Origin of the sequence: Kribbella sp. NBC_00382 (assembly GCF_036067295.1) — a bacterium.
Taxonomy (GTDB): Bacteria; Actinomycetota; Actinomycetes; order Propionibacteriales; family Kribbellaceae; genus Kribbella.
Map to the genome: position 1 here is coordinate 6400145 of NZ_CP107954.1, position 230686 is coordinate 6630830.

Here is a 230686-nt window from a genome sequence, read left to right on the forward strand (position 1 = left end):
ACGTGCGGTACGACGGGCAGCGGGTAGCCGGTGGTACGCCGGAGCTGCGAGGTGAGCTGGTCAGCGACCTTCTGCGCCGCACGCCGCTCCTTGGAGCTACTGGCGACACCGACGACGCTCCACGGCTTCAGGGAGTAGTCCTGGCCGGCCAGCGCCTGCTGCGAGGTCGGCTTGGGGATCAGCGCGGGTACCGAGGCTGCTGCCGGCTGAGCCGTGGCAGGCGTGGTGATGGCCATAACTGGGGTGGCTAGTAGGGGAGTCGCTAGCAAGGCAGCCGAAACAAGGCCAACCAGCGAGACCCGACGACGAGGGCGGGCGAGTCGTGTCATGACCGGAAGTGTTCGTCCGCTCACACCCGGAGTCAAGATCTTTCAGCAAACTCCCTGCATTACTCATCTGAATCTGTGACTGGTCAACGAGGCGTGTCGAAAGATGCGAAGTGTCGGTTGGACCTGCCATTGTTTGCGGCCGGGCCTTCTCCGACCAGGACGGGCCTGGCCGTAAATGGACTTTCCTGATCAGGAAGCTGGAGGACAGATGACTCAGGTGGCAGAGCAGCCGGGCACCAGTGCCGGGCGGCTCGGCTCGGTGGTGCTGGACTGCCCGGACCCGCTCGAGCTTGCCCGGTTCTACTCGACGCTCTTCGGTCTGGAGATCGACGAGCACGGCGACGACGAGTGGCGGAGCCTGACCGGCCCCGGCTCGACGCTCGGATTCCGGCGTTCTGAGGACTACGTACCGGCCACCTGGCCCGGTACGGACGCACAACAACTTCACCTGGACCTGGTCGTCGAGGACCTGGCCAGCGGTCACGCCACGGTCGTCGCCCTCGGCGCCGAACCCCTCGACCCGGTCGACGCACCCCCAGCGGAGAGCCACCGCGGCTGGCGCATCTACGCCGACCCGGCCGGCCACCCGTTCCGCATCTGCCTGGACAGCGTCTAGCACGATCGCATCGGGGTATCGGAGGTAGATGTTCGAAGGATTCGACAGCTTCGAGATCACTACCTCCGGTACTACGATCCGCGGCCGCACCGGTGGCGACGGGCCACCGGTGTTGCTGCTGCACGGCATCCCCGAGACGCACCTGATGTGGCATCGCGTCGCCCCCGGTCTGGCGGAGCACTTCACGGTCGTTGCGACCGATCTCCGCGGCTTCGGTGACAGTGGCAAGCCGCCCACCGATCACGACCATGCGCCGTACAGCATGCGGTCGCTCGCGCAGGATCAGCTCGAGGTGATGAACGCCCTGGGGCACGAGTCGTTCGCCGTGGTCGGCCACGACCGCGGAGCGAGGTGCGCGTACCGGATGGCTCTCGATCATCCGGAGGCGGTGGCCAAGCTCGCGGTGCTCGACGTGGTGCCGACCGGCGACGCCTTCGATCGTGCCGACAAGCGATTCAGCCTCGGCTACTGGGTCTGGTCGTTCCTGGCCGCGCCCGAACCTGTTCCGGAGACCCTCATCGCCGGAGCGCCGGATGTGGTCGTGAACCACATGCTCGACGGCTGGTCCGAGGTACCGGACGCGTTCCCCGCGGAGGTCAGGGCGGAGTACATCGCGAAGTTCCGTGATCCGGCGACCGTGCACGCGATCTGCGAGGAGTACCGGGCGGCGGCAACGCTCGACCACGAGCAGGACGCGGCCGATCGGCGGCAGGGTAGGCGGATCGAGTGCCCAGTGCTCGCACTGTGGGATCCGGGCGGAGCGGTCGGGACGTGGTACGAGCCACTGGAGATCTGGCGCGAGTGGGCCGATGACGTCAGTGGCGGACCGGTCGCCGCTGGACACTTCATGGCCGAGGAGGCGCCTGCGAAGACGACGAAGCGGCTGCTGGAGTTCCTGAGCCATTGACAACAGCTTGTCAAAATGACAAGCTGTTGTCATGTCTACGAACGAGCAACTCACCGTCCATCTGGCCGTCTATGACACGCTCGCCGACTGGGAGGTCGGGTACGTCAGCGCCCACATCAACAACGGGCAGTGGCACCAGGCGCCGGGCCGCTTCAAGATGCGGACGGTCAGCGCGGGGCTCGAGCCGGTCACCACGATGGGTGGGATGCGGGTGCTGCCGGACTCGACGCTGGCAGATCTCACGCCTGAAGACAGCGCGATGCTGATCCTGCCGGGCAGCGACATCTGGCCGACCGAGGCCTACGCGCCGTACGTCGAGAAGGCACGCGAGTTCCTGGATGCCGGCGTACCGGTGGCTGCGATCTGTGGCGCGACGGGTGCGCTGGCGATGGCGGGACTGCTGGATGATCGCGAGCACACGAGCAACGCGGCAGCGTTCCTGGACAGCCTTGGATACAAGGGCGGTGAGCACTACAAGGAGGAGCACTCGGTCACGGATCGCGGACTGATCACGGCAGGCGCCGAGGCGCCGGTCGAGTTCGCGAAGGCGATCTTCGCTGAGCTGGAGGTCTACAAGCCGCCGGTGCTCGACTCCTGGTACAAGCTGTACGGCGACCAGGACCCGGCCGGTTTCTACGAGCTGATGTCTGCCTGATGACGACTCAGCAGCGTCATCAGGAGCTGCTCAGCGCGGCGGCCCTGACGGCGTTCAAGCTGAACGGCCAGTTCCTCGAGCTGGCCGAGCACCTCGCTCGGCCGGCTGGATTGACCGCGACGTACTGGCAGGTGCTCGGCGCGGTCATCGGCGAGCCGCTGACGGTGTCCGCGATCGCCCGCGAGATGGGCATCACCCGCCAGGCCGTTCAGCGGACTGCGGACCTACTGGCGGAGCGCGGCCTCACGGAGTACCGGGACAATCCGGCTCACCGCCGCGCGAAGCTGGTGGCCATTACGCCCGAGGGGCTGGCCGCCAACCAGTCGATCGGCCCGCACCATGCGCGCCATGCCAAGGAGTTGTCGGACGCGGTCGGCGCCGATCAGCTGGCCGACGCGGTCGCGGCGCTGAGGAAGTTGTCCGAGGCGCTCGATGCCGTGGACCAAAGCGACTGAAGAAGTTCCGGAACCAGTCTGAGGGAACGTTCCCTTGACAGTCGGAGGCGCACGCCCCAATCTCTGAGAGAGCGCTCTCTAGACCTGCAGGATGCCGCCCCGTCCACTCTCCTGATTGGTTCCTCCATGCGCATTTCCAGATCGGCCGGAGCGCGCTCTCCGGCCTTCCTCAGGCGTTGGCTGATCCTGGTTTCAGCCGCGTTCCTGATCACCACGGCCCTTGTGATCGCGCCTGGCGGCAGAGCTCAGGCTGCCGCCACGCTGCTGTCCCAGGGCAAGCCGGTCACCAGCTCCAGTACAGAGAACGGCGGTACGCCGGCCTCGGCGGCCGTCGACGGCAACACCGCGACCCGCTGGTCCAGCGCCGCGTCCGACCCGCAATGGATCCAGGTGGACCTCGGGTCGACCTCCGCCATCAGCCAGGTCGTCCTCAACTGGGAGGCGGCCTACGGCAAGTCCTTCCAGGTCCAGGTCTCCGACAACGCCGGCGGACCGTGGAACTCGATCTACACGACGACCACTGGCATCGGTGGCGTGCAGACGCTCAACGTGACCGGCAGCGGCCGGTACGTACGGATGTCCGGCACCCAGCGTGGTACCGGCTACGGGTACTCGCTCTGGGAGTTCCAGGTGTACGGCGGTACCGACGGCGGCCCGACCGCTTGCGGGACGGCCAACGTCGCCCAGGGCAAGACCGCAACCGCGTCGAGCGTCGAGAACGGCGGCACCCCTGCCTCAGCCGCTGTCGACGGCAACCCCGGCACCCGCTGGTCCAGCGCGGCCACTGACCCCCAGTGGATCCAGGTGGACCTGGGCTCGACCCAGACGATCTGCCAGGTCGCCCTGAGCTGGGAGGCGGCGTACGGGAAGTCCTTCCAGGTCCAGGTGTCCGCTAATGCGGGTGGACCGTGGAACTCGATCTACACGACGACCACCGGCACCGGTGGCAACCAGACCCTCGACGTGACCGGCAGCGGCCGGTACCTGCGGGTCAACGGCACCCAGCGCGGCACCGGCTACGGGTACTCGCTCTGGGAGCTCGTCGTCCACAGCACCGATGGAGGCACCGGCCCGGTGATCCCGCCGACCGACCCGATGAACCCCGACCTCGGCCCGAACGTCGATGTCTTCACCCCAGCGACCCCGCAGGCGCAGATGCAGGCGCGGCTCGACCAGGTCGCAGCACAGCAGCACACCAACCAGTTCGGTGACCAGCGCAACGCGCTGCTCTTCAAGCCCGGCACCTACACGGCTGACGTCAACCTGGGCTTCAACACCCAGGTGGCCGGCCTCGGTCTGTCGCCTGACGACGTCAACCTCAACGGACACGTCCGGGTCGAGGCCGACTGGCTGCAGCAGGGCGACAACCCGAACAACAAGCAGAACGCCACCCAGAACTTCTGGCGTTCCGCGGAGAACCTGGCCGTCACCCCGCCGGCCGGCCAGATCGAGCGCTGGGCGGTCGCGCAGGCTGCGCCGTACCGGCGGATGCACCTGAAGGGCGCGCCGGAGATCCAGCTCTGGAGCGGTGGCGACGGCTGGGCCAGCGGTGGCCTGTTCGCCGACACCAAGATCGACAACCGGGTCGTCTCCGGCTCGCAGCAGCAGTGGGTGTCGCGCAACTCGGAGTTCGGCAGCTGGGCCGGCTCGGTCTGGAACATGGTGTTCGTCGGTACCACCGGCGCACCGCCGCAGAACTTCCCGAACCCGTCCCACACAGTCGTCGGCACCACGCCCGTGATCCGCGAAAAGCCCTTCCTGTACGTCGATAACGCCGGCAGCTACAACGTCTTCGTGCCGGCCCTGCGGCAGAACTCGTCGGGCACGAGCTGGTCGCACGGCCCAGCGGCCGGCACGTCGATCTCGCTGAGCCAGTTCCTGGTCGCCAAGCCGTCGACCCCGATCGCCACCATCAACGCGGCGCTCGATCAGGGCAAGCACCTGCTCTTCACCCCCGGCATCTACCACCTGACCGACACCATCAAGGTGACCAAGCCGAACACGGTTGTCCTCGGCATCGGAATGGCGACCCTCACCCCGGACACCGGCAAGACCGCCATCTCGGTGGCGGACGTCGACGGCGTCAAGCTCGGCGGCCTGCTGATCGACGCCGGCCCGGTGAACTCGCCGACCCTGGTCGAGGTCGGCCCGGCCGGTTCGAACGCCGACCACTCGGCGAACCCGACCTCCCTGCACGACGTGTTCGTCCGGATCGGTGGCGGCGCACACCTCGGCAAGGCGACGGTCAGCCTGCAGGTCAACAGCAACAACGTGATCGGCGACCACATGTGGCTGTGGCGTGCCGACCACGGCGACCAGGTCGGCTGGAACGTCAACACGGCGGCCAACGGGTTGGTTGTCAACGGCAACAACGTGACGATGTACGGGCTGTTCGTCGAGCACTACCAGCAGTACGAGGTGCTCTGGAACGGCAACGGCGGCAAGACGTACTTCTTCCAGAACGAGTTCCCGTACGACCCGCCGGACCAGGCTTCGTGGACCAGCGGTGGCGGGACGCGGGGCTGGGCGGCGTACAAGGTCGCGAACAACGTCACCAGCCATGAGGCCTGGGGAGTGGGCAGCTACTCGTTCTTCCAGGTCAACCCGGCGCTGGTCGTCGACCGCTCCTTCGAGGTCCCCGACACCGCGGGCGTGAAGTTCCACGACCTGGTCTCGGTCTCCCTCGGCGGCGTCGGCACCATCGCCAATGTCATCAACAACACCGGCGGCACCGCGAATGCGGCGACCCAGCAACGATATGTGGTGAGCTATCCCTAGCTATCTCTAGCTGAGCAGACGTCCGGAGAGCGCTGGCGGGCTCTCCGGACGTAGCTCACGCAGTCGTCAGGGCCTTGCGGATGCGCTTGTCCGAGACCGGGTACGGCGTACCGAGGGTCTGAGCGAACAGGCTGATCCGGAGTTCCTCGAGCATCCAGCGGACCTCGAGGAGCTCCGGGCTCGGGTACTTGCCGGTCGGGATCGCCTTGAGGCGTTTCTGGTACTCGTCGGTGAGGGTCTGTACCACCGCCATGCCGGACCGGTCGCGCATCGCGTTGGCGCCGATCTTGTCCAGGCGCTGCTCGATCCCACGCAAGTAGCGGGCCAGGTCGGGCAGCCGTTTGGCGCCGGCCTCGGTGATGAAGCCGCGATGGATCAGGCCTTCCAGCTGTCCCCGTACGTCCGACAGCGCGGCGAGCAGAGCCGGTGACGACGAGCGGGAGATCTGCTTGTCCACCGTCCGGGCATGGCCCAGTACCTGCTCGACCTGCTGCAGGATCGTCAGTACGGTGTCGGCCAGATCCGAGCGGACGGCGTCGCGGAGGAACGAGAACGCCGTGAGGTTCCAGACCGGGCCACCGGCCGCCGTCATCAACTGATCGACGGCCGCCGAGATCGCGTCGTCGAGCAGCTCGCCGACATTGCGGTGCGGGCCGGCCATCAGCGTCATCTTCTGTTGGTTGGTCAGGTTCCGTTGGACCACGTCGATCACCGAGGGCATCGTGAGCAGCAGCAACCTGCGCGTGCCGTTCCACATCGCTGCAGCCTGGTCGCGCTCGGTCTCCTGCAACCGGATGGCGACACTCTTGCCTTCGTCAACCAGTGCGGGATAGCCGGCCACGGTCAGACCGTTGCGGTGTTCGGAGAAGCTGCGCGGCAGATCGCCGAAGGTCCAGTCGGTCAGACCGGTCCGCTCCAGCCCGCTGAGCGCCTTGGATGCGACCTGCGAGATCGCCGCCTTCGTCTTCGGCTTCAGCCGTTCCTTCAGCGCGGCGAGATCCTTGCCCTCGGCCACTGTCTTGCCGTTGTCGTCGACGACGCGGAACGTCATCCGCAGGTGCTCCGGCACCCGCGACCAATCCCAGTCCTCGGTGTCGATCTGTACGTCGCGCAGGTTACGCAGCTCGCGCGCCATCGCGTCGACCAGCGGACCCGATGCCGGGTCGAGGAAGGGGAGGATCTGGCGGGCATGGTCGGGCGCCGGCACGATGTTGCGCCGGATTGCCTTGGGCAACGACTTGATCAGGGTGGTGACCAGCTCCTCGCGGAAGCCCGGCACACTCCATTCGAAACCGTCCGCGGTGACCTGGTTGAGCACGAGCAGCGGCAGGTGCACGGTCACACCGTCCGCATCCGTCCCCGGCTCGAAGGCGTAGGTGAGGTCGAAGGTCATCCCGTTCTGCGTCCAGGTGAGCGGGAACTCCTCCTCCTTGACCTCGGCGCCTTCCCGGACGACCAGCGACCGCTCGAAGTCGAGCAGGTCGGCGTCGCGCTGCCGCGCCGTCTTCCACCAGGTGTCGAAGTGCCGTCCGGTGACGACATCCGGCCCGATCCGCTCGTCGTAGAAGGCGAACAGCGTCTCGTCGTCGACCAGCAGGTCGCGGCGCCGGGTGCGCTCCTCCAGCTCCTCGACTTCCTCGATCAGCTTGCGATTCTCGTGGAAGAACTTGTGGTGGGTGTCCCAGTCACCCTCGACCAGGGCGTGCCGGATGAACAGCTCCCGCGACACTTCCTGGTCGACGGCCCCGTAGTTGATCTTGCGGTGGGCAACGATCGGTACGCCGTACAGCGTGACCTTCTCGTACGCCATCACAGCGCCGGCCTTCCGCTCCCAGTGCGGTTCGGAGTACGAGCGCTTGACCAGGTGCTGGGCGATACCCTCGGCCCACTCGGGCTCGATCTTCGCGTTCACCCGGGCCCAGAGGCGTGACGTCTCGACCAGCTCGGCAGCCATCACGAACTGCGGTGGCTTCTTGAACAGGCCGGAACCCGGGAAGATCGCGAACTTGGCGCCGCGGGCACCGATGTACTGGTGCTGGTTGGCGGGATCCTTCAGGCCGAGGTGGGAGAGCAGGCCGGACATCAGTGAGATGTGCACGGCTTGCGGATCGGCGGCCTCGCCGGAGTTGAGGGTGACGCCGATCTGCGACGCGACCTGGCGGAGTTGGGCGAAGATGTCCTGCCACTCACGGACCCGCAGATAGTTGAGGTACTCGCTGCGGCACATCCGGCGGAACTGGTTGCCGGACAGCTCCTTCTGCTGCTTCTTGAGGTAGTTCCAGAGGTTCAGGAAGCCGAGGAAGTCGGAGGTCGGGTCGCGGAAGCGCGCATGCGATTGGGTCGCCTGCGCTTCGGCATCGGTCGGCCGTTCACGCGGATCCTGGATCGAAAGCGCGGAGGCGATGACCATGACCTCGCGGACGCATCCGTGTTTGTCGGCCTCGACGATCATCCGGGCCAGGCGGGGGTCGAGCGGGATCTGCGCCAGCTGCCGTCCGACAGGGGTCAGGCGACGGGTGCGGTCTGACGCCTTGGCCGAGTCGATCGCGCCCAGTTCGGTGAGCAGTTGCAGGCCGTCGGTGATGCTGCGGCGGTCCGGCTCGTCGATGAACGGGAACGCGGCGATGTCACCGAGCCCGATCGAGGTCATCTGGAGGATGACGGAGGCGAGGTTGGTCCGCAGGATCTCCGGGTCGGTGAACTCGGGACGGCTCTCGAAATGCTCCTCGGAGTACAGGCGGATACAGATGCCGTCGCTGGTCCGGCCGCAGCGACCCTTGCGCTGGTTGGCGCTGGCCTGTGAGACGGGCTCGATCGGGAGGTGCTGCACCTTCGTACGGTGCGAGTAGCGGCTGATTCGGGCGGTACCGGGGTCGATCACGTACTTGATGCCGGGGACGGTCAGCGACGTCTCGGCGACGTTGGTGGCGAGCACGATCCGGCGGCTCGAGCCGTGCGACGAGAAGACGCGGTGCTGCTCGGCGTTGGAGAGCCGTGCGTAGAGCGGCAGGATCTCGGTGTTGCGCAGGTTGTGGTCTTGTAGTGCGTCGGCGGTGTCGCGGATCTCGCGTTCGCCGCTGAGGAACACGAGTACGTCGCCCGGGGCTTCGCCGGAGAGCTCGTCGACCGCGTCGAGGATCGCCTGGGTCTGGTCGCGGTCGAGCGTGCTCGGGTCGTCCGGGTCGTTGATCGGGCGGTACCGGGTCTCGACCGGGTAGGTACGGCCGGAGACCTCGACGATCGGCGCCGGCTCGCCCTTGGCGTCGGCGAAGTGCTCGGCGAAGCGTTCGGGGTCGATGGTCGCCGAGGTGATGATCACCTTGAGGTCGGGGCGGCGGGGGAGCAGCTGGCGGAGGTACCCGAGGATGAAGTCGATGTTCAGGCTGCGCTCGTGCGCCTCGTCGATGATGAGCGTGTCGTACCTGCTCAGGTCGCGGTCGCGCTGCAGCTCGGCGAGCAGGATGCCATCCGTCATCAGCTTGACCAGAGAGCGCTCACTGACCTTGTCGGTGAACCGGACGGCGTACCCGATCGTGTCGCCGAGCTCGGTGTCCAGCTCCTCCGCGATCCGCTCGGCCACCGTCCGCGCGGCCAGCCGGCGCGGCTGCGTGTGCCCGATCATCCCGCGGATGCCGCGGCCCAGCTCCAGACAGATCTTCGGGATCTGCGTCGTCTTGCCCGACCCGGTCTCGCCGGCGATCACGACGACCTGATGGTCGCGAATGGCCGCCGCGACGTCGTCCTTGAGCTGACTGACCGGCAGCTCTTCGGGATAGGAGATCTCCGGTACTGCGAGCCGCCGCTGCTCGACCCGTTGCTCAGCCTGCTCGATCCGCGCGCTGATGTCAGAGAGCGCGTTCTCGCGTTTCGCCTCCTCGCGGAGTCCCCGCAACCGCTCGAGCCGCCGCCCAAGCTGCTCCCGATCGGAAACGCTCAGCCCTTCGAGCCGCGCCGCCAACTCCGCGATCCCACGGGCCGCGGCACCACCGGCCGCGGCACCACCGGCCGCGCTGCCACCGGCCGCGTCACCGGCGGGGCGCGCGGCTCCCGTAGTACCAGCTACGTCAGCAGCACCGCTCGGCTTCTTGCGACGGCGGCGTGGACGCGGGCGGCGACCGGGATCCTGGACGGGACCGGTAGCTGGGGTGGGACTCTGCGATTCGGTCCGGGCATCAGGCATGTCACCAACCAGTTTAGGCGCCCCAAGCCAACTGCTCACCTCGATTTAGCCCGACCGAGGCTCAGGCAGACGAAGGAACCGCGATCGCCCCGAAAGAGGTCGCTTGCGCGGGAAATATGTGACTTACCTCACGAAATGCCTTTGGATGACGCTTTCCAAATAGCGATTTCATCTCGGTTTGTAGCGCAGTGGTTGCCAGGAAAAACGTTCGGGAATCATCTGGTCGAATAGTCCGGAGACTATCCCGGCGGCTCAAGTGCTTGTTTCATGTGGGTCTGGAAGGATTTTCTCGGAGGGGATCATGCCTGATACGCCTGTCGCCGAGAAGTTTGAGCGAACCGAAAAATTCGAGCGGACATTGCTGCACGCTGGCGGGATGGCGTTTGGCGCAGGGTTGCTGGCGGCGGTTCTGTATGCCATGCCTGGGCATTGGTTGGCGGGGTCCGGTGTGGTCGGCGCAGCGATCGTCGCTGCTGGTGCTGCCGTTGCCGTCGGTGGAGTTCTGGGATTCTTGTTTGGTATTCCAAAGACGTTGCAGTCCGACGGTCTGGACGGTGAACCTGTCCGCTACCTCGCGAACACGAATCTGGAAGATATATCGGACTGGTTGACCAAGATCATCGTTGGCGTCGGCCTCGTCCAGGTGACGCGCGTTCCGCGCGGACTCGAGCGGTTGGGTGAGTGGCTCGGTCCTCTATTCGGAGACAGACCGCATAGTGCAGCATTCTCGATTGTCTACGTCTGCTACTTCGCAGTGAGTTCCTTCCTCCTGCTCTACTTGTGGACGAGGTCGCGGCTGCGCGGGGTGTTGCAGGCCGCGGATGGCAATCTGACGGAGCAGATCGAGGACGCCTTGGCCGACATGGCGAACGCGAACGCGGCCGCCCTCTCGTTGACCGAACGGCAACTGAATGGGCAGACGCCGCCCAGTCGGGCCGATTTGCAGGCGGCAATCCGGGCCGCATCGCCGGACTGGCTGAACCAGATCTATCAACGCGCCGAAGGGCAGCGGCACGAGAGTTGGGCCAGCGACAAGGATGCGATGGCGCGGACCAAGCCGGTATTTCGAGCGCTGATTGCTATTGATGAAGAAGATGCGCCTTATAGCTATTTCGGCAGTCTTGCATTTACGATGAAAGACTCCGTGCCACCACATTATTCCGCCGCGATCGAAATGCTCAACAAGACTATCGAGATTCGTAACCGGACCAAGTATTCCGGGTTGGCCGGCTATGAATGGAATCGCGCGGTGTGCAGAATTCATCACAAGCCTGGTGAGGTCCAGGCCATTCTCGCCGACCTGAAAATTGCCCATGAAGAACTTCCGGCTGGTTTCTTCGATCCGAAGAGCGAGGATCCCGATTCCCGGGCTGTCGGTCAATGGCTCGTGGTGAAGAAGCAGGTTCTGGAGTGAGTCGGAACTGTGCGCTTGAGTCCGTAGCGGGCCGGTTTGCCGAGCGGTCAGCAGTCGCGGTAGACGGTAGCGAGTTCCACGCGGGTGATCGGAGGCTCGGGGCATGAGTGGGCGGTGGGGGTTTGCAGGCCGTCGAGGATGAGGGGCGAGGTGGCTCACCAGAGCTTGGCCGCGAGGTTCCGGTACGCGCTGGGCTGGTACGCCGGTCGCCGCGAACTCCTCCGGAAGCCAGCCGAGCGCGATCCCCAGGTCGAGCCGCCCGCCGGACAAGTGGTCGATCGTCGCCACCCGCCGGGCGAGCATGACCGGCTGCCCGGCGAGTCTGGCTGTCAGTCGTCGCGGGAGGTGGGGACCTTGACGGCGAGGACGGGGACGGGGGATTCGAGGAGGACTCGTTGGGCGGTGCTGCCGAGGATGAGCTTGCCGACCGGGCTGCGGCGGCGGAGGCCGAGGACGATCAGGGTGACGTCGTTCTCCTCGGCGGCGCGGAGCAACTCGTGGGCGACGTCGCCGGTGCCGACCGCCTGCTGGATCGTCACCTCGACACCGCGCTCGCGGAGGCGGGCCTCGGCGGCGTCGAGCTCGGCCTGGTTCGCGTACCGGGAGTCGACGTAGGCGTCGCCGCGGCTCGTGTTGAGCAGCAGCACGGAGGCTCCGCGCAGCTCGGCTTCGGCGGCTGCGGCCTCGAGAGCGGCCTCACCTTCGGGCGTCGGTACGTAGCCCACCAGAATCTTCACGAGGCCCACTCTCTCATCACCAGCTGTTGCCTCCGACATCAGTCGTCCTCACCGAAGGTCAGCCGGTCCCGGCTCGCCTCGGTGCCGCGGAGGCGGGCGACGATCCGGGGCAGGTACGGGACGAACAACGCCAGCACGGTCAGCACGATGATGATCAGGCTGAGCGGCCGGGTGAAGAACACGCTCGCGTCGCCGTTGGAGATGACCAGCGAGCGGCGGAACTGTTCCTCCATCGTCGGGCCGAGGATGACACCCAGGATCACGGGCGCGATCGGGAAGTCGAGTTTGCGCATGAAGAACCCGATCACCCCGATCAGGAGAGCCATCAGGACCTCGTAGCCGGAGCCCGACAGCGAGTAGACGCCGAGACACGCGAAGACCAGGATTCCGGAGTACAGGAGAGGCCGGGGGACCTTGAGCACCTGGACCCAGATCTGGATCAGCGGCAGGTTCATGATCAGCAGGATCAGGTTGCCGATGTAGAGCGACGCGATCAGCGTCCAGACGAGCGTGCCCTGGTCCTCGAACAGCTGCGGCCCGGGCTGCACGTTGAAGATCTGGAACGCGGCCAGCATCACTGCGGCTGTCGCGGAGGTCGGCAGGCCGAGCGTCAGGAGCGGTACCAGTACGCCGGAGAACGACGCGTTGTTGGCTGCCTCGGGGCCCGCGACGCCTTCGATCGCGCCGTCGCCGAACTCGTCGGGATGCTTGCGCCCGGCCTTCTTGGCTCGCCGCCGCTCGATCGTGTAGCTCAGGAACGTCGGTACTTCCGCACCGCCGGACGGGATCGCGCCGAACGGGAAGCCCAGGGCGGTACCGCGCAGCCACGGCGCCCATGACCGCTTCCAGTCGTCCTTGTTGAGGTACCCGGTACGCAGCCGGCCCTTCTCAAGTACTGCGGGCCGCTCCGGTGTGCTGCGCAACTTCGATGCCACATGCAACGTCTCGCCGATCGCGAAGAGACCCACGATGACGATCACCACGTCGACTCCGTCGAGCAACCGCAAGGTGCCGAAGGTGTAGCGCTGAGCACCGGACAAACTGTCGAGTCCGATCAACCCGATGAACAGGCCGACCGTCAGCGACAGCAGTCCCCGGATGAGCGAGTGACCCACCAGCGCGGTCACCGCGACCATCGCGAGCAACGTGATCGCGAAGTAGTCGGTCGACTGGAACTGGCTGGCCAGGTTGCCGATCGGCTTGGCCACGAAGGTCAGCAGCACGGTCGAGATCGTGCCCGCGATGAACGACCCGATCGCCGCCGTCGCCAGCGCTGCCCGCGCGCGGCCCTTGAGCGCCATCTTGTGGCCCTCGATCGCGGTTGCCACCGAGGCCGACTCGCCTGGGGTATTGATCAGGATAGAAGTGGTGGACCCGCCGTACATGGCGCCGTAGTAGATCCCGGCGAACATGATGAAGGCACCGATCGGGTCGGAGAAGTTGAAGGTGATCGGCAGCAGCAACGCGATCGTCAGCGCCGGCCCGATCCCCGGCAGGATCCCGACCAACATGCCGAGTGTCACGCCGACGACTGCCCAGAGCAGATTCATCGGGTGCAGAACGGTCCCGAACCCATGCAGAAGATCGCCGAACACGGCCAGAGAGATCACAGCCCCAGCACCCCCTCCGGCAGCGAGATATCCAGAAACTGCGTGAAGGCGATGTACACCACTACCGAGAGCACCACCGCCACGATGATGTCCCGCACCAGTTGCCGACTCCCCAGCACCCGAGCCGCCGCGTAGAACAGCAAGGCCGTCGCAATGATGTAGCCGAGCGGCACCACCAGAAACGCATACAAAACAAGCAGTACTGACACCGCAACCGGCTCGAACCAACTCCGATCGGCCTTGTCAGTGTCGCGGGGAGAGCGCAGTCCCTCGATCAGATAGCCGATGGAGAGCAGCAACCAGGCGGCCGTCACGAGTAGCGGGAAGAAGCGCGGACCGGCTGGGTCAAGCCCTTTGGGGCTGCGGATATCGAACACGCCCACCAGGAACGTGCCACTCAGCACCACCAGTACAACGGCCGCAATGAGCCGGACCATGCGCGACGCTTCGACATCAACCTCGGAAGCCTTCACTGTCTGAGCTTCGACGGGCTCTTCTGTTGTGCTCATATGATGCCCAGCTCCTTCAGCAGTGCCTCGACTCGGGTGGTTTCGTCGGCGATGAACTTCTTGGCGTCGTCGCCGGTTTTGAAGAAGTCGGTCCAGCCTTGTTTCTTGCGGATCTCGGCCCATTCGGGGGAGTCGTTGGCTTTGGTGACGAAGGCGATCAGGCGTTGGCGGTCGGCCTCCGGGATGTCGGGTGGGGCGACGATCGCGCGCCAGTTCAGGACCTCGGCGTCGTAGCCCTCCGACTTCATCGTGGGGAGCTGTTTGCCGTCGACCGACATCGGCTCGGTGCCCGAGGTGGCGAGGACGCGCATCTTGCCGGACTTGATCTGTTCCTCGAACTCGCTCAGGCCGGAGATGCCGACGGTGACGTCGCCGGACAGGATCGCGGCGGTCGCCTCGCCACCACCGGAGTACGAGATGTACTTGACCTTCGACGGGTCCAGGCCCGCGGTCTTCACCAGGGTGCCCGCGGTGATGTGGTCGGTGCCGCCGATCGTGCCGCCGCCCCAGCTGACCGAGGTCGGGTCGGCCTTGTACTTCTCCACCAGATCCTTGAGGGACTTCAGCGGTGAATCGGCCTTCACCACGAGCACTTCCTGCTCGGCGGTGATGGTGGCGATCGGGGTCGTGTCGGAGATGGTGATCTTGGACTGGTTCAGGGTCAGCGCGCCGACCATCACCAGGCCGGTGATCATCAGCGTGTGCGGATCCTTGCGGTTCTTGGTGACCAGCTTGGAGATGCCGACGGCACCGCCGGCGCCGGTGACGTTGACGACCGAGACCGACCGGCCGGGCAGGAAGTCGTCCTCCTGGATCACGTGCTGCAGCTGACGCGCGGTGAGATCCCAGCCACCGCCGGGGGCGGCCGGGACCATGATCTCGACGTTGCGGGACGGGAAGTCGCCGGCGACGCTGCCGCCCTCCAGGGCCGAGCAGCCGCTGAGCAGCAGGCTGACGGTCAACCCCGCGGCGACGATCACGGATCGTGGCATCTGGGTACCTCCTTGGAACCGGGCTTGGCGAAAAACTAGCAGCATTCCACCAGGGGGTACAGAGGTTCCGCTGTGCGGATCGACGGGTTATCGTCGGAAGGTCGTGCAGGAGCGAAAGGGGTCCGGATGGATGTCGAAGGGGAGCTGCCCGGGGTGCGTAGCGTGCACCGGGCACTGGACCTGCTGGAGCGCTTCGACGACGAGCATCCGCTCTGGACGTTGGCCGAGCTGACCGCCGCGAGCGGCCTGCCGAAGACGACCGTCCTGCGCTTGGTGACGACTCTCGAACAGCGAGGACTCGTCGCTTCGACGGGGCCCGGCCGCTATGCGATCGGCCCCGGCTTCCTCCGCTGGTCGCGGTTGAGCAGCGCGAGCATGGAGGTCCCGCCGGCTGTGCGCTCGGCGCTCAACAGGCTCGCCGCGGAGACCGGCGAGACGGCCAACCTCTACATCCGGGTCGGGCGGACGCGCGTCTGCCTTGCTCAGGCTCAAGGGTCCTTGAGCGTTCGGCACACGATCGCGCTCGGCTCGGCGTTGCCGTTGTGGGGCGGCGCCGCATCGCGGGTGCTGCTGAGCGATCCGCCTGTACTGGCTGAGGATCCGTCCGTGATCGACGCGGTGGCTGCCGAGTCGCCGCAGGGCGCTGACTTCGCCAAGCAGTTGCGCCTGGCCGCAGTACGGGCGGGGGAGCGGGGCTATGCCGTGACGCACGGCGAGCGCGAGTTGGGCGCATCGGGTGCTTCAGCGCCGGTACTCCGATCCGATGGGCGTGTGGTCGCCGCTGTCGGGGTCGGTGGGCCGACGACGCGTTTCAATGACGAGCGCCTACCGGGCTACATAGCCGCCGTAGGCCGATGCGCTGCCGCCATCACGTCCAGTGGGTGGAGCGGGTTCAGTGCATCCTGACCTGCTGGCCGGGGTGCGCGTGCTGGACCTCACGAACGTACTGGCCGGGCCTTTCGCCGGGTATCAACTCGCGCTGATGGGCGCCGACGTGATCAAGGTCGAGCTGCCGGGGTCGGGGGATCTGGCGCGCAACCTCGGTGCTGATCCTGAGCTGAGCAAGGCGGGGTTGGGGATCTCGTTCCTGGCGCAGAACGCGGGGAAGCGCTCTCTGACGCTCGACCTGAAGAGCACCGCAGGCAAGGAGGTTTTCGAGCGGTTGGTCGGTGAGGCCGATGTGCTGCTGGAGAACTTCCGGCCGGGGGTGCTCGAACGGCTTGGCTTCTCGTGGGAGGTGCTGCAGGGGTTGAATCCGGGTCTCGTGTACTGCGCTGTCTCCGGCTTCGGGCAGACCGGGCCGATGCGTGGGCGGCCGGCGTACGACCAGATCATTCAGGGGTTGTCGGGGATCATGAGCGTGACTGGCACGCCGGATACTGCGCCGACCCGGACTGGGTTTCCGATCGCAGACACGCTGGGTGGGTACGCGGCGGCCTTCGCGATCTCGGCGGCGTTGGTGAAGCGCTCTCGTACCGGCGTCGGCAGTTTCCTTGATGTGTCGATGCTGGAGACGGCGATCGCGGCGATGGGCTGGGTCGTCTCCGATTTCGTCATCGGCGGGCGCGAACCACGGGCCATGGGCAACGAAAACGTCACCTCGGCGCCGTCGGGCACGTTCGCGACGGCGTCGGGTGCGCTGAACATCGCTGCCAACAAGCAGGAGCAGTACGTCGAACTGTGCACGGCCCTCGATCGCCTGGAGCTGATCGACGATCCTCGATTCGCTACCCGAGAGGCCCGCAAACAGCATCGCGTGGAGCTCAAGGCAGAGCTGGAGAAGACGCTCGGAGAGCGCTCTGCGACGGAATGGGATGGGTTGCTTGCCGACAGCGGGGTTCCCGTCGCTCCGGTTCTTACGGTTGAGCAGGCGTTGTCTTTGGAGCAGGTCTCCGAGCGGGGGCTTCTCCACGAAGTCGACTTGCCGGGCGGAGAGCGTTCTCTTCGGGTGTTGGGGAGCAGTGTTCATGTTGATGGCGCGTCGGTGGGGCCGGGGAGTCGGCCGCCGGGGTTGAGTGAGCACACCGATGAGATCCTCGCCGAGCTTGGCTACAGCGCGGTGGAGATCAGCAGGCTTCATGAGCAGGGAGCGGTATGAGCGACAAGGCGCAGGAGGCCGCGGACTGGTGGGCGACCTCGATCACCGACATCCAGCCTGGTGCGATCCGGCTGCGTGGTTATGCGATCGAGGAGCTGATCGGCAACGTCGGCTTCCCGCAGATGATCTGGCTGATGACCACCGGCGAGCTGCCGACCGACGATGAAGCCAGGCTGCTCGAACTCACGCTTGTTGCGGCCGTCGACCACGGTCCTCAAGCGCCTTCGATCGCGGCGGCGAGGATGGCGGCTTCCTGCGGGCTTGCTCTCAACAATGCGATGGCGACGGGCGTCAACCTGCTCGGTGATGTTCACGGTGGCGCCGGCCAGCAATGCATGACCGTTCTCCAGCAACTCAAGAGCACGGTCGACGCAGGTGAGTCGCCGACGGCAGCGGCGCGCGCGCTCGTTGCGGAGTACAAGGAACGGAAGGCGTTCATCCCCGGTTTCGGGCACCGCTTCCATCCGCTCGACCCGCGGCGCGATCCGCTGATGCACGCGATCGAGCGCGCCGCCCGCGATGGCATTGTCGACGGCCACTATCTGGAAGTCGCGCTGGCGCTGGAGTCCGTACTGGCCGAAGGCTCGAAGCCGATTCCGATGAACGTCGACGGCGCGACCGCGACCATCTACGCCGAACTCGGCCTCGCACCCGAGTTGGCCCGCGGGCTCTTCGTGCTCTCGCGATCCGTCGGCCTGCTCGCCCATGCCCGCGAGCAGCAGCTGGATCAGACCAGGATCAAAGGCCCGCTGCCGAAGAGCATCTCCGCAACCTATACCGGCGCGCCACCGCGACCATTGCCTCCAGGTTCACGGAATCAGGACTCTCGCTGAGAGACAATGACCAGATGCCGGACGACGAGACCATCACCGAACAGCGGGTCCGCAACCGCTGGGGCGAGGGCGACCGGCTGCGGATCGAGATCCTGGAAGGCGCCGGCCGGCTGCTGTCGGAGCTGGGTGGTGAGGACGGCCTGACCATCCGCGGGGTCGCGCGCGCGGTCGGGATCGCGCCGGCCAGCATCTATCAGCACTTCGCCGACCGGGCCGCGTTGATCGACGGTCTGGTGGATTATGAGTTCGGCCTGCTGATCAAGGCGATGGCCGCGGCCGACGAGAGTCTCGATCCTGGCGACGTGCTGGGTCGCGTTCGTGCCCAGGTACATGCCCATCGCGATTTCGCCGACGCCAAGCCAGGGCACTACCGGCTGCTGTTCGGCAAAGCCACTCGCCGGGCGGTCAGTGGCGAGCGTCCGGTCAGCGGGCCGCTGCATGAGGTCTTCACCAGGTTCATCGCAGCTTTCGACCGCTGCGCCGAGGCTGGACATGCACTGCGAATTCCGAGCAGCCGGGCCGCGTCGCTGGTGTTCGTCAGCGTCTATGGCCGGGCCGCGCTGCTGGACGGCGTCCAGATCAGCCGGCCGGACGAGGACTTCCTCGACGACCTGGTCTCGCTCATCTTCGTCTGAGCTTCCTCACGGTTTGTGATCTGACTCTCACTGTCTGGTGTCATGGCGCTGAGTTACCTAACGTTTGTTCAGTAAGAAAACAATCGTTCGGTAACTCTGGGGAGTCGACGATGACCGAGATCGTGGAGGCAGTACCGACCTATCCGATGGCGCGGGGCAAGTGCCCGTTCGATCCGCCGCCGGAACTGGATCGGCTACAGGATGAGGAACCGCTCTCTCGGGTGAAGCTGTGGGACGGCAGTACGCCGTGGATGGTGACCCGGTACGACCACAGCCGGCAGATCCTGGCCGACCCGCGGATCAGCTCCGATCCGCGCAATGACGGGTTCCCGTTCAGTACCGAGGCGCAAGCGGTCAACCGCGGCCAGTTCAACGCGTTCATCGTCCGCGACGACCCCGAGCACGCTGCCAAGCGCCGGCTGGTGACCGCTGACTTCATGATCAAGCGGGTGGAGGCGATGCGGCCGCGGATCCAGGCGATCACCGACGGGCTGATCGACGACATCCTGGCCGGCCCGAAGCCGGTCGACCTGGTCGAGGCGCTCGCCCTGCCGTTGCCGTCGCTGGTGATCTGTGAGCTGCTCGGCGTCCCGTACGAAGATCGCGCGCTCTTCCACCGGCTCGGCAAGACGCTGCTCCGGCGCGAGAACACCGCCGCGCAATCGAAGGCGGCGAACGACGAACTGCGGGCGTACCTCCGGGACCTGGTGAACCGGAAGAACGAGGGCCCTGCCGACGATCTGCTGAGCCGGCTGATCATCGAGCAAATGCGAACCGATCAGATGAGTGTCGAGGACATCGTCGACATGGGCTTACTGCTGCTGATCGCGGGCCACGAGACCACCGCGAACATGATTGCCCTCGGCACCGTCGCGCTGCTCGAGCACCCCGACCAGCTCAACGACCTGCGCGCCACCGACGACCCGAAGGTGGTCGCCAATGCTGTTGAAGAACTGCTGCGGTACCTGACCATCGTGCACAACGGCCGCCGCCGGGTCGCGCTCGAAGACATCGAGGTCGGCGGGCAGCTGATCCGCAAGGGCGAGGGCGTGATCGTCGCGACCGAGATCGCGAACCGCGACGAGGAAGCCTTCCCCGACCCGGACAAGCTCGACATCCACCGCGCGGCCCGGCATCACGTCGCCTTCGGCTACGGCATTCATCAGTGCCTTGGGCAACCACTTGCCCGGGTGGAGCTGCAGGTCGTCTACAGCACGCTCTACCGGCGGATCCCGACCCTGGCGCTGGCCGTGCCGGTCGACGAGCTGCCGTTCAAGCACGATATGGCCATCTACGGCGTCCACGCGCTTCCGGTCACCTGGTGAGAGGGGTACTGCGATGAAGGTTGTTCTCGATCAAGACAAGTGCATCGGTTCGGGGCAATGCGTACTGTCGTCGCCGGACGTGTTCGACCAGCGTGACGACGACGGGATCGCCGTACTGCTGGAGGAGCAGCCCGACGCCGACGCCGAGGAAGGTACCCGCGAGGCTGCGCGGATCTGCCCGGCGCTCGCGATCACGGTGGCGGAGTAGTCGCGCGTGCTTTCCCAGATAGTCGTCGTCGGTGCTTCGGCCGCGGGGCTCACCGCGGCCGAGGCGCTGCGGCGCGAGGGCTACATGGGTGAGCTGACCATCGTCGGCGAGGAGGTGCATTCGCCGTACGACCGGCCGCCGCTGTCCAAGCAGATCCTCCGCGGCGCCTGGGACGAAGACCGGATCGTACTGCGCTCCGCCGACGTACTCGCCGACCTCAACGCCCACTGGATCCTCGGTACTGCGGCCAGCTCGCTGGATCCGTTGGCACGCAAGGTCACGCTCACCGACGGCCAGGTGCTCGGCTACGACGGCCTGGTCATCGCGACCGGCGCGACTCCGCGGCGGCTGCCGTTCGGCCACGACCTGGCAGGCGTCCATCTGCTCCGCACCCTCGACGACACGCTGGCACTCCGCGACGGCCTGCGGTCGGCCCGCTCGGTGGCGATCGTCGGAGCCGGCTTCCTCGGCGCCGAGGTCGCGGCCGTTGCCCGGGAGTTGGGGCTGGCGGTGACCATGATCGATCCACTGCCGGCGCCGATGATCCGGCAGTTCGGCGGCGAGATGGGGAAGCTGCTGACGCAGCTGCACGAAGCGCACGGCGTGGACGTCCGCTGCGGCACGACCGTCAGCGCGCTGACCCCGGCGACCGTGACCGCGACCGCGCCACGCGGGAGTGCGCGACGCGTCACCAGTGTCGAGCTGTCCGACGGTTCGCACGTCCCCGCCGACCTTGTCCTCGTCGCAGTCGGCGCCACGCCCGCGACCGATTGGCTTGCGGGGAGTGGTCTCGTCCTAGGTGACGGTGTCGAGTGCGACCAGTACTGCGTTGCCGCACCCGGCGTGGTTGCGGCTGGTGATGTCGCGTCCTGGGATCACCCGGGTGTCGGCCGCCGTCGGCTGGAGCATCGAATGAACGCGACCGAGCAGGCCACAACGGCTGTGAAGAACCTGCTGGGCCAGGCGATCCCGTTCGAGCCGGTCTCCTACTTCTGGACCGACCAGTACGACGTGAAGATCCAGGTCTACGGCCGCTCCGGCGACGACCTCGACTTCCGCATCGTCGCCGGCGATCCGGCAGAGGGCAGGTTCGCAGCCCTGTACGGCGATGGCGACCGAGTGACCGGAGCCCTCGCCTGGAACCTCCCACGCCAGGCCCGGCTGCTTCGCCAGCACGTCGCCGACAAGACCCCTTGGGCGGAGATTCAGTTCAGCCCGTCCGCGGGCGCTTGATCGGAAGCGCGCGGGACCTCTGCGGGGCTGTGAGTCCAACTGGCGAGGATGTCGATGGCCTCGGCGGAGGGCGATGCGGGTTCAGGCGTCAGGATGACGAGGGCCTGTTCGGGGTCGTCTGCGACGGTCAGTACCTCGTAGTCGAGGGTGAGGTCGCCCACGAGCGGGTGATGCAGGCGTTTGGTGCCGCTGGCGTGAGCGAGTACGTCGTGATCTGCCCAGATGCGACGGAAGGTGTCGCTGCGCACTGACAGCTCGCCGATCAGTTCGGTGAGTTGCGGGTCGTCGGGGTGGCGTCCGGCGTACAGGCGGAGGTTGGCCACGCAATCGCCGGCCGCCCGGTGCCAGTCGGCGTACAGGCTGCTCGCCGCGTCGTCGAGGAAGACGAAGCGGGCGAAGTTGCGCTCGCGGAGGGGCAGTGCCTGGAAGTCGGTGAAGAGGGCATGACCGAGCCGGTTGGCAGCGAGAACGTCCATCCGGCGTCCCTGGATCAGAGCGGGGACGCTGAGCGCATCCAGAGCTCGGTACAGGACGGGGCGGACCTTCTGCGGACTGAGTGGTCGCCGCCGGCTGGTCCGGGCCGCGGTGGGTTGCGCGAGATCGAAGAGGTGCGCACGTTCGGTGTCGTCCAGCCGCAGCGCGCGGGCGACGGCATCGAGGACCGTTTCGGAGATGCCTTTGCTGTGGCCACGCTCCAGGCGGATGTAGTAGTCGACGCTGACCCCGGCGAGCTGTGCGACCTCTTCGCGTCGCAGCCCCGGCACCCTGCGGACACCGGCGTGCGGGGTCATACCGGCTTGCTCAGGGGTGATCCGGGCCCTGCGCGTGCGAAGGAACTCCCGGATCTCGGTACGGCGATCCATGGATCCACCGTACGACGGAACCTCCCTTGCGGGCGTCCTCGAAGGGGGTACTGACGGACCCCCGGAAGAGCAGTGCCTCTTTGGCGGGAACGAGCAGCGACCCGCCCGTGGTTACGTGAATCAACTGGAATCGCAGAAACGGAGTTGATGATGAAGCACGTCTCCTTGGGCGGACTCGACGTCTCCCGGATCGGCCTCGGCGCCATGTCGATGTCGGGCTACTACAACGTCGGCGAAGGCAGCGACGCCGAGTCGGTCCGCACCATCCACCGGGCGCTCGACCTGGGCGTCACGTTCCTCGACACCGCGGAGATCTACGGACCTTTCGCCAACGAGGAACTGGTCGGCCGGGCCCTGAAAGGTCGCCGTGAGCAGGTCGTACTGGCGACGAAGTTCGGTCTGGTCTCCCACGCCGGTGGCGGCCCGGGACACCTGGACAGCAGTCCGGCGAACATCCGTACCGCGGTAGAGGGGTCGCTCAAGCGGCTCGGCACCGATCACATCGACCTGTACTACCAGCACCGGGTCGACCCGAACACCCCGATCGAGGACACCGTCGGCGCCGTCGCCGAACTGATTGCCGAGGGCAAGGTCGGTCATCTGGGCCTGTCCGAGGCCGGTACCACCACGATTCGCCGCGCGCACGCCGTCCATCCCGTCACCGCCCTACAGACCGAGTACTCCCTGTGGACCCGGGACGTGGAGGCCGGCATCCTGCCGCTGCTGCGCGAGCTGGGTATCGGCTTCGTTCCGTATTCACCGCTCGGTCACGGCTTCCTGACCGGCCAGATCCGCTCCACCGACGACATCGCCGACGACGACTGGCGCAAGACCAACCCACGGTTCACCGGCGAGAACTTCCAGCGCAACCTGCTCGTCGTCGACGAGGTCAAGGCCGTCGCAGCCGAGGCGGCGGCGACCCCGGCACAGGTCGCCCTGGCGTGGCTGCTTGCCCAGGGCAATGACATCGTCCCGATCCCCGGCACGAAGCGGGTCTCCCGGGTCGAGGAGAACACCGCCGCCGATGCCGTCGAACTCAGCGCCGAACAGGTCGAAAGGCTCAACAACCTCACGCCGGCCGCCGGCGAGCGGCACGAGGAGGCAGTCATGGCCTCCATCGATCGGTGAGTTTGCTGCGGAGGATCTTTCCCGTTGCGTTGCGGGGGAGGTCGTCCACCAGGACGATCTTGCGGGGTGCCTTGTAGCGGGCGAGGTTGGCGCGGACGTGCTGGACGAGTTCGTCCTCGGTCACCTCACCGGCCGGTACTACGTACGCGACCAGGCGCTGGCCGAACTCCTCGTCCGGTACGCCGACCACCACCGCCTCGACGACAGCGGGGTGACTCATCAGGCAGTCCTCGACCTCGACCGGGTACACGTTCTCGCCGCCGGACACGATCATGTCGTCCTCACGGCCGTCGACGAACAACCGTCCGGCGGTGTCGAGGTGACCCAGATCGCCGGTGCTCATCCGGCCGTCGACGACTGTCTTGCTGCTGCCATCCGAGTACCCGCCGAAGACGAGGCCGCCACCCGCGAAGATCCGCCCGGTGACGCCGGTCCTCGCCGGTTGGTCATGATCGTCGAGGATCCGGACCGAGCTGCCGAGGCAAGGTCGGCCGACCGTGCCGGGCGCCGCGATCAGGTCGGCTGAGGTGGCGATGGTCGCGATCCCGATCTCGCTGGATCCGTAGGCGTCGCACAGTACTGGCCCGAACTGCGCGATGAACCGTTCGGCCAGCGCTGGGCCCAGTGCGGACGCGCCCGAGATCACCGCGCGGAGTGAGCGCAGGTCGGGCTCGGCGATAGCGGCCGGGCCGACGTCGAGCATGCGTTGCAGCATCACCGGTACTGCGACGATCGCGCCGGCCCGGTTCTTGTCGACGGACGCGAGCACCGCGGCTGCGTCGTACCGGCGGGCCAGTACCAACGGTGAGCCTAGGAAGAGGGCGAGCATCGAGTTGAGCAGACCCAACCCGTGGAACAGCGGTGGGCAGATCACCATTGGTTCGCCGGCGCGCAGCCCGATCCGATTGAGCGTGCTTGCAGTCAGTCCAGCCAACCCCCAAGCAGTAGGTGCGCGCGGCGCCGCCTTCGGAGCACCCGTCGTGCCCGACGTCAGAATCGTGATGTGCCCTGGCCGCTCAGGTGCTGGCGCCTCCGGAGCTTCGCTCACGGCAAGGTCGTCGAGGGTCGTCCGCGACGGGGCCGCGTTGGCTCCCTCGGTGTCGTGCCAGGCGATGACTGCGGGGAGATCTCCGGCTGCCTCGGCGAATTCCTCGTCGTGGATGAGGAGGTCGGGGTGGTGGCGTTCGAGGACGAGTTCGAGTTGCGGGGGAGCGAACTCGGTGTTGACGAAGAGGACGTCGGCGCCGAGACGGGAGGCTGCGAGGGTTGCTTCCAGGAAGCCACGGTGGTTGCGGCAGAGCACGGCAACCTTGCTTCCAGCAACAATCCCGTACTGCGCCCGCAGCGCGGCCGCCTGGCGCGAACACCGGCGATCCAGCTCGCGATAGCTGACCGTGCCGAGCTCGTCGATCACCGCCGGCTGGTCGGGGAACCGGATCGCGGCGATCGCTCCGAGCGCCGCCATCGACTGACCCCACTGCCGCAAGGCCCGCTCGATCGCCACCAGCTGTGTCGGCCGCGCCGACCGCCAGACGCCCGACTTGATCAGCGCGACGGATACCCCACTGATCTCACCGGCAGCACGCACCAGCCAGTCCGGTGGACGCATCGGCCCGATCGGCCGCGGCCCCAGCCGCCGCGGCGTCATCGGCCCGCGTCCGTCGTCGCTTCCGTCCAGAGCGCCATCACTTCTCCTTGCGCTGCCGGTTGGTGAGCCGGAAGTACTGCTCGAACAGCCGGTCGGTCGGCACCCGGAAGAGGTTGCCCAAGGCATCGGCAGGCCGGACGAACGGCGGAGTGATGTTGTGCGGTTTGTTCGCCACCGCGGCGCAGACCTGATCGGCCGCCTGCTGTGGGCTCAACCCAGGCATGCTGTTCAGCAACGCTGTCGGTGAACTCATCCGCGTGTGCACCAGCCCCATGTAGACCGTCGACGTCGTCACCCCGTCGTCGCGCACCTCCTGCGACACGCACCGCAGCCACATGTCGAAGGCACTCTTCGACGCCAGGTACGCCGACCACCGCGCCATCGGCGGAGTCCGTACCCCCGCAGTCGACACGTTGACGATGTGCCCGGAGCCGCGCTCGCGCATCGACGGCAGCAACTCGAGTACGAGCTTGGCCGGCCCGAGGTAGTTCACCGAGTTCGTCCGCTCGATGTCATGGAACCGTTGATAGGAGTCCGCGACCGACCGCCGGATCGACTTGCCCGCGTTGCTCACCAGCACGTCGACATGTCCGTGCTCCGCCAGCACCGTCGCGACAACAGCCTCGACCGCGTCCGGCTCGGCCAGGTTCGCCGGGTAGACAAAAGCCTTCCCGCCCTCGGCCCGGATCTCCTCCGCGACAGCCTCGAGTTGCGCGGCGGTCCGTGCCAGCAGCAGCACGGTCGCACCCGCGCGCGCAAGCCGCTTGGCCGTCGCCTCGCCGATCCCGTACGACGAGCCCGTCACCAGCACGATCTTGCCGCGCACGGCGAAGGCCAGCTGGTCGTCGGGGATCCGGGTCCGCCCGTTGGTCAACGCGACAAGCAGTGGCCACCCGAACGGACGCTTCCCAGTCTCCATACTCCGACATTACCCACTGGTAGCCTCCCTGGCGATCCTCTCCAGCCAGTCGTTGACGAATACCCCGAGCAGCGCGGGTTGCTCGATCTGGAGATTGTGGCCGGCCCGGTCGAGGACGGCGTACGAGGCGCGGGGATAGTGCGGGAGCAGCGCGTACTGGTCCACATGGCCGGTGACGGAGTCTTGGTGGCCGCAGAGGATCAGCGATGGCCGCGTGTAGACGGGACCGCTCTCCGGGGCGATCGTCAGGGCCCAGTTGCGGCGGATCCGAGCCATCGCCCGAAGGTCGGCCGCGTCCAGCCCCGGCTCGACGTCCTCTTGGTATTGCCGCAGGACATCGGCGGTCTGTAGTACGGCGATCTCGGTGAAGTCCGCGAGTTGCTCCGGAGTCAGCGTCGCGAGCACGGCTGGGTCGGACTCCAGTACGACGTGCTCGGGCACTGTCCGCTCGGCGTGCTCGAGGGCGACGCCGATCGGGCAGATGAGGCCGAGACCGAGGATCTGGTCAGGCCGCTCGGCGACCAGGCCGCGCGCCAGATAGCCGCCGTACGACTCGCCGATCAGGATGAAGGGCTCGGCGCCGATCTCGTTGTCGATGTACTCGCGGAGCGCAGCCATGATGCCGTCCGAGCTGTCGATCCCGTCGGCCGCGCTCTTGCCCATCCCCGGCAGGTCCGGGTAGAGCCGCCGGTAGCCGGGGCGGTTCGCGAAGATCGGCTCGAGGCAACCGGTCATCAGCCGGTGGTCGGGAGTCCAGCCGTGCAACGCGAGCACCGGAGTGCCCTCGCCGAAGGAGACGTGGTGAAGCGCCATGGTGATGCCCTTCCGCAGTACGGTCGGAGTTATGTCTCGCAGATCTTCGCACTCGCCACAGACAGATTCCGCCGTACTGCGTTCCCGGCTGGAGCGCGCGAGGGAGGCGGCCGCCGGCACCGGGCTGCTGATCGCGCCCGGCTCCGACCTGCGCTACCTGCTCGGCCGCGAGAGCGGCTCGCTCGAACGCCTCACCACACTCGTCATCCCAGCGGACGGCCGACCGGCTCTCGTAGTACCGAAGCTGGAAGCACCCGGGTATGACGACGTACCGACCGCCGAGCTCGGTATCGACGTCGTCACCTGGGTCGACGGCGACGACCCGTACGCCGTCGCCGTCGAGCGACTCGGCAAGCCCGATCGCGTGGCGGTCAGCGACTTCACTCCGGCTCTGCATGTGCTGGCGATGCGGGCCGCGTTGCCCGGCGCCGAGCAGGTGCTCGCGGGCCCGATCGTGCGCGAGCTGCGGATGCGCAAGGACGCGGCCGAGGTCGAGGCGTTGCGGAGGGCCGGCGCCGCGATCGACCGGGTGCATGCGCGCGTCGGGGAGTGGTTGCGGGCGGGGCGTACCGAGGCTGAGGTTGGCGCGGACATTGAGGCGGCGATTGTCGAGGAAGGGCATGTCGCGGCCGACTTCGTGATCGTGGGGAGCGGGCCTAACGGTGCTAGTCCGCATCACTCGCTGTCGGATCGGGTGATCGAGGCGGGCGATGTGGTGGTGGTTGATATCGGTGGGCCGATTGCGGAGGGGTACAACTCGGACTCCACTCGGACGTACTCGGTCGGGGAGCCTCGTGAGGCTGATGTCGTGGCGACGTACGAGGTGTTGCGGCTGGCTCAGCAGGCCGCCGTCGACTCGGTGCGGCCGGGGGTGAGTGCGGAGTCGATCGACGCGGCCGCGCGTGAGGTCATCGCGGCTGCGGGCTTCGGTGAGTTCTTTATCCACAGGACGGGTCATGGGATCGGGCTCGATGTGCATGAAGAGCCGTACATTGTCAGCGGGAACGAGCTGATTCTCGAACCAGGGATGGCGTTCAGCATCGAGCCGGGCATCTACCAGCCGGGTCGCTGGGGTGCGCGGATCGAGGACATCGTGATCGTCACCGAGGACGGCGTGGAATCGGTGAACCAACGGCCGCACGAGTTGGCGATCGTCTGAGTCGTCCGCGCGAGGCCGGCGTCAGCTCGCGCGGAAGGTTTTGCGGTAGGCAAGGGGTGGGATACCGACCTCGTTGCGCAGGTGGTGGCGGAGCGAGGCGGCGGTGCCCAGGCCGGCCGCTTCGGCGACGCGTTCGACGGGGAGGCCGGTCGTCTCCAGTAGGTGACAGGCATGCCGGACGCGTTGCTGGAGCAGCCAGTTGCCGGGGGACTGGCCGGTCTCGGCCTTGAAGCGGCGGCTGAAGGTGCGGACGCTCATCCGGGAGTGCTCGGCCATCGCGCCGAGGGTGATTTCGTCGCCGAGTCGATCGAGGACCCACGCTCGCGTGGGCGCAGTACCGTCGGTGCCTTCGTCCGGTACGAGGCGCTCGATGAACTGCGATTGACCGCCATCGCGCCAGGGTGCGACGACGCAGTGCCGGGCGGCGCGGTTGGCGACTTCGCTGCCGAAGTCGCGGCGGATCAGGTGCAGGCAGAGGTCGACGCCGGCGGCGAGCCCGGCCGAGGTGATGATGTCGCCGTCGTCGATGAAGAGCAGGTCCTCGTCGAGCAGCACCTTCGGGTAGAGCGCGCGGAACATGTCGGCGCGCTGCCAGTGCGTCGTCGCAGGCCGGCCGTCGAGCAGGCCGGCGGCGCCGAGTACGAAGGCTCCGGTGCAGATCGACGCGATCCGGGCGTCCGGACGGATGGTCGCCAGCGCCGCGGCCAGGTCGTCGGGCAGGGTGCCGTCGTGGCGTGGCTGCGGGATGTACGTGCCCGCGATGATCACGGTGTCGGCTTCGGCGAGCGCCTCGGCGCCGTGGTCGGGAATCACGGTGAACCCGAGGGCGGCCCGGACCGGCTTGCCCGCTTCCAGTCCGCAGATCTTCACGTCGTACAGGCGGGTCCCGTCGGCGGTGGTCGCCTCGCCGAGCACGGTCGGCGGAATGGTCAGGTCGAATCCGACGACCGGCTCCAGGGCCAGTACGGCGACCCGGTGCGGTGTGCGCTGAGTACCCATGGCCACATCTTGACACATGGTGGCGGTCTGGCCACTGGTTCGGTGAAGACTCCTCCCGCAGACTCGGCTGGTGACCGAGATTCTGGACAAGAAGACGACCCGGCGGCGGTTGCACCGCGCCTGGCCCGTCGCCGCCGTCGGCTTCATCACCTTGATCGGTGCGGCCGGCTTCCGGTCCGTGCCGAGCGTGCTGCTCGACCCGTTGCACGAGGAGTTCGGCTGGTCGCACGCGACCATCTCTGCGGCCGTGTCGATCAACCTGCTGCTGTACGGCCTGATCTCGCCGTTCGCCGCGGCGCTGATGGACCGTCTCGGTCTGCGCAAGGTGGTCAGTGGCGCGCTGGTCCTGATCGCGCTCGGCAGCGGGCTGACGATCTTCATGCACTCGTCCTGGCAGCTGCTGCTCTGCTGGGGGCTGCTGGTCGGAGTCGGTACCGGGTCGATGTCGATGACGTTCGTCGCGACGATCACCGGTCGCTGGTTCGTGGAGCGCCGTGGACTCGTGACAGGCATCCTGACTGCGGCTGGTGCGACTGGGCAGTTGGTGTTCCTTCCCCTCATCGCTCACCTGGCTGGGGCTTACGGGTGGCGGGTGCCCGCGTTGGTCGCGGCTGGCGCGGCGCTTGCCGTAGTACCGCTGGTGTTGCTGTTCCTCCGCGACTACCCGAGTGATGTGGGGTTGCGGGCGTACGGCGCTCCGGAGGGGAGTACTGCGGGGCAGCGGGTCAAGACGACGGGCAATAGCGGAGTACGGGCTCTGAGCGCGCTGTGGAGGGCTATGCATCGGCCGGCCTTCTGGATGCTGGCCGGTGGGTTTGCGATCTGTGGTGCGTCGACGAACGGCCTGGTCGGAACGCACTTCGTGACGGCTGCCCACGACCACGGGATGCCGCCGACCACTGCTGCGTCACTGCTCGCGCTGGTCGGAGTCTTCGATGTGGGCGGGACGATCGTGTCGGGTTGGCTGACGGACCGGTGGGACCCGCGGTACCTGTTGATCGCGTACTACTCGCTGCGTGGGCTCTCGCTGCTGGTACTGCCGTCCTTGCTCGGGCCGACCGCGCAGCCGAGCGTTTGGGTCTTCATCATCTTCTACGGGCTGGACTGGGTGGCGACTGTGCCGCCGACGGTCGCGTTGTGCCGGGAGTGGTTCGGGGTGGACGGGCCGATCGTGTTCGGCTGGGTGTTCGCGTCGCACCAAGTCGGCGCGGCGATCGCGGCCACCGGTGCGGGGGCGATCCGGGATGCGCAGGGGAGCTACAACCTGGCCTGGTACCTCGCCGGCGGGCTGTGTGCGGCGGCAGCGTTGATGTCGGCGAGTATCGGACGCCGGATCGCCGTGGCGTAGCCGCTCGGTTAGCCTCGACATTAGTTGAGGTTGACCGTGGGAGGGCGACGACGTGGAGATCGAGCCGGGCGAGCTGACGGTCGGGCAGCTGGCGGAGCGCAGCGGGGTGGCGATCTCCGCGCTGCACTTCTACGAGCGGCAGAACCTGATCATCAGCCGCCGGACGTCGGGCAACCAGCGCCGGTACAAGCGCGACACCCTGCGGCGGGTGGCGATGATCCGGATCGCCCAGCGGGTCGGCATCCCGCTCGCTGAGGTGGCCGCGATCCTCGCCCTGCTGCCGGACAACCGGACACCGACGCGGCAAGACTGGGAACGGATCTCCGAGTGCTGGCAGGTCGAGCTGGATCGCCGGATCGTCCACCTGGAACAACTCCGCGACGACTTCAAGGACTGCGTCGGCTGCGGCTGCCTCTCCCTCGACCGCTGCGCACTGGCCAATCCGTACGACGCCCTGGCAACCAAGGGCCCCGGCCCGCAGCGACTGGTCGACCCGGCCGGCGAGCCCTGCCACCCGGCCGGCGAGCCCTGTCACCCGGCGGGCTGCCGCTAACCCCACCCGCGCCATCGAGCCTCCGCCCCGGATCCACCTGCCGCGAACTCCCACGCCGCCCGCCACGCCCGCCACGCCCGCCACGCCCGCCACGTCCGCCCGGCCTGTCCCTCGGCGCATTTGGGTGGTTAACCCCTGAGGTTGTGGGTTGTCACCCTTGAATCCGGGGTGGCAACCCACACTTTGAGGGGTTGTCCACCCAAATGGGTGGGATGCGGAGGGGCGGCGCAGCGAGGTGGGGTGGGCGGTGGGCGCGGGGGTGGGGGAGGGAGTTGTCCACAGGTTGCCGAGGCGGGCCAGCGGGGTGGGGGTGGCGGCGTCTAGGGTCGTCTGCATGGGTGACATCAAGCTGTCGGATGATCGGGCTGCGACCGCCGCGGGGCTGATCCGCGCGATCGCCGGGGACGGCGCGAGTCTGCGGGCTGACCAAGAGACCGCGGTCGCGGCGTTGTGCGAGCCGAACGCGCGGGTGCTCGTCGTCCAGGCGACCGGCTGGGGCAAGTCGGCGGTCTACTGGGCCGCGACGGCGATCCGCCGATCGGAAGGCGCCGGGCCGACCTTGGTGGTCTCACCCTTGCTGTCGTTGATGCGTGATCAGGTCGGCGCCGCCGGCCGGGCCGGTCTGCGGGCGGCGACGCTGAACTCGTCGAACGTGGACGACTGGTCCGGGATCGAGAGCGAGCTGCGTTCGGGCGCGATCGACGTACTGCTGGTATCTCCGGAGCGGCTGGCCAACCCGGGCTTCGGTCGGCGCGTGTTGGATGCATTGGCCGGGCAGATCGGCTTGCTGGTGATCGACGAAGCGCATGCCGTCTCGGACTGGGGGCACGACTTCCGGCCTGACTATCGGCGGGTGTCCGACGTACTGCAGAAGCTGAACCCGGAGACACCGGTGCTCGCGACGACGGCGACGGCCAATGCGCGGGTGACCGATGATGTGGCGCATCAGTTGGGTGAGTCGACGCTGGTACTCCGTGGTCCGCTGGCTCGGTCGAGCCTGCAGTTGTCCGTCGTGGACAAGTTGTCGCCGTTGGATCGGTTCGCGTGGGTGGTCGACCATCTGCCGAAGCTGCCGGGGTCGGGCATCGTCTACACGCTGACGGTGGCGGATGCGCAACGGTTGTCGGCGGCGATCCAGGAGGTGCATGGCGCGGCTGTTCCCGTTGCGGCGTACACGGGTCAGCTGGAGGCGGGGGAGCGGGAGCGGCTCGAGGATGCCTTGCGGGGCAACGAGTTGAAGGCGTTGGTTGCGACGTCGGCGCTTGGGATGGGCTATGACAAGCCTGACCTTGGGTTCGTGGTGCATGTGGGGTCGCCGCCGTCGCCGGTCTCGTACTACCAGCAGGTCGGGCGTGCTGGGCGTGGCATCGATCATGCGGTGGTGGCGCTGCTGCCGTCCGATGCCGATGCGGGCGTGTGGGACTACTTCGCCACTGCGACGATTCCGGTGCCTGAGCAGGTCAATCGGCTGCTGCGTGGGTTGGAGGCCTATGCGCCGGATCAACCGGCGACCGTTCCTTCACTCGAGGCGGAGACCGGGCTGCGGCGTGGACGCGTCGAGTTGATGCTGAAGCAGCTGGCGGTCGACGGTGCGGTCGAGCGGGTTGAGCGCGGCTGGGTGCGTACTGCCACCGACTGGACCTTCGACGCGGCGCACTACGACGGCATCGTGTCGGTACGGCGGCGCGAGGCGGACATCATGCGCGCCTACACTCGCGGCGAACGTTGCCTCATGCAACTACTGCAGGAGTCGCTGGACGATCCGTCGGCGGAGCGGTGCGGACGGTGCTCGGTGTGTCTGGGGTTGTTGCCGGATCCGTTGAGTGCGCAGCCCGAGCCGGAGACGGTCGAGGCGATCACCCGGATGTTGCGCGGCGAGACGCATGTGCTGGAGCCACGCAAGATGTGGCCGGGTGGGGCATTCGGTGCGAAGGGCAAGATCCCACCGGCCCTATCGGCCGAGCCTGGCCGGAGCATCGTCTATGCCGACGCGCCGGAGTGGCGCGAGGTAATCCGCTCCGTCTTCAGCTCGACCCCTGATGCGGCTTCGCTCGATGCACTGAAGGCAGGCTGTGTCGCGGCGCTGTCCCGCTGGCGCGACGCTTGGTCGCGTCGTCCGGAGGTCGTGGTGACATTGCCGGCAGCAGGTCATCGCCAGCTGGTCACCGAGATCGCCAACCACTTGGCCGAGATCGGCCGCCTCGAACGAGCCGAGCTGACAGTCGACGGCTCCGCCTTCGCCGACGACCTCTCCTCCGCCGAGGAGGCAAAGGTCTGGCGAGACGGCATCTCAGTCGACCCATCAACCGCCCAGTCAATCACCGACCGTTCGGTCCTCCTGGTCGTCGACGCCTCATCCTCCCAATGGCCAATCACAGTAGCCGCCGCCAAGCTACGAGAGTCAGGCGCCGCCGCAGTCCTCCCACTCCTCATCCATCGCCGCCCGTAGCAGCAGCCGCCGCCAAGCAGCGCGGGGCCGGCGCGGCCGTAGCGGTCGGCGCACCGCACCCCGCCCATCTCATACCGCCGACCTGGTACGGCAGCGACCCGATCGTGCTGACCGACAGCGGCATCATGTGGTGGGAGAGGTGGCCATCGAGCGGGCGGCGAGTACTGCCATGGCTTCGGCGGTGGGGGAGTGGTCGTCGGCGTGGAAGATGCAGAGGGTTAGACCCTCCGGGCCGTTGATCTGAAGTTTCTCGGATTGCAGGTCCAGATGACCCACGGCGGGGTGGTTGAGACGGTTGACGCCGCCGATGCGGGCGACGATGTCGTGCCGGTTCCAGAGCTCCCTGAAGCGATCGCTGCCGGCGGAGAGCTCGTCCACCAGGAGGATCAGGTCTGGGTCGTCCAAGTTGGAGCCGACCTGCGCGCGCAAGGCGGCGACGCCGTTCGCGGTGATCAGATCCCACTCCCGCCGGAACAGCCGCTCTTCTGGATCCAGGAAGACCTGACGGAGCAGGTTGCTGCCGACTTTGTAGTCAGGGGACAGCTCGACCGCGATCGCGTTCGACGCCAAGATGTTCAGCAACCTGTCCTGGACGTACGCCGGCGTCGTGGTCCAACTGTTGATGAGCCGCAGCAAACTCGGCGGGACGTCATCGATGCTCCCCGCCAGTCCGCGGACCTCGACCGGATGAGCGAGATCGTGCAAGTGCGCGGTCGCGTCAGGCGACAACTGGAGCACCTTGGCGAGGGCGTCGAGCACCTGGTCGGACGGATGTAGATCTCGACCCTGCTCCAGCCGCATGTAGTAGTCGCTGCTGATCCCTGCGAGCAGCGCCAGCTCCTCCCGGCGCAGGCCTTGCACGCGGCGCCTTCCGCCGGGTGGCAGCCCAACGTCCTCCGGCTGGACGCGTTCACGCCTCGCCCGCAAGTACTCACCTAGACGATTGCTGTTCGGCACGCCTCAACGCTAGCCGACCTTCTCCAGCGCAGCCTGAAAGTCCGCGGACTCCGCGAAGGACTTGAGGTCCGAGATCAGCTTGGTCCAGCCCTCGTCGATCATCGCGCGGATGGCGCTACCGGGCTCGAAGCCGGTGTGGATCACGGTCAGCTTCACCTGGTCGCCGTCCGGCTCCAACTCGAAGCTCGCCCGCGACAGCGGCTCGGCGCTCGTCTTCGCCACCAGTTCGTCGTCCATCTCGGTGGCCTTGGCGAACTCCGGCGTGATGTGGTGCCAGGTGAACGCGAACCGCCGGTACGGGTCGTACTCGAGCACCTCTTGGCCGGGGCCGGACATCGTGACGTCGCCCATCACCCAGTCGATCGGCGAGCCGACCTTCCAGTCGGTCATGTGCTGCACACCCCAGTATTCCTGGGTGAAGGACGGATCGGTGAGGGCCTGCCAGAGCCGCTCGGGCGTGGTCTTGATGTAGGTCGTGTAGACGAAGTCGTTGTCGCTCACTGGTTCTGTCTCCAATGCTGTCTTGAGGTCGGCGAACAGCTGAACCCGCCGCCGGTCGTACTGGTTGATCCAGCGATCCGCGATGGCGTTGATCGGCTCGGCGTTCAGGTGGTGCAACTTCTCCCGGCCGCGCCGGACGGTGGTGACGAGGTTCGCGCCCTCGAGCACGGCGAGGTGCTTACTGACCGATTGCCGAGCCATCGACAGCCCGGCGCACAGCTCACTCAGCGTCTGCCCGTTGCGCTCGTTCAAGCTGTCCAGCAACTGCCGCCGGCTCGGATCGGCCAGCGCGCGGAACACCTCGTCGTCCATCACCACTCCGTTCATGCAGCCACTTGGCTGCCTAAGGCACAATAGGCAGTCAAGTGGCTGCATGTCAAAGGGCATGATCCGGCCGCTAAAAGGGCACTGGACGACCCACATGGATACGAACAAGCTGGTTCTCGTCACAGGCGTCACCGGGTACATCGGCGGCCGGCTCGTGCCGGAGTTGCTCAAGGCCGGCTACCGGGTCCGGGCGATGGCTCGCAATCCGCGCCGCCTCCGCGATCGCGAGTGGTACGACGACGTCGAGGTGGTCGAGGCGGATGCCGGCGATCGGCACCAACTCGATGCGGCGCTCGAAGGCGTCGACGTCGCGTACTACCTGATCCACGCCCTGGGCACCGGCAAGCGCTTCGAGTCCCGCGACCGCCACACCGCGCTGACCTTCGGCGCGGCCGCTCGCGACGCCGGGGTCGGACGCATCGTCTACCTCGGCGGCCTCTACCCGCAGGGCGAGGAGCTCTCGCCCCACCTCGACTCGCGGCGCGAGGTCGGCGAGATTCTGCTCGCTTCAGGCGTACCGACGACCGTGCTGCGCGCCGCCGTCATCCTCGGTTCGGGATCGGCCTCCTTCGAGATGCTCCGGTACCTGACCGACCGACTGCCCGTGATGGTCACCCCGCGCTGGCTGCACACGCGGATCCAGCCGATCGCAGTACGCGATGTTCTGCTGTACCTCGTCGGCAGCGCGTCGATGCCGCCCGAGGTCAGCCGGGGCTTCGACATCGGCGGTCCGGACGTACTGACCTATCGCGCCATGATGCAGCGGTACGCCGCTGTCGCCCACCTCAGCACCAGGCGGATCGTCACCCTTCCGCTGCTCACCCCGTCGCTGTCGAGCCACTGGGTCGGCCTCGTGACGCCCGTGCCGAACAGCATCGCCAGACCCCTGGTGGACAGCCTTATCCACGAGGTGGTCTGCAAGGAACACGACATCGAGCAGTACGTCGCCGACCCCGCCAGCGGCCTGATCGGCTTCGACCAGGCCGTCGAGCTCGCGCTCAAGCGAGTCCAGGAACTCGACGTTTCGACCAGCTGGGCCTCCGCGTCCATGGCTGGTGCGCCGAGTGATCCGCTACCGGGCGACCCGGACTGGTCGGGTGGTTCCTTGTACGTCGATGAGCGGGAGAGCGCGATCGCGACGACTCCCGAGCAACTCTGGTCGGTGATCGAGGGGATCGGCGGCGGCAACGGCTGGTACTCCTGGCGACTGGGCTGGTGGGCCAGAGGAGTCCTCGACCGGGTCTTCGGCGGACCCGGCCTGCGCCGCGGCCGGCGAAACCCGAACGACCTGTCCGTGGGCGACCCGCTCGACTGGTGGCGGGTGGAGGAGATCGAGGACGTCAAGCTGCTCCGGCTGCGCGCCGAGATGCGACTGCCCGGACTCGCCTGGCTGGAGCTGATCGTCGACACCGATGACGACAAGCGAACGATCTTCCGGCAGCGGGCGCTCTTCCATCCGCATGGACTGCCCGGGCACCTGTACTGGTGGGCGATCAAGCCCTTCCACGGCATCGTCTTCGGCGGCATGCAACGCAACATCGCCGCGGCGGCCCAGAGCGGCGAAAGCCCCAAGTGGCGGCCGTCGCGCAAATCGTCTTGACGCGACCCGCGACGATGGTGAGGTGGACTTCACCAGCCTCGGCTACCGAACCGACCTGATGCTGCTGCAGTTGAGCGGCTCCGTGCTGACCGACCAGGGCGACTACGTCGTCGTCCGTACGCCGGCCAATCCGTTGTTCTGGTGGGGCAACTACCTGCTCTTCCGTACGCCGTTCGCGCCGGGCGACGCTGCTGCGCGAGAGGAGACCTTCCACCGCGAGTTCCCCGACGCGAAGCACGTCGCGCTCGGCATCGACAGCATCGACGGTGAGGTCGACAGCGAGGACGAGGTCAAGGCACAGGGCCTGGAGGTCGACCGCAGCACGGTGATGACCGCGGCCGGAGTACGCGAGCCGGCCCGGCCGAACGAGACCTCGCAGTACCGGTACCTGAGCAGCGACGACGACTGGGAGCAGACGCTCGAGGTGTCGCTGGAGTGCGCCACGATGACGGTCGACGAGGAGTACCGGGAGTTCAGCCGGCGCCGGATGGAGGCGGAGCGGAAGCTCTGCGAGACCGGGCACGCGCGCTGGTTCGGTGCTTTCGACGGCGGTCGGCTGCAGGCCTCACTCGGGCTGGCGTCGGACGGGTCGGGGGTCGCGCGCTTCCAGAACGTGCAGACCCGGCCGGCGGATCGGAACCAGGGCATCGCGAGCACGCTCGTGTATCGCGCCTCGCGGTACGGATTCGACGAGTTGGGTGCGCAGACGTTGGTGATGGTCGCCGATCCCGGCTATCTCGCGATCCGGATCTACCGGGGGCTGGGGTTCGACGACAACGAGGTCCAGCTGGCGGTGTTCAGACCGCCTGCGTGAAAGGCTGGGCCGCATGACTGAGACAGGAGCTCGCCGCGGTACGGCGTTGGTCACTGGTGGCAGCCGCGGGATCGGTGCGGCCGCGGCGATCGCGTTGGCGACGGATGGCTGGGATGTCGGGATCAGCTACCGCACGCGGTCGGACGAGGCAGCGCAGGTGGTCGCAGCTTGCGAGAAGATCGGGCGGCGCGCGTACGCCGTACAGGCTGATGTCGCTGAGTCGGAGCAGATCGAGCAGCTCTTCGATGCGGTGACCGGTGAGCTCGGGGCGATTGGTGCCGTGGTCAACAATGCGGGGATCGTGTCGCCGAGCGGGCGGGTGGCCGACTATGACGTCGAGCGGTTGGAGCGGGTGTTCCGGATCAACACGATCGGGGCGTTCCTGGTCGCGGGTGCCGCAGTACGGCGGATGTCGACCGCCAGCGGTGGAGCTGGGGGAGTCATCATCAATGTCTCGTCGCGCGGAGCCGTGCTGGGGTCGGCGGGTGAGTACGTCGACTATGCGAGCAGCAAGGCGGCGGTCGACACGATGACGGTCGGGCTGGCGAACGAGGTCGCGAAGGAAGGCATTCGCGTGCTCGGCGTCAGGCCTGGGCTGATCGATACGGACATTCATGAGGAGGGCCGGCTCGAGCGGATCGGCGGTACGCCGCCGCTGGGCAGGCCGGGCAAGGTCGAGGAGGTCGCCGAGCTGATCGCGTTCCTGGCCTCGGATCGCGCGTCCTACATGACCGGCTCGATGGTCGACGTCGCTGGCGGGCGCTGACGGATGGCCCTGCGACCGGTCGATCTGGCGCGCCGGGCCGGGATCTCGACGCAGCTGGTGCGCAACTACGAGACGGTCGGCATCATGCCCGAGGTGCCGCGGAGCCAGTCCGGCTATCGCCAGTACGACGAAGTGCATCTGCAGGCGATGCTGACGTTTCGGGCGCTGGTCCCTGGGTTCGGGCATGAGACCGCGACGGCGATCATGCGGGCTGTCCACGATGGGGATCAGGCACTTGCGTTCCGGTTGATCGATGCGAGCCATGCTGGGTTGCACGAGCAGCGGCTGGCCACGGATGTGGCGAGTGAGGCGCTGGGGGAGGCGGCCGAGGAGTTCCTCGACGGCGTACCGGTGGTGAACGGGCCTGACCTGCTGGTGGGGGAGTTGGCGGCGCAGCTCGGCGTACGGACGTCGACGTTGCGGGTCTGGGAGGCGGCGGAGTTGCTCATGCCGGTGCGGGAGGCGGGGACGAAGTACCGGCGGTATGGGCCAGTACAGGTCAGGGATGCGCGGATTATTGCGATGTTGCGGCGCGGGCGGTACGGGTTCGACCAGATCCGGCCGGTGCTGGACGGGTTGCGGCAGACCGGGAGCACCGAGGCATTGCGTGCAGCCGTGGCGGAGCGACGAGCGGCGCACGACCGTCGGACCCGCGCCATGCTGCACGGCGCGGCACTGCTTCACGAGTACTTAGGTGGGAATCGCTAGCTGGGTCGGGCGGTTGCGGCCGCGGACGGTGACTTCTTCGCCGGCCTTCCAGTGGGCGGCCTCCGCCGGAGCGGACTCGTCGACAGCAGCCATGGAGGCGAGTAAGCGGCCGGGAACGGTCTTGGCCAGCTCGGTCAGGCGAGCTGCCTCATTCACGGGGTCGCCGATGACGGTGTACTCGTGCCGCCGAACATCCCCGACCGTACCCGCAACGACTGTGCCGGCGGTGACGCCGATACCAGCCGTTGCCTCAGGCAACTCATCGACCAGGCGGCGGGCCAGCGCCCGGCCTGCTTGGAGAGCGCTCCCTGCAGGGTCGGGCAGCTCGGCCGGGGCGCCGAAGATCGCGAGCACCGCGTCGCCGCCGAACTTGTTCACGAAGCCGCCCTGGCGGTCCACCTCATCGACCACGATCTCGAAGAATCTGTTCAGCAGCTGCACCACCTCGCCGGGCGCCCGGTCCGCGGCGAGCTGGGTCGACCCGATCAGATCGACGAAAAGGACCGCGGCGAAGCGTTCCTCGCCGCCGAGAGCGTCACTGGCCAACGCCTCCCGCACCACGTCGGGTCCGACGTACCGCCCGAAGAGATCGCGAATCCGCTCGCGCTCACGCAGGCCGGCCGCCATCCGGTTGAAGCCCGCCTGCAGTGACCCCAGCTCGGTACCGTCGAAGACCGGGATCTGGACGTTCAGATCCCCGTCGCCGATCACCGCCAGCGCGTTCCGCACCGAGCGAACCGGCGCGACCACCGACCGGGCGGTCAAGAACGTGAGGAAGCCACCACAGGTCAGCACAACGGTGCCCAGGGCAAGGATGATGACCGCCAGCCGGGTCGGCGAGACGTCCCTGTCGATCAAGGCGAGCAACGCCGTGAGCATCAGCCCGAGCACTGGTACCCCGGAACCGACCGCCCAGAAGAAGATCGTCCGCGCCTTCAGGCCCGCCGAGAGCAGGCGTCTGGGTGGCGCCTGGTCGGCCAGCGCCCGCGCGGCGATCGGCCGGAGGGTGAACTCGGACAGCAGATACGAGACTGTGCAGGTGACGATCGCGCCGTCGACGATGGTGACCAGCACGCGGAGAACGCTCTCTGGCTGCAGCGCGAGGGTCAGCCCGGTGAAGAAGACCGTGGCCAGCGACCAGAGGAAGACCTCGACGAGGGTCAGCCGCAGAGGTAGCTGGAGCGTGGCGATCTGCTCCCTGCGTGTCGCAGGCCTGCCATCGAGGACCCACTTGGTGGTCCGTACGGCGAGCCGGGTGCTAACGACCACCCCGACGGCCAGTGCTATCACGAAGTACGCCGGAACCGCGATCGTCCGGACCAGGCTCAGTTCGTCGTTGATCGGTGGTCCCGGCAGGACGAAGACGGCCAGCACGAAGACGACCGAGGCGCCGATGATGTTGGTGCCGACGCAGAAGACGGTCAGCAGCAGCTGAGCGCGGATCCGTAGCTGTAGCGGTGACTGGCCGGCCGGGCCGAGCAACCAGGATCCGAACGGCTTCCGCTGAAGGACCAGCTCCGGCCGCCGCTGCGACATCCTGCCCCCATTCTGCTGATCCAGCAGGGGTATCCCGTCTGAACCGGTTTTGGCACGGTGCTGCCCGTGGCCCTAATCGGCCGCGTCATCGAGCCGTTGCGTGGGTAATGTCCTGCGAACGACATTCTGCCTCGGGAGCCCCTGTGAGCCACGATCGCCACTCCTACGCCGAACCGGCGTTGGTGCGCACCACCCACCTCGCGCTGGACCTCGACCTGGACTTCGCCGCCAAAGTGCTGTCCGGCACGGCCACGCACACGCTCGCCTGGAGTGGCCCGGGCGACCGATTGGTCCTCGACACGCGGGATCTCACGATCCTCGCGGTGGAGGGTGCGGTCGAAGGGGACTGGGAGCCGCTCGAGTACAGCCTGGCGGTGCCCGACAACGAGCTGGGCTCGGCGCTGACGATCCGGACCGGGCAGCACGAGCAGGTGCGGGTGAGCTACCGGACCGCCCCGACGGCGTCCGGCCTGCAGTGGTTGGAGCCGGCGATGACGGCCGGCGGCGTGATGCCGTTCATGTTCAGCCAGTCCCAGCACATCCACGCCCGGAGCTGGGTCCCGGTCCAGGACACTCCGAGCGTGCGCTTCAGCTACTCCGCCCACGTCACGGCCCCGCCTGAGCTGATGGTCCTGATGAGCGCCGACAACGGCACCCAGTCGCGCCGCACCGGGTCGTACGACGTGACGATGCCCGAGCCGATCCCGTCGTACCTGCTGGCGATCGCGGCCGGCGACCTGGTGTTCGAGCCGATCGGCACCCGGACGGGCGTCTGGGCCGAGCCCGAGATGGCCAAGCGGGCGGCGACGGAGTTCTCCGACATAGAGGAGATGATCCGGGTCACCGAGTCGCTCTTCGGACCGTACCGGTGGGGCCGCTACGACCTCCTCGTACTGCCGCCGTCCTTCCCGTACGGCGGGATGGAGAACCCGCGGATGACGTTCGCCACCCCGACCTTGGTGATCGGCGACAAGTCGGCGGTCAACGTCGTGGCGCACGAGCTGGCGCACAGCTGGTCGGGCAACCTGGTCACCCAGGACAGCTGGGACGACATCTGGCTCAACGAGGGCTTCACGGCGTACGTCGAGTACCGGATCGTAGAGGCGGTCTACGGCAACGAGCTGGCCGTGATGGAGACGGCGATCAAGCAGCACGCGACCGTGGTGAAGCTGGATCCGCTCTCGGCGGCGGAGCAGGCGGCCGAGCTGCCGGGGCTGAATCACCGGTCGCAGTACCGCGGCACGACCGGCCTCGGCCCGCTCAAGGGCTGCTGGTTCCTGACCTGGCTGGAGGAGCGGTTCACGCGGGAGATCTTCGATCCCTTCCTGCACGGGTACTTCGACCGGTTCGCCTTCCAGAGCATCAACTCGGAGGACTTCGTCGGGCATCTGCAGGAGCAGTTGCTGGACAAGCACCCCGGTGTGGTGACCGCGGAAGAGGTTGCTGCCTGGCTCGATGAGCCGGGCATCCCGGCCTTTGCCGAGAGAGCGATCTCCGCGCGGTTCGAGGTCGTCGACGAGTCGCGAGAACGCTGGCTGTCGACCGGCGAGCTGCCTGAGGGCGCGAAGCACTGGACGACGCAGGAGTGGCTCCGCTTCCTCGACGCTGCGCCGGACGTGCTGACGGCCGATCAGCTGCAGCAGCTGGATCGCGAGTTCGCTCTCACCGGTACGGCGAACGGCGAGATCGCCCGTCGCTGGTACTCGATCGTTGCCGCGAGCACCTACAGCCCGGCGTACGACGAACTGGCCGGTTTCCTGACCCGGGTGGGCCGGATGAAGCTGGTGCTGCCCGTCTACAAGGCACTGGTGCGGACCGCTTCCGGCCGCGAGTTCGCGAACGAGGTGTTCGCGACCGCGCGACCCGGATATCACCCGATCACGACCGCGGCGGTGCTCAAGATCCTCAAGAGCTGACGCTCTGGGCGTTACCGTCTGAAGTATGACGATCGAGCTGGACCGGCCCGGACTGCTGGCGGCGATGATCAGTCCGGGCTCACTGGGTGCCCCGGGCAACGGCCGTCGTACGCCGCGGGACTGGATCGTGGACGTGACGTTCGTCGTGCTGGGCATGGCGGCGAGCGTGATCGGGCTGGCTGTCCCGGACGGCTCGAAGATCAACCCGCCGGTGGCGCTGCACGCGACGATTGGCGTGCTGGCGGCGGTCTCACTGATGTTGCGGCGCAAGTGGCCGCTGGGAATCGCGTTAGTGCTGATCGTGCTGTCCGCGTTCCTCCCGACCGTTGGGAGCTCGAGTGGGCTGGCTCTGTTCAGCCTGGCGGTGCATCGGCGGCCAATCGTCAGTGTGCTCGGGTGTGTGGCGGCGGTGCTGTCGTGTGTGCTGCAGTTCTGGATCTATCCGCCGGCGCGCTCGATCCCCTACGTCTATTGGATGGTGGTCAGCCTCACCAGCCTGCTCTGCGTGGCAGCCGTTGCCTGGGGCATCGTTGTACGAACCCGCCGGGAGCTGATGGTGTCGCTGGCGGAGCGTGCCCGGCGGGCCGAGGAGGAGCAGGAGTTGCGCGTCGAGCAGGGGCGGCGCCGCGAGCGGGAGCGGATCGCGCGGGAGATGCACGACGCGCTCGGGCATCGGTTGTCGCTGCTGAGCGTCCATGCGGGAGCGCTGGAGTTCCGGCCGGAGATGCCGTCCGATGAGCTCGCGCAGGCGGCCGGGGTGATCCGCTCGAGTGCCCGCGAGTGCATGGAGGATTTGCGCGAGATTGTCGGCGTACTACGCTCGCCCGACTCCGCCGCTCCGGGCGACCGTCGACCGCAACCTGGCCTGGCTGACGTCGACACGCTGGTCGAGGAGTCGCGCACCGCGGGGATGACCGTGATGTTCACCCCGCTCTCATCGCCTCCCGAGTCCATTCCGTTGGCTACCGGCCGGCACGGCTACCGGATCATCCAGGAGGGGCTGACCAACGCGCGCAAACACGCTCCGGGCCAGCCCGTCACCATCGTCGTATCCGGGGCCGCAGGCAACGGCTTGTCGATCGAGGTCCGCAACCCGTTGGTGGACAGTGTTCCTGGCGCAGGCTCCCGCGTAGGCCTGGTCGGGCTCGCAGAGCGGGCGAAACTCGCCGGTGGCACTCTCGACCACGGCCCCACCACCACGAGCTGCTTCCGCCTGCACGCTTGGCTACCCTGGCCCGCCACGTCATAGGTACTCGACTACCACAACCGCGTCCAGGTAGCCGTCCTGGCCCAGGACGCCGGCCTCGCCTAAACTCGTGGGCATGACACATCTCTTGTGCGGGAGGTTCGTTCCCGCTGCGGCATGAGTGCCGCGCTGGTGCGTAGCCCGAAAGACCTGAAACGCCAACGACGCCTCCGATCCCATTCCTGCTGGGACCATCTGCTGATCGCGCCGCTCTGGCCGAAGTACGGCGTCAATCTCGGTACGCTGCTCCGCACCTGCGATGCGGTCGGAGCCTGTCTCGCAGTACCGAAGCTGCCGTGGGTGCCGGATGCGCTGGCTCATGGCAACACGCTGAAACGCAGGACCTGCGTGCACTGGACCGGTCACGATCCCGTCCGCTGGCTGATCGACCAGAAGCAGCGCGACGACACGACCGTCGTCGGGGTCGAACTGGCCGACGAGTCGGTCCGCCTGGGTGATCTTCCGGCGGCACGCAACCGGACGATCGCAGTACTGGGCCATGAGCGCGATGGCATTCCACCGGAGGCGCTGGAGCAGCTGGACCTGGTCGTGGAGATCCCAATGATCGGCACCGGGGGGAGTCTCAACGTCGCAGTTGCTGGGCCTTTGGTGCTGTATCGATTAGCCGGGTTGATTTGACGGCTGTAGGTGGTGGGCGAGGGTGTTGAGGGCTTCGGTCAGGGTTTTAAGGACTGCGAGGTCCGTGGTGCCCGTGGCTGCTAGGAGGGCGGTGTCGATGGTGGTGGTGCGGACGTCTTTGACGCGGGGGGAGATGTCGCCGGCGGGGCGGACGAGGCTGCGGCGGCGGTCGGCGGGGTCGGGGGCGGTCTCGATCGAGCCGGCCTCCTTCAGGCGGGCGACGGCGGTCGAGACCTGACTCTGGGGGAGTCCGGTGCGGGTGGCGATCTCGCCGATCGCGCTGTCGGGGTGGTCGCGGATGTCGGTCGCGACCACCAGCACCGTCCGGGTGCTGCCGCCGGTCGTCTTCGCATCGGCCGGGGGCGACGGGAGGGCCTGCTCGCCGATTTTCATCAACGCCCGGCCCAGCAGGAACAGCTCGACTCCGTTCATGCGACCACAGTACATCGATCTTGATGTATCGAAATAGATGGAATATGGTCGGCGGCATGACACAGACGCTGAAGGTCCCCGGAGCAGAGCTGTACTACGAAGTCCGCGGTCACGGCCCGTTGCTGCTGATCGGTCAGAGTGGGGACGGTGATGCCGACCGGTCCGCAGACCTGGTCGGGCAGTTGACCGACCACTTCACGGTCGTCAGCTACGACCGGAGGGGACTCAGCCGCAGCCCCCTGACCGACCCCAACCAGCCGGTGACCCCCGAGATGCACGCCGACGACATGCACCGGCTGCTGGCGGCACTCACCGATGAGGCGGCCGTAGTACTGGGATGCAGCATCGGGGCGCTCCTCGGACTGCAGTTGGCCGCCGATCACCCCGAGCAGGTCAGCGTGCTGATCGCTCATGACCCGGCGACTCCTGGACTGCTGCCGGCGGCAGATCGAGTACGGATCGAGCAGACGTTGGCCGACATCCAGGCTGCCTATCGCCAGGACGGTCTGCCGGCAGCGCTGCGGTTGCTGGCGGAGGCGACCGGTATCACCATCGACGCGATGGCCCGCGAGCCTCAGGTCGTACTGCAGCCGACGACCGCGGCGCGAGTGGCGAACATGGACTTCTTCCTCACGAACGACCTGAGCCGCCTCAGCGAGAACGCTCTCGACGCAGAGACGGTGGTGAGGGCGGTCGCAAGCGGCGTACGGATCATCGCTGCGGCGGGGGAGGCATCTCACGCTGCGTGGAACTACCAGTGCGCTGAGATCCTGGCTGGTCTGGTGGGCTCGGAGGTGGTGGAGTTTCCGGGTGGGCACAACGGGAACACGATGTTCCCGCGGGCGTTCGCGGCCCGGCTGCTGGACGTGCTGCAGCGGGAGCGGTTGGTGCGGGCTGGTGATGCCGTTGGCGGGTAGGGTGCTGCGGAACCAGGCATGGCCAGAGGGGAGCTCGGGGTGGACCAGCAGTACGGGGGACAGGTAGCGAGGACGATCGGGGGTGATCATCTTGCGCTCAGGGATCAGGTGCTGGCCGAGTTGCGGCGGCGGATCGTCGACGGGGACTACAAGCAGGGTGAGCGGCTGACCGAGAACCGGTTGGCGGACGACTTCGGGGTGTCGCGCAATCCGGTGCGTGAGGCGTTGCGGGTGGTCGAGACCGAGGGGTTCGTGGAGATCCTGCCGCGGCGTGGTGCGGTAGTGGCGACGCTCGACGAGACGGCGATCCGGGACCTGTTCGCGGTACGAGAGCAGCTTGAGACGCTGGCGGCCGGGCTGGCTGCTGAGCGGGCGACCAGCGAGGATGTCGCTCGGCTGCGGAAGTTGCTGGACGACGCGAGCGCTGCCACGGAGGCTGAGGACTTCGATCAGGTCGCCGAGCTGAACAGCGCGCTGCACCTCGCGGTGATCGAGATCAGCGGGAACCGGTGGCTGGCGTCGCTGTCGGCGGCTATGTACCACCACGTGCACTGGGTGTTCCGGCTCGGCGCCGCCCAGCGAGCTCCGCACTCGTGGAAAGAGCACATCCGAGTAGTGGACGCCATAGCCGCCGGCGACCGGGCTGCCGCGACTGCAGCAGCCCGCGACCACGTAGAGGCCGCAGCCAACGCAGCCCTAGCCGGCCCAACCGCCTAGCCAGCCGGTACTCCGCGCCTAGCGGCGCCTAGCGGCCGGTGGCGTAGCCCTGCATTCCTCGGGGGTTGGCTGCTGCGGCTAGTACGCCGTCGGCGGTGCGGGAGACTGCGCAGAGGCGGCCCAGGCTCCAGGGGGCGGATTCGACGACCTGGTGGCCCTTGCTGATCAGGGTGTCTCGGACTACCGGGCCGAGGCGGCTCTCCAGCGTGAGGTTGCCCGGTACCGCCGCCCGTGGGTAGAAGGACGACGGGAACGCAGTGGTGTGCCACGCAGGCGCATCGATGGCCTCCTGCAAGTCCTGACCGCCCGCAAGGTGTCGCAGGAGGAACAGCAACTGCCACTGGTCCTGCTGGTCGCCACCGGGTGAGCCACAGGCCAGTACCGGCGTCCCATCCCGCAGTACCAGCGTCGGCGTGAGCGTGGTCCGCGGCCGCAGCCCCGGCGCGAGTGAGGACGCCAGCCCTTCCTCCAGCCAGAACATCTGCAAGCGGCTCCCCAGACAGAAGCCAAGCTCAGGGATGGTCGGCGACGACTGCAGCCACCCACCGCTGGGAGTAGCCGAGATGACGTTGCCCCACTGGTCGATCACGTCGACATGACACGTGTCGCCGCGCGTGCCGCCATCAGGCGCCACCGTCGGCTCACCAGTGCTCGCGTCACCCACCACCCCCGACACGAGCGACGGCAGCCGCGGCACTCGCCCATCCGGACTACCGGGCCGCAGCTCGTACGACGCGGCTGCGCCGACCAACGCAGCCCGCTCAGCCGCATACGCCGGCGACAGCAGCGTCTTGAGCGGCACATCGCCCTCGCCGTACCAGGCCTCCCGATCCGCATAGGACAGCTTGGTGATCTCCGTGGTGGTGTGAACGGCCTCGGCACTCGTCAGATCAAGCGCCGACGGGTCACCCAGCTCGGCAAGGACGGCCAGCGACTGCAACAGCGCCGGCCCCTGACCCCACGGCCCGGTCTTGGCGACCGTGTGCCCGTGCCAGTCGAAGGTGGTCGGCTCCTCCCAGGTCGCCTCGTACGACGCCACATCGTCAGCCGTGATCAGCCCCGCATGGTCCTCACCGCTCGAATCGCGATGCGGCAACCGCGAGAACCGGTCGATCGCCTCGGCGATGAACCCTTGGCGCCACGTAGTACGCGCTCTCTCGAGCTGCGCCACCCGGTCCGCGCCAGCCTCTTCGGCCGCGAGCAACAGCCGCTCGAGCGTGTCGGCGTACGCCGGATTGCGAAACAACTCATTTGCCCGCGGTGCCGCGCCGCCCTGCAGCCACAGCTCCGCAGAAGTCGGCCAGTGCTCCGTGAACAGCTCCCGGACCGTGTTGACCGTATCGCCGACCCGAGCAAGCACAGGGTGCCCGTTGCGCGCATACCCGATCGCTGGCTCCAGCACCGTCCGGAGCGGCAGCGAGCCGTGATCCCGCAGCAGTAGCAACCACGCATCGACAGCACCCGGTACTGCGGCCGCCAGCGGCCCGGAGCCCGGGATGAGCGACAACCCCAGCCCCTTGAAGTGTTCGATCGTGGCGCCCGCCGGAGCCACCCCCTGCCCACACAGAACCCGCGGAGTCGGGTCGGCCGCAGTAGCGATGATCGCCGGTACCTCACCACCAGGACCATTGAGGTGCGGCTCCACCACGTGCAGCACGAACCCGGCGGCCGCAGCGGCGTCGAAGGCGTTGCCACCCAGCTCCAGGAGCCGCATGGCCGACTGGGACGCCAGCCAGTGCGTGGACGAGACCATCCCGAACGTGCCGCGCAGAGTGGGCCGGGTGGTGAAGGTCATCGAGCAACTCCTCTAGTGGTGTCTGCTTGATCGCGTACGTCGGGTCCACTGCCATCGTCGCCGACCAGGTGACAGGCGACGCGGTGTCCACCTTCCCCGATCACCCTGGACTCCGGTACCACCGTCCTGCACTTCTCGATCGCCACCGGACAGCGCGTGTGGAACCGGCAACCAGCCGGCGGGTCTATGGCCGACGGTAGGTCGTCCCCGAGCAGTACTGGTCGTCGAGCCCGCTGGGTAGACGGATCCGGCACAGGAGCCGCCGACAGCAGCGCCTGCGTGTAGGGATGAGCCGGTACGCCGAAGATGCGCTCCCGCGGCCCTTGCTCGACCAGCTGGCCCAGGTACATCACCGCTACCTCATCAGCCAGGTACTCGACGGCCGAAAGGTCGTGCGTGATGAACAGGCAGGCGAACCCGAGGTCCCGTTGCAGGTCGGCCAGCAGGTTGAGTACCGACGCCTGCACCGACACGTCGAGCGCACTGGTCGGCTCATCCGCTACCAGCAGCCGGGGAGACGAGATGAGCGCCCGGGCGATACTCACACGCTGTCGCTGCCCACCGGACAGCTCATGCGGCGACCGCTGAGCCACCTCCGGGCGGAGGCCGACCCGACGAAGCGCCTCGGCCACCGCGGACGGAATGTCGCGTTGCTCAGCAGGGAGCGCTCTCCGCTGTCGCATGAGGCGCAATGGTTCGCCCACGATGTCCCCGACGGACAGGCGTGGGTCGAGCGAGCCGGCCGGGTCCTGGAAGACGATCGACACGTCCCGCCGGTGCGGGCGGAGTTGGCGACGGTTGAGGTGGGTGATGTCGGCATCGGCGAGCCGGACGGTGCCTTCGGTCGGTTCCAGCAGCCGGACGATGCAGCGGCCGACCGTGGACTTCCCGGAACCGCTCTCTCCGACCAGCGCCACGACAGCACCCTTCGGGATCCGCAGCGAGACGCCGTCGACCGCACGGACCGGCCCGAAGTGCATGACGAGGTTCTCGAGCTCCAGCGCGTACTCGGTCATCTGCCCTCCGGATTCCAGCAGGCGACACCCGCGGTCAACACGGGTTCCTTCGTCCTGCAGATGTCGATGACGCGCGGGCACCGGTCGGCGAACGTACAGGCATCCGGCTGCTCCGCCAGGACCGGTACCAGGCCAGGGATCTCGTTGAGACGGTCCGAACCCGCGTGGCGGCCGGCCGATGGTGAGGCGCCCAGAAGCCCTGCTGTGTAAGGGTGTTGAGGCTTCGCGAACAGCTCGTGTACTTCGGCAGTCTCGACCACCCGTCCGGCGTACATGACGGCCACACGATCGGCGAGATCGGCGACGACTCCGAGGTCATGGGTGATCAGCACGACGCTGGTGCCGAGTCGTTCGCGCAGCGCCCGCAGTACGTCGAGAATGCCGGCTTGGATGGTCACGTCGAGCGCCGTGGTCGGCTCGTCGGCGATCAGCACCTTGGGGTCGCAGGCAACGGCCATGGCGATCATCACGCGCTGCCGCATCCCGCCCGAGAGTTGGTGCGGGTAGTCGTCGACCCGCCGCTCGGCCGAGGAGATGCCGACCAGCTTGAGCAGCTCGATCGACCGCTTGCGCGCTGCCTGCTTGGACAGGCCGATGTGGATGCGCAGTACCTCGCTGATCTGGTAGCCGACCGTGAAGACCGGGTTCAGCGAGGTCATCGGCTCCTGGAAGATGTAGGCCACCTCGCGGCCGCGGATCGACCGGAGCGTTCGCTTGTCGGCTCCGATCAACTCGACGCCGTCCAACCGCACCGAGCCTTCGACGGTCGCGGAGCGGGGGAGCAGACCGGCCAGACTCATCGCGGTCACGCTCTTGCCGCAGCCCGACTCGCCGACGATCGCCAGTACTTCGCCGTCGGCGACCTGCAGATTGACGTGGTCGACGGCCGACAGCGGGCCGTCCTCGGTACGGAAGGTGACGGAGAGGTCCTTGACCTCGAGTACTGATCCGGTCATCGGCGGCTCGCCTTCGGATCGAGAGCATCGCGCAGGCTGTCGCCGACGATGTTGAACGCGAGCGTCAGCAGCATGATCGCGACGCCGGGCATCACCGCGGCCCAGGGTGCACGGGTCGCGAACTGCTGGGCGTCGGAGAGCATCGTGCCCAGGCTCGGTGCCGGCGGCTGGATGCCGAGGCCGAGGAACGAGAGGACCGCCTCGCCCAGGATCGCCGCCGGAATCGCGACCGTCGCCTGGACGATGATGACCGAGGCCGCGTTCGGCAGGATGTGCCGGCCGAGCACCCAGACGTCACCGGCGCCGTCGACGATCGCGGCCGCGACGAAGTCCAGAGACTTCAGCCGCAACGTCTCTGAACGGACGATCCGGATGACGCCGGGGATCTGGGCGATCCCGATCGCGATCGCCGCGTTGCCGAGACTCGCGCCCCGGATCGCGGCCAGGCCGACCGCGAGGATCAGGAACGGGAACGCCAGCACGAGATCGGTGAACCGGGAGATCAGCGCGTCGATCGCCCGGAAGTACCCCGCCATCAGACCGAGCGGTACGCCGATCAGCAGCGACGTCCCGACCGCGAGCAGCCCGACGTGCAGCGAGGCACGCAGACCGAACATGATCCGGGACAGCACGTCGCGTCCGAGATCGTCGGTGCCGAGCACGTAGCCGGCGGTACCGGGTGGCGCGAAGGCTCGGTCTAGATGGGTCAGCGTCGGCTCCTGGGGTGCGAGCCAAGGGGCGAAGGCAGCGGCCAGGACGGCGATCGCGAGGACGACGAGGCCTGCGATCGCGAGCGGGTTGCGGAGCATCCGGCGGACCACCTTGCGGCGGCGGGAGGTCGCCGGTGGCGTGGCGATGGCGGGTTCGGCGACGGCCATCACGCTTCACCTCGCACCCGGATGCGCGGATCGATCACGGAGTACAGGAGATCGACGAGCAGGTTGATGACGATGTACGCCGTCGCGGTGACCAGTACGACCGCCTGGATCACGGGGTAGTCGCGCTGGAAGACGGCGTCGACCGTCAGCTTGCCGAAGCCGGGTAGCGCGAAGATCCGCTCGGTCACGACAGCGCCGGAGATCAGCGCGCCAAGTTGCAGGCCGACGATCGTGACGACCACGATCAGGCTGTTGCGGAGCGCGTGCCGCCCGATCACCGCTCGCTGCGGCAAGCCTTTGGCCTCGGCAGTGCGGATGTAGTCGGCAGAGAGCGCGTCCAGCATCGACGACCGCGTCTGGCGCATGATCACCGCCGCGAGACCGGTGCCGAGGATGAGCGCCGGCAGGACGAGGTGGTGGAGGTTGTCGATCGGATTGTCGAAGAAGGGTACGAAACCCGACGCCGGGAACAGGCCGAGAGCGACCGAGAGATACAGGATCGCCATCAGTCCCAGCCAGAAATTGGGGACCGACAACCCCAACAGGGCAAGGGCATTGGCGGCCCACTCGGCCGGGCGGCCCCGGCGTACCGCCGCAACGACTCCGGCGCCGACTCCGAGCAGAGCGGCGACGAAGATCGCGAGAGCGGAGAGCTCGATCGTCACGGGGAGAGCGCTGGAGAGCATCGACGTCACGCTCTCTCCCGTTCTGATCGAGCGGCCGAGATCACCGCGGGCGGCGTGGCTGACGAACTGCCAGAACTGGACCAGTATCGAGTCATCGAGCCCGTACTGCTCCCGGATCGCGCGCAGCGACTCCGGATCGCGATCCTCACCGGCCAGCGCGAGCGCCGGATCGCCCGGCAACGCACGGACCCCGAGAAACACCACGATGGTTGCCAGCAGCAACGTCACCAACGATTGCCAGAGTCGTCCGAGGAGATACCGCCTCATATCACTTGGCGTAGCCCGCGAAGGCCGTCCTGATGACGCCGTCGGGGTACGTCTGGACGCCGAGGACCTTCTTCGTGACGCCGGTCAGGTTGCGCTGCCGGTACAGGTAGATCAGCGGGTCGTCCTGCTGCAGCTTGGTGACCACCTGGCCGTAGAGCTGGACACGCTGTGCCTGATCCTTCGACTGCCGCGCGTCGGTGAGCAGCTTGTCGACCTCCGGACTGTTGTAGCCGGCAACGTTCTGGCTGCCCTCGGAGCCGACGAAGTTGAAGATGTTCGCATCCGGATCGACCCGCCCCGACCAGCCCAGCTGGAGCAGCTCGAAGTCACCACGATCCTGCTGGTCCAGCAACGACGCGTACTCGACCGGCTTGATCACCAGCTCGAACCCGCCCTCCTTCACCATCGCCTGCAACGCCTGGGCCAGCCGCAGACTGTCGGGGTTGTTCGAGGTGATCATCGAAACCTTGTACGGCGTGACGACCCCCGCCTGCTTCAACAGGTCCTTTGCCTTGGCGGGGTCATGCGCCGGGCACTTCTGGGCGGCGTCCGAGGTGAACTCACTCTTCGGCGAGACCGGCGAGCACGCGACCGTGTTCAGCCCGTTGAAGATCGACTTGACCAGCGCCTCCCGGTCGATCGACGCGTCGAGCGCCTGCCGGACCCGGGGATCCTTCGCGATCGGGGTGTCGAGCTGCTTCGTCGGGTTGCCGATGCCGTCGGAGTTCCCGATGTTGATCGTCAGGCCTTGGTAGCCGAGCGATTGGGACTGCAGCACGCTCAGGCTGCTGTCCTTCTGCAGGGTCGGCGCGTCCTGCGTGGACAGCGAGTCGGCGACCTGGGCATCACCCGAGCGGAGGTTCGCGGAGCGGATGCTCGAGTCGGTGATGATCCGGTACTCGATCGCGTCCAGGTGGACCTTCGCGGCGTCGTAGTACAGGGGATCCTTGACCACCTTGATCGAGTTCTGCGCGACCCGGCTGGCGAACTTGAACGGGCCGGCGCAGACCGGCGCGGTGGAGAAGTTGGCGCCGAGCTTGTTCACGGCGGCGGGGCTGAGGACCATACCGGCCCGGTCGGCGAGCGCCGCGGTGAGCGGGGCGAACGGCTTGGACAGCTTGATGACGACGGTCTTCGCGTCCGGGGTCTCGATCGAGCTGATCGGGCCGAGCTCGCTCTTGCGGCCCGAGGCGGGCAGCGTCAGACCACGATTGATGGACAGCTTCACAGCGGCGGAGTCGAGCGTGGTGCCGTCGGCGAACTTGACGCCTTCGCGCAACGGGATGGTGAGGCTGAGGCCATCGGGGGCGATGGTCGGCAACGCGGTGGCGAGCTGCGGCACGATCTTGGCGTCCGGCCCGAGGTCGTAGAGCTTCTCGCACATGGTGTGGAAGACGTACCGCGAGTAGAGGCTGCGCGAGAGGGTCGGGTCGAGCTTGTCCGGGTCGGCCGAGAGCGCGACGGTCAGCGTGCCGCCGTTCTTCACCGCGGTCTGGTCTGCCGGGTCACCGAAGACATCCTGACCTGAGCTGCCGGTCTGCCCGCTCGGCTGGTCGCCGGCCGGCTCCACCGGTGAACACGCGGCTCCGACGATCGCGAGCGCGACCACCCCGACCACGGCTCCGGAGCGTGACGCGAGGCCGCGTGGCGCTCGCGCTGCGGCAGGAATACGGCGGGCGAGCCAACTGGAACGGTTCAGTGAGCGCGGAGTTCGACGGGGCATTTCGTCCTCCCGGTAGGAGCGGTTCCGTCGACTGTTTCATGTATACAAGGCACGCGCGCAAGCGATTCTGCGAGTTCCTGGAAACCTTTTACCGGGAGTTACGACTGCTCCGTAGCCGGGTGACTCCACGTGCCCGTTCGCACGTGGACTCACCCGGCCGTTGGCTTGAGCTGGGATCAGGTGCTGATCTTGAACTTCGCCGACGTCACCTGCTCGGCCAGTTGCTGGGTGGTGAAGACCGGTTGGTTCAGCGGCGATTTGCCCGGGAGATCGGTCTTCTTGGCCTGGGCGATGAACACGACTGTGCCGTCGTCGTACCGGTAGGCAGCGCTCTGGTCGTAGTCGCTGCCCTTCTTGGCGGTCACCACGCCGACCTTCTTGCCGTCGACATCTACCACGGTGCAGGGACCGGTCGAGCCCCAGAACGTCAGCGCGAGCTTGCACGGGGTGGTCGCCGGCTTGCCGCTCGGCGTGGTCGACATGACCAGTAGCTGGCCGACCCGGTCGTCTTTCTGCACCGGGATGGTTGCCATGTACTCCCAGTAGTCCTGCTCCCCGTCGGCGGACGCATATTGGGCCTGCGGCCATCTCGCCGAGCGACCGTCCGGGTACTTCAAGTTCGGTGTGCTGAACCCCGCTGGTACCGACGAGCTCAGGTCTGCCATCAGCGCTCCGACCCGGACGGCGCGTGGACCCGCGCTCGCCGTGCGGTCGGCCTGGCCCTCTGGCCACGGGTCGCCGGTCTTGCGTGTGGTCGGTGCTGACGGCAGCACGGTGGCGCCCGACTTCGCCGTCGGCGCCACGGTTGGGGCCGACGTCGGCCCTGCCAGCGAGGGGGTGCCCCCGCCTGCCACCATCGGGCCGGCCGATCCGTTGTCAGCAAGGTTCGCGACCAGGGTGGGACCGGCCACTGCGCCAACGGTCAGCGTGACGACGGCAGCTCCGGCTAGCGCCACCCTGCGCCGCTTGCGAATCCGGCGGCCCTGATCGAGAGCCTGCGCGGGGTCCATCGGTGACGGTGGACTGCTGCGCACGATCACGTCGTGGAAGGCCTCTTTGAGATCCTCTTCGTTCATCGAACTCTCTCCTCTTCCAGCAGACCGCGCAGCGTGGCCAGCCCGCGCGCAGCTTGGCTCTTGACATTTCCGGTCGAGCATTCGAGCAAGGCGGCGGTCTGCTCGACGGACTGGTCCTCCCAGTACCGAAGGACCAGTACGGCGCGTTGCCTCGGTGGCACCAGCGCGAGCGCCTCCAGCAGCACGAGCCGTTCCTCGGCGAGGTCTGCCGATGGCGCCGCTTGATCGCTGTGCGGCGACCCCACCGACTCGTGCCGGAACCACGCCCGGCGCCGCTCGGACAGGAACGTCCGTACCAGGGTCTGCCTGGTGTAGTTGTCCATGGCCTCGCGCCGCTCGATCCGGCGCCAGCCCAGATAGATCTTCGTGAACGTCTGCTGCACCAGGTCTTCGGCCCGATGCCAGTCGCCGCACAGCAAGTACGCCGTGCCGCGCATGGCACCGGAACGGGCCGCGAAGTACGCCTCGAACGCGGCGTCCCGATCACTCATCTGTTTCTCCCGATCGTTGATACCGGGTTAGACACGCCTACGGGGGAGAGGTTGGTTGCATCAGCAGGCCTACCAGTTGTCCGGGGTCGCCAGCGCGATGGTGGGGTCGCGGTCGGGTGGGCCGGCGGGGTGCCATTCGTCGTCGACGAGTCGGTACGGGTGCCAGCGGCCGCTGCGGTCGAGGCGGGTCTGGCAGCGGATGGCGCCGGAGGTGGTGAGGTGGTTGTGGTCTGCGGTGATCGCGAGGTCGTCGTCGGCGGCCGCGAGCAACTCGGTGCGGGCGCGGGCCAGGTCACCTGGGTCAGGCGACCAACGGTGTTCCAGGACATCGAGGCCGGCGGCGCCACCGTACGACCAGGCCTGTACGCCGAGGGTGAGGGCGGCCGGCCGGTTCCATGCGATGGCGAGGCGTTCCCGGAGTACGGGGTAGTCGGTGGCGAGGCGGACGCTGTCCTGCCACTCGTCGAGGATCCACGGATCGGGGGCGCCTGACAGGAGTGCGTTGAGTTGGGCGCGAGCTCGTCGGGCGGCATCGAGGACCAGCAGGGGCAAGGTGGCCGGCTCGAGGTCGGCGAGTGGTTGGGTCCCGCTGACCGCCAGGTCTTCGATCGCGATCTTGGGCGGCAGGATCGGCGGGTCGGGGAGTTGGCCGACGGGCGTGGTGGCGGCGACTGCCGGAACGCCGTCCGCCTCGGCGGGGGCCTCCACGAGCGGCGTCGACGATCGGCGCTGCAGTTCGTCCAGCAGAGACTCGCGGGAGCGGCCGCGGAGCAGAAGCAGGACGAAGGGGTCTTCGTCGAGGAGCCAGGCGGCCTGGTAGGAGAGGCCGGCGGCGTGCAGGCAGGGGAGTTCCCAGCTGTCGCAGGTGCAGCTCGGGTCGAGGTCGCCGATGCCAGGCAGCAGCGGCACACCGGCGTCGGCAGCGGCATCGACCAGGTCGTGCGGCATCTCGCCGTCGAGCAAGGCCGCGATGTGGCCGGCCCGGGCCGCTAGCTGGTCGAGGAAGCGGGTCCACTCGGCATCGTCGAGGCGATCGACCTGGACGACGGCTTCGTAGGTGTCGTCAGGCGCGTAGACAGTGGCCGCGAGTCGTCCGGGGCTGATCGTGATCGTGCCGACCTGCCCGGTGTTCGCAGTACGGCGGCCCTTCCGGAGCTGGCCTTGATCGAGCGAGGTGTCCTCGAGCGCCTGCACCCAGGCGCGTCCCCACCACGACCTCCCGCGCGTACTACGCCCCGCCTGCGCCGGGAACGCCGGGAATCCGCGTGCCTCCTCGCCGTTCATCGGGCGGCTCGCAGCTCGACCAGGTCGGCGAGTTCGGAGTCGGTGAGCTCAGTCAGGGCGGCCTCCCCAGCCGTCAGTACCGCGTCGGCGAGCGCGCGCTTGCTCTTCAGCATCGCGGCGATCCGGTCCTCGATGGTGCCTTCGGCAATCAATCGGTGCACCTGCACCGGCCGGGTCTGACCGATCCGGTACGCCCGGTCGGTCGCCTGGTCCTCGACGGCGGGGTTCCACCAGCGGTCGTAGTGCACGACGTGATCGGCCCGGGTGAGGTTGAGCCCGGTGCCCGCTGCCTTGAGGGACAGCAGGAACACGGGTACTTCGCCTGCCTGGAAGCGCTCGACCATCTCCTCGCGCTTGCGGACCGGAGTGCCGCCGTGGAGCAACTGGGTGGCGATGCCGCGGTCGGCCAGGTGGCGTTCGAGCAGCCGTGCCATGGCGACGTACTGGGTGAAGACGAGCACGGCGCCTTCCTCGGCGATGATCGTGTCGAGCAGTTCGTCGAGCAGTTCGAGCTTGCCGGAGCGGCCGGTGAGGCGGGCGTCGTCGCCTTCCTTGAGGTACTGCACCGGGTGGTTGCAGATCTGTTTGAGCCCGGTGAGCAGCTTCACGATCAGGCCGCGCCGGGCCATCTGGTCGCTGGCCGCGACGGCGTCGAGCAGTTCGCGGACGGTGGCTTCGTAGAGCACGACCTGTTCGCGGGTGAGCGAGACGGGTTGATCGGTCTCGGTCTTCGGTGGGAGCTCGGGCGCGATGCCGGGGTCGGACTTGCGGCGTCGGAGCAGGAACGGTTTGACGAGTTTTGCGAGTCGCTCGGCGACTGCCTCGTCCTTGTCGGCCTCGATGGGCTGCGCCCACTGGGTGCGGAAGACGCTGAGGCGGCCGAGTAGTCCAGGGGTGGTCCAGTCGAGGATCGCCCAGAGTTCGGAGAGGTTGTTCTCCACTGGAGTGCCGGTCAAGGCGACGCGGGCGCGAGCCGGGACTGTGCGGAGGGCTTTCGCAGTACCGGAGGTTGGGTTCTTGACGTGCTGGGCTTCGTCGGCGACGAGCAGTGCCCAGCGGTGTCCGGCCAGTCGGGCGGCGTCGCGGCGGAGAGTCCCGTACGTCGTGAGTACGAACCCTTCGTCGGCGCCCTCGAGTGAGCGGCCGGAGCCATGGAAGCGTAGTACCGGTGTGCCCGGCGCGAACCGCTGGACCTCGCGCTCCCAGTTGCCGAGGAGCGAGGCGGGGCAGACGACGAGGGTGGGGCCGGCGGTGTCGGGGGTGAGCTGGCGGTGGAGGTGCAAGGAGATCAGCATGATCGTCTTGCCGAGACCCATGTCGTCGGCGAGGCAGCCGCCGAGGCCGAGGTCGGTCATCCGGGCGAGCCAGCGGAGTCCGCGCAGCTGGTAGTCGCGCAAGGTCGCTTGGAGCGCGGCGGGCGGCTCGATCGGGTCCTGGGAGCGCTCGGGGTCGGCGATCTTGGCGCGGAGCTCGTCGAGCCAGCGGGTCGGAGTGATGGGGATCTGCTTGCCGTCGACCTCGGTGGTGCCGGTGAGCGCGGCGCTCAGGGCGTCGATCGCGGTGACGGGTTTGAGGATGCGTTCGCGCGCCTTGCGGGCGAGCTCGGGGTCGACGAGCATCCACTGGTCGCGGAGGCGAACCACTGGGCGGGTGGCTTCCGCGAGCTGGTCGAGCTCGGCCTCGGTCAGGGGGTCGTTGCCGAGAGCAACTTGCCAGCTGAAGTCGAGCGTGCTGTCGCCGCCGAAGAAGCTGGGCATGTCGGACGGCGGACCGTCTTGGGAGGTGATCGCGGCGCGAGCAGTCAGCTCACGACCGAGGCTGCGCGGCCAGTGCAACTCGATGCCGGCGGCCGCCAACCGGTGCGCGCCGGTCGCCAGCAGCCCGGCAACTTCTTCGTCCGCCAGCTCCAGCCGATCCGGTACTACGGAGTCGAGCAGCCGGGCCAATGGCGACCAAACGCGCGAGGCTCGCCGGATCGCGAGCGTGGCGTCGATGCGGGCTCGCGGGCCGAAGCCGCTCACATCCTCCGCCCAGACGTCGGCGGCGTCTCGTACCAGCGTCGGATCCTTCAAGCTGTGCAGCTGAACCACAGCGCGGAACCCGAGCGACTCCGGCAACTCGATCCGCAGCGAGATCCGCACCCCGGTATCCAGCCCCGCCGACACCTCATCCGCCCAGCCCCGCAACCGCGAAGCCTGCTGCGGCTGCTTGGCCGCGAACAGAGTCGTCCCATGAGCCATCACCGCACCCGGCGACCGAGGCATGCCGTCCGCAACAGCATCGATGAACTGCCGAACGAGATCCTCACCAACCGGCACCCGCAATTGCGCTGCAACTGCGGAACGCCGGGCGGCATCCTTCGGCGCAGGAGGAGGGGAGGTGGAGGCCCGCCCCGGCTGGCCGGTGGGTTGGTGAGGCGGCTGGTCGATGCCTGCTGGCGGCTCTGGGGTGTAGGGGAGCGGGAGGCAGCGGGCTTCGAAGGGGATGGCTTCGGCGAGTTTGAGGATTCGGTCTACGTCGGTGGGGTCGAGTGGGCCTGCTCGCCAGGCGTCGTGGCCGGCGGGGGAGACGCCGGGGAGGAGGCGGCCTCGGGCGACGAGTTGGAGGGCGATCAGGGAGACGGCACCCCAGAAGGCTGACGCGGGATGTGCGCCGGGGGTGCTGCGGATGCGGCCGAGGACCGGGACCGCGCGGTCGATCGGTAGTTCGATCGCTCGGGTCGTCTGGGTGACGAGGGCGTCGCCGTCCTTCACCACCAGTTCGTGGGTTGTCTGCTCACCGACACCGAGCGGCAAGTCGCCTCCTGAGGGATCCCAGAAGGCGACATGACTGTCGCGCGGTGGATCGGCCGGGACGAACACCGCTGCCAAACCGGCCAGCGCCCCCGCGTGCACATACCCTGCCAAGCCGCTCTCCTTGTTGGTAGATGGATCAGATCACGCCGGCTGGAACATCCCCGGCCTGCTCGAACTGTGTCCGGTGCAGTTCCTCGTACCGCCCAGCAGCGGCGAGCAACTCGCTGTGCGTGCCTTGCTCAACGATCTGTCCGGCCTCGATCACCAGAATCTGATCGGCCGCCCGGATGGTCGAGAGCCGGTGCGCGATCACCACCGCCGTCCGACCGTCGAGCGCCTCAGCCAAAGCGGCCTGTACTGCGGCCTCCGACGTCGAGTCCAGTGCCGCCGTCGCCTCGTCAAGGATCACGACCCGCGGCTGCGCAAGCAGCAAGCGCGCGATCGTCAGCCGTTGCCGCTCACCGCCGGAGAACCGGTAGCCCCGCTCGCCGACGACCGTCTCCAGCTGGTCGGGCAACGAGTGGATCAAGTCATAGAGCCGGGCCCGTCGCAACGCCTCCCACAAGTCGTCCTCGGACGCCTCGGGATGGGCGAGCAGCAGGTTCTCCCGGAGTGTGTCGTGGAACAGGTGCCCGTCCTGCGTCACCATCCCGAGCGTGTCCCGCAAGGATTCCGCCGTCAGATCGCGCACGTCCACTCCACCGAGCTTCACCGATCCCGAGTCCACGTCGTACAAGCGGGGAATCAGCTGCGCGATCGTCGACTTGCCCGCGCCGGAGGACCCGACCAGCGCGACCATCTGGCCCGGCTCGGCCCGGAACGAGATCTCGTGCAGTACTTCCTCGCCGCCGCGCGTGTCGAGCTTCGCCACCTCTTCCAACGATGCCAGCGACACCTTGTCCGCCGACGGATACGCGAACCGCACCTTGGAGAACTCGACCGACACCGGTCCGGCCGGCACGACACCCGCATCCGGCTTGTCCTTGATCAGCGGCTCCAGGTCGAGTACTTCGAAGACCCGGTCGAAGCTGACCAGCGCGGTCATCACCTCGAGCCGCGCGCTCGCCAGCGCCGTCAAGGGGGAGTAGAGCCGGGTGAGCAGCAGAGCCATCGCCACCACGTCACCCGCATCGAGCTGATTGCGCAGGGCATAGAACCCGCCCAGCCCGTAGACGACCGCCAACGCGAGCGCCGACACCAGCGTCAACGAGGTCACGAACACCCACTGCACCATCGCGGTCCGGACACCGATGTCGCGCACCCGCCGCGCCCGTACTGCGAACTCGTGCGACTCACGGACCGGCCGGCCGAACAGCTTCACCAAGGTCGCGCCCGGCGCCGAGAACCGCTCGGTCATCTGGGTACTCATGGTCGCGTTGTAGTCGGCCGCCTCGCGTTGCAGGCCGGCCAGCCGGGCCCCGATCCGGCGCGCCGGAATGACGAAGACCGGCAGGATGACGAGCGCGAGCAACGTGATCTGCCACGAGACTCCGAGCATCACGACCAGCGTCAGCACCAGGGTGACCAGGTTGCTGACCACTCCCGACAGCGTGTCGCTGAAGGCGCGCTGGGCCCCGATCACGTCGTTGTTGAGCCGCGACACCAAGGCGCCCGTCCGGGTCCGGGTGAAGAAGGCGATCGGCATCTTCTGGATGTGGTCGAAGACGGCCGTGCGCAGGTCGAGGATCAGCCCTTCACCGATCCCGGCCGACAACCACCGGGTCAGCAGCCCGACGCCGGCCTCGGCGACCGCGATCAAGGCAATCAGGATCGCTAGGCGAAGTACCAGACTGAACTCCTTGCCCTGGACGATCGCGTTCACGACCTTGCCGGCGAGCACCGGAGTGGCCACCGCCAGGATCGCCGCGCCGATGCTCAGCACCAGGAACAGGATCAGCTGGCGCCGGTGCGGGCGGGCGAAGGCGAGGATCCGCCGCAGCGTCACCTTCGAGAACGGCCGCTTCTCGTCCTGGGCGTGCATGGCGTGGTACATCGAGTTCCACGCGGTCATTTCCATACTCACGGTGTGGCTCCGGTGTCGAGGACTTGAGAAGGACGATGATCCACCTGACCACCGACAATTCCGAACCGTAGAACCTCAACATTGCTGGAGGTCAAGCTCTCCGCCCCTGTAGATCTGGTATGCCGTACGAAAACTACTGGCGTGAGTCTAACCAGCCGCCACAAGGCGTCGACACCGAATTTAATAAGCTTGTGAGTGAGTACTCACTCAGTTAGTCTCGGCCGGGTGAGTCCACGTGCAACCCCGTTGCCCCCCGACGAGCGCCGCGCAGCGCTCGTCCGGGCGACCATGCCCTTGCTGGAGAAGTACGGCGTCGACGTGAGCACCCGGCAGATCGCCGAGGCGGCCGGCGTCGCGGAGGGCACGATCTTCCGCGCCTTCGGCAGCAAGGATGCCCTGATCGACGCCACCTTCAAGACCGCGTTCGACGTCGAGCCGTTCCTCGAGGACCTGACCAAGGTCGACCGGCTGCTGCCGCTGCGGGAGCGGATGATCGCCGCCGTCGAGATCGCCCAGGGCCGGCTGAACAAGGTCTTCAAGCTGTTCATGGCGATGCGGATGCACCAGCGGCCGGACTGGAGGGGCGCGCCCGAGGAGCGGGACAAGGCCCGGGCCGACGCCGTGCGCGCCGACCAGGCCTTCGCCGACATCCTGCAGCCGGACGCCGCCGAGCTGCGGCTGACGCCGGAGGAGGTCGTCCACCGGCTGCGGCTGATGACGTTCGCCGCCACCCACCCACTGATTTCGGACGGTCGGACCCTGACCGCCGAGGAGATCGTCGACTTCGCGCTCGACGGTGTCCGCACACACGAACCCGGGGATCGCTGATGTTACTTCGCCTGTTGCGTACGCACTTACGTCCGTACGCCGGCAACCTGTCCATGGTGGTCGTCCTGCAGCTGATCGGGACGATCGCCTCTCTCTACCTGCCCAGCCTCAACGGCAAGATCATCGACAACGGCGTCGCCACCGGCAACACCGGCTACATCGTCCGCAACGGCGGCTGGATGCTCGGCATCAGCCTGGTCCAGATCGTCTGCACCGTGGCGGCGGTCTACTTCGGCGCGAAGACGGCCGCCCTGTTCGGCCGGGACGTGCGGGCAGCGGTGTTCCACCGGGTCGGCGAGTTCTCGGCCCGCGAGGTCAACCAGTTCGGCGCGCCGACGCTGATCTCCCGCAGTACGAACGACGTCACCCAGGTACAGATGCTGGTCGTGACGACCTGCACGATGCTGGTCGCGGCGCCGATCACGATGATCGGCGGCATCTTCATGGCGGTCCGCGAGGATGCCGGACTGTCCTGGCTGGTGGCCGTCGCGGTGCCGTTGCTGGCGGCTTCGATCGGCCTGATCGCCAGCCGGATGGTGCCGCAGTTCCGCAAGATGCAGGTCAACATCGACGCGGTCAACCGGGTGCTGCGCGAGCAGATCACCGGTATCCGGGTGGTCCGGGCCTTCGTCCGCGAGCCGCACGAGACCGAGCGGTTCGGCGAGGCGAACACCAACGTCACCAACACCGCCATCTCGGCCGGCCGGCTGATGGCACTGGTCTTCCCGGTCGTGATGCTGATCCTGAACCTGTCCACCGTCGCCGTGCTCTGGTTCGGCGCCTCCCGGGTGGAGAGCGGCGCGATGCAGGTCGGCGAGCTGACCGCGTTCATCAGCTACCTGATCCAGATCCTGTTCTCGGTGATGATGGCGACCTTCGTGCTGATCATGGTGCCGCGCGCCGCGGTCTGCGCGGACCGGATCAGCGAAGTACTGGACACCGAGTCCTCGGTCCGGCCGCCGGTCACCCCGATCACGAAGTTCGCCGGCGTCGGCGAGCTCGTCTTCGATCACGCCACCTTCGAGTACCCGGGCGCTGCCGAGCCGGTACTACGAGATGTCACCTTCACCGCATCGCCCGGCCAGACAACGGCCATCATCGGCAGCACCGGTGCCGGCAAGACCACCCTGTTGTCGCTGGTCCCACGGCTGTTCGACACCACCGACGGGCGAGTGCTCGTCGACGGCATCGACGTACGGGACATGGCCCCCGACTCCCTGTGGGAGCGGATCGGCCTGGTGCCGCAACGGCCGTACCTGTTCTCCGGAACCGTGGCGAGCAACCTGCGCTACGGCAATCCCGAAGCGACCGACGAGGAGCTCTGGGAGGCACTGGAGATTGCCCAGGGCAAGGACTTCGTCGAGTCCATGGCCCTCGGCCTCGAGGCGCCGATCGCCCAGGGTGGGACGAACGTGTCCGGTGGTCAGCGGCAGCGGCTGGCGATCGCGCGGGCACTGGTTCGCAAGCCCGAGATCTATCTGTTCGACGACTCGTTCTCCGCGCTCGACCTGTCCACCGACGCCCGGCTGCGAGCCGCGCTGAGACCGGTCACCGCCGACGCCTGCGTGGTGATCGTCGCGCAGCGGGTGTCCACGATCATCGACGCCGACCAGATCATCGTGGTCGAGGACGGCGCGATCGTCGGCAAGGGCAGCCATGACGAACTACTCGAGACCTGTCCGACGTACGTCGAGATCGTGGAGTCCCAGCGGTCCGCGGAGGAAGCAGCATGACCGACCAGAAGGTAGTGGAGACTCCCGGCGAGGACCAGCCGGCCGAGACGGTCAAGGCGACCGAGCGTCCGACCAGCGGCCGCGCGTTCGGCCCGCCCGGTGGCATCCCCGGCGACAAGTCGATGAACTTCGTTCCGTCCGCCAAGCGACTGCTCCGTCGGTTGCGGCCGCACCGGCTGCAGGTGGGCGGGGTGATCCTGCTCGCGATCGCCAGCGTCGGGTTGTCGGTGATCGGCCCGAAGATCCTCGGCCGCGCCACCGACATCATCTTCGCCGGCGCGATCGGCAAGGTGCTGCCGAAGGAGCTGAGCAAGCAGCAGCTGATCGACCAGCTCCGGGCTTCCGGCGACAACCGGAAGGCCGACCTGCTCAGCGGGATCGACCTGATCCCCGGCGTCGGCATCGACTTCGATGCCCTGCGCAACGTGTTGATGCTGGTACTGGCCCTGTACCTCGGGTCGTTCTTCCTGTCCTGGATGCAGGGCTACATCCTCAACGGTGTGGTCCAGCGGACCGTGTTCGAGCTGCGCTCCGAGGTGGAGGACAAGCTCAACCGGCTGCCGCTGAGCTACTTCGACGGAGCGCCGCGCGGTGAGCTGCTCAGCCGGGTCACCAACGACATCGACAACATCTCGACCAGCCTGCAGCAGACGCTGAGCCAGTTGCTCACCTCGCTGCTGACGGTGATCGGCGTGGTCACGCTGATGTTCGTGATCTCGCCGGTACTGGCGCTGATCGCACTCGTCACGATCCCGATCTCGATGATCCTGACAGCTGCGATCGCGAAACGCTCGCAGACCCGGTTCGTCGCGCAATGGCGGCATACCGGTGCGCTGAACGGCCAGATCGAGGAGGCCTTCACCGGCCACGAGCTGGTCAAGGTGTTCGGCCGGCAGAAGGAGATCGAGGCCAGCTTCAAGCAGAAGAACGACGAGCTGTACCAGGCGTCGTTCGGGGCGCAGTTCATCTCCGGTCTGATCATGCCGTCGATGATGTTCATCGGGAACCTGAACTACGTGGTGATCGCGGTGCTCGGCGGTCTTCGGGTCGCCAACGGCTCGATGTCGCTGGGTGACGTCCAGGCGTTCATCCAGTACTCCCGGCAGTTCACCCAGCCGCTCACCCAGGTGGCGTCGATGGCGAACCTGCTGCAGTCCGGGGTGGCGTCGGCCGAGCGGGTGTTCGAGGTACTGGACGCCGTGGAGCAGGTGCCGGACGACAAGGTGCCGGCCAAGCTGAACGACTCGCACGGGCGGGTCGAGTTCGAGCACGTGTCGTTCTCGTACTCCGCGGACAAGCCGCTGATCACCGACCTGAGCCTGGTCGCCGAACCGGGCCAGACGGTCGCGATCGTCGGCCCGACCGGGGCCGGCAAGACCACGCTGGTCAACCTGATCATGCGGTTCTACGAGCTGAACGGCGGCCGGATCACGCTCGACGGCGTCGACATCACCGAGCTGACCCGGCACGACCTGCGCCGGCGGATCGGGATGGTGCTGCAGGACACCTGGCTGTTCGGCGGCACGATCCGGGACAACATCCTGTACGGCAACCTGACCGCGACCGAGGAGGACATGCTCGCCGCCGCCAAGGCGACGTACGTGGACCGCTTCGTGCACAGCCTGCCGGACGGCTACGACACGGTCATCGACGAGGAAGGCAGCAACGTCAGCGCCGGTGAGAAGCAGCTGCTCACCATCGCCCGGGCCTTCCTGTCCGACCCGCAACTGCTCATCCTCGACGAGGCCACCAGCTCGGTCGACACCCGCACGGAGGTCCTGGTCCAGCGCGCCATGGCCGCCCTGCGCTCCGACCGCACCAGCTTCGTCATCGCCCACCGGCTCTCCACGATCCGGGACGCGGACCTGATCCTGGTGATGGAGAACGGCTCCATCGTCGAGCAAGGCAACCACCAGCAACTCCTCGCCGTCGACGGCGCCTACGCCCGCCTCTACAACGCCCAGTTCAGCGGCGCGGTCGCCAACATCGACGAGGAACTGGCCGCAGTAGCAGCAGCCCCCGCCGTCCCCGCAGGCCCATCCCGCTGGGGCGAAGACGAAGAAGACCTCACTCCCTAGGCCATGGACACCAACGGAGGGGCCTCTCAAAGAAGAGAGGTCCCTCCGTTGGTGTTTACAGGCCTACAGCCCGCGGGCGAGGCGGCGTACTGCTAGTTCGGCCAGGAGGGCAGCGGCGTCGGGGAGGACGGAGTCGTCGAAGTCGGCCAAGGGGGAGTGGTTGTCGGCGGCCGACTCCGGGTCGGCGGCGGCGCAGGCGCTGAGGTTGACGTAGGCGCCGGGGACCTCGTTGAGGACGAAGGACATGTCTTCGGCACCGCACTCGGCGTGGGCGCGTTCGCGGAAGCGGTCGTTGCCGAACAGGTCGACGATCGCCTGGCGGGCGAAGACGTACTCCGCGGCGTCGTTGACCGTGACCGGATAGCCGACCCGGTAGTCGGCCTCGACGGTCAGGCCGTGCGCGGCGGCGATGTGCTCGACCACCCGGACGCTCGACTCCTGGACCTTCGCCTGCGCCTCGACCGAGAAGCTGCGGATGGTGGCGTCGAAGAAGGCGTCATCGGGAATGATGTTCTCCTTCGTGCCGCCGGCGATCTTGCCGACCGTCAGCACGATCGGGTCGAAGACGTCGAACTGCCGCGTCACCATCGTCTGCAGCGCGCCGACGATCTCGCACAGGACCGGGATCGGGTCCTTGCCGCGATACGGCTCCGAGCCGTGGGCGCCGGCGCCGACCACGCGCACACTCAGTTGATCGGCCGCCGCCATCAGGGGTCCCGCCTTGCTGTTCCACACGCCGAGCGGGTCACCCGCGGACTGGACGTGCAGGCAGTACGCCGAATCGACGCGTCGCCCGGCGGCCTCCAGCAGGCCTTCGCGGATCATGATCGGCGCCCCACCCGTGGTCTCCTCACCCGGCTGGAACATGAAGACGACGTCGCCCGCCAACTCGGAGCGCAGCTCATGCAGGATCTTCACCGCGCCGACCAGACCGGCGACATGCAGATCGTGGCCGCAGGCATGCATGAGCCCGACATGGGTCGACTTGAACGGCACGTCCACGCGCTCGGTCACGGGCAGCGCGTCCATGTCGCCACGCAGCAACACGACAGGGCCCGGGCCGGCGCCACCTCGTAGTACGGCGGTGACCGAGGACAACTCCTTGCCCAGCGTGATCTCCAGGTCGAGGCCCTCGAGCGCCTGCAGGATCAGGCCCTGCGTCTTGGGAAGATCCAGGTCGTACTCCGGTACCTGGTGCAAGGCGCGACGCAGATCGATGATGCTCTCGCCGTACTTCCCGGCAAGCTCGAGCGTGCGACTCATGCGGTTCCCTTCGGGCCGAGGTTGAGTGCGGACATCACGCGTTGGGCGCTGCCGCCGAGTTCGAGCAGTTCGACCAGGTCGAGCCACTTCTCCGGGTCGTGCACCTGCGTCGGCATCGCCGCGTCGAAGGTACCGACCGGTGCGTCCTTGGCGACCGCGACGACCTTCGGCGCGACGTCGAGGTAGTCGCTGGAGTCGAGGATCTTGCGCTTGACCGACGGCGACATCGGCGTACCCGGGTCGGCCGCGGCCTTGCGGATGGAGTCGAGGTCGCCGTACGCCGTGATCAGCGAGGCGGCCGTCTTGTCACCGACGCCCTTGACGCCGGGCAGCCCGTCCGACGCGTCACCACGGAGGGTGGCGTAATCGGCGTACCGGTTGGCGGGGATCTCGTACTTCGCGAGTAGCGCCTTCTCGTCGTACACGTCCGCGCGGCCTACCCCCTTGGCGGCGGTGTAGATGATCCGGATGCCGCGCGAGTCGTCGATCAGCTGGAAGAGGTCGCGGTCGCCGGTGACCACGTCGACCGGCATCGTCGACTGGTGCGACAGCGTCCCGATCACGTCGTCGGCCTCGTGGTCGGCCGCCCCGACGATGGCGATGCCGAGCGCTTCGAGGCAGGCGCGGATGTACGGCACCTGCACCTCGAGCCGGTCCGGTACGTCCTCGACCTGCTCACCGCCGGTGGCGACGAACTCGACCCGCTGCGCCTTGTACGACGGGATCAGCGCCACCCGCCAGGACGGCCGCCAGTTGTCGTCCCAGCAGGCGACGATATGCGTCGGCCGATGGTTCTCCACCAGCCGCGCGATGAAGTCGAGCAGCCCACGGACCGCGTTCGTCGGCGTCCCGTCGGCGGCTTTCATCGTGTCGGGAACGCCGAAGAAGGCGCGGAAATAGAGCGACGCGGTGTCCAGCAACATCAACCTGTCAGCCATGGCGTGATGCTTTCACATCATCCGCCGACATCCGCGAATCAGTCTGTCAGGGCAGCCATCCAGGACTCCACTTCGGTGGAGGTGCGGGGGAGGGTGGCTGACAGGTTCACGTGGCCGGTGGGGGTGACGAGGAGGTCGTCTTCGATCCGGACGCCGATGCCGCGGAACTCCGCCGGTACGGTCAGGTCGTCCTGTTGGAAGTACAGGCCTGGTTCGACGGTCAGCACCATGCCGGGTTCGAGTTCGCAGTCGACGTAGGTCGCGGTTCTGGCCTGGGCGCAGTCGTGGACGTCGAGTCCGAGCATGTGGCCGGTGCCGGCCATGGTGAAACGCCGTTGAAGGCCGAGCTCGTAGACACGGTCGGCGGGGCCGTCCAGGAATCCCCAGTCGACCAAGTGGGCGGCCAGGACACGCTGGGCCGCCTCGTGGAAGTCGCGGTAGCGGGCACCAGGTCCGACCGCGGCCATTCCGGCCTCCTGCGCCTCGTGGACAGCGTCGTAGATGTCGCGCTGCAAGGGTGAGAAGCGGCCGCTGATCGGGAGCGTCCTGGTGACGTCGGCGGTGTACAGGTCGTTGGTCTCGACGCCGGCGTCGAGGAGCAGAAGTTCGCCCGGCCGGACCGGGCCGTCGTTGCGGACCCAGTGCATGATCGTCGCGTGCGGACCGGCCGCGCAGATCGTGCCGTAGCCGACTCCGTTGCCTTCCAGCCGGGCCCGGCGGTTGAACGTTCCTTCGATCCAGCGTTCCGAGGTGGCGATCGCGGTGGTCAGATCGCGGGCGGCGTCCTCGAATCCGCGGGTTGTCGCGGTGCAGGCGAACCGGAGTTGCTCGATCTCCCACGGATCCTTGATCAGCCGGAGCTCGGCGAGGAACTCGCCCAGCTCCGTGTCTCGGTCGGGGTCGGTGCCCAGTCGCTGATCCAGCGCCGCGTCGTGTCCCTGGTGCAACCGGGTCGGGACCGATGAGGTGGTGAGGTCGTCGACAAGGTTGCCGATATCGCGGCACGGCAGGCCGAGCAGCTGTTCGGCTTCCTCCAGGGCGTGTCGACGGCCGACCCACAACTCGCCGGTGGCGGCGTTGAGCCAGAACTCTCCGTTCTCACGGCTCGACCGCGGCAACAGGTACGCGACCGGCTCGTGTCCACCTTCCGGCATCGGGTTGAGAACCAGGGCGGCATCAGGCGTCTGATCGCCGGTCAGGTGGGTGTAGGCGCTTGACGGGCGGAAGGCATAGAGGTCGTCGTTCGACCTGATCTTCAAGGTGCCGGCCGGGATCACGAGCCGCTCGCCGGGGAACCTCGCGGACAGGGCGTCGCGGCGGGCCGCGGCGTACGGCGCCTGGGCTTCCGGAGCGAGATCGAGTTGCTGGGAGTCGGCCCATCCGGTCCGCATCAGCGCGGCGAGTTCATCCGTCACTCCGTCGTACAACCCCTTGCGACGGCCTGTCGGCCTCCGATAGCTCATGCCCACCCCATTCATCATTCGACCTGACAGTCGTTCACTGTAACGAACGGATCGAGGCTTGTCAGGCCTGAAGCGTTCAGCACGATGAACATCTGATCAGTTCCTGGCAGGCGCAAGCTTGATCCCTGTCCACGGCCGGCGATCAAATGCTGGGGAACGGTTTCTCAGAGTAAGGTCTGCGCATGGAGGACCTGGATCGGAAGATCGTTGAGTTGCTCGCGTCGGACGGGCGGATGAGCTTTACCGACCTGGGGAAGGCGACCGGGCTGTCGACGTCGGCGGTGCACCAGCGGGTCAAGCGGCTGGAGCAGCGGGGGATCATCCTGGGGTATGCGGCAACCATCGACCACACCGCGCTCGACCTGCCGTTGACCGCGCTGATCTCGATCCGGCCGATCGATCCGTCCCAGCCGGACGACTCGCCGGAGCGGCTGCGGGAGGTACCGGAGATCGAGTCCTGCTACTCGGTGGCCGGCGACTCCAGCTACATCCTGATCGTCCGGGTTGCGACGCCGTACGCGCTGGAGCAATTGCTGGCCGTGATCCGCGCCCGTGCCAACGTCTCCACCACGACGACCATCGTGCTCAGTACGCCGTACGAGCGCCGCCCACCCGCGCTCTAGTCCTTCTGCGCTCTAGTCCTTCTGGGCGAACAGCGACAGATACGACCGACCCGGCTTGGTCCCCGGCTCGACCAGCTCCGCGGTGATCGTGAAACCCGCGGCCCGGACCAGGTCGACGATCCGGTCCGGCGGCTGGATGAACGACTCGTACGAGACCGGCACACCGCCGTAACCCTTCGACCCCTGGATGCGGTCCTCGTCGCCCGCATGGCTGCCGATCAACAGCCGTCCACCCGGCGCGAGCACGCGATGGAAGCCTGCGAATACACCAGGCAGCTCATCCGGCGGCAGGTGGTGGATCGAGTACCACGCGATCAGCCCGGCCAGCGAGCCGTCGGCCAGCTCGAGGGACGTCATCGAGCCGACCTCGAACACCAGCTCCGGGTACGCCGCGCGCGCGATCTCCACCATCCGCGGCGCCAGGTCGATGCCCCGGATCTCCACTCCGAGCGACGCCAGGTGACTCGAGATATGCCCCGGCCCGCACCCGATCTCGGCGACCGGCCCGTCCACCAGCTCCGCGAACGCCCCGAGCACCGCCCGCATCATCGGGTTGCCCTCCAGCAGACCGGACACGAATTCGGTGTAGTTCTCGGCGACAGCGTCGTACGACGCCCTGGTGGCGGCAAGGTGGTCGGTCACGCCCAGGAGGCTAGCGGTCGGCGGGGCCTTCAGTCGTCCGTACTCCGCTGGTGTTCGGTGCCGGTGTCGAAGAAGGTGTCGAGGTACTTCTCCGGGGCGAGCGTGCTGCTGCGGATCAGGGAGTAGACCTCGGTCCCTTGGAGGATCTGGTTGACGTCGTCGCCGAGGTAGAAGCATTGCGCCAGGCCGAGGTAGGCCCAGTCGGTGTCCTCGATGTAGTCGAGCGCCTCGTTCTCCGCCAAGGCGATCGCCGCATCGAAGTCGTCCGCGCGCCAGAGCGTGATCCGCTCCTCGTACGGCGAGTCGTCCGCCCTGATGCCGTTCAGTTGGAAGATGCAGCGAACGCTGTACCACCCCATCGAACCCACCCCCATTCCCCTGTCCGACGACCCTAGCGCCTCCGGACCATTCCCTGCCGGGGATTCACGACTGACCCGCGCGGCGGCGATAGTTGATCCTCGGCGCGACACACTCCACACCGTGCCGGACAGGTACGGGGCATGACGAATCGTTCACGCGGTCCCGATCGAGAGGCCCGGTTCACCGCGCTCTATCACGCGACCTACGCGGATCTGATCCGCTTCGCCCGCCGCCGGGCGCATCCCACCCACGCCGACGACATCGTCGCAGAGGCCTTCCTGGTCGCGTGGCGTCGCCTGGACGACGTACCGGCCGGTCCGCTGGATGCCCGAGCGTGGCTGTTCGGGATCGCCCGGCACACGATGCTGAACGCCCGCCGCGGGGACGAACGCCAGCAGGCACTCGCCGTCCGGCTCGCCGAGACGACCGCCGCCCCACCAGGCATCGACGCCGATCTCGTGGCAGCACAGCTCGACCTCAAGACAGCCTGGAACCAGCTGTCGGCCGTCCACCAGGAGGCGCTCGCGCTTGCTGCTCTGGAGGACCTGGCCGCGCCTCAGGCGGCAGTGGTCCTCGGTATCTCACCGGTCGCTTTCCGGCTACGTCTCAGCCGCGCCCGCCGTGCCTTGCGCCTGCAGCTCGGCCACCTCCCGCGAACAGCTCCCGCTCCCGCGGGCATCCCCGAAGGGCAGATCTCATGACCCGCATCGACGAACTGGCCGTCCTGAAGACGCTCGACCCGGCGGAAGGTGACGTCGACCTGTACTGCCCGCGCGCCATCGCAGACCTCGAACGCATCCTCGCGACAGACCCGGCGGTGTCGACGACGCAGCCGTGGAAGAGTCGGCGCAAGCGCGTCGCGTTGGGCATCGGTCTGGTCGCCGCCGCGACGACCGCCGCCTTCGTCCTACCGTCGCTGTTCGGTGGCGACCAGGCGATCGCCAACTGGACCGCCGAACCCGCAGCGCTGTCGGCGGACGGCACCGCGAAGGCCGCGGCGACCTGCCGCACCAAGATGGGAGCCGCTGACCCGAGCTTCCGCAACGGGCTGTCGACCGCGACCGTCGCGATCTCGGAGCGGCGTGGGCCCTGGTCCATGGTCGTGCTGACCAATCGGGCCGGCCTGAACGTCCTGTGCATCGATGACCGGCGGGAACCAGGGACGCGGTGGTTCATGGGTTCCATCGGCTCGGGTACCGAGCGCCCTGGTCGGCGCGGACTCGAGGTGATCAACTTCGGGACGGCCACTTTGGACGGGAGAGCCTTGTCCGTCGCAGTCGGACTCGCCGGAAGCGACGTCACCGGGGTTTCCTATTCCAGCCCGACCCACGGCAAGGTGAAGGGGACGGTGACCAGCGGACAGTTCGCGCTCTGGTTGCCGGGTAAGGACATGGAGAACGCCGGTGACGTCGGTGTAGCGCTGCAGGTGACGTACCGGGACGGCGGTACGGCCACCGTGAAGGTGCCCTGAGGTACCTCTTCCGCTGGTGTCGTCATCCCCTGTCGGACGACACCAGCGGACAGGCTCAGTTGATCTGGATGAGCTTCTGGGCTTCGGCGGCGTCGCGGGAGGCTGCGGCCTGCTTCTCGGCTTGGGCGAGGGAGTCGCCCGCGTGCTGCTTCCACCAGTTCTGGCCCTCGACGGGGAGGGTGTCGATCGGGTCGTAGTACTCGTAGGTGCGGTTCAACGCCTCCGGGTCCTGCTGCTCGATACCGGTGCGGTAGTTCTTCTTCCAGTACGAGATGCCGCGGACCTCGTCGTACTCCGACAACTGGTGCACCCAGCGCTTACCGACGTACGGGACGTCGCAGACGATGCGCGGGGTGGCGAAGCCGGGGAGGTAGCCGAGGATGCCGTGCTGCAGGTGCTGGGCGTCCTTGACGGAGACCCGCCAGTGCTCGGAGAACGGGATCATGTCGCACATGTAGAAGTAGTACGGCGTGATGGTCGCACCGTCGAGGAGCGCGAAGCACAGGTCGAGCAGCTGCGGCACGGAGTCGTTGACGCCGCGCATCAGCACGCCCTGGTTGCGCACGTCGCGCAGACCGGCCTCGAACATCGCCTTCGTTGCCTCGGCCACCAGCGGCGTCACCGACTGGGCGGCGTTCACGTGAGTGTGCATAGCGATCATCACGCCGCGCTTGCGGCCGAGCTGGGCGACCCGCTCGACCCCGGCCCGGACGTCGTCCGACAGCCAGTGCTGCGGCATCCCCATCAACGCCTTGGTGGCGAGCCGGATGTCGCGGATGTTCTCGATCTCCAGCAGGCTGGTCAGGAACGACTCGAGCCGCGGCCAGGGCATGTTCGCCACGTCGCCGCCCGACACAACGACGTCGCGGACGCCGGGGGAGCGGCGCAGGTAGTCGAGCATGTCGTCCAGCCGCTGCTGCGGCTTGATGGTGAACTTCAGCTTGTCGATCACCGGGGTCGAGTTCCCGACCAGGTCCATCCGCGTGCAGTGGCCGCAGTACTGCGGGCACGTCGGCAGGATCTCCGCCAGAACCTTGGTCGGGTACCGGTGGGTCAACCCCTCCGTGGCCCACATCTCGTGCTCATGCAGTGAGTCCCTGGTCGCGTGCGGGTGGGACGGCCAGTCAGCGCGGCGGTCGCTGAACATCGGCAGCATGTAGCGGCGAACCGGATCGGCGTAGAACGCCTCTGTGTAGTCATGCCCGGCAGCCGCGCCGGTGGGAACGATCGTGTTGAGCATCTGCGGCGGCAGCAGCATCGACATCGTCGCGCGCTCGGCCTGGTCGCGGCTCAGGTCCTCGTAGGCGCGCTCCTCGAGCAGATCGCCCATCACGTCACGCAACTGCTTGACGTTCTTCACGCAGTGCGAGCGCTGCCACTGGACCGAGCGCCACTCCTCGGCGGTCGTGTCCTTGAACCCCGGCATGCGGGTCCAGTCGGGCTCGACGAGGTCGGCCCGGCGGTACACGTACGGCTGCTCGTTGAAGGCGGCAGCCGTAAGCTCCGGGCTGATCAGATCGGTCACGAGTCCTCCTGGGGGCTCTACGAGGGTGTCGGTCTCATGTGAGGATAGCGATAGAATCTACGGTAGATGCAATAGAAGACCGCAAGATTTCCCTTGTGTTGCCACCAGACTAGTATTTTGCCCGTCGTCACCCAAGGAGTTCCCGTGCCCGACAGCACAGGTTCGCCGGTCGGACTGCATCGTGTGATCGCACCCGCCGGCGTGTTACCGCAGGCCGCCCAGCAGCTGGACGCCCGTCCCGAGCTGTGGCCGGACGAGGTGCGGATCTCGGTCGAGCGGCTGAATCTCGACGCCGCGTCGTACCGGCAGCTGGCCGAGGCGCACGACGGTGACGGCGAGGCGGTCAAACAGTCCGTACTCCGGATCGTCGCCGCGCGCGGCAAGATGCAGAACCCGGTCACCGGCTCGGGCGGGATGCTCGTCGGTACTGTCGACGAGGTCGGCCCGGAATCGCCGCTAGGTGTAGCTAAGGGTGACCGGGTCGCAACCCTGGTGTCGCTGACGCTGACGCCGTTGCAGATCACCGATGGTCTGGCCGACTGGGATGGTCGGAGCGAGCAGGTGCCGGCCAAGGGGCACGCGATTCTGTTCGCCCGATCGATCGTGGCGAAGCTGCCGGACGACCTCGTGCCTGAGCTCTCGCTGGCCGTGATGGACGTCTGCGGGGCGCCCGCGCTGACCGCTCGCGTGGTGCGCTCCTATGTCGACAAAGGCATAAAGCCTGTCGTGTCAGTAATTGGCGGCGCAGGGAAATCCGGGTCGCTCTCGCTGGCCGCGGCGCGCGATGCCGGTGCGGCCCGGACGATCGGGATCGTGCCGTTCCAGGCCGAGGCCGACAAGCTGGACAAGGCGGGCCTGGCGGACGCCGTGGCGCTGGCTGACGCCCGTGATCCGGTGGCGCTGTCGAGTGCGGTCGCCGCCGCCCTGGAGGAGGTCGGGGGAGCCGGCGCCGGGGGAGCCGATATCACCGTCGTCTGCGTCGACGTACCGGGTTGTGAGCATGGCGCTGTCTTGTCCACCAAGGCCGGTGGCACTGTCATCTTCTTCTCGATGGCGACCTCGTTCTCCGCGGCCGCGCTCGGCGCTGAAGGGCTCGCGGCGGACGTGTCGATGCTTGTCGGCAACGGCTACGTGCCGGGCCATGCGGAGTACGCGTTGAAGTTGTTGCGGAACGAGCCGGGAGTCCGTGGTCTGTTCGAGAGCAGGCTGGCGGAGGATTAGTCCGTGCGCACACTTCTCACGAACGGTTCCGTCTACTCACCCGCCGATCCCCACGCGACCGCGATCGCCTTCGACGACGGTGTTGTCACCTGGTTGGGTGATGACGTCAGCGCGGCCTCCTACGCGAACGGGGCGGACGAGGTCATCGACCTGCAGGGCAAACTCGTCGCGCCCGCGTTCGTCGACGCGCACGTCCATACCGCCCAGACCGGCGCGCTGCTGACCGGCCTCGACCTCGCCGGTACTACGAACCTCACCGAAGCACTCGACCGCCTCGCCACCTTCGCCGCCGGCCTCGGCCCGGATGCCGTGATCGACGGTTCCGGCTGGGACGAGACGAAGTGGCCCGAGCACCGCCCGCCGACCTCGGAGGAACTGGACCGGGCGGCAGGCGGCCGTCGCGTTTACCTCTCGCGCGTCGACGGCCACTCCGGCGTCATCTCCTCCTCCTTGGCCGCGGCCGTACCGAACCTGCAGAGCCAGGCCGGGTACGACGCGACCGGCCGGGTCGAACGCGACGCCCACCACGACGTCCGCGATGCCCTCAGCGAACTGGTCGGTCCAGAGCAACGCCTCGCCGACTCTCGCGCGGCAGTGAAGGCGATGGCCGAGCGCGGCGTCGGCGCCTTCCACGAGATGGCCGCCCCACACATCGGTCCGCTCTGGGAGCTGCCGCTCGTCCGCCAGGCCGCCGACGAATTGGGGCTCTCGGCAACCTTGTACTGGGGTGAGCCCGGCGTCTTCGACAACGTCTCCACCTACGGCCTCGCCGGACTGGCCGGCGACCTCAACGCCGACGGCGCACTCGGCTCGCGTACGGCCGCGCTGCGAGCGCCGTACGAGGACCTGGCGGATCACCGCGGCCACGCCTACCTGACGGCCGAGCAGATCGCCGAGCACGTGATCGCCTGCACCGAGAGGAACACCCAAGCAGGCTTCCACTGCATCGGCGACCTCGCTCTCGACAACATCGCGCGTGGATTCGAACTGGCTGCCGAGAAGGTCGGTGTGCAGGCCCTCGTTGCCGCACGGCACCGGCTCGAGCACGTCGAGATGGTCGACGAGGCCGCGATCGCCACGCTCGCGCGCTGCGGCGTCGTCGCCAGCGTCCAGCCGATGTTCGACCGGTTGTGGGGCGGACCGAGCGACATGTACGCCGAACGCGTAGGCGACCGCTGGATGGGCATGAACCCGTTCGGCTCGCTGGCCCGCTCGGGCGTAGTACTGGCGTTCGGTTCGGACTCGCCGGTGACCGAGGTCGCGCCCTGGGAAGCGGTGAGGGCAGCCGCGTTCCACCACGAGCCCGGCCAGCGGATCACCGTCCGAGCCGCCTTCGCAGCCCACACGCGAGGCGGCTGGCGAGCGGCAGGCATCGACGACGCCGGCGTGCTCGCACCCGGGACGCCCGCGACGTATGCAGTCTGGGAGAGCGACGCCGACCTCGTCGTGCAGACCCCGGACGACCGGGTTGCCGCGTGGTCGACCGACCCGCGCGCCGGAGTACCGGTTCTGCCGGACTTGAGTGATGACGCACCCGTACCGAACTGCCGGCGCACCGTTGTAGGTGGTCGCGTGGTGTTTGAATCCGAAGGATGGAAAGCGTGACCCGTGCAGTGAAGAAGCTCGATCTCGACCCGGTCACCGTGCGGAAGGCACGCAGTCTCGCCCGCAAGGCCGGCCGGCCGATCGTCAACATCGCCAAGCAGCACACGACCGTCTCGGTCGAACGCGCCGTACTGCGGCTGGCGGGCCTGGCCGGAGCCGACACCGAAGGCATCCCCTGGGTGAACCGGCTCGCCGACACCGTACGAGCCGATGTCGGCCTGGAGCACGGGCTCGCGTTGCCGGTCTGGGACGCGCTGCTCAGGGGCGAAGCCGAGGATCTCAATGTCCTTGCGCAGAAGGCTGCCTCCGGGTCGATCACCTTCCGGCTGCCGGATGGACGCGACGCCGTGCGGGCCAAGGCCGCCGCACGGAAGGCGGCCGCGGCCGGGCTGAAGCAGGTCGACGGGCGACGTCGTGAGCGCGACCGGCTGATCAAGAAGCATGGCGATCCCGAGCAGCGGCCGTGGATCTACTTGATCGTTGCCACCGGCGACATCTACGAGGACATCCCACAGGCGCAGGCAGCCGCCCGAGCGGGTGCGGACATCATCGCGGTGATCCGGTCGACCGGGCAGTCGCTGCTGGACTACGTGCCGGAGGGTGCGACCCGCGAGGGCTTCGCCGGTACGTACGCCACGCAGGAGAACTTCCGGCTGATGCGGGCCGCGCTGGACGAGTCGTCGCGCGAGCTCGGCCGGTACATCCGGCTGACGAACTACGCGTCCGGGCTGTGCATGCCGGAGATCGCGACGCTGGCCGGGCTGCAGCGGCTGGACATGATGCTGAACGACTCGATGTACGGGATCCTGTTCCGCGACATCAACCCGATCCGCACCTTCGTCGACCAGCGGTTCAGCCGGCAGATCCACGCCCGCGCCGGGATCATCATCAACACCGGCGAGGACAACTACCTGACCACCGCCGACGCGGTCGACGCCGCGCACACGGTGACGGTGTCGCAGCTGCTGAACGAGTACTTCGCCAAGGAGGCAGGTCTCGAGGACTGGCAGCTCGGGCTGGGGCACGCCTTCGAGATCACTCCCGAGATCCCGGACTCGTTCCGGCTCGAGCTCGCGCACGCGATGCTCGCCCGGCAACTCTTCCCGGACGCGCCGTTGAAGTGGATGCCGCCGACCCGGCACATGACCGGCGACGTCTTCCGCGGCTACCTGCTCGACGGCTTCTTCAACCTGGTCGGCGCGATGACCGGCCAAGGCATCCTGCTCGTCGGCATGATGACCGAGGCAGTCGTCACGCCGTGGATCTCGGACCGCGACCTGGCCCTGCAGAACGTCCGCTACGTATTGGGTGCCGCAGGCAACCTTCACGAGGATTTCCATCCCGCGCCGGACGGTTTCATCGCGCAGCGGGCCCGCCAGGTACTGGGGGAGTCGGTCGATCTGCTGGAGCGGATCGTCGACGACGGCCTGCTGAACGCGATCGGTGACGGCACCTTCGGCCTGATGAAGCGCCCGCAGGACGCCGGCCGTGGTCTGGACGGCGTTGCCCGCCGTTCGAGCGAGTACTACAACCCCGCCATCGAACTGCTCGAGGAGGCACAGTGAGCATCATCCGGCCGTACGGAGACACCACCGGGGACGGGATGGTGCAGATGTCGTTCACGCTGCCGATCTCGCACGACAAGCGCGCCGAGGGCGCGGCGATCCAGCTGGCGAACAAGATGGGGATGGACCCGGCGCTCGTCGTGCACGCGAAGGCGATGGGCCCGGACTTCACCTTCTTCGTCGTGTACGGCCCGGTGAACCACCTGGTCGACACCGACAAGGTCGAGGTGATCGAGCGCGACTACCCGCTGCTCTCGCCGAAGGACGCGAACCTCGCCATCCGCAAGGGGCTGCGGCGCCGGCTGACCGTGGTGGGCGCGTGTATCGGTACCGACGCGCACACCGTCGGGATCGACGCGATCATGAACATCAAGGGATTCGCGGGGGAGAAGGGGCTGGAGTACTACCGGGAGCTGAAGGTGGTCAACCTCGGGGCCCAGGTCGCCGTACCGGAGCTGGTACGCCGCGCCAAGGCGGAGAAGGCGGACGCGATCCTGGTCTCGCAGGTCGTCACCCAACGGGAGGCGCACGTGCTCAACACCAAGGAGATGTCGGCCGCCTTTCGCGAGGCGTACGCCGAGGACGCCCGGCCCGTATTGGTTGCCGGTGGCCCCCGTTTCACCGAGGCGATGGCACCCGAGCTGGGAGTCGACCGGGTGTTCGGACGCGGTACCACTCCTGGAGAAGTGGCCAGCTATCTCGTCGATGCTCTCGTCACCCGTCGCAAGCCCGTAGCAGTTCGGAGAAGTGCATGACCAAGGCAACTATCGGTATGACCGCGACACATCGTCGGTATGTCCCGTACAGCCACGCGCACTACGCGGGCAACCTGGTCGACGGCGCGTACGTGCTCGGCCTGTTCGGCGATGTCGCGACCGAGGTCTGCATCCAGGCCGACGGAGATGAAGGACTTTTCGCTTCGTACTCGGACGTGCAGTTCCTGCAGCCGTTGCGGGCCGGCGACATTGTGGAGGTGAAGGCAACGATCTCCCGGGTCGGCAATCGCAGCCGGCAGCTGGACTTCGTCGCCACCGTCGTCTGCCGCGGCCGGACGGACCTGTCGGAGTCGGCGGCCGAAGTACTGGCCGAACCGCTTGTGATCACACGCGCAACCGGGACCGTCGTCGTACCGGTCGCGTGACGATTAGTTGCCCTGGGTAACGATTACGTGGAGTGCCGAGACGGCTCTGTAACGTGACATCGGTGGCGGCTGCTCGTTTGTCCTGTCAGGGCAGCCAAATGTGTTACAACGACTTCAAGTCAGCGCCGGAAAGGTTGACAGGGCGGCGGCGAACGAGCATCGTTTTGGGAGTCGTCACCACCCGTTATTCCAACGGTTCAACGAAGTTCGGCCACCGGATGATCCCGCGACGCTGACCAGGCCAGTGCCAGGCTTGAGTCGACGGGGGCTGAGATCGCCGGTGGTTAGCCCCCCGCGGGGCAGAGGTAAAAGAGGCTCGGCGCCCAGTAGACAACAAGCGGGTGGCTCGCATCCAGCGGGTCGACGGTTGGTCCGAAGGAGCGCCGAGCCTCTTTCCTTTTCCCTCCCGGCTACTGACCGGATATATCCGCGCCCACCGGACGTTGTACCGTCGTCCGACCGGTAGCGGCCGGGTAGTGAGGCGAAGGGGCGTGGTTTGTGGAGCGGCTGAAGGCGTTGGTGCGCATCTTGCCGAGGGTGGCCGTCGCGGTCGGCGCGGGCGCGCTGCTCGGACTGGCCTATCAGCCGCACGACCATCCGTGGCTGACCATCGTCGCCGTGCCGCTGCTGCTCGCGATGCTGAACGGCATCTCGAAGAAGGGCGGCTTCCTGGTCGGCGCCGGCTTCGGCATCACGTACTACGCCGTACTGGTGCCGTGGCTGACCGTGATCGGCGGCGACGCCGCGATCGCGCTGGCCGTCCTCGAAGGACTCTTCTACGGAGTCTTCGGGGCCTTGGCGAGCCAGACGCTGAAGCACAAGCTCTGGATGCTCTGGGTCCCCTGCCTGTGGGTCGCGACCGAGTACGCGACCGGCTCCGTTCCGTTCGGCGGGTTCCCCTGGGGCCGGCTGGCATGGGCCTTCGCAGACTCCCCGCTGGGCAAGCTCGCATCCCTGGTCGGCATCGCCGGCCTCAGCTTCGTCATCGCCCTGCTGGGCGTTCTCGTGTACGCCGTGCTCCGTCGCCGCAGCGCCCTGAGCCTGCGCGCGGTCAGCCTGGTCGCCGGGATCGCGATCGTCGGCCTCAGCTCCGTCGTCACGCTCTCGACCGACGGCAACGGCAAGACCGTCACCGCGGCGATGATCCAGGGCAACGTGCCGGGCAAGGGACTCGAGTTCCTCGGCCGGGCCCGGACCGTCACCAAGAACCACATGAACGCGACCCTCGACCTGGAGAAGCAGGTGGAGGCCGGCTCGCAGGTCAAGCCCGACCTGGTGATCTGGCCGGAGAACTCGACCGACATCGACCCGTACAAGGACGCCGAGACCAAGGAAGACATCGAGGCGGCCGTTCAAGCGGTCAAGGTGCCGATCCTGGTCGGCGCGGTGACTGAGGGACCGGGCCCGAACGAGCGCCAGACCACCGGCATCGTCTGGGATCCGGCGACCGGCCCCGGCCAGCGGTACGCGAAGCGCCACCCGGTGCCGTTCGGTGAGTACATCCCGTTCCGCGACCAGTTGCTGCCCTACATCAAGCGGCTGGAGATGATCGGCCGGCAGACCATTCCGGGCGTCGGTCCCGGCCTGATGCCGATCAGGGGCGTCATGTACGGCGACCTGATCTGCTTCGAGCTCGCCTACGACAACGTGGTGTCGGACGTGGCCAAGGGCGGCGCGCAGATCCTGATCGTGCAGACCAACAACGCGACCTACGGCGACACCGGGCAGCCGGAGCAGCAGTTCGCGATCACCCGGATGCGCGCGATCGAGACCGGCCGGACCGTGCTGATCGCCTCGACCAGCGGGATCTCCGGCGTGATCAACCCCGACGGCAAGGTCGAGCACAAGTCGGGCCAGTTCGTCCCGGACGTGTACGTGGCGAAGGTTCCGGTCCGCGACCAGAAGACGCTGGCCACCACGCTCGGCGGCTGGCCGCAGTGGATCTTGACCGGCCTGGGCATCCTGGGAGCAGTACTGGCGTTGCTGGCCCGGCGCAAGCCACGCACCGAGGACCCGGGCAACCCGCCCGCAGCGACCCCCGATCGTGCGAAGGTTCCTGTCTAGGAATCATGAAGAAGGTGTGGAGCATGCCCTGGTTCGTCGCAATCGCATTGCTGGTCGTTCCAGTGGCGGAGATCTACGTCATCATCCAGGTCGGTCAGGCGATCGGTGGCTGGCCCACGGTCGCGTTGCTGCTGTTCGAGAGCGCGCTCGGTGCCTGGCTGATCAAGCGGGAAGGCCGGCGGGCCTGGAAGGCGCTGCAGCAGGCGACCGAGACCGCGCGGATGCCTGGCCGGGAGCTCGCCGACGCGGCGCTCGTCCTGGTCGGCGGCACGCTGCTGCTGACGCCGGGCTTCATCACCGACATCTTCGGGTTCTTCTTCGTACTGCCGTTCACCCGGCCGCTGGCGCGCAAGGTGCTGGCCGCGTTCCTGAGTCGCCGGGTTGCCGCCCAGTTGGGCGGCAACCCGATCACGGGCTTCATGCCGGGCACCTTCCGGCCGCCCACCGCTGAGGACGCCGACCGCGCGCATCGCGAACGCGCGGCCCGCGACGACGTAGTACAGGGCGAAGTCATTCAGGGCGAAGTGGTCGACCCGGACAAGCCGCAGGACAAGTAGCTCAGTCGGCGGGGTCGACCGCGAGGCCGCTCGGCGACTCGACCACAGACTCGGGGGTCGGGGTGTCGTCGGCGCCCGGCGCGGTCGCGCGGCGGATGCCGATCGCGCCGATCACCGTGGCGACCACCTCGATCAGCGTCATCCAGATCCAGACCCGCTGGCCGATGTGCTCGAACAGCAGCACGCCGAGCACCGGGCCGACGGTCGCGCCGAGGCCGAACATGGTCTGCATCGCGCCGATGTACCGGCCGCGCAGGTGTGGCGGCGCGATCATGCCCGGATAGGCGAACATCGTCGGCACCCCGACGATCTCCGAGAGGGTCCAGAACAACGTGCCCAGGATCAGGAACACCGGCAGCATGTCGATCGCGTACATCGCATAGCCCAGCGCCACCAGGGTGAAGCCGGTCAGCTGCACCACCCGGATCGGCCAGCCTTGGACGAACTTGGTCGCGATCATCTGGCAGGTCGCGCAGATGACCGCATTCATCGTGATCAACGCGCCGTACCACCAGATGCTCTGCCCGGCGGCCTTGATCGCGAGCGGCAGGGCCGCCGTGTACTGGACGTAGACGACTGCCTGGAGGAAGAACGCGACCATGAACAGCGAGTACCGGTAGTCGCGGAGGACGTCGATGTAGCGACCGCGGATCGGCGGATCGGCTTCCTCGGCCTTCGCCTTGGCCGCCGCGGCGGCAGCGCTGCGATCCGGTTTGGGTAGCGCGACAAGGGCGATGACGCCGAAGGCCAGGACGGCGAGTGCCTCGGCCCAGAAGAGCAGGTTGTACGAGATCTCCGCCAGCGCGACGCCGATCAGCGGCGCGACCGTGGTGCCCAGGTTCACGCACAGCATGTACATCGCGGTCACCATCACCAGCTTGTCCGGCGGGGTGAGCTGGGTGATCATCGACTGCGCCGCCGGCCGGTAGAACTGGCCGACCGCGCTGACCAGCAGGACGGCCAGCAGGATCAGCGGGTAGTACTTGATGTAGATCAGCGACGCGATCAGCACCGCCGACCCCATCATCGAGATCACCGTCGCCGACCGCGGGCTGAGCCGGTCGCTGAGCCAGCCGCCGATCGCCGTCCCGAGCACCGCGCCGGCGCCGTAGACGCCGAGCGCCCAGCCGGCCTGGCTGCCCGAGAAGCCGCGATGGGTGAGGAACAGGACCAGGAAGATCTGCAGGAAGGCGGCGAGCTTGCTGACGAACACACCGGCCAGCAGCGCCTTGGCCTCGCGTGGAGTCTGCCGCCAGGTCTCGAAGACTCCTGGCCGGGCAGGCGTCCCCGTTGTGGCCTCGCCTGCTACCTCGTCGCTCATCGGCGGTTCACCTTTCTGTCCCCCCACCCAGCGGCGGCTGCCGCCTGTCGCACTACTGAGGCACCGGGCCGGCGCCGCTGATACAAATTCCCGTCACCGCCATTTTGAGTAAAGGGGGGCGACGCGCCAGCGCGTGTATCAGAATTAGCGACCGGAGTGCCTCTGTGATGAAGAAGGCGACGCCGAGCGGGGGAAATTCATCGGCCCGCGCGCCACTGACGGAGGGGACCCGAAAGATGTCAGATGCCGTTGTAGAACAAGCGATTGAGGCACTGGGCGAGGATTTCGTCCAGAATCAAGCGCATTATTTACGCCGTTTCCGCGGTGAAGGTCCGGTACACGAAGTTATTTTTCCACATGGTGCCAAAGTTTGGTTGGTCACGCGTTATGCCGACTGCAAGATGCTGGCGCTGGACCCGCGCGTCGGCAAGGACGGCCGCCGGCTGAACGAGATGTACGCCAAGCACTCCACCTTGAGCTCGCCGATGCACTCGACCACGACCGAGGAGGAAGAGGCCGAGCCCGGTTTCGACGACGACCTCGCCGCGCACGTACTGAACAGCGACCCGCCGAACCACACCCGGCTGCGCAAGCTCGCGATCAAGGCAGTCACCCCGGCCCGGCAGGAGGCCCTGCGACCCAGGGTCGAGATCGCGGTGGAGAAGCTGCTCGACAAGCTCGCGGAGAAGCCGGTCGTCGACCTGCTCGCCGAGTTCGCCTGGCCGCTGCCGCTCGGTACGATCTGCGACCTGTTCGCGATGCCGGAGGAGGACCGGGAGAACTTCCGCAAGTGGTCCGGCACCCTGACCGGCGCCGGCCAGGACCCCGAAGAGGTCGCGTCGGCGTCCAAGAACATGACCGAGTACGCGAACTCGCTGATCGACGCCCGCCGGGCCGACCCCGGTGACGACATGATCAGCGAGATGCTGCAGATGGACCTGGACGGCGACCAGCTGACCCAGGGCGAGATCGTCGGGATGATCTTCATCGTGGTGACCGCGGGCCACGTCACCACCGTCCACTCGATCGGCAACGGCGTCTTCAACCTGCTCACCCACCCCGAGGAGCTGGACAAGCTGCGGGCCGATCCGTCCCTGATCCCGGCCGCGGTCGACGAGCTGATGCGCTACGACCCGGCCGCCTCGGTCGGGACCTTCCGGTTCACCAAGGCCGAGATCGAGGTCGGCGGCGTGGTCATCCCGAAGGACCAGATCCTCGCCCTGTCCTGGGGATCGGCTAACCGCGACGAGACCAAGTTCGAGGACCCGGACCGGCTCGACGTCACCCGCTGCCCGCAGGGCACCTTCTCCTTCGGGCACGGCGTGCACTACTGCATCGGCATTCCGATGGCCAAGATGCAGATCGAGATCGCCCTGGAACGGCTGCTCGCCCGGTACCCGCACCTGCGGCTCGCAGTACCGGCTGATGACGTCCGGTGGACGAGTAGCGCTCTCTTGCACGGCCTGGCCGGACTGCCCGTCTCGGTCCTGCCGCCTGACTGACCTGTTCAGGGCCGGCGCCACGAAGCGCCGGCCCTGTGCCAACTCAGGGCGTGACCTCTGCGATCCGGCTGAACGAAGCCTGCGCGCCGGTCACCGCGACGCGGACCTTGGTGGTGCTGACCGGCGCGGTGAACGGGATCCAGCGGGAGACTGCCGTGTTACCGGTGATAGTTGCCCGGGTCAACCATTGCGTACCGTCCCAGGTCTGGACGGCGAAGTCCGTCGGTACGCCGTCGGGGTTGGACGCCAGCCCCACACCGCGCAGCTCCACCGTGGTCGGTGAGCTGATCGTGAGGCTGTCCGGGTAGGCGTCCGCGGTGTCGTCGTTCCAGAAGGTCGCGGGGTCGCCGTCGAGCGCGTTGGCCGCGAAGTAGGTCCGCGTCATGCCGTTGACCTCGTTGGGGGCGTGCTCGCTCGACGCCGTCGCGGTCGTGCCGGACGGCCAGCTTCCGAACACCAGTACGTCGACGGTGACCGTCGCCTGGGTGCCGTCGGGGGCCGTTACCGTCACAGCCACCGGATACTGCCCGCCGGGAACACCGGTCGGTACGGTGAGATGCAGCTTCGTGAGAGTGGCCGTTCGGGCGGGTGTCAGGGGAATCGCCGGTGCCTGCGCGGACCAGTCCGCCGGTGCGTCGGTGGAGATTCGCGCCGTACCGCCGCCGGTTGAGCTTCCTTCGACGAGCAGGCTGAGGTCGCCGCCGTGTCCGGCGACGAGGGGTGCCGGGTTCCCCGTGGAGATGATGGCGAGCGCGGAGACCGGGGTACTCGGTGCCGTCACGGTGAAGGTGTAGTCGCCCGAACCCGCGGTGAGGTGGAGCGCCTTGCCGGTGGCGGAGCCGACGGCGAGTCCGGCCACCGGATCGGCCGGGTGCCCTGCGGTCCAGAGGGTCTGGCTGCCTTCGCGGACAGTCGAGGCCGGCCCGCCGAGCAGTGGCAGCTCGATTGTCGCCGTGCTCCCTACTGGGACGACGGCGTGGTACGTGAGGGTGCTGCCCGAGCGTCGCCAGGAGCTCTCGACCCGTCCGCGTACGGTTTGCTGGCTCGACGTCACGTGGGTGAGGTCGCCCACGACGCTCGGGGCGAGGGAGAAGGTGCGCCAGCCGGCCGACCCGGGCTGGATGCCGGCGAGCTGTTCGTAGTACCACTGGCCGATCGAGCCGGCCAGCCCGATGTGGTCCTTCGACGACGTGCCGTTCGGGGCCGACGAGTTCACCCAGCTCTCCCAGATCGTGCCGGGGCCGTTCTTCACCATGTAGCCGAAACTCGGGAAGTCGGTGCGTTCGGAGACGGCCAGGGCGAGATCGTTGCGGTCGTACCTGCCGAGCGCCTGGTAGACGTACTTCGTGCCGACGAAGCCGGTCGTGACATGGTTGCCGTGGGCACCGAGATCCGCGGCCAGCCGGTCCAAGACCGCCTGCTCGTGCCCGGCCGGGACGATCCCGAGCGCCAGCGGCATCGCGTACGCCAGTTGGGTGTCCGGGGCGTACTTGTTGGTCGCCGGGTCGAAGTACTCGGTGGTGAAACCGGTCCGGATCGCGTCGGCCAGCTGCCGGTACTTCGTCACGTCCGCGGAGTTGCCCAGAACGTCAGCGATGTCGGCGAGGATCCCAGTGTCGATCATGGCGAACAGCGTCTGGAAGTACACGTGCGGCGTGCTGACGGTCGACAGCCAGTCGTCGCCCCACGAACCGGGTGCGTTGGTGACGATGTGGCGGTCATTGCTGATCGTGCCCAGATAGTCGACCCAGCCCTTCAGTTGGTCATAGTTGGCGCGGAGCACACTGGCGTCGCCGTACTGCGTGTAGCTGTCCCAGACGACCTGCGGGTACGCCGTGCCCCACGCCGGGTCGGTGAACCACCGGTCCGGCCCCTCGCCCTGATCGGGAGCGACCGATGGCACGCTGCCATCCGGGTTGATGCTCGTCCTGATGTCGCCGAACCACTTGGCGTACAGCGACTGCAGATCGAGGTTCGCCATCGCCTCGGCGTCCGTGTCGCCGGCATCGCCGAGCCAGCCGTGCTTCTCGCGCGTCGGGCAGTCGAGCGGCATGCCCTGGAGGTTGTTGAGCTGGGTCCGGACCAGAGCGTCCTGGATCTGGTTGAGCAACGGGTTGGAGGTGCTGAACGATCCGGTCGTGGCGACGTCGTTATGGATCACCTGGGCTAGAACATCGGACTTCGTTCCGGCGGGCAGTCCGGAGACCTCGGCGTACCGGAACCCGGCGTAGTTGAAGCGCGGCATCCAGATCTGGGTGCCGGAGTCGTCGAAGGTGTAGTCGTCGGCCTGGCGACCGGTGTCGGTGGGGGAGAAGCCGATGTTGGCCGTAGTTACCCGTCCGGCTGCGTCGAGCAGTTCGCCCTTGGTGATGGTCACTTTGGTCCCGCCCGGCGCGGTGGCCCGCAGGCTCACCTGACCCGAGTAGTTCTGCCCGAAGTCGTACACCTGAACTCCGGCGGCCGGGCTGGTGACCTTCTTCGGACCGACGCTGCTGATGATCCGGGTCGGTGGCGTGGTGTCCGCCTCGAGCGCGGTCAGCACCCACGACAGCTCGGGATGCGGTGCGAAGACGCCGAGCTCGGCCAGCCGGAAGGTGCAACTCGTTTCGCGGCACGCCAGCTTGGTCGCGGTGACCCGCAGATAGCGCCCGGTGCCTGGGGTGCTGATCGATACCGGATCCGTCCCTGGGTTCGGCTGGTCGCTATCGGTGCGGTCGGCAACTGTCGTGGCCGTCGCGAAGGTGGGGTCGTCGCTGACCTGAACCCGGTACCGGACCGGGAAGCCCGCGCCGGGGAAGTCGCCGGCCGGGTCGTTGGTCGGCCTCGCCGGGTACAGGGTGACGCGGGCGATCGGCGTATTGCTGCCGAGGTCGACCTGCACCCACTTCGTCGTCTCCGGGCTGTCCACGATGGCGGAGTGGAAACCCTGGCTGGCGGTGACCGAGGTGGTGACGCCGTCCACGAGATTCGCCCGCGACCACCCGCAGCATGCGGTCTCGTCCGACGCCGTGACGGGATGGCGCAGCGCGATGCTGGCCGGGCCGGCCACCGGCGAGTACACCGGTACGAGAGGCCACGAGCTGTCGTCGTACGAGGCGGTGTCCCAGCCGGCCGGTTGCTTGCGGGCGTCCCAGCTCTCGCCGTAGTAGAAGTCGTCCCGGGTGACCGGGCCGGCGGTGCTACGCCACGCGGCATCGCTGGCGATGGTCGTCCGGGTACCGTCGGTGAAGGTCACCGAGAGCTGCGCGACGAAGGTTGGCTGGCCGCTGTACTGACCGGTGCCGAGCATGACGGCTAGCGCGTTGCGGCCCTGGTGAAGGTGATTGGTCACGTCGAAAGCGCGGTACACGACCCGCTTGGCGTAGTCGGTCACTGATGAGTCGAGCAGTTGCTTCGGCTCGACCAGTGAACCGTTGAGATGTGGCTCGGCGAGCCCCTGCGCGCCGACGTACAGGCGGGCGCGGGCGATCGGCTTGGGCAGGTCGAACGGCCGGCGAAGCAGTGAGCCGGAGGGCGCCTTCAACCACGAAGCCGTCCAGTCCAGCGCGGTCATCGGACCGACGTCGAAGCTACTGACAGGCGACCAGGGCGAAGCCTGTCCGTCCCGGTTCCAGGTGCGGACGACCCATTCGTAGGTGTGGTCGGTCTTGAGCGCGGGGCCCGCGTAGAGGACACCGGTCGACTCCGCCGCGGCGACCCGCCCTGAGTCCCAGACGAGGGGACGAGTGCTACTGCGGTCACTCGGTACGTCGGACAGCCTGACCTGGTAGCCGGACTGAACCTGGCCCCGGCCGGAGTCCTTGACGACCCAGGCGAGTGTCGGGTGCTCGGTGTCGACCAGCGCATCAGCCGCTTGCCCTGCCACCCGCAGATCCGAAGGCGCCAGTGCTGTCGAGCCGCTATCGGCCTGAGCCGGCAGTGCGGCTGCCCCGGCCAGTAGCAGAACCCACGCGCAGACCGCCGCGATCGCCTTGCCGACCATGATCGTCCTCCGTCACCTGATCCGGCTGGAACCTGAATCGTTTCAGCGAGAAACCTAGGTGCGGCCGGAGGCGCGGACAAGACACCGCTCCGGACTGACCGGATGCGGCCAGACATGACGAACGGGCCGTCACCACTGATGTGGTGACGGCCCGTTCGGTGTTACGTCAGGCGCTGCGCTTGCCAGTCGCACGAGGGGCGCGGTGCAGGTGCGCCGGGCCGATCTCGCCGGACCGGAGCAACGCCACGCGCTCGGCGAGCAGTTCCTCCAGTTCGGAGATGCTGCGACGCTCGCGCAGCATGTCCCAGTGCGTCCGGGCCGGCTTCTCCTGCTTCGGCTCCGGCTTCTCACCGGTCGAGCGGGCGGCCTCGCTGCCGCAGTGAGGGCACTCCCAGATCGCGGGCACCTCGGCGTCGTGCGCCATCGTGACCTCGACCACGTGCCCACGGGGGCAGTCGTAAGTGATCATCTGACGCGGCGCGAACTCGACGCCGCGGTCATCCTCGAAGCTGACCCCACCCAGCCCCGAACCACGCAGAACGCGATTAGACATGTCAAACCTCCGAGATTCGTCATCCGAGACAACGGTCGGCCGACCCGGATCATTCCCATTTTGGCATGCCCGAGCTCCAGGTACGCACCTGACAGCACCGTCATCACGCCCTGTCATCAGGTGTTCACGAATCACTGTGTGTCGCAGGACACAGAGATCGCGCCGCCTGATCTTCACAGCCAGTTGCCAGGAAGGCCCGATCCATTCCTCAGTAACGAGCCCTAGCGTCTGCGTCCGTGACCAAAGCCAGTCTCCTCCCACGGCACAAACTCCGTGGACTCAGCATGCTGAACGTTGCCCTGGTGGCCATCGTCCTGGCCATTGCAACAGCTGCCTATCTGCTTTTCTTCCGCGGCGAGTCGCAAGCGGCCGGGACCACCCGCCCGACGGTGGCCGTCGCGCGCGGCGACGTGACAGCGGGGGTGAGTTCGAGCGGTACTTTGCAGAGCTCGCAGACCGCGTCCCCGCAGTTCGCGACCTCGGGCACGGTGACGGCGGTCCTGGTGAAGGTCGGCCAGGTGGTCGCCAAGGGCGCGGCGATCGCACGGATCGATCCGGCGGCCGCGGAGCGCGAAGTACGGATCGCCGAGCAGAACCAGATCGCGGCGGCGAACTCCGTGACCGCCGCCCAGGAGACCCTGGACGACGCTGAGGACGCGAAGGAAGCCGCTGACGAAGCAGCGGCCGAGCCGACGCCCACGCCGACCCCGGGTGAGCAGACCCAGACCCAAACTCAGACGCAGGGCCAAGGTCAGAGCCCCGAGGTCGCGGTGTCGAACGCGGAGGCGAGCCTGGCCCGGGCAAAGGCCGACAAGGAGCAGGCCGACCAGAACCTCGAGGCCGCGCAGTCCGACGTCGCCGCCACCACGCTGAAGGCGCCGATCGCGGGCACCATCACCGCGATCAACGGGTCGGTCGGCTCTGTCGCCGGTGGCTCGAGCGGTTCGGGTTCGACGGGCTCGACCGGTACGACCGGGCAAGGCGCGGCGACAGGCGGCAGCTCGAGCACGTCGTCGAGCACTGCGGCCGGTACCGGCTTCGTCGACATCTCCGATCTCAAGACGCTCCAGGTCGTGGCGTCCTTCCCCGAGGCCGACGCGGTGAAGATCAAGGCCAAGCAGGCCGCCACGGTGACGCTCAACGCCGAGCCGGGCAGCACCCTCACGGCGACGCTGACCTCGGTCTCGCCGACGCCCACCACGACGAACGGCGTGGTCTCGTACTCCGCGACCTTCACGCTGGCGAAGGTGCCGGCGACGGCGCGGATCGGGCAGACCGCGAATGTGACCGTGCAGACGGCCAAGGCTACGAACGTGCTGTACGTGCCGAGCACGGCGATCGTGACGAGTGGCACCACGCACACGGTGACGATGGCCAACGGCGCGGGCAGCCGTGAGGTGCAGATCGGAGTCCAGGGCGGAAGCTTTACGCAGATCACCGAGGGGCTCGACGAGGGCGATCAGATCGAGCTGATTCAGGGGGCGATCGGCACAGCTGGTACTGGCCAGGGTCGGGCCGGTGCCGGTGGGACGGGACAGTTCCCTGGCGGCGGTACCGGGCAGTTCCCGGGTGCCGGGACCGGCGCTGGCGCGGGTACTGGTGCGGGGGCGAACCGTGGCCGGTGATGGCCTGATCGAGATCCGGGGCGTCACCAAGACGTACGGCGCGGGCGAGACCGCTGTGCACGCGTTGCGTGGCGTGTCGCTCCGGGTGGATGCCGGCGAGTACGTCGCAGTGATGGGATCGTCCGGGTCGGGCAAGTCGACCCTGATGAACATCCTCGGCTGCCTCGACGTACCGAGCCGGGGTGAGTACTGGCTGGACGGGCGCGACGTGGCCCGGCTGTCGGAGGACCAACAGGCGCTCGTACGCGGGCGCAAGATCGGGTTCATCTTCCAGTCGTTCAATCTGATCCCGCGGACCTCGGCGCTGGCGAACGTGGAACTGCCGCTGACCTATGCGCACCTGAAGAAGGCCGATCGTCGACGTCGGGCGCGCCGGGCGCTGGAGCTGGTCGGGTTGTCGGATCGCGAGGACCATCGGCCGAACGAGTTGTCCGGCGGTCAGCAGCAGCGGGTCGCGATCGCGCGGGCGCTGGCGACCGGGCCGCGGATCCTGCTCGCCGACGAGCCGACCGGCAACCTGGACGCGCACTCGACGGACGAAGTACTGGGCATGTTCGACGAGCTGAACGCCGAGGGCCGGACCGTCGTGGTGATCACCCACGAGGACGAGGTGGCGCGGCGGGCGCGGCGGCTGATCCGGGTCGCGGACGGGCGGATCGTCGCCGACGAGGTGACCGGCTGATGTCGCCTCGTGACCTGTTCGGGGCTGCGCTGCGTGGTCTCGGCGCCAACAAGATGCGCTCTCTGCTCACCGTGCTCGGGGTCGCGATCGGGGTCGGTGCCGTCATCGTGCTGATTGCTGTCGGCAACGGTTCTGGCAAGGCCGTGCAGGATCGGCTGGAGGCGATGGGGACCAACCTGCTGACCGTCTCGACCACCGGTGGTGGCGGGGGATTCGCGCGCGGGCAGGCTGGTCCTTCGGCTCAGCAGTACAGCTTGACGATGGCTGACGCCGAGGCGTTGGCCGACCATCGGCTGGCGCCCGATGTGGCTGCGGTTGCGCCGGTGATGACCAGCTCGGGGACTACGGCGACCAATGGCGATGTGAGTTACACCGTTGGGCAGGTGATCGGGACGACGCCGACATACATGCCGGCGACCAATACGCCGGTGGGCAATGGTCGGGCGTTCACGCAGCAGGATGTTGATACCACCCAACGCGTTGCGTTGCTGGGCCAGACGGCGGCGACTGAGTTGTTCGGTCGGCCGGCGACGGCTGTTGGGCAGACGGTGAAGTTGGGGGCGGTGGACTTCGTAGTACTGGGGGTCCTGGCGTCCAAGGACACTGTTGGGTTCACCGATCCGAATGCGACGGTGATCTTGCCGATCAGTACGTTGCGGGCGACCCAGGCCGGGTACGGCGCGCTCTCGCAGATCGTGATCCAGGCCGCGGACAAGGACAAGGTCGACACCGCGCAGGCCGAGGTGACTCAGTTGCTGACGGCAAGGCATCAGGTGCCTGCGACAACGACTTCGCCGTTCCGGATCACGAACTCGGCGCAGATCCTGCAGACCAGCCAGGACACGGCGGCGACGTTCACCGCGCTGCTGGCCACCGTGGCCGCGATCAGCCTGATCGTCGGCGGGATCGGCGTCACCAACATCATGCTCGTCACGGTCACCGAGCGGACCCGCGAGATCGGCATCCGCAAGGCGCTCGGCGCCCGGCGGCGGACGATCCTCGGGCAGTTCCTGATCGAGGCGACGCTGCTCAGCCTGATCGGTGGGGCGGTCGGTGTGATCGCCGCGCTGATCATCAGCCGGTTCCAGCTGGCCGGAGTACAGCCGGTGCTGGTGCCTTCCTCGATCGCGCTCGCCTTCGGCGTCTCCGCAGCCGTCGGTCTGTTCTTCGGCAGCATGCCCGCGCACCGGGCCGCCGGTCTCCGTCCCATCGATGCACTCCGCCACGAATAACTCCGCTACCCACGAGAAGGACTCACCATGAGCACGCCCCACCCCGATGACGAGTTCGCGCAAATCGGTACCGACGAAGAGGTCGGCGAAGCGCTGAAACCGAAGAAGACACTGAACTTGCCTGCGGCAACGGCCGTACTGGCCGGCGTGGTCGTCCTGGCGATCGGCCTTGCCGGTGGTGCCGGGTTGCATGCGGCCTTCGCCAAGGACACTCCGGCGACGGCCGCGGCCGGGACACGCGGTCCTGGAGCCGGCGCTGGTGGATATGGAGGGTTCCGTGGTCAGGGGCAAGGTCCTGGTGGCGGGCAGGGGAGTGCGGCGATCGGTACTGTCGTGTCCGCGAGCAGTTCCGAGTTGGTGGTCAAGACGCAGAGCGGCGATGTGACGATCAAGCTGACCGGCGACACCGCGATCACGACGACGGCGCAGGGAACTGCTGCAGACCTCAAGGCCGGGCAGCAGGTCATCGTCAGCGGCGAGACCACGGACGGGACTCTCACCGCTCGTACGGTCCGCGAAGGCGAGACCGGCTTCGGCGGCCGCAACCCAGGTGCGACGCCGTCTACGCGCTGACGCCGTCGGCCCACGCTCGGGGCTTCTCTAGTCGCTAGCTGATTGCAGGGCTGAGCGGGCTAGGTCTCGTAGCCAGGTGTGGGCTCGGTCGGTGTCGTAGCGCTGGTGCCAGGAGAGGTAGACCGCTGCCGGTGGTGTGTCCAGCGGCAGAGGGAGTAGGGCGAGGTCCTCGGCTGCCGTGCTTGCGGTCAGCTCGGGCACGGTGACCAGCAGGTCGGTAGTACGGATGATCGCGAACGCGGCGCCTTCGGTCGCCGCGGACGCGACCACCTGTCGGCTGAGCCCGCCTTGCGCCAATACGTCGTCGATGGCGTCGGTGAGGCGGCCGCGGCGGGAGATGGTGAGGTGTTCGGCTGCGGCGTACTGGGCGGCGGTGATCGTCTTGCGTCGGGTGAGCGGGTGGTTCCGGCGTACGGCGACGACGTGATGGATGTCGGCGGCAACCAGTTCGGTGCGGATGTCGGGCGCAGGAGCGTGGTTGGCGTTGGCCTCCAGGTCGACCTCGCCGCGGCGGAGTTCGGGGGTGTCGCCGCTCGACTCCGCGATGAACCGCAGCCGTACGCCGGGCGCTTGCTCGCGCACATTCTTGAGGAGTGTGGGCCCGGCAGCGGCGACCAGTGAGTCGTGCCAGCGCAGGGTGAAGGTGCGGTCGAGCGTCGCCAGGTCGAGCTCGCGACTCGGCGCCAGCACGCCTTGGACCTGCTGAAGCAGTTCGTGTACCTGCTCCCGGACGGCGATCGCGTACGGCGTCGGAGTCATCGTGCGGCCGGTGCGGACCAGGATCTGGTCCCCGGTCGTCCGCCGGATCCGGCCCAGGCTCCGGCTCATCGCGGGGGCGGTGACGTGGGTGCGATCGGCGGCCGCCTGCACGCTGCCTTCTTCGAGCAGGGCGTCGAGCGCGGCGAGCAGGTTCAAATCCAGTTGCATGGGAGTAATGTTAGCCGTGCCTGGCATGCATTTGCTGTTAATCCACGGCGTACCTACCGTCGAAGCATGACCACTGATGAGCTCCTGAACACCGCCGCGCAGGCGGTGCGATCGGCCGGCTCCGAGTTGCTCGACCGCTTCGGCCCGGTTGTCCGGTACGAGACGTTCGACCAGCTGATGAGCGCGCTCGCCGCCAACGATGAGGCGGCTCTGTCGGTCCTGCGGCCACGCCTGACCGAGCTGCGTCCCGACGCCCGTTGGGTGGAGGAAGAACTCGACGGCGGAGCGTTGCCGGCCGGCGAATGGTGGGTCGTGGATCCGGCGGAGGGCAACGTCAACCACTTGCGCGGCATCCCCGAGTGGGCGGTCACCGCGACCCTCGTGCGCGACAACCAACCGGTACTGACCGTCGTCCACGTCCCGCTGACCGGGGACACCTACACCGCCGTCGCGGGTGGCGGCGCCCACCTCAACGGCCAGCCGCTCCACGTCTCTGCCACACCGAGCCTCGGACTCAGCGTCGTCGCAACCAGCCAGGCCAGGCCGGACGAGGCTCTCGCGGTCACCGAGCGGGTCGGCGCTTCGATCACGGCGATGCTTCACGACGCACTTGTTGTGCGTACCTCGGTACCGGCGACCCTGCACCTGGTGAATGTGGCGGCTGGCCGCATCGACGCGTTCTGGCAGTACGCCGGCGCGCGTGCCGATTTGCTGCCGGGTGCGTTGCTCGTCACCGAGGCCGGCGGATTGATCTCCGATGCCGAGGGACGTCCTTGGACTCCGGCCAGCGATTCCTTCCTGGCCGCCGCCCCCGGCGTACACACCGAAGCCGTCGCAACTCTCTCCCACTGAAAGGCAATCGATGACCAAGATCGCAGTACTAGGAAACGGCCGCGTAGGCAGCAACCTCGCCGCAGCGTTCAGGAAAGGCGGTCACGAGGTGACAACCGCAGACCGTACGTCGGGAGCCGCCGCCTCAGCCATCCGTACGTCCGACATCGTCATCAACGCGACCCCTGGCGCGGGGTCACTCGAACGCCTGACCGCCTTGCGCGGGGACCTGGACGGCAAGCTCCTCATCGACGTCTCCAACGCCTCGACCGACGGCCCGGACGGCCTACCGGCGGACTTGCTCTACCCCGGCTCGAGCCTCGCGGAACAACTCCAGGAAGCGCTACCCGGCACCCGCGTCGTCAAGACCCTCAACACCATGCTCTACCCGGTGATGACCGCCCCGACCATGCTCGGTGTGGCACCGTCGGTCTTCCTCTCAGGCGACGACGCGGTCGCGAAAGAATCCGTCCGCGAGTTGCTCACATCCCTTGGCTGGCAAGACGCTTGGATCACCGACCTAGGCGGCATCCAAACCGCACGAGCCACCGAAGCCGCCATCCTCTTCGTGCCCCACGTCATTCGCGCCACCGGATTCAAACCGTTCGCCATCTCGCTAACCCAGTAATCCCCACGCCGGCGCCACGCTCGCTCCTCCGTCGCTCACCCGGCGCTGAGCTCCCACCCACCCCTTGCGCTACGCGCGATCCGGGCGCGCTTCGCCCTTTGTGTGCGAGGACCGGCTGCGCCGCATGCGCTACGCGCGAGGTGCGGGCTTCGCCCGTAGTTTGCGCTGCGCGCGAGTCGCGGGTTGGCGCCAATGCGTGCGGGCATCGACCCCACCCACGATCTGCGATCCCACCCACGAAAAGGCTGAGCCCAGCACAGCGATCCCTCACACCGGCGACTCCTGCTACGCCGGTCCGTCGCTTGGCTGGCCCGGAGTGCCCGACCCCAGGCCGGCTGCCTCGACGCCGGTCGACCCACCCTGCGACGCCAGCTCACGCCTGGTTCGGCCGGGATGCCCGGACGCAGGCCAGCCTGGCCGCCGCTCACGTGCTCGACGCCGACTGTGGCGCGGCGACCGGCCACCTGACCACGGTGCTTTCACCCAAGTGGGCGACGGAGGAGCCCACGCCCGGGTTGGGTCGGAGCTCAACGCAGAGCGCATACAGGCATGGGCGTAGCCCGCACGCATGGGCGCAGCCCACATCTCGCGCGTAGCGCACTGCGGCGCAGCCGGTGCTCGCGCGCAGCGCCCGGGGTGGGTGGGAGCTCAGCGCCGGGTGAGCGACGCAGGAGTGAGCGTGGCGCCGGCGTGGGGAGTACCTGCCGGCTGATGGGTCATTGACGGGCTAGCTTGGAAAGCGCTATCTTGCGACGAAATGAGGCGCAAAAAGTACAAATCGCCTCTTCGTCGACAGGAGAAGACGGCATGGGTAAGGCGTTGACGTGGGTTGCTCTCGGGATGGGGGCGGTGCTGGTGGTGGGTGGTTGTGGCACCAGTGGGGCGCCCAAGGTGGAGCAGGACTCGAAGGCTCCGCTGGAGTTGTGGACGCGGACGACGCCGGGTGGGGACGGCGAGAAGGGGATGAAGAAGCTCGCCGCCGCGTTCGAGGCGAAGACTGGCCAGAAAATCCAGGTGACCGCGATCTTCGACGACTTCGAGACGAAGCTGTCGCAGCGGGCCGCGCAGAAGGATCTGCCGGACATCGTCATGAACGACTCGTCCCAGCTCGGCACGATGGTCAGCCAGGGGATCGTCCGCGAGGTCGACCTGAGCAAGGTGCCGGGGACCGATCAGCTGCTCGAGTCCGCGCTGTCATCCGCCAAGGCCGGTGACGGCAAGGTCTACGGCGTTCCGTACTCCGCGCAGGCGAGCGCACTCCTGATCCGCAAGGACTGGCGGGCCAAGACCGGCCTCCCCGTCCCGAAGACCTGGGAGCAGTTCACCGCTCTGGCGAAGGCGTTCACCACCCAGGACCCGGATGGCAACGGCAAGAGCGACACGTACGGGCTGGCCGTTCCCGGGTCCACCAAGCGTGGGTACGCGTCCTGGTACTTCTCCAACTTCCTCTGGGCCGCCGGCGGCGACTTCATCGCGAAGCAGCCCGACGGCCACTACAAGCCGGCGATGTCGACGCCGGAGTCGACAGCCGCGGTGAAGTGGTTCCGCGACCTGGCCTGCACCGACAAGGTCATCCAGCCGGGTGCCGCGACGATGGACACGCCGCCGACCAACGAGACCTTCGAGGCGGGCAAGACCGGCATGTACGTCGTTGGCCCGTACCTGATGCCGCGCTTCGACAAGTCGCTCGGCAAGGACAAGTACGAGGTCGTACCGATGCCGAAGGGCGCGAAGGACTCGACGGTGCTCGCCGAGGGCGGCAGCGTCTACCTGATGGCCGGCTCCGCCAACGAGGCCGCGCAGAACTCCTTCGCCTCCTACGTGATCTCGCCCGAAGGGCAGAAGCTCGGCATGGAGGGTGACAAGGCTTTCAGCGTCCAGCTGCCGGTCAACAAGTCCGTCGACGTCACCACGGTCCGCGACGACCCGCGGTGGAAGGTGTACGCCGACGTCTACCGCGACCACGCCCGGTACGCGCCGTCGATCCCGAACTGGACGCCCATCCGCCAGGACTCGGCCGACACCATCAACGCCCTGATCGCCGACTGCGGGCTGAACCTCGAGACCGAGATGTCAACCCTCGACGGCAAGCTCTCCGCCGCCCTCAGCAAGCAAGGCGTCGGCGCATCGTGAGCGTGAAAGAAGCTGCTCCACCGAGAGCAGCGCCCAGGCAGCATGGGCAGACCGCCAAGCCCAGAAGGAGAAGCGGCCAGTGGTGGGTCCCGTGGCTGTTCCTCGCCCCGGCGCTGATCCTCTTCCTGTACTTCAAGTTCATCCCGATGGCCCAGGCCGTCTCGATGTCCGTGCAGGAGGTCCGGCCCTACCTCGGCAACACCTGGGTCGGTACGGCGAACTACAGCGAGATCCTCTCGTCGGACAGCTTCCGGTCGGCGATGGGCAACACCATCGTGCTGGCGATCGGCCAGACGTTCGGCTCGATGGTGCTCGGTTTCGGGCTGGCCCTGCTGGTGGAGGGCCAGACCCGCAAGCTCACCTTCATCCGATCGGCGGCGTTCCTGCCGGTCGTGGTGCCGCTCGCGGTGGTCGCCGAGCTCTGGCGGATCATGTACCACCCCACGAGCGACGGCCTGCTCAACCAGTTGCTCGGGCTGATCGGGCTCGGTCCGTCGGGGTTCATCAACGACCCGGACACCTCGCTCGCATCGATCGCTGTCACGGGGATCTGGCGGGGTGCGCCGTACGACATGATGATCTTCCTGGCCGGGCTGGCGGGCATCGACCGCGGCCTGTACGAGGCGGCGACCGTCGACGGCGCGTCGACCAGGCAACGGATCCTGCACGTCACGCTGCCCGGACTGCGACCGGTGTTCGCGATTCTCTTCGTACTAGCCGCAGTGCGCGGATTCCGTAGCTTCACCGAGGTCTTCCTGCTGACCAACGGCGGCCCGAACGGATCGACCGAGGTCGTGATGACGCTGATCTACAAGCTGGGGCTGGAACAGAACCGGCTCGGCGTGGGCTCGGCCGGCGCAGTACTGCTGTTCGTCGCCACCCTCGTCCTGACCGTGTGCGTCCAGCTCCTGCGCAGAAGGAGAACCGCATGAGCGCCGCCACCGAGACCGCCCTCGGCCTCACCGAGAGAACAGGGCCGGTCGCAAAAGCCATCAAGTTCGTCGTCTACGCCGGACTGTTCGTCGTCTTCGCCGGTCCGTTGCTCGCGCTGCTGGTCAGTTCGTTCAACCACGTGTCCGACCCGACGCAGCTGAGCATCATCCCGAAGAGCCCGACGCTGGACAACTTCCGGGTCGCGTTCGACCACGGCGTACTGCGCTATCTGGCGAACTCGTTCTTCGTCGTCGGCTTCGGGCTGCTGCTCCAGGTCGCGGTCTCCGTTCTTGCGGGCTACGCCCTGGCCCGCAAGAAGTTCCGCTTCATGACCCTGGTGATGGTCGCGATCCTCGCCACGATGATGTTGCCCGAGGAGATCCTCGCGCTGCCGTTGACACTCGTCCTCGCCGACCTGCCGCTCGTCCATCTCAACCTGATGGGCACGCTGGCCGGGATGATCGTGCCGCTCGGTGCGTGGGCATTCTCGATCCTGGTGATGACCGAATTCATGAAGGATGTGCCACCCGAGCTGGAGGAGGCGGCCCGGATCGACGGCGCCGGCGAGTTCCGGATCTTCGCGCAGATCATCCTGCCGTTGTGCAAGCCGGCCCTCGGCGTGATCGGCGTGTTCGGCTTCACGATGATCTGGGACCAGTACCTGCTGCCGTTGCTGGTGGCAACCAATTCGAACGCCTACACGTTGCCGTTGGCGCTGCGGACGCTGCGGATCGACCCGGTCGTCACGCCTGGTGTGGTGATGGCCGCGTCTTTGCTCGCTCTGCTTCCATCGGTAGTGGTGTTCCTGTTGTTCCAGCGTTCCTTCGCCCGCGGCCTGACCGCCGGCGCCCTGAAAGGCTGATGCGAGATGTCCAAGGAGTGGTTCCGGCACGACCGGTTCGGCATGTTCGTCCACTGGGGCCTGTACGCGCTGCCGGCCCGGCACGAGTGGGTGAAGAACCGCGAGCGGATGACGGATGCGCAGTACGACCGGTACTTCGAACGCTTCGACCCCGATCTGTACGACCCGCGTGAGTGGGCGAAGTCGGCGAGACGGGCCGGGATGCGGTACGTCGTACTGACGACCAAGCACCACGACGGCTTCTGCCTGTGGGACAGCGCGCTGACCGAGTACAAGGTGACCAACACCCCGTACGGCCGCGACCTGCTGCAGCCGTTCGTCGAGGCGTGCCGGGCCGAGGGACTCAGGGTCGGTTTCTACCATTCGCTGATCGACTGGCATCACCCGTCGTTCCCGATCGACGCCGTGCATCCGCAGCGTGATGACGAGGAGGCGAAGGCGCAGGCGGCCGGGCGTGACATCGCGGAGTACCGGAAGTATCTGCACGGTCAGGTCAGGGAGCTGCTGACCGACTTCGGGCAGATCGACTACCTCTTCTTCGACTTCTCGTACGCCGGCCGCCCGGACATGTGGGGCGGCAAGGGCGCTGAGGACTGGGGTTCCGAGGAGTTGCTCGCGATGGTCCGCGAACTGCAGCCCGACATCCTGGTCAACGATCGCACCGGGCTGCCCGGTGACTTCGTGACGCCGGAGCAGTACCAGCCGGCCGGTCCGATGGAAGGTCCGGACGGGCCGATCGCGTGGGAGGCGTGCCAGACGCTCAACGGGAGCTGGGGCTACGACCGGGACAACTTCGACTACAAGAGTCCCGATCTGCTCGTCCGGATGTTGATCGACGGCGTCGCGAAGGACGGCAACCTGCTGCTCAACGTCGGACCGACCGGCCGAGGGCTGATCGATCCGATCGCTGAAGCAACTCTCGCCGCGATCGGCGATTGGGTGCATCTGCACGAGCGGTCGATCCGGGGTGCGGGTGCTTCGCAGTACGTCGCTCCGCCCGATTGCCGCTACACCCAGAACGGCGACCGGCTCTATCTGCACTTGTTCAGCTGGCCCTTCAAGCACGTTCACCTGCCTGACCTGGCCGGCCGGGTCCGCTACGCGCAGCTGCTCTCGGACGCGTCCGAGATCCACCTGATCGAGCCCGACCCGAGTCGCATCGCCGAGCACACCCAGCCCGGCGGCCAGCCGCCCGGAACCCTGACGCTCCAACTCCCGGTACGCCGTCCCGAGGTCGCTGTACCGGTCATCGAACTGTTCCTCGACCCAACCGCCTCTGGGGAGAACTCATGAATCGCCGTACGTTTCTCGCCGTCGGCACAGCCGCCGGAGTGGCAGGTGTCTCCATGACCGGCACGCTGCCCGCCATCGCCCACCGCCGCGATCGCCGGTACGTCCGTACGCTGGACGAATTGCGGCGCGCGCTCGGCACCGCCGTACCGGGCACCGTCATCACCGTTGCCGACGGCCACTATCCCGTGCCGGCCGGAGCGCCGATCGCGATCACCGGCAAACGTGGCGCACCCGGTGTGCCGATCACCATCCGGGCCGAGTCGCCGGGTGGGGTGGTGCTGACCGGTGAGCAGAGTTTCGTGCTGACCGGGTCGTCGGACATCACCCTCAGTGGGTTTGGGTTCCGGCAGAGCACCACGCTGGACCTCCCGCCGGACTGCCGGCGGATCCGGCTCACCCGGAACGACTTCCAGTTGGCCGACATCGAGGGCCTGCACTGGCTGATGGTCCGTGCCGACCACTCGACGATCGATCACAACGCGTTCCACGGCAAGACGACGCTGGGCATCTTCCTCGGGGTCGAAGGCGCCGGGACCGATGAGATGGCCACCGGCGTCCACATCTATCGCAACCACTTCAGCGACCACAGCTTCCCCGGCGACAACGGTGGTGAGCCGATCCGGCTCGGAGTCAGCCCGCGCGCGTTGTCGAAGGCCAGTGCGGTGGTCGAGTTCAACCTGTTCGAGCGCGCCAACGGCGACCCGGAAGCGATCTCGGTGAAGTCGACCGGCAACATCATCCGGCACAACACGATCCGCGACAGCCTCGGCGGGATCGTGCTGCGGCACGGCAACGCGAACTGGATCGAAGGCAACTATCTGCTGGACGGCAAGAACGGGATCCGGATCTACGGCAACGACCACTGGATCGTGAACAACTACCTCGAGCGGATCGCCGGCTCCGGCATCGTGCTGGGCAGCGGGAGCGTGCGCGACCACCTGCCGGGGGAGACGCCGGAGTCGCGGCGTGGCAACGACGCGCCGGACGGGGTGCGGATCGCGTTGAACACCGTGCTGGACAGCACGACCGCGATCAGCGGCGAGAGCCATCGGACCATTCCGCCGCTCGGTTGCTGGATCACGGACAATCTCTTGGTGGCTGACAACGCTGGGCAACACGTGAACATGCCGTTCCAGGAGGGCATCAGCTGGTCCGGCAACCTCCATTGGGGCGCGGCGACGGACGGGAACGCGCCGGCGGGCAGCTTCAACCGGGCGGATCCGAAGCTGGCGGCGGGAGCGGACGGGATCCGCCGGCTCACCGCGGGCAGCCCCGCGATCAACGCTGCCAGTCGGTCGTACCGAGACATCGACTTCGATCTGGACGGCGATCGCCGGACCGGCCGGGTCGACGTCGGCGCCGACGAGTACTCGAGGCGGCGGCCGGTACTGCGCCCGCTCACGGCGGCCGAGGTCGGACCGAACGCGTGATGAAGACCCAGGAGCGCAGTGCCATCACCAGGCGGGAGGACGAGTTGATCCGCACGCATCTGGACCGTCTCCGGCTGGATCTCGTCGTCGCGGCCAGGATCACGAAGGTTCACCGCGAATGGTCCCGGCCGCTGCAGCCCGATCCGTTCTCGCGGCTGTACCTGATCCTCGAAGGCGAGGGCCGGCTGGTAGTGGGGGAGCAGGAGCTGTACCCGAAGCCGGGTGAGCTCTGCTACCTGCCGGCGGACGTACCGGTGTCGTACGAGACGGTCAGCGACAACGTGTTCCGCAAGCACTGGCTGCACTTCTCCGCGCTGATCGGCGACCGGGACATCGGCGAGCTGTTGTCGTTGCCGTACATCGTGCAGAGCAAGGCGCCGGCTGAGGCGGCGACGCTGTTCGAGCAGGTCGGCGCTGCCGATCGGGATCCGCCGAGTCTGGCGACGCCGCTGCGGTTGCGGTCCGCGTTGACCGCGCTGTTCGCGCACTACCTGGACAGTGCGCCGGCCGGGTCGGTGCGGTTGGCGCAGCAGCAGACCGAGGAGACCAGCGTCGTCCAGTACATCCAGCAGAACCTCGGCACGGCGTTGTCGGTCGAGGAGCTGGCCGCGCAGTTCGGGCAGGACCTGGCGACGTTCGTCCGGCGGTTCCGGACGGAGTTCGGGTTGTCGCCGAAGCAGTACATCAAACGGGTCCGGATCGAGTGGGCGCAGCGCGAGCTCGCCTCGACCACCCGGCCGATGGAGGAGATCGCGGCCGAGGTCGGGATGGACCAGTCGTACTTCTCCAAGGTGTTCCGTCAAGTCAGCTCGGTGACGCCGAGCGAATACCGGAAGCTGTACCGCCCCAACGGTTGAGGAGACTTGTCATGGATCGTCGTGCTTTTCTGATCGGCGGCATCGCTGTCGCTGCGGTCGGTGCCTCGCAGATACCAAGACCGAGATCGGCGGCCGCTCAGGCGACTGCCTTGGTCACATCTTTGTCCCAGCTTCAGTCCGCCATCAACTCCGCGACCGCCGGTACTACGATCACGCTGGCGAACGGGACATACGCCGTGAACTCGCCGATCACGATCACCGGCCGCAACGGAACCAGTTCGGCGCCGATCACCATCCAGGCGGAGACCCGGGGCGGCGTGACGCTGACCGGCAGCCAGACCTTCGTGTTCTCGAACTCGTCGTACGTCACGATCAGTGGTTTCAGCTTCCGCCAGGCCACCACGCTGGATCTGGCGGCCAACAGCTTCCGGCTCCGGCTGACCCGCAACGACTTTCAGCTCGCCTCGACCGTCGGCCACTCGGTCGTCGTCCGCGGCAACGACGTGAAGATCGACCGGAACGTGTTCCATGACAAGTCGACGGCCGGCTGCTACCTGGTGATTGACGGCCCGTCCGGCGATGACGTGATCGCACAGCGGACCTACATCCTGCGCAACTACTTCCGGGATCACTCGTTCACCGGCTCGAACGGTGGTGAGCCGATCCGGCTCGGGGTCAGCAGCCGCGCGCTGGCCACCGCAGACGCGACCGTCGAGTACAACTTGTTCGAACGGGTGAACGGCGATCCCGAGGCGATTTCGGTGAAGTCGTCCGGCAACACGATCCGCTACAACACGGTGCGCTCGTCCACCGGCGGGATCGTCCTGCGACACGGCAACGGGAACCGGGTCGAGAGCAACTATCTGCTTGCTGGTGGCAATGGCATCCGCATCTACGGCAACGATCATCTGATCGTCAACAACTACGTCAGCGACGTAGCCAGTGCCGGCATCACCCTCGGCAGCGGCACCGAACGCGATCACACCCCCGGTGAGTCGGAGGAGTCGCGCCGAGGCAACGACGCTCCCGACCGGGTGACGATCACCCTCAACACCCTCCGCAACAACACCCAGGCAATCGCCGGTGAAAGCCAACGCACGATCCAACCCCTAGCCTGCAAGATCACCGACAACCTCCTGGTCGGCTCCAGCGGTGTGTTGACCGACCTGCCCTATCAGCAAGGCATCACTTTCTCCGGCAACATCCTGTGGGGCGCCGCCGCCAACGGAACCATCCCGTCATCCGGCTTCACCAGAGCAGACCCTCAGCTGGCTGCGGGTGGTGACGGCATCTACCGGCTAGGGTCCGCCAGCGCCGCCATCAACGCAGCGAGCGTCAACCACGCCAGCGAGGTCACCGACGACCTCGACGGCCAGACCCGTACCGCGCCGTACGACGTCGGTGCCGACGAATACTCAACCGCCACGCCGGTACGTCATCCGCTGACCTCTGCCGACGTAGGCCCCGGCGCCGCCTGACCAGCTGCCGTTGGCCGGCCCCGGTCGCTCAAGGCGGGGCTGGCGTGGATGCGGGGTGCTCGCGTAAGGGTGACTGTGGTGCGCGGGCTCCCGCTGAGGGGTCCGAGCCAGAGGGTCCCATGGCTGGGTGGCTCGTGCTACGGGGTGACGATGGCAAGGTCGGGCGGATTTGTTGCTGAGGGCAGCGCACGCATCGCCGGGCCATCAATCGGCCAGGGGATGGCGGCTGGCTCGGCGTGTCGGGTGCATTGGCGGGGCGTTTGATGGGCTGGCGGTCCGGCCCTGTTCGCCATGCACGCCTAACTCGGCGGGCGAACGCTTGCCTCGGCGTGTCGGGGCGGTTCGCCGGGGTTGTGCGTGCGCGGCAGTCCGCCGGTCGCGGGCCCGACCGGCCTTGGTGGTGGGGTGGCTGGTTGGCCGGTTTTGGCGACTTTGTGCTCGATGTGAGCAGATCGGGCGCCGGGAAATGCTCAGGTGGTGCTCAAGGTGCCTCGGGCCACTGGCTTGGGCCCGGTTCGCCGCCGGATCGGGTCCCGGTGCATACCCAACTCGGCGGGTAATCGCTTGCCTCGGCGTGTCGGGGTGGTTCGTGGGGGTTGTGCGTGCGTAACGGTCCGGGCTGGCCAACTCCACAGGCCCGGCCGCCCGCTGCCTACCTGAGGCTTAGACCAGCACGGTTGGTTGGGTGTTGCCCGCCTCCGTGATGCCGCGGCGCATGTCGACGCGGGTGAGGAGGACTAGGCCGACCACGAAGAAGAGGCCGAGGGCGACGATGGCCGGGCGGTAGGAGCCGGTGATCTGGTGGACCAGGCCGAAGACGAGGGTGCCGAGCCACGAGGTACCGCGTTCGCCTGCTTGGTACAGGCTGAAGTACTCGGCCTCGCGGCCTCGGGGGATCAGCTGGCTGAAGGCTGAGCGGGAGAGGGCTTGGGTGCCGCCCAGGACGATGCCGATGGCGGCGCCCATCGCCAGGAACGGCGCGATCTGGTGCGCGGGGAGCAGGAAGCCGGCGATGACGATCAGCATCCAGACGACCAGGCCGCCCATGATCGTGTTCTTGGTGCCGTACCTCTTGGCGAACCGGCCGAAGGCGAGCGCGCCGAAGAACGCGATGAACTGGACCAGCAGGATGGTCATGATCAGGATCTGGGTCTCGAACCCGAGCTGCTTCTCCCCGTACGTCGAGGAGACCGAGATGACGGTCTGGATGCCGTCGTTGAAGAACAGGTACGCGACCAGGAACAGCAACGTCATCGGATAGGTCCGCACGTGCTTCAACGTCGCGAACAGCTGCCCGAAGCTCTGCCGGATCAGGTTCCCGCCACCGACCTGTACGACGTTCGCCGGCGGACGGTTCTTGAGCTTGCGGTACGGGATGAAGGTGAACAGCCCCCACCACAGCCCGGCGCTGAGCAGACTCAGCCGGACCGCGGTCGCCTTGTCCATGCCGAGCGCGTCGTGCGCGGTGACGACCCCGAGGTTGATCGCCAGCAGGATGAAGCCGCCGAGGTACCCGAAGGCCCAGGCCCGGGACGACACGTCGTCGCGGTCATCCGGCCCGGCGATGTCGATCAGGATCGAGTCGTAGACCACCAGCGACGACCCGAGACACAGATTGCCGAGGAACAGCAGCAGCGCGCCGAGCGCCCACCGCCCGTCGGTGACGAAGACCATGCAGCAGGCCGCGAGCGCGCCGGCCCAGGCGAAACCGCACATCAGCAGCTTCTTGCGCGGCGACCGGTCCGCGATCGCGCCGACGATCGGCAGGACGAGCGCCGAGAGCAGGGTGGCGACCGTGACGACGTAGAACGCGAGCGAGCCGGGCGAGATGCCGAGCCCGAGGACGTGCAGGTTGGTGGTACAGGGGTCATCCGTCGTGCCGACCCGGCCACAGGCGGCGGTCTCGGCGACCGAGGTCAGGTACGGCGCGAAGAGCACCGTGCCGACCGTCGTCACGTAGCCGGAGTTGGCCCAGTCGTACAGGCTGAAGCCCCAGTACTCACGTTTGTCGACACTCGCCGGGGCCGAGAGAATTCCCATGCGGAGGAGTGTGTCAGGTGTGAGGGATGACGCGGCATCTTCTTCGGTAACACTTCAGCCGCTGCCCCACTGCCCCCGCTCGATCAGTACGTCGCGGAGCAGGTCGGTCCGGTCGGTGATGAGCCCGTCGACACCGGCGTCGAGCAGCCGGTGCATGTCCGCCGGGTTGTCCACGGTCCAGACGTGCACCTGCTTGCCGAGGGCATGTGCTCGCCGGAGCAGGCCGGGGGTGAGCACGCGGAGGCGACCGTAGTACTCGGGGATCTGCAGGCAGGCTCCCCGCGACACCATCCGGTACGGCGCGAAGCGGAGCCGGGCGATCTCACGTTGCCCGAAGCCGGTAGCCAGGCGCTCACCCAGCTCGCGCCGGATCAGGTCGACGCGGTCCTGGGAGAAGGAGGACACGCAGACCCGGTCGATCGCGTCGTGCTCGCGCAGCACCCGGGCGGCCGGCTGGACGCCGTTGTCGGCCTTGATGTCCAGGTTGAAGCGGATCTTGGGGAAGCGCTCGAGTACTTCGGACAGCAGCGGGATCGGCTCGTGCCCGTTGATCTTCGCCTGCCGCACCTCGGACCAGGGCAGCTCGGCGATCACCCCGGTCCGGTCGGTGACGCGGTCGAGCCGACTGTCGTGGAAGGCGACCACGACCCCGTCACTCGTCGCGTGCAGGTCGGTCTCGACGTACTGATAGCCGAGCCCGACCGCCTGCTCGAAGGCGTGCATCGAGTTCTCGTAGCCGACGTTGTCCGGGTGCAGAGCGCCGCCGCGGTGGGCCATCGCGATCGGCCCGTCGTGGTCGAGGTAGGGATACACGCCGAGAAGTATGTACCGTTTGGGTGGTGACGGTACTCAGCCCCCGCCCCGACCTGTGGACCCTCGACCCCGATGTGCTGCATCTGAATCATGGCTCGTTCGGCGCCGTACCGCGGCGTACGCAGGAACTGCTCGCCTCGCTGCGCGCCGAGACCGAGGCGAACCCGATGCGCTGGTTCCGCTCGGTCGCGGAGCGCCTGACGGCGAGCCGCCTGAAGCTGGCCGCCTTCCTGGAGACCGACCCCTCCGGCTTCGCGCTCGTCTCGAATGCCAGCGCCGGAGTGACGGCCGCGCTCAGCGCGATCCCGATCCCCGCAGGCAGCAAGCTCGTACTGACCAACCACACCTACGGTGCCGTCCGGTACGCCGCTGAGCGCTTCGCCAAGGCCAACCGGGCCGAGGTAGTCGTGGTCGACGTCCCGCTGGAGGCTGACGACGATGCCGTCGTCGCGGCTATCGAGGCGGCGCTGGACGACCGGACCGCGGCCCTGATCGTCGACCAGATCAGCTCGGCGACCGCAATGGTCTTCCCGATCCAGCGACTCGCCGCGTTGTGCCGCTCCCTGGGCATCCCGTCGATCGTCGACGGCGCCCACGCACCCGCTCTGCTGGACGCACCGGCCGAGGACGGCGCCGACTTCTGGACCGGCAACTTCCACAAGTGGCCGGCCGCACCCCGCGCGACGGCCGGCCTCGTGGTGGCTGAGCAGTGGCGTACTGCGACGCTGCCGCTGATCGTGAGCTGGTCGGAGTACGACGAACGCCTGCCTGAGCGCTTCGACCAGCAGGGCACGGCCGACTACGCGTCGTGGATCGCGGCGCCCGAGTCACTCCGCGTGCTGGAAGAGCTGGAGTGGCCGCGCCGGCGTGGTGAGCTGTCGGCGCTGGTCGACGAGGGCGCCCGGATCGTCGCCAAGGCCCTCGGCACCTCAGTGGCCGACGTCGCCCATCCCGCAGCGACCATGCGCCTGGTGGAACTGCCCTTCCCGGACGAGCGCTCACCGGATGCGGGGGAGGCGTTCAAGGCGAAGGTGTCGCGTGAGCTGAAGGCCGAGATCACCCTGACAGGCTTCGACACCCGCGTCTTCATCCGGCTCTCGGCCCACGCCTACAACAGCCTTCAGGACTACCAGCAGCTGGCTGAGCGGTTGCCTGCGCTGCTCTGAATTCTGTCGGAGGTCTTGGTTAGGGTCCTCGACCATGACCTCTGACATCCGGGCGTCCTACGACGTCGCCGCCGCTGACTACGCGAAGCTGCTGGACCACTTCCTCGCCGAGAACCCGTACGACCGGGCGATGCTCGACCTGTTCGGCGAGCTTGTCACCGGCCGGGTCGGCGATCTCGGCTGCGGGCCCGGCCGGATCACCCCGTACCTGGCCTCGCGCGGGCTGGATGCCTTCGGGCTCGACCTCTCACCGGGGATGGTCGAGGTGGCCCGGGAGGCCCACCCGGAGCTGACCTTCGAGGTCGGCGATCTGCTCGACCTCGACCTACCCGATGGCGAGCTCGGCGGTGCGCTCGCGTGGTACTCGCTCGTTCACACCCCGCCCGAGGAGCTGCCGATCGTCTTCGCGGAGATCCATCGGGTGCTGGCGCCCGGTGGAGTCTTGCTGCACGCCTTCAAGATCGGCACGGACGGCTATCACCTCGACCAGGCTTACGGTCATGAGCTGTCGCTCGACGTCTACCAGTACCAGCCGGCGGAGATCACAGCGTTGTTGATCTCCGCCGGCTTCACTGAGGTCGCGTCCTTCGTCCATGCCCCGCTGGAGTACGAGAAGCAGCCCCAGGGCTATCTGCTGGTTCGCAAGGACTAGCCCTTGATGGCGCCGGCGGTCATGCCGGCGACGATCTGGCGGTTGAAGAACAGGAACATCACCAGCGGGGGGATGGTGATCAGCAGGATGTTCATGAAGAGCAGGTTGTACTGGGTGGTGAACTGGCTGGAGAAGTTGTAGAGGGTGAGCTGGACGGTGGCGTTCTTGTCGCCGGGCAGGAAGTACAGGGGATTGACGAAGTCGTTGAAGACGACGACGGACTGGACCACGACGACCGTCACGATGACGGAGCGCAGCAGTGGGAAGATCACCTGGAAGAAGAGCCGGAGCGGTCCGGCGCCGTCGATGATGGCCGCCTCGTCCAGTTCGCGCGGGATGGTGGCGACGAACGCCCGGAAGAGCAGGACGCAGAAGGACAGGCCGAAGGCGATCTCGACCAGGATCAGGCCGGGCATCGTCCGGAACAGGCCGATGCGCTGGAGCACCCAGATCGTCGGGACCACCGCCGGCGGGATGATCAGCCCGGCCAGCACCAGGAAGTTGATCAGGCCGTTCCAGCGACTCGCCTTGCGCTGCAGGACGAAGGCCGCCATCGCCGCCAGCACGACCATCCCGGCCACGCTCGCGACGGTGAGGATGGAGCTGTTGATGAACGCGATGATCAGCATGTAGTCGCGCGCCTGCACGACGTCGATGAAGTTCTGCACGAAGTGGAACTGGTGCGGCCAGGAGAAGTCGAGCAGGGATGCCTGCTGACGATCCTTGACCGCGGTCAGCACGATGAACGCGAACGGCACCAGGAAGACGACGATCGAGACCAGGATCGCCACCACGCTGAGCAGGTAGTTCTTGTGCGGCCGGGGGCCGCCGACGACTGCCGTACTGCTCACAGCTCCACCTCCTTACGGTTGAGGAACCGCGACAACGGCAGCACGATCGCCGTCACCACGACGAACAGCACGACGTTGCCCGCGGTCGACAAGCCGTAGAAGCCGGCCTGGTACTGCTTGTAGATCACCGACGCGATCACGTCCGAGGTGAAGCCGGGACCGCCCCGCGTCATCGCCCAGATCAGGTCGAACGACCGCAGGCCACCGATCAGCGACAAGATGATCACCGTCACGGTGGCCGGCCGCGCGAGCGGCAGTACGATCCGCCGGAAGCTCTGCCAGCCGGTCGCCCCGTCGACCTTCGCTGCCTCCAGGTACTCCGCCGGGATCGACACGATCCCCGCGATGTAGATCAACGTCGCCAACCCGACGCCCTTCCACACGTCGACCAGGACGACCGACAGCAGCGCGTACTTCGGATCTGTGAGCCAGCCCGGCCCATCGACCCCGAGCACCGACAACGCGCTGTTGATCAGCCCGCGTTCGGGGTTCATCAGCACGGTGAAGGTCAGGCCGACGCCGATCGTGGAGACCAGGACCGGGAAGAAGACCACCGACCGAAGGTAGCCACGGGCAACGATCTGCGAGGTGAGCAGGACGGCCAGCAGCAGGCCCAGGACCACCTTCGCCCCGGACGTGACGACGGCGTAGATCAGCGTGTTGGTGAAGCCCTTCACCAGGGCGGGCTCCTGGAAGAACGTGGCGAAGTTGCCGAACCCGATGAACCGCGACTCGAAGATGCTCCACCGGGTCAGGCTGAAGTAGAACGAGGCGAAGGTCGGGATCGCGAACAGCACCCCGTAGACGATCGCCGCCGGGAGGTAGAACCAGGTCGAGTACGGGCTCCGCAGCCGGCCACGGTCGGGTCCGGCGACGGCCGCGCGGGTCTTCGTGGACGTGTCGATCGACGTCGTGGCCATGGCTCACCAGCCCGCCAGGCCGAGCTGCTGGGCCTGCTTCTTGACGTCCTCGTCATAGAGCGAGGCGCCGGCCGCGGCCTTCCGGATGCCGGAGCCGACCTCGACGGTGATCTGCTCCAGCGAGGGGCCCTTCACCGGCGAGAGGAACTCCAGCGCGAGGCTCGACGAGCCCTCCTTGTCGATGTACGGCTGCATGTCCTGGACCACCTGCGGCACGTCGGCGGGCAGCTTGCAGTCCTTCACCGCGAACGGCCCGGTGACCGCACCGGCCTTCGCCTGCGAGTCGCAGCCCTCCTTGCTGGCGATGAAGCCGAGGAACTTCTTGGCGGCGTCGAGCTTGGCGCCCGTCGTACTGGTCGGCACGTAGACGCCGGCCGGCGCCCAGACGGTCAGGCCGTTCTTCGCGGCGTCGTCACCGGGGATGGCGAACAGGCCGACGTCCTTGGTCGAGTTCGGGTAGGTGGCGGCCAGGTCGCTGACCACCGCGGACAGGATCGGGAAGTGCGCACCCTTGCCCTGGGCAAGCAACTTGAGACCGTCGGGCAGCTTGGCCGAGGCGAAGTCCTTGTTCTCGTACCCGAGATCGTGCACCTGCTGGAGGTGCTCGAACCCCTTCCGGGCCGCGGCGGAGGTGCCGTACTTCGCCTGGTTCTTGGTGTACTTGTCCGCGAAGTCGGGCTCGGCGGCCGAGACGTTGTGGAAGTCGCCGAGCACGAACAACTGCGACGTCCAGGTCTCGCCGTAGGTCTGGATCACCGGCGTGATGCCGGCCGCCTTGATCTTGGCGTTGTTGGCCATGAACTCGGTCCAGGTCTTCGGGATCTGCAGGCCGAGCTTGGCATAGACCGGCTTGTTGTAGAGGATCGCGCCGCCCATGAACCCGCCGTACGGCGCGCCGTAGATCTGACCGTCAGCGGTGACCGTGCTCTTGAAGTTCTCGTCCAGCCCGGCTCCCCAGGACTGGTCGCCCATCGGGACGAGGTTCTTCTGCGGCGCGATCGCCTGGAACAGCGAGCCCGAGTTGTACATGAAGACGTCGGTCATGTCGCCGGTCGAGAGCCGGGTCTTGACGATGTTGTCGCCTTCACTGCCGGCCGGCCGGGTCTCGACCTTGACCGTGATGCCGGAGTTCTTGGCAGTGAAGTCCTTGCCCAGCTGCTCGGCGGTCTTCACCGTCTGCTCGCCGTTGTCGACCAGGAAGTTGAGGGTGACGGCGTCGCCACCACCACTGCCTGAGTCGCTGGAGCCGAGACTCCCCGCGCTACAGGCGGTCAGTGCGAGGGCGGCCACAGCCAGGGTGGCCAATGCGGTCGTACGTGAGCGGATCATGGTCATGACCTCCGGTGGCTGTTCACTGCGGGTTGAGCAAGGAGTCGAGGCGTTCTCGCACGGCTTCGGCGGCAGGCGAGAAGTTGCCACCGGCAAGGTCGACGAGCTTGGTCGCCGGGGCGTCGAGATAGCGCTCCAGCCGGCCGGCCAGCTGGGCCTCGTCGTTGGCGACACCGGCTTCCACGGCGGTGTCGACGATCGCCTGCCAGCTCGGTTCGTGGTCGATGAGCTGCCGGATGCTCGCGTCGGACGTGAGCGGTGGCAGTTCGGAGTACGGGTCGGGGACGGTCCATTCGTGCTTTCCATGCCGTACTTCGACTGGGTTGCTGCCGTCGGGCAGATGGACCGTCGCGGTCGCGCCGACGGGGATGGTGGCGGTCAGGCGGAAGTTGCCGTCGCTGCGGGTCCACTCGACGCCTGCCTCGCCGTACGGCGTCAGGTGGCGAGCCGCGGCTCGGGTGAGCTGTGCGCCGGGCAGTGGGTGGACGACGATCTGCCGGAAGCCGGGGGAGCCGGCAGCGAGGCCAGCGACTCGTCGGTGCATCCAGTCGGCGACCGCGCCGAGGGCGTAGTGGTTGAAGGACGTCATCTCGCCGGGGTTGATGCTCCCGTCGGGAAGCATGCTGTCGTAGCGCTCCCAGACGGTGGTGGCGCCCATAGTCACCGCATAGAGCCAGGATGGGCAGCTGGTCTGCAGCAGCAGCCGGTAGGCCAGGTCGGGCTCACCGGCGTCGGTCAGCGCATCCGTCATCAACGGCGTGCCGACGAAGCCAGTGCTGATCTGGAAGCCCGCTATGCGAACCAGGTCGGCCAGGCGCTGCCCAGCGCGCTTCCGCTGCTCTTCGCTCGGCAGTAGAGCCCACTGCAGAGCCATGGCGTACGCCGTAGTCGAGTCGCTGAGCACCCGGCCGCCCTCAGTCGTGTACTCCGCTGCGAAGGCCGCCCGGACCTTCGCTGCGAGCTCGGTGTACTGCCGAGCCAGGTCGGCGTCACCTGCCAGGTCGGCCGCCCAGCCGACGATCTCGGCCGAGCGGGCGAGGTGTGCGGTAGCAAGGACATCCGGGTCGGCCTTGGCGCGGAACGGGTTCTCCGGGGGAGCAGTCGGGTCCAGCCAGTCGCCGAACTGGAAGCCGCCCGACCAGAGCAGGTCCTCACCGGCCAGGTCGGTCATCCGGTCGACCCAGGCCCGCATGCTCGGCAGTTGACGGACCAGGAGGTCCCGGTCGCCTGTGCGCTGGTAGAGCACCCAGGGGACGACTGTCGCCGCGTCACCCCAGGCGGCGGTCGACGGGGTGGCGTCACGGAGTACATCGGGGATGACGAAGGGGACCGAGCCGTCCTTGTGCTGCTCGGCGGCCAGGTCGGCCAGCCAGCTGGTGAGGAAGCCGGCGCTGTCGAAGAGGAAGGCGGCGGTGGGCGAGAAGACCTGGATGTCGCCGGTCCAGCCGAGTCGCTCGTCGCGCTGGGGGCAGTCGGTGGGGACGTCGAGGAAGTTGCCGCGCATGCCCCAGACGACGTTCTCGTGGAAGCGGTCGAGCAGCTCGTTCGACGACTCGAACCAGCCGGTGCGTTGCAGGTCGGAGCCGAGGACGACTGCCTCGAGGTCCTCCTTGGCGAGGTTGGCTACGCCGGTGACTTCGGCGTAGCGGAAGCCGTGGAACGTCAGCGGGGATTCGAGGGTCTGCTCGTCGGGGCCGGCTAGCACGTAGGAGTCGGTGGCTTTGGCTGTGCGGAGGGGGCGGACGCCGAGTTCGTCGTTCTCGAGTACTTCGGCGTGGCGTAGTACGACCTCGTCGCCACGGTTGGCGCCACGGACGCGGAGACGGACCCGGCCGACCAGGTTCTGACCGAAGTCGACGAGCGTCTTGCCCGCTGGCGAAGTGGTGATCGCCACCGCTGGCAGTACGTCGGTGACTCGGACCGGTGGGCCATCGGGTGCGACCAGCAGGCTGAGGTCTGCGTCCAGTACGTCGACCGGCGTCGGATCGGCGGCAGTGTGGGTGAAGTCGGTGCGCTGGCCGTCGTACAGGTCGTCGGCGAGGATCTGGCTCTCGCGGGCGGTCCAGGTGTCGTCGCTGGCGAACACGTGGGTCTTGCCGTCGGCTGTGGTGACTTCCAGTTGCGCGAGGACGGCCAGGCGGTCGCCGTACAGTGCCTGCTGGTTCTGGAAGCCGAGGCGGCCGCGGTACCAGCCGTTGCCGAGCAGGAAGTCCAGGGTGTTCTCACCTGGTCGTACGAGGTCGGTGACGTCGTAGGACTGGTAACGCAGGCGGTACTGGTACGCCGTCCAGCCAGGCGCCAACTCCGCGTCGCCAACCCGGCTCCCATTGAGCGAGGGCAGGTAGACGCCGTGGGCTGTCGCATAGAGCCGGGCGCTGACTATGCCGTCCGGCAGCGTGGTGGAGCCGCTGACGATCGGTGCGGGCTGGCCATGGGTGCCGATGTCGCGCGGACTGACGAAGCGGGCTGTCCAGTCGTCAGGGCTGAGCAGGCCGGCCTCGACGACCGCTGGTTCGCTCCAGTCGCTCCACTCAGTGCCGTCGCTGACTCTGACTCGCACGGATGCGCGCTGGCGGGAGGTCAGCGGCGTACCGGGCCAGGGGACCAGTACCTGCTCTGCGGACTGGACTGTGTAAACCTCGCCGGGGGCGAGCTCTATCTCGTAGGCGGCCTGGTGGTAGCCATCGGCTGCGGCCGGGACCTGCCAGGAGAGGCGGGGAGACGCAGTACCAAGACCTAGGGCGGAGCCGGTGCGGTGCTCGAAGCGGATAGACACAGGTGCGGCAGCAGGGCGAGTCATTGTGCTCCCAACGCGTGAAACGATTCATTCGATGTTTCATCGATCCTGCGACGCGCGATGAGCAGCGGATAGTCCGGAGTGCACCGGAGGTAGCACGAAATGCACTTTGGCCCGTAGGTTGGAGCATGGCCGAGCCGCCGATCGAGAATGCCGGAACGCTGCTGCACTTCATCGACGGTGCCTACGCGTACTCAGGCCGCTTCGTGCACGAGGGCGCGCATCCCGTGCACACCCACAGTTTCTTCGAGGTGGCCGTTGTGATGGGTGGCTCCGGGGTGCACCACAGCCCGGCCGGCTACCAGGAACTGGGCGTCGGCGATGTCTTGCTGCTGCGCCCGGGCGTCTGGCACGGGTACGACGGCTGCGAAGAGCTGGACGTATTCAACTGCTGCTTCTCCGCCGACCTGCTGCAGCACGAGCTGGCGTGGACGCGCGAGGACGCGTTGCTCGGCTACCTGCTCTGGACCGGCCCGAACTCGGCCCGGCGGCGTGGAGTACTGACGGGACACCTGGACGAGATCCCGTTGGAGGAGTGCATCAGCCAGCTGGAGCATCTGGAGGATCTGCGTGCCCGGCCGTTGGACCTGCATCGCGGCGACGTCATCGGGCGGCTGTCGCTGTTCCTGAGCTGCCTGGCTCGCGCGCTCGCGGGTGAGCTGGTCGGCTCGGCCAGCCCGGCGCATCCGGCAGTACTGACGGCGATGAGGCTGATGGAGGCCGACCCGGCGCATCGCTGGACGCTGACCGAGCTGGCCGCCGAGTTGCACCTGGTGCCCGGCTACCTGGTCCGGCTGTTCAAGTCATCGACCGGGCTGCCGCCGATGGCTTACTTGTCCCGCCATCGCGTCGAGCTGGCGGCGGACCGGCTGCTGCACACCGACGAGCCGATCAGCCGGATCGGCGAGGCCGTCGGCTGGCCGGACCAGAACTACTTCGCCCGCCGCTTCAAGTCCCACTTCGGGTTGAGTGCCACCACCTATCGGGCCCGCTTCACCCGCGCTTGATCAGTACTTCGAGCCCGTCCAGGATCCGTTCGAGCCCGAAGACCAGTCCCTGGTTCTCTGTCCCGGCGACCGACTTCATCGCGGCCGTGAGACCCGGGAAGCGGTCAGGCTGGGTCGCCAGGATCTCGCTCAGTGCTGACGTGAGGTTCTCCTCGGAGAGGCCGACCGTGCCACCCGGGAAGGTGAGCGACTGATGGGCGATGGTCCGCACCTGCCCGGCGATGGTCATCAGCGCGTCCATCTGCTGGCCGCCGGTCAGCCCGGTCTCCATCAGCGCCCGTACGCCGAGGTCCATCCAGGTGAGCTCGTTCGGCCCCAGGGCGCGGCGGCCGACGGTGGAGAGCAACAGCCAGGGGTGGCGGGCGAAGCCGGCGTACAGGTCGAGGGCCCAGTCCATCAGCGCCTGCCGCCAAGGCTGCGGTGGGTGGTGTGGCGGTAGGCCCATGGCCCGGTCGGTCATCAGGGACACGAGCTCGGCCTTGCCGCCGACGTACCGGTAGAGCGCCATTTTGGTGAACGAGAGGTCCGCGGCGACCCGCTGCATCGAGACCGCGTCGAGGCCGTCGGCGTCGGCGATCGCGATCGCCGCCTTGGTGATGCCTTCCACGGTCATTGCCGGCTTGGGGCCACGGGTGGGTGGTGGCGGGTCGCCCCAGAGCAGGTTGATCATCGCGGCGACTCCCGGGTTGTGGTGCTGACTGAACTGTGTCTACCATACACATAATCGAAACAGTGTCCGGTGGAAGCAGTTGTAGTGGAGGGGAACGAGCATGAAGGTCTTGATCTCGGGGGCGAGCGTTGCTGGTCCGGCGTTGGCTTATTGGCTGGGGTACTACGGCCATGAGGTGACCGTGGTCGAGCTGGCGCCGGCGTTGCGCAAGGGCGGCTATGCCGTCGACTTCCGGGGGAGCGCGAACAAGGTCGTGCTCGAGCGGATGGGAGTGCTCGACGAGCTGCGCGCTCGGCAGACGGGTGGCACAGCGATGCGGTTCGTCGATGAGCAGGATCGGCAGATGCTGCGGCTGCCACCGGAGTTCGCCGGGGGAGAGCTCGAGGTACTGCGCTCGGACCTGTCGCAGGTGCTGTACGAGCGCAGTCGCGACAAGGCGTCGTACGTCTTCGGTGACTCGATCGCGTCGCTGGAGCAGCACGGTGGCGGGGTGGACGTGACGTTCGAGAGTGGGCGGGCGTCGACGTACGACCTGGTGTTCGGCGCTGACGGGATGCACTCGGTGGTGCGCCGGCTGGTGTTCGGGGGCGGTCGTGTCACTCACCAGGGGTACTACATCGCGGGGTGGGATCTGCCGAACTCGTTCGGGATCGAGCGGGACGGGCTGATGTACAACGTGCCGGGGCGGCTGGCGAGTGTCGGGATGGATCACCGGGACCCTGCTAGGGCGGGGGCGATGTTCATCTTCGCCTCACCTGAGCTGACCTATGATCGCCGGAATCCTCAACAGCAGAAGGAGATTCTGCGGTCCGCGTTCGCCGGGCTCGGTTGGAAGACACCTGCTCTGCTTGCCGGGCTCGATGATTGCACCGAGCTGTACTTCGACTCGATCAGCCGGGTGGACGTCGATCGCTGGTCGGAGGGGCGGGTCGCGCTGGTCGGGGATGCCGGTTACGGCGCGACGGTCGGTGGGATGGGGACCGGTACTGCGATCGTCGCCGCCTACGTGCTCGCGGGGGAGTTGGCGGCGGCCGGTGGCGACCATACGGCGGCCTTCGCGGCGTACGAGAGTCAGCTGCGCAAGCCGGTGCGGGTCTGCCAGAGCGGTGGAGGCCGGACGGGGAAGTTCTTGGCGCCGAGGACCCGCGTCGGAATCGCTGCCCGCAACCGCCTGCTCGGCACGCCCTTCCTGCTCAATCAGATGCTGCGGGTCGGGGAGAAGGTCAGCAGCGACTTCGAGATCCGCGACTACTTGAGCAGCGGCAGCTTGTGCAGGAAGGACTCCCACGAGTCCGGCAACCAGCCCGGTACGCCGAGCACCGCCATGTAGAGCCAGATCGCGACGAGCACGCAGATGAACAGGGCGACCGTGCCGAGCGCCTTGAGCCAGGCGGGCTGCTTGCCGGTCCAGGTGGTCAGCGCCTTGACCCAGTCCTTGACCCGGTACAGCAGCCGCTGCGCCCACTCGAACTCGCTCGCCAGCACGGCCAGCCCCGCGATGAACAACGGGATCCCGCCCGGACCGGGCAACCACCCGGTCAACGGCGCGGCGATGATCAGGATGCCGCCCAGCACCCCGATCCCGATCCGGTAGATCAGGAGCTTGCGCGGGTTCGCACGGATCTTCCGCCGCCACTCCCAGCGGTCATCCTGGGCGTCCAGCGTGACGTTGTCGTCCGTGCGGTCGGGACTGGTCTGCTCGGCCACACCCCCACCCTACGTGCTCACCGGAGCTCTACCCCGGCGATCACGCACTGCGTGGTTTGCCGAATTCCCAGTGCCAGGGCTCTTCGCGGTTGCCGCCTTGGCGGGCCCAGTCGGGGTGGACCCAGCCGTAGGCGGCGGCGTGGGCGGTCATCCACTGGTACTGGGCTGTGCCGAACTTGTCGATGCCGCCGCAGAGGTCGACGGCTACGCCCCAGCCGTGGTTGGAGGTACCGGGCAGGGCGGCCAGGGACGGCTTGCGGCCGTACAGGTCGACCTGTGCTGAGTACGAGCGGTAGGAGTCGGTGATGCAGAGGTTCTTGCCGAAGGACTCGCGGAACGCGGCCGACAGTTGCTGGTACGCCGCTGCAGCGTCACAGCGGAGCATGTGTCCGTTGCCGAGGCCGCACAGCTGCGACTGGGGGATGAGGCCGTTGCTGTAGCCACCCCAGCCAGTGCTCGTACCACCGGTGGCGAGGAACGGCATCGGGTTCACCGCGTCACCACCGAGCCGTACTTCGAAGTGCAGGTGAGGCCCGGTCGAGTTGCCTTCCGTGCCCACCGCGCCGATCTGCTGCCCGGCCGTCACGTGTGCGCCGTCGGCGACATCGATGCGGCTCAGGTGGGCGTAGAGCGTCTCGAGCCCGTTGCCGTGGTCGATGCGAACCAGATTGCCCGCCCACGCCGGGTGCTCGATCCGCACCGTACCGGCGGTGACCGCGCGGACATTCGTCCCGACCGGCGCCACGAAGTCCTGGCCGGTGTGGAAGCCGCTGGCCCACATCGGGCCCGCCTGGCCGAACGGCGTACCGATCTCGTAGCTGCCCTCAGCCAGCGGCCAGGTCCAGCCACCAGTACCGACGTCGACCGTCGTGGCGGTGTTGCCGCAGCGGAAGGAGGCGGCGGCCGGGGTGGTGGCCGGCGCGACCTGCGCCTTGAGCGGCTTGCCGAGTGTCGGCCGCAGCGCGGCGTACATGCTGTCGGGGATGGAGCTGACGGCCACGGAGCCCTTGGCCTCGTCGGCGGCGATCATCTCGGCGTTGTCGAGCGCGATACCGACGTGGAAGAGGCCCACGGACCGGCTGCCCATCAGCAGGATGTCGCCGGGCTGGATCTGGCTGGCCGGCACCTTCTGGTAGTTGGCGTAGACGCTGGTCGCCAGCCCAGCGAGGCTCGTGTACGGCTGCCAGGCGGCTCGTGCCGCGCCGAGACATCCGTACTTGTCCGGCCCGGTCCCGCCGACCCCGTAGGGCTTGCCCATGAGTGAGAAGGCCTGGTTGACCGCGCGGATCGTCTCGGCCGGCAGCACGCGCAGTGGCTTCCCGTTGCTCACGACAGCCGCCACACCGGGTACAGGCGCCTTGGCGACCTTGTACTGGAGTAGGCCCTTCGGAAGGTCGAACGGGCTCCTGACCGTGGCAGCGGCCGGCGCCTTCACCTTCGCCGCGGCCAACTCGGTCAGGTACGTCTGCCAGTTGGCGAGCGCCTGCTGGTTGCGGGTGGCCTGCAGTTGCTTGGACAGCTCGGTAGCGCCGGCCAGGTCGGCGAGCTGGCCCTCCATGGCCATCGCTGCGCTGGCTGCCTTCTCGCGGACAGCCTTGCCGAGGTCATTGGCGGTCTTGTTGGCCTTGTCGGCGGCGGCGCGCTTGTTCGCCGCGTCAGCGGCCGCAGTACCGGCTGTGGACTCTGCTGCCGTGGCTGCGTTGTACTGCGCGACCTGGGTGCTGCCGAGTTGCCGGATGGCGGTCTGGCGGTCGGCGATCTCCTGCAGGTTCTCCGCGACCGGTGCGAGCGACCAGAGCATCGACTCGGTGCCCAAAACGGTCGGGATGCCGAGCTGGTACGCCTGGGCGGTCAGCAGCCCGAGGCGGCGGCGCTCATCTTGCGACTTGTTCTTGGTGTTGTTCGCGAACGCCTCTGCCTTCTTGGCGGCGGCCTCGGCGGTCTGCGCGGTCTTCAGAGCGTTCGTGTACGCGACGGTGGCCTTGGCGACGTCGAGCTGGATGGAGGCGGCCTCGGCCTGGAGCTGCTCGAGGGAGCGGTTCACATCCGTCACGGAGGCCGGTGGGGGCGGGGTCTGGTCGGCGAACGCGGCATACGTCGGCAGCGCTACCACTGCCATCACCGCGCCGAGTGCGGCGAGCCGCAATCTCCGGCCGTTGCCCAGCATCGAGCCCCCAGTCCTCGTTTTCGTATCCCTGCCACAGGGCGCCTCACGCGCGCACAGAAGGAGGACAAGCCCCCGTGCGTGCCCAGCGTAGGCGTCCGACGGTCCTGACGGAACCCCGCCTCACCCTCCGTGACGATGAGGCAGGACACACCGCTCAATCGTGACCGTGGTCACCCAGGCTGGCCCGGGGCGGGAATCGCTGGTGCCAGCGACTAGGATTTGAGACATGGCCTCGCACTTTGACGTTGTTGTCCTCGGCGCCGGCCCGGGTGGGTACGTCGCGGCGATCCGCGCCGCACAGCTCGGGCTCAAAACCGCCGTCATCGAGAAGAAGTACTGGGGCGGTGTCTGCCTGAACGTGGGCTGTATCCCGTCCAAGGCGCTGCTCCGCAACGCCGAGCTGGCGCACATCTTCCGGAAGGAGGCGAAGACCTTCGGCATCAGCGGCGAGGTGAGCTTCGACTTCCCGACGGCCGTGCAGCGCAGCCGCAAGGTGGCCGACGGCCGCGTCAAGGGCGTGCACTTCCTGATGAAGAAGAACAACATCACCGAGTTCGACGGGTGGGGCTCGTTCGTCGACGCCAACACCCTGGACGTCTCGCTGAACGACGGCAGCTCCGAGACAGTCACCTTCGACAACTGCATCATCGCCACCGGCGCGACCACCAAGCTGCTGCCGGGCACCCAGCTGAGCGAGCGGGTCGTCACGTACGAGGAGCAGATCCTCACCGAGGAGCTGCCGGGCAGCATCGTGATCGCCGGCGCCGGCGCGATCGGCGTCGAGTTCGCCTACGTGCTGGCCAACTACGGCGTGAAGGTGACGATCGTCGAGTTCCTCGACCGGATGGTCCCGCTGGAGGACATCGAGGTCTCCAAGGAGCTCGCCAAGGCGTACAAGAAGCTCGGTGTGGACGTGCTCACCGGCACCCGGGTCGACTCGATCGACGACTCCGGCGAGAAGGTGAAGGTCACCGTCACCGGCAAGGACGGCGCGCAGCAGACGCTCGAGGCCGACAAGGTGCTGCAGGCGATCGGCTTCCAGCCGCGCGTCGACGGCTACGGCCTGGACAAGATCGGGGTCGCGCTGACCGAGCGCGGCGCGATCGGCGTCGACGGCTTCCTCCGGACGAACGTGCCGAACATCTTCGCGATCGGCGACGTGAACGCGAAGCTGATGCTGGCCCACGCGGCCGAGGCGCAGGCGGTGATCGCGGCCGAGACGATCGCCGGGGTCGAGACGATGGAGCTCGACTACGTGATGATCCCGCGGGCGACCTTCTGCCAGCCGCAGATCGCCAGCTTCGGCTGGACCGAGGAGCAGGCCCGGCTGGAGGGCTTCGACGTCAAGGTCGCGAAGTTCCCCTTCACGGCCAACGGCAAGGCGCACGGCCTGGGCGACCCGAACGGTTTCGTCAAGGTGATCGCCGACGCGAAGTACGGCGAACTGCTCGGCGCGCACCTGATCGGCCCCGAGGTCACCGAGCTCCTCCCGGAGCTGACGCTGGCGCAGAAGTGGGACCTGACCACCAAGGAACTGGCCCGCAACGTGCACGCCCACCCGACGCTGAGCGAGGCCCTCCAAGAGGCCTTCCACGGCCTCGAAGGCCACATGATCAACTTCTGATCCCGCTGCACCGAAGGCCCCGGACCACTGGTCCGGGGCCTTTCGCATTGCTCAGCGCTCGTCGGTCAAGACCGGCTTGATGTCGAGGACCGGAGTGCCGTCGAGCGCCTCGAGGTGGTTGACCTTGATCCGGAGTCCGTCGGTCTCGAGCACGGTGACCCGATGAAGGCCGAGCGGATTGGGGCGATCGGGCGAGCGGGTGCTGAAGACGCCCGTGGGCGGACGCTGGGTGTCCCCGCGCGGATGCACAACTTGCGTCGATCGGTCGGCGCGGTCGAACCAGGTGATCAGCAGTACCTCGTCCCCGGCGGCCAGGTCACGCAGCGCCGCGGCGTACTCCGGGTCGAAGACGAGCCACGCGTCAGGCGCACCTTCGTCGCCTTGGCGCGGGGCGTCCGCCTTGGTGGTCAGGGACGACTCAACCAGGCCGAGTGGCTGCAGGATGAAGTTCATGAGGATCAGGCTTGCTGCTGTTGGCCGTCGGTGCCAGTCTCAGGCCATGGAGACTGTGTATGAGGCTGCTGGTGGCGATGAAGGTGTGTTGAGGCTGGCGGCTGCTTGGCATGAGCGGGTGTTGGCTGACGAGGTCGTCAGTCATGCTTTCAGTCATGGGTTTCAGCCGGACCACACGGAACGGCTGGCTGCGTACTGGATTGAAGCTTTGGGTGGGCCGGCTGCTTACAGCGGTGTCTACGGGACCGAGAGTTCTGTCGTCCACATGCACAGCGGCAATGGGGAGCACCTGGAGATGGATCGCCGGGCGATCGCCTGCTTTGGCCAGGCGCTGGATGACATCGGGTTGACCGATCCTGTGCGCCAGGTGCTCTACGACTACTTCGCTTGGGCGACCAACGTCAGCATGGCCCGGTACCACAGCAACAAGGACGACGTACCCGATGGCCTGGCCGTCCCGCAATGGTCGTGGGACGGGCTGGTCTCGACCTCAGCTTGACGGTACGACGCGGTAGACGGTGACCAGAGGTTGACCGTCGGCCACGACGTGGAGGGCCAGGCCGGGTGGGGCCTCGACGTCGACCAGACCGTTGGCGGCGGCCGGCTCGAAAGGGAGTGGGCCGGTGGATCTGATGCCGGGGGCAACCAATAACGGGTGGCCGGCGAAGGTCGTCGCGACGGCGTTGTGGACGTGGCCGGTGAGGATGGCCGTGATCGGCCGGTCGCGCAGTACGGCGGCCAACGGCTCCGCGTCCTGGAGGATCCACTGGTCGAGTACCGGGTGCTGGAGTTTGTTCGGCGGGTGATGGAAGGCCACGAACAGGGGACCGTCCACCGGCTCGTCCAGGATGGCGCTCAGCCAGTCGAGCGACTCCGCACTGAGCAGGCCGTGGTTCTGGCCCGGTACCGACGTGTCGAGCAGGATGAAGCGGGCCTCGCCGACGTACCGGACCTGATGCACCGGGTGCCCCTGGCCGGGGGAGTCGACCGGCAGGCCGGCCCGCAACGGCGCGCTGACATCGTGGTTGCCCGGAAGCATCAGCACCGGTACGTCGAGATCCAGCTCGGCCGCGACCTCGGCGTACTCCGCCGGCAACCCATGGTCGGCCAGATCCCCGGTGACCAGCACCACGTCGACCGGGCGGGAGAATGCGCGGAGGTAGCCGACGACGCTGCGCAGCCGGTCGCGTGCGGTGTCGGTGCCGTCGAGGTGCGGGTCACTGAGGTGTGCGATCACGTACATCTGGCCAACCTACTGTCAGCGCGCCTGATCTGTCGGGCGAATAAGCATCTGGTTCACCGCCATCAGCCACTTACCGTCCGATGACACGCAGGTGGAGGGCTTGGCGAGGGTGGCGCTGTCTGCGAGATTGGCGGCATGGCTGAACAGGTTGACGTAGTGGTGATCGGGTTGGGCGTCGGCGGCGAGGAGGCCTCCGGCCGGCTCGCGCAGGCGGGGCTGAACGTGGTCGGCATCGAGCCGCGGCTGGTCGGCGGTGAGTGCCCGTACTTCGGCTGCATCCCGAGCAAGATGATGATCCGCGCGGGCAACCTGATTGCCGAGACCCGCCGGGTCGAGGGCATGGCCGGTACCTCGACAGTCACCCCCGACTGGGGCCCGGTCGCCAAGCGGATCCGCGACGAGGCCACCGACAACTGGAACGACAAGGTCGCCGTCGACCGGCTGGTCGGCAAGGGCGTCACGTTCGTCCGCGGCCGCGCCACCATCACCGGCCCCGGCCGGGTCGTCTCGGGCGACCGCGAGTTCGAGGCGAGCCGCGGCATCATCGTCGCCACCGGCACGGTTCCGGTCGTGCCACCGATCGAAGGACTCGCCGGTACGCCGTTCTGGACCAACCAGGACGCGATCCGGCTCGAGACGCTGCCGGCCTCCTTGCTCGTGCTCGGTGGTGGCGCGATCGGGATGGAGTTGACGCAGGTGTTCGCGCGGTTCGGCGTACAGGTGACGGTGATCGAGGGGTCCGACCGCGTGCTGGCGATGGAGGAGCCCGAGTCGAGTGAGCTGGCCAGCTTTGCGCTGGAACGCGATGGCGTGAAGTTCAAGACCGGTGTCCACGCCAAGGCGGTCAGCTACAGCGGTGACGCGTTCACGGTGACGCTCGAAGACGGCAGTACGGTCACCGGTGAGAAGTTGCTGGTGGCAACCGGTCGCCGGGTGGACATCAGGGAGCTCGGGCTGGACCAGGTGGGGCTCGATCCCGCTGCGCGCCGGATCGAGATCGACGAGCATGTCCGGGCCGGCGACGGAGTGTGGGCGATCGGTGACGTCACGGGGGTCGGGGTGTTCACGCACAACGCGATGTACCAGGCCAACGTCGCCGTCCTGGACATCCTCGGCGCCGAGGACGCTCCGTTGGCCAGCTACCACGCGATGCCGCGGGTGACCTTCCTCGATCCGGAGATCGGCGCGGTCGGGCTGACCGAGAAGCAGGCGCGCGACCAGGGGCTCGACGTCCGGGTCGGCCTCACCCAGGTACCGGCGTCGACCCGGGGCTGGATCCACAAGGCGGGCAACGAGGGATTCATCAAGCTGATCATGGACAATGAGCAGGGCGTCCTGGTCGGTGCGACGAGTGCGGGGCCGACGGGTGGCGAGGTGTTGGGGACGCTGGCGCTGGCCGTGCACGCCCGGGTTCCCGTTCACACTCTGCGACAGATGATCTACGCATACCCGACGATCCACCGCGCGATCGAGTCCGCACTCGCCGATTTGTAGGGTCCTCTTGCGATTGAGTCGCAAGTAGATCAAGAATGTGCTCATGCATGTTCCCGACGGGTTCTTCGACGCGCCCACCTCGATCGCGACCGGCCTGATCGCGGCCGGTGCGGTCGGCTTCAGCCTCCAGCGCGCCAACCGGGAGATCCGTGAGACGGGTCCGGCGCTGGCCGGGCTGACCGCCGCGTTCGTCTTCGCCGTCCAGATGGTGAACTTCCCGGTCGGCGCCGGGACCAGCGGCCACCTGCTCGGCGGAGCGCTCGCCGCGGCGCTGGTCGGGCCGTGGTCCGCGGTGCTGGTGATGTCGACGGTGCTGCTCGTGCAGGGCCTGCTCTTCGCCGACGGCGGCCTGACCGCGCTCGGCACGAACATCACGCTGATGGGTCTGGTCACGGTGCTCGTCGGGTACTTCGTGACGCGGGCACTCCTCAAGGCGCTGCCCAAGCGCGTCGGCAGCGTCGTTCCGGCGACGACCGTCGGCGCGTTCGTGTCGGTGCCGGTCGCGGCGCTGTGCTTCACGGGGCTCTATGCGATCGGCGGAGCGGTCGACATCCCGCTCGGCAAGCTGGCGACGGCGATGGTCGGCTGGCACATCCTGGTCGGTCTCGGTGAGGCGGTCATCACCGCTGCCGTGCTCAGCGCCGTCGTGGCGACCCGGCCGGATCTCGTCTACGCCGCGCGCCACCTGCAGGCCGACCTCGTCCTGGTGGATGCGGATGGCAACAGCTCGACGGTCTCGCCGGACCGGCCGATCGCGGCAGCACCGGCCGGTCGCTCGTACGGCGTGGGGATCGCGGCGACGCTGCTCGTCGCGGGCGTGGTGAGCTTGTTTGCGAGCGCGCATCCTGACGGGCTGGAGTTTGTCGGTGCCAAGCTCGGCTTTGAGAGTGCGGCGAAGAGTTCCGCGGTGGCGAGCAGTCCGCTGGCCGACTACGACGTGAGCGGGATCGGCAACTCGCAGGTGTCGGGCGCGCTGGCCGGCATCATCGGCGTACTGGTGACCATCGTCGTCGGTCTGGCGATCGCGAAGATCGCTTCGCTGCGCTCGTCGGCTCGCGCAGACAAGGCCGCCTGATGCCCTCCGACGACCAGAGCTTCATCCTCGCCGAGTGGACTGACTGGACCGGCTGGACGACCTGGCCGGCCGGTCAGTGAGCGGTTCGGCCGGGGACGGTCTGCTGGTCGCGGTCGACAGCCGGATCCACCGGTTGCCGGCGCAGGTGAAGATCGTCGCGCTGTTCGTCTTCGTGCTGGCCGTCGTCTCGACCCCGGCCGGCGTCTTCTGGGCCTTCGCCCTGTACGCCGCTCTGCTGGCTGGCGCCGTCGCGCTGGCGAAGTTGCCGGTGACAACGGTGATGCGGCGGCTGGCCGTCGAGACGCCGTTCATCGTTTTCGCTCTGGTACTCCCGTTCGTTGCCACCGGCCCGCAGGTCGACGTGTTCGGGGTCTCGGTGTCGGAGTCCGGAGTACTCGGCTCGTGGAACGTCCTCGCGAAGGGCACGCTCGGAGTCGTCGCAGCGATCGTCTTGTCGGCGTCGACCGCGCCGCGCGAACTCCTCGCCGGCCTCGAGCGGCTGCGGCTGCCGTCGACGCTGGTCGCGATCCTCTCGTTCATGGTCCGGTACCTCAGCGTCGTCTCGGACGATCTGCACCGGATGCGGATCGCCCGGGAGTCCCGCGGGTACGCCGGTGGGCGGGTCGGTCATTTGAAGGCGGTCGCCGGGGGAGTCGGGGCGCTGTTCGTGCGCAGCTTCGAGCGCGGCGAGCGGGTGCACCTGGCGATGCAGTCGCGTGGGTACACCGGCCGGATGCCGCAGCTGGCGGCCTCGGGTGCTGCGCGCAACCAGTGGGCCGAGGGGCTCGCGATCTCCCTGCTCGCCGTGCTCATCGCGGTGACGGCTAGGGTTGCTGGCTTGTGAGCGGTCCATCGATCCACGTCGAGCGTCTCGTCTTCGCGTACCCGGACGGGCGGCAGGCTCTGTTCGGGGTCGACTTCACCATTCAGCGTGGCGAGCGGGTCGCTCTGCTCGGCCCCAACGGCGCGGGCAAGACGACGCTGGTGCTGCACCTCAACGGCATCCTCGGCTCGGTGGCAGGTGGCAGCGGGAGTGGCCGGATCCAGATCGGTGGGACGGATCTGCATCGGGAACACCTGCCCGAAGTACGGCGGAAGGTCGGGCTGGTCTTCCAGGATCCCGACGACCAGTTGTTCATGCCGACCGTCCGGGACGACGTCGCCTTCGGCCCGGCCAACCTCGGTCTGAAAGGTTCGGAGCTGGAGGACCGCGTCCAGGAGGCGCTGGTCCAGGTCGGCATGCAGGACCATGCGAACATCGCCCCGCATCACCTGTCCTACGGCCAGCGCCGCCGGGTCGCCGTCGCGACGGTCCTTGCCATGCGCCCCGAAGTACTGGTCCTGGACGAACCGTCGAGCAACCTCGACCCAGCCAGCCGCCGCGAACTGGCCGACATCCTCTCCGGCCTCGACGTCACCTTGCTGATGATCACCCACGACCTCCCGTACGCCCTCCAGCTCTGCGAACGCAGCCTGCTGATGGACGACGGCCGGATCGTCGCCGACGGCAAGACCCGCGATCTGCTGGGCGACGCCGACCTGATGACAGCGCATCGGCTGGAGCTCCCGTACGGCTTCGACCCGCTCTCCGTCCCCGGCCCGGAACACTGATGTCGATCTGACGGTGTCCCGTCCGACGCGTTGGCAAGACCAACCGAAGGGACAACGTCATGACCACCATCGCCACCACCTCCTCGCACACCAGCACCACGTCGTCAGCCAAACGGCTCCTGACGGCAGGGATCGTCGCCGGTCCGTTCTTCGCCGTCGTCGTGGCCGCCCAGGCGCTGACCCGCGACGGCTTCGACATCCGCAAGCACGCGGCGAGCATGCTCGCTGTTGGCGACCTGGGCTGGATCCAGTCCGCCAACTTCGTCATCACCGGGGTGCTGCTGATCGCCGGAGCGGGCGGACTGCGGCGGGTGTCTCGTAGCCGTTGGGTGCCTCGGCTGCTCGGCGTTTACGGTGTCGGCACCGTTGCCGCAGGGCTGTTCGTGCCCGATCCTTCGATGGGATTTCCGGTCGGTGCTCCAGAGGGTCAGGCTGCTTCGATGAGCTGGCACGCGGGCTTGCATTTCGCGGCCGGCGGGATCGGGTTCCTGGGGTTCGTCATCGCGTGCATCGTTGCCGCCCGCCGGTTCGCGCGTGACGGGGAGCGGGGCTGGGCGGCGTACTCGGTGGTCACTGGCGTCTCGTTCCTGGCGGCCTTCGCGGGGATCGCGTCGGGTTCGACGGGCGGACCGGTGCTCGCCTTCTACGCGGCGGTCGCGCTCGGGTGGAGCTGGATCTCCCTGGTACTGCGCAAGGCCCAGCAAGTCAGCGCTTGAGGCGCTTGAGGGTGGGTGAAGTTCCACCGCGGGGTGGACGGGGGTTACCGAGGTCAGCAAACCCTGGTGAATTTCTTACCGAGGTATTGCTTGTCACACACCGGTGGGGGATGGTGACTCTCAGTTCACCCTGCCTCGGTTCCCCTCACACCAGAAGGCGGTCCGCCCCGTGAAGAAACTCGCCGCACTCATCGGAGCCGCAGTCCTCGGTACTGCGCTGCTCACCCCCACCGTCGCGAACGCCGCAGCTCCCGTCTATGTCGCCCTCGGCGACTCGTACGCGGCCGGCGTCGGCACCCGCACCTACATCGCCGACAGCGGCTCCTGCCAGCGATCGACCAAGGCTTACCCGTACGTCGACGCGGCCCGTGTCGGCGCGACGCTGACCTTCGTCGCGTGCTCGGGCGCCCGGGTCGCCGACGTCACTGCCAAACAACTCGCACCGCTGAACAGCGGCGTCCGCTGGGTCACCTTGCAGGTCGGCGGCAACGACGCCGGCTTCTCCTCGGTGATCACCGAATGCGCCAAGCCGTCCTGGCTGGGTGACTGCAACAGCGCGATCGCCACCGCGACCGCGACCATCAACAACACGATCCCCGGCCGGCTCAACACCCTCTACGCGACGGTTCGCAGCCGCGCGACGACGGCGAAGGTGGTCGTCGTCGGCTACCCGCGGCTGTTCAACGGCACCGACTGCAACGCCGGTACGTTCTTCAGCGGCGACGAGATGACCAAGCTGAACGCGACCGCCGACCTGCTGAACTCGAAGATCGCCGCGGCGGCCGGCGCGGCCGGCTACAGCTTCGTGAACCCGACCTCGGCGTTCATCGGGCACGCGGTCTGCGGCAGCCCGGAATGGATCAACGGACTGTCGAACCCGATCAGCGAGTCCTACCACCCGAACACGACCGGCCAGACGGGGCTCGCGAACCTCGTCGACGACCAGCTGACCTAGCGGCTCGTTCCGGGGTCGCGCGGAGCTCCCGGGCGACCCCGGAATGCCCCGTCAGCAAGGCGAAAATCCCCTTCTTCTGTTGGCCTTCTGGTGCCGCGACGCACCTGTGCCAGCACTCTGCGTAGGGTCCGCTGAGCGGACGTTCCAACGCTGTAGTGACCGTCCGTGAGAGCCCGAAACGGTTGGGTGTGAGATGGATCACGTGCGGTCGCGCAGGGGATTGGGCGGATGACAGATTGCAGCCCTCACGCCCGCTCAGCGTGAGAACTGCAAGGGGAGGAACATTTCTGTGAAAGCTCGTACCTGGCTCGCCGGCCTCGCGGTCGGTGCAGTCTCCATCAGCCTGACGGCACCGGGGCTGGCCAACAGCGCCCCCGTCCCGTCGTCCGACACCACGGCCGCCCAGAGCCCGGAGATCCGCACCATCGGAACTCCGAAGGCCGGCGGCACCGGGCTGGTCTCCAAGCGCGACGAGACCGGCCGTGCCCACTCGATCCGGCCGGCGACCCCGCTGAAGGCTCCGGCCTCGGTCGGCGCCAAGGCCGGCAAGTCCGCCACCAGCAAGCCCGACGCGGTCGCGGTCGCCAAGGCGCAGGTCGCCACGGTCGCCCCGTACTTCGGCGCGCGCCCGACTGACCTGGTGGCGTCGTCGAGTTCGCTCAGCTCGCTCGGCTCGCAGGTCAGGTTCCAGCAGAACATCGACGGCGTCCCGGTCTACGGCGGCGAGATCGTCACCACCCTGGACAAGACCGGCGCGCTGGAGTCCGCCAACGGCGAGGTCTCGCTCGCGACGTACGGTGCGTTCCCGGCCGCCGGCGCGGTGGACGCGGCCAAGGCCAAGGCGCAGGACGCCGCGGTCCAGTCCGTCGCCACCCGCGCCAAGGTCGACGCCTCCACGCTGACCGCCAAGCTGGTCGGTCCGCGCTGGTTCGACATGAGTCTCGTCACCCGCCAGCCGGGTTCGGTCGCCATCCCGGTCTACCTCTACGAGGTGACCGGACAGGGTGACGTCCGCTGGCAGTCGATGGTGCACGCGTCGGCCGGCAAGACCCTGCTCGCCTGGGACCTGGCCGAGCACATCAACCGCGTCGTCTGCGACGCGAACCACACCAACATCGTGACCGGCGCGGAAGACGCGCGCTGCGGCGGCGGCGTCTTCGCACCGAGCCGGGTCGAGGGTGGCCCGACCTCTTCGGTCGCGGACGTGAACCAGGTCTTCAACTTCTTCGGCGACACCTCGAACCTGTACGCCGGACTCGGTACCGACCTGACCAACCTGATCGGCGCCGACTACGGCGACGGTCTGGGCAAGGCCATCCGCGGCACCGTCCGGGTCTGCGTCAGCGGCGCCTGCCCCTACGCCAACGCGTTCTGGAACGGCGAGCAGATGGCCTTCGGTGAGGGCGTCAGCACCGACGACATCACCGGTCACGAGCTGACCCACGGCGTCACCCAGCACACGGCCGGCCTGGCCTACCTGTGGGAGGCCGGCGCGATCAACGAGTCGCTGTCCGACATCATGGGCGAGTTCGTCGACCTGACCAACGGGTCGGCCGACGACACCCCGGCCAACCGCTGGCTGATGGGCGAGGGGTCGAGCCTCGGCGCGATCCGCTCGCTGAAGGACCCGACGCAGTTCGGCGACCCGGACAAGATGTCCAGCCCGAACTTCTTCGACGACGAGTTCTTCCAGGACAACGGCGGCGTGCACTTCAACTCCGGTGTCGGTAACAAGACCGCGTTCCTGATCGCCGACGGCGGTTCGTTCAACGGCCAGACCCCGGCCGGCATCGGTCTGCCGAAGTCCGAGTCGCTGTGGCACGAGACCCAGAAGGTACTGACCAGCGGCGCCGACTACACCGACCTGGCCGAGGCCCTTCGCTCCACCTGCAACGTGCTGCAGAAGCACCACGTCGCGAACATGACCAACGCCGACTGCGCCGAGGTCAACAAGGCGATCCTGGCCACCGAGCTCGACCAGGCGCCGGGCATCGGCAAGCCGGCCAAGGCTCCGGTCTGCGACACCTCCGCCCAGAAGGTCAAGAACCTGATCACCACGTCCTTCAAGAAGGACCCGGACGGCGTCGTCACGCACACCCCGGGCTGGGTGCTCGGCAAGTCCATGGGTGACCCGACCGCGCAGGTCGACACCTCGTACTCCTCCGACGGCGACGACTCGCTGTACGGCCAGATCACCGACCCCACGTCGTCGATCAGCGTGCAGACGAAGAGCGCGATGAAGATCAAGAACGAGAAGACGTACCTGCGCTTCACCCACGCGTACAACTTCTACAACGTGTTCTTCATCTTCGCCGTCCGGACCGGTACGGCGACGCTGGACTACTCCGACGACAACGGCACCACCTGGCACGACAGCTCGGCGCTGCCGTGGACGAACGGCCCGACCGTCGACCCGAACTTCCCCGACGAGCCGGCCAACTGGCACGGCAACTCGGGCGGCTGGGAGACCAGCCGGGTGGACGTGTCGCAGTTCAGCGGCAAGCTGCTGAAGTTCCGCTGGAACGGGAACGGGGCGGACTTCTCCGACCTGATCCCGGCCAACTGGTGGCTCGACAACGCCACCATCTACACCTGCAGCTAGTCAGTTGCTGAAGGAGGCCCGGCGGATCCGTCCGCCGGGCCTTCTTCGCGTCACACGTCGACGGTCGCCGGCGCGCCGACGTACCGGCGCAGGTGTTCGGCGGTGAGGGAGGCGCTGCTTTCGATCAGGTCGGCGGGGATGCCGGTGAAGACGATCTGGCCGCCGTCGCGGCCGGCGCCCGGGCCGAGGTCGATGAGCCAGTCGGCGTGGGCCATCACCGCTTGATGGTGCTCGATCACGATCACGGTGTTGCCTTCGTCAACCAGTTGGTCGAGCAAGGTGAGTAGTTGGTCGACATCGGCCAGATGCAGGCCGGTGGTTGGTTCGTCGAGGATGTACGTCGTGCCGTTGCGGCCCATGTGGATCGCGAGCTTCAGCCGTTGACGCTCGCCACCCGAGAGGGTGGTCAATGGTTGCCCAAGGCCCAGATAGCCGAGGCCGACGGCGATCAGCCGGTCGAGGATCGCCCGGGCCGGGCCCTTCTCGAAGAAGGATCGGGCCTCGATCGTGGACATGCTCAGCACCTGGCTGATGTTCTTGCCACGCAGCAGATACGCGAGTACCTCCGGAGTGAACCGGGCGCCGTTGCAGTCCTCGCACACCGACGCGACCTCGGCCATCATCGCCAGGTCGGTGTAGACCACGCCCAGCCCCTTGCAAGTCGGGCAGGCGCCGACCGAGTTGGCGCTGAACATCCCCGGCTTCACCTTGTTCGCCTTCGCGAACTCCGCCCGGATCGGATCCAGCAGAACCGTGTACGTCGCCGGGTTGCTGCGCCGCGACCCCCTGATCGGATCCTGCCCGGCGACGATCACCCCGTCGCGCCCAGCCAGCGACCCGTGGATCAGCGAACTCTTGCCCGAGCCGGCCACCCCGGTGACGACGGTCAGTACGCCGAGCGGGATGTCGACGCTCACGTTCTGCAGGTTGTGCAGCGATGCGCCTTCGATCCGCAGCTGCCCGGTCGGTTGCCGGACCTCCTCGCGCAGGCCGACCCGGTGATCGAGGTACCGCCCGGTCAGTGTCCCGGACTTCTTCAAACCCTTCAGATCGCCGGCATAACAAAGCCGCCCGCCGGCCTGACCTGCACCGGGCCCGAGGTCGACCACGTAGTCGGCGATCTGGATCGTCTCCGGCTTGTGCTCGACGACGAGCACGGTGTTGCCCTTGCCGCGCAACTGGAGCAGCAGCTCGTTCATCCGCTGGATGTCATGCGGATGCAGCCCGACGGTCGGCTCGTCGAAGACGTAGGTGACATCGGTGAGCGACGACCCGAGATGCCGGACCAGCTTCACCCGCTGTGCCTCGCCACCGGACAGCGTCGACGACTCCCGATCGAGGCTGAGGTAGCCGAGCCCGATGTCGACCATCGACTCCAGCGTCCCGTGCAGTCCCTCCAGCATCGGACCGACCGACGCATCCTTGATCCCGCCGATGAACTGCGCCAGCTCGCTGATCTGCATCCGCGAGCACTCGGCGATCCCGACTCCGTCGATCCGCACCGAGAGCGCCGCCTCGTTCAGCCGCGCGCCGTCACAAGCCGGGCAGCGGACCAGTTTCACCGCGCGGTCCGCGAACACCCGCACGTGGTTCTGCATCGTCTCGCGATCCTTGGCGAGCAGGTTGCGTTTGACCTTGGTGACGAGGCCTTCGAAGGTCAGATTGCTGGTCCCGATCTTCACCTTCGTCGACGGCTGGTACAGGAACTGCTCCCACACGTCGGCGGGATAGTCCATCAGCGGCAGGTCCGGATCGAACAGTCCGGACTTCGCCATCAACTGCCAGTACCACGTGTCGACGCCGTACCCGGGCACCTTGACCGCACCTTGGTTGAGGCTCAGCGATCGGTCGACGAACTCGTCCAGGTCGATCTCGGACGCCTTGCCCAGCCCCTCGCAGGTGGGGCACATCCCCTCCGCCCGATTGAAGCTGAACGCCGACGGCGGTCCGGCGTACGGGGTGCCGAGGCGGCTGAACAGGATCCGCAGCATGGTGTGGGCGTCGGTCGCGGTGCCGACCGTCGAGCGCGCGTTGGCGCCGATCCGTTCCTGGTCGACGATGATCGCGGCGCTCAGGTTGCGCAGCGAGTCGACGTCCGGGCGGGCCAGGCTCGGCATGAAGTTCTGCACGAAGGCCGTGTAGGTCTCGTTGATCAGCCGCTGGGACTCGGCGGCGATGGTGTCGAAGACGAGGGAGGACTTACCGGAGCCGGAGACCCCGGTGAAGACGGTCAGCCGGCGCTTGGGGATGTCGACGGAGACTCCGCCGAGATTGTTCTCGCGCGCTCCGCGGACCTGGATGACGTCGTGGCTGTCGGCTGAGCGGGGCCTGAAGGTGTTGGTGCCGGGTCAGGTCGTCACCGGCGCGGTCCACAGGCCGACCAAGCCGTCGATCAACCCGGTCGCCGTCTCCTGCCAGGTCGCCCGGGCGACCGGCGTACCGGCGTCGAGACCGCGCTCGTACTCGGCCAGCAGGTGGACCATCAGCAGCCGGGCCATGTCGCCGCGCTCCCGGCGTACTGCGGGGGAGAGGTCGGGCAGGCTGTTCTTCAGCCCGTCGACGATCTGCTGCAGCGAGAGCGAACTCAGGGACTCCTCGACCATGATCAGGCGCAGCCCTGGATCGGTCATCACCTGTGCGCTGAAGCGCGCGAACCAGGTGGGTGGCCCGATCTCGGCGAGGTGCTCGGTCTGCGGGCGGATCAGCACGCTCAGCCAGTCGCGGACATCCGGCTCGGGACCGAGCTCGGCCAGCATCCGCGCCCGGAGCTGCTCGATCTGGTCGGTGTGCCGGCGCACGATCGCGCGGACCAGGTCGGTCTTGGTGCCGAAGTGGTAGCCGACGGCGGCGTTGTTGCCCTGCCCGGCGGCCTCGCTGATCTGCCGGTTGGAGACGCCGAACACACCGTGCTCGGCGAACAACCGCTCGGCGGTCGCCAGGATCACGTCACGGGTGGCGCCGGCCCGGTCGGCCCGCGCGGTCTTCTCGGCCGCCGTCATGGATGCACCTCTCGTCTCGATCTCCGGGCCAGTCTGTCAGCTCGCTTGCGTAAGTCAACTGACTGACTTAACGTCGACCTGCACATCTCATCGTCTGTTCTTCGTTTTCCTTCCCTTGCACTTCCCCTGTGATCGCTTAACCGGAGGCCCCTGTGCCCACTTCCCCTGCCGATTCGGCCGAGGTGTCCAGCCCGCCGAAGCCCACCGCCGTCGTGGCGGTCCTCGCCTTCGGCGGCATCGTGGTCTCGCTGATGCAGACCCTCGTCATCCCGCTGATCCCCGAACTTCCCAAGCTGCTGCACGCCAAGGCGTCCGGCACGGCATGGGTCATCACCGCCACGCTGCTCGCCGCGGCTGTCGCGGTACCGGTGGTCGGTCGCCTGGGTGACATGTACGGCAAGCGCCGGATGCTGCTGGTCAGCCTGGGGCTGCTCATCACCGGCTCGGTCATCGCGGCCTTGAGTGATTCTCTGACTCCGATGCTGATCGGGCGCATCCTGCAGGGGATGGCGTCGGCGGTGATCCCGCTCGGCATCAGCATCATGCGCGACGAGTTGCCGGCCGAGCGGCTCGGCTCCGCAACCGCGCAGATGAGTGCGTCGCTCGGTGTCGGTGGCGCGCTCGGTCTACCTGCTGCGGCCTTCCTTGCCGATCGGGCGGACTGGCATGTGCTCTTCTGGACGTCGGCCGGGTTGGGCGTCATCGTGCTCGCGTTGGTGCTGACGTTCGTTCCTGAGTCAGCGGTTCGTACCGGCGGCCGGTTCGACCTGGTTGGCGCCGCAGGGCTTTCGGCCGGGCTGATCTGCTTGCTGCTGGCGATCTCCAAGGGCGCCGACTGGGGCTGGGGTTCGGCTTCGACGCTCGGTCTGCTCGGTGCGGCCGTGATCGTGTTCTTGGTGTGGGGCTGGTTCGAACTGCGGTCGTCGCAGCCGCTCGTCGATCTCCGGACGACTGCCCGGCCGCAGGTGCTGCTCACCAATATCGCGTCGGCCGTGTTCGGCTTCGCGATGTTCGCGATGTCGCTGGTACTGCCCACGCTGCTGCAGTTGCCCAAGGCAACCGGTTACGGCCTCGGCCAGTCGATGCTGACGGCCGGACTGGTGATGGGTCCGTCCGGTCTGGTGATGATGGCGACCGCACCGATCTCCGCATCGATCTCCAAGGCTCGCGGTCCGAAGGTGACCCTGATGATCGGCGCGCTGATCGTCTCGGCCGGCTACGGCCTCGGCATCGTCGCGATGGGAGCGGTCTGGCACCTGATCATCGTCTCCGCCGTCATCGGCGCCGGTATCGGCTTCGCGTACGGCGCGATGCCCGCCCTCATCATGGGCGCCGTCCCCGTCTCAGAAACGGCCGCCGCCAACAGCCTCAACACCCTGAGCCGCTCGATCGGCACCTCGATCTCGAGCGCGGTCGCCGGCGTCATCCTCGCCCACCTGACGATCAGCCTCGGCCCGGTCAGCGTGCCCTCGAAGGACGGCTTCCGCGTCATCCTCGCCATCGGCTCCGCCGCCGCGCTGGTCGCCTTCTTCATCGCCGCGTTCATCCCTACCCGTCGCACCGGCGTGGCTCCCGAGGTCACCACCGCGGAGGCCGCCACTGTCGGGTGAGCCTCCAACCGACAGCGGTCAGCGAACCCGGCTGGTCACGTCGTCGAGGAGCGACTGAAGTTTGCCGGCCAGCAGGTCCCGCTCGGACGCGGTCAGGGACGAGATCAGCTCTGACTCCCGCGTGAGGACCTGCTCGACGGTTCGCTCGACCAGTGCATGGCCGGTGGCGGTGAGGGAGACGACGACAGCGCGGGAGCCGTCGGTCTCGGTACGCCGTGCGACGAGTCCCGATCGCTCGGCGCGGCCGACGCGCTGTGAGATCGCGCCGGCCGTGACGAGGGTGCGCTCGGCGAGTTCGCGGGTGGTGACCTCGTACGGCGTACCGGCGCGGCGCAGGACGCTGAGCAGGTCGAGGGTGGCGCCGTCGACGCCTAGGTCGGCGAGCAGCCGGCGCCGGTCGTCGGCGAAGAGCTTGGCCAGCCGCCACAGGGGAGTGACGATGCCGATCGAGTCCGTCGGCAGGCCTGGCAGCTCGCGCTGCCAGGCTGCGGCGATGGCGGCCGGCGGATACGGGCTCGGCGGATCGAGGGGGTAGGTGTCCACGGGCCCATGATACGTTTAGGTCTAAATATTTAGACCTAAACGAGGAGTCGGCGTGTCCAGAACGATCGTGGTGACCGGTGGCGGGACGGGAATCGGCAAGGCCGCGGCTGAGCGGTTCCGCGCAGACGGCGATCGGGTGGTGATCACGGGGCGGCGGCCCGACGTACTGGAGAAGGCGGCGGCAGAGCTCGGCGCGGAGGCGTTGGTCTGCGACGGTACCGATCCGGAGCAGGTACGCCGGCTGGTCGGCGAGTTGCCCCCGGAGGTGCATGTGCTCGTCAACAATGCCGGCGGCAACACCGACTTCGGCGCGCCCGATGGCGAGAACGATCTCGCGGCCCTCAAGAGCAACTGGCTCGGCAACTTCGATGCCAACGTCCTGACGGCCGTCCTGATGACGACGGCGCTCGCGCCGCGGCTCGCCAACGGGGGAGCGGTCGTCCAGATCGGCTCGATCGCCGGTACTCGCGGCGCAGGCTCGTACGGTGCGGCCAAGGCGGCCCTGGCGACCTGGAACCAGGACGTCGCGGCGGAGCTCGGACCGCGCGGCATCACCTCGAACGTGGTGGCTCCCGGCTTCACGGCCGGTACCGAGTTCTTCCAGGACCGGATGACCGTCGACCGGCGCGAGAAGTTGCTGGCGGCAACGATGGTCAAGCGGCAGGGTGAGGTCGCCGACATCGCGGCCGTCATTCATTTCCTGGCGTCGCCGGCCGCGCGGCACATCACCGGCCAGACCCTGCACGTCAACGGCGGCGCCCTGACCACTCGCTGAGGCATGGCGCCGCGAAGTACTGACAAAGGTAGATATTGCGCGGATTCGCCTGGTGTCGGTGACAATGGGGCCATGCGTGCCACGGTCAAGGATGTCGCCAAGCTGGCCGGGGTGTCGCCGAAGACGGTGTCCAACGTCATCAACGGCGTCGTGTTCGTCCGGCCGGAGACCCGGGAGCGGGTCGAGCAGGCGCTGGTCGAGCTCGACTACGTGCCCAACATGAGCGCACGCGGGTTGCGGAACGGGCGGTCCGGGATGATCGGGCTCGCACTGCCCGACCTGCTCCGGCCGTACTCCGCGGAGGTTACCCACCTCGTCGTCGAGCTGGCGCACCGGCGTGGCTGGGGTGTGCAGATCGAGCAGACGGCGGCCGAGCCGAAGCGCGAGTTCGAGCTGCTCTCCAAGGCGCGCGCGCATCTGGTCGACGGGCTGATCCTCAACCCGGTCAACCTCGACGACAGTGCTGTGATGACGGCCGGCCCGTTGCCGGCGGTCGTTCTGATCGGTGACGTGGATCAGGACATGGTCAGCCAAGTTGCGATCGACAACGTTGCCGCAGCGCGCGATATGACCCAGCACCTGCTGGACCAGGGCTTCCGGCGGATCGCGGCCGTCGGCACCCCGGAGATCCCGAGCGGCTCCAGTGGTACCGGCCGGATCGGTGGCTCGACCGACGCGGCCGGTACGGCGGCCGCCCGGCTGCGGACGCTCGGGTATCGCGAGGTCCTTGCCGAGGCAGGCATCGGGCCCGACCCCGAACTGGAGATCGGTCTCGACCGCTGGAGCCCGGAAGGTGCCGCGGCGGTCGTCGGGGGTTACCTGGCGAGCCACGAGTTGCCCGACGCGTTCTTCTGCTTCACCGACACGATCGCCTTCGGCGCATTGTCGGCACTGTGGACGGCAGGCATCGCGGTGCCGGGGGACTGCGCGGTGGCCGGCTTCGACAACATTCTCGAGAGCCAGTACACGGTGCCACCTCTCACCACGGTCGATTTCGATCGACGGCAGTTCGTCGAGTCGGCGCTGGACCTGCTCGCGGAGCGGATGGCGGACAAGGACGCAACCCCTCGGCGGGTGATGGTTCCGCACCGGATCATCACCCGCGCGAGTACGGTCGGCTGAGCCGCTTTCCCCTTTTTCCAAAGGCGGAACGGCCTTGGAATCGTTGTCAAAGGTCCCATTGGGCAGTAGTTCTGGGACAACGGTTCCGGCAGGCGGGATTCCCCTGGCCATCCCTTGAAAAGACCGTCACTGTGAGCAAAGCTGCCGGGATCACTTCCGTGCCCCGTCAGGTCCGGAATTGTGACAACTGTCGCGCAGTTCCGCGCTACAGAAACCGTAGGACTGACAGTTGTCCCGTCAACAACTGTTCCTCGGGGGAACAAAGAAAGGGGGATGTGTGTCAGCGTTGAAAGAGCTCGCCGAGCAGTGCCGTGGTGTGAGGAGTCACGGTACTTCGCAACTCGGCCGGGCTGCTGTCCAACCGGCGGTCTGTACCGGCGTCCACGAGGTGAACTCGTCGATGCTGTCCGGGCAACCGCGCCGCGTGGCGGTCCTGAGGCTCAGTAACGGTCTCACCACCACACTGCGTCTCGACGAGGGCGCTCCGGCGCCCGAGCGGGGCGTAACACTGTTCGTCCGGGGTGGCCGGGGAATGGGTGATCAGCCTCAATCAGGTGGGGTCATCCTCGCGCCGAGCTACCCCAGCTGAACGAGCTGGGCTGACCAGACCGGATGAACACCCCAGCCTGCGGCTGGGGGATACGCCGGCCGATCAGTGGCTCGCCGGTCTCAGGTCAACGCCGAGCTGAGACCGGCAAGTCCCTGGAACGCCGGAGGCTACTCCTTGATCGGTTCCGTCAGCGCGCGGACCTCGATCGGGGAGTAGCGGGCCTCGGGAAGCCGCGCCGCGAGTTCCGTCGCGCGCTCGAGCGTGCACTCGAACAGGTAATAGCCGGCCAGGAGTTCCTTCGACTCCACAAACGGCCCATCGGTCACCGCCGCTACACCGTCCTTGAGCCGCACGACCCGCGCGTTGTCGATGGTCAACCCGTCGGAGGCCAGCAGCTCCCCGCTCGCCCGCGTCTCGGCCAGGATCTCGCGATGCACGGCGTACACCGTCTCGATCCCATCGGCGTCCAGTGCGTCCCAGGTCTCGGTGTTGCCGTAGATCAGCAGCATGTATTTCATGAGGACATGATGGCCTCGCGCCAGATCAACTTGGCGATGTTCGGTTTGACCGCGGTGGTGATGACTGCCATCGCCCGTCCGATGTAGGCGTCGCTGTCCAGCTGGGCGAGCATGCTGGCGGCGAGGTCCTCCCGCGCCGTGAACAGCCCGTCAGCTTGATCCTCCTGTACTTCGTACGCCGTCACAGCATCATTGCTGAACAACCCGGAAGGCCTGGCGATCGTCCAGTCCAGTCCGCTGTCACGCACGAGCTGCTCCATACGGCGCATGTCGTCATGCGTGGTCCGTGCCATCACGCGATTCACCAGCGGGTCGAGAACATTGTTGAAAAAGAAGGCATTACTCGGACGCCAGCCCGGCTCGAGAATCACCGAGCTGATCACCAACAGCCGCTTCACGCCGGTCTCCTGCATCCCGGCGACGATGTTCTTCGCCGCTGTCGAGTAGAGCTCGACCGGCTTGCGCGACGGCTTCCCGCCGACCACCGAATAGACGGCATCAGCCCCGGCGATCGCAGTACGAACTGAAGCCGCCTCGGTCACATCAGCCCGTACGACGCTCAGCCCTGGACGTGGAGCGACTGTTCCCGGCCGTCTGACCGCGGCGACGACTTCGTGGCCGGCGTCCAGTGCCTGCTCGACCAGGATCCGTCCGGTGGACCCGGCTGCTCCGAAAACGACGATGCGCATGCTGCTCCCTCACTGTCGCCGGACGATCCGGTGACGTGGTTGACAGTGCGCTTCGGCGCGGGGATATTCAACGCTGATGAATAAATCGCGAGGGCGTCCACGCGGCAACCCGGCCACCAAGGACCGGATCAGCTCTGTGGCCTACGACCTGTTCCTGGAGCACGGCTACCGCGGCACGACGGTCCGCAAGGTGGCTGCGGCGGCCGAGGTCGATTCGGCGCTGATCAGCTACCACTTCGGTTCGAAACAAGGGCTGTTCGGGGAGGCGATGCAGTTCCGCTGCGGCAAGTCCGCGGCGATGGTGCGCGCGCTCGAAGGCGATCAGGAGGGTTTCGCCGACCGGTTGCTGGAGGCGGTACTGGAGATGTGGGCCGACGCCGAACCGCTGGCCGAGCTGACCCGGATGGCGCCGCAGGACGCCGACGTGATGCAGGTACTGCAGGAATTCCTCGAACGGGAGATCCACGGCCGGATTGCTGAATTTCTCCGCGGCCCCGGTGCGACCGATCGGGCCACCGCGGCGGTCGCGGTGATCGGTGGGTTGATCTTCACCCGCTACCTGAACCCGCTGGGGCCGGCGGCAACGATGTCGGACGCCGACGTCCGCCGGATCATCGCCCCCGCCCTGCGGGCCGCGGTGCAGCCGGCCCGCAGGTCCAGGGTGGTCGCCTAGCTCCAGGTGGCGCCGGCCTGCGCGCGGACGGTGGTGTTGAGCCGGTTGAACAGGTTGGTGAGACCGATCATCAAGACGATCGCGGCCAGTTGCTGCTCGTCGAAGTGGTCGGTCGCCGCGTCCCAGATCTCGTCCGTGACCGCGTCGGGCCGGTCGGCCAGCCGGGTCGCGGCTTCGGTCATCGCCAGCGCCGCGCGCTCGGCGTCGGTGAACAGGTTCGACTCGCGCCAGGCGACGACCTGGTGCAGCCGCTCGTCGGTCTCGCCGTGTTTCTTCGCGCTGTCGATGCCACCGAAGATGCAGGCGGAGCAGCCGTTGATCTGGCTGGCCCGCAGATGCACGAGCTCCATCGTGGTGGCGTCGACACCGCCCTTGTACATCGCCTTGTAGATGTTCTGGATTCCGGTCATCGCGTCCGGCAGGATCACGGCCGGGTTCTTCATCCGCTCAGTCATACTCCTCTGACGGAGCTGACTGAGCGGATGTGACAGCCCTAGCTCGCCACCTTTTCCAGACTCCAGCGCTGGCAGCTGCCGTACCAGTAGGTCCAGATCTGCACGGGTCCCTTGGTGCTCACACAGTCCCGCACCTCCAGCGCTCTGCCGGTGTCGAGCCGCAGGATGCTGTAGCTGCCGTCGTAGGCAGGTTCGATCCGCCAGAACTGGCATTCCGACGCGTCGGTCTCGATCGCGACCAGCTTGGCCGTCAGCGCCCTCGAACATCCCTCGGTCTGCAACGACGTTCCGGTACTCGGGTCAGTGACCCGGTAGACGTCGTCACCCAGCGGCTCGAGCCGCCACTTCTGGCACGGGCTGCTGTCGCCGAGCCAATCCCAGGTCCGCATCCCGAGCGACGGGCGGCAGTCCTGCATGTCGAGCACATAGGTGCTGGCCCGCGAAGTGATCTTGTACCGGCCACCGAGCTGCGGTGAGTTGTACGCGGCGCGCAGTACCCACTTCTGGTTGGCAGCCGACGCGGCCGTGCTGCACGGCATCTGCACCAGCTTGGCGCCGTTGGCCGTGCTGCTGCCCGCGATCCCCGCGCACTTGCCACTGTGGGCGAAGCGAAGCTGGAGCACGGTGTCGTAGCTGCTGCCTTCCACGTACTCGAGCAGCACCTGCTGGTTCGCGCCGCCATGGCATTCGTGCTGCACGACCTGGGTGTTGTCGGCCGTCGAGCCCCAGTACATGTCGAGGCAGCGAGCCTTGTCGCTCGGTTGGCCGTTCGCATGCCCGACCTGTACCTCGTACTGATCGGTGCCGGCCACCGGGACCAGCCGGAACCGCTGACTCAGCGGGCCGTAGCAGTCCCAGTTCTGCAGCGGCGCCAGATCCTCGGCACTCTGCCCGGAGACGTCCATGCATTTGTTGCTGTGCTTGGCCACCAGTTCGTAGGTACGCAGCTCGAGGTCGAACTTCGGGCCGTTGCCCACCCCCACCTCGGGTTCGTGCCATTGCAGCGCCGGCGGCACGAACGCGGCACCGGTCGAGGTCAGCGTGTAGACGTCCTTGCCGCCGTCGGGCAGTGACGTGATCAGCGCGGCGTCCGCCTTGCCGTCCTTGTCGTAGTCGCCGACCTGCAGCGAGGTCTTCGCCGGCTCGAACTTGGTCTGGTCGCGCCAGCCCTCGCTCTTCGTCAACGCCGTACCGGTCGAGCGGAAGATCGCCAGGGAGGTGTCGGTCGTCCCGTTCTCGTAGATGGCGACGACGTCGTCCAGTCCATCGCCGTCCACGTCCCCGACGACCGGATGCGACTTCTCCGCGCAGTACCCGCCGGCGCCACTGTCGTAGAGCTGCGTCGCCGGAGCGAACGCAGTACCGGTGGAGCGGTAGACGTCCACGACTGTGCGGCAGCCGCCAAGGTCCTTGAAGTCGACCAGGTCGGCCAGCTTGTCACCGTCCACGTCGGCGAGCAGCGGGGTGCTCTTGGCCCATTCACCCGAGTTCGCGGCGTTGGCCGACCACTGCACCGGAGTACCGAGGGAGGTACCGGGAAAGACCTGGGTGCTCCAGTTGCCGTTGCCGGAGTTGCGCTGCACGACGATGTCGCTGCGCCCGTCACCGGTCACGTCACCGGCCATCGCCCGGTTGGTGTTGATGGTCCAGGTGGAGTCGGTACTACGCCACACGACGTTCGACTGGGCGTCGTACCGGTTGCCGTCCGACTTGAGCAGGTACAGCCCTTCGTTGCGTCCGGCCTCGTCGCGGAACAGCGCGACGTCGGCCCGCCCGTCCTTGTCGAAATCACCTTGGACGCCGCGGGTGCGGGACAACGCGAAGCCACCGAAGTCACCGGAGTCCCAGGCCAGTACGCCGTTGTTCAGGCCCGCGTTCCCCGTCTTGGCGGTGACGTTCCAGACCGCCGTCCGGCCGTTGCCCTGGTCGAACAGGGCAGTGATGTCGGCCTTGCCGTCACCGTTCACATCGCCGCGGACAGCCGGTACCGGAGTCGGATTGGCCTTCGCGATCAGCGTCCACGGTTCGGGCGTGACCGGTCCGGGGTTACCCGCGCGGTCGATCGCCCGGACCCACAGCTTCTTCGTCGGTACCGGCGTCGGCCACACGCTCAGTGGCAGGGTCGCGGTGCCGTCGGCGGCGGCCTTCACCCGCAGCGTCACCTTCTCCGGCTGGAAACCGTAGAGGTACTCCGCGACGTCGGTGTCCCCGGCGGCCGGCGACAGCTTGATCACGCCGGTCGTGCGCGCGGCGATACCGGCCACCTTGTCGGGGAAGTCGGTCGAGGCCAGCGCCGGCAGCCCGGGCGGCGTCGAGTCGATCCGGAAGTAGCACTTCGGGCTGGCCGGGCCGAACTCGGCGCCGTCGTCGGCGATCCGGTCGTCGGACCGGGCCGTGTAGTAGTAGGTGACCTCGCCGGCGAGCTTGCCCGCGGGGACCGGCGACCAGCCGAAGGCGGCACCTGAGCCGGTCAGGGCGGAGTCGAGCGAGTAGACCAGCGAGTTGTCGGACGCCTTGTGGAACTCCAGCCGGGTGTAGACGTTGTCGTTGTCGGGGTCACTGGCGACCGCGGAGAAGGACGGCTGGCTGGTGTTGGCGATCACCGGATCGCTCGCTGTGCCACACGGACGCGGCCGGCTGAAGTTCACCTTGGTGGGCATCCGCGGCACGTTGTTGTAGGTGACGACGATCGCAGCGGTCTCACCGCGGAACCTCTTCCACTGGGCTCCACCGTTGCCGGACTCGTCCGGCGCCTTCAGGCCGAGGGTGATCGAGGACGCGCGCTGGTCGGCCGCTGTCTGCACCACCGACTTCAGCGCGCCGCCGTCGAATCCGAGTGCCTGGTCCGGCTGCCCACCGTTGGTCCAGGCGTTGCCGGAGGCGTTGGCGAGGTACTGCTGCCAGTGCACGCCGGTGTTGTTCCAGGTGATGGCCTGGCTGCGGCTGATCGGAGCCAGCTTCCACAGGTCCACCTGCGTCGGGCTACCGGTCGGCGTGTGATCGAGAGTGATCGTGAACCGCGCGCTGATCACCCTTGAGCCGGCGATCCCGGCGGTGCCGAGCTGGAACATCGAGCGGTACATGTTGCCCGAGTTGTCCCACGCCCAGCCGACCTTGGCGCCTTCACCGCGGTCGTAGTCCCAGTACGACTGGTCGGGGAAGAGCCGGTTGACGTGCGTCCACATGTCACCGACCGACCCGGTCCACGAGGGGTCGATATAGACCGGGAAGCGGGTCTGCGCACCGGCCAGCAGTGCCTGGTTGGGCGTGACCACCAGGTCGCCGGCATCGAGCTTGGCCGGCAGCGATGCGTGGTGTGAGTCCTGCGAGCCGTCGCCCGACGCGGCGGCCTGCTTGCCCGCAGCCGAGGCGGGACTGTCCCACATCACCGGGCTGCCTGCCGTGAAGACCGTCGTGCCCTTGGCATCGGTCGCGACCGTGGTGCCGTCGGACTTGGTCGCGATCGTCACCCCGGTACCGGCGAGCGGGAACCGCAGGGTCCGCAGGGCCGGGTTCTTCGCAGCTTCCGGCGTCTTCACGACCAGCACCTGGGCGAAGCTGTCGGACTCGGCGCGGATCTTCAGGTCCACGCCGGGCAGGACATCGGGGTAGGTCGCGACGTTCTTGTCGAGCACTGGCCGGGGGAGGGCGGCCGGCCAGCTCATCCGGACCTGGGTCTTTTTGTTGCCCAGTACAACCAATGGCGTGTCGTCGCCGCCACCGGACAGGGTCAGCGGGGTGACGGTCGCGCCCGGTCGGACCAGCCCGTCGGAGCCGACGGCGAGGGTGGTGTCGATCGGCGCCCAGCCGGTGCCCTTGCGGGCGCGGACGGGTTCGGCGTACTGGGTCAGCGTGTGGTTGCCGTCGGGCTGGACGAACAGGTCGGCGGTCTCGCTGCGCTCGTCGACGAGCTCGACCGGCCTCCCGGTACGCCGCGCTTCCGCGGCCGGCCCCACGTCGGCGGCCGCGGCCGGATCCACCACGGCCTGCGCGCCCGCCGCGGAATCGGCGTCCGCACTGGGTTGAACCCCTGCCGGTGGTAGCTCGGTCAGGGGACTCGCGGTCGCCGGACCGACGCTCCAGGGGACGAGCGCCAGGGTGGCCAGCAAGGCCGGCCAGACGGCATGACGAGATGGTCGCACGATGGTTCTCCGATGGCTCGCGGGTCCCGAACGGCGTTGACGGTGTCACGCCGGCCGCCGCCGCAACATCCATTTGAAGACGGTCGAAAAGGGCATTCGGCGCTGATGGAATTGATTGCGGACCAGACCGGCCACCGGTCGACTGTGCGGGCCCATGTCCCTCCGCCCATGCGAGGAAACGATGTCCTCACCCCGGTCCAGTACGTCTCGATGGCGAGCCGCGTTGTCCGGCGCGCTCGCGCTCAGCCTGTTCGTCTCGATGCCGCAGCTGCAGGCGAGCGCCGCGCCGGACAAACCCAAGCCGATCCCGCACCGGTCCGCCCGGGAGAAGTCCGTCCCGGTCAGCGAGGTGAAGACCAAGACCGGTGCCCCCGACAACGATGCGGCGCGTGCGGTGAGCAGCGCGCCGTCGGTCGCCTGGCCGACGGCAGGCCGCGCCGAGATCGCCTTGCCTGCGGCGAAGTCCACCGCCACGGCCAGCTGGAGCGACGTGCTGGCGGGCCGCCCGACGAAGACCGTGCTGGGCCCGGCCGCGAAGGCGGGCACCCTCCCCATCGCTGTCGGCCCGAGCAGCACCGCCAACCGTGTCGCCGCTGCTTCCAAGAGCAGCTCCGCCGCTGATCACCTCGTCGCCGCGAACACCCCGGCCCGCGTAGAGGTCGCTGTCCAAGGGCGCGTCGGCAACGAGCTTCGCTTCGGCGTTCGGCGTACCGACGGCAAGACCGCGTCCGGCCTGGTCTCCGTCCGGGTCGACTACAAGTCCTTCCAGAACGCCTTCGGTGGCGACTACAACACCCGCCTCAAGCTGTTCCGGGTACCGGCCTGCGCCGCCAAAACCCCGGCCGCGCCGGCCTGTGCCGCCACCCCGGTGGCCACCCGCAACGACGGCTCCGGCGAACTGTCCGGCGAGCTGCCGGTCACTGCTGCTAACCAGACCCTCGCCGTCCGCGCGACCGCGGCCGGTTCGGCCGGCGACTCGACCGTCACGTCGCTGAACGAGACCGCGACCTGGCAGGTCGGCGGCTCGTCCGGAGACTTCACCTGGAACTATCCGATGGCGGTCCCGCCGAGCCTCGGCGGACCGAAACCGGACCTCGCCCTCACCTACTCGTCGGGCAGCCTCGACGGCCGAACCACCGCGGCCAACAGCCAGTCCTCCTGGGTCGGCGCCGGCTTCGAGCTCGCACCGGGCGGCTCGATCGAGCGCCGGTACGCCTCCTGCGGCGTGAAGTCCGAGCAGACCGGCAACAACGGCACGTCCATCACCGGTGACCTGTGCTGGGCCACCGACAAGAACGGCGCGCTGCTCGACAACGCGACCTTCACCCTGAACGGCTCGGGCGGCGAACTCATCCGCGACGACGCCACCGGCACCTGGCACCCCCGCAACGACGACGGCATCACCGTCGAGCGGCTGACCGGCAAGGACAACCCCGACCTCGGTCCGGCCACCGGCCCCGGCGCGAAGGGCGAGGCCTGGGTGCTGACCGACAAGAACGGCACCAAGTTCTACTTCGGCCTCAACAAGCTGCCGACCACGACCGAGGCGACCAACTCGGTCTGGACCGTCCCGGTCTTCGGCAACCACGCCGGCGAGCCGTGCAACGCGGCCACCTTCGCCGCGTCGTACTGCGACCAGGCGTACAAGTGGAACCTGGACTACGTGGTCGATGCCCACGGCAACTCGATGTCGTACTTCTACGACCTCGAGTCCAACCGGTACGGCCGCAACGGCAACGGCAAGCTGACCAGCTCCTACACCCGTGCGGGCAACATCAAGCGGATCGACTACGGCCAGCGCGAAGGCGACACGGCCTCGAAGACCGTTGCCCGGGTCAACTTCGTGACCGCCGACCGCTGCTACAAGACCAGCGGCTGCGTGGCCGCCGACTACCCGGACACGCCCCTGGACCAGGAGTGCACCAGTACCACCGACTGCGGCACCCGGATCTACCCGACGTTCTGGACCAAGAAGCGACTCGCCTCGGTCACCACCGAGGTTTTGCGCGGTACCGCTTTCGCGCCGGTCAACCGATGGTCACCCCGGTTCACCTACCAGAACCCCGGTGACGGCCGCCAGCCGCTGCTGTGGCTGGACGGCATCACCAACACCGGCCTGGTCGGCGGTACCAAGGCGATGCCGGAGATGACGTTCGCCGGCATCATGCTGGCCAACCGGGTGGTCGGCACCGACGGCATCCCGGCGATGAACTGGCCACGGATCAAGACCATCACCTACGGCACCGGCGGTCAGGTCGTGGTCGGCTACAAGAACCCCGACTGCAGCCTGCCGGGCAACGTGCCGGCTCCGGACGAGAACGGCAAGCGGTGCCACCCGATCAAGTGGACGCCGGAAGGGCAGGCCGAGCGGCAGGACTGGTTCGGCAAGTACGTCGTCGAAGAGGTCACCGAGTCCGACCTGACCACCGGCACGATTCCGGTCGTCACCAAGGTCGAGTACCTGACTCCGCCGGCCTGGCGTCACGACGAGGAGGACGGTCTGGTCGAGGTCGGCCGCAAGACCTGGTCGCAGTGGCGCGGCTACGAGCGCGTCCGGGTGACCAAGGGCGACGGCACCGTGACCCCGACCATTACCGAGAACACCTATTTCCGTGGGATGGACGGCGACAAGCGAGCCGACGACACCACGAAGACGGTCAAGGTGAAGGACTCGACGGGGGTCGAGGTCACCGACAACAACGCGCTCGCGGGCATGTTGCGCGAGTCGTCGACGATGCACGACGGCAAGATCGCCGACCGTTCCATCACCGACCCGTGGCTGTCCGGCGCGACCGCGACCAGGAACCGCTCCTGGGGTACGACGCAGTCGTTCAAGGTGCTCGAGAAGGGCGTCCGGCAGGACAAGGCCGGCCCGACCGGGACGTACCAGACCACCGGGAGCCAGAACGAGTACGACGCGACCGGCAAGCTGCTGTGGACCAACGACAGCAAGGACGTGACCGACACCACCGACGACACCTGCACGCGTTTCGAGTACTTCACCAACCCCGCCAAGGGCCTGGCCGAACTACCGACCCGCAAGCAGACCGTGGGCGTCGCCTGCGACAAGCCGTGGTCCAAGACCGATGTGCTGTCGGACGGGAAGACGAGCTACAACTCGGTCGGCGACACGACCAAGACCGAGCGGCTGACCGGATTCGACTCTGCCGGCGCACCGCAGTACCAGACGCTGGGCACCTCGACCTTCGACTCGTTCGGCCGGGTGCGGACCGCTCAGGACGCGGCCGGCGCCACGACGAAGGTCGACTACACCCCGGCCACCGGCGGGCCGGTCACCGAGACGAAGACCACCCAGCCCAACGGTCAGACCAGCCAGACGTTCGTCGACCCCGCCTGGGGCGAAGAGGTCGCCGTCGTCGACCCGGCAGCCCGCCGGACCGACAGCATCCGCGACCCGCTCGGCCGCGTACTGCGGACCTACCTCCCCGGCCGGGCCCGCAACGCGACCGCCAACGTCGAGTACAGCTACGGCATGGACCCGCTCAAGCCGGGAGTCGTCACCACCAAGACGCTTCAGGCCGACGGCACCATCGAGGTCAGCTACGACCTGACCGACGGTCTGATGCGCAAGCGGCAGACCCAGAAGGCCTCACCCGACGGCGTCGGCCGGGTCATCACCGACTACCACTACGACTCGCGCGGCCTGCTGGTGAAGGAGAACGGCCCGTACTACAACGAGGCACCGCCGGTCGGTGACCAGGTCGTCCTGCCGGACAACGACAGCGTCGTACCGACCCAGAAGATCACCGACTACGACGACCAGGAACTGCCGAAGACCGAGACCGCCAAGTCGTTCGGCCAGGTCCTGTCCCAGACGACCCACGCGGTCGCGGCCGGGATCGAGACCATCGACCCGCCGAAGGGTGAGCAGGCGACGACCAAGCTGACCGACGAGCAGGGCCGGCTGGTCGAGCTGCGCAAGTACGCCGGTGACACCCCGACCGGCAGCTACGACGCCACGAAGTACACGTACCACGAGGCCGGGCAGCTCGCCACGGTCACCGATCCGGCCGGCAACGTCTGGCGCTACGAGTACGACCTGCTCGGCCACAAGATCAAGGACGTCGACCCCGACAAGGGCACCACGACCTTCACCTACAACGAGCTCGACCAGCAGACCTCGACCACCGATGCCAAGGGCAACACGCTGACCTTCAAGTACGACGGATCCGGCCGCCGGACCGCCGTGTACGACGGCAGCGCCCTGGTCAGCGAGTGGAAGTACGACACCATCAAGGCCGGATCGCTGACCAGCTCGACCCGGTACGTCGACGGCAACCCCTACACGATCCGCTACACCGGGTACGACGACGCCGGTCACCCGACCGGGACCGAGGTGGTCGTCCCACCCTCGGAGGGCAAGCTGGCCGGCACCTACCCGGTCGCGATGACGTACGCCGACGACGGCCAGCAGAAGACTGTCACGCTGCCCGGTCTCGGTGGGCTGCCCGCGGAGACGCTGACGACGGAGTACAACGAGCACAACATGCCGGTCTCGCTGACCGGCGCCGATCAGTACGTCAGCTTCGCCGAGTACTCGCCGTACAAGGAGACCCGGTCGATCGCGATGGCCGCGAGCAACGGGAACTGGGCGCAACTGCAGTACGACTACGAGGACGGCACCCGCCGGCTCAGCCGGGCCGGAGTACTGACCGCCAACGAAGAGGTCGCCGACGTCAGGTATAGCTACGACCAGGCCGGCAACGTCACCAAGATCTCCGACAAGCCGGCCGCCTCCAGCGGTGAGACCACCGACACCCAGTGCTTCGGGTACGACGGTTACCGCCGTCTCACCCAGGCCTGGACGCCGACCGACGGGGACTGCGCCGCGGCGCCCGCGAAGGACAAGCTCGGTGGCCCGGCGCCGTACTGGCACAGCTGGACCTTCGACGTCACTGGCAACCGCAAGACCGAGAAGCGCACCACCGCTGCCGGTGACACGATCAGCACCTACACCTATCCGGACGCGGGGCAGGCTCGCCCGCACGCGGTCAGCAAGGTCGTCACCACCGGACCGGGCGTGAACAAGACCGAGAACTTCGGGTACGACGAGAACGGCAGCCTGATCAGCCGGACCGGTCAGACCTTCGACTGGAGCAAGGACGGCAAGCTGGCCGAGACGGTCGCCAACGGGAAGAAGACGGCGTACGTGAACGATGCCGACGGCAACCGGCTGATCCGCCGCGACGCCAAGGGCACCACCTTGTACCTGGGCCAGACCGAGCTGCTGCTCGGTACGAACCAGACCCTGCTGGGCACCCGGTACTACACCTTCGGCCAGCAGACCGTCGCGGTCAGGCACGCAGCCGAGCTGACCTGGACGGCCACCAACCACCAGGGCTCGGTCAACCTGACCATCAACCCGACCGACCTCACGGTGCAGCGCAAGCGCCTCACGCCGTACGGCGAAGTGCGTGGAGCGACCCCGACCGCGTGGCCCGGCGAGCGCGGCTTCGTCGGCGGCACCGAGGACTCCGATGCGGGGCTGGTGCATCTGGGGGCCCGCGAGTACGACCCCGGGCTGGGCAAGTTCATCTCGGTCGACCCGGTGGTGGATTTCGAGGATCCGCAGCAGCTGAACGCCTACGCGTACGCCAACAACAGTCCGGTGACGTTCAGCGACGCTGACGGGCAGCGGTACGTGACCGAGACGGTGACCACCTACAAGACCATCCTCAAGGTGATCATCAAGAAGATCGTCGAGTACCGCAAAGAGGTGATCAAGCTGCACATCCGCAGCCTGGTCTCGACGGCGATGATCGCGATGGCGGTCGCCACCGGGCACTACGCGCTGGCCGCGATGCTGTCGGCCCAGACGGTCGTCTACCGGGTCCAGATCAAACGCATCGAGCGCTACATCAGGGTGCTGACCAAACAGGTGATCCGGATCGTGAAGCGGATCCAGCGCTACGTCGGCCCGGACGAGAAGGCCAGCCTGGCCGAGCTGCTGAAGCAGGCCACCGCGTTGTCGGACTCCTCCAAGGGCTCGAACAGCATGTGGCAGGCGATCGCCCAGACAGCAGCCTTCGCCAACGCCAGCCGCAACTGGCTGATCGCCGCCAAGATGCTGGACGAAGCCCCGAAGGGCGGTGGTGGCGGCTCCAGCGGCGGCAGCACCGACCCCAACGATCCGTCCTTCCACGGTGGCAACAACGATCCCGGCGATGAGTCGTGGCTGAAGTTCGGCATCATCGGTGGCGTCGGCGGGGCGTTCGCCGGCGCCGGCGGCGCGGTGATCTGCGCGATGCTGCCGCCCTGTACCGGCGCGGCGCTGATCGCAGCCCTGGTCGTCGGACCCACCTTCGGCTTCGCGGGTCTGGCCGGCGGGACCGCGATCTGGAACGACACGAACACCGGAAAGGAGAGTCCGAACCGCCTAGTCATGCCGAGGTACCCGTTCGGACCGGAGTATGCGGCCGGGGTGATGAAGTGGTGGCACGACCACAACACCGCGCCGGACCTTCCGGACAACCATGCGCCGATTCCGTGTGGTGTCTACGCGATGGGAGCCGGCAGCAGTAGCGGCTGCTGAGAGCGGACGCGTCCGGGGCCTGGCAGATCCGCCAGGCCCCGGACGTCGCTCAAGCCAGTGCGCGGGCCGTGGCCAGGTCTGCGGTCAGCCGGTCCTCGACGGGGACGGACGGGTCGGAGTACTGGCCGGTGAGGCAGATCGGGCCGGTGTAGTCCTGGAGGTTGGCGAAGACGGCTGACCAGTCGGACAGGCCGTCGTCGGCTTGGCCGAACCAGGTCTTCCAGCCCTCGTCGGTCTGGATGTATTTGGCGTTCTTGAGGTTGACGATGCCGAGGCGATCCCGCACCAGCTCGAGCGTGATAGCGGGGTCATCGCCGGCCAGGGCATCGTGGGCGGCGTCCCAGACGACCTTGAACTCGTCGGGGAGGCCTTCCAATAGGTGGAGGACACCCAGAGACGACGTGACGAACTTGCCGTGGTGCGGTTGCACACCGACCTGTACGCCGTACTGCGTGACGAGCACGGCCGCGTCCTCCAGTTCCTGGCGGATCCGGCGTACCGACGCCGCGTACCCGTCCGGACCGAGGGGCGCCATGATGCGGATCATCGGGACGCCCGCCTTGGCCGCTGCCGAGAACGCGCTCTCCGACAGGTCGCTGGCGATGCTGATCGGCTCGACGCCCTCGGCGCGGAGTTGCTCGACGAACGGCGGCAGGTCGGACTCGGCGGTGGCCGGGGTGACGAAGGCGGTGTCGCGGACGGGGATCTCGGCGCCGGTGAAGCCGAGGCCGGCGACGAGCTTGCCCAACTCGTCACCGGGAAGGCCGGACCAGGGTTTGGTGAAGACGGACCATTGATAGGTCATGTGTCAGCGGCCTCCGAGCCCGCTCATGGTGATGCCTTTGACGAACCAGCGTTGGGTGAGGAAGAAGAGCACGATCAACGGGACCGTGGTGATGGTTGCCGCCATCAACAGCAGGTTCCACTGGGTGCCGTTGGTGTCCTGGAAGACCTGCAGCCCGACAGCCGCAGTACGGGTCGAGTCGCTGTTGGAGATGACTAGCGGCCAGAGCAGGTTGTTCCACTGACCGATGAACTTGAAGACCGCGAGCGTCGCGATCGCCGGCACCGCCAGCGGCACGATCACCCGGGTGAATGCCTGCCACCGGTTGGCACCGTCGAGCCTGGCCGCCTCCTCGTAGTCGCGCGGGATGCCGAGGAAGAACTGCCGCAGCAGGAACACGCCGAGCGCGGTGAACGCGTGCGGCAGGATCATCCCCGGCCAGGTGTCGATGCCGTGCAGCTTCGCGACCAGGATGAACTGCGGGATCAGCGTCACCTGTGACGGGATCATCAGCGTCGCCAGATAGATCCCGAACAGCCAGGTCCGGCCGGGGAAGTTCAGCCGGGCGAACGCGTACGCCGCCAGCGCGGCCGTGACGGTCTCCAGCAGGGTCGTACCGGCCGCGAAGATGATCGTGTTGAGCAGGTACCGGCCGAGCGGAACCAGCTCGAACGCGCGCCGGAGGTTCTCCGGATGCCAACTGCTCGGCCAGAACGACGGCTGCGCGGCCATCGACTCGGCATCGGACTGGAACGCGACCAGGACCATCATCACAACCGGTACCAGCGTCAGCGCGGTCACCAGGTAACACGCGAAGACGACCAGCTTGCGGGTGGCCACCGGGTTCTTCAGCAGCGGGGTCAGGGCGTTAGTTGTCATAGTGGACGAGCCTCCGCTGCAGCACGAACTGGGCCGCGGTGATGACGACGATGAACCCGAACAGGACCAGCGACTGCGCCGCGGCATACCCCTGGTCGTAGTTCTCGAAGCCGGTCCGGTAGATGTACATGACGAGCGTCGTGGTCCGCGATCCCGGCCCGCCGTTGGTCATGATGAGTGCCTGGTCGAAGACCTGGAACGAGCCGATCACCGAGGTCACGATGACGAAGAACAGCGACGGTGACAGCATCGGCAGCGTGACACTGCGGAAGCTCTGCCAGCTCGAGCTGCCGTCCACCTTGGCCGCCTCGTAGAGCTGCTGCGGGATCGCCTGCAGACCGGCCAGGAAGACGACCATGCCGAACCCGAAGCTCTTCCAGACGCTCATCGCGATCAGCGCCGGCATCGCCCAGTTGTCGCTGATCAGCCAGGCCGGGCCGTCGAAGCCGAACCAGCCGAGCACGGTGTTCACCAGGCCACCGTGCGGGATGTAGAGCCAGATCCAGACGAACGCGACCGCCACCGTGATCGTTGCGTACGGCAACAGCAGCAGGGAGCGGAAGACCGCGATCCGGCGCAGGCCCTGGTTGAGCAGCAAGGCCAGCGCGAGACTCACCAGGATCGTCAACGGGACGCTCACCAGGGTGAAGTACACGGTGTTGCCGAGCGCGGACCAGAAGGTCGGATCGGGTCCTAGCCGGGCGAAGTTCTTCAGTCCGGCGAAGGTGGGGGAGCTGAACAGGTTCCAGTTGAGCAGTGAGATCACGCCGGCCGCAACCACCGGGCCGGCGGTGAAGATCAGGAAGCCGATCAGGCTGGGCAGGATGAACAGCCAGGCGGCGAGCGTCTCCTTGTTCCGCCACCGCGGCGTCGGTCCGGTCGGTGGAGGCTTGGCGTTCGTTGCCGTTTGAAGGGGCAGTGTGTCGACGGCCATCCGGGGTCACCCCTTCCTGGCTTCGGCTTGGCGGACGTTGTCCTGGTGCTGCTTCATCAGTACGTCGAGACGCGGCGTCAACCCATCGATCGCGTCGGCCACGGAGACCTGGCCGAGGAAAGTCCGCGGCAGGTCCTGACCGAGCAACTGCTTGACCTGGTTCCAGTTGGTCGTGACGTCGAACGCGTGCCCGCCCGCGACCTTGCCGGCCAGGATGTCCTGCACGACTCCGAGGTTGTCGGGCGGCGGCTTGAAGGCGCTACCCGCTGACAGTCGGGCCGGGTTGTTGCGGCCGGCCTTCGCGTAGATGTCGAGGGCGCCGGTGCTGGTCAGTGTCTTGAGCAGTCGCCAGGCCAGCTCAAGATCGTTGCCTTTGACACCCGAGGGGATCGCGAAGGACGAGCCGGACACTCTCGGCGTACTGCCGGCCGCCCCGGCCGGGAACGGGATGACATCCCAGTCGAACTTCGCCTTGCGGACGTTCACCACCTGCCACGGACCGTTCTGCATGAAGGCGACGTTGCCCTCCATGAAGTTGGCCAGCGAGCTCTCGGTCACCAGGTTGCTGATCGGTGGCGTCACCTGGTCCTTGACGAACAGATCGATCACGAACTGGATCGCCTGCATCGCCTCCGGCCGGTTCAGCGTGCTGACCGACTGGTCGTCGTTCATCACGTTGCCGCCGGCGCAGTAGATCCACGAGACGAGGTCGTCGATCGCCGGCGCGCAGGTGAAGCCGTACTGGTCAGGTGGCTTCGTCAGTTCCTTGGCGAGCTCCCGGAAGGCTTCCCAGGTCATCGGCTCGGTCTTGGACGGCGCTGCGATTCCGGCCTTCGCCAGGATCGTCTTGTTGTAGTACATGACGGTCGGGGCGACGTCGAAGCCGATCGCGTAGGTCTTGCCGTTGAAGGACGAGATCTTCCGGCTCAACGGATAGAAGTCGTCGGTCTTGAAGTCCGGGTCGGCGGCGATCAGGTCGTCGAGTGGCTGATGGGCGCCGCGGGAGGCGTAGGTCGGGATCAGCGTGCCGTTCAGCGCGGTCACCAGGCTCGCCGTACCGCTGACGAGCTGGAGGTCGAGCTTGGTCGGATAAGGGCCGGAGGGCGTGAGGGTCGGGATCGATGCGAGCTTCAGTTGCTGCTCGACGTACTTGCTGAAGTCTTCCCAGACCTTGCGTTCGGCGGGGCTGCTCGACCACATCGACCAGGTGGCCGCGTTCTTGGGCGTTGACGAACAGGCTGTGAGTACTCCGGATGCGGCGACCGCGGCGCCTGTGTACTTGAGGAAGCTGCGGCGGGACAGCCCTGACTGGGGTGGTGGGGTGGGCCTGGAATCAAGGGCGGACATAGGGGTTACTCCTCTAGGTGAAGAGCAGGGTGATCGACTCGGCGCGGATGCGGTCCTCGTCGACCTGGACGCCCAGACCGGGCGCGGTGGGGACCGTTGCGACGGCCTTGGTGATGGTCAGCCCCTCGACGTACAGGTCAGAGAGCAGTTCAGGACCGTTCAACTCCGCGGGCAGCGCGAGATCGAGCTGGCTGAACAGATGCAGCGCGGCCGCGAAGCCGATCCCGCAGTCGGTCAGGCCGCTGGCGAGGATCTCGATGCCCGCGGAGAGCGCTACCTGAGCGGTCTTCAGCGCGTTCCGCAGACCGCCGGCCTTGCAGATCTTCACCACGACCAGGTCGGCGGCGTCGAGCCGGATCGCCCGGGCCAGGTCCTGCGCGGTGAAGCTGCCCTCGTCGATCGCGATCGGCAGGTCGATCAGCTCGCGCAGCCGGTGCATGGCCAGCGTGTCCGTGCTCGGAACTGGTTGCTCCACGCAATGAATCGTGCGGACGTGGCTGGTCCGGTCGAGGAGCTGCTTGAGCGCGCTCGGCCGGTACGACTGGTTGGCGTCCAGCCACAGCGGCTTGGCGCCGGCCACCTCCGCGACCGTCTCGATCGCGGCCGCGTCCGAGTCCAGATCGCCACCGATCTTCACCTTGTACGCCGAATAGTCCGACGACTGCTGAGCGTGCTCCTTCACGACGTCCGGAGCCCCGACACCGATCGCCGAGCACAGCGGAATCTCGTCGTGCAGCTTGCCGCCGAGCAACGCATGCACCGGTACGCCGGCAAGCTTGCCCGCCGCGTCATGCATCGCAAGGTCGACCGCTGCCCGCGCGAACGGGAAGCCGTTCGAGACGGACGGACTCAGCCGCTTCGTCACCCGCTGATGGAAGAGCTCGACATCGAACGGCGTCAGCTCCAGCAGGATCGGCTCGAGATGACGCTTGATCACCACCGCGATCGTCTCGGCCGTCTCGTAGCTCCAGCTGGGGAGCGCTCTCTGCTCACCCCAACCGACCACCCCGTCCTCGGTCGTGAGCTTCACGAACACCACCGCCGCCGCCTGGTCCGGGGGCTTGTCGGGGGAGCCGACCGCGCCGCTGCCGAGCACGAACTGCCGCGCGAACGGCACCGCGACCGGGAACACCTCAACCGATCTGATCTTGCTCATGCCGCGATCGCCCAGACCGCGGGATCGACAAAGCTCGGACCGCGAACACCGCCGTCAAGCCACTTGAGAACGTCCTCGATGACATAGCCCGCTAGTGCGAGGTGACCTTCGACGGTGTCGCCCGCGATGTGTGGCGTGAGGAGCAGGTTCGGCGCGGCCAACACGTCTGGACCGAACTTCGGCGGCTCCGGGTCGTACACATCCAGCGCGGCGAACAGCCGCCCGTCGAGGCAGTGCTCCAGCAGCGCCGGCTGATCGACGGCCGGTCCGCGCGAAGAGTTGACGACGATCGCGCCGTCCGGCAACTGCTCGATCAGCTTCCGCGTCACCAGCCCACGAGTCTCCGGCACGTCCGGCACGTGAATGGAGACGAACCGAGACTGCAACGCCTCCTCCAGCTCAGCCACCCGTACGCCGAGTTGCTGCGCGCGTTCGGCTGTCAGGTACGGGTCGTACACGACGATGTCGCAGCCGAACGGCTTGAGGAGGGTGATCAGCGCGCGGGCGGTCGAGCTGGCTCCGAGGATGCCGACCTTCTGGCCGGCGAGTTCGCCACCCCTGAGTTGTGGTTGCTTCCAGCCGCCAGCGCGGAGTGCCTGGTCGAACTGGGGGAGTCGGCGCGCCAGCGTGAGCATCGAGGCGAGGCAGTACTCGCCGACCGACCAGGCGATCCGCGTGCCGGCCGAGAAGACAGCGACGCCTTGGTCGAGGATCGCCGGATCGACGAGCTTCTTCACCGAACCGGCCGCGTGCGCGACGACCTTCGGGCCGTTGCCATCCACCCACAGCGCCTTGTCGAGGTGCGGCGTACCCCAGCTGGTCAGGAGTACGTCGCTGCCGGCCGCCAGCTCGGCGACCACCTCCGGGCTCAGGTCGGGTCCGGCCCAACTGACGTCGAACCGCTCGGCGAGCAGCGCCCGGGTCTGCGGGCTGCACACGTCGTCGGCCCGGTCGGGCGTCATCACCACCGCTAGCTTGGACAAGCTGACTCCTCGGATCGCTTCGGGCGTTGACCCGAAGGTAAGGGCTTTCCGTTATGCTCGTCCAAGCCCATTTCCGCATCGACCGATACCGTGAGGGCATCGCTATGGATCTCTCCCTGCAGCAGTTGCGTGGATTCGTCGCGGTCGCCGAGGAACAGCACTTCGGCCGCGCCGCCCAGCGGCTCAACCTGACCCAGCCGCCGCTGACCCGGCAGATCCAGGGGCTGGAGCGCTCTCTGGGCGTCAGCCTGTTCGACCGAACCGGCAGGGGAGTGCGGCTCACCGCGGCCGGCCAGGTCTTCCTCGAGCACTCCCGGCGGGTGCTGGCATTGCTTGAGGTGGCGCCCGACGCAGCCCGGCGAGCGGCGGATGGGCAGACCGGTACGTTGCGGATCGCGTTCACCGCGATCGGGGCGTACGCCGTACTGGCCGACTTCCTGACGATGGTGAGCAAGCGGACTCCGGCGGTGACGGCGGAGCTGACCGAACTGGTGAGCCCGGACCAGTTCGAGGCGCTGGCGAATCTGGAGATCGATCTCGGTATCGTCCGGCCGCCGATCCCGGCGCAGTTCGACTCGGTGCTGGTGCATTCGGAGGATCTCGTGCTCGCGGTACCGGCCGATCACAAGCTGGCCGATGGAGAGAGCGCTGTCTCGCTCGCTGACGTGACGGACGACTACATCGGCTACAGCCCCGAAGGGTCGCAGTACCTGCACGACATCTGCGCCGCGATGATCGGCATGAACCGGTACGCCGTCAGCCAACTCGCGTCGCAGGTGCCGACGATGCTCGCGCTGGTCCGGGCCGGGCTGGGGTGTGCGCTGATTCCGCGGTCGATCATGGCGATGGGCGTCGCCGGCGTGCGCTATCGCGAGCTCGACGCGGCGGACGCGCACTCGGTGACGCTGCACGCGGCGTGGAGTCCGGACAGTCCGAATCCCGCTCTCCAGCGACTGGCCGAGTCATTGAAGGCAAATCCACATCTGGATGCCTGACAGTCGAGCTTGACCTAGAGCTGGCTCTAACTCGTAGTGTCGAAGACATGAGCACTTCACAGCACAAGATCGGCTCGGGCTTCGGCCATGGCACCAAGGCGGACGAGGTCCTCGAGGGCATCGACCTGACCGGCAAGCTCGCGCTCGTCACCGGCGGCTACTCGGGCATCGGGATCGAGACCACTCGCGCCCTGGCCAAGGCGGGCGCGCAGGTCGTAGTACCGGCCCGACGACCCGACGCGGCTCAGGAAGCGCTCTCTGACATCCCCGGCGTGGAGGTCGGCGAGCTGGATCTTGCCGACCTGGCGAGTGTGGAGTCCTTCGCCTCGGGCTTCCTCGCGTCCGGGCGGTCGATCGACATCCAGATCAACAACGCGGCCGTGATGGCCAACCCGGAGACGCGGGTCGGGCCCGGCTGGGAATCGCAGTTCGCCACCAACCACCTTGGGCACTTCGCGTTGACCAACCGGTTGTGGCCGGCCCTCGCCGCCGACGGTGGGGCGCGCGTGGTGGCGCTGTCGTCGTCGGGGCACCGGCGGTCGGACATCCGGTGGGACGACCCGCAGTTCACCCAGGGCTACGAGAAGTGGGCGGCGTACGGGCAGGCGAAGACGGCGAACTCGCTGTTCGCGATCCAGCTCGATGCTTTGGGCAAGGATTCCGGCGTACGGGCGTTCGCTGTGCATCCGGGCGGGATCCTGACGCCGCTGCAGCGGCACCTGCAGCGTGAGGAGATGGTCGGCTTCGGATGGATCGATGAGGAGGGCAACCCGGCGCGTCCGGATGTGTTCAAGACTCCGGAAGGCGGCGCCTCGACCTCGGTCTGGGCGGCCACTTCGCCGCAGCTCGACGGCCAGGGCGGAGTCTTCTGCGAGGACTGCGAGATCGCGGAGCTGTCGACGGACGACGCTCCTGGAGTACGGCCGTACGCCGTCGATCCCGCGTCGGCCGCCCGGCTATGGACCCTGTCCGCCGAGCTCACCGGCGTGAACGCCTTCAAGTAATCTGACCGCATCATCACATCAACCATCGTCAGCACCCTCCGCGCCGCCGGCTGCGTCTTCGCCGAGGACGAGGCGGACCTGCTGATCGCCGCAGCCCGCGACGACGCCGAACTCGCCCACCTGGTCGAGCAACGCGTCGCCGGGCTGCCCATCGAACACATCGTCGGCTACGCAGACTTCTGCGGCCTGCGCATCCTCGTCGACCCCGGCGTCTTCGTCCCACGACGCCGAACCGAACACCTGGTCGCGGAAGCGCTCTGGCTCACCACTCCAGGCTCAGTCGTGGTCGATCTCTGCTGCGGCTCAGGCGCTCTCGGCGTCGCCGTCCACGCCGGTCAACCCGGCATCTCCCTACATGCAGCGGATCTCGATCCCGTGGCCGTCGCCTGCGCCCGTCGCAACGTCGAACCCCTCGGCGGCCACGTCACCCAAGGCAACCTGTACGCCGCTCTGCCACCCGCGTTGCGCGGCCGGATCAACGTCCTGCTCTCGAACGTCCCGTACGTCCCCACCGACGAGATCCGTTTCCTCCCCACCGAGGCCCGCCTCCACGAACCCGTCACCACCTTGGACGGCGGCACCGACGGCCTCGCGATCCTCCGCCTGGTAGCAGCCGAAGCCGCCCACTGGCTGGCCCCGGGTGGCAGCATGCTCGCAGAAACCAGCGAAGCGCAGGCTCCCGTCGCAGCCGCGATCTTGCGCGCAGCCGGTTTGACACCTCGCATCACCACGTCGGACGAGCTCTACGCCACCACAGTCATCGGCACCAAGGAGTAGCCCCATGGAGATCCGACCGGCCACCACCGAGGACCTGGCCGGGGTGGTCGCCTCCAGCGCCGCTCTCTTCGCAGAAGACGCGGCGACGCGCGACCCACTCCGCAACGCCGGTTGGCCTGCTGCGCACGGCGCGCAATGGTGTGCCGAGCTGCTGGGCGATCCGCAGGCGTTGGTGCTGGTCGCGCAAGTGGAGGGCGAGGTCGCCGGCCACCTGATCGGAATCTTCAGCGAACCGTCAGACATGTGGCTCGGCAGCAAGGCCGAGCTGGTGAGCATGTACGTGCGGGGCGACGTCAGAGGTCAGGGCGTCGGCGGACAGCTGGTGGACGCGTTCGTCGAGTGGGCCAAGGGCCGTGGAGCGGCGCAGATGAACGTGACCGCGTACGCTGACAACGCGACCGCCCTGCGGTTGTACGAGAGCCGTCGATTCGCACCGAAGTCGGTAACACTGACCGTCGACCTTTGATCCGGTTGGGTGCGTCGTACCGCCTGATCGGGTAAATGGGTTGGCGGGCCGAGCTCGACGAGCTCGCCGCGGACGGTGGTGTTCGCTAGAAACTCGCCGCGATGGCTGAGCACATCCACGCGGCGGGCGGTGCGACCGGCGCAGCAGATGCCCTGGAGTCCTACCTCACCCAGAGCCGCTGAGCTGGTTCCACCGGCAGGAGTGCCCGCTGACCACTACCAACCTCGGACGGGTCGCGGCCGGGGTTGGTAGTTTGCGGCGCGTGGGCGACTTGTGGGTTCATGGCGTGGACGCGTTGGACGACGACGCTGCCGCTCGGCTGGCCGCGCGGCATCCGGACTGGCGCTTCACCGACGGAGACGCACCGCCGCCGGGTGCGGCGTATGACGTATTGGTCGGCGGCCGCCCCAGCCCGGAGTTGCTGGCGGCATCCAAACGGCTACACACGTTGGTGATCCCGTTCGCCGGAGTGCCTGCGACGACCTCGGAGCTGTTGCAGACTCACCCGCAGATGGCGGTCCGAACGGTTCACCACACGGCCGGTCCAACCGCTGAACTCGCGCTCGGCTTGGTACTGGCCGCAGCCCGAGCCCTGGTCCCGGCGGATCAGGCGATGCGGACCGGCGACTGGACACCACGGTTCGTACCACCCCAGCCGACGATGATCCTGGCCGGGCATCCGGCGGTCGTCGTCGGCTACGGCGAGATCGGCCGGCGGGTAGCGCGTTCGCTGGTTGCCCTCGACATGGAGGTCCATGCCATCCGCGGCAGCATCCCGTCCCCGTACGTTGACGGTGAGGTGCTCGTACATCCGGTCCAGGACTTCGCCGAGATTGCCGGTCGCGCGCGGGTCGTCGTACTGGCGGCGCCCGCAACGGCCCAGACATCTGGACTGCTCAGTGCTGAAGTGATCGCCGGCTTGCCGACGCCGAGTGTGGTGGTGAATGTCGCGCGGGCGACGCTCGTGGATGAGAAAGCGCTCTACGACCGTCTGCTGACCGGAGAGATCGCCGCCGGCCACGACGTCTGGTGGAACGAGGCGTCCACGGCCGATGCCGCCACCGGGATAGCAGCATCGGCCGAGCCCTTCCATCACCTGCCGAACGTTGTCCTCAGCCCCCATCGCGGTGGAGGCTTCAGCCTCCGAGAGGTGCGAGACCTTCGCCTTGCCGAGGTCGAGAAGGTGCTGATCACACTCGCCGGAGTACATGGAGCAGATAGTCGCGACGGTTGAGCGGATCGTTGTCGGTACGCGGTCGGCTGGGGATCGGACCAGTAACGGGTTGATAGCGCTCGAAGGACGACTCCAGCACGCCCTCGCCACGAGAGAGCGCGGGCAGCTGCTGCTCCAGCTGGTAGACGGCAGCCGCCGGAATCTCCCCTTCCAGCACTGACGTTTCAGAGCCCAACGCCGGTACCTGGGGAATCGCCCGGAGCCGAGCCAACGCAGCGAGTACGCCGCGCGCGGTGTCGGTCGGGATCTCCAACTGGAAGTGGTGCATCGGCTCGTGGACCGTCGTACCGGCCTGCTGTAGCGCCGTCATCAACACCAGCGGCGTGAGGTTGCGGAAGTCGCCCGCCGTGCTCGACATGCTCTTGTCGAAGACGGCATGCGCGTGACTCTGCCGCGCCGAGTAACCCGAGTGCGTCATCACCACCCGCGCGTCCGGGATCTGCCAGCCATGGATGCCTTGCTGCAGCGTCTCGTGCACGGTCTCCTCGACCGCCTTGATGAAGGCGTACGGCATCGAGCCGAGCTCGACCTCGAGACGGAAGCTGACTCCTTCGTTCACCGGCGCCGGCTCGACCCGCAGGCCGATGGTCGCGAGGAACGGGTTCGGATCCTGCTTGTTGAACTCGACCGCGGCCCCGATCCCGTCCAGCCGCTCGATGCAGATCGTCGTCGTCTCGCGGAACGTGACGTCGATCCCGAACTCGCTCGCCAGCGTCGTCTGGATGACCTCTTTCTGCACCTCGCCGTACAGGGACACGAAGGTCTCGCCGCGGAGGTCGTCCTGCCGCAGATTGATCAGCGGGTCCTGCTCGGCGAGCTGGGAGAGCGCGACCTGCAGGTTGCCCTTGTCCGACGGCTTGACCGGCGAGATGACCGTCTCCAGCGTCGGGGGAGCGAAGTAACCGCTCTCTGCACCGATCCCCTCGACCCCGATCGCGTCACCGATCTGGATCTCACCGAGCCCCCACAACTTGCCGATCTGCCCCGCCGAAACCTCCGGCCGGGTCAGCACGGATCCACCGTCGAACACGCTGATCGACGTCACCTTCGACTCCCGATCGCCATGGAACCGCAGCCGGTCCCGGGTCCGGATCGCGCCGGAGAACATCCGCACGAACGCGATCTTCTCCCCGGCCGGACCCCGCTCGACCTTGAAGACCGACCCCGACACGGGTCCCTCGACATCGCCCTCGGCGGCCGGCAGCAGCTCACGGATCCCAGCGATCAACGCGTCTACTCCGGCGCCCGTGATCGCGGACCCGAAGTACACGGGATGCACGAGCGCCCGCCGGGTCTGCTCGACGAGCTTGCCGCGCAGTACGTCGTACGACAGCGCCTGCTCGTTCTCGACGAACATCGTCAGCAGTTGATCATCATTGACAGCAAGTAACTCGATCAACGTTTGCGAAAAGTCCGAGTCTTCACGCCCGTACGGTGTGAAGCCGGCGCTCGCGGTGCCGAGACCGGTCGCCGCTCCCATCGCGATGACGTCGGCCGACAACCGCTCCGTGATGCTCGCCAGCAACTCCGGCGCCTGGGCACCACGCCGGTCGAGCTTGTTGACGAAGATCAGGGTCGGGATCCGGAGCCGTTGCAGCGTACGCATCAAGACACGCGTCTGCGCCTGGACACCCTCGACCGCCGAGATGACGAGCACAGCGCCGTCGAGCACGCTGAGCGCCCGCTCCACCTCGGCGATGAAGTCCGGGTGGCCGGGAGTGTCGATCAGGTTGACCGTGACGTCGTCGATCGCGAACGAGACGACGGCGGACTTGATCGTGATCCCGCGCTGGCGTTCCAGCGCGAGCGAGTCGGTCTGGGTACTGCCGTCGTCGACGCTGCCGACCTCGTCGATGACGCCGGCGGCGTAGAGCAGCCGCTCGGTCAGGCTCGTCTTACCGGCGTCGACATGCGCCAGAATTCCCAAGTTCAGTGTTCGCACGCAGCTTCATGTCCCTTGAAGAGGAGGTATGGCCTTCCTGGGTGAACATGAAGTGAGGTCGCATTCCGTGCGCTCCTTGGCGAGAACTACTTGGCTGACGTGCTGTCATCCGGAGTACAGCAGAGAGCGCTCCCCGGCAGCAATCGGTTTTCCGCGCGCCCGCGGGTCGTCTACGGTTGGCGGAATGCTCGATCCCACTCGCTTCGCCTCCATCGAACCCGTCCAGGGTTTTGTCGGTAACGAGAGTTTTCGGCTGCGGACAGACGCGGGGGAGACGCTGTACTACAAGTCGGGCGCGGCGGCCGCGATGTCGGCGGAGGTCTGGGCCTGCGAGCGCGCGCGACAGGCCGGAGTACTGGCTCCTGAGATTGTCGAGAGCGGACCCGGATACCTGATCGAGCGTGCGCTGAAGGGGTCGGCATCGGCTGAGCCGGCCGTGCTGGAGCAGGCCGGCGGGCAGTTGCGGCGACTTCATGAGGTGGCCGGCGAAGGCTACGGCTTCCTGCAGGAAGGGTTGCGGGATGACTGGCTCTCGGTGCTTGTGCGGCCGCTGGACAATCTCGAAGTACTGGCGGGAATCGTCGACGACGAGCTGGTACGCCGGTTGCGCGGGCTGAGGTTCGCGGATCGACTCACGCCGGTGGCGCCGCGGCTGCTGCACGGCGATCTGCATCCCCGGCATGTCTTTGCTGAGGGCAACCAATTCACCGGGTTCATCGACTGGGGCGACGTCGCCTTCGGGGATCCGCTGTTCGACCTCGGGCGGTTCTCGCGGGCGGGGGAGGCTGCGACGGACGCTCTGCTGCGGGGGTACGGGATCGAACGCAGCGCCGAGCTGGACTGGACGCTGGCGTTCTATCGGACCATCTGGGGTGTGATGGCGATGCTCTGGGAGCATGCCGCCGGGGGAGACTGGTATGCCGCGCACCTCGAAGCGATCGCAGCGGATCTGCCTGTGCTCGAGAACTGAAGGCGGCCGTCAGGTGGGCGGCGTGGGGCGCAGTAGGTCGATCAGATGGTCCAGGAGGTCCGCCGGCTCGTCCGGTAGCCGGAACTGGGACTGGATCTGCAGGCCGTCGGACAAGGCGATCAGCAGGGTGGCGATCTTCTCCGGATCCGCGGCGGTGCTGATCGTTCCGTGTGTCTGCCGGTCTCGAATGCCTTCGGCCAGCGCCTCGCGCAGCAGTTGGTAACGCTCCACGAAGTACTCGTGCGCGCCGTGCTGCGGATCGCCGGCCTCCGCCGAGAACGTCGAGTACAGCTGGACGAGGCCCGGAACGTCGGCGTTGTGCCGCATGATGGCGCCGAGTTTGCCGACCGCATCGGACTCGTCGCCCAGGCGCGCCGTGTCCGCCTCGTCCCGCGCTCGCAGGACCTCCTCGAAGAGCTTCTCCTTCGACCCGAAGTAGTGCAGCAGGCCCGCCTCGCTCAGTCCGACGGCACCGGCCAGCTCGCGCGTCGACGTCTTGCGATAGCCCTGCCGGGCGATCACCTCGAGCGCGGCGGTCAGGATCTCCTCGCGCTTGGCGACTCCCTTCGCGTACGGGCCTCTTTTTGCCATGTCTCAAAACCTAGCATCACTCGGTTTTCGCGCCTACAGTGAAACGCATGAGCCCGACACCCGCTGACTTCACCGATCTCCTCGGTCGCCTCACGCTCGAGCAGAAGGTCCAGCTGCTCACCGGCCAGGACTTCTGGTCGACCCACCCGCAGCCCGGTATCGGGCTGCGGTCGATGGTGCTGTCCGACGGCCCGAGCGGTGTCCGCGGCCCGGTCTGGGACGAGCGCGACCCCTCGCTCAACCTCCCGTCCGCGACCGCACTCTCGTCGTCCTGGGACCTCGCCGTCGCCCACCGGTACGGCGTGGTGTCCGCACTCGAAGCCCGCCGCAAAGGCGTCGACATCGTCCTCGGCCCGACGATCAACCTGCACCGATCGCCCCTTGGCGGGCGTCACTTCGAGGCATTCAGCGAGGATCCTGTACTGACCGCCGAGCTCGCCGCCGCCTACGTGGCCGGCGTACAGGAGCTCGGCGTCGGCGCCACCCCGAAGCACTACGTCGCGAACGACTTCGAGACCGACCGCTTCACCGCCGACGTCGTGGTCAGCGAGCGTGCGCTGCACGAGGTGTACCTGCTCGCCTTCGAGAAGGCGGTCACCGAATCCAAAGCGTGGCTGGTGATGAGCGCCTACAACTCGATCAACGGCACTACCGCGTCGGAGAACGAACTGCTCGAGACTCCGCTGAACAGCGAGTGGGGCTTCGACGGCGTAGTCGTCAGCGACTGGACCGCCGTACGCAGCGTGGAGAGCGCGAAACACTCGCAGGACCTGGCGATGCCGGGGCCGATCGGGGCCTGGGGCGACGCCTTGGTCGACGCTGTGCGGTCGGGTGAGGTCGAGGAGAACGCGATCGACCGGAAGGTACTGCGCCTGCTCGCGCTGGCGGCCCGGGTCGGCGCCCTCGAAGGATTCGGGAAGCCGGTCGAGGTTCCGGAGGTCGACACCGTCGCCTTCGCGCGCTCGGCCGCGGCCGAAGGATCGGTCCTGCTGCGCAACGCCGATGAGCTGCCCTGGAACGCCGCCACCCTCCAGCGGATCGCGGTCATCGGGCATAACGCGCGGGACGCGCGGACCCAGGGCGGCGGTAGCGCGACCGTCATCCCGGCATCGGTGGTCTCACCGCTCGACGGACTCCGTGCGGCGCTTCCTGACACCGAGGTGACGTACTCGATCGGCGCAGTGGTCCAAGAAGGTGTCTCCGAGTTGCCGTTGTCGACGATGACCAACCCGGAGACCGGCCAGCCCGGCGCCCGGGTCCGCTTCTTGGCTGAGGACGGGTCCGAGCTGTTCGCGGAGGATCGTTTCTCCAGCGCGCTCGTCTACCTCGGCGGGAACGCGCCGGTCAGCGACACGTCGGTCTTCGAGTTCCGTACGACGTACACGCCGGGGGAGTCCGGCGCAGTATTGCTCGGGTTCGCCTCGGTCGGCCGCGGCCGCATCTATGCGGACGGCAAACTTCTCCGTGAGGACACCGTCGTACCGGTCGGCACGGACCTCGGCGCTGCCCTGCTCTCACCGCCATCCACTTCCACCCCGCTCGACGTGATCGCCGGCCAGCCGGTCGACGTCCGCGTGGAACTGGACCTGGCGAGGTCCGAAGGTGGTCTCGGAAACGCTCTGAGCATCACCGTCGGCGTCGAGCCGGACCGCTCGGACCCGCAGGCGCTGATCGACGAGGCCGTCGCGGCCGCCCGGGCCGCGGACGTCGCGGTCGTGGTGGTCGGCACCAACTCCAAGGTCGAATCCGAGGGCCACGACCGAACCACCCTCGCGCTTCCCGGCCGTCAGGACGAGCTGGTACGAGCCGTTGTCGCAGCGAATCCCCGGACGGTCGTGGTCGTCAACGCAGGCTCGCCCGTCCTGCTGCCCTGGCGTGGCGATGTCGCCGCCCTCCTGGTCACGTACTTCGGCGGCCAGGAGTACGGCAACGCATTGGCCGACGTGCTCCTTGGCGTCGTCGAGCCCGGCGGCAGGCTCCCCACGACCTGGCCGCGTGATGAGGCCGATGTACCGGTCATCGACGTCACCCCGAAAGATGGGACTGTCCGGTACGACGAAGGCATCCACATCGGGTATCGCGCGTGGCTCCGCGCCGGGACCGAACCGGCCTTCGAGTTCGGACACGGCCTCGGCTACACGACCTGGTCGCTGTCCGGCCTCCGTGCCTCCGCGACCGCTGTCTCGGTGACCGTCCACAACACCGGCCAGCGATCCGGCAAACACGTGATCCAGGTGTACGCCGAACGCCCCGAAAGCACCGTGGATCGCCCGGCCCGGTGGCTGGCCGGCTTCGCCGTCGTACGCCTGGAGGCAGGCGAAACCAGCGAGATTACCGTCCCCCTGCACCCCCATACCTTCGAGTACTGGGACAACGCATGGACGATCGAGCCCGGCACCTTCACCCTCCGCGGCGGCTCGTCGGTATCCGACCTCCCACTGTCGACCGAGCTCCAGGTCGGTGCGCCCTGAGCTCAGTCGATGAGGGTGCCGATGTGAGCGCCTGAGCTGATCGCGGCGGCGGCGCCGTCGTGGTCGATGTCGAAGACGTGGAGGGGGAGTGCGTGGTCGCGGGCCAGGATGAAGGCGCTCTGGTCCATCACTCCCAGTCCCTTGTCGATGACTTCCTGGTAGCTGAGGCGGTCGAAGCGGCGGGCGGTCTCGACCTTGTTCGGGTCTGCGTCGTAGACGCCGTCGGTGCCGTTCTTGGCGACCAGCAGCGCGTCGGCGCTCAGCTCGATCGCGCGCTGGACCGACGGATAGTCGGTGGTGTGGAACGGCTGGCCGTTCCCGCAGGCCAGCAACACGATCCCGCCCTTCTCCAGGTGGCGCAGGGCGCGCAGCCGGATGTACGGCTCGGCGAGGTTGTTGATCGGGATCGCGGTCATCAGCCGGACGTTCTTCGCGCCGAGCGCCGAGAGCCGGCCGCGTAGTAGCACCGCGTTGATGACGGTGCCGAGCATGCCGATGTTGTCGGCCTCGACCCGGTCGATACCCCAGTCCTCGGCCCGGTTGCCACGGAACACGTTCCCGCCACCGACCACCACGGCCACCTGAACGCCGGTCTCGTGCACGGCGATCACCTCACGGGCCAGATGGGTCAGGCTGTCGCTGTTGAAGCCGAACTCGGCCGATCCCGCGATCGCCTGGCCGGACAGCTTGATGACAAGCCTTCGGTACATCGGGTCTCCTCACAGCACTGCTCGATGGCGGGTCAGAAGCAAGCTAGTCCATTGACATGTCCTCGTCGATCGGTGGACTGATCACTTGGTCGAGGGATCGGTACGTACGGTTGCTGGCGGCCGCGGCTCGTTGCTCGCGGCCGGTGGCTTCGATGTAGTTCTGGCTGGTGGCGAGGCTGGCGTGTCCGAGCAATCGCATGATCTCCGTGGCGGTCGCGCCGTCCTCAGCGAGCCTGGTGGCGAACGTGTGGCGTAGCGCATGGAGATTCGCGCCGGCTGGTACCCGATCGTGCAGACCTGCCCAGCGGTAGCAGGACTTCACCAGGTACTCGAGGCCGCCGCGGCCGATCGGCTCGCCGGTACGGTCGAGCAGCAGCTTGGTGGAACGGCTGAATCGCTTGCGGGGAAAGCGTTCTGCGCACGATTCGACGTACGTCTCGATGATTTTGGCCATGATCGGCTCGACCGGGATGGATCGGTCGCGACTGCCTTTGCCGTGGATGTGCAGCCGCATCTCACCAGGGCGGCCGGCCAGCGAATCGGCTGTCAGGGTGCGCATCTCGCCGGATCTCAGACCTGCGACGAGGCCGAGAGCTATGACCAGGACGTCCCGCTCCGGCCACGGGTCGCGGGATTGGCGGGCGCCGTCGGCGACTGAGCGCAGGAGCACTTCCGGAGTGTCCTCGCCGCGGAGAGGCTTGGGGGAGAGGGGAGGGGTTTTGGGTCTGGCCACTGCTCCCATCGGGTTGCCGGCCAGTAGGTTGTCGGACACGCAGAAGGTGAGGAACTGGTTCCAGGTGGACCAGGCGCGCAGTACGGAACTCTTGGCGTGGCCGTCGGCGAAGGCGCCGAACGCGGCGCGTAATGCGTGGGCGCTGAGGTCGTCGACCTCGAGTTCTTCGAGGTCGCGATCGAGGTTGGCGCAGAGCAGAGTGGTGATGCCGGCCAGGTCGCGGCGGTAGGCGTCGGTGGTGTGGGGGGAGTCCTTGCGAGGACGCCGGGCAGCGAAGAACGCCGACTGTGCTGCGAGAACCTTCATGGGGGAGTTCTACCGACCGCCACCGACATTTCCCGAGAGTGCCTGACTCCCCCGAATCTTTTCCTTGCTTCAGGCAACAAGTAAGTGAAGCAACTGCTGCATAATGGTGATTATGCATGAAACAACAGAGCCAGCCGGGTGGCTGAGGCTTCTGGGGGAATCCAGCAACTGACCAGGCTGATCCGCCGTCTTCACCGGCTTCGCGCCATTCACTAGCTGCTCGCCAGCTGGTTTCCGTCCAACAGGTCCGCCACTCAGGTCGCTTAGGATGCCGCTCACAGAACTGCAGTGGACGCCCAGACATTCCTGCGGCGACAAGCATTCCAGTCCTCAAGGCCCCTCTTCCAAGCCTGACCCCGGATGTCCGATAACTGACATTATGTCAACTAACACGGAGCCAGCCCCTCTTGGGTCAGGTCGCTCTGCTCCGTCTGGCGGCTACGATGCACTTCTTTTCGGGAGTGTGTCGGATCGGCGATGGGGCGTTCGTTGCAGGGGTGAGTGGTGGCCGGACAGGCCGCTGCACGAGGTACGGGAGATGAGATGCAGTACTTGGTTTCTGTGATCGCGGACGAGGCGACCCACGCCGGTACGCCGGACGAGCGCGCCGCGATCGATGTCTTCAACGAACAGATGATCGCCGACGGGAACTGGGTCTTCGCTGGCGGACTCGCGGCGCCGAGTGCAGCGACCGTGATCGACAACCGCGGCGCCGAGACGGTGTTCACCGACGGCCCCTTCGTCGAGTCGAAGGAGTTCCTCGCCGGGTTCTGGGTGATGGAGGCTCCTGACCTCGATGCGGCGCTCAAGCTCGCGGCCGAGGGATCGAAGGTCTGCAACCGGCGGGTCGAGGTGCGGCCGTTTCTGTGAGCGAGGTCGAGACGGCGATCACCCAAGTCCACCACGAGGAGTGGGCGCGGGTCGTCGCCTCATTGGCCCGACGATTCGGTGACCTGGACATCGCCGAGGAGGCGGCGGCCGAGGCGTTCGCGATCGCCGTCGAGAAGTGGCCGGCTGACGGCGTACCGCCGAACCCCGGCGCCTGGCTGACCACCACCGCCAACCGCAAAGCCATCGACCGGATCCGGCGCGAGAGCAAACGCGACGACAAGCACAAGGAGGCTCAGATGTTGTCCGACGACGAACCACCCGAGTCCCTTGGCGCGATCGACGACGAGCGGCTCCGGCTGATCTTCACCTGTTGCCACCCGGCGCTCGCGATGGAGACCCGGATGGCGCTGACGCTGCGCATGGTCGGCGGCCTGACCGTGCCTGAGATCGCCCGTGCCTTCCTGGTGCAGGAGACCGCCATGGGTCAGCGGATCACTCGCGCCAAGGCCAAGATCAAGGCAGCCCGAATCCCCTACCGGGTGCCGTCGGCTGAGGACCTGCCCACCCGGGTGTCCGGCGTACTGGCAGTCTTGTTCCTTGTCTTCAACGAGGGATATCTGGCAACCGGTGCCGAGACCGATCCTGTACGTCACGAGCTGACCGCCGAGGCGATCCGGCTCACCCGGCTGATCCGTGCGCTGATGCCGAACGACGGTGAGGTCGCTGGCCTGCTGGCGCTGATGCTGCTCACTGAGGCTCGTAGTACCGCCCGGGTTTCCTCGACCGGCGAGCTCGTCACGCTCGTGGAGCAGGATCGTGGTGCGTGGGATGTGACGATGATCGGCGAGGGTCATCGGCTGGTGCGCGAGCGGCTGGCCAGTGGGGTGGCTCCGGGGCGCTATCAGATTCTTGCGGCGATCAACGCTGTGCACACGTCCGCCCGCGCGGTTGGCGATACCGATTGGTCGCAGGTTGTTGCCTTGTACGACCAACTCGTCCGCCTCGACTCGTCAGCGATCGTGGTGCTCAACCGGGCCATCGCGGTCGCCGAGCTCGACGGTCCGGAGGTCGCGCTGGCGGCTGTCGATCGTCTCGACGACAAGTTGGCTGGCTATCACGCGTACCACGCGACGCGCGCCGACTTGTTGCGCCGGATGGGTCGCAGTCAGGAGTCGCGGGCGGCGTACGACAAGGCCATCGAGCTGGCGGGCAACACTGCTGAGACTGCTTACCTGACCCGCCGCCGCGACCAGCTCGGGCGCGCTTGACCTACTGGGCGGCGAGGACGCAGAACTCGTTGCCGTCGGGGTCGGTCATCGGGATCGCGCCGTCGTCCCCCGCGCTGGATTCGTTGCGCTTGGCACCTAGAGAGATCAGGCGGTCGACCTCGGTCTGCTGATCGCTGCCGGCGGGCGGGGCGATGTCGAGGTGCAGGCGGTTCTTCGCGGTCTTCGGCCGTACTGGCGGGCCACCCCAGCTGATCTTCGATCCCCCGCGGGACGACTGGATCGCGGTCTCTTCGTCCTGGTCCCAGACCAGTGGCCAGCCCAGTGCCTCGCTCCAGAAGTACCCGACGGCCTGGCTGCCGTCGGACGACAATGCGCCGATGACTCCGGTGTTCGCGAGGAAGTTGTTGCCCGGTTCGATCACGCAGAACTCGTTGCCTTCAGGATCAGCCAGTACCACGTGACCGTCGTCGGGTGTCTGGCCGATGTCGATGTGCTGCCCGCCGAGCTCGAGCGCCCGGGCCACCGTCTGCTCCTGAGCCTCGAGCGAATCGCTCGTCAGATCGAAGTGCATCTGGTTGGGCGCGGTCTTCTCCGCCTCGGTCGGCAGGAAACGGATCGGGAACTCGGTGCCCTCCCCCGCCAGCAACGTGACGCCGTCCTCGGCCACCTCGCGGCCGAGCACACCGGCCCAGAACCGCGCGAGGCGGACCGGATCATTGGCATCGAACCCAAGTGCGACCAGCTGAGACGTCATACCTTGACGCTAGGCGCTGCGAGGTTCGTCGAGCAACACGATTAGATCAGGACGCGAGGTGTGCTACCAGGCGGATCAGTTGATCGGCGTACTGGTCGGTGAAGGTTTTGCTGTCGGGGTCGAGGCCTAGGGCTCGGGCTATTTGCGGGAAGGTGATGGGGGCCGCGGACATCGCGAAGAGGGCGAGGGTCGTGTAGGCCGGGTCCAGGTCTGGGGCTAGTTCGCCGTTGGATTGGCGGTGGCGGATGTCGGCGAGGACCTGCTGGAAGCGGGTTGATTGCTCGGCCTCGTCGCCTGCGCTGGTGTCCTGGTCTACGCCTTGGCGGACTAGGAGGCGGGCAAGGTCCGGCTGGGCCTGGGACTCGCGGGCGTAGGCGGCTACCAACTCCCCCAGCGTCGCCGCAGGCTCGGCGAGGGCGGGTTCGCCGGCGCGCCAGCGCTCCGTGACGGCTTGGTACAGGCCTTGTTTGCCGCCGAAGTAGTACGAGATCAGTTGTTTGTTGACGCCCGCTCGCGTCGCGATCTCGCTGACCCGGGCGCCGCTGAAGCCGCGAGCGCCGAACTCGATCACCGCGGCGTCCAGCAGTTGCTGCTTGCTGCGCTCGGCGTCCCGCTGCCGCTCGTCCGCTGCCGGTGCTCGCCTGGGCGTCATGGGCCGATGGTAGCTCAGGTTTGATTTACTCAGCCGGCCGGATGATAGAGTCTTTCTGACGGGTGATTAAAAGGAGAGGGAGCTGATGAGTACTTCGCTGCAGGTCGCCATCGTGGGTGGCGGGATCGGTGGATTGGCGCTGGCGCAGGGGCTGACGAAGGCTGGGGTGTCGGTGCAGTTGTACGAGCGGGACGAGTCGCCGCTCAATCGGAAGCAGGGGTATCGCATCCACATCAGTCCGGTTGGTGAGGAAGCGTTGGCTGCGGTGCTACCGGCTGAGGTGCTTCGCCGGGTTGTGGAGACCTCTTCGCACGCTGGCGATCTGCTCGGTGGGTTCGATGGGCAGTTGAATCCGACCTTCGAGCAGACGTTCCCGGGGGCTGGTCCGGACACGGTGAGTGCGGTCGATCGGTACGCGTTCCGGCGGGCGTTGATGACCGGGCTCGACGGGGTGCTGGAGTTCGGGCGGGAGTTTGAGAGCTATCGCGAGACGGCTGACGGGCGGGTGGAGCTTCGGTTCACGGACGGTACGTCGGCGACGGCCGATGTGCTGGTGGGGGCTGATGGGATCGGGTCGCGGGTTCGGGCGCAGTTGCTGCCGGACTTCCCGATCGTCGACATCGGGGTGCGCTGTGTCTACGGGAAGATCCCGCTGACTGACGCCATTCGCTCGGTGGTGCCGGCGGCGTTCCTGCGTGGCTTCAACTTCGTCACGGATGGCGCGGGGCCGGGACTGGCCTTCGCTCCGGTGTTGTTTCGGACTGCGCCGGCGGAGTACGGCGACTACCTGATGGCGGTGTTGACCGGCACGAACGAGGTACTGGGTGTGCCTGATGAGGAGTTGTTCGCGCTTTCGCCTGAAGGGCTCTGGGATCTAGTCGTACGCCGTACGCGCGACTGGCACCCCACGATCCAGCGACTGGTCGCCGCCGCGGACGTTGGGGCGTCCTTCCCGATCACGCTGCGCACCAGCACCCGAATCGAGCCGTGGCAGACCGGCCGGGTGACGCTGCTCGGCGACGCGATCCACCCGATGACTCCGGCTGCCGGAGCCGGCGCCAACACCGCACTCTGGGATGCGGCCCGCCTCACGCAAGCGTTGGTCGCCGGTGACCTCGCAACCTACGAGTCCGAGATGATCGAGAACGGCCGAGCAGTCGTCGAGGAGTCGCTACGCAATGCCGAGCGGATGTTCGGCGTACAGGTCGCCGCCTGAGTCGCGGCTCAGACGAGCTAGCGGCTCGTGCGGCTCAGGGGCCTTCGGTTTCGAGGACTTCGGTGAGCATGCGGAGGCCTTGTTGTTCGTAGGATTCGTCGCCGACTTGGTGGGCCCAGGCTGTGGTGCCGATGGCTTCGCGGACGCGTTGGCGGTGCCAGGAGTCGGGGTCGCGGGGGTCAGCGCCGTAGCCGATAAGGAAGGCGCGCTCCAACGCTGGGTCGGTGCGGAACTGCTGGGCAGCTAGGCGGCCGAAGTCCGTGTAAGCCGGACGGAGGCCGGCCCGGCCGAAGTCGATCGCGCTGACCGTGCCGTCGTGGATCAGCCAGTTGCGGGGCTGCCAGTCGCCATGCGTCGGTACCAACTCGACAGCCGATGTCGGCCAGGAGTCGATGAGCATGCGGAGGTGATCGACCACGTCGGGCGCAATCCGGTGCGGCTTCGAGAGCCAAGCGAGCGCCTTCTGGTTCTCCCCCGCCTCGAAGTCGCCGTTGATGGCGGGTTGGCGGTGGAGTTGGGCGAGCAACTCGCCCGCTTGGCGGTAGGTCTCCGGCTGGAGCTCGTGGTCAGTGCCCTCGACCAACTCCCCCGGCAGGTACCGCGTGACGAGCAGCTTGGCCTTCTCATCACCGCGGATGAGTTCCGGAGCCCGTTTCTGAGCAGTCCACGGCTCCATCCAAGCCTGATGCGCCTGCACCTCACGGGCAATGTGGCTGTCAGCATCGTCGCCCGCCTTGGCAACGTACCGATCCCCGTCCTGCAGCAACTCCAGCACAGTCGTCCCAACCAGCCCCCAGCTGAGGTCCCTCACCACCTCACCCCGCGGCAACCACTCAGCAAGAAGCTCACGCTGCCGCTCATCCAAGGTCATGCCGCAAGTCTCCCCATCACCTGAACCCCACCCCGAAGCACCCCGGAGCGTCAGTGTGAAGGTGAATCTCCGAGGGCGACCTCTGCGGTTGTTGCGGTGCCGGCGGTTCGGCCGGGGGCTTGGTGGTTGGTCCAGTAGAGGTTGGTGTGGGAGATGACCTTGTCGGGGGTCGGTGCGCCCCACTCGGAGAGGTCCTCGGTCGTGTGGGCGTCGCTGACCAGGAGGGTGTCGTAGCCGCGGACGATCGCGCCGTGGATGGTCGAGCGGATGCACTCGTCGGTTTGCGCGCCGGTGACGACCAGGCGGCCGATGTTGCGGTCGGCGAGGACCGATTCGAGGTCGGTCTCCTCGAAGGAGTCGGGGTAGAGCTTGTGGACGACGGGCTCGGACTCCCCCAGCTTGAGCTCCGGGACGTACTGCCAGCCGTCGCTGTCGATCGGCATGTTCTCGCTGGAGTGCTGCACCCAGATCACCGGTACGTCCTCGGTGCGCGCCTTGTCGACCAGCGTGGCGATGTTCGCGATCACGGCATCCCGGTCGTGCGCACCCTCCATCACACTGTTCTGCACGTCGATCACGACCAGCGCGGACCCCGTCCGGCCCTCCAGCGTCGTCATGACTGTCCCCTTCCACCGCTCGCCGACTGTTCGCACCAATGCTAGGAACGGCCACCGACAAAACCCCGGCAAAGTAGTCACTCGGTGAGCAGTTTGTTTGGGAGGATCGGTGCATGCGGGCTGATCGGTTGGTGGCGACCTTGTTGCTGATGCAGGCGCGCGGTCGGGTGACCGCGGCCGAATTGGCCGAGGAGCTGGAGATCTCGGTGGCGACGGCCCGCAGAGATCTGGAGGCGTTGTCGACCGCTGGGATCCCGGTTTATCCACAGCCTGGGCGCAACGGTGGATGGTCATTGCTCGGTGGAGCACGGACGGATCTCACTGGGCTCAACGCGACGGAGGCGCAGGCGTTGTTCCTGCTCGTCGGGCCTGCCGCATCGGTCGCGCCAGAGGCGAAGGCCGCGCTCAGGAAGTTGGTGCGGGCGCTGCCCGACACGTTCCGCGCGGATGCCGAAGCCGCTGCCGAGGCGGTGGTGATCGACTCGGCGCGCTGGGGTGAGCACGTCAAGGAACGGCCCGAGATGGTCCGCCGGTTGCAGGATGCCGTCGTCCGCCGGGTCAAGGTCAGACTCCGGTACGCCGGCCGCGGCCGCACCGAGACCGAACGACTGGTCGATCCGCTCGGGCTGATCGACAAGGACGACATCTGGTACCTGATCGCGGGGACCGAGAAGGGTCAGCGCACCTTCCGGGTGGAGCGGATCGCGGAGGCTGAGCTCACCGGCGTACGGGCTGAGCGGCCGGACGACTTCGATCTGGCCGAGGCGTGGAGCCGGGTGGTGGAGGAGATGGAGCAGCAGCGGTCGTTGCTGGCGGCGACGTTGCTGATCGAGGAGCGATTCCTGTGGGTGATGCAGGATCGGCACGGGCGGCATGTCGAGGTGATCGGCCCGGTGGATGACGGGCGGATCAAGCTGCGGCTGACGGCGCCCTCTCCCCTGATGATCGCCCAGCATCTGGCCGGGTGGGGCCGCATGGTCGAAGTACTGGATCCGCCGTCCGTCCAGGCCGAACTCGCTCGGCTCGGCAAGGAGTTGGCGGCTCGCTACAGCGGGATCGAGTAGATGATGAAGCCGCGGTTGTCAGCGACCTGGTCGTAGAGGCGGCGGGCGGTCGCGTTGGACTCGTGGGTCGACCAGTAGACGCGGCCGCAGTTCTGGGTGCGGGCCCAGTCGGTGACGGCGGCGATCAGCGCGCGCCCGACGCCGCGGCCACGAGCGGCGGGGGTGGTGAAGAGGTCTTGCAGGTAACAGGCGTCGGCCGACGTCGTGCTCGCGTGGGTGAGGAAATGGACGATCCCGACCAGCTCGCTGTCGATTCTGGCGGCCAGCGCGTGCATCCGGGTGCCGGCGGTGAATTCGGCCCAGGAACGGTCGAAGAACTCGACCGGCATGGTGCGTCCGTAGAACTCGTTGTAGCCGGCGAAGAGCTCCTCCCAGGTCTTGCGGTCGGCCGGCTCGAGCGGGCCGATGCTGACGCTGACGGGCTTTTCGGGAGGTGCGGCTGACTCGGTCACCAGGTCACCGTTTCATACCGGAGGGTGCTGGTGGACCGGACCGGTGAGTAGGGTGCGGTGTCGGTTTTTCCCGAATCGAGTTAACAGGAAACTTTGTGACCACTACGCCGCCGCCCGGCCAGCAGTACCCTCCGAACCCGCAGCAACCGGGCCAGCACCCTCAGCAATTCCCGCAGTACGGCCCGCCCCCGGGCCAGCCCCAAGGTCAGCCGCAGTACCCACCGGCACAGCCGGACCAATACGGCCAGCCCGCTCAGGGCGCTCCCCAGTACGGACAGCCGGGGCAAGGCGCTCCGCAGCCGCAGTACGGGCAACCGGGTCAGGGCGCTCCGCAGTACGGGCAGCAGCAGTACGCGCAGCAGAACTATGCGCCGCCGCAGCCTGGCCAGCCGGGGCAGTTCCCGCAGGGGCAGCAGATGCCGCAGGGACAGCCGGGGCAGGTGCAGTGCCGGTTCTGTGGTGGGGTGCCGGCAGTCGCGGCGACTGTGCGCGGACACCAGGGCTTCCTGATCATGATGCGGTTCCTGAAGCTGCAGGGCCCGTTCTGCAAGACCTGTGGCACCGCGGCGACCCGTGACATGACCGCGAAGAGCATGTGGCAGGGCTGGTGGGGCATCGGGTCGATGATCATCAACCCGATCACGATGCTCGTGAACCTCGGTACCTCCTCGAAGTTCAAGAACCTGCCCGAGCCGGCCCCGAACGCGCCCGGCCGCCCGATGGATCCGGGCAAACCGCTGTTCAAGCGCCCGGCCGTGCTCGGCCTGCTGATCCCGATCGCCGTGATCGCGCTGATCGTCGTCGCCAACTTGAACAAGGCCCCCGAGGCCACGATCGGCTCCTGCGTCTACAACAAGGGCACCGCGGACAAGCCGAACGTGAAGGTCGTCGACTGCTCGTCGAGCGACGCGGACTACAAGGTGATCGGCAAGCTCGACAACACCGTGGACGGCGACCAGTGCGCCAAGTTCCAGGACTCGACCGTGTCGTACACGGACCGGAACGCGAAGTACACGCTCTGCCTGACGCCCAACTAGTACTGCGCTCTGCCCAGCCAACCGAGCTGGGCAGAGCGTAAGTCAGTTGTAGTACCCGTCCACGGGCACCCGTGCCTCGTCGTACAGGGCAGGGCCTTCCTGTGGGACGGCAGCGAAGCCGCCGCCAGGCTTGAGCCCGTTGAGCTGATCACCGGATAGCGCATAGACGACGTGCCCGAGCCCGGAGCGCTCGATCGCGCCGGTGCACATGCCGCAGGGCTGGCAGCTCGTGTACATCGTGGTGCCGGCCGCTGTCTCCGCATCCAGCTCCCGTGCGGCCCACTTGGCGAGCTTGAGCTCCGGATGCGCGCTGATGTCGCTGTCGGTGATGCTCGTGTTGTGGTCCTCGGCGATCACCGTGCCGTCGGGCCCGACCAGCAGCGAGCCGAACGGCGGGTTCCCTGACTCCCGGGCCGTCGCGGCCAAGGCGATCGCTCGGCGCAGGAAATCTTCTGCTGAGGGGGTCACTGTTTCTCCACTCCATCATCGTTCCAGGACGCCGCGACGGTCGCGAGGTCCTTCCAAGCGTTCTGCGGCCGCTCGGTCTCGGCCGGATCACCGCTGAACGGGTCCAGTACTACGGAAGTCGCGCCCAGCAGCCGCAGTTCCTCGAGATCGCCCAGCACCTGGTCGAGCGATCCCTCCCCCGCGACTCGCTCGCCCTCCGGCAACGGCAGCGACGTGAGCCGGAGCAGAATCCGCGGCGCGAAGCCTGGTACCGGCAGACTCTCTTCATCGGCCAGCTCCTTCAGCCGCTGGAGCCCGGTACGCATCCGGTCGACGCGCTGCCGCAGCGGATGCCACGCATCTCCGAGCCGTACTGCGCGGCGCAGCCCGGCGTCGCTCCCACCGCCGACCCAGATCGGGATGTCACCAGCGCGGTAATCATCGTCATCGGACCAGGCCGCCCGGACATCGCGGATCAACTCGTCGGTGAGCTTCCCACGCCGAGCGAAGTCGACACCGAGCGCTTCGAACTCCTGCCGAGCCCACCCCACACCGAGCCCGAGCACAAAGCGCCCGCCGCTCAACGCGTTGAGGTTGGCCGCCATCCGGGCGACCAGCAGCGGATGCCGGTACGGCGCGATCAGCACCGTCGTACCGAGTCCGATGCTCGTGAATCCGGCCAGCCAGCTGAGCAAGGTGAAGGGTTCGTAGAAGGGCGCCGGGTACTGCGAAGCCACGTCGGGGGTGATCGCGACATGGTCGGAGACCAGCAGCCGGCCGTAGCCGAGACCCTCCACCGTCTGGGCCCAGTCGCGGAGTCGGCCGGGGTCGGTACCGGGGCCGAAGTTGGGGACGTTCACACCGAGTTGCACCCCCTCAGGCTATCCAGCCGAAAGGCCGTGCCTGAAGAGATTCCTCGTCGAAAACCAGGTTCGCGACCATGGATTCGTCGGTAGATTGACCTGATGACCGTGACTCTCGATCCGACCGACTGGGCCATCCTGGTCGAGGTGCAACGCGACGGCCGGATCCCGCTGACCGAGCTGGGCCGCCGGATCAATCTCAGCGCCTCGGCGACCACCGAGCGGCTGAAGCGGCTGGAGTCGACCGGCGTCATCAGCGGCTACCGGGCCGACGTCGATCTCGCGAAGGTCGGGTTCGCCGTGCTGGCCGTAGTACGGCTGAAGTATCCGGGCAACAAGCACGATCCGCTGAAGAAGCTGCTCGAGCGTCGCTTCGAGATTCTCGAGTGCCTCCGGACCACCGGCGACGACTGCTACACGCTGAAGGTCGCGGCCGGCTCGATGGCCCACCTCGAGCAACTCGTCAACGAACTGACCGAGTTCGGCAGCACCACCACCAACCTCGTCTACAGCGAGACCCAGCCCTACCGCGGCCCCCAAGCCCCGCCCCCGGAGTTGTGATGCGCGTCCTCGATATCCCGGTCTCCCCTGTCCTGCTCAAGAACTGGGTGGACTGGCTCGCTCCGGACAAGCAGCCCTTCTACGTGACTGCCAAGCAGCTCCGGAGCTGGAAGCTTCCGCAGGACGACACCGAGCCGGACCCGAATCTCCGCGACACCTACCGCACCTACAACCTCGAGAGCCGGCTCCGCTCGGTCTGGCTGGACGAGGCCGGCTTCCTGAGCTTGCCCCAGGCAACCAGGGCTGGGCTGGTCCGGGCTCAGGTTGTCAACGGCCGAGACGCAGTACCGTCCGTACGCCGATGGCGCGAGGTACTGGGGTTGGAGATCAAGTCACAGGCCGACGGCCACCGCTTCGTCTGGTGGAAGTCCCTGCTCCAAGGATCCCGAGCGGCGAAGGTGCTGCCGGCCATCGTGAGCGAAGACCTGCACCCGAGTCGCCATCGCGAGGTACGGACCTGGCCGAAGCTGCTCCCCAGCGCCCGGGCATTGGCCGGCACCTGGCCTGAGGGCAGCGGAGCGAATTGCTTCGGCACGGTCATGGCCGCGGCCGGTGTAGAGGGCGCCGAGCACACGTGGATGCAGCGCGAGCCGTTCGAGCAGTGGCTGGCTGACCACACGAGCCGCGGCGGGCGCGACGAAGTACCGGGCACTGTGTTGGTGTGGCGTGACACCAGCACTCACCTGGTGCAGCACGCTGCCGTCTCGCTCGGGGACGGCTACGCGCTCCACAAGCCGTCGCAGGCGTGGAGCACTCCGCGCAAGGTCCGTACCGTGGGCGAGGTGCGCCGCTCGACCCGTACTGCGGGGTGGCGCCTGGAGCGCCACTCCCTGGGGTAGCTCAGTCGAAGAGCGTGGTGGTGACCGGTGTGCCCAGCTCTACCGTGCGGCTGACAGTGCACAGCCGGTCGTGGGACATCTTGACGGCTCGGGGTAGCGCCTCGCGGGCCTTGTCGCCGTCCTCGCCTTCGGGGAACCTGACGGTGAACTCGACCGCCAGGTTCTCGAGCCGGTTGCCCTGCTCGGTGTCGCGGACCTTGTCACCGCTGACCGTGGCGCGGAACTCGGTGGGCTCGGCGCGGCGGCTCGTCACCACGTCGACGTCGATCGCCGAGCAGGTGCCGATCGCGGCCAGGAACAGCTCTACCGGGGTGAAGTCGGTGTCGGCGCCGGAGCCGACCGAGAGGCTGCCGCCGCGGACGTTGCGGACCTCGTACTTGCTGTTGGCGGTGCGCTCGAACTGCACGTGCCGACGGTTGTCGTCGCCCATATCCATCGCAATCTGTTGCTGTTAGCAACGTCAGAGAGTGGCCAATGCCTCGGCGACAGGGGTGGTGCCACCGATCAGTTCCAGGGTGCGGCCGATCGCGGCCGGGGTGTCGCACAGGCCGGCCAGGACGAGCGCGACGTCGTCGCGGGTGACGCTGCCGCGACCGGTCTTGTCCGCGAGCAGCACCAGGCCGGTACCGGGGTCGTTGGTCAGCGCGCCCGGGCGCAGAATCGTCCAGTCGAGGCCGTCCCGGGCACGCAGGTCGTCCTCGGCGGCCTTCTTGGCCTTCAGGTAGATCGTGAACGTGTCGGCCGGATCCAGCTGGTCGACGCGGTCGGCGCCCATCGAGCTCACCTGGATGTGACGCCGTACGCCGGCCTGCTCGGCCGCATCGGCGAGAAGGCCGGCCGCGCCACGGTCGACGGTGTCCTTGCGGTCGTTCCCGCTGCCCGGACCGGCGCCCGCCGAGAAGATCGCGACGTCAGCACCTTCCAGTACCTTCGCCACCGACTCGACGTCAGCGGACTCGAGGTCCAGTACCGCGGCCTCGCCGCCGGCCGCCGCGATATCGGCCTCGTGCGCGGGGTTGCGCACCAGCCCGACCACCGAATGCCCGTCCGCGGCGAGCAGCTTCGTCAGCCGCAGCGCGATCTGTCCATGTCCACCAGCAATCACGACTCGCATACCCCGAGCCTAGTTGACGCTCACGTCAGGCCAAGGCAAGGCCGCAGATCAGGGTTCGCGCCGGAGGATCGAGCGGAGGGCGTCGAGCACGCTCGCGTCCTCGATCGTCGACGGGACCGGTTCGTCGCGGCCGTCGGCGATCCCCCGCATCGTCTTGCGGAGAATCTTGCCCGACCGCGTCTTCGGCAGCGCGTCAACGACGGACACGTCCCGGAACGCCGCCACCGGACCGATATCCCGGCGCACAGCGGCCACCAACTCCTCCTGCAGCACCTCGGGCGCGATCGTCGCGCCAGCCTTCAGAACCACCAGCCCACGCGGCAATTGCCCCTTCAAAGCGTCATGCACCCCGATCACAGCGCACTCGGCCACCGCGGGATGCGCCGCGAGCACCGCCTCCATGCTCCCGGTCGACAGCCGATGCCCGGCCACGTTGATCACGTCGTCGGTCCGGCCCATCACGAAGACGTAGCCGTCGGCATCGACATACCCGGAGTCGCCGGTCAGGTAGTACCCGTCGAAGCGACTCAGATAGTTGTCGATGTAGCGCTGGTCATCGCCCCACAGCGTCGGCAACGCCCCGGGCGGCAGCGGCAGCTTGATCGCAATCGAGCCCTCCTCCCCCGCGGGCAGCTGGGACCCGTCCGGGTCGAGCACCTGCACGTCCCACCCAGGCAGCGGCACGGTCGCCGACCCCGGCTTGACCGGCAACGGCTCGAGCCCACGCGGGTTCGCGACGATGGGCCAGCCGGTCTCCGTCTGCCACCAGTGATCGACCACCGGTACGCCGAGCTTGTCGTGGGCCCAGTGATACGTCTCCGGGTCGAGCCGCTCGCCGGCCAGGAACAACGTGCTGAACCCCTCCAGCCGGTACTTCGCCAGCTCACTCGCCTCGGGATCGACCTTCTTGATCGCCCGCAACGCGGTCGGCGCGGTGAAGAGCGCCTTCACGCCGTGGTCGGAGATCACTCGCCAGAAGGCGCCGGCGTCCGGAGTACCGACTGGCTTTCCTTCGTAGAGGACGGTCGTGGCGCCGATGAGCAGTGGCGCGTAGACGATGTACGAGTGGCCGACGACCCAGCCGACGTCCGATGCGGTCCACCAGACGTCGCCGGGCTTGATGTCGTACACGGCTCCCATGCTCCAGGCGAGCGCGACGGCATGACCGCCGTTGTCGCGGACGACGCCTTTCGGCTTCCCGGTCGTACCGGACGTGTAGAGCACGTAGAGCGGGTCGGTCGCCGCGACCGGCACGGGATCGGCCGGAGTGGCCTTGGCGACCGCGTCGGCCCAGGCGACATCGCGCTCGCCGAGCCGGCCGGGCATGAACTCGCGCTGCAGCAGCACGGTCCGATCCGGCTGATGCGTGGCGAGCTCGAGGGCGGCGTCCACGATCGGCTTGTACTCGACCAGCCGGGCCGGTTCGATCCCGCAGGAGGCCGCGACGATCACCTTCGGCGTCGCGTCGTCGATCCGCGCCGCCAGCTCCTTGGGCGCGAACCCGCCGAACACCACCGAGTGCACCGCGCCGAGCCGGGCGCAGGCCAGCATCGTGATCACTGCCTCCGGGATCATCGGCATGTAGACGATCACCCGATCGCCCTTGCCCACGCCGAGCTCACGCAAGGCGCCCGCGAAGAGCGCCACCTCGTCGCGCAGTTCGCCGTAGGTGTAGCTGTGCGCGTGATCGGTGACCGGTGAGTCGTAGATCAGCGCCGTCCGGTCCCCGTGCCCGGCCTCGACGTGGCGATCGAGCGCGTTGTACGAGGTGTTGAGCTCGCCGTCGGGGAACCACCGGTAGATCGGCGCCGCCGAGTCGTCCAGCGCTCGCATGGGTGGCCGCGTCCAGGTGATCGCGCCGGCCGCCTCGAGCCAGAACCCCTCCGGGTCGGCCAGGCTGCGGCGGTGACTGTCCTCGTATGCACCCATCGGGTCGCCTCCAACTCATCGGTGAAGCTCGCACCACGGTAGTCCTGATCCGCGTGGCAAGGTGGAACACATGACCGTGACTCGTACCGACATCCAGCTCGCCGCGGACCGGATCGCCGGCCGCGTCCGCCGTACTCCGGTACTGCGGGTCTCGCCCACGCTCACCTTCAAGCTGGAGCTCCTGCAACACGTCGGCTCGTTCAAGCCGCGGGGCGCGTTCAACCGGTTACTCGTCGCGAAGGAGCAAGGCACGCTCACCGGCCAGGGCATCGTCACCGCGTCGGGTGGCAACGCCGGTCTGGCCGGCGCGTACGCCGCTCGCGAGCTCGGCGTACCGGCCCGGATCTTCGTCCCCACCACGGCGCCGGCGGCCAAGGTCGCGCGGCTGCGAACTCTCGACGCGGACGTGGTGCAGATCGGGAACGAGTACGCCGAGGCGTACGAAGCCGCCGTCGCCGAGGCCGAGAAGTCCGGCGCGTTGCTGCTGCACGCGTATGACCAGCCGGAGGTCGTGGCCGGTCAGGGCACGATCGGGCTGGAGCTGCTCGAGGACGTCAGCTTCGACACCGTGCTGGTCGCAGTCGGCGGAGGAGGCTTGATCGGTGGCATCGCGACGGCCCTCGGAGACCGCGCCCAGGTCATCGGCATCGAACCCGAGCTGGCTCCCACCCTCGCCAAGACCCTCGCCGCGGGCGAGCTCACCGACGTACAGGTCGGCGGTGTGGCAGCAGACTCCCTGGGCGCCCGCCGCTTCGGAGCCCTCGCCTTCGAGGCCGTCCGGGCGAACAACGTCAAGTCGGTCCTGGTCACCGACGACTCAATCGTTGCCGCCCGCAACGACCTCTGGCGCGATTACCAACTCGCCGTCGAACACGGCGCCGCCGTCACCTACGCCGCCCTGCAAACCGGCGCCTACCAACCAGCCGAAGGAGAGCGTGTCGTCGCAATCATCTGCGGCGCCAACACCGACCTCTCAACAATCGGCTGAGCGCAGCGTGATGAAGGGGATCGTGTCGCCCGGCAGCAGGTAGCGCTCGGTCTCCACGAAGCCGTGGGCCAAGGCGAAGCGCAGCCCGTCCTGGTTGGACTCCAGCACGATCGTCTCGACCAAGTCGGACAGCGCCTGAGCGTGCGGCAGCTCGGCTGCGTAGAACTCGTCGCCGAAGCCTTGGCGGCGGTGGGCGGGCAGTACGCGGACGATCAGGGTCGCGGCCGGGGTGTCTTCTTCCGGTGGCCGCACGGTCGCGCACCCGACCGGTACGTCGTTGTCGTACGCGACCGTCAGGCGGCGGTGCTGGGCGCGCTCCCGGACGACGTCGAGCGGCAGCGGGTCCGTCGGGATGATCTCGTTGTGCACGAACTGCCAGTCGGCCAGGCCTGGTCCGTCGGTGACGTGCTCGATCCGGAGGCTCACCGGCGCAGCCAATCGCAGCGCCGGGCGGACGTCAAATCACCGGGCGCTGGGCGATCGCTTTCGGGCGGTCGTCGGACAGGACCCAGGCGGCGAAGATGCCGGCGATGCCGCCGCAGAGGTGGCCTTGCCAGGAGATGCCGTCTTGTGGGAGGAGGCTGCTGAGCAGGGCGCTGCCCCAGACGATGATGACGATCGCGCCGACCGCCACCTGGCCGAGGCGGCGGTTGAACAGCCCGCGGGCGATCAGGTACGCCGCATAACCGAAGACCAGCCCGCTCGCGCCGATCGTGATCGTGTGCGGCGGCGAGATCAGCCAGGTGCCGAGCCCGCTGAGCGTGGTCACGATCGCGGTCACCGCGAACAGCCGCATCGCGCCGCTGACCGCGATCAGCGCGCCGAGCGTGACGAGTGGCAGCGTGTTGGAGATCAGGTGCCCGAACCCCAGATGCAGGAACGGCGCGGTCAGGATGCCGAACAGCCCTTGCGGGTCGCGGGCGATGATCCCGTACTGATCGAGCCGGCCGTTCAGGGCGGTGTCGACGGTCTCACTCAGCCACATCAGCCCGACGAGCAGGACCAGCAGTTTGAGCCCGCTGCTGATCTTGGCGCCGTCGACGACACCGCGGGTGCGTCGCGCTGGGGTCGGGTAGCTCATGCACCAACTCTGCCCGATCCGGCCAAACCAGAACGCCGTGGCGCGCGCCCGAAAAGCAAGACACGCCGAGCTGTACCGGTTGCAGGAACCTGCAACAACTGTCCGGGGTCTGGGCGTGGCGCTGCGTGATCGGACTCCCTCGGTCACACTGGTTGGCACGGTCCCGATACGCGCCGTCACCAACGGTGGCCGGGGACCGTTCTGAGCCGCCCTGCACGACCCAGAATCCGGAGGGAACATCCCGCGATGCCGATCGCTGTCTACATCCTGGGCCTGGCCATCTTCGCCCAGGGCACGTCCGAGTTGATGCTGGCCGGCCTGTTGCCGGAGATGGCGACCGACCTCGGCGTGTCCATCCCGGATGCGGGCCTGCTGATCTCGGCGTTCGCGGTCGGCATGCTGATCGGCGCACCGGTCCTCGCGGTGGTCACCTTGCGCTGGTCCAGGCGTACGGCGTTGCTGGTCTTCCTCGCCGTGTTCGCGCTGAGCCACGTCGCTGGCGCCCTCACCCCGAACTACGAGTTCCTGCTCATCACCCGGGTGATCGGCGCTTTCGTGTACGCCGGTTTCTGGGCCGTCGCCGCGGTGACAGCGGTCGGGCTCGTCCCGGTGACGTCGCGCGCCCGGGCGATGAGCGTCGTCACCGGCGGCCTCACGATCGCCACCATCGTCGGCCTGCCGGCGGGCACCATCATCGGTCAGCACTTCGGCTGGCGGGCCGCGTTCTGGACCGTCGCGATCATGTCGGTCTGCGCGATGGCGGGCATCCTGGCCACCATCCCGCTCGGCCGGCCCGACCCCAGCCGCACCCCACAGATCTCGACCGAGCTACGCGCGATGGTGAATCCGCGCCTGTGGCTGTCCTACGCCACCACCGCGCTGGTCACCGCCGCGATCCTGGTGGTCTTCAGCTACCTCGCTCCCCTGCTCACCGACACGGCCGGCCTGCATCCCAGCGCCGTACCGGCCGTGCTCGCCCTGTACGGCGTGGGCTCGCTGATCGGCATCACGATCGGCGGCCGGTACTCCGATGCGCTGCCCTTCCGCACGCTCGCGGTCGGGATCAGCGGACTGTGCGTGATGTCGACCGTGCTCGCGGTCTGGGCAGGGACCCCGGCGATCGCGATCGCGGCGATCTTCCTGCTCGGCGGCTTCGGGTTCGCGGTGAACCCGGCCCTGAACGCTCGGGTGTTCAGCCTTTCCGGTGACGCGCCGACGCTGGCGACCGCGGTCAACTTCTCGTCGTTCAACGTCGGCATCACGATCGGCCCGTGGATCGGTGGTGTGGCGATCGACGCGGGCGCCGGCTACCAGACGCTCGGCTGGCTCGCGGTCGCGCTGGGCCTGGCCGGGCTCGGCACCGTCGCACTCGCCGCGCTGCTGCCGCTCCACCCGGTCGAGCACCCCCGTCCGGTGAACACCAGGGTGGTGCCCACCGGACGAAGGACCCCGATCTAGTTGACGGGCCCGCTCGGGTCGAGGTGGCTCGGGTCGAAGTCGGACTTGCGCTTGAACACGTACTTGTTCAGCAGCCAGGTGATCGCCCACAGTCCGATGCCGACGATCATCAGGTAGCCGGCGATCTTGTAGTCGGCCTTGGCCCGGCCGGACAGCGGGCTGGCCAGGTAGATGCACAGGATGAAACCGAGCACCGGCAGCGCTGTCGGCGCGTGGAAGTGCTTGTGCTCGACCCGGTCGCGCCGCAGGACCAGAACGGCGACGTTGACGACGGCGAACACGCACAGCAGCAGGAGCGCGGTCGTACCGCCGAGCGCGGTCAGGTCGGCGTACCCGATCAGGAAGAACGCGAGGAGGGTGGTGAACAGGATCGCCACCCACGGCGTCCGGCGCTTGTGCAGGACCCGGCCGAGCGGGCCGGGCAGGACCTTCTCGTGGGACATGCCGTAGAGCAGCCGGCTGGCCATCAGCATGTTGATCAGCGCCGAGTTAGCCACCGCGAACATCGTGATCCAGGCGAAGATCTGCAGCGGGAAGCCCGGAGCGCCGGCCTGGATCACCTTCAGCAACGGCGTGGCGCCCTTGTTCAGCTCGTCCGGAGAGACCAGCGCCACCGCGGAGATCGCGACCAGCACATAGATCACGCCGGTGATGCTGAGCCCGATCAGCATGATCTTGGGGAAGATCTTGACCGGGTCCTTGGTCTCCTCGGCCATGTTCACCGAGTCCTCGAAGCCGACCATCGCGAAGAACGCCAGCGCCGTCGCCGCGGTGACCGCGCTGAACGGCGACTCGCCGGACGGCGTGTTGAAGTCCGTCAGCCGCGAGGTGTCGCCGTCACCGCTGGCCAGCGCCCACGCGCCGATCCCGATCACGATCAGCAGACCGGACAGCTCCACGAGCGTCAGTACGACGTTCGCTTTGACGCTCTCGCCGACACCGCGCAGGTTGACCAGCGCGATCAGCGCCATGAACGACAGCGCGGTGATCATCAGGATCGAGCCGTGCGAGGAGTCGATCTTGACGGCCTTGAAGAAGTTCTCCGAGAACGCCTTGGAGGCGCTCGAGGCCGAGGTCAGCCCTGAGCACATCACCGCGAAGGTGAGCAGGAAGGTGAGGAAGTGGATGCCGAACGCCTTGTGCGTGTAGACCGCGGCGCCGCCGGCCTTCGGGTACTTCGTGACGAGCTCGAGGTAGCTCGTCGCGGTCAGCATCGCGACGATGAACGCGCACAGGAACGGCAGCCAGACGGCGCCGCCGACCTCGCCGGCCACCTTGCCGGTCAGCGCGTAGACGCCGGTGCCGAGGATGTCGCCGACCACGAACAGCAGCAGCAGTCCGGGCCCCATCACCCGCTTCAGCTCGGGGCGGTCCTCGGTCGCGGTGGATGCACTCGCGCTCTCGCTCATCCTGCCTCCCAGGTCTTTGGATATCGGATCATCGTCCCATCGGACGGCGGTATACGCCTGCCGAACCGTCACGGTGTGCTCGTCAATGGTTGACCAGGAGTAGCCGAAAACGGTGGAATGTGACGATCGGAGCAAAACGCTCGCGCTGATGTCCGGGCTGAGTGAGGATGGGCGCCGCCCTTGCGCAATCGTCAGGAGGTCGTGTGCCCGAAACCGTCGAGGTTGATCCATCGGACGAGTCGGAGAACCTGGTCGAGGTGATCGTCGGGCAGCAGGCGATCGCCGACCGGTTCGCCCAGCTGCTGAACGAGACGCAGGAACGGCTCCTGGTACTGGACCGGCCGCCCTACGCGGCGGAGACCGAGAAGTCGGACAGCCGGGTGCGCGGACTGCTCCGCGAGGGGGTCAAGGTCCGCGGGATCTACTCCCCCGACTCCCTCGACGTACCGGGCGGGGTCGACGAGGCGTACAGCGCGGCCGACGCCGGTGAGACGTCGCGGGTGCATCCGCAGGTACCGATGAAGCTGGCCGTGTTCGACAACACGGCCGCGCTGCTGTCGTTGTCCGTCGGCCAGCTCGTCGACAGCGCGCTCGTCGTCCATCCCTGCGCCCTGCTCGACGCGTTGATCGAGATGTTCTCGCTGTTGTGGGAGCAGGCGGTACCGGTGGTGCCGGCCAAATTGGATCCGCTCGACGCGCGGCTGATGACGCTGCTCGCAGCCGGGTTCAAGGACGACGCGATCGCGCGGCACCTCTCGCTGAGCAGCCGCACGGTCGGCCGCCGGGTAGCAGACCTGATGGAGACGCTCGGCTCCCGGACACGCTTCCAGGCCGGCGTCCATGCCCAGCGACGCCGGCTACTGGAAGGTGCCTGAGCTTTAGCAGGCGCTGAGCATCTGCTGCAGGGCGGTCTTCTCGGCCGACTGCAGCGACAAGCCGTAGGTGTACTTCACCCAGATCCACTCACGCGCGTAGATGCAGTGCACCGAGGCGTTGGTCGGCTGCCACGACGCCGGGTCGCTGTCACCCTTCGAGCGGTTGCTCGACGCCGAGACCGCGATCAGCTGCGCGATCGTCAGGTTGTTGGCGAACTCCTCGCGTCTGGCAGTGGTCCAGGTGCTCGCGCCGGACTTCCAGGCCTCGGCCAGCGGCACGATGTGGTCGATGTCCACCCCCGAGGAGGTGGTGACGTACGTGGCGTCGTACACGCTGTACCACTTGCCGGCCGTCGGTTGGCAGCTGCTGTCGACGGTGACGCCGGTGCCGTCCCGCTTGAGCACCATCTCCCGGGTGTCGCAGGTCCCCGAGACGGTGTGCCAGTGGGGGAACTTGTCCCGGCTGTAGCCGGTCGTGCTGCCTTCCGCCTTCACGGTCAGCGAGTTGAGCTGGGTCTGCGCCGTACTGGCCGCGGGCGGGGTCGGTGGATAGGCGAGTGCTGGTTGGGTACCGACGATCCAGGCTGTCGTCGCAGCGACAACGCTGATCGAGCATGCGAGTAGACGACGCATCTTCAGGCCTCCGAGGTTGGGCGGTGACTTCTTCGGCCCCCCTGACGAACTGCGCTGCCTCAACCTTCCCCGCCGGTACGTAAGGGAAAACTACTTACCGGTTAATGCCTGATGACGGTTAGTCGTGCTCCACCACGGTCAGTGTCCACGCGGGACCGGTCCGGTCGAGCTCGGCGTTCCATCGGTCGGAGATCAGCTTGTGCAGGGCCTTCGGCGTACCGGGGTCCTTGCCCGACTCCAGCAGATGACGAGCGACCAGGCCGCGAGTGTGCTTCGCGTTGTGCGAGACGACCGAGCGGACTCCCCCGCGCTCCCGCACGACGGAGACCGACACCCACTTGGCCGCCTGCTCACCGACCGGCCTCCACGCGGCGGCGTACGTCGACGAACGGCAGTCGACGATCACCGAGTTGCCCGCGACCGCCTCGAGCGTCGCGGCCAGCGGATCACGCCACACCGTCGCGAGCGGCCCGAGCCCCGGCAGCGTCGTACCCATCGACAGCCGGTACGCCGGTACGCGGTCGGCCATCCGCAGCGCACCCCACGCCGCCGACATCACCAGCAACCGGGTGTTGGCCCGCCGCTTGGTGCCCGGCGACAACGTCGAGTAGCCCAGAGCGTCGTACAGGACCCCCGAGTACAGCTCGGACACCGGCACCGACGGCTCGGAACGCCACCGGGTGTTCCGCTCGACCTCGTTGGTCAACGAGGCCCCGACATTCAGTACGCCGTACGCGTCCGGCGTCGAACTCACCTTGGCCAGCGACTCCAGCACGGTCTCGCGGACGCCGTTGAGCTCAGGGAACGACAGCGAGGGCAGGTCGACCGCGTTGCCGCGCGAGCGGCCGGACTTGCCCTCGGACGGAGGAAGCAGGATGAGCATCAGGTCAGCTCGTCCAGGGTCGCCAGGTCCTCGAAGGTCGGCTCCCACAGGCCGGCCGCGACGTTCTGCTCGATCTGCTCGGGCTTGGTGGCTCCGGCGATCACCGAGGACACGGTCGGCTGCGCCGCGAGCCCACCGATGGCGACGTCCAGCAGCGTGAGGTCGCGCTCGGCAGCGAACGTCTCGAGCGCCTCGATCTTGTCGAAGTCGGCGCGCGCCAGCCGCTCGGGCATCTTCGCCAAGCGGGTGCCTTCCGGAGCTTCCTGACCGCGCTTGTACTTGCCCGTCAGCAGGCCCGAGGCGAGCGGGAAGAACGGCAGCACGCCGATGCCGAGGTGCTCGCAGGCCGGGATCAGCTCGTCCTCGACCTCGCGCTCGAGCAGGTTGTACCGGTTCTGCGCGCTGATGAAGTGCTGCGAACTGTTCGTCCGGGCGGCCCAGTCCGCGTCGACCACCTGCCAGCCGGCGAACTGCGAGCTGCCCAGGTACCGAACCTTGCCCTCGGCAACCAGCTCGGAGAGCGCCGCCAGCGTCTCCTCGATCGGGGTGACCTCGTCCGGCACGTGCAGCTGGTAGAGGTCGATCCAGTCCGTGCCCAGCCGGCGCAGGCTCGCCTCGACCGCCTTGCGGATGTAGCGGCGGGAACCGCGCACACCCCAGTCCGGCCCGTTCTCGCCCTTCATGTCGCCGCCGAACTTGGTGGCGATGACGACATCGTCGCGACGCGCGCCGAGTGCCTTGCCGAGGATCTCCTCGCTCGACCCCTGCTCGCCGCGGTACACGTCGGCGGTGTCGAACAGGGTGATCCCCGCGTCCAGCGCGGCCCCGACCACAGCGCCGGCCTGGTCGGCGTCGATCCGGCCGCCGAAGTTGTTGCAGCCCAGGCCGACCACGCTCACGGTGAGGCCTGAGTCACCCAGCTGGCGATACTCCATCTCGGTCATGAGTGAACTGTATCGAGGCCACTGCCGGACGCTGGGATGACCGCATAGAGTGCACGGCATGCCGAGTCTCACCGTCGCCGGCGCCCGTACCCGGGCCGCCGCGCTCTCCGTTCATTCGTACGACGTCGACCTCGACCTCACCCAGGGCGAGCGGACGTTCGGATCGATCACCAGGATCGTCTTCTCGGCCGCCGAGCAGTCGAGCTGGGTCGACGTCAAACCCGACGAGCTGCTCGCGGTCACGCTGAACGGGACGCCCGTCGACGTGGCCGGCCTGGCCGACGGCCGGCTGGCGCTGACCGGGCTGCGCGCGGAGAACGAGCTCGTCGTGGTGGCGCGGATGCTGTACTCCAACGACGGCGAGGGCCTGCACCGCAGCGTCGACGCGGCCGACGGGCTGACCTACCTCTACGCGATGTCGTTCCTGGACGCCGCTCCGCGGTTCTTCGCCTGTTTCGACCAGCCGGACCTCAAGGCGCCGTACCGGCTGAAGGTGACCGCGCCGCCGGAGTGGATCGTGCTCGGCAACGGCGCCGCGACCCAGGTGTCGCCGGGCCGGTGGGAGCTGGCGGAGACCAAGCCGCTGTCGACGTACTTCGTGACGCTGGTCGCCGGTCCGTACCACCAGATCCTCGGTGAGCACGACGGCATCCCACTCGGGCTGGTCTCCCGGCAGTCGCTGGCCGAGGCGCTCGACCGGGAGGCCGAGGACCTGTTCGAGGTGACCGGTCAGGCCTTCGACGAGTTCCACCGGCTGTTCGGGTACCGCTACCCGTTCGGCGAGTACCACCAGGCGTTCGTGCCCGAGTTCAACGCCGGCGCGATGGAGAACCCTGGGTGCGTGACGTTTCGCGACCAGATGGTGTTCCGGTCCGTGGTGACCGAGGGCGAGCGCAGCAACCGGGCCCGGACCGTCGTCCACGAGATGGCGCACCAGTGGTTCGGCGACACGGTGACGATGCAGTGGTGGAACGACCTGTGGCTGAACGAGTCGTTCGCGGAGTACATGGCCCACCGGGTGTCGACCGCCGCGACGCGGTACACGGACAACTGGATCGACTTCGCGTTCATCCGCAAGTGGTGGGGCCAGCAGGCCGACCAGCGGGCGTCGACCCACCCGGTCGCCGCCGACGCGGTCAAGGACGCGCTCGCCTCGCTCGACGACTTCGACGGCATCTCGTACGCCAAGGGCGCGGCGGTGCTGAAGCAGCTCAACGCCTACCTCGGCGACGAGGTCTTCCTGAACGGCGTCAAGGCGCACATCAACGCGAACGAGTTCGGCAACGCGACCTTCGCCGACCTGGTCGCGAAGTGGACCGAGGCCGGCGCGGTCGGCCTGGAGGCGTGGGCGCAGAACTGGCTCCGGACGCCGGGCATGGACACGATCACCGCCGAGCGCACGGCCACCGGCATCAAGCTGCACCGCAAGGCGCCGGCCGCGCACCCCGCTGACCGGCCGCATCAGCTGACCATCGGCGGGTACGACGAGAACGGCCGCGGCATCTCCGTACCGGTCCTGCTCGACGCCGACGAGGTCGAGGTCGAGCTGGACCCGGCGATCGCGGTCGTCGTGCCCGACGCGGCCGACGACACTTGGGCGAAGATCCGGTTCGACGCGCAGAGCCTTGGCAAGCTGTCGGCGGTGATGCCGAAGATCGAGGACGGCGTGACCCGCGCGGTCATCCTGAACAGCCTCCGCGACTCGACCGCCGACGCCGAGCTCGACCCGCGGCTCGGCTTCGACGTCGTGCTCGCCGCGCTGCCGGCCGAGACCAACGACATCGCGTTCAGCACGATGGCCAACTGGGCGAACGCGATGCTCGGCCGGTACCTCCCGGTCGAGCCGTACCGCGCGCGGCTGGCGGCGGTACTGACCGAGCGCCTTCAGTCCGTACCGTCCGGGAGCAGCCTGCAACTCGCCGTCGCGCGTCGCGTGGTCGCGGTCACCGACGACGTCGAGCTGCTCACTGGGTGGCTCGCGGGCACCGGCGTACCGGAGGGGCTGGCCGTCGACGCCGACCTGCGCTGGGTGATCACCCTGCAGCTGGCCAGGCTCGGAGCTGTCGACGACGCCGGGATCGACGCCGAACTGGCGCGCGATGCGTCGTCGGAAGGAATCGTGCACGCGACCCGGTGCCGCGCCGCCCTGCCGACGGCCGAGGCGAAGGAACGGGCCTGGGCGCAGATCAGCACCGACGCGGAGATCGCCAACTACGAGCTGTACGCCGCGTGCGAGGGGTTCTGGCACAACTCCCAGACCGAGCTCACGGCGCCGTACGTCGACCGGTACTTCGCGGAGATCGCGGGCACCGAGAAGCTGCGGTCAGGCTGGGTGGTGGCCCAGACCGCGACGCTGGCGTTCCCGGTCTATGCGATCGACGAACGGGTCACTGGGCTGGCTGCCGGGCTGGTCGCCGACGAGGACGTCCCGGCCGGAATCCGGCGGGCCGTCGGAGATCGTCACGACGACCTGCTGCGCACGCTCGCGGTGCGCGCGGCGTACCCGCTGGACCGGCCGGTGAACTGATCGGTTTCCGTCACCTCGGTGTCGTGATCACTCGCCGTTGTGACTAGTGTGACTGATGTGACGACAAGGACCCTCCTGAGCAGGCAGAATGGGGTTTTGTGACGCAACCTCCACACTGATCGGCGGGCACGGCGCGCCGGTCTTGGTCGAGGCGCAGGTATCGGGAGAGACTGTTCAGAACCGCACAGGAGAACATAGGCAATGCGCGAGGCGAGGCTCGTCGGTCTGAGCCAGGATGGCAAGCAGCTCATCCTGGCGCTGGCAGAGACGGGTGAGGAGTTCGCCGTCCCGGTCGACGACCGGTTGCGTGCGGCCCTGCGCGGCGACCGTGCCCGACTCGGCCAGCTGGAGATTCAAATGGAGAGCGCGCTCCGCCCACGAGACATCCAGGCCAGGATCCGGGCCGGCGAGAGTCCCGAGGCGGTCGCTGCCGTCGCGCAGATGCCGATGGAGCGGGTGATGGCGTTCGCCGGTCCCGTCCTCGCCGAGCGCGATCACGTCGCGAGCCTTGCCCAGCGCGCGTCCGTCCGCCGTCGGGGTGGCGGCGACGCCCCGACCCGCAACCTCGGCGCCTGGGTGACCGAGCGGCTGCGCATCCGTGGCGTCGACCCGGCCTCGGCCGAGTGGGACGCCTGGCGCCGCGACGACGGCCGCTGGGCCGTTCGGGTCTCGTACTTCGCGGAGGAGAGCGACGAGAAGGTCGCCATGTTCGCCTACGACGCGCCGGGGCGGTACGCCGTGCCGGACGACGACGAGGCCCGCTGGCTGGTCGGTGAGCAGGCGCAGGTGATCGCGCCGCAGCCGACGTCGGAGCGCAGGCTCACCGCGGTCGCCGACTTCGATCTGAGTCTCGCGCCTGATCACGGTGCGGACAGCTACGAGGCCGGCTTCGAGGACACGATCAGCTTGCCTCGCGGTCGCGCGGCGCAGGCGGATCGCGACGCGAACCGGGACACGGGTCGTGGGTTCGGGCGCGACCCGGAGTACGGGACCGCTCGGGACGTCGAGCGTGGGCCGCGGCGGGTGCACTCGGTGCCGAGCCCGGACGAAGAGCCGACGCTCATCGACGTACCGATCGAACCACCGCCGACTCTGCGCCCAGCCGTCCGCGCCGTCGAGCGCCCCGCCCAACTGCCGGTCGAGGCACCCCCGCACTCTCCGCCGGAAGAGCGAGCCGCCGCCCCCGACAACCGCTTCACCGAACGCCGCATGCCCCCGCCGGAGTCTCGTCGGCCTGAGCAGCTCCAGCCTCAGCAGAGGCCGGAGCCACGGCAGCAGGAGACCCGCAGGCCAGAGCCGCCCGCGGTAGAGCAGGCACGGCAGGAGCCCCCTCGGCCTGCTGACCCGCGCCCTGCCGACGTACGACCGAAGCCGGCTGACCCGCGGCCGACTACACCGCAGCCGGCTGCTCCTAAGCCTGCTGATCCTCGGCGGTCGGCGGAGCCTGTTGCTGGGCAGACGCCCGCGGCTGCTGAGGCGACGGCTGCCGAGCCGGCCGCTGAAGCTGCGCCGGAAGAGAAGAAGAAGCCGGCCAAGCGTGCGTCCAAGCGGGCGAGCGTGCCGAGCTGGGACGAGATCATGTTCGGCAAGAAGGCCGACTGATCGGCTCAGGGTTTCGGATGGGCGAGCAGAAAGTCGAGTGCGGCATCCGGAAACGCGGTGGAGATCGTGGGTGCGTGGACGCCGCCGGGCATCGTCCACAACTCGACCACCGCACCGTGGCCGCAACCGGACCAGGTCTCGATGGTGGCCTCCGACCGATCACCTGCCACCGAGAGGTCGGCGTCGACGTCGACGCGTTTCGGGCTCTTCGACCCGGCCGGACCGCAGCCGTCGTATCTCGCCCAGGTCTTCACCGTCTCTAGGGCGCCCGGATAGGCGGCAGCCCCGGAGATGCTCCCGCCGCTGAACGCGATGACCTTGTCGGCCGTCGCATGGATCTCGACGACCGAGACCTCCTCCGACGGATGACAATCGGCGTCGTGGGCGAACGTCGCCGCCGCCAGGCTGATGATCGCCGCGACGACTTCGGCGTGGTCGCACGCCATCCGATAGGTCATGAACCCGCCATTGGAATGGCCGATCAGGAAGATCCGTTGCGGGTCCACCGCTCCGTGTGCCTTGATGGCTGCCACGACACCGAGGAGGTACCCGGAATCGTCGACACCGCTCTGGTCGAAGCCACAGCAGGCGTCGGTCGCGTTCCAGTACTGGCTGCCCGTACTGTCCGTCGTCCCGTCGGGATAGGCGGTGATCATGCCGCGCCGTTCGGCCGCATCGCGGAGCCGGAAATAGGCCTCGTGCTCACGACCTGACGAACCGTAGCCGTGGAGCACGATGAGCAACGGGGCTGGGCGGCCCGGGTCGAACGACCGCGGGACATGCACAGTGACCGGGCGGTCGCCACCGACCACGAAATCCTGGCCGGCCGCGAGCGTCGAACTACTCGAGCCGCCGGACCCGGACGGCGACGGAGCGTCCGAGGGCGATCCGGTCGAACATCCCGTCATCAGCACCGCACAGACCACCGCAACGAGTCGCCGTTTCATTCAGCTGACCTTCTCCCGTCGCCGCAGCCTTGCCGTAGATCCAAGGTAGACCTTCCCGGCGCGGACAGGTGTCTCAGATGACGGGCGGTGTTTGGCAGGGCGGGCGCGGGTCTGCCATGATCTTGCGCATGCGAATCTCGCTGTGTTGTAGCTGTTGTTGTCGCTGACGCGCGCCGTCTGAGGCGCACGAGGCCCTGCCCTGTTCCCAGGCCCGCCCGCCGACACCAGCCACACAGGATTCCTGCGATGAACCTTTCCGCTTTGTCCGATCTCCTTGCCGCCCGCGGTCTGCGGCTACTGCCCGGCTCGCACGCGGTGCCGGTCGAATTGCTCGTTCAGTTGCCTGATGCAACGATCGCGCGGTTCACCGCCCGCGGTACGACGCTGCGACTGCGGCACTACTCCCCCGACGCGCTGCGGTCGATCGTGATCGCCGCCGAGTGCGGCTGCGGCGACCACCACCCGCAGACCGGCCCCGATCGGGTGACGCTGAGCGCCTTCGCGCAGCCGCTGTCCGAGCACATCCTGGACGGCGAGCTGGTGTTCGGCTGGACCGGCTACGAGGCCGGAAGCCTCCGCCTGCCCGACGCACTCCCCCACTTCTTCACCCTGCTGCCGCTGCTGGCACCCAGCCGCACCCTCGTCAGTGTTGCCTGAGCCTGGCTACAGCGTCTTCTCGAACCAGTGGTCCTGGAACTTGCCGGGTGAGGTTGTGGGCGGCGGGATCTCGCTGAAGCCGGCCGAGGCATAGAAGGCGCGCGCCTCGACGAGGTCGTCCCGCGTGTCCAGGAAGAGCCGCGGCAGGTTCTGGGAGCGGGCCCAGTCCTCCGCAGCAGCGAGAAGTGCGCGGCCTCCGCCGCTGCGGCGGTGACTCGGGTGGACGTAGAAGCGGGTCAGCTCACCGGTCGGATAGACGCCGAGATGGCCGGCTGCGACGCCGGCGGCGCGGAGTACCAGGAAGACGCCGAGGCCGGTGGTCGGGTACTCGGCGAGGGTGAGGTCGATCTCGGCCTCGGTGGTGGGACGGTCGAAGTACCGGACGGTGAGCTCGGCGAAGTAGTCGCGGAGCAGGGCATTGACGTCCGCACGCTCTGGATCCTCGCCATCGACCGCCCACACAGTCATTGCGCTGGTACTACCTCGGGCAGCGGGACAGAAGGTGTAGAGGTGGCGACGTAGATCAAGCCGTCGTACTCCCGGGTCAGCAGCGTCGGAGCGAACTGCATCCGGTACGTCCAGCGCTGCACGTACGCGCCGAAGCTCCGGAACATCTGCGGCTCCGCCAGCCACCGCTTCACCGGCTCAGGTGCATCCTCCGCGCCGCGCAGGTTGAGCCAGTGATCGCCTGGAGTCGCCGCCGCCAGCTGACCCTCGAGCGCATTGAAACCACCGCGATCGATGCTGTTGGCAACGACCGGGCCATCCATCGGACCCGGCCACGGGCCAGGGCGCAGCCGGCGAGCGCGAAACGCACCGGAGCCGAAGAGCAAAGCCAACGCGTAGTACTCCGAACCGAACCGCTCCCGCAGGTGCTGCCCCATCGGCCGCAACTCGGCAGACTGCCTGCTCGCCGCGAGATGACCGTTGTGCGCCCACACCGCGATCCGCCGCGTCGGATCCTCGTCGGCCAGCCGCCCGATCGCCTCTGCCATATAAGCATCGCGGACGGCGAACAACGTCTCCGTCGGATCGTTGTGCTCCTTCGCCCGGCTCACCAGATCGCCGGCCCGCTCGAGGATCCGCGCATGCCTCAGCACATCCGCGTCAGCGCCCTTGGCCTCAAGGAACGGAATCAGCTGCTGAGCCTCGCGCACGACCACCTGGTCCTTGTCCGGTACCGACCCCGGCTGCGCCTCGGCCAGATACCCGAAGCCCTCCTCGAACGCCGCGAGCCGATCAGGCACCGACTCGGCCAGAAAGTCCCGTACCGCCGCCACTGACGCCGAGCACCGTTGCGGGTCGATCCCCGCGAAGCCGATCTGCTCAGCAGCCGGCCGACCGGAGTTGTAGGTCCGCATCCACTCGACGAGCGCGACGACTTCCTCCGTCTGCCAGGTCCAGAAACCGAGCCCTGCAACTGCAGTCGCCGCATCGCCTACGCCGTCCCGCACATACGCATCGACGGCCGGCGCGGCCGATTCGCTCGCCTCCATCGCCAGCACCGAGTAACCGAGCTCAGTGACCAGGTACTCGAACAGCCGGTGCTTCAGCTGGAAGAACTCGCGCGTGCCATGGGTGGCCTCCCCCAGCCCGAGCACCTTTACGTCGCCCAGCGCCTCGCCCAGTGGAGCTAGATCGTCGGCCGGGGATCCCGCAACCAGGCTCGTCAGCGGGCGCGCAGTACCGGACAGCCACTGCTGGATCTCGGCGGAGCTTTCGTTGGGCACGGGAAAAGCCTATCCAGCCCGCCTGAGTGATGGACCCTTGAATAAGTAACACGCATGGTTTAACTTACACGCACCCTTACTCCTGGGCCCGCCACCTGGAGGTTCCCGTCATGTCTTCTCGACGCCTGCTAGCGGGTCTGTTGCCCGCTTTACTGCTGGGCGGAGCGCTCATCGCGACTCCGGCACACGCGGCAACCATGTACCCGAGCGGTGTCGGCGCTGACCTCGGCGCCACCCCGACCACACTCGGCGTGAAGCCGTCCGCCGGTGCGGATCCGGCCGGTCTGCGCACCGGTACCGAGCAAGGCCGCACCTTCTGGCGCACCAACCAGGCCGCCGACACCAGCTACTTCACCTTCGACGTCGACGCCGACTACGTCAGCGAGCTGAACACCGACGACGTCGTGGTCACCGTGACCTACCTCGACAGCGGCACGGGCACTCTGCAGCTGCAGTACGACGCGGCCGCCGACCCGGCAGCGCACGCCGACGACGTCCAGCTGAAGAACACCGGTACCTGGCAGACCGGCACCTTCGCGCTCAATGACATCGAGTTCGCCAACCGCCTCGGTGGCGGTGACCTGCGGTTGCAGGGCAGCGAGGACATCGCCGTCGCGGGCCTGCGGATCAGTACTGCGGGAGCCACGGTCGACCTCGGCGCGTCGCCGGCCCAGAACGGCATCACCCCGCGGCCTGGTGACCGCGGGGAGAACCTGATCACCGGCGTGCAGGACGGCCGGTCGTACTGGCAAACCGACCGGACGGCGCCGTCGCCGGGCATGAACTTCTTCTACATGAACGTGTCCGACACGTACCTCTACGACAACCGCAACCTGGTGCTGGTCAGCATCGACTACTTCGACGAGGGCAACGGGGAGTTCGGGCTGCACTACGACTCCCCTGGCACGACGATCCCGGAGATGTTCAAGAACTCGCCAGTCGTCACCTACGGCAACACCAAGACCTGGAAGACCTACACGTTCGCGCTGACCGACGCCGTGATGACCAACCGGTCCAACGGATCGGACTTCCGGATCCACACCGGCGACGGCGCGGTCGACCTCAAGGTCGCGGCGGTCCGGGTCGCGAAGGTGGCCTCTGTCCTCGATGTCACCGAAGGGCTTAACGACCTGATCGACGAGGCGGCCCGGGTGCAGAAGGCCGCGCGCGAAGGGTCGCGCGACGGCCAGTTCCCGGTCGGCAGCCGGGCGGGCTTCCTGCAGGCGATCAACGACGCCCGTACGGTCGCGACGACGCCCGGCGTGAGCGACGTACAGGTGAAGGCAGCGCTGCAGACCTTGCAGGCGAAGCTCGATGACTTCAACGCCTCGATCGTCGACACCAACTTCGCGTCATCCGGTACTGCGAGCGTCAGCAGCGGCGCCAACCCGGCGAACGCCAACGATGGCAACCACCAGACGACCTGGACGAGCGGTCCCGGCGACTCCTGGCTGCAGGTCGATCTCGAGGCCAAGCGTGCAGTGAACGATGTCCGCGTCGAGTGGGGCGCGGTCTCCTCGCCCGACTACACGGTGCAGGTGTCGGACGATGGCACGACCTTCACCACGGTCGGACGGACCGGCTCCCCCGGCGCGAACCAGTTCAGCAAGACCCGCTTCGCAACCGTGACAGCGCGGTACGTCCGGGTGGCATTGACAGGTGCCGACAACTACACGGTGAAGGAACTCCAGCTGCGCGAGTCGCCGGTCGTGGTGCCGAAGCCCAAGCTGATCGACACCGACAATCCGACGGAGGACGCGGTCGTCGCCGACTTCGACGCGACTGCGTTCGGCGCGGACCGTACCGGCCGGAAGGACTCGACCAAGGCGATCCAGAACGCGATCTACGCCTGCGTCGATGCGGGTGGCGGCACGGTCTGGCTCCCCGCGGGCAAGTACCTCGTCAAGGACACCGTCGAGGTACACGCGTTCTGCACCCTGCGCGGCGACCGTCGCGATCCGGACAAGCCCGGCAACCACCACGGCGACTACGGCACCACGGTCATCGCGGATCTTGCCTCAGGCAACGATGGGCCTGCGCTGTTCCGGATCGGTGGCTCGGCCGGCGTGATCGGCGTGACCACCTACTACCCGCACCAGAGCGCGACCACGCCGGTCCCGTACGGCTACACCTTCGAGATCCCCGGCGGGGCCTGGATCGGCAACGAGAACTACATGATGTCGACCGTCTCCGACGTCACGATGCTCAACTCGTACCGTGGGATCGGGGTCAGTACCTTCCCCAACGACCACGGCAACGCGCCGAGCTCCGGCCAGGTGCACGAGTCGACGACGATCCGGAACGTCCGCGGAACCGCTCTCTTCGAAGGCGCGCGCGCCTACAACGGTGCTGACGTCGGTACGTGGGAGAACGTGACCTTCAGCAACGCGTACTGGGCGGCGGCCAGCGACTTCAACCCGCCAGCGCGGGCAACGCTCGACGCCTGGACCCGGGCCAACGGGACCGGTCTGGTGCTCGGTGACCTCGAGTGGGATCAGTTCCACAAGATCACGCTCTCCGACTACAAGGTCGGGATCCATGTCGTCGCCGGGCAGCGGGCGCAGTTCACCGGGAGCTTCCTGCAGCCAGACGTCCAGCGCACCGGGACGGCGCTCAAGGTGGACGTGATGGACGACCGCTGGGGTCTCACTCTGGCCGGTGGCCGGATGGAGGGCGACCAGGCGATCCAGAACGACTCGCATGGCTATGTGAAGGTCACCGGCACCACACTGACCGGGACCGTCGCGGGCATCGTGCACCGGATGGCCGGCGCTGCTCCGGTCTACACGCAGAAGGCACTTCCCGGCCCGGCCGAGGATGTCCTGTACGTCGCGGACGCACCGCATGGCGTCGGCTATCTCCCGGCCGCGGACGCGACCAGCGCCGTACAGGCGACGCTGGACAAGGCCGGTCGAGCTGGTGGCGGGATCGTTTATCTGCCTGCTGGCTGGTATCGGATCAGCACTCACCTGACGGTTCCGGCGAAGGTAGAGCTGCGTGGTGCCTCGGCTGTTCCGAACCGCGACCAAGGTGGAGCGAGTGGCGGTACGGTTCTGCAGGCCTTTGAGGGGCGCAACACTGCTGCCCCGGATACCGCGACAGCACTCGTGACGCTGGGCAAGAAGTCTGGTTTGCGCGGGCTGCGGGTCTTCTATCCGGAGCAGAACCCGGGCAAGGCCGAGGGAGTCGTTCCTTACCCGTACGCCGTGCGCGGCAACGGCGCCTCGACGTACGTCATCAACGCAGGCTTCCCCAACGCGTGGAACGGCGTCGACTTCACCACCTTCCGCAACGACGGATTCGTCGTCCGCAAGATCGCCGGCGCCTTCTTCGACCACGCGATCGCCGTCGGCCGCAGTACCGGCGGGCGGATCGAGGGCGTGCTGTCCAACGGCAACGCGGTCACCCGGATCGGGTACCAGCAGCCGAACTGGATGAACGAGGGCGCCATCTTCGAGCTGGTGATCGACAAGTACATGCGCAAGACAGCCAAGATCGTCACCGTCGACGGCGCCAGCGGGCTGACCCTGTTCAATGTGTTCGCCTACGGGTTCCATGACGGGCTGGTCGTCAACGACGGCCAGGTGGACGCGTTCAACCTGGGCACCGACAACCTCGGTGAGGGCGGCTTCACGGTGAAGGTCGTCAAGGGCGACGTCGAGGCGACCAACCTGGCTCGCTACAACGGCTCGACCAGTACCGGGCCGGTGACGCTGCACAACGTGATGGTGATCAATGTCGTCCAGCGGCACGTCTCGGTCGCAGCGGCCGGGAACGGGACGGTGGCGATCGCGGGCAACGAGTCGGAACCGGGAACGTACGAAGTCGGCGCGCAGGTGACCGTGACAGCCACGGCTGCGTCGGATAGCGTTTTCCAGAACTGGACCGTGGGCGGCGCGGTGGTCTCCACCGACGCGTCGTACAGCCTCGCCGTGACCGCGGACCAGGTACTGACAGCGAACTTCACAGCTGAGTAGCTTTGCTGTGTAGCTCTCAAAGAAGGGACGAGATGTCTGACTCGACGAACAACCAGCAGGTCGCCATCGTGGGCTGCGGCATCATCGGCCGTACCCACGCCGACACCATCGCGGCTCGACCGGATGCCTCGGTCACCGCATTGGTCGACGGAGACACGGCCGCCGCCGAAGCACTGGCTGCTCGGCTGAAGGAAGCCGGGCAGCCGGAGCCGAAGGTGTACGGCGATCTCGGTGCGGCCTTGTCGGGTTCGGACATCTCGCTCGTCGCGATCTGCACGCCGAGCGGCACCCACGCCGCGCTCGCCGAGCAGGCGCTCAACGAGAAGAAGCACGTCGTCATCGAGAAGCCGCTCGACGTCGACCTCCCCCGGGCCCGCCGCCTCGGCGCGGCGGCCACCCGGGCCGCCAACCACGGCGTCGTCTCGTCGGTGATCAGCCAGCACCGGTTCGACCCGGGCAGCGCCCAGGTCTCCGAGGCGATCAAGGCCGGCCGCTTCGGCCAGCTCACCTCAGCCGTCGCGACGGTCGCCTGGTGGCGGAGCGACGAGTACTACGCCTCCGCCGGCTGGCGCGGTACCTGGGCCCAGGACGGCGGCGGCGCCCTCATGAACCAAGGCGTCCACACCGTCGACCTCCTCCTATGGTTCATGGGCCGGCCCGTCAACATCCAGGCTCAAGCCCTCCGTGCGGCCCACCACGAAATCGAGGTCGAGGACACCGTCGTCGCGACCTTGACCTTCGAGAACGGCTCGGTCGCCACCCTCCATGCCACCACCGCCGCCTTCCCCGGCGGCCGCACCCGCGTCTCCGTCCACGGCACCGAGGGCGGCGCCGAGCTCGAGGACGACCAGCTCCGGCGCCTCAATGTGGACGGTTCGCCAGACGATCAACCGCTCGACGCCGACCGCCCAGCCGGGCACGTGGCCCAGTACGAAGACATCCTCACCGCCATCGGCAACGGCGAGCAGCCCGGTATCACCGTCCACGACGCGATCGACGCGCTGGCCACGGTCCGCGCGGTCTACATCGCCTCCACCCTGCAACGCCCGGTCAAGTTCGTCGACGTCCTCGAAGGGCGCTACGACGACGTCGACGTCAGCCGCGGAATCCGGCTGCCGCCGGCCTGACTGTCACACTTTCGGCGTCGGCACAGTCAGACCAATGACTGTGCCGACGACCCGAGGATGCTGATGAACGACAACGAGTGGCTGGCCCGGCGGTTCGAGGAGCAGCGGGGGCAGTTGCGGGGCGTGGCCTACCGGATGCTCGGATCGGGCGCCGAGGCGGATGACGCCGTGCAGGAGGCGTGGCTTCGGCTCAACCGCACAGGGGCCGATGGCATTGACAACCTTGGCGGGTGGTTGACGACCGTCGTGTCGCGGATCTGTCTGGATCAGCTGCAGGCTCGGCGGGTCCGGCGTGAGCAGCCGCTCGAGGAGGTGCCGGCGCTTGGGGTGGTTGATCCGGAGCGGGAGGCGTTGCTGGCTGATTCGGTGGGAGTTGCGTTGCTCGTGGTGCTGGAGACGTTGACTCCGGCGGAGCGGCTGACGTTTGTGCTGCACGACTTGTTCGCGGTGCCGTTCGAGGAGATCGCGCCGATTGTGGACCGTACGCCGGTAGCAGCGCGGCAACTCGCGAGTCGGGCTCGGCGGCGGGTGCAGGGCCAAGGCCAGGGCCGCGCGTCCGTGTCGGAGGTTGATCAGGTCGCTCAGCGCGAAGTCATCGAGGCGTTCCTGGCGGCCGCCCGCAACGGGGACTTCGAGGCGTTGGTCGCGGTCCTCGACCCGGACGTGGTCGTCCGCAGCGACCTCGGTGGAGTCACCCGCGCGATCCGCGGTGCGGCGAGTGCCGCGAACGGGGCGCTCGCCGCTGCGGCAGCCAGTGCACCGTCGGCTCACCTGGCGTTGGTGAACGGCGCTGTCGGCTTCGTGGTCGCGCCAAGCGGCCGGCTGGAGCGTGCCATCTGCTTCACGATCGACGGGCGGACGATCCGCGAGATCGACATCGTGACCGACCCCGCCCGCTTGGACCAGCTGGACCTGGCCGTGCTGACCGTCTGAAGTAGGTCGCGTGGCCGTCCGAGAATCAGGCTTCGCCGGGGAGGCGGGTGTTGAGGATGCGCTGGAACAGGTGGCAATCGCGCCAGGCGCCGTCGATGTGGAGGTAGTCGGGGGCGCTGCCGATCTGGCTGAAGCCGGCCTTCGTCAGCACCTTCTGCGAGGGCAGGTTGTGAGTGAGGGTGCTGGCCTCGATCCGGTGCAGCAGCAGCTCCTTGTCGGCAACCTCGGCCACAGTCCGTACTGCCGTAGTCGCCAGGCCCTTGCCCAGCAGGTCGGCGTCGATCCAGTAGCCGAGGCTCGCGCTGCGGAAGGGCCCGGGGACGATGTCGGTCAGCGTCATCGCGCCAACCACGCGGTCGCCCTGGAACAGGAACCACGGCACGACCTCACGCCGCTCGAAGCGAACCAGTTGCTGCTCGAGCCGATCCGCCTGCCCGGCCGTGGTGAACCAGCGGTCCGAACGGACCGGTTCCCACGGCCGCAGGTGTTCGCGATTGCGGACCTGCGCTTCGGCGAAGGCGGCGGCGTCGTTGAGCGTCGCCACCCGCATCTCGATCTCGGTGCTGAGGGGTCTGTCCAAGGTCACTTCGGCAGCCTACGAGCCTGGCTGGAACCTCCGACCCGCGGGGTGAAGGCGTCGTGGAAGATGGTCGAGGCGGCGCCGACCGCGGCCGCGTCGGCCTGCAGCATCGACTCCTCGACCACGACCGTCCGGGTACCTTTCGCGATCGGGTGCGAATTCACCGCCCGGCTGATTTCGGAAAGGAACACCTCGGCGATTTCCTTTTCGAACGCCGGACCGCCGAGCACGATCAAATCGATATCGAGCAGGTCGACCAGGCCGACGGCACCCTGCGCAATCACCGATGCGACCTGCGTCACGGCCTTCTGGGCTGCTTCGTCGCCGTTCGCGGCGGCTTTGCAGACCGCTTTGTAGCGTTTCGCCTCATCGGTCGCGCCGGCGTCGGTCTCGACATATCCGAAGCCGGCCGCGATCACCGGCAGCCCGGCGGTCGGATTGCATTCGGCCATCATCTTCGGGCCGGTCTGCTCGTCCCACTCCCCCATCTTCAGCGCGCACAGCTGACCGAACTCCCCGGCGTTCGCGGTCAGCCCGCGATAGATCGAGCCGTTCAGGATCAGGCCGCTGCCGACGCCGGTACCGAGGTACAGATACGCGAAGTCGCGGGCCCGCGCCGACCGCCCGATCCAGCGCTCGCCGATCGCCGCCGCGGTGCCATCCTTCTCGACCAGCACGGGGTGGTTCAGCTTGCCCTGGAGGAGATGCCGGATCTCTAGCCCGCGCCAGGCCGGCTGCAACGGCAGGTCGAGCAAGGTGCCATCGGCATTGATCGGGCCGGGGACCGCGACGCCCACGCCGAGCATGGAGTTCGCGTCCACCTGGCTGATGCTCAAAGCTGCGGTCACGGTCGCCGCGGTGAGATCGACGAGCCGTACGGCGTCCAGATCGGCCGGCAGGTCGACGGTCTCGCGCCGCACGATCGTGCCGTCGAGATCGACCACCGCGACAGTGAGCAACTCGGGGTCGATGTGGATGCCGACGGCATGGGCCGCGTTCGAGCGCAGCCGCACCGGAGTACGGGGTTTGCCGAGGCGTTCGGCGCGTTCCTGCGCCTCCTCGACGAGCAGTCCCTGTTGCAGCAGTACGCGCAGGATCCGCGACACCGACTGCTGGGTCAGCCCGGTCCGGCGGGAGATCTCGGTCCGGCTGATGATGCCGGCCAGCCGGATCGTCTCGATGATCACGGCCTCGTTGAAGGAGCCCAGGTCGTACTGGTTCGCGCCGGAACGCGTCGGTTCGTCGAGCACCGCCGAGTCAGTCTCTGGCGTGACCATCGCCCACCTCCTCTGTCTGCATTGCTTTCCCCGTTCACCGAATACCGCCCCGAACTAGCCGAGATCGTACCCCGCAGCCCTCGCCAGGCCGGTCAGGTATTCGAGGTTCGCCGCCGTTCTTTCCGCCACCGGCAACGCGCCGGAGAAATCCTCCACCGTCACCCAGCCGTCATAGCCGGTCGCCGCGAGTGCTTTGAAGAATTCCGGCAGGTGGGCCCGGCCTTCGCGCAACGGGACCCATTTCGGTTCCCACCGCAGGGTGCCGTCGATTTCCACCGCGCTGAGATGAAATGCCACGTTTTTGACGTGGATGTGCGCAAGGTACTCACCGAGCAGGTCGAGCGCGTGGGCCGGCTCCTCCCAGCCCTCGATCACCGTGTTGCCGATGTCATACAGCACCCCGACGTACCGCGGATCGAGCCCCTCCACCAACCGCCGGGCCGCCGACGCGCTCGGCGTCAGGCTCTCGTGATGCAATTCGAGCAACGCCCGTACGCCGTGCTCCCGCGCGCGCTCCTCGAGCCATTCCCAATCACCCCGGCACGCCGCGAACGCCTCCCGATAGGACTGCCCCTTCTCGGTGTTCACCCCCAGGAAGCGAACCTGCCCGGCGTCGAGCGCAGCGGCCGCGGCCAGCATCCGCTCGGCGTCATCGCGTTCCTTTGGCGTCACGTAAGCACCAAGCGCCGGCATCGCCAGCCCGGCAGTCACCGACCGGATCTCACCAAGCCGGGACTCAAGTCCGGTCATCGGCCAGGTCGCGCGGTTCCCCGCCCAGAACGTCGGCCGGAAAGACTCCACCGGGTCGGTGATCCGCCACTCGATCCCCTGCCAGCCCTGCTCGGCCAGGATCTTCACGGCCGCCTCAGGACTCCACTCCGGTGTCGAGTCGGTGAACACGGCGAACCTCACGGCGCCTCCAGTGCTCCGTCGATACGCCGTACTCCGGCCGCCCACTCGTCATGCCCGGACAACTCCGCCGGGTAGCGGGCGGCGGCGTCCAGATTGATGTCGATGCCCCAGCCCGGGGTCTCGTTCGGCCGCAGCCAGCCGTCCTGGATCCGCAGCGTGCCCGGGAAGACCTCGTGGGTAGCGTCGTTGTAGATGTGCCCCTCTTGGATGCCGAAGGCAACGGAACTGACGTCGAGCGCGACGTTGGCCGCCGCACCGATCGGCGAGGTGTCCCCCGGTCCGTGCCACGCCGTCTTGACCCCGCACAGCTCAGCGAGGTCGGCGACCTTCCGAGCCGCCGTGAGCCCACCGATGTCGGAGATGTGCGAGCGGATGAAGTCGACCCCACCATCGCGAACGAGCCGGACCGCGTCGCCCATCGACGTCGTCAGCTCACCAACAGCCAGCGGCACCGGCGACGCGGCCCGCACCTCAGGGAGCCGATCCCAATGCTCGGGCGGCAGGACGTCTTCGAGGAAGAACAGCCGGTACGGTTCGAGCGACCGGGCCAGCAACACGGCCTCCTTGGGAGTCAGCCGCGAGTGCACGTCATGTAGCAACTCGATGTTGTCCGGCAACGACTGTCGAGCCGCGGCGAACAGGTCGGGCGTAGTACGGAGGTAGTCGCGGGCGCTCCAGCCGTTCCGGTACGGCGCGTCGGGGTAGAGCGTCGCGAGTCGCGGAGCACCGTACCCGCCGCCGCCCGGTGTCGACACCTGCAGACGGATGTGCCGCCAGCCCTGCGCGACGAACTCCTTCGCCTGCTCCAGCGTCTGGTCGATGGTGATGCCACCGGCGTGGATGTAGGTGTCAGCGGCGGCCCGGACCTTGCCGCCGAGTAGTTCGTAGACCGGCATGCCGGCTCGCTTGCCCGCGATGTCCCAGAGGGCTTGGTCGATGCCAGAGATGGCGTTGTTGGTGACCGGTCCGCCACGCCAGTAGCCGGAGAATCCGGCCAGTCGAACCAGGTCGCCGATGTCACCCGGGTACCGGCCGATGAGCAGGCGTGCGAGGTGTTCGTCGACGAAGGTCTTCACCGCCTTCCAGCGTTGCGTGAAGGTCGCGCAGCCGAGTCCGTACAGGCCCGGCTCGGTGGTGTCGATCTTCACCACCACCAGCGGGATGCCCTGCGGTGCGGTCACGACCGCTTGCACCGCGCGGATCCGGATGTCATCGCGAACCGGCCAGGGCTGGGCGAAGGTGGCGGGGGTCTCGTGCGCCATTCAGGTCTCCAGAGGGTTCGTCGGCAGGTCGAGCTCGTGACGGGCCTGGAAGCCGAGCACGGTCCGGACGGCGGTGAGGTCGATCGGCACCTCCCGCCCGACGAAACGCCGCAGCCTTGGCACTGTGGGCGCGAAGGCGTCGAGCAGGGCTTCGGTCTCGAACGGCGCGTTGGTGGTCCCCGCCGCGGCGAAGAAGATGTGAGCGCCGGACAACGTTGCCGTCAGCCCCAACTCGATCGCGTACGCCGCGTCGCGGGTATCGAGGTACGACCACCCCTCGCGTACGCCGGGCGCCGGGTCCTTCGCGAACCCGTCGGCCTGGCGCTGCAGCACCTCGACCGAGTTGACGTGCGGGAACCGGAACGCCACCACGTCGATCCCCCAGCGCCGCCAGGCCATCCGGCAGGTGTTCTCATCGTTCTGCTTCGACAACGAGTACCAGTCGGCCACGTCGGCCGGGATCTTCTCGTCCAGTGGGTAGTACGCCGGCCGGACATTGGCCGGGTTGAACGGCACCCCGAAGGCGTTGATGCTGCTCGCAACGACTGCTCGCTTGATGCCGAGCGCGCCCGCCTGGGCGAGCACGTTGAAGGTGGAGACGACGTTGATGGTGTAGACGTCGTACGGCGTACCGGCGGACGGATGCGCCAGCGCGGCCAGGTGGACGACGGCGTCGGCGCCCTCGAGCGCCCTCGCCACATCCTCCTCGGACCTGGTGTCGCCGATCACGACCCGGTCCGCCTTCAGATCATCGTGCTCGGCGATCTCCATCGCGGTCACCAGGGCGCCGAGCTCGGTCAGATGACGTGTCGTGACCGAGCCGATGCGCCCCGCCGCGCCCGTCACCAGCACTCGGCGGCCCACGACCCCCTCCCCGCCTTCCTTCCTTCCCTTGTTCTTTGTAGTTGTCATTCCTTGATGCCTCCGGACATTCCGACCCCACGCAGGAACTGCTTCTGGAAGATCAAGAAGAGCACCACGGGGATGAGGACCGCCAGGAACAAGGCGCTCATCTGCAAGGAGAGATCAGTCGTCTTCTGTACTCTCGGCAGCGCGACCGAGATCGGCTGCAGCCTCGGATCCGGCAGCACCAGCAGCGGCCACAGGTAGTCCTTCCACGAGCCGATCACGGTGAGCAGCGCGACCACCCCGATGATCGGCTTCGACATCGGCAGGATGAGTGCCGTGAAGAGCCGCAGGTTGCTCGCTCCGTCGATCCGCGCCGCCTCGATCAGCTCACGCGGGATCGCGTCGAAGTACCGCTTCATCACCAGGATGTTGAATGCGCCGGCCGCCTGCGGCAGCCAGACCGCCCAGAACGTGTTCTGCAGGTTCCAGCCGAACACCGGCATCTTCAGGATGGTCAGGTACAGCGGCACCAGCGAGATCACGCCGGGCAGGAACAAGGTGGCCAGCACCAGGCCGGTGATCACCGGTCCCCACTTCGGGCGCAACACGCTCAGCACGAACGCTCCCGTCGTACAGACGAACAACGTCGACAGCAACGAGCCGATCGCGATGATCGCGGTGTTGCCCAGGTACGAGCCGATCTGCACCTGGTTCCAGGCGTCCGGCACGTTGTGCCACTGGATGCCGCTCGGCCACAGCGACAGCGGTCCCTTGAGGATGTCCTGGCTGGTCGACAGCCCCGACTTCAGCAGCCACAGCAACGGGCCGACGCCGGCGATCACCACGCCGATGAACAGCAGGACCTGGATGATGGGCAGCCCGTACCGGACCAGCGGCCGTCGCCGGTCCATCGTCGAGATGATGCCGCGCTCTGGCGCCTCCGCGGTCATGTCGTACTCCAACGTCTGGTGAGGAAGTGGTAGACGACCGACAGCACACACAGCACCAGCGCCAGCAGCACGCTGAGGGCGGTGGCCGCACCGAAGTCGCCGTTGATGAATGCGTACCGGTAGATCAGCAGCAGGATCGTGGTGGTCGCGTTGTCCGGACCGCCGCCGGTGAACAGGAACGGTTCGGTGAAGACCTGGAACGTCCCGATCAGCTGCAGCAGCATCATGATCAGGATGATTCCGCGGATCTGCGGGATCGTGACGTGCCAGACGCGACGCCAGATGCCGGCGCCGTCCAGCTCGGCCGCCTCGTACAGCTCGTTGCGTACGCCGGTGAGCGCCGCCAGGTAGATGATCGAGGTGGCCCCGGCGCCGGCCCAGGTCGCCTCCAGCACGATCGCCGGCATCGCCAGGTTCGGCGAGTTCAGCCAGGCGTACGGCCCGAGTCCGAACCAGTCGAGGATCGCGTTGAAGACGCCCGAGCCGGGGTCGTAGAAGTACTTCCACAGCAGGATCGCGACCACCGGCGGGACGACCGCCGGCAGGTACGAGATCACGTTGTAGAGCCACCCGGTCTTGCGCAGTTCGCTGATGAACACCGCCAGGAACAGCGGCACCGGGAAGCCGAAGATCAACGCCAGCAGAGCGAAGTACAGGGTGTTGATCGTTGCTTGTGGCAACTGTGGGTCGGTCAGCACGTAGCTGAAGTTGGACATCCCGACCCACTCGGCGGGGGTGACCAGGTTGGTCTTCTGGAACGACAGCACCAGGCCGCGCACGATCGGGCCCCAGGAGAAGTACAGGAAGGTCAGTACCAGGGGCAGCGCGAAGAGGATGCTGCTCAGTCCGCCGGAGCGGAGCCAGGTGGCTGGGCTCCGGCGGGACTGAGTGGCGGGGTGCGCGGTCGAGACGCGCGTCAGGACGGCCATCGGGCTACCGCGCCAGGCGGGCGTCGATCTTCGCTGAGGCGTCGGCGAGTAACTTGTCGATGTCGGCGTCCTTCTTGGTCAGCACCTGCTGGACGACCGGGTCGAGCAGCGCGTACACCTCCTGGCCCTTGTTCGACGGCTCCGGCAGCAGCTTGAGCGTCTTGGTCGAGTCGATGTAGCCCTGGAACTGCTGCACCGGCACGTTGTTGTAGGGCTCACGCCACTTGTTGTACTGGTCGTAGGTCTCCTGGCTGAGCGGCGTCACGCCGGGGCGGCCGACGAAGCCCTTGTCGGCGATCGCGTTCTTGGCGTCCTGGACTGCCAGCGCCTGGGACGTGTACTTGTCGAACTCCTGCGACTTGATCCACTTCAGCGCCGCGACGATCTCGTTCTTGGTCGACTTCGGGTTGATCATCTTGATCGAGCCACCGGTCAGCGTGCCGAACGGGCCGCCGTCCTGCGGCAGCGCGCCCTCACCGAAGTCGGCCGGCTTCATCCCGAAGTTCTTCACCGCCATGTCGTAGGCGTCCGGCGCCTGCATGATCATCCCGATCTTGCCGGCCGCGAAGTCCTGGCGGGCCTCCTCCTGGTTGTAGAGGAACTGCGTACCCATCGTGTTGTCGGTCCAGCGCATGTCCTTCAGCAGTTGCAGCGCCTTCTTGGTCGGCGCATCGTTGAAGACGCTCTTCTTGCCGTCGTCGCTCTGGACCTTGCCGCCCATGCTGTAGGTCATCGTGGTGAGCATCCAGCCACCGGTGTTGTCCTTGGTCAGCTGCGCGTAGCCCGCCTTGCCGGTCTTCTCGGTGATCTGCTTCGCGTACTGACGGACCTCCTCCCAGGTCGTCGGCGGCTTGTCCGGGTCGAGCCCAGCCTGCTTGAACAGCGCGCGGTTGTAGGCCAGGCCGACCGAGAACGCCTCGAACGGGACGCCGTAGATCCGGCCGTTGCCGTCCTGCACCAGCTTGAGCGTCTCGGGATTGAGGTCCTTGGTCATGTCGACCAGCTTGAGCTCGTCGGTGATGTCCGGGAGCTGCTTGTTCGGGATCATGTTCAGCGGTTCGGTGAAGCTGATACTCATCACGGTCGGGAGCGAGCCACCTGCCACCTGAGCTTGGAAGGTCTGCGGGTCCCACGACGTCTCGGTCGACTTGATCGTGATGTTGGGGTGTTCGTCGGTGAACTTCTTGACGTTGCGCTCGAAGGCGGCGACGTCGGCCGGTTTGTCCGGCTTGGGCTTGTTGCCGACGGTGATGGTGACGGGTGCGTTCTCGTCGATCGCGCCGCCGCTGCTGCTCGCCGAAGGCGTACTGCCGTCCGCGCACGCCGCCGTCGCCAGCAGTGCTGCGGCTGACGTCAGGGTCACGACAAATCGTGCCGTTCTCGTCATCGGAACTCCTCAGGTTTCCGGGATCACCCCCGTCCACCGGGCGGTTCAGGGGTGTGGTCTGGGCCACAGAAGCCCAATTCCGAGTAAGTTAAACCATGCGTGTTACTTTATCAATGGCCTGCTCGATCACGGCTGAAATGTCGAACTGGTCTTCAGCGCTCCGACGTGGTTGGTGAAAGCAACCGACAAGGAGCACGGTCATGGCAGACCCAGTAGTCCACTTCGAGATCATCGGCACCGCCCCCGCGGCTCTCCGCACGTACTACGCCGACCTCTTCGGCACAACTAGGCGGCCACCGAGTCTTCGGCCCCATCGGCGAGCCCGGCAAGCTGGTCGTCGCCCGCTTCACCGACCCAGAAGGCAACCTCCTCGGCCTCGCCGGCCCAGCCTGACCGAGGCGCCCCGTCAAGCCTTCACACCGTGCCAGAAAGCCCCCGGCGCTAACCCTTCCGCGCACAACACTGGCCGTCCCTCACCCCGGACGGAAGGAGCTCGCCATGCGCGGCAAGGACCAGTGACCCCAGCAACCAGTCCGCCCTCTCGAAAGGCAGACCAATGAACCGCGACCTCTAACACCACAACGCGGCTCGACCAGGACACCTACCAGCCCTGGTCGAGCCGCACACTCCCCATGCAGCCGCCGTCGAACCGCCAGCCCCAGGTCGCGCCGACCGCTGCAGCGCACGCCAGTAGCTTTGCTGCCGGCAGGAGGCGGGCCGCGCCTACGTACTCACCGCGACGAAGTAGCGGCAAAACCGGGCGGGTGGGAGCGGCCGGAGCTGGGAGCGACGTAGGAGCGAGCGGCGGCGGGCGCGTGGGGCTGGATGCGGTGGGGGTGTTAGGCGGGGCCGGTGGCGATCGGGCGGTTGGGGTCGGTGATCCATTCGGACCAGGAGCCTACGTAGACGGGGGCTTCGATGCCGGCGATCTGGAGGGCCAGGGCTTCGTGGGCTGCCGTGACGCCGGAGCCGCAGTAAGCGCCGACCGGGGTTGAGCCGTCTGCGCCCAGGGCGGTGAAGCGGGCGCGGAGGTCGTCGGCGGGAAGGAAGTGGCCGTCGGGGGTGACATTGGCAGCCGTGGGGGCGTTGACTGCGCCGGGGATGTGGCCTGCGACCTTGTCGATCGGCTCGGTGTCGCCGGCGAAGCGTTCGGGGGCGCGGGCATCGAGGAGTACGCCGGTGGAGGCCAACTCGAGGGCGGCATCCGCGTCGAGCATCGGGATGTGGCCGGGTGAGGCGGTGAAGGTGCCGTTGGCGTCCGGGGGTACGAGAGTGCTGACCTCTCCCCCGGCCGCCTTCCACGCCGCGAAGCCGCCATCGAGGACGCGGACGTCGCGCACACCGAAGTACCGGAAGATCCACCAGGCCCGGGCTGCGGCCATCGAGTTGGCCGCGTCGTAGACGACCATCGCTGTGTCCTCGGAGACGCCGGCCCGGCGCAACGCCGCCTCGACAGTTGTTGCTGAGGGCAACGGATGACGCCCGCCATCGCCGGGCGGGCCGGCCAGCTCGGCGTCGAGGTCCACGTAATGAGCGCCAGGCAGGTGACCGGCGGCATACGCATCCCGTCCGGGCGGCGCAGGCGGGCCGGACGGCACCGAGAGATTCCAGGTGACATCGATCAGTACCGGCTTGGTGGTAGCCGACAGCAACGAGTCAGCGGAGATCAGTGGGTTCACAGCGTGCCTCCGAACGGGAGTACCTCGGGTGACAGGGTGGCGCGAGCGCGGGCGGCGGTCAGCCGGCGCCGGTGATGGCGTCGGCAGAGCACCTCGTACGCGACCTGGGCAGCGTTGGTGACCATGTCACCAACGACCAGTTGCTCGCCTTCGGTGACCATCTCACCACCGACCGTACGGGCGTTGTGGGTGGCGCGCTCACCGCACCAGCACAACGCCTCGACCTGCAGCAGCTCCATCCGGTCGGCCAGCTCGACCAGCCGCGCCGACCCGGGGAACAAGGTCGCCCGGAAGTCGGTCAGGATGCCGAAGCAGAAGACGTCGATCTGCAGCTCGTCGACCAGCCGGGCCAATTGGTCCACCTGCTCGGGTTGGTAGAACTGCGCCTCGTCCGCGACCACGTAGTCGATCCGGCCGCCCTGGGTCAGCTCGTCGACGACGTACTGCCAGAAGTCGAAGTCGGGTTTGACCTCGATCGCCTCCGCCTCCAGGCCCAGCCGCGACGACAGCGTCGACTCGCCGGCCCGGTCGTTGCTGGTGAAGATCCTGCCCAGCCGGCCACGGGCCGCGTGGTTGTGATCCATCTGGAGGGCCAGCGTCGACTTCCCGCAGTCCATGGTCCCGGTGAAGTAGATCAGGTCAGCCACGGGCCCACATCCTGCCAAGTCCCTGGAGCATCAGGTACGCCGGGGTGCGTCGGCTTTTGTTCTGCGCCTTCCGCAGGGTCTACTGGGGCCGTGCGCAAAGCTCTGATGCTGGTCCTCTCGCTGTGCCTGATCCTCGCCGCCACGACTGTGCAGTCGGCCGCGGCGCCACTCCGGGTCGAGGCGGGGCTGCGCGCGTACTTCGTGATCACCGCGCCCAAGCAGACCGCCGTAGTCGCGGCCGGTGTGGCCGCCGCCGCCGGGACCATCTATGCGGCGTACGACGCGATCGGCGTGCTCGTCGTGCACTCGTCGAACACCGGCTTCGCCAACGCGATGCGATCGGTGAAGGGCGTACAGAAGGTAGGAGCGACCCGTACGTCGGACCTGCCGGCCGCCGTGGCCAATCCGGCGATCCCGCCGGCGCCGGCCGAGCACCCGGACAACTCCCCCGAACGCGTCCGGCCCGACATGGCCATGATCGGCGCCGACAAGGCCTGGGCGGTGAACCCGGGATCCAAGTCGATCACCGTCGGCGTGCTGGACACCGGCGTCGACGACCAGCACCAGGACCTGAAGGCGAACTTCGACGCGAGCAAGTCGGCTTCTTGCGCGTACGGCAAGGCCGACACCAGGCCGGGAGCCTGGCGCCCGGTCGCCGAGCACGGCACTCACGTAGCCGGCACGATCGCCGCCGCGAAGGACGGCAAGGGCATGACCGGCGTCGCGCCCGGCGTGAAGGTTTCCTCGATCCGGGTCGCCGAACCCGAGGGCCAGCAACTGTTCTTCCCCGAGAACACCGTCTGCGCGTTCGTCTTCGCCGCCGACAAGGGCGTCTCGGTCACCAACAACAGCTACTACGTCGACCCGTGGATGTTCCTCTGCCCGACAGATCCCGACCAGGACGCGATCCAGGAGGCGATCGGCCGGGCTGTCGCGTACGCGGACTCCAAGGGCGTCGTCAACGTCGCCGCCGCGGGCAATGAGAACACCGACCTCGCCAACAAGACCAGCGACTCGTCCAGCCCGAACGACTCCACTCCCGCCGCCCGGCCGGTCACCAACCAGTGCATCAGCCTGCCGACCGAACTGCCGAACGTGGTCGTCGTCTCCGCCCTCAGCCCCGAGGGGACCAAGGCGAGCTTCTCCAACTACGGCGAAGGCAAGATCAAGATCGCGGCGCCCGGCCAGGACGTCTACTCGACCGTCCCTGGCGGCGGCTACCAGTCTCTGGACGGTACTTCGATGGCGTCACCGCACGTCGCCGGTGTCGCCGCGTTGCTGCGCAGCGCGAACCCCAAGCTGACCCCCGAGCAAGTGCGGGCCAGACTCGCGGCGCAGGCCAACGACATCCCCTGTCCGGCGGCAGCAGCGGCCACCTGCAAGGGGTCGGAGTCCCTGAACTCGTTCTACGGCGAGGGCATGGCGGACGCGGCCGAGGCGGTCGGAGCGGAGACGAAGGCTCCGACATCCGGCGTGAGCATCACCAAGCCTGGCGAGCAGCTCGGCTTCGGTGGTGCACCAGCCATTCCGCTGCTGCTCAAGGGGATGAGCAGCAAGGGCGAGATCAGCTACACCGCGACCGGCTTGCCGCCGGGCCTGAGCATCGACGGGCAGCGCGGCTGGATCGTCGGCGTTCTCACACCGGGCGCAGGGCGGTACAAGGTGACCGTGACTGCCCGCGACGCTGACGCGAAGACCGCGTCGGCGAGCTTCTACTGGAACGTGTGGAGCTTCTAGCGGTCGGTTGGCGATCTAGCCCGCGTCGATGAGTAGCGGGATCAGCATCTCGTCCTGGGTGAGCGATCCGTGCAGGCCGATCAGCCCTGCCTCCTGCGGATAGCGCCGGCTGGCGACCAGCGCGACCGGTCCGAGCGACGCGACGATGACATCACCGAGTCGTGGCGAGACACGTTCCTCGACGGCACCGAACCAGCCACGCCCGACCGCCTCGTCCCGGCTGAGCACGAGAGCCTTGTCGCCCAGTCGCTCCCGGTACGTCGCCAGTACGTCGTCAGTCGCACCGTCGGCGCAGTACAGGTGCCGGAAGCGGGACTCGCCGCCGATTAGCCGCACCCCGTCGGTCAGCGCCGGCTCGGAGTCGAGGTCGACCCGGTTCTCGGGGGCGACGTCGATCATGCCGTGATCCGCGACGACGAGCAGTACCGCATCGCGCGGCAGCGCCGACCTGATCTGGCTGGCGAAGGTGTCAGCGGCAGCGAGCTCCTTGCGCCATTGCCACGACTCACTCCCCTGCCCGTGACCGGTGTAGTCGAGTTGCGAGTCGTAGACGTAGACGAGCGAGGAGTCGCCTTCGCGGCTGGCGAATCTCGTGGCGTCGAGCCGGTCCTCGATCGTGTCGGCGCCCCGATGCTTGCTGCCCCGGAATGCTGCCGCCGTCAGGCCCGAGCTGTCGAAGCGCGACTTGCTGACGTTGCGGGTCGCAACGCCGGCTGCGGCGATTCGCTCGAACACAGTTTGGTGTGGTTGCCAACGGCGTGGATCGACCGGAGCGTCCCACTGCAAGGCGTTCAGGAGCGCACCCGTCTCGGGCACGATCGAGGTGTACCCGACGATTCCGTGCGCACCCGGTGGCAGTCCGGTGCCCAGACTCGTGAGGCTGGCGGCCGTCGTCGACGGGACCCCCGCGGTGAGGCTGCGGGCGGTCAGGGACGACAGGTAGGGCGCGGTCTCCGCGTTGCGGCGCAGGAGGTTCCAGCCGAGACCGTCGAGTAGCAGTACGGCGTACCGGCTGGCTGGTGGCAGTTCGAGCAGGTTCTGCTCGCCGGGGACCGAGAGGGCACCGGCGACCGAGGGCAGCACGTCTGCGAGAGACCCACCACCGTATGCAGGGAGGATGGGCGTCGGGTCGGGCACGGCACTACCTGCTGGTCGTCGCGAACGAGAGCGCCGCGGCGAAGTCGAGCACCTGCTGGATACCGGCCGGGCCGTCCGCGGCGGCCGAGATCCGCAGCGAGATGTCGTCGGCGGCGACCGAACCGGTGTAGCCGTGATCGGCCTCGCAGTTCGGGTCGGCGCAGACGGCCGGCTCGAGGTCGATCCGGTTCACCATGCCCCAGCCGATGGTCAGTACGACCTCGCCACCAGAGGCCGGGTCGGACTGGCCGCCGGAAGCCTTCGAGGCGTAGCCGGCCGGATTCGGGACCACTCTGTTCACCACGACCGCGTTCACCCGGTTGAGCGGGATCGCCTCGGTCGAGGTGGACGCGTAGGGCGCCCGGATCAGGTCGTCGGCGGCGTGCTCGTCGGTGTGCCCGACGATCAGCCGGCTCGGCGTCAGGGCCAGGATGGTGATGTGCCGCCGCACCTCGTCGCGGTCGAAGGTCGGTTCGTGTTGCAGCACGAAAGCCCGGATCGGTTCGCCGGCGATGGCCACGGCGAGGGAGTCCGTCACAACGTCTGGGTAGTAGCCGCACCGGTCGATCGCGTCGCGAAGGTCGGACGCGACGTCCACGAGCTCCGGGACCGGCGCATTCAGGTCACGCATGACCTCATCCTTGCATGCGCCGGGCCCGGAGCCCGATTGGTGCCTGTGGACAGTCGTGCCCCTGGTGTGTCAGCCGCCGGTCAGCCGACGCTGGCTTTGCGTAGTACCGGCGCACCTGCGGCACCGGCCACGGCGACCAGGACGAGGCCGATGATCACCTGCGCCCCGAGCAGGATGGCGCCTGAGCTGCCCTGGGTGAGTACCTGTCCCCCGCTCAGCGCCAGGCCGGTAAGAGCTCCGAATCCGACCACTGGGAGTCCGACGCCGACGACCGGTACTACGGCCGCGAGCCGGGCGGATCGCTCGATCACCTTCAGCGGTACTCCGGAACGGCGCAACGCCTTCGCAGGCCCGGCCTGGTCAAGAGCCGTACCGACCGCACCGGCTGCTGTCGAGGCGGCGCCGGTGACGAACACCAGGCCGAGTAGCAGGGCGACGCCGAGGCGCAGGTCCTTATACATCCCGGCGTCCTGCTCATCGCGCTCGGCGTCGGTCAGCGGGACCTTGCCGGGGACGAGGTTGTAGAGGGCTGTGCGGGCCTTCTCGCGATCAGCCGTTGGGACCGAGATGATCACCGTGTGGGCGTCCGTGCTGACCTTGCCGCTGAGCTTCGCCTCGGAGAGCAGCTTCTTTGCATCCGCGGCGACGACGGCGACTTGTCCGTCCTTGGGGTAGAACTCGAACGACTGGTCCGCGGCGGTGCTGTTCATTCCGTACGGCATGAACAGCGCGAGGAATCCGGTGACGAAGCCGCTCAGGACCAGCGCGGCGACCGGGCGGAAAGCAGCCTTGGGGTCGTCGGCGAGGCGTCGGCCGGCCAGGAGGGCGACGGGGCCTCTCGCAGTACGGGCCATGAACTTGCCGATGACCTGTACTGCGAAAGGGCCGACGATACGGACAGCGAGGGCGGCCAGGCCGATGCCGATGAGCAGCGGGATGATCGCTCCGCCGGTACCGAGGATCGCGAGCATGATCGGGCCGACCACCAACAGGCCGAGGCGCAGCGCGCTGGTCGCCTTGCGGGTCTGACCGCGGACGACACCGAGCGGCGTGATGCTGACCCGGCCGAGGCCGATGAGTGCGCTGATCACTGACAGGACCGGTACTGCGATCAGCACGATCAGCGCGACCCACCAACTGGGCATGAGGTCGTGGACGTACCAGCGGCCGCCGCCGAGTGGGATGCGGGCGATGAGCGGGGTGAGCAGCGTGTAGCCGACCAGTCCGGCGATCGCGCCGATGAAGCCGAGGACTGCTTGCTCGACTGCGCTCAGCCAGAGGACCTGGCTGCGGGTTGCTCCTGCGAGTCTCAGGGCGGCCAGGCGGTGTTCGCGGCGCTTGGCAGCGACTCCGGCTGCTTGGCCGACCAGGCTCAGGAGCGGGAAGAGGACCAGGGTGATGCCGAAGGCCACCAGGATCAGCAGCGTGGCCATCCGGTCGTCGAGGGAGTTGCCGTTCCAGGTCTCGAGGTACTTCGGACGGTCAGCTGCTGCGACGCCGGGTGAGTTCTTCTCGACGCCGTGGATGATCACCCAATCGTTGGGTGAGGACAGGCCTTTGTCGGTGATGATTCCGGTGGGCTTGGCGGTGTTGTAGCGCTTCGCCAGGTCGTCGGTCCAGTGCTTGGCGACCTCGGGTGAGACGAACACCTCGCCAGGTTGCGGCGCCTTGGCGAGGCCGGGTGGCGGCGGGAGCTGGGCGTTCTTCTGTGGGTCGTTGAGGGCAACGTCGTACCGGAGGATCGGTACGCCGCCGGCCATGTCGTCGATCTCGTTGACGACGCCGACCGCGGTGCTCGCCTTGGCGTTGTCGGTGTTGCGCCAGCCGATCCGGTCGGAGCGGTGGGTGAGGCCGAGTGAGCCGGCGATCAGGAACGTGACGAGCAGGGCGACGATCGCTGTGGCGCCGAGGGCGGCCAGGTTGGCGGCGCGCCCGCCCGGTCCTGGGCGGCGGACGAACCGCAGGCCCAGGTCGGTCATCGGGTTCATCGCTCGCTCACCCGGCCGTCGACGATCCGTACGACGCGGTGGCAGCGGGCGGCGACGGCGTCGTCGTGGGTGACGACTACGACGGCTGCACCTCGGTGGGTGGCGGCGCCGACGAGGAGGTCAATCACCTGGGCGCCGGTGGCGGCGTCTAGGGCGCCGGTGGGTTCGTCGGCGAAGACGGCTTGCGGTTCGCCGACCAGGGCTCGGGCGATGGCTACGCGTTGGGCCTGGCCGCCGGAAAGTTCACCGGGGCGGCGGCCGGCTTCGTTGGCGAGGCCGACCTGGGCGAGGGTGGCGCGGGCTCGCTGGATGGCTTCCCGGCGGGAGACGCCGTCGACCATGAGTGGGAGGGCGACGTTCTCGTCGGCTGGGAGTTCGGCGAGGAGCTGGTTGTCCTGGAAGACGAAGCCGAGGCGGCGACGGCGGAGGACTGTGCGGGCGGCGTCGTTGAGTTGGTCTACTCGGTCATTGCCTAGCCAGACCTCTCCCTGGTCGGGGCTGAGGATGCCGGCTAGTACGTGGAGCAGGGTGGTCTTGCCGTTGCCGGACGGGCCCATGACGGCTAGGGCTTCGCCTCCGCGCACTTGGACGTCTACACCGGCTAGGCCGACTACCTCGCCGTAGTACTTGACCAGGCCGCGGCCGGCCAGCACTGGCGGTGGTACCTGGTGCTGGACCGGCTGCTGGTAGGGCTGCTGGGCCAGGTGCTGGGTGGACTGCTGCTGCGGGTTCGCGGTGGGGACGCCTGGGTAGCTCATACCGGGTAGCTTTCCGGGGTTCGGCTTCTGGAACGTCGGACCCGAGACCGGTCTTTGCTGCGTCTTTTGGCGTCAGGGCGGGGCGTTGCGTAGTACTGGAGTCGTACGCTGCGCCTCGCCGAGTAGCTAGTCGTTCGGGAAGGCTGAGGGGTAGGCGTCGCGGTAGCTCAGGTATTTGCCGGCGGGGGTTTCTACTGTTTCGGCGGCGAGTAGGGCGTGGCCGATGGCTCGGGAGAGGGTGCGCGCGCCGGCGGCGAAGATCGTCTCCAGTTGGAGCAGGGTGGCTGGGGTGGTGACGGTCAGGCGGGTCGCGTCCTTGCCGGTAGAGAGGGCGAAGATGCTGTCGCCGTCGACCAGGGTGTGGATCGGATCGATGGCGCGGGCCAGGCCGTCGTGGGCGACCATCGCCATTCGCTTGGTCGCTGCCTTGTCGAGGGAGGCGTCGGTGGCGATGACGGCGATGACCGTGTTCATGCCGGGCATGCGGCCGGGGAGGTCCGGGGGTGGGTCGGTGGGGGTTCGTAGTACGGGGAACTCGTTGGGCAGGCCGTAGCGTTCGGCGGACAGTCGTCCTTGCGGGTCTACTGCTGAGCCGGCCGCATTGACGATCACTAACGCGCCGAGTGTTGTGCCGTCGGACAGTCGCACGCTCGCCGTACCGACGCCGCCTTTGAGGCCGCCGACGAGGGCTCCGGTGCCGGCACCGTGGTTGCCCTCGGCAACTGGTCCGTCGGTTGCTGCTTCGAGCGCTTGGCGTCCCCAGTCCGCGGTGGGGCGGGCCTGGAATCCGCCGCCGCGGTTGAGGTCGAAGATCACTGCGGTCGGGACGATCGGTACGACGTCGCGCTCGCCTGGCCCGACACGGACACCTTGCGCGCGCTCTTCGAGTGCTGCCATGACGCCGGCTGCCGTGTCGAGTCCGAAGGCGCTGCCGCCGGTGAGGACGATGGCATTGACCCCGGCGTTGGAGTTGACCGGGTCGAGCAGGTCGGTCTCGCGGGTGCCGGGAGCGCCGCCACGGACGTCGACGCCGGCGACTGCGGTATCGGGGACGTGGATGACCGTAGTACCGGTGAGGTAGGGCGCGTCGGTCCGCTCGACCTGGCCGACGAGTACGCCGGGGACGTCGGTGATCGCGTTGTGCGGACCGGGTTGCGGCTGCTCGCTCGTCATGGGAACTGTTTAGCAGTTGGCCGAAATTCGGTTGCTGCCGACATTACGTTTGGTTGTATGAATGCCGACCTACTCTGTGGATCTCTGGCTGAACCGGCTCGACTGCGCACCTACTCCGCCGTCGTCCTCGGCGCCCGTACCCCGGATCAGATCGCGGCGGCTACCGGGCTCTCCCCCGCGGTCGTCGGCAAGTCGGCCCAACGCCTGATCAAGACCGGCCTGCTGACTGCATCCGCCGATGGCTTTCACGCGGTGGAGGAGGTCTTCAAGGACGCCGCCCGCAGCAACCGCCGCGAGGTCGCGCCGTTGGACGCTGACCCGGCCCGCGACGCCGTCCTGCGCGCGTTCATCCGCGACGGCCGGCTGACCCACTTCCCAACCTTCCCGGCCAAGACCCGGATCGTGCTCGAGTACTTGGTGAACTGCTTCGAACCGAACCGCGCCTACCCGGAGTCCGAGGTCAACACCATCCTCAACACCTGGCACGAAGACCACGCAGCCCTCCGCCGCCTCCTAGTCGACAACCACCTGCTAACCCGCACCAACAGCATCTACCGCCGGGCCAGCGAATAACCCCCACCCCGACTCGCTCGACCGCAACGGGGTGCTAGGTCGCCTGGTTTTCGATGGTGGATTTGATTCCGGCGAGGGTTCGTTGCAGGCCGTCGTCGATGGATGCGCCCTCGGCGTGGTCGGTGTGGAGACGGACGGTCAGCAGGGAGGTTCCGTCGGTGGCAGGGTCGACGTCGAGCTCGCCGTGGTAATCGTGGGCGCCAGTGGCTCCCCACTGCAGCTTCTTGCCATCCTCGACCACCTCGATCCATGCCTGGCCCGAAACCTCACGCTTCGGACCGCCCTCGGGCTGGATGACCGCGGCGACCTCGACCTGGTCGCCTTCGGTGCGATGAGCCTCGGTCATCTGCGGCAGGTAGTCGGGCAGATGCTCAACCTCCGAGAGGTACCCGAACAGGACCTCTGCAGACACGCCCACCGTTGTCGATGCCTCGTAGTCACCCATGACGACCCCCTTTTGTTGTGACCTGCTGCCCTGTCAGTAGTACAGAGGTCATCGTGCGTCCGGGCGTTCGACGTCTCCACGCCAGCCGCCGGTCTCGGCGCCGCGCTTCTCGATGAACTCCTTGAAGCTCAGCAGATCCCGCTTCACCCGTACGCCGATCAGCCCGGTCTTGTCCGCCACCTGCTCGGCGAACCCCTCGGGATCGAGGTCCATCTGCGCGGTCACCCGGGTGGTCGTGTCGCTGAGCCGGTGGAACGTGATGACGCCGGCGTGGCGCGGCTCCGTGTCCGACTTCCAGGCCACTCGCTCTTCTGGATGCTGCTCGGTGATGGTCGCGTCGAACTCCCGCGTGACCCCGGCCATACTCGTCACCCAGTGCGTGTGAGTGGCGTCGAGCTGCCTGATCTCGTCGACCCCGTCCATGAACTCCGGGAACGACTCGAACTGCGTCCACTGGTTGTAGACCGCGGTGATCGGCGCCTCGACATCAACCGACTCGGTGGTGTTGCCCATCGCTTGTTCCTCCCTGTGCACGGATTGTCCGACCCCTGTACCCGCGCTCCCGAGGAGAAACATCAAACCTATGCAGCCGCTGGCTCCGGCGTGAGCGGGTACGCCGACGAAACCCGGCGAGCTCTGGCCTAAAGCGGCTATCGGGCGCTGGTGGGGCTCGGTCGGCGGTTTGCTGTGGGGATGGGGATTTCTGGGGTTGCGCCGGGTCGGTCCGTCAGGCATCTTGTGGCGGGCATCGCTGCTGCCGGGTTGTGTCTGGTGGCGATTGGTGGAGGGCTGTACGTCGGGCTCTTCGGGCTGGGGCACGAGCAGGGCCATACCGTCAGCTACAACAGCACGGGCGAATGGATCTGCACCGACAGTCGTCATCTCGTCTTCAAGGACGGCGGGACTATCTCGCTTTGCGAGGGCAGCGAGTTTCTCGGTGCCGACGGGTTCACCGGGAAGGAGCTGCATGAGGCCGTCAACCTGGTCAAGGACGTGGCAGGCGATGGCAGGGTCGACAAAGCGGATCAGCATCGGCTGGACGAGCTGTCGGAGCGGATCAGCCGGAATCATGGCGAGGACCCCAAGCCACACAGCACCGCGGGGCTGATCGCCATGGCGGCAGGGCTGCTTGGCGGCTGCTGCCTGGTTCTTGTTGCGCTCATCAGCCGGAGCCTTCGGCGGTCCGGTGTGGCACAGGGCTAGGTGGAGCGGATCGTTGTTGCTGCTTGCTCCAGTAGCTCGAGGGTCGGCAGGGTGTCCAGCAGGTCGACGACCTGCTGGGCGGCGAACGTCCGGTGTTGCTCAGCCACGGCGTCGTCCATCGCCGCGCTTGCCTGGCCGTGGAGGAAGTTGAGGGAGATGGCCAGGCCGGTGGCGAATCCGGACGGGTCGTCGATCCTTCCTGGGCCGCCGGCGGTGCGGTAGGCGTCAGCTATCTGGCGCAGGTCGGCTGGGCTGTGGAGGTACGGCATCAGTAGGGCGCCTAGTTCGCGGTGGGGCGCCAGTTGGCCGGCGTTGTCCCAGTCGACTAGCAAGGTGTTTGGGCCCGATCGCAGGACGTTTGAGTTTCTGAGGTCGCGATGGCACCAGACCTGGTCGCCGATCGGCGTCGTGTTGACGATGGAGTTCAGCTCGGCGAGCCGGGGTTGAAGTTGATCGAGCCGCTCGGCCCACTCGACGCGTGCATGCTTGGCCTCCAGCACGAGCGCAGGCCAGTCGACATCGACGCGGTGGTACCAAGGGACTACCTCGGTACTTCCTCCGGGCCAGTCGATGGCGTGGATGACGCCCATTTGGGCGGCAAGCCAAGCTGTCGCCTCGGCATCTTGCGGACCGGGGGCCACACCGTCAGCCCACTCGTACAACCTCCACCACCTGCTGCCCAGCCGCACGACGTACTTGCCATTGGCTGCTGCCAAGGGGGCCGGACTCGGTACGCCGGACTCCGCGCACGCCGCTCGGAAGGCGACCTCGGGCAGGACCGAGTCCACCTCGCCGTCGAACCAGAACAACTCCTTGGCGGCAAACACCCCCTCCGCGGTCCTCAACTCCCAGACCGCCCCCATCGCCCCTCGTGCCACCGGCGAGATCCGCACGAGCTCTCCGACGCCGAACACCTCGGCCAGCTCTCGCGCGACGCCCGTCATGTCACCACCCGACTCACCCATCAACTCCGCCTCGATCGACTGCCAAAGGCCCGATCGTAGGTAGGCATCGTCGCGTGGTCGATTCCTTTTGGTGGTAGCCGAGGTCTACATGAGGGAGACCGTAGATCGAGAACGAAGGACTGATCGCCGATGACCATTCCCGCGACCATGCGCGCGCTGCAGCAGACCTCGCTCGACGGGCCGCAGGACCTGCGCCTGATCGCCGACGCGCCGGTGCCTGAACCCCACCAGGGCGAGGTGCTGGTCCGGGTCGTCGCCGCTGGGGTCAACTTCGCCGACTTGTCCAAGGCTCATGGAACCTTTTTTGGCGGGCCGCAGCCGCCGTACCTGGCCGGTTTCGAAGCCGCCGGCGAGGTCGTCGCGGTGGGTCAGGGGGTGGACGGCCTGCAGCCAGGTGCCCGCGTTGTCGGCGTCGGAGACGGCGCGTTCGCTGAGTACATGATCTTGCCTGCCGCCGCGGCGATGCCGATACCCCCAGGCTGGACCGAGCAGGAGGCACTCGGGTTGATCGTGAACTGGCCGACTGCGCTGGCCGCACTCAGGCCTCTGGGAGACCTCAAGGCTGATGAGGTGGTGCTGGTGCACGCAGCGGCGGGCGCGACCGGGCAGGCCGCGGTTAGGTTGGCCAAGCACTACGGTGCAAGGGTCATCGCCACTGCGTCGCCGGGCAAGCGGGAGACGGTACTGGGCTTGGGCGCCGACCATGTCCTCGACTCTCTCAGCGGCGACCTCGCCGCCGAGGTCATGAGACTGACCGACGGCTGTGGCGCTGATGTGGTGCTCGAGTCGGCAGGCGGCTCTACCTTCGAGGCCAGCCTGACCGCCGCCAAGCGCGTCACCGGTCGTGTTGTCGTCTACGGCCTCGCGGGTGGCGACGCCAGGATCAGCAACTGGGAGCTGGTGTACAAGCACCAGGTCCACCTGATCGGGCTCAACCTCGGAGCCCTGATCCAGTCCGCGCCACAGCTGTTCGGCGAGGTCATGGGTGAGCTGTCCGCGCTCATCGGCGGAGGTGTGATCACCCCGGGCCGGCCAACCGCGTACGACCTCGCCGACGGCCCGAAGGTACTCGGCGAACTGCAAGCGAGAGCCACCATCGGCAAACTTGCTCTGCTTCCTTGAGGGCCTGCTACCGATGGCGGACGCTCAGATGCGTGGCGGGACTAGGCTTTTGGCGTGACATCGCAACTGCGGGCGGCGGCGAACCAGGACCGG

The 230686-nt window shown here is 67.7% G+C and carries 202 protein-coding genes and 1 pseudogene (2 of these 203 cut by a window edge); 100 read left to right on the forward strand and 103 right to left on the reverse strand.

Annotated features, from left to right (window positions below; all coding sequences use genetic code 11):
• On the reverse strand, positions 1 to 329 hold the start of the coding sequence (locus OHA70_RS30470) for a beta-N-acetylhexosaminidase (protein WP_328323346.1). Its footprint begins 1297 nt before the window's first position; the window shows 329 of its 1626 coding nt (coding positions 1-329); the start codon lies at positions 327 to 329; the stop codon falls past the left edge of the window.
• Between the two features lie 208 nt (positions 330 to 537).
• On the opposite strand from OHA70_RS30470, the gene OHA70_RS30475 reads away from it, so the two are divergent.
• From OHA70_RS30475 to OHA70_RS30495, 5 genes are all read left to right on the forward strand, one after another.
• Positions 538 to 945, forward strand: coding sequence for a VOC family protein (locus tag OHA70_RS30475; protein ID WP_328323348.1), 408 nt, complete (start codon positions 538 to 540; stop codon positions 943 to 945).
• 28 nt (positions 946 to 973) lie between these two features.
• A complete protein-coding gene (locus tag OHA70_RS30480) occupies positions 974 to 1852 on the forward strand; it encodes an alpha/beta fold hydrolase (protein WP_328323349.1) in 879 nt (292 codons plus the stop codon).
• A gap of 31 nt (positions 1853 to 1883) precedes the next feature.
• Complete coding sequence (locus OHA70_RS30485) at positions 1884 to 2507, forward strand: type 1 glutamine amidotransferase family protein (protein WP_328323351.1); 624 nt, start codon at positions 1884 to 1886, stop codon at positions 2505 to 2507.
• Positions 2507 to 2962, forward strand: a complete 456-nt coding sequence (locus OHA70_RS30490; protein WP_328323353.1) for a MarR family winged helix-turn-helix transcriptional regulator — start codon at positions 2507 to 2509, stop codon at positions 2960 to 2962. Before OHA70_RS30485 ends, OHA70_RS30490 begins: the two co-directional genes overlap by 1 nt.
• A 126-nt stretch (positions 2963 to 3088) precedes the next feature.
• The gene (locus tag OHA70_RS30495) at positions 3089 to 5740 is read left to right on the forward strand and encodes a discoidin domain-containing protein (RefSeq protein WP_328323355.1); all 2652 of its coding nucleotides are present in this window, start codon (positions 3089 to 3091) and stop codon (positions 5738 to 5740) included.
• A 55-nt stretch (positions 5741 to 5795) separates the two neighbouring features.
• On the opposite strand, the gene hrpA is transcribed toward OHA70_RS30495, so the two are convergent.
• On the reverse strand, positions 5796 to 9920 hold the full coding sequence (gene hrpA, locus OHA70_RS30500; protein ID WP_328323357.1) for an ATP-dependent RNA helicase HrpA: 4125 nt from the start codon (positions 9918 to 9920) through the stop codon (positions 5796 to 5798).
• Between the two features lie 301 nt (positions 9921 to 10221).
• Between hrpA and OHA70_RS30505 the strand changes: the two genes are divergently transcribed.
• Positions 10222 to 11334, forward strand: a complete 1113-nt coding sequence (locus tag OHA70_RS30505) for a hypothetical protein (protein WP_328335325.1) — start codon at positions 10222 to 10224, stop codon at positions 11332 to 11334.
• Positions 11335 to 11535: 201 nt separating this feature from the next.
• Here the strand turns inward: OHA70_RS30505 and OHA70_RS30510 are convergent.
• The 5 genes and pseudogenes from OHA70_RS30510 to OHA70_RS30530 form a co-directional block, all read right to left on the reverse strand.
• A pseudogene (locus OHA70_RS30510) lies at positions 11536 to 11637 on the reverse strand (LLM class flavin-dependent oxidoreductase); the annotation flags it as partial.
• 26 nt (positions 11638 to 11663) lie between these two features.
• Positions 11664 to 12071 carry a universal stress protein gene (locus OHA70_RS30515; RefSeq protein ID WP_328323359.1) on the reverse strand — a complete coding sequence of 136 codons (408 nt, stop codon included), beginning with the start codon at positions 12069 to 12071 and terminating at the stop codon, positions 11664 to 11666.
• A 38-nt stretch (positions 12072 to 12109) separates the two neighbouring features.
• Positions 12110 to 13681, reverse strand: coding sequence for a tripartite tricarboxylate transporter permease (locus OHA70_RS30520; RefSeq protein WP_328323361.1), 1572 nt, complete (start codon positions 13679 to 13681; stop codon positions 12110 to 12112).
• Positions 13678 to 14190 (reverse strand): tripartite tricarboxylate transporter TctB family protein, encoded by a 513-nt coding sequence (locus tag OHA70_RS30525; protein WP_328323363.1) that lies wholly within the window; start codon positions 14188 to 14190, stop codon positions 13678 to 13680. Before OHA70_RS30525 ends, OHA70_RS30520 begins: the two co-directional genes overlap by 4 nt.
• Complete coding sequence (locus tag OHA70_RS30530) at positions 14187 to 15182, reverse strand: Bug family tripartite tricarboxylate transporter substrate binding protein (protein WP_328323365.1); 996 nt, start codon at positions 15180 to 15182, stop codon at positions 14187 to 14189. Before OHA70_RS30530 ends, OHA70_RS30525 begins: the two co-directional genes overlap by 4 nt.
• Positions 15183 to 15308: 126 nt before the next feature.
• On the opposite strand from OHA70_RS30530, the gene OHA70_RS30535 reads away from it, so the two are divergent.
• The 7 genes from OHA70_RS30535 to OHA70_RS30565 all read left to right on the forward strand — a co-directional run bounded on the left by OHA70_RS30535 (position 15309) and on the right by OHA70_RS30565 (position 21514).
• A complete protein-coding gene (locus OHA70_RS30535; protein ID WP_328323367.1) occupies positions 15309 to 16088 on the forward strand; it encodes an IclR family transcriptional regulator in 780 nt (259 codons plus the stop codon).
• Complete coding sequence (locus OHA70_RS30540) at positions 16078 to 17280, forward strand: CaiB/BaiF CoA transferase family protein (RefSeq protein WP_328323369.1); 1203 nt, start codon at positions 16078 to 16080, stop codon at positions 17278 to 17280. The genes OHA70_RS30535 and OHA70_RS30540 overlap by 11 nt, the downstream gene beginning before the upstream one ends.
• Complete coding sequence (locus OHA70_RS30545; RefSeq protein WP_328323371.1) at positions 17277 to 18113, forward strand: citryl-CoA lyase; 837 nt, start codon at positions 17277 to 17279, stop codon at positions 18111 to 18113. Before OHA70_RS30540 ends, OHA70_RS30545 begins: the two co-directional genes overlap by 4 nt.
• A 14-nt stretch (positions 18114 to 18127) precedes the next feature.
• Positions 18128 to 18748, forward strand: a complete 621-nt coding sequence (locus tag OHA70_RS30550) for a TetR/AcrR family transcriptional regulator (protein ID WP_328323373.1) — start codon at positions 18128 to 18130, stop codon at positions 18746 to 18748.
• Positions 18749 to 18858: 110 nt separating this feature from the next.
• A complete protein-coding gene (locus OHA70_RS30555) occupies positions 18859 to 20073 on the forward strand; it encodes a cytochrome P450 (RefSeq protein WP_328323375.1) in 1215 nt (404 codons plus the stop codon).
• A 13-nt stretch (positions 20074 to 20086) separates the two neighbouring features.
• On the forward strand, positions 20087 to 20281 hold the full coding sequence (locus OHA70_RS30560) for a ferredoxin (protein ID WP_328323377.1): 195 nt from the start codon (positions 20087 to 20089) through the stop codon (positions 20279 to 20281).
• 6 nt (positions 20282 to 20287) lie between these two features.
• Positions 20288 to 21514 carry an NAD(P)/FAD-dependent oxidoreductase gene (locus OHA70_RS30565; RefSeq protein WP_328323379.1) on the forward strand — a complete coding sequence of 409 codons (1227 nt, stop codon included), beginning with the start codon at positions 20288 to 20290 and terminating at the stop codon, positions 21512 to 21514.
• Here OHA70_RS30565 and OHA70_RS30570 read toward each other — a convergent pair.
• Positions 21487 to 22377, reverse strand: a complete 891-nt coding sequence (locus OHA70_RS30570; RefSeq protein WP_328323381.1) for a helix-turn-helix domain-containing protein — start codon at positions 22375 to 22377, stop codon at positions 21487 to 21489. The genes OHA70_RS30565 and OHA70_RS30570 overlap by 28 nt on opposite strands.
• Before the next feature lie 150 nt (positions 22378 to 22527).
• Between OHA70_RS30570 and OHA70_RS30575 the strand changes: the two genes are divergently transcribed.
• Positions 22528 to 23505: an aldo/keto reductase gene (locus tag OHA70_RS30575; protein WP_328323383.1), complete on the forward strand. Its 978-nt coding sequence runs from the start codon at positions 22528 to 22530 to the stop codon at positions 23503 to 23505.
• On the opposite strand, the gene OHA70_RS30580 is transcribed toward OHA70_RS30575, so the two are convergent.
• Genes OHA70_RS30580 through OHA70_RS30590 form a run of 3 tightly spaced genes read right to left on the reverse strand, consistent with a single transcriptional unit; the run spans position 23483 to position 26885 of the window.
• The gene (locus OHA70_RS30580) at positions 23483 to 25153 is read right to left on the reverse strand and encodes an AMP-binding protein (RefSeq protein ID WP_328323385.1); all 1671 of its coding nucleotides are present in this window, start codon (positions 25151 to 25153) and stop codon (positions 23483 to 23485) included. The two genes, OHA70_RS30575 and OHA70_RS30580, sit on opposite strands and share 23 nt — an antisense overlap.
• 37 nt (positions 25154 to 25190) lie before the next feature.
• A complete protein-coding gene (locus OHA70_RS30585) occupies positions 25191 to 26072 on the reverse strand; it encodes an SDR family NAD(P)-dependent oxidoreductase (protein ID WP_328323387.1) in 882 nt (293 codons plus the stop codon).
• A gap of 9 nt (positions 26073 to 26081) precedes the next feature.
• Positions 26082 to 26885, reverse strand: coding sequence for an alpha/beta fold hydrolase (locus OHA70_RS30590; RefSeq protein ID WP_328323389.1), 804 nt, complete (start codon positions 26883 to 26885; stop codon positions 26082 to 26084).
• 31 nt (positions 26886 to 26916) lie between these two features.
• Between OHA70_RS30590 and OHA70_RS30595 the strand changes: the two genes are divergently transcribed.
• The gene (locus OHA70_RS30595) at positions 26917 to 28044 is read left to right on the forward strand and encodes a M24 family metallopeptidase (protein WP_328323391.1); all 1128 of its coding nucleotides are present in this window, start codon (positions 26917 to 26919) and stop codon (positions 28042 to 28044) included.
• Between the two features lie 21 nt (positions 28045 to 28065).
• Here OHA70_RS30595 and OHA70_RS30600 read toward each other — a convergent pair whose 3' ends face one another.
• Positions 28066 to 29043 carry a GlxA family transcriptional regulator gene (locus tag OHA70_RS30600; RefSeq protein WP_328323393.1) on the reverse strand — a complete coding sequence of 326 codons (978 nt, stop codon included), beginning with the start codon at positions 29041 to 29043 and terminating at the stop codon, positions 28066 to 28068.
• A 70-nt stretch (positions 29044 to 29113) separates the two neighbouring features.
• Here OHA70_RS30600 and OHA70_RS30605 point away from each other — a divergent pair, with 70 nt between their 5' ends.
• The 3 genes from OHA70_RS30605 to OHA70_RS30615 all read left to right on the forward strand — a co-directional run bounded on the left by OHA70_RS30605 (position 29114) and on the right by OHA70_RS30615 (position 33393).
• On the forward strand, positions 29114 to 30391 hold the full coding sequence (locus OHA70_RS30605; protein WP_328323395.1) for an MFS transporter: 1278 nt from the start codon (positions 29114 to 29116) through the stop codon (positions 30389 to 30391).
• Positions 30392 to 30443: 52 nt separating this feature from the next.
• Positions 30444 to 30944 carry a redox-sensitive transcriptional activator SoxR gene (gene soxR, locus OHA70_RS30610; RefSeq protein ID WP_328323397.1) on the forward strand — a complete coding sequence of 167 codons (501 nt, stop codon included), beginning with the start codon at positions 30444 to 30446 and terminating at the stop codon, positions 30942 to 30944.
• A 334-nt stretch (positions 30945 to 31278) separates the two neighbouring features.
• Positions 31279 to 33393, forward strand: a complete 2115-nt coding sequence (locus tag OHA70_RS30615) for a RecQ family ATP-dependent DNA helicase (protein WP_328323399.1) — start codon at positions 31279 to 31281, stop codon at positions 33391 to 33393.
• A gap of 123 nt (positions 33394 to 33516) precedes the next feature.
• Here the strand turns inward: OHA70_RS30615 and OHA70_RS30620 are convergent, their stop codons facing one another.
• Both OHA70_RS30620 and OHA70_RS30625 read right to left on the reverse strand, forming a co-directional pair.
• Positions 33517 to 34350: a helix-turn-helix transcriptional regulator gene (locus OHA70_RS30620; RefSeq protein ID WP_328323401.1), complete on the reverse strand. Its 834-nt coding sequence runs from the start codon at positions 34348 to 34350 to the stop codon at positions 33517 to 33519.
• Between the two features lie 9 nt (positions 34351 to 34359).
• A complete protein-coding gene (locus tag OHA70_RS30625; protein ID WP_328323403.1) occupies positions 34360 to 35178 on the reverse strand; it encodes an ArsR/SmtB family transcription factor in 819 nt (272 codons plus the stop codon).
• Between the two features lie 94 nt (positions 35179 to 35272).
• Here OHA70_RS30625 and OHA70_RS30630 point away from each other — a divergent pair, with 94 nt between their 5' ends.
• From OHA70_RS30630 to OHA70_RS30645, 4 genes are read left to right on the forward strand one after another with little or no spacing between them, the layout of a single operon-like run.
• Positions 35273 to 36778, forward strand: a complete 1506-nt coding sequence (locus OHA70_RS30630; RefSeq protein ID WP_328323406.1) for an SDR family oxidoreductase — start codon at positions 35273 to 35275, stop codon at positions 36776 to 36778.
• A gap of 22 nt (positions 36779 to 36800) precedes the next feature.
• Entirely contained in the window at positions 36801 to 37592 is a 792-nt protein-coding gene (locus OHA70_RS30635) for a GNAT family N-acetyltransferase (protein WP_328323408.1), read from the forward strand.
• Positions 37593 to 37605: 13 nt separating this feature from the next.
• Complete coding sequence (locus tag OHA70_RS30640; protein ID WP_328323410.1) at positions 37606 to 38358, forward strand: SDR family oxidoreductase; 753 nt, start codon at positions 37606 to 37608, stop codon at positions 38356 to 38358.
• Positions 38359 to 38361: 3 nt separating this feature from the next.
• On the forward strand, positions 38362 to 39066 hold the full coding sequence (locus OHA70_RS30645; protein WP_328323412.1) for a MerR family transcriptional regulator: 705 nt from the start codon (positions 38362 to 38364) through the stop codon (positions 39064 to 39066).
• Here OHA70_RS30645 and OHA70_RS30650 read toward each other — a convergent pair.
• On the reverse strand, positions 39049 to 40602 hold the full coding sequence (locus OHA70_RS30650) for an adenylate/guanylate cyclase domain-containing protein (protein ID WP_328323414.1): 1554 nt from the start codon (positions 40600 to 40602) through the stop codon (positions 39049 to 39051). The genes OHA70_RS30645 and OHA70_RS30650 overlap by 18 nt on opposite strands.
• Before the next feature lie 143 nt (positions 40603 to 40745).
• Here OHA70_RS30650 and OHA70_RS30655 point away from each other — a divergent pair, with 143 nt between their 5' ends.
• The 3 genes from OHA70_RS30655 to OHA70_RS30665 all read left to right on the forward strand — a co-directional run bounded on the left by OHA70_RS30655 (position 40746) and on the right by OHA70_RS30665 (position 44403).
• Positions 40746 to 42518 (forward strand): M1 family metallopeptidase, encoded by a 1773-nt coding sequence (locus OHA70_RS30655; protein WP_328323416.1) that lies wholly within the window; start codon positions 40746 to 40748, stop codon positions 42516 to 42518.
• A 25-nt stretch (positions 42519 to 42543) separates the two neighbouring features.
• On the forward strand, positions 42544 to 43767 hold the full coding sequence (locus tag OHA70_RS30660) for a sensor histidine kinase (RefSeq protein ID WP_328323418.1): 1224 nt from the start codon (positions 42544 to 42546) through the stop codon (positions 43765 to 43767).
• 129 nt (positions 43768 to 43896) lie between these two features.
• On the forward strand, positions 43897 to 44403 hold the full coding sequence (locus OHA70_RS30665; protein WP_328323420.1) for a TrmH family RNA methyltransferase: 507 nt from the start codon (positions 43897 to 43899) through the stop codon (positions 44401 to 44403).
• Here the strand turns inward: OHA70_RS30665 and OHA70_RS30670 are convergent.
• Complete coding sequence (locus tag OHA70_RS30670) at positions 44386 to 44835, reverse strand: MarR family transcriptional regulator (RefSeq protein ID WP_328323422.1); 450 nt, start codon at positions 44833 to 44835, stop codon at positions 44386 to 44388. The two genes, OHA70_RS30665 and OHA70_RS30670, sit on opposite strands and share 18 nt — an antisense overlap.
• 56 nt (positions 44836 to 44891) lie before the next feature.
• Here OHA70_RS30670 and OHA70_RS30675 point away from each other — a divergent pair, with 56 nt between their 5' ends.
• Positions 44892 to 45752, forward strand: a complete 861-nt coding sequence (locus tag OHA70_RS30675; RefSeq protein WP_328323424.1) for an alpha/beta fold hydrolase — start codon at positions 44892 to 44894, stop codon at positions 45750 to 45752.
• A gap of 18 nt (positions 45753 to 45770) precedes the next feature.
• Positions 45771 to 46469 (forward strand): GntR family transcriptional regulator, encoded by a 699-nt coding sequence (locus tag OHA70_RS30680; RefSeq protein WP_328323426.1) that lies wholly within the window; start codon positions 45771 to 45773, stop codon positions 46467 to 46469.
• A 28-nt stretch (positions 46470 to 46497) separates the two neighbouring features.
• Here the strand turns inward: OHA70_RS30680 and OHA70_RS30685 are convergent, their stop codons facing one another.
• The 11 genes from OHA70_RS30685 to OHA70_RS30735 all read right to left on the reverse strand — a co-directional run bounded on the left by OHA70_RS30685 (position 46498) and on the right by OHA70_RS30735 (position 61447).
• The gene (locus OHA70_RS30685; RefSeq protein WP_328323428.1) at positions 46498 to 48264 is read right to left on the reverse strand and encodes a gamma-glutamyltransferase family protein; all 1767 of its coding nucleotides are present in this window, start codon (positions 48262 to 48264) and stop codon (positions 46498 to 46500) included.
• Positions 48261 to 49280: an ABC transporter ATP-binding protein gene (locus tag OHA70_RS30690; protein ID WP_328323429.1), complete on the reverse strand. Its 1020-nt coding sequence runs from the start codon at positions 49278 to 49280 to the stop codon at positions 48261 to 48263. Before OHA70_RS30690 ends, OHA70_RS30685 begins: the two co-directional genes overlap by 4 nt.
• On the reverse strand, positions 49277 to 50236 hold the full coding sequence (locus OHA70_RS30695) for an ABC transporter ATP-binding protein (protein WP_328323431.1): 960 nt from the start codon (positions 50234 to 50236) through the stop codon (positions 49277 to 49279). The genes OHA70_RS30690 and OHA70_RS30695 overlap by 4 nt, the downstream gene beginning before the upstream one ends.
• Positions 50233 to 51114 (reverse strand): ABC transporter permease, encoded by an 882-nt coding sequence (locus OHA70_RS30700; RefSeq protein ID WP_328323433.1) that lies wholly within the window; start codon positions 51112 to 51114, stop codon positions 50233 to 50235. Before OHA70_RS30700 ends, OHA70_RS30695 begins: the two co-directional genes overlap by 4 nt.
• Positions 51114 to 52067 (reverse strand): ABC transporter permease, encoded by a 954-nt coding sequence (locus tag OHA70_RS30705; RefSeq protein ID WP_328323435.1) that lies wholly within the window; start codon positions 52065 to 52067, stop codon positions 51114 to 51116. The genes OHA70_RS30700 and OHA70_RS30705 overlap by 1 nt, the downstream gene beginning before the upstream one ends.
• 1 nt (position 52068) lies before the next feature.
• Positions 52069 to 53685 (reverse strand): ABC transporter substrate-binding protein, encoded by a 1617-nt coding sequence (locus tag OHA70_RS30710; RefSeq protein WP_328323437.1) that lies wholly within the window; start codon positions 53683 to 53685, stop codon positions 52069 to 52071.
• A gap of 281 nt (positions 53686 to 53966) precedes the next feature.
• A complete protein-coding gene (locus OHA70_RS30715) occupies positions 53967 to 54866 on the reverse strand; it encodes a hypothetical protein (RefSeq protein WP_328323439.1) in 900 nt (299 codons plus the stop codon).
• A complete protein-coding gene (locus OHA70_RS30720; protein ID WP_328323441.1) occupies positions 54863 to 55357 on the reverse strand; it encodes a SigE family RNA polymerase sigma factor in 495 nt (164 codons plus the stop codon). The genes OHA70_RS30715 and OHA70_RS30720 overlap by 4 nt, the downstream gene beginning before the upstream one ends.
• A 69-nt stretch (positions 55358 to 55426) precedes the next feature.
• Positions 55427 to 56641 carry an SWIM zinc finger family protein gene (locus OHA70_RS30725; protein ID WP_328323442.1) on the reverse strand — a complete coding sequence of 405 codons (1215 nt, stop codon included), beginning with the start codon at positions 56639 to 56641 and terminating at the stop codon, positions 55427 to 55429.
• A complete protein-coding gene (locus tag OHA70_RS30730; protein WP_328323444.1) occupies positions 56638 to 59547 on the reverse strand; it encodes a DEAD/DEAH box helicase in 2910 nt (969 codons plus the stop codon). Before OHA70_RS30730 ends, OHA70_RS30725 begins: the two co-directional genes overlap by 4 nt.
• A gap of 25 nt (positions 59548 to 59572) precedes the next feature.
• On the reverse strand, positions 59573 to 61447 hold the full coding sequence (locus OHA70_RS30735; RefSeq protein ID WP_328335240.1) for an ABC transporter ATP-binding protein: 1875 nt from the start codon (positions 61445 to 61447) through the stop codon (positions 59573 to 59575).
• Between the two features lie 237 nt (positions 61448 to 61684).
• Between OHA70_RS30735 and OHA70_RS30740 the strand changes: the two genes are divergently transcribed.
• From OHA70_RS30740 to OHA70_RS30750, 3 genes are read left to right on the forward strand one after another with little or no spacing between them, the layout of a single operon-like run.
• Positions 61685 to 62287: a TetR/AcrR family transcriptional regulator gene (locus OHA70_RS30740; protein ID WP_328323446.1), complete on the forward strand. Its 603-nt coding sequence runs from the start codon at positions 61685 to 61687 to the stop codon at positions 62285 to 62287.
• The gene (locus tag OHA70_RS30745) at positions 62287 to 64020 is read left to right on the forward strand and encodes an ABC transporter ATP-binding protein (RefSeq protein WP_328323448.1); all 1734 of its coding nucleotides are present in this window, start codon (positions 62287 to 62289) and stop codon (positions 64018 to 64020) included. The genes OHA70_RS30740 and OHA70_RS30745 overlap by 1 nt, the downstream gene beginning before the upstream one ends.
• Positions 64017 to 66098, forward strand: a complete 2082-nt coding sequence (locus OHA70_RS30750) for an ABC transporter ATP-binding protein (RefSeq protein WP_328323450.1) — start codon at positions 64017 to 64019, stop codon at positions 66096 to 66098. The genes OHA70_RS30745 and OHA70_RS30750 overlap by 4 nt, the downstream gene beginning before the upstream one ends.
• A gap of 63 nt (positions 66099 to 66161) precedes the next feature.
• Here OHA70_RS30750 and OHA70_RS30755 read toward each other — a convergent pair whose 3' ends face one another.
• Genes OHA70_RS30755 through OHA70_RS30765 form a run of 3 tightly spaced genes read right to left on the reverse strand, consistent with a single transcriptional unit; the run spans position 66162 to position 69762 of the window.
• Positions 66162 to 67361, reverse strand: coding sequence for a M20 metallopeptidase family protein (locus OHA70_RS30755; RefSeq protein ID WP_328323452.1), 1200 nt, complete (start codon positions 67359 to 67361; stop codon positions 66162 to 66164).
• A complete protein-coding gene (locus OHA70_RS30760) occupies positions 67358 to 68284 on the reverse strand; it encodes a 5'-3' exonuclease (RefSeq protein ID WP_328335242.1) in 927 nt (308 codons plus the stop codon). Before OHA70_RS30760 ends, OHA70_RS30755 begins: the two co-directional genes overlap by 4 nt.
• A 53-nt stretch (positions 68285 to 68337) precedes the next feature.
• Positions 68338 to 69762 carry an aminopeptidase P family protein gene (locus OHA70_RS30765; protein WP_328323454.1) on the reverse strand — a complete coding sequence of 475 codons (1425 nt, stop codon included), beginning with the start codon at positions 69760 to 69762 and terminating at the stop codon, positions 68338 to 68340.
• 182 nt (positions 69763 to 69944) lie between these two features.
• On the opposite strand from OHA70_RS30765, the gene OHA70_RS30770 reads away from it, so the two are divergent.
• On the forward strand, positions 69945 to 70385 hold the full coding sequence (locus OHA70_RS30770) for an Lrp/AsnC family transcriptional regulator (protein ID WP_328323457.1): 441 nt from the start codon (positions 69945 to 69947) through the stop codon (positions 70383 to 70385).
• A 12-nt stretch (positions 70386 to 70397) separates the two neighbouring features.
• On the opposite strand, the gene OHA70_RS30775 is transcribed toward OHA70_RS30770, so the two are convergent.
• Complete coding sequence (locus tag OHA70_RS30775) at positions 70398 to 71027, reverse strand: class I SAM-dependent DNA methyltransferase (protein ID WP_328323459.1); 630 nt, start codon at positions 71025 to 71027, stop codon at positions 70398 to 70400.
• 29 nt (positions 71028 to 71056) lie between these two features.
• Positions 71057 to 71386, reverse strand: coding sequence for a DUF4288 domain-containing protein (locus tag OHA70_RS30780; RefSeq protein ID WP_328323461.1), 330 nt, complete (start codon positions 71384 to 71386; stop codon positions 71057 to 71059).
• Between the two features lie 141 nt (positions 71387 to 71527).
• Here OHA70_RS30780 and OHA70_RS30785 point away from each other — a divergent pair, with 141 nt between their 5' ends.
• The gene (locus OHA70_RS30785) at positions 71528 to 72088 is read left to right on the forward strand and encodes an RNA polymerase sigma factor (protein WP_328323463.1); all 561 of its coding nucleotides are present in this window, start codon (positions 71528 to 71530) and stop codon (positions 72086 to 72088) included.
• Positions 72085 to 72858 (forward strand): hypothetical protein, encoded by a 774-nt coding sequence (locus tag OHA70_RS30790; protein WP_328323465.1) that lies wholly within the window; start codon positions 72085 to 72087, stop codon positions 72856 to 72858. Before OHA70_RS30785 ends, OHA70_RS30790 begins: the two co-directional genes overlap by 4 nt.
• Before the next feature lie 55 nt (positions 72859 to 72913).
• Here OHA70_RS30790 and OHA70_RS30795 read toward each other — a convergent pair whose 3' ends face one another.
• Positions 72914 to 74383 (reverse strand): KamA family radical SAM protein, encoded by a 1470-nt coding sequence (locus OHA70_RS30795; RefSeq protein ID WP_328323467.1) that lies wholly within the window; start codon positions 74381 to 74383, stop codon positions 72914 to 72916.
• A gap of 144 nt (positions 74384 to 74527) precedes the next feature.
• Here OHA70_RS30795 and OHA70_RS30800 point away from each other — a divergent pair, with 144 nt between their 5' ends.
• From OHA70_RS30800 to OHA70_RS30830, 7 genes are all read left to right on the forward strand, one after another.
• Positions 74528 to 75604 carry an L-erythro-3,5-diaminohexanoate dehydrogenase gene (locus tag OHA70_RS30800; protein ID WP_328323469.1) on the forward strand — a complete coding sequence of 359 codons (1077 nt, stop codon included), beginning with the start codon at positions 74528 to 74530 and terminating at the stop codon, positions 75602 to 75604.
• 3 nt (positions 75605 to 75607) lie between these two features.
• A complete protein-coding gene (locus OHA70_RS30805; protein WP_328323471.1) occupies positions 75608 to 77209 on the forward strand; it encodes an amidohydrolase in 1602 nt (533 codons plus the stop codon).
• A complete protein-coding gene (locus tag OHA70_RS30810; RefSeq protein ID WP_328323473.1) occupies positions 77197 to 78774 on the forward strand; it encodes a lysine 5,6-aminomutase subunit alpha in 1578 nt (525 codons plus the stop codon). Before OHA70_RS30805 ends, OHA70_RS30810 begins: the two co-directional genes overlap by 13 nt.
• Positions 78771 to 79529, forward strand: coding sequence for an OAM dimerization domain-containing protein (locus tag OHA70_RS30815; RefSeq protein WP_328323475.1), 759 nt, complete (start codon positions 78771 to 78773; stop codon positions 79527 to 79529). Before OHA70_RS30810 ends, OHA70_RS30815 begins: the two co-directional genes overlap by 4 nt.
• Positions 79526 to 79915: a hotdog domain-containing protein gene (locus tag OHA70_RS30820; protein ID WP_328323477.1), complete on the forward strand. Its 390-nt coding sequence runs from the start codon at positions 79526 to 79528 to the stop codon at positions 79913 to 79915. Before OHA70_RS30815 ends, OHA70_RS30820 begins: the two co-directional genes overlap by 4 nt.
• 498 nt (positions 79916 to 80413) lie before the next feature.
• Positions 80414 to 81979 (forward strand): apolipoprotein N-acyltransferase, encoded by a 1566-nt coding sequence (lnt, locus tag OHA70_RS30825; RefSeq protein ID WP_328323479.1) that lies wholly within the window; start codon positions 80414 to 80416, stop codon positions 81977 to 81979.
• 23 nt (positions 81980 to 82002) lie between these two features.
• Complete coding sequence (locus tag OHA70_RS30830; protein ID WP_328323481.1) at positions 82003 to 82536, forward strand: FxsA family protein; 534 nt, start codon at positions 82003 to 82005, stop codon at positions 82534 to 82536.
• Position 82537: 1 nt separating this feature from the next.
• Here OHA70_RS30830 and OHA70_RS30835 read toward each other — a convergent pair whose 3' ends face one another.
• Positions 82538 to 83857, reverse strand: coding sequence for an MFS transporter (locus tag OHA70_RS30835; RefSeq protein WP_328323483.1), 1320 nt, complete (start codon positions 83855 to 83857; stop codon positions 82538 to 82540).
• 374 nt (positions 83858 to 84231) lie between these two features.
• On the opposite strand from OHA70_RS30835, the gene OHA70_RS30840 reads away from it, so the two are divergent.
• Positions 84232 to 85359 (forward strand): cytochrome P450 family protein, encoded by a 1128-nt coding sequence (locus tag OHA70_RS30840; protein ID WP_328323485.1) that lies wholly within the window; start codon positions 84232 to 84234, stop codon positions 85357 to 85359.
• Between the two features lie 43 nt (positions 85360 to 85402).
• Here OHA70_RS30840 and OHA70_RS30845 read toward each other — a convergent pair whose 3' ends face one another.
• Positions 85403 to 89341 (reverse strand): family 78 glycoside hydrolase catalytic domain, encoded by a 3939-nt coding sequence (locus OHA70_RS30845; protein ID WP_328323487.1) that lies wholly within the window; start codon positions 89339 to 89341, stop codon positions 85403 to 85405.
• A gap of 166 nt (positions 89342 to 89507) precedes the next feature.
• The gene (locus tag OHA70_RS30850; protein ID WP_328323489.1) at positions 89508 to 89894 is read right to left on the reverse strand and encodes an RNA polymerase-binding protein RbpA; all 387 of its coding nucleotides are present in this window, start codon (positions 89892 to 89894) and stop codon (positions 89508 to 89510) included.
• 236 nt (positions 89895 to 90130) lie between these two features.
• Here OHA70_RS30850 and OHA70_RS30855 point away from each other — a divergent pair, with 236 nt between their 5' ends.
• Genes OHA70_RS30855 through OHA70_RS30870 form a run of 4 tightly spaced genes read left to right on the forward strand, consistent with a single transcriptional unit; the run spans position 90131 to position 94006 of the window.
• Positions 90131 to 91519, forward strand: a complete 1389-nt coding sequence (locus OHA70_RS30855; protein ID WP_328323491.1) for an efflux RND transporter periplasmic adaptor subunit — start codon at positions 90131 to 90133, stop codon at positions 91517 to 91519.
• Positions 91509 to 92201: an ABC transporter ATP-binding protein gene (locus tag OHA70_RS30860; RefSeq protein WP_328323493.1), complete on the forward strand. Its 693-nt coding sequence runs from the start codon at positions 91509 to 91511 to the stop codon at positions 92199 to 92201. Before OHA70_RS30855 ends, OHA70_RS30860 begins: the two co-directional genes overlap by 11 nt.
• A complete protein-coding gene (locus OHA70_RS30865; RefSeq protein ID WP_328323495.1) occupies positions 92201 to 93433 on the forward strand; it encodes an ABC transporter permease in 1233 nt (410 codons plus the stop codon). Before OHA70_RS30860 ends, OHA70_RS30865 begins: the two co-directional genes overlap by 1 nt.
• Before the next feature lie 27 nt (positions 93434 to 93460).
• Positions 93461 to 94006 carry a hypothetical protein gene (locus tag OHA70_RS30870; RefSeq protein ID WP_328323497.1) on the forward strand — a complete coding sequence of 182 codons (546 nt, stop codon included), beginning with the start codon at positions 93461 to 93463 and terminating at the stop codon, positions 94004 to 94006.
• Between the two features lie 27 nt (positions 94007 to 94033).
• On the opposite strand, the gene OHA70_RS30875 is transcribed toward OHA70_RS30870, so the two are convergent.
• On the reverse strand, positions 94034 to 94933 hold the full coding sequence (locus tag OHA70_RS30875) for a LysR family transcriptional regulator (protein ID WP_328323498.1): 900 nt from the start codon (positions 94931 to 94933) through the stop codon (positions 94034 to 94036).
• Positions 94934 to 94999: 66 nt separating this feature from the next.
• Here OHA70_RS30875 and OHA70_RS30880 point away from each other — a divergent pair, with 66 nt between their 5' ends.
• The 9 genes from OHA70_RS30880 to OHA70_RS30920 all read left to right on the forward strand — a co-directional run bounded on the left by OHA70_RS30880 (position 95000) and on the right by OHA70_RS30920 (position 105339).
• Positions 95000 to 95785, forward strand: a complete 786-nt coding sequence (locus tag OHA70_RS30880) for an inositol monophosphatase family protein (protein WP_328323500.1) — start codon at positions 95000 to 95002, stop codon at positions 95783 to 95785.
• Between the two features lie 88 nt (positions 95786 to 95873).
• The gene (locus OHA70_RS30885) at positions 95874 to 96392 is read left to right on the forward strand and encodes an NADPH-dependent F420 reductase (protein WP_328323502.1); all 519 of its coding nucleotides are present in this window, start codon (positions 95874 to 95876) and stop codon (positions 96390 to 96392) included.
• 807 nt (positions 96393 to 97199) lie between these two features.
• Positions 97200 to 98525 (forward strand): sugar ABC transporter substrate-binding protein, encoded by a 1326-nt coding sequence (locus OHA70_RS30890; protein WP_328323504.1) that lies wholly within the window; start codon positions 97200 to 97202, stop codon positions 98523 to 98525.
• Complete coding sequence (locus tag OHA70_RS30895; RefSeq protein ID WP_328323506.1) at positions 98522 to 99457, forward strand: carbohydrate ABC transporter permease; 936 nt, start codon at positions 98522 to 98524, stop codon at positions 99455 to 99457. Before OHA70_RS30890 ends, OHA70_RS30895 begins: the two co-directional genes overlap by 4 nt.
• Entirely contained in the window at positions 99454 to 100320 is an 867-nt protein-coding gene (locus OHA70_RS30900; RefSeq protein WP_328323508.1) for a carbohydrate ABC transporter permease, read from the forward strand. The genes OHA70_RS30895 and OHA70_RS30900 overlap by 4 nt, the downstream gene beginning before the upstream one ends.
• Before the next feature lie 6 nt (positions 100321 to 100326).
• Entirely contained in the window at positions 100327 to 101613 is a 1287-nt protein-coding gene (locus OHA70_RS30905) for an alpha-L-fucosidase (protein WP_328323510.1), read from the forward strand.
• Positions 101610 to 103043: a polysaccharide lyase 6 family protein gene (locus tag OHA70_RS30910; protein ID WP_328323512.1), complete on the forward strand. Its 1434-nt coding sequence runs from the start codon at positions 101610 to 101612 to the stop codon at positions 103041 to 103043. Before OHA70_RS30905 ends, OHA70_RS30910 begins: the two co-directional genes overlap by 4 nt.
• Positions 103043 to 103900 carry an AraC family transcriptional regulator gene (locus tag OHA70_RS30915; protein WP_328323514.1) on the forward strand — a complete coding sequence of 286 codons (858 nt, stop codon included), beginning with the start codon at positions 103043 to 103045 and terminating at the stop codon, positions 103898 to 103900. The genes OHA70_RS30910 and OHA70_RS30915 overlap by 1 nt, the downstream gene beginning before the upstream one ends.
• Positions 103901 to 103911: 11 nt before the next feature.
• Positions 103912 to 105339 (forward strand): polysaccharide lyase 6 family protein, encoded by a 1428-nt coding sequence (locus OHA70_RS30920; RefSeq protein WP_328323516.1) that lies wholly within the window; start codon positions 103912 to 103914, stop codon positions 105337 to 105339.
• 663 nt (positions 105340 to 106002) lie between these two features.
• On the opposite strand, the gene OHA70_RS30925 is transcribed toward OHA70_RS30920, so the two are convergent.
• Positions 106003 to 107379, reverse strand: coding sequence for an MFS transporter (locus OHA70_RS30925; protein WP_328323518.1), 1377 nt, complete (start codon positions 107377 to 107379; stop codon positions 106003 to 106005).
• A 54-nt stretch (positions 107380 to 107433) separates the two neighbouring features.
• A complete protein-coding gene (locus OHA70_RS30930) occupies positions 107434 to 108192 on the reverse strand; it encodes a glycerophosphodiester phosphodiesterase (RefSeq protein ID WP_328323520.1) in 759 nt (252 codons plus the stop codon).
• 26 nt (positions 108193 to 108218) lie between these two features.
• On the opposite strand from OHA70_RS30930, the gene OHA70_RS30935 reads away from it, so the two are divergent.
• Both OHA70_RS30935 and OHA70_RS30940 read left to right on the forward strand, forming a co-directional pair.
• Positions 108219 to 109358 (forward strand): aminotransferase class V-fold PLP-dependent enzyme, encoded by a 1140-nt coding sequence (locus tag OHA70_RS30935; RefSeq protein WP_328323522.1) that lies wholly within the window; start codon positions 108219 to 108221, stop codon positions 109356 to 109358.
• Between the two features lie 34 nt (positions 109359 to 109392).
• A complete protein-coding gene (locus OHA70_RS30940) occupies positions 109393 to 110010 on the forward strand; it encodes a class I SAM-dependent DNA methyltransferase (protein ID WP_328323524.1) in 618 nt (205 codons plus the stop codon).
• Here OHA70_RS30940 and OHA70_RS30945 read toward each other — a convergent pair.
• The 4 genes from OHA70_RS30945 to OHA70_RS30960 are packed head-to-tail and all read right to left on the reverse strand — an operon-like array spanning position 110007 to position 115910.
• Entirely contained in the window at positions 110007 to 110861 is an 855-nt protein-coding gene (locus tag OHA70_RS30945; RefSeq protein ID WP_328323526.1) for a carbohydrate ABC transporter permease, read from the reverse strand. The genes OHA70_RS30940 and OHA70_RS30945 overlap by 4 nt on opposite strands.
• Positions 110858 to 111781, reverse strand: coding sequence for a carbohydrate ABC transporter permease (locus tag OHA70_RS30950; protein WP_328323528.1), 924 nt, complete (start codon positions 111779 to 111781; stop codon positions 110858 to 110860). Before OHA70_RS30950 ends, OHA70_RS30945 begins: the two co-directional genes overlap by 4 nt.
• Positions 111782 to 111784: 3 nt before the next feature.
• Positions 111785 to 113110, reverse strand: a complete 1326-nt coding sequence (locus OHA70_RS30955) for an ABC transporter substrate-binding protein (RefSeq protein ID WP_328323530.1) — start codon at positions 113108 to 113110, stop codon at positions 111785 to 111787.
• Positions 113111 to 113132: 22 nt separating this feature from the next.
• On the reverse strand, positions 113133 to 115910 hold the full coding sequence (locus OHA70_RS30960; protein ID WP_328323532.1) for a family 78 glycoside hydrolase catalytic domain: 2778 nt from the start codon (positions 115908 to 115910) through the stop codon (positions 113133 to 113135).
• Positions 115911 to 116035: 125 nt separating this feature from the next.
• Here OHA70_RS30960 and OHA70_RS30965 point away from each other — a divergent pair, with 125 nt between their 5' ends.
• Positions 116036 to 116914 (forward strand): AraC family transcriptional regulator, encoded by an 879-nt coding sequence (locus OHA70_RS30965; RefSeq protein WP_328323534.1) that lies wholly within the window; start codon positions 116036 to 116038, stop codon positions 116912 to 116914.
• Here OHA70_RS30965 and OHA70_RS30970 read toward each other — a convergent pair.
• Positions 116901 to 117584, reverse strand: coding sequence for a TetR/AcrR family transcriptional regulator (locus OHA70_RS30970; protein WP_328323535.1), 684 nt, complete (start codon positions 117582 to 117584; stop codon positions 116901 to 116903). The genes OHA70_RS30965 and OHA70_RS30970 overlap by 14 nt on opposite strands.
• A 100-nt stretch (positions 117585 to 117684) precedes the next feature.
• On the opposite strand from OHA70_RS30970, the gene OHA70_RS30975 reads away from it, so the two are divergent.
• Complete coding sequence (locus OHA70_RS30975; RefSeq protein ID WP_328323537.1) at positions 117685 to 118914, forward strand: FAD-dependent monooxygenase; 1230 nt, start codon at positions 117685 to 117687, stop codon at positions 118912 to 118914.
• Here OHA70_RS30975 and OHA70_RS30980 read toward each other — a convergent pair.
• Positions 118833 to 119291 (reverse strand): PGPGW domain-containing protein, encoded by a 459-nt coding sequence (locus OHA70_RS30980; RefSeq protein WP_328323539.1) that lies wholly within the window; start codon positions 119289 to 119291, stop codon positions 118833 to 118835. The genes OHA70_RS30975 and OHA70_RS30980 overlap by 82 nt on opposite strands.
• A 40-nt stretch (positions 119292 to 119331) precedes the next feature.
• Positions 119332 to 121458, reverse strand: coding sequence for a peptidoglycan DD-metalloendopeptidase family protein (locus OHA70_RS30985; protein WP_328323541.1), 2127 nt, complete (start codon positions 121456 to 121458; stop codon positions 119332 to 119334).
• Between the two features lie 226 nt (positions 121459 to 121684).
• Between OHA70_RS30985 and lpdA the strand changes: the two genes are divergently transcribed.
• Positions 121685 to 123082 carry a dihydrolipoyl dehydrogenase gene (gene lpdA, locus OHA70_RS30990; protein ID WP_328323543.1) on the forward strand — a complete coding sequence of 466 codons (1398 nt, stop codon included), beginning with the start codon at positions 121685 to 121687 and terminating at the stop codon, positions 123080 to 123082.
• 51 nt (positions 123083 to 123133) lie between these two features.
• Here lpdA and tsaA read toward each other — a convergent pair whose 3' ends face one another.
• Entirely contained in the window at positions 123134 to 123535 is a 402-nt protein-coding gene (gene tsaA, locus OHA70_RS30995) for a tRNA (N6-threonylcarbamoyladenosine(37)-N6)-methyltransferase TrmO (protein WP_328323545.1), read from the reverse strand.
• Between the two features lie 46 nt (positions 123536 to 123581).
• Between tsaA and OHA70_RS31000 the strand changes: the two genes are divergently transcribed.
• Complete coding sequence (locus OHA70_RS31000; protein WP_328323547.1) at positions 123582 to 124034, forward strand: group II truncated hemoglobin; 453 nt, start codon at positions 123582 to 123584, stop codon at positions 124032 to 124034.
• Here the strand turns inward: OHA70_RS31000 and OHA70_RS31005 are convergent.
• Complete coding sequence (locus OHA70_RS31005; RefSeq protein WP_328323549.1) at positions 124026 to 124778, reverse strand: metallophosphoesterase; 753 nt, start codon at positions 124776 to 124778, stop codon at positions 124026 to 124028. The two genes, OHA70_RS31000 and OHA70_RS31005, sit on opposite strands and share 9 nt — an antisense overlap.
• Before the next feature lie 135 nt (positions 124779 to 124913).
• On the opposite strand from OHA70_RS31005, the gene OHA70_RS31010 reads away from it, so the two are divergent.
• From OHA70_RS31010 to OHA70_RS31040, 7 genes are all read left to right on the forward strand, one after another.
• Positions 124914 to 126272, forward strand: a complete 1359-nt coding sequence (locus tag OHA70_RS31010) for a dihydrolipoyl dehydrogenase family protein (RefSeq protein ID WP_328323551.1) — start codon at positions 124914 to 124916, stop codon at positions 126270 to 126272.
• Positions 126273 to 126315: 43 nt separating this feature from the next.
• Entirely contained in the window at positions 126316 to 127347 is a 1032-nt protein-coding gene (locus OHA70_RS31015) for an energy-coupling factor ABC transporter permease (RefSeq protein ID WP_328323553.1), read from the forward strand.
• A 76-nt stretch (positions 127348 to 127423) separates the two neighbouring features.
• Complete coding sequence (cbiQ, locus tag OHA70_RS31020; RefSeq protein WP_328323555.1) at positions 127424 to 128191, forward strand: cobalt ECF transporter T component CbiQ; 768 nt, start codon at positions 127424 to 127426, stop codon at positions 128189 to 128191.
• Positions 128188 to 128958: an energy-coupling factor ABC transporter ATP-binding protein gene (locus OHA70_RS31025; RefSeq protein ID WP_328323557.1), complete on the forward strand. Its 771-nt coding sequence runs from the start codon at positions 128188 to 128190 to the stop codon at positions 128956 to 128958. Before cbiQ ends, OHA70_RS31025 begins: the two co-directional genes overlap by 4 nt.
• A gap of 59 nt (positions 128959 to 129017) precedes the next feature.
• Positions 129018 to 129674 carry a DUF998 domain-containing protein gene (locus OHA70_RS31030; protein WP_328323559.1) on the forward strand — a complete coding sequence of 219 codons (657 nt, stop codon included), beginning with the start codon at positions 129018 to 129020 and terminating at the stop codon, positions 129672 to 129674.
• 169 nt (positions 129675 to 129843) lie between these two features.
• A complete protein-coding gene (locus OHA70_RS31035) occupies positions 129844 to 130629 on the forward strand; it encodes an SGNH/GDSL hydrolase family protein (protein WP_328323561.1) in 786 nt (261 codons plus the stop codon).
• A gap of 289 nt (positions 130630 to 130918) precedes the next feature.
• Complete coding sequence (locus tag OHA70_RS31040; protein WP_328323563.1) at positions 130919 to 133231, forward strand: M4 family metallopeptidase; 2313 nt, start codon at positions 130919 to 130921, stop codon at positions 133229 to 133231.
• 50 nt (positions 133232 to 133281) lie between these two features.
• On the opposite strand, the gene OHA70_RS31045 is transcribed toward OHA70_RS31040, so the two are convergent.
• Both OHA70_RS31045 and OHA70_RS31050 read right to left on the reverse strand, forming a co-directional pair.
• Positions 133282 to 135360 (reverse strand): excinuclease ABC subunit UvrA, encoded by a 2079-nt coding sequence (locus OHA70_RS31045; RefSeq protein ID WP_328323565.1) that lies wholly within the window; start codon positions 135358 to 135360, stop codon positions 133282 to 133284.
• Between the two features lie 219 nt (positions 135361 to 135579).
• The gene (locus OHA70_RS31050) at positions 135580 to 136230 is read right to left on the reverse strand and encodes a TetR/AcrR family transcriptional regulator (RefSeq protein ID WP_328323566.1); all 651 of its coding nucleotides are present in this window, start codon (positions 136228 to 136230) and stop codon (positions 135580 to 135582) included.
• Between the two features lie 152 nt (positions 136231 to 136382).
• On the opposite strand from OHA70_RS31050, the gene OHA70_RS31055 reads away from it, so the two are divergent.
• Positions 136383 to 137840 (forward strand): MFS transporter, encoded by a 1458-nt coding sequence (locus tag OHA70_RS31055; RefSeq protein ID WP_328323568.1) that lies wholly within the window; start codon positions 136383 to 136385, stop codon positions 137838 to 137840.
• A gap of 18 nt (positions 137841 to 137858) precedes the next feature.
• On the opposite strand, the gene OHA70_RS31060 is transcribed toward OHA70_RS31055, so the two are convergent.
• Positions 137859 to 138383, reverse strand: a complete 525-nt coding sequence (locus OHA70_RS31060; protein WP_328323571.1) for a MarR family winged helix-turn-helix transcriptional regulator — start codon at positions 138381 to 138383, stop codon at positions 137859 to 137861.
• A 52-nt stretch (positions 138384 to 138435) separates the two neighbouring features.
• Between OHA70_RS31060 and OHA70_RS31065 the strand changes: the two genes are divergently transcribed.
• Both OHA70_RS31065 and OHA70_RS31070 read left to right on the forward strand, forming a co-directional pair.
• Positions 138436 to 139158 (forward strand): SDR family NAD(P)-dependent oxidoreductase, encoded by a 723-nt coding sequence (locus tag OHA70_RS31065; protein WP_328323573.1) that lies wholly within the window; start codon positions 138436 to 138438, stop codon positions 139156 to 139158.
• A 72-nt stretch (positions 139159 to 139230) separates the two neighbouring features.
• Positions 139231 to 140280 (forward strand): LacI family DNA-binding transcriptional regulator, encoded by a 1050-nt coding sequence (locus tag OHA70_RS31070; protein ID WP_328323576.1) that lies wholly within the window; start codon positions 139231 to 139233, stop codon positions 140278 to 140280.
• Between the two features lie 717 nt (positions 140281 to 140997).
• Here the strand turns inward: OHA70_RS31070 and OHA70_RS31075 are convergent.
• Together OHA70_RS31075 and OHA70_RS31080 are read right to left on the reverse strand one after the other, a co-directional pair.
• The gene (locus OHA70_RS31075) at positions 140998 to 141348 is read right to left on the reverse strand and encodes a YciI family protein (RefSeq protein WP_328323578.1); all 351 of its coding nucleotides are present in this window, start codon (positions 141346 to 141348) and stop codon (positions 140998 to 141000) included.
• Positions 141345 to 142037, reverse strand: coding sequence for an NAD(P)-dependent oxidoreductase (locus OHA70_RS31080; protein WP_328323580.1), 693 nt, complete (start codon positions 142035 to 142037; stop codon positions 141345 to 141347). The genes OHA70_RS31075 and OHA70_RS31080 overlap by 4 nt, the downstream gene beginning before the upstream one ends.
• Before the next feature lie 76 nt (positions 142038 to 142113).
• Here OHA70_RS31080 and OHA70_RS31085 point away from each other — a divergent pair, with 76 nt between their 5' ends.
• Positions 142114 to 142710, forward strand: coding sequence for a TetR/AcrR family transcriptional regulator (locus tag OHA70_RS31085; RefSeq protein ID WP_328323582.1), 597 nt, complete (start codon positions 142114 to 142116; stop codon positions 142708 to 142710).
• Here the strand turns inward: OHA70_RS31085 and OHA70_RS31090 are convergent.
• Together OHA70_RS31090 and OHA70_RS31095 are read right to left on the reverse strand one after the other, a co-directional pair.
• Entirely contained in the window at positions 142707 to 143165 is a 459-nt protein-coding gene (locus OHA70_RS31090; RefSeq protein ID WP_328323584.1) for a carboxymuconolactone decarboxylase family protein, read from the reverse strand. The genes OHA70_RS31085 and OHA70_RS31090 overlap by 4 nt on opposite strands.
• 38 nt (positions 143166 to 143203) lie before the next feature.
• Entirely contained in the window at positions 143204 to 147307 is a 4104-nt protein-coding gene (locus OHA70_RS31095) for an RICIN domain-containing protein (protein WP_328323587.1), read from the reverse strand.
• 181 nt (positions 147308 to 147488) lie between these two features.
• Here OHA70_RS31095 and OHA70_RS31100 point away from each other — a divergent pair, with 181 nt between their 5' ends.
• On the forward strand, positions 147489 to 153860 hold the full coding sequence (locus OHA70_RS31100) for an RHS repeat domain-containing protein (protein ID WP_328323589.1): 6372 nt from the start codon (positions 147489 to 147491) through the stop codon (positions 153858 to 153860).
• 49 nt (positions 153861 to 153909) lie between these two features.
• Here OHA70_RS31100 and OHA70_RS31105 read toward each other — a convergent pair whose 3' ends face one another.
• From OHA70_RS31105 to OHA70_RS31130, 6 genes are read right to left on the reverse strand one after another with little or no spacing between them, the layout of a single operon-like run.
• Positions 153910 to 154665, reverse strand: a complete 756-nt coding sequence (locus OHA70_RS31105; protein WP_328323591.1) for a sugar phosphate isomerase/epimerase family protein — start codon at positions 154663 to 154665, stop codon at positions 153910 to 153912.
• Positions 154666 to 154668: 3 nt separating this feature from the next.
• Complete coding sequence (locus tag OHA70_RS31110; protein WP_328323593.1) at positions 154669 to 155523, reverse strand: carbohydrate ABC transporter permease; 855 nt, start codon at positions 155521 to 155523, stop codon at positions 154669 to 154671.
• The gene (locus OHA70_RS31115) at positions 155513 to 156457 is read right to left on the reverse strand and encodes a carbohydrate ABC transporter permease (protein ID WP_328323595.1); all 945 of its coding nucleotides are present in this window, start codon (positions 156455 to 156457) and stop codon (positions 155513 to 155515) included. The genes OHA70_RS31110 and OHA70_RS31115 overlap by 11 nt, the downstream gene beginning before the upstream one ends.
• Positions 156458 to 156463: 6 nt before the next feature.
• Positions 156464 to 157804 (reverse strand): extracellular solute-binding protein, encoded by a 1341-nt coding sequence (locus OHA70_RS31120; RefSeq protein ID WP_328323597.1) that lies wholly within the window; start codon positions 157802 to 157804, stop codon positions 156464 to 156466.
• Positions 157805 to 157817: 13 nt separating this feature from the next.
• Positions 157818 to 158960, reverse strand: a complete 1143-nt coding sequence (locus OHA70_RS31125) for a mandelate racemase/muconate lactonizing enzyme family protein (protein WP_328323599.1) — start codon at positions 158958 to 158960, stop codon at positions 157818 to 157820.
• Positions 158957 to 159943 carry a hydroxyacid dehydrogenase gene (locus OHA70_RS31130; protein WP_328323601.1) on the reverse strand — a complete coding sequence of 329 codons (987 nt, stop codon included), beginning with the start codon at positions 159941 to 159943 and terminating at the stop codon, positions 158957 to 158959. Before OHA70_RS31130 ends, OHA70_RS31125 begins: the two co-directional genes overlap by 4 nt.
• Positions 159944 to 160047: 104 nt before the next feature.
• On the opposite strand from OHA70_RS31130, the gene OHA70_RS31135 reads away from it, so the two are divergent.
• From OHA70_RS31135 to OHA70_RS31155, 5 genes are all read left to right on the forward strand, one after another.
• Positions 160048 to 160938 carry a LysR family transcriptional regulator gene (locus tag OHA70_RS31135; protein WP_328323603.1) on the forward strand — a complete coding sequence of 297 codons (891 nt, stop codon included), beginning with the start codon at positions 160048 to 160050 and terminating at the stop codon, positions 160936 to 160938.
• A gap of 47 nt (positions 160939 to 160985) precedes the next feature.
• Positions 160986 to 161942, forward strand: a complete 957-nt coding sequence (locus tag OHA70_RS31140) for an SDR family NAD(P)-dependent oxidoreductase (protein WP_328323605.1) — start codon at positions 160986 to 160988, stop codon at positions 161940 to 161942.
• An 84-nt stretch (positions 161943 to 162026) separates the two neighbouring features.
• Positions 162027 to 162719: a putative protein N(5)-glutamine methyltransferase gene (locus tag OHA70_RS31145; RefSeq protein ID WP_328335244.1), complete on the forward strand. Its 693-nt coding sequence runs from the start codon at positions 162027 to 162029 to the stop codon at positions 162717 to 162719.
• Positions 162720 to 162723: 4 nt separating this feature from the next.
• The gene (locus OHA70_RS31150) at positions 162724 to 163185 is read left to right on the forward strand and encodes a GNAT family N-acetyltransferase (protein ID WP_328323607.1); all 462 of its coding nucleotides are present in this window, start codon (positions 162724 to 162726) and stop codon (positions 163183 to 163185) included.
• Between the two features lie 262 nt (positions 163186 to 163447).
• Entirely contained in the window at positions 163448 to 164419 is a 972-nt protein-coding gene (locus OHA70_RS31155) for an NAD(P)-dependent oxidoreductase (RefSeq protein ID WP_328323609.1), read from the forward strand.
• On the opposite strand, the gene OHA70_RS31160 is transcribed toward OHA70_RS31155, so the two are convergent.
• Complete coding sequence (locus tag OHA70_RS31160) at positions 164376 to 166361, reverse strand: translation factor GTPase family protein (protein ID WP_328323611.1); 1986 nt, start codon at positions 166359 to 166361, stop codon at positions 164376 to 164378. The genes OHA70_RS31155 and OHA70_RS31160 overlap by 44 nt on opposite strands.
• A gap of 184 nt (positions 166362 to 166545) precedes the next feature.
• Between OHA70_RS31160 and OHA70_RS31165 the strand changes: the two genes are divergently transcribed.
• On the forward strand, positions 166546 to 167331 hold the full coding sequence (locus OHA70_RS31165) for an aminoglycoside phosphotransferase family protein (protein WP_328323613.1): 786 nt from the start codon (positions 166546 to 166548) through the stop codon (positions 167329 to 167331).
• Positions 167332 to 167340: 9 nt separating this feature from the next.
• On the opposite strand, the gene OHA70_RS31170 is transcribed toward OHA70_RS31165, so the two are convergent.
• Positions 167341 to 167922: a TetR/AcrR family transcriptional regulator gene (locus OHA70_RS31170; protein WP_328323615.1), complete on the reverse strand. Its 582-nt coding sequence runs from the start codon at positions 167920 to 167922 to the stop codon at positions 167341 to 167343.
• 47 nt (positions 167923 to 167969) lie between these two features.
• Here OHA70_RS31170 and OHA70_RS31175 point away from each other — a divergent pair, with 47 nt between their 5' ends.
• The gene (locus tag OHA70_RS31175) at positions 167970 to 170393 is read left to right on the forward strand and encodes a beta-glucosidase family protein (RefSeq protein WP_328323616.1); all 2424 of its coding nucleotides are present in this window, start codon (positions 167970 to 167972) and stop codon (positions 170391 to 170393) included.
• A gap of 2 nt (positions 170394 to 170395) precedes the next feature.
• Here OHA70_RS31175 and pyrH read toward each other — a convergent pair whose 3' ends face one another.
• Together pyrH and OHA70_RS31185 are read right to left on the reverse strand one after the other, a co-directional pair.
• Positions 170396 to 171103 carry a UMP kinase gene (gene pyrH, locus OHA70_RS31180; RefSeq protein ID WP_328323618.1) on the reverse strand — a complete coding sequence of 236 codons (708 nt, stop codon included), beginning with the start codon at positions 171101 to 171103 and terminating at the stop codon, positions 170396 to 170398.
• 43 nt (positions 171104 to 171146) lie between these two features.
• On the reverse strand, positions 171147 to 172142 hold the full coding sequence (locus OHA70_RS31185; protein ID WP_328323620.1) for a tyrosine-type recombinase/integrase: 996 nt from the start codon (positions 172140 to 172142) through the stop codon (positions 171147 to 171149).
• A gap of 543 nt (positions 172143 to 172685) precedes the next feature.
• On the opposite strand from OHA70_RS31185, the gene OHA70_RS31190 reads away from it, so the two are divergent.
• Together OHA70_RS31190 and OHA70_RS31195 are read left to right on the forward strand one after the other, a co-directional pair.
• Positions 172686 to 173012, forward strand: a complete 327-nt coding sequence (locus OHA70_RS31190; RefSeq protein WP_328323622.1) for a YciI family protein — start codon at positions 172686 to 172688, stop codon at positions 173010 to 173012.
• Complete coding sequence (locus OHA70_RS31195; protein ID WP_328323624.1) at positions 173009 to 174241, forward strand: RNA polymerase sigma factor; 1233 nt, start codon at positions 173009 to 173011, stop codon at positions 174239 to 174241. The genes OHA70_RS31190 and OHA70_RS31195 overlap by 4 nt, the downstream gene beginning before the upstream one ends.
• A gap of 1 nt (position 174242) precedes the next feature.
• Here OHA70_RS31195 and OHA70_RS31200 read toward each other — a convergent pair whose 3' ends face one another.
• Positions 174243 to 174956, reverse strand: a complete 714-nt coding sequence (locus OHA70_RS31200; protein WP_328323626.1) for a VOC family protein — start codon at positions 174954 to 174956, stop codon at positions 174243 to 174245.
• Positions 174957 to 175002: 46 nt separating this feature from the next.
• Positions 175003 to 175608, reverse strand: a complete 606-nt coding sequence (locus tag OHA70_RS31205) for a TetR/AcrR family transcriptional regulator (protein WP_328323628.1) — start codon at positions 175606 to 175608, stop codon at positions 175003 to 175005.
• An 85-nt stretch (positions 175609 to 175693) separates the two neighbouring features.
• On the opposite strand from OHA70_RS31205, the gene OHA70_RS31210 reads away from it, so the two are divergent.
• Entirely contained in the window at positions 175694 to 176824 is a 1131-nt protein-coding gene (locus OHA70_RS31210; protein WP_328323631.1) for an FAD-dependent oxidoreductase, read from the forward strand.
• A gap of 34 nt (positions 176825 to 176858) precedes the next feature.
• Here OHA70_RS31210 and OHA70_RS31215 read toward each other — a convergent pair whose 3' ends face one another.
• Together OHA70_RS31215 and OHA70_RS31220 are read right to left on the reverse strand one after the other, a co-directional pair.
• Positions 176859 to 177695 carry an aminoglycoside phosphotransferase family protein gene (locus OHA70_RS31215; protein WP_328323633.1) on the reverse strand — a complete coding sequence of 279 codons (837 nt, stop codon included), beginning with the start codon at positions 177693 to 177695 and terminating at the stop codon, positions 176859 to 176861.
• 50 nt (positions 177696 to 177745) lie between these two features.
• Positions 177746 to 178312, reverse strand: a complete 567-nt coding sequence (locus OHA70_RS31220; protein ID WP_328323635.1) for an isochorismatase family protein — start codon at positions 178310 to 178312, stop codon at positions 177746 to 177748.
• 113 nt (positions 178313 to 178425) lie between these two features.
• Here OHA70_RS31220 and OHA70_RS31225 point away from each other — a divergent pair, with 113 nt between their 5' ends.
• Positions 178426 to 179376, forward strand: coding sequence for a helix-turn-helix transcriptional regulator (locus OHA70_RS31225; RefSeq protein ID WP_328323637.1), 951 nt, complete (start codon positions 178426 to 178428; stop codon positions 179374 to 179376).
• Here OHA70_RS31225 and OHA70_RS31230 read toward each other — a convergent pair.
• Complete coding sequence (locus OHA70_RS31230) at positions 179358 to 179828, reverse strand: GNAT family N-acetyltransferase (RefSeq protein WP_328323639.1); 471 nt, start codon at positions 179826 to 179828, stop codon at positions 179358 to 179360. The two genes, OHA70_RS31225 and OHA70_RS31230, sit on opposite strands and share 19 nt — an antisense overlap.
• A gap of 80 nt (positions 179829 to 179908) precedes the next feature.
• Positions 179909 to 180325 (reverse strand): hypothetical protein, encoded by a 417-nt coding sequence (locus tag OHA70_RS31235; RefSeq protein WP_328323641.1) that lies wholly within the window; start codon positions 180323 to 180325, stop codon positions 179909 to 179911.
• Positions 180326 to 180340: 15 nt separating this feature from the next.
• Here OHA70_RS31235 and OHA70_RS31240 point away from each other — a divergent pair, with 15 nt between their 5' ends.
• Positions 180341 to 180865: an LppU/SCO3897 family protein gene (locus OHA70_RS31240; protein ID WP_328323643.1), complete on the forward strand. Its 525-nt coding sequence runs from the start codon at positions 180341 to 180343 to the stop codon at positions 180863 to 180865.
• Positions 180866 to 180907: 42 nt separating this feature from the next.
• Here OHA70_RS31240 and OHA70_RS31245 read toward each other — a convergent pair whose 3' ends face one another.
• Positions 180908 to 181333, reverse strand: a complete 426-nt coding sequence (locus tag OHA70_RS31245; RefSeq protein WP_328323645.1) for a nucleoside deaminase — start codon at positions 181331 to 181333, stop codon at positions 180908 to 180910.
• A complete protein-coding gene (locus tag OHA70_RS31250; protein WP_328323647.1) occupies positions 181330 to 182184 on the reverse strand; it encodes an LLM class flavin-dependent oxidoreductase in 855 nt (284 codons plus the stop codon). Before OHA70_RS31250 ends, OHA70_RS31245 begins: the two co-directional genes overlap by 4 nt.
• 93 nt (positions 182185 to 182277) lie before the next feature.
• Between OHA70_RS31250 and OHA70_RS31255 the strand changes: the two genes are divergently transcribed.
• Both OHA70_RS31255 and OHA70_RS31260 read left to right on the forward strand, forming a co-directional pair.
• The gene (locus OHA70_RS31255; RefSeq protein ID WP_328323649.1) at positions 182278 to 182736 is read left to right on the forward strand and encodes an Lrp/AsnC family transcriptional regulator; all 459 of its coding nucleotides are present in this window, start codon (positions 182278 to 182280) and stop codon (positions 182734 to 182736) included.
• Positions 182736 to 183575 carry a hypothetical protein gene (locus tag OHA70_RS31260; protein WP_328323651.1) on the forward strand — a complete coding sequence of 280 codons (840 nt, stop codon included), beginning with the start codon at positions 182736 to 182738 and terminating at the stop codon, positions 183573 to 183575. Before OHA70_RS31255 ends, OHA70_RS31260 begins: the two co-directional genes overlap by 1 nt.
• 1 nt (position 183576) lies before the next feature.
• Here the strand turns inward: OHA70_RS31260 and OHA70_RS31265 are convergent, their stop codons facing one another.
• Genes OHA70_RS31265 through OHA70_RS31275 form a run of 3 tightly spaced genes read right to left on the reverse strand, consistent with a single transcriptional unit; the run spans position 183577 to position 186618 of the window.
• Positions 183577 to 183981, reverse strand: coding sequence for an OsmC family protein (locus OHA70_RS31265; RefSeq protein WP_328323653.1), 405 nt, complete (start codon positions 183979 to 183981; stop codon positions 183577 to 183579).
• Positions 183982 to 184035: 54 nt separating this feature from the next.
• Positions 184036 to 184689 (reverse strand): SDR family oxidoreductase, encoded by a 654-nt coding sequence (locus OHA70_RS31270; RefSeq protein WP_328323655.1) that lies wholly within the window; start codon positions 184687 to 184689, stop codon positions 184036 to 184038.
• Between the two features lie 48 nt (positions 184690 to 184737).
• Positions 184738 to 186618, reverse strand: a complete 1881-nt coding sequence (locus tag OHA70_RS31275) for a propionyl-CoA synthetase (protein WP_328323657.1) — start codon at positions 186616 to 186618, stop codon at positions 184738 to 184740.
• Positions 186619 to 186688: 70 nt separating this feature from the next.
• Between OHA70_RS31275 and OHA70_RS31280 the strand changes: the two genes are divergently transcribed.
• Entirely contained in the window at positions 186689 to 187606 is a 918-nt protein-coding gene (locus OHA70_RS31280) for a threonine/serine dehydratase (protein WP_328323659.1), read from the forward strand.
• Here the strand turns inward: OHA70_RS31280 and OHA70_RS31285 are convergent.
• The gene (locus tag OHA70_RS31285; RefSeq protein WP_328323661.1) at positions 187592 to 188032 is read right to left on the reverse strand and encodes a GNAT family N-acetyltransferase; all 441 of its coding nucleotides are present in this window, start codon (positions 188030 to 188032) and stop codon (positions 187592 to 187594) included. The genes OHA70_RS31280 and OHA70_RS31285 overlap by 15 nt on opposite strands.
• 31 nt (positions 188033 to 188063) lie before the next feature.
• The gene (locus OHA70_RS31290) at positions 188064 to 188687 is read right to left on the reverse strand and encodes a rhomboid family intramembrane serine protease (RefSeq protein ID WP_328323663.1); all 624 of its coding nucleotides are present in this window, start codon (positions 188685 to 188687) and stop codon (positions 188064 to 188066) included.
• A gap of 246 nt (positions 188688 to 188933) precedes the next feature.
• On the opposite strand from OHA70_RS31290, the gene OHA70_RS31295 reads away from it, so the two are divergent.
• The gene (locus tag OHA70_RS31295) at positions 188934 to 190145 is read left to right on the forward strand and encodes a Cmx/CmrA family chloramphenicol efflux MFS transporter (RefSeq protein ID WP_328323665.1); all 1212 of its coding nucleotides are present in this window, start codon (positions 188934 to 188936) and stop codon (positions 190143 to 190145) included.
• Here OHA70_RS31295 and OHA70_RS31300 read toward each other — a convergent pair.
• Positions 190142 to 191554: an APC family permease gene (locus OHA70_RS31300; RefSeq protein WP_328323667.1), complete on the reverse strand. Its 1413-nt coding sequence runs from the start codon at positions 191552 to 191554 to the stop codon at positions 190142 to 190144. The two genes, OHA70_RS31295 and OHA70_RS31300, sit on opposite strands and share 4 nt — an antisense overlap.
• Before the next feature lie 203 nt (positions 191555 to 191757).
• Here OHA70_RS31300 and OHA70_RS31305 point away from each other — a divergent pair, with 203 nt between their 5' ends.
• Positions 191758 to 192429, forward strand: coding sequence for a hypothetical protein (locus OHA70_RS31305; protein WP_328323669.1), 672 nt, complete (start codon positions 191758 to 191760; stop codon positions 192427 to 192429).
• Positions 192430 to 192432: 3 nt separating this feature from the next.
• Here the strand turns inward: OHA70_RS31305 and OHA70_RS31310 are convergent, their stop codons facing one another.
• The 3 genes from OHA70_RS31310 to OHA70_RS31320 all read right to left on the reverse strand — a co-directional run bounded on the left by OHA70_RS31310 (position 192433) and on the right by OHA70_RS31320 (position 194889).
• On the reverse strand, positions 192433 to 193062 hold the full coding sequence (locus tag OHA70_RS31310; RefSeq protein ID WP_328323671.1) for an HNH endonuclease family protein: 630 nt from the start codon (positions 193060 to 193062) through the stop codon (positions 192433 to 192435).
• A gap of 118 nt (positions 193063 to 193180) precedes the next feature.
• Positions 193181 to 193945: a YaaA family protein gene (locus tag OHA70_RS31315; RefSeq protein WP_328323673.1), complete on the reverse strand. Its 765-nt coding sequence runs from the start codon at positions 193943 to 193945 to the stop codon at positions 193181 to 193183.
• Positions 193945 to 194889: an aldo/keto reductase gene (locus OHA70_RS31320; RefSeq protein ID WP_328323675.1), complete on the reverse strand. Its 945-nt coding sequence runs from the start codon at positions 194887 to 194889 to the stop codon at positions 193945 to 193947. The genes OHA70_RS31315 and OHA70_RS31320 overlap by 1 nt, the downstream gene beginning before the upstream one ends.
• 58 nt (positions 194890 to 194947) lie before the next feature.
• On the opposite strand from OHA70_RS31320, the gene pepN reads away from it, so the two are divergent.
• Positions 194948 to 197416, forward strand: a complete 2469-nt coding sequence (gene pepN, locus OHA70_RS31325; RefSeq protein ID WP_328323677.1) for an aminopeptidase N — start codon at positions 194948 to 194950, stop codon at positions 197414 to 197416.
• Positions 197417 to 197617: 201 nt separating this feature from the next.
• A complete protein-coding gene (sepH, locus tag OHA70_RS31330) occupies positions 197618 to 199018 on the forward strand; it encodes a septation protein SepH (RefSeq protein ID WP_328323679.1) in 1401 nt (466 codons plus the stop codon).
• A gap of 5 nt (positions 199019 to 199023) precedes the next feature.
• Here sepH and OHA70_RS31335 read toward each other — a convergent pair whose 3' ends face one another.
• Positions 199024 to 199965 carry an alpha/beta hydrolase family esterase gene (locus OHA70_RS31335; protein WP_328323682.1) on the reverse strand — a complete coding sequence of 314 codons (942 nt, stop codon included), beginning with the start codon at positions 199963 to 199965 and terminating at the stop codon, positions 199024 to 199026.
• A gap of 246 nt (positions 199966 to 200211) precedes the next feature.
• Between OHA70_RS31335 and OHA70_RS31340 the strand changes: the two genes are divergently transcribed.
• Positions 200212 to 200622 carry a hypothetical protein gene (locus tag OHA70_RS31340; protein WP_328323684.1) on the forward strand — a complete coding sequence of 137 codons (411 nt, stop codon included), beginning with the start codon at positions 200212 to 200214 and terminating at the stop codon, positions 200620 to 200622.
• A 6-nt stretch (positions 200623 to 200628) separates the two neighbouring features.
• Here OHA70_RS31340 and OHA70_RS31345 read toward each other — a convergent pair whose 3' ends face one another.
• Positions 200629 to 201090 (reverse strand): GNAT family N-acetyltransferase, encoded by a 462-nt coding sequence (locus tag OHA70_RS31345; RefSeq protein WP_328323686.1) that lies wholly within the window; start codon positions 201088 to 201090, stop codon positions 200629 to 200631.
• A complete protein-coding gene (locus OHA70_RS31350; RefSeq protein WP_328323688.1) occupies positions 201087 to 202352 on the reverse strand; it encodes an erythromycin esterase family protein in 1266 nt (421 codons plus the stop codon). The genes OHA70_RS31345 and OHA70_RS31350 overlap by 4 nt, the downstream gene beginning before the upstream one ends.
• Positions 202353 to 202462: 110 nt before the next feature.
• On the opposite strand from OHA70_RS31350, the gene OHA70_RS31355 reads away from it, so the two are divergent.
• The 3 genes from OHA70_RS31355 (at position 202463) to OHA70_RS31365 (ending at position 208389) form a co-directional block, all read left to right on the forward strand.
• Positions 202463 to 206329 carry a discoidin domain-containing protein gene (locus OHA70_RS31355; RefSeq protein ID WP_328323690.1) on the forward strand — a complete coding sequence of 1289 codons (3867 nt, stop codon included), beginning with the start codon at positions 202463 to 202465 and terminating at the stop codon, positions 206327 to 206329.
• Between the two features lie 32 nt (positions 206330 to 206361).
• The gene (locus tag OHA70_RS31360) at positions 206362 to 207456 is read left to right on the forward strand and encodes a Gfo/Idh/MocA family protein (RefSeq protein WP_328323692.1); all 1095 of its coding nucleotides are present in this window, start codon (positions 206362 to 206364) and stop codon (positions 207454 to 207456) included.
• Between the two features lie 63 nt (positions 207457 to 207519).
• Entirely contained in the window at positions 207520 to 208389 is an 870-nt protein-coding gene (locus tag OHA70_RS31365) for a sigma-70 family RNA polymerase sigma factor (RefSeq protein WP_328323694.1), read from the forward strand.
• Positions 208390 to 208414: 25 nt separating this feature from the next.
• On the opposite strand, the gene OHA70_RS31370 is transcribed toward OHA70_RS31365, so the two are convergent.
• From OHA70_RS31370 to OHA70_RS31415, 10 genes are all read right to left on the reverse strand, one after another.
• The gene (locus OHA70_RS31370) at positions 208415 to 208975 is read right to left on the reverse strand and encodes a GNAT family N-acetyltransferase (protein WP_328323696.1); all 561 of its coding nucleotides are present in this window, start codon (positions 208973 to 208975) and stop codon (positions 208415 to 208417) included.
• Positions 208972 to 210246 carry an ROK family transcriptional regulator gene (locus OHA70_RS31375; protein WP_328323698.1) on the reverse strand — a complete coding sequence of 425 codons (1275 nt, stop codon included), beginning with the start codon at positions 210244 to 210246 and terminating at the stop codon, positions 208972 to 208974. The genes OHA70_RS31370 and OHA70_RS31375 overlap by 4 nt, the downstream gene beginning before the upstream one ends.
• A 54-nt stretch (positions 210247 to 210300) precedes the next feature.
• On the reverse strand, positions 210301 to 211104 hold the full coding sequence (locus OHA70_RS31380; RefSeq protein WP_328323700.1) for a sugar phosphate isomerase/epimerase family protein: 804 nt from the start codon (positions 211102 to 211104) through the stop codon (positions 210301 to 210303).
• A 50-nt stretch (positions 211105 to 211154) separates the two neighbouring features.
• Complete coding sequence (locus OHA70_RS31385) at positions 211155 to 212420, reverse strand: enolase C-terminal domain-like protein (protein WP_328323702.1); 1266 nt, start codon at positions 212418 to 212420, stop codon at positions 211155 to 211157.
• Positions 212421 to 213284 carry an NAD-dependent epimerase/dehydratase family protein gene (locus OHA70_RS31390; protein WP_328323704.1) on the reverse strand — a complete coding sequence of 288 codons (864 nt, stop codon included), beginning with the start codon at positions 213282 to 213284 and terminating at the stop codon, positions 212421 to 212423. It abuts the gene before it with no gap.
• 44 nt (positions 213285 to 213328) lie between these two features.
• On the reverse strand, positions 213329 to 214219 hold the full coding sequence (locus OHA70_RS31395; protein WP_328323706.1) for a carbohydrate ABC transporter permease: 891 nt from the start codon (positions 214217 to 214219) through the stop codon (positions 213329 to 213331).
• Positions 214216 to 215148, reverse strand: a complete 933-nt coding sequence (locus tag OHA70_RS31400) for a carbohydrate ABC transporter permease (RefSeq protein WP_328323708.1) — start codon at positions 215146 to 215148, stop codon at positions 214216 to 214218. Before OHA70_RS31400 ends, OHA70_RS31395 begins: the two co-directional genes overlap by 4 nt.
• A 4-nt stretch (positions 215149 to 215152) precedes the next feature.
• A complete protein-coding gene (locus OHA70_RS31405) occupies positions 215153 to 216535 on the reverse strand; it encodes an ABC transporter substrate-binding protein (protein WP_328323712.1) in 1383 nt (460 codons plus the stop codon).
• 839 nt (positions 216536 to 217374) lie between these two features.
• Entirely contained in the window at positions 217375 to 218214 is an 840-nt protein-coding gene (locus OHA70_RS31410) for a sulfurtransferase (protein WP_328323715.1), read from the reverse strand.
• Positions 218211 to 218861 (reverse strand): thymidine kinase, encoded by a 651-nt coding sequence (locus tag OHA70_RS31415; RefSeq protein ID WP_328323717.1) that lies wholly within the window; start codon positions 218859 to 218861, stop codon positions 218211 to 218213. The genes OHA70_RS31410 and OHA70_RS31415 overlap by 4 nt, the downstream gene beginning before the upstream one ends.
• A 90-nt stretch (positions 218862 to 218951) precedes the next feature.
• On the opposite strand from OHA70_RS31415, the gene OHA70_RS31420 reads away from it, so the two are divergent.
• Positions 218952 to 220598, forward strand: a complete 1647-nt coding sequence (locus OHA70_RS31420) for a S8 family peptidase (protein WP_328323719.1) — start codon at positions 218952 to 218954, stop codon at positions 220596 to 220598.
• Positions 220599 to 220613: 15 nt separating this feature from the next.
• On the opposite strand, the gene OHA70_RS31425 is transcribed toward OHA70_RS31420, so the two are convergent.
• The 5 genes from OHA70_RS31425 to OHA70_RS31445 form a co-directional block, all read right to left on the reverse strand.
• Complete coding sequence (locus OHA70_RS31425; protein ID WP_328323721.1) at positions 220614 to 221735, reverse strand: alkaline phosphatase family protein; 1122 nt, start codon at positions 221733 to 221735, stop codon at positions 220614 to 220616.
• A gap of 4 nt (positions 221736 to 221739) precedes the next feature.
• Positions 221740 to 222366, reverse strand: coding sequence for a DUF5998 family protein (locus OHA70_RS31430; protein WP_328323723.1), 627 nt, complete (start codon positions 222364 to 222366; stop codon positions 221740 to 221742).
• Between the two features lie 80 nt (positions 222367 to 222446).
• Positions 222447 to 224354, reverse strand: a complete 1908-nt coding sequence (locus OHA70_RS31435; protein WP_328323725.1) for an FtsX-like permease family protein — start codon at positions 224352 to 224354, stop codon at positions 222447 to 222449.
• Positions 224351 to 225112, reverse strand: coding sequence for an ABC transporter ATP-binding protein (locus OHA70_RS31440; RefSeq protein ID WP_328323727.1), 762 nt, complete (start codon positions 225110 to 225112; stop codon positions 224351 to 224353). Before OHA70_RS31440 ends, OHA70_RS31435 begins: the two co-directional genes overlap by 4 nt.
• Before the next feature lie 126 nt (positions 225113 to 225238).
• Entirely contained in the window at positions 225239 to 226285 is a 1047-nt protein-coding gene (locus OHA70_RS31445) for a P1 family peptidase (protein WP_328323729.1), read from the reverse strand.
• Positions 226286 to 226342: 57 nt separating this feature from the next.
• Between OHA70_RS31445 and OHA70_RS31450 the strand changes: the two genes are divergently transcribed.
• On the forward strand, positions 226343 to 226858 hold the full coding sequence (locus OHA70_RS31450) for a DUF2087 domain-containing protein (protein ID WP_328323731.1): 516 nt from the start codon (positions 226343 to 226345) through the stop codon (positions 226856 to 226858).
• A gap of 34 nt (positions 226859 to 226892) precedes the next feature.
• Here the strand turns inward: OHA70_RS31450 and OHA70_RS31455 are convergent, their stop codons facing one another.
• Positions 226893 to 227303: an SRPBCC family protein gene (locus tag OHA70_RS31455; protein ID WP_328323733.1), complete on the reverse strand. Its 411-nt coding sequence runs from the start codon at positions 227301 to 227303 to the stop codon at positions 226893 to 226895.
• Between the two features lie 48 nt (positions 227304 to 227351).
• Positions 227352 to 227816, reverse strand: a complete 465-nt coding sequence (locus OHA70_RS31460; RefSeq protein ID WP_328323735.1) for an SRPBCC family protein — start codon at positions 227814 to 227816, stop codon at positions 227352 to 227354.
• Between the two features lie 225 nt (positions 227817 to 228041).
• Between OHA70_RS31460 and OHA70_RS31465 the strand changes: the two genes are divergently transcribed.
• Positions 228042 to 228506: a hypothetical protein gene (locus OHA70_RS31465; protein ID WP_328323737.1), complete on the forward strand. Its 465-nt coding sequence runs from the start codon at positions 228042 to 228044 to the stop codon at positions 228504 to 228506.
• Here the strand turns inward: OHA70_RS31465 and OHA70_RS31470 are convergent.
• Positions 228503 to 229450: a phosphotransferase enzyme family protein gene (locus OHA70_RS31470; protein WP_328323739.1), complete on the reverse strand. Its 948-nt coding sequence runs from the start codon at positions 229448 to 229450 to the stop codon at positions 228503 to 228505. The two genes, OHA70_RS31465 and OHA70_RS31470, sit on opposite strands and share 4 nt — an antisense overlap.
• Positions 229451 to 229600: 150 nt before the next feature.
• Here OHA70_RS31470 and OHA70_RS31475 point away from each other — a divergent pair, with 150 nt between their 5' ends.
• Positions 229601 to 230593, forward strand: a complete 993-nt coding sequence (locus OHA70_RS31475; protein ID WP_328323741.1) for a zinc-binding dehydrogenase — start codon at positions 229601 to 229603, stop codon at positions 230591 to 230593.
• Between the two features lie 54 nt (positions 230594 to 230647).
• Positions 230648 to 230686: the beginning of a sigma factor gene (locus OHA70_RS31480; RefSeq protein WP_328323743.1), read on the forward strand. 189 nt of this gene lie beyond the right edge of the window; only the first 39 of its 228 coding nucleotides appear in the window; it begins with the start codon at positions 230648 to 230650; the stop codon falls past the right edge of the window.

Coding starts and splice junctions, on each gene's coding strand:
- OHA70_RS31290 (WP_328323663.1), bottom strand. CDS start 188,687: ATGAGCTACCCGACCCCAGCGCGACGCACCCGCGGTGTCGTCGACGGC.
- OHA70_RS30970 (WP_328323535.1), bottom strand. CDS start 117,584: ATGATCAACCTGCTCTGGGGCGACCCGCCACCACCCACCCGTGGCCCC.
- OHA70_RS31085 (WP_328323582.1), top strand. CDS start 142,114: ATGAATAAATCGCGAGGGCGTCCACGCGGCAACCCGGCCACCAAGGAC.
- OHA70_RS30645 (WP_328323412.1), top strand. CDS start 38,362: ATGGCCCTGCGACCGGTCGATCTGGCGCGCCGGGCCGGGATCTCGACG.
- OHA70_RS31110 (WP_328323593.1), bottom strand. CDS start 155,523: ATGACAACTAACGCCCTGACCCCGCTGCTGAAGAACCCGGTGGCCACC.
- OHA70_RS30780 (WP_328323461.1), bottom strand. CDS start 71,386: ATGGGGTGGTACAGCGTTCGCTGCATCTTCCAACTGAACGGCATCAGG.
- OHA70_RS30560 (WP_328323377.1), top strand. CDS start 20,087: ATGAAGGTTGTTCTCGATCAAGACAAGTGCATCGGTTCGGGGCAATGC.
- OHA70_RS30720 (WP_328323441.1), bottom strand. CDS start 55,357: ATGAGTGATCGGGACGCCGCGTTCGAGGCGTACTTCGCGGCCCGTTCC.
- OHA70_RS30660 (WP_328323418.1), top strand. CDS start 42,544: ATGACGATCGAGCTGGACCGGCCCGGACTGCTGGCGGCGATGATCAGT.
- OHA70_RS30680 (WP_328323426.1), top strand. CDS start 45,771: ATGGCCAGAGGGGAGCTCGGGGTGGACCAGCAGTACGGGGGACAGGTA.
- OHA70_RS31300 (WP_328323667.1), bottom strand. CDS start 191,554: ATGAGCGAGAGCGCGAGTGCATCCACCGCGACCGAGGACCGCCCCGAG.
- OHA70_RS30545 (WP_328323371.1), top strand. CDS start 17,277: ATGAGCGACAAGGCGCAGGAGGCCGCGGACTGGTGGGCGACCTCGATC.
- OHA70_RS30670 (WP_328323422.1), bottom strand. CDS start 44,835: ATGAACGGAGTCGAGCTGTTCCTGCTGGGCCGGGCGTTGATGAAAATC.
- OHA70_RS31475 (WP_328323741.1), top strand. CDS start 229,601: ATGACCATTCCCGCGACCATGCGCGCGCTGCAGCAGACCTCGCTCGAC.
- OHA70_RS30940 (WP_328323524.1), top strand. CDS start 109,393: ATGACCTCTGACATCCGGGCGTCCTACGACGTCGCCGCCGCTGACTAC.
- OHA70_RS31255 (WP_328323649.1), top strand. CDS start 182,278: ATGACCGTGACTCTCGATCCGACCGACTGGGCCATCCTGGTCGAGGTG.
- OHA70_RS31220 (WP_328323635.1), bottom strand. CDS start 178,312: ATGACGACGCTGGAGGGCCGGACGGGGTCCGCGCTGGTCGTGATCGAC.
- OHA70_RS30555 (WP_328323375.1), top strand. CDS start 18,859: ATGACCGAGATCGTGGAGGCAGTACCGACCTATCCGATGGCGCGGGGC.
- OHA70_RS30750 (WP_328323450.1), top strand. CDS start 64,017: ATGACCGACCAGAAGGTAGTGGAGACTCCCGGCGAGGACCAGCCGGCC.
- OHA70_RS31100 (WP_328323589.1), top strand. CDS start 147,489: ATGTCCTCACCCCGGTCCAGTACGTCTCGATGGCGAGCCGCGTTGTCC.
- OHA70_RS31365 (WP_328323694.1), top strand. CDS start 207,520: ATGAACGACAACGAGTGGCTGGCCCGGCGGTTCGAGGAGCAGCGGGGG.
- OHA70_RS31335 (WP_328323682.1), bottom strand. CDS start 199,965: ATGAAACGGCGACTCGTTGCGGTGGTCTGTGCGGTGCTGATGACGGGA.
- OHA70_RS30835 (WP_328323483.1), bottom strand. CDS start 83,857: ATGAGCGACGAGGTAGCAGGCGAGGCCACAACGGGGACGCCTGCCCGG.
- OHA70_RS30690 (WP_328323429.1), bottom strand. CDS start 49,280: ATGACCGAGTACGCGCTGGAGCTCGAGAACCTCGTCATGCACTTCGGG.
- OHA70_RS30530 (WP_328323365.1), bottom strand. CDS start 15,182: ATGCCACGATCCGTGATCGTCGCCGCGGGGTTGACCGTCAGCCTGCTG.
- OHA70_RS30490 (WP_328323353.1), top strand. CDS start 2,507: ATGACGACTCAGCAGCGTCATCAGGAGCTGCTCAGCGCGGCGGCCCTG.
- OHA70_RS31185 (WP_328323620.1), bottom strand. CDS start 172,142: ATGAAGGTTCTCGCAGCACAGTCGGCGTTCTTCGCTGCCCGGCGTCCT.
- OHA70_RS30915 (WP_328323514.1), top strand. CDS start 103,043: ATGAAGACCCAGGAGCGCAGTGCCATCACCAGGCGGGAGGACGAGTTG.
- OHA70_RS31275 (WP_328323657.1), bottom strand. CDS start 186,618: ATGGGTGCATACGAGGACAGTCACCGCCGCAGCCTGGCCGACCCGGAG.
- OHA70_RS31470 (WP_328323739.1), bottom strand. CDS start 229,450: ATGACGGGCGTCGCGCGAGAGCTGGCCGAGGTGTTCGGCGTCGGAGAG.
- OHA70_RS31140 (WP_328323605.1), top strand. CDS start 160,986: ATGAGCACTTCACAGCACAAGATCGGCTCGGGCTTCGGCCATGGCACC.
- OHA70_RS30845 (WP_328323487.1), bottom strand. CDS start 89,341: ATGGTCGGCAAGGCGATCGCGGCGGTCTGCGCGTGGGTTCTGCTACTG.
- OHA70_RS30765 (WP_328323454.1), bottom strand. CDS start 69,762: ATGAGCTATCGGAGGCCGACAGGCCGTCGCAAGGGGTTGTACGACGGA.
- OHA70_RS31270 (WP_328323655.1), bottom strand. CDS start 184,689: ATGCGAGTCGTGATTGCTGGTGGACATGGACAGATCGCGCTGCGGCTG.
- OHA70_RS31315 (WP_328323673.1), bottom strand. CDS start 193,945: ATGCTCATCCTGCTTCCTCCGTCCGAGGGCAAGTCCGGCCGCTCGCGC.
- hrpA (WP_328323357.1), bottom strand. CDS start 9,920: ATGCCTGATGCCCGGACCGAATCGCAGAGTCCCACCCCAGCTACCGGT.
- tsaA (WP_328323545.1), bottom strand. CDS start 123,535: ATGAACTTCATCCTGCAGCCACTCGGCCTGGTTGAGTCGTCCCTGACC.
- OHA70_RS30580 (WP_328323385.1), bottom strand. CDS start 25,153: ATGACGCCGCGGCGGCTGGGGCCGCGGCCGATCGGGCCGATGCGTCCA.
- OHA70_RS30785 (WP_328323463.1), top strand. CDS start 71,528: ATGACGAATCGTTCACGCGGTCCCGATCGAGAGGCCCGGTTCACCGCG.
- OHA70_RS30910 (WP_328323512.1), top strand. CDS start 101,610: ATGAATCGCCGTACGTTTCTCGCCGTCGGCACAGCCGCCGGAGTGGCA.
- OHA70_RS30920 (WP_328323516.1), top strand. CDS start 103,912: ATGGATCGTCGTGCTTTTCTGATCGGCGGCATCGCTGTCGCTGCGGTC.
- OHA70_RS31240 (WP_328323643.1), top strand. CDS start 180,341: ATGATGCGGTTCCTGAAGCTGCAGGGCCCGTTCTGCAAGACCTGTGGC.
- OHA70_RS30790 (WP_328323465.1), top strand. CDS start 72,085: ATGACCCGCATCGACGAACTGGCCGTCCTGAAGACGCTCGACCCGGCG.
- OHA70_RS31460 (WP_328323735.1), bottom strand. CDS start 227,816: ATGGGCAACACCACCGAGTCGGTTGATGTCGAGGCGCCGATCACCGCG.
- OHA70_RS30550 (WP_328323373.1), top strand. CDS start 18,128: ATGCCGGACGACGAGACCATCACCGAACAGCGGGTCCGCAACCGCTGG.
- OHA70_RS30880 (WP_328323500.1), top strand. CDS start 95,000: ATGACCACTGATGAGCTCCTGAACACCGCCGCGCAGGCGGTGCGATCG.
- OHA70_RS30700 (WP_328323433.1), bottom strand. CDS start 51,114: ATGGCCGTCGCCGAACCCGCCATCGCCACGCCACCGGCGACCTCCCGC.
- OHA70_RS31115 (WP_328323595.1), bottom strand. CDS start 156,457: ATGGCCGTCGACACACTGCCCCTTCAAACGGCAACGAACGCCAAGCCT.
- OHA70_RS30495 (WP_328323355.1), top strand. CDS start 3,089: ATGCGCATTTCCAGATCGGCCGGAGCGCGCTCTCCGGCCTTCCTCAGG.
- OHA70_RS31435 (WP_328323725.1), bottom strand. CDS start 224,354: ATGAACCCGATGACCGACCTGGGCCTGCGGTTCGTCCGCCGCCCAGGA.
- OHA70_RS31075 (WP_328323578.1), bottom strand. CDS start 141,348: ATGAAATACATGCTGCTGATCTACGGCAACACCGAGACCTGGGACGCA.
- OHA70_RS31030 (WP_328323559.1), top strand. CDS start 129,018: ATGACCACCATCGCCACCACCTCCTCGCACACCAGCACCACGTCGTCA.
- OHA70_RS31090 (WP_328323584.1), bottom strand. CDS start 143,165: ATGACTGAGCGGATGAAGAACCCGGCCGTGATCCTGCCGGACGCGATG.
- OHA70_RS30600 (WP_328323393.1), bottom strand. CDS start 29,043: ATGGGTACTCAGCGCACACCGCACCGGGTCGCCGTACTGGCCCTGGAG.
- OHA70_RS31260 (WP_328323651.1), top strand. CDS start 182,736: ATGCGCGTCCTCGATATCCCGGTCTCCCCTGTCCTGCTCAAGAACTGG.
- OHA70_RS31070 (WP_328323576.1), top strand. CDS start 139,231: ATGCGTGCCACGGTCAAGGATGTCGCCAAGCTGGCCGGGGTGTCGCCG.
- OHA70_RS31050 (WP_328323566.1), bottom strand. CDS start 136,230: ATGACGGCGGCCGAGAAGACCGCGCGGGCCGACCGGGCCGGCGCCACC.
- sepH (WP_328323679.1), top strand. CDS start 197,618: ATGCGCGAGGCGAGGCTCGTCGGTCTGAGCCAGGATGGCAAGCAGCTC.
- OHA70_RS30865 (WP_328323495.1), top strand. CDS start 92,201: ATGTCGCCTCGTGACCTGTTCGGGGCTGCGCTGCGTGGTCTCGGCGCC.
- OHA70_RS31170 (WP_328323615.1), bottom strand. CDS start 167,922: ATGGCAAAAAGAGGCCCGTACGCGAAGGGAGTCGCCAAGCGCGAGGAG.
- OHA70_RS31150 (WP_328323607.1), top strand. CDS start 162,724: ATGGAGATCCGACCGGCCACCACCGAGGACCTGGCCGGGGTGGTCGCC.
- OHA70_RS31105 (WP_328323591.1), bottom strand. CDS start 154,665: ATGACCTATCAATGGTCCGTCTTCACCAAACCCTGGTCCGGCCTTCCC.
- OHA70_RS30985 (WP_328323541.1), bottom strand. CDS start 121,458: ATGCTGGGCAACGGCCGGAGATTGCGGCTCGCCGCACTCGGCGCGGTG.
- OHA70_RS31000 (WP_328323547.1), top strand. CDS start 123,582: ATGGAGACTGTGTATGAGGCTGCTGGTGGCGATGAAGGTGTGTTGAGG.
- OHA70_RS31225 (WP_328323637.1), top strand. CDS start 178,426: ATGCGGGCTGATCGGTTGGTGGCGACCTTGTTGCTGATGCAGGCGCGC.
- OHA70_RS31360 (WP_328323692.1), top strand. CDS start 206,362: ATGTCTGACTCGACGAACAACCAGCAGGTCGCCATCGTGGGCTGCGGC.
- OHA70_RS31445 (WP_328323729.1), bottom strand. CDS start 226,285: ATGACGAGCGAGCAGCCGCAACCCGGTCCGCACAACGCGATCACCGAC.
- OHA70_RS31280 (WP_328323659.1), top strand. CDS start 186,689: ATGACCGTGACTCGTACCGACATCCAGCTCGCCGCGGACCGGATCGCC.
- OHA70_RS30715 (WP_328323439.1), bottom strand. CDS start 54,866: ATGAACGAAGAGGATCTCAAAGAGGCCTTCCACGACGTGATCGTGCGC.
- OHA70_RS30570 (WP_328323381.1), bottom strand. CDS start 22,377: ATGGATCGCCGTACCGAGATCCGGGAGTTCCTTCGCACGCGCAGGGCC.
- OHA70_RS30705 (WP_328323435.1), bottom strand. CDS start 52,067: ATGAGGCGGTATCTCCTCGGACGACTCTGGCAATCGTTGGTGACGTTG.
- OHA70_RS30870 (WP_328323497.1), top strand. CDS start 93,461: ATGAGCACGCCCCACCCCGATGACGAGTTCGCGCAAATCGGTACCGAC.
- OHA70_RS30890 (WP_328323504.1), top strand. CDS start 97,200: ATGGGTAAGGCGTTGACGTGGGTTGCTCTCGGGATGGGGGCGGTGCTG.
- OHA70_RS30475 (WP_328323348.1), top strand. CDS start 538: ATGACTCAGGTGGCAGAGCAGCCGGGCACCAGTGCCGGGCGGCTCGGC.
- OHA70_RS30595 (WP_328323391.1), top strand. CDS start 26,917: ATGTCTCGCAGATCTTCGCACTCGCCACAGACAGATTCCGCCGTACTG.
- OHA70_RS30950 (WP_328323528.1), bottom strand. CDS start 111,781: ATGGCCACGACGTCGATCGACACGTCCACGAAGACCCGCGCGGCCGTC.
- OHA70_RS30830 (WP_328323481.1), top strand. CDS start 82,003: ATGCCCTGGTTCGTCGCAATCGCATTGCTGGTCGTTCCAGTGGCGGAG.
- OHA70_RS30485 (WP_328323351.1), top strand. CDS start 1,884: ATGTCTACGAACGAGCAACTCACCGTCCATCTGGCCGTCTATGACACG.
- OHA70_RS30505 (WP_328335325.1), top strand. CDS start 10,222: ATGCCTGATACGCCTGTCGCCGAGAAGTTTGAGCGAACCGAAAAATTC.
- OHA70_RS31175 (WP_328323616.1), top strand. CDS start 167,970: ATGAGCCCGACACCCGCTGACTTCACCGATCTCCTCGGTCGCCTCACG.
- OHA70_RS30875 (WP_328323498.1), bottom strand. CDS start 94,933: ATGCAACTGGATTTGAACCTGCTCGCCGCGCTCGACGCCCTGCTCGAA.
- OHA70_RS30955 (WP_328323530.1), bottom strand. CDS start 113,110: ATGATCCGCTCACGTACGACCGCATTGGCCACCCTGGCTGTGGCCGCC.
- OHA70_RS31080 (WP_328323580.1), bottom strand. CDS start 142,037: ATGCGCATCGTCGTTTTCGGAGCAGCCGGGTCCACCGGACGGATCCTG.
- OHA70_RS31345 (WP_328323686.1), bottom strand. CDS start 201,090: ATGACTGTGTGGGCGGTCGATGGCGAGGATCCAGAGCGTGCGGACGTC.
- pyrH (WP_328323618.1), bottom strand. CDS start 171,103: ATGTACCGAAGGCTTGTCATCAAGCTGTCCGGCCAGGCGATCGCGGGA.
- OHA70_RS30695 (WP_328323431.1), bottom strand. CDS start 50,236: ATGACCGGATCAGTACTCGAGGTCAAGGACCTCTCCGTCACCTTCCGT.
- OHA70_RS30850 (WP_328323489.1), bottom strand. CDS start 89,894: ATGTCTAATCGCGTTCTGCGTGGTTCGGGGCTGGGTGGGGTCAGCTTC.
- OHA70_RS30900 (WP_328323508.1), top strand. CDS start 99,454: ATGAGCGCCGCCACCGAGACCGCCCTCGGCCTCACCGAGAGAACAGGG.
- OHA70_RS30745 (WP_328323448.1), top strand. CDS start 62,287: ATGTTACTTCGCCTGTTGCGTACGCACTTACGTCCGTACGCCGGCAAC.
- OHA70_RS30640 (WP_328323410.1), top strand. CDS start 37,606: ATGACTGAGACAGGAGCTCGCCGCGGTACGGCGTTGGTCACTGGTGGC.
- OHA70_RS30770 (WP_328323457.1), top strand. CDS start 69,945: ATGGAGGACCTGGATCGGAAGATCGTTGAGTTGCTCGCGTCGGACGGG.
- OHA70_RS30925 (WP_328323518.1), bottom strand. CDS start 107,379: ATGGGAATTCTCTCGGCCCCGGCGAGTGTCGACAAACGTGAGTACTGG.
- OHA70_RS31210 (WP_328323631.1), top strand. CDS start 175,694: ATGAGTACTTCGCTGCAGGTCGCCATCGTGGGTGGCGGGATCGGTGGA.
- OHA70_RS31340 (WP_328323684.1), top strand. CDS start 200,212: ATGAACCTTTCCGCTTTGTCCGATCTCCTTGCCGCCCGCGGTCTGCGG.
- OHA70_RS30960 (WP_328323532.1), bottom strand. CDS start 115,910: ATGACTCGCCCTGCTGCCGCACCTGTGTCTATCCGCTTCGAGCACCGC.
- OHA70_RS30625 (WP_328323403.1), bottom strand. CDS start 35,178: ATGAACGGAGTGGTGATGGACGACGAGGTGTTCCGCGCGCTGGCCGAT.
- lpdA (WP_328323543.1), top strand. CDS start 121,685: ATGGCCTCGCACTTTGACGTTGTTGTCCTCGGCGCCGGCCCGGGTGGG.
- OHA70_RS30480 (WP_328323349.1), top strand. CDS start 974: ATGTTCGAAGGATTCGACAGCTTCGAGATCACTACCTCCGGTACTACG.
- OHA70_RS30725 (WP_328323442.1), bottom strand. CDS start 56,641: ATGAACGGCGAGGAGGCACGCGGATTCCCGGCGTTCCCGGCGCAGGCG.
- OHA70_RS30685 (WP_328323428.1), bottom strand. CDS start 48,264: ATGACCTTCACCACCCGGCCCACTCTGCGCGGCACGTTCGGGATGGTC.
- OHA70_RS31395 (WP_328323706.1), bottom strand. CDS start 214,219: ATGACCGCGGAGGCGCCAGAGCGCGGCATCATCTCGACGATGGACCGG.
- OHA70_RS31005 (WP_328323549.1), bottom strand. CDS start 124,778: ATGTACGTGATCGCACACCTCAGTGACCCGCACCTCGACGGCACCGAC.
- OHA70_RS30590 (WP_328323389.1), bottom strand. CDS start 26,885: ATGGCGCTTCACCACGTCTCCTTCGGCGAGGGCACTCCGGTGCTCGCG.
- OHA70_RS31375 (WP_328323698.1), bottom strand. CDS start 210,246: ATGGTCACGCCAGAGACTGACTCGGCGGTGCTCGACGAACCGACGCGT.
- OHA70_RS30650 (WP_328323414.1), bottom strand. CDS start 40,602: ATGTCGCAGCGGCGGCCGGAGCTGGTCCTTCAGCGGAAGCCGTTCGGA.
- OHA70_RS31450 (WP_328323731.1), top strand. CDS start 226,343: ATGAATGCCGACCTACTCTGTGGATCTCTGGCTGAACCGGCTCGACTG.
- OHA70_RS30965 (WP_328323534.1), top strand. CDS start 116,036: ATGGCCGAGCCGCCGATCGAGAATGCCGGAACGCTGCTGCACTTCATC.
- OHA70_RS31200 (WP_328323626.1), bottom strand. CDS start 174,956: ATGACGTCTCAGCTGGTCGCACTTGGGTTCGATGCCAATGATCCGGTC.
- OHA70_RS31320 (WP_328323675.1), bottom strand. CDS start 194,889: ATGACCGAGATGGAGTATCGCCAGCTGGGTGACTCAGGCCTCACCGTG.
- OHA70_RS30905 (WP_328323510.1), top strand. CDS start 100,327: ATGTCCAAGGAGTGGTTCCGGCACGACCGGTTCGGCATGTTCGTCCAC.
- OHA70_RS30615 (WP_328323399.1), top strand. CDS start 31,279: ATGGGTGACATCAAGCTGTCGGATGATCGGGCTGCGACCGCCGCGGGG.
- OHA70_RS30535 (WP_328323367.1), top strand. CDS start 15,309: ATGGATGTCGAAGGGGAGCTGCCCGGGGTGCGTAGCGTGCACCGGGCA.
- OHA70_RS31440 (WP_328323727.1), bottom strand. CDS start 225,112: ATGAGCTACCCAGGCGTCCCCACCGCGAACCCGCAGCAGCAGTCCACC.
- OHA70_RS30755 (WP_328323452.1), bottom strand. CDS start 67,361: ATGAGTCGCACGCTCGAGCTTGCCGGGAAGTACGGCGAGAGCATCATC.
- OHA70_RS31015 (WP_328323553.1), top strand. CDS start 126,316: ATGCATGTTCCCGACGGGTTCTTCGACGCGCCCACCTCGATCGCGACC.
- OHA70_RS31430 (WP_328323723.1), bottom strand. CDS start 222,366: ATGCGTGACCTGAATGCGCCGGTCCCGGAGCTCGTGGACGTCGCGTCC.
- OHA70_RS31010 (WP_328323551.1), top strand. CDS start 124,914: ATGGCTGAACAGGTTGACGTAGTGGTGATCGGGTTGGGCGTCGGCGGC.
- OHA70_RS31125 (WP_328323599.1), bottom strand. CDS start 158,960: ATGAGCAAGATCAGATCGGTTGAGGTGTTCCCGGTCGCGGTGCCGTTC.
- OHA70_RS30760 (WP_328335242.1), bottom strand. CDS start 68,284: ATGTTGCTGGACACCGCGTCGCTCTATTTCCGCGCCTTCTTCGGCGTT.
- OHA70_RS31165 (WP_328323613.1), top strand. CDS start 166,546: ATGCTCGATCCCACTCGCTTCGCCTCCATCGAACCCGTCCAGGGTTTT.
- OHA70_RS31355 (WP_328323690.1), top strand. CDS start 202,463: ATGTCTTCTCGACGCCTGCTAGCGGGTCTGTTGCCCGCTTTACTGCTG.
- OHA70_RS31120 (WP_328323597.1), bottom strand. CDS start 157,804: ATGTCCGCCCTTGATTCCAGGCCCACCCCACCACCCCAGTCAGGGCTG.
- OHA70_RS31135 (WP_328323603.1), top strand. CDS start 160,048: ATGGATCTCTCCCTGCAGCAGTTGCGTGGATTCGTCGCGGTCGCCGAG.
- pepN (WP_328323677.1), top strand. CDS start 194,948: ATGCCGAGTCTCACCGTCGCCGGCGCCCGTACCCGGGCCGCCGCGCTC.
- OHA70_RS31295 (WP_328323665.1), top strand. CDS start 188,934: ATGCCGATCGCTGTCTACATCCTGGGCCTGGCCATCTTCGCCCAGGGC.
- OHA70_RS30820 (WP_328323477.1), top strand. CDS start 79,526: ATGACCAAGGCAACTATCGGTATGACCGCGACACATCGTCGGTATGTC.
- OHA70_RS30525 (WP_328323363.1), bottom strand. CDS start 14,190: ATGAGCACAACAGAAGAGCCCGTCGAAGCTCAGACAGTGAAGGCTTCC.
- OHA70_RS30675 (WP_328323424.1), top strand. CDS start 44,892: ATGACACAGACGCTGAAGGTCCCCGGAGCAGAGCTGTACTACGAAGTC.
- OHA70_RS30575 (WP_328323383.1), top strand. CDS start 22,528: ATGAAGCACGTCTCCTTGGGCGGACTCGACGTCTCCCGGATCGGCCTC.
- OHA70_RS30975 (WP_328323537.1), top strand. CDS start 117,685: ATGAAGGTCTTGATCTCGGGGGCGAGCGTTGCTGGTCCGGCGTTGGCT.
- OHA70_RS31405 (WP_328323712.1), bottom strand. CDS start 216,535: ATGACGAGAACGGCACGATTTGTCGTGACCCTGACGTCAGCCGCAGCA.
- OHA70_RS30735 (WP_328335240.1), bottom strand. CDS start 61,447: ATGACCGCGTGGAACTCGATGTACCACGCCATGCACGCCCAGGACGAG.
- OHA70_RS31385 (WP_328323702.1), bottom strand. CDS start 212,420: ATGGCGCACGAGACCCCCGCCACCTTCGCCCAGCCCTGGCCGGTTCGC.
- OHA70_RS30585 (WP_328323387.1), bottom strand. CDS start 26,072: ATGGAGACTGGGAAGCGTCCGTTCGGGTGGCCACTGCTTGTCGCGTTG.
- OHA70_RS31400 (WP_328323708.1), bottom strand. CDS start 215,148: ATGGCCGTCCTGACGCGCGTCTCGACCGCGCACCCCGCCACTCAGTCC.
- OHA70_RS30810 (WP_328323473.1), top strand. CDS start 77,197: ATGGAAAGCGTGACCCGTGCAGTGAAGAAGCTCGATCTCGACCCGGTC.
- OHA70_RS31190 (WP_328323622.1), top strand. CDS start 172,686: ATGCAGTACTTGGTTTCTGTGATCGCGGACGAGGCGACCCACGCCGGT.
- OHA70_RS31455 (WP_328323733.1), bottom strand. CDS start 227,303: ATGGGTGACTACGAGGCATCGACAACGGTGGGCGTGTCTGCAGAGGTC.
- OHA70_RS31310 (WP_328323671.1), bottom strand. CDS start 193,062: ATGCGTCGTCTACTCGCATGCTCGATCAGCGTTGTCGCTGCGACGACA.
- OHA70_RS31215 (WP_328323633.1), bottom strand. CDS start 177,695: ATGACCTTGGATGAGCGGCAGCGTGAGCTTCTTGCTGAGTGGTTGCCG.
- OHA70_RS30630 (WP_328323406.1), top strand. CDS start 35,273: ATGGATACGAACAAGCTGGTTCTCGTCACAGGCGTCACCGGGTACATC.
- OHA70_RS31205 (WP_328323628.1), bottom strand. CDS start 175,608: ATGACGCCCAGGCGAGCACCGGCAGCGGACGAGCGGCAGCGGGACGCC.